Origin of the sequence: Neomegalonema sp., from assembly GCF_028688855.1 — a bacterium.
GTDB lineage: Bacteria > Pseudomonadota > Alphaproteobacteria > Rhodobacterales > Rhodobacteraceae > Neomegalonema.
Map to the genome: position 1 here is coordinate 1 of NZ_JAQTXI010000006.1, position 213,404 is coordinate 213,404.

Sequence of the window (213,404 nt, forward strand, 5' to 3'; positions counted from 1 at the left end):
GCAGGCGCGCCGCTGGCTGCAAAGCGCCGCCAGCCAGGGCCACGCCCGCGCGCTCGAACGTCTGGAGAGCCTCAGCGCCGCCGGCGCGGCTCCGGCCTCCGCGCCCGAATCCGCCGAGGGGGAGGCTCCGCGTCCCGGCCCCACGGCGGCCCGCGCCGTCGCCCGGGAGGAAGGAGCGGCGCCGCCCTCCATCCTGCGCATCCGCCCCGACGGCCAGGCCGCTCCCGCTCCGGGCGCCGCCGCAGAGGCCGGCCCGAGCCAGGGCGGCGGCATGACCATCCGTCGCGCGGAGGAGACGCCGTCCGGCGCGAGCCCCGCGCCCGATCAGGCGCAGGATGCGCCCCGCGTCCCGACGGCGCCCGTCTCCTCCGACGCGCCGACCAGTCCGAGGATCGCCGCCGCGCCGACCCAGCCCGCCGCGCCCTCGGTCCAGACGACCGCGCCTCGGGCGTCCGGACCCGCCCCCGAGCCCCGGCCCCGGGTCGCGGCCCTGTCTCCTGCGGCGTCTTCTTCCGGCGCGTCGTCTTCCGCCGCTCCGGCGGCCACGCCGCAGGCTCAGGCTCTGGCGGCCTACGAGCGCGCCGATTACGAGGGCGCCTTGCGGCTCTGGGCGCCTCTGGCGGCGGCGGGCGACGCCGAAGCCTCGTTCCGTCTGGGGCGGATGGCCAATCGCGGCGAGGGCGGCGCCCAGGACGTCGAGGCCGCCTGGACGCTCTGGCGCGCGGCCGCCGCCAGAGGCCATCGCGGCGCCATGACGGCCCTGCACAACCTGGCCATCCGGATGGACCCGGCCGATCTCGACCGTCTGGAGAACGCCTTCTCCGCGCAACAGCGAGAAGGGCGCTGACAGGCCGAACGCGGGACGCTATAAGCCTTGGTTCTTGAGCGCGCCCCAGAGGGGCCGAAAGGCCCTTTGCGGGCCGCGAGGGACGAGGTCTGAATGTCGTCGCACCACCAGGGACTCATGGCCGGCAAGCGCGGGCTGGTGATGGGAGTCGCCAACGATAAATCCATCGCCTGGGCCATCTCCAGAGCCTGCGCCGAGCAGGGCGCCGAGCTGGCCTTCACCTATCAGGGCGAGGCGCTGAAGAAGCGCGTCGTCCCGCTGGCGCAGAGCGTGGGGAGCGATTTCGTGCTGCCTTGCGACGTCACGGACGCCGCCAGCCTCGACGCCGTCTTCGAAGAGATCCAGAGGCGCTGGGGCAAGCTCGACTTCGTGCTGCACGCGGTCGCCTTCTCGGACAAGAACGAGCTGAAGGGCCGCTACGTCGAGACCACTTCGGCCAACTTCGACCTGACCATGAACGTGAGCTGCTACAGCTTCACCGCCGTGGCCCAGCGCGCCGAGCCCCTCATGACCGAGGGCGGATCTCTGGTCACCCTGACCTATTACGGCGCCGAACGCGTCATGCCCCATTACAACGTGATGGGCGTGGCCAAGGCCGCCCTCGAAGCCAGCGTGCGCTATCTCGCCATGGACCTCGGGCCCAAGAACATCCGCGTCAACGCCCTGTCGGCGGGCCCGATGAAGACTCTGGCCGCCTCGGGGATCGGCGATTTCCGCTACATCCTCAAATGGAACGAATACAACTCGCCCCTGCGCCGCAACGTCACTCAGGACGACGTGGGCCGTTCGGGCCTCTATCTCCTCAGCGATCTGTCCTCGGGCGTCACCGGCGAGACCCATCACGTCGATTGCGGCTATCACGTCGTGGGCATGAAGGCCGAGGACGCGCCGGACATTTCCGTGCATCGCTCCGAGGTCGAGGCCAAGGCTGAAACGACCTGATGTCGCCCCTCGACGCGCGCCGGATCTCGCTGGAAGAGGCGCGGGAGGCTCAGGCCGACCGCAGCCGCCGCTATGTCGAGCTGGCGCGCGCGCGGCGATTCCTGCCTGAAAAGATCTCGCCCTTCTACCGGCGCAAGCTGGAGGAGGAGTTCGCGGCGCTCGGCTCCTTCGAAGGGCCTCTGGCGCGGGGGGCTCTGGCCTCGGAGGATCGGCTGAACCTCTCGGCGCCTCATGAGATCGCCGATTGGGTGGACGACCGCTCCAACACCCCCGAGGGCGGCGAAGACTCCACCATCCGCAAATACGCCGACCGGGTGCTCTTCACGCCGACCTCGATCTGCGCGGGGCATTGCCTCTACTGCTTCCGTCAGGACATCCTCGCCGAGCGCCACGAACGCGAGGACTACGCCTTCGACGCGCGTCTGGCCCGGCTGGAGGCCCTGCTCGACGCCGATTCCGCCTTGCGCGAGGTGGTGATCTCGGGCGGCGATCCCCTGACCTTGCCCGCGGCGGCCCTGCGGCGGGTTCTGGAGGCGGTGACGGCGCGTCCGGGCCTGCGGGCGCCGCGGGTCCACAGCCGCGCGCCGATCTTCGCGCCCCAGAGCGTGACGCCCGTCAAGGCCGCCGCCCTCGGGGCGGCGCGGGCGCGGCTGGTGCTGCATGTGGTCCATCCCTACGAGATCTGCGGCGAGGTCGAAGCGGGCCTGCGCAGGCTCCAGGCGGAGGGCGTGCGGCTCTACAACCAGTTCCCGCTGTTGCGCGGGGTGAACGATCATCCGCAGGTTCTGGCGCGCATCGTCGAGAAGCTGGACGACCTCGGGGTGCGGACGCTCTCGGTCTTCGTGCCCGAGCCCATCCACGGCTCGGCGGCCTATCGCGTGAGCCTGGCGCGCATCGAAACCATCTGGCGCGAGTTCCGCCAGACGAATCCCTCCTGGATCAGCGCCATACGCCTGGCGCTCGACAGTCCGCTCGGCAAGGCCCAGCTCGAGGATCTCCTGCGCCGCGAAGGCGAATGGGCGATCTTCCGGCGCCTTCAGGGCGAAATCCGCTATCCCGACTTCCCCGCCGCGCTGGATCTGCCGGGAAGTCTGGAGACGCTGCTTTGGAAAGGTTGAGCATGTCCCGATCCGCCGCCCCCCTGAAGCTGGCCATCTTCGACTTCGACGGCACCTTGGTGGACAGCGGCGCCGTGATCGTCTCGAACATGCAGGAGGCCTTCCGCCGCGCCGGTCTGGAGCCTCCGGCGCCTGCGGCCTGCCTGCGGGTGGTGGGGCTGTCGCTCGCCGACGCGGTGGCCGCCATCGAGCCCCATCCGCCCGCCCATCTCGTCGAGACCATCGTCGAGCATTACCGCGCCCGCTTCCAGGAGCGCCGCAAGACCGGCGAAGCCGACACCGGACTCTTCCCCGGCGCCTTCGCCGTGCTGGAGCGGCTGAAGGCTCAGGGCGCGACCATCGCGGCGGCCACGGGCAATTCGCGCCGGGGACTCGAGAGCGTGCTGGACGTCCATGGCCTGCGGCCGCTCTTCAGCGCCAGCCAGACCGCCGACGACGCCCCGAGCAAGCCCGATCCGGGGATGATCCTGAACCTGCTCGCCGAGACGGGATTCGCCGCCGAAGAGGCCGTCATGATCGGAGACACGGTCTTCGACATCGCCATGGCCAAGGCGGTGGCGGGCTGCAAGGCGGTGGGGGTCGCCTGGGGCCATCACGCCGAAGGGGAGCTGCGCGCCGCAGGCGCCGACGCGGTGATCCGCGACTTCTCCGAACTGGATCGGGTCCTCGAGGGGCTGTTCGCTGCGGGGGGCGCGTCATGAGCGGCGGCGTCCTCCGTCCGAAACGCTTCTGGAAGGAGGCCCGCGCCGAAGAGCGGCCCGAGGGCTTCGCCCTGCTGCTCGACGGACGCGAGGCGCGGACTCCGGACAAGAATCTTCTGCTCGCGCCCAACCGCGCCCTCGGCGAGGCCATGGCCGCCGAATGGGGCGCTCAGGGCGAAACGCTCGATTTCGAGACCCTTCCGGTCACGCGGGCGGTGAATCTGGCCATCGACCGCCTGCCCGCCACCCGCGAGGCCGTCATCGACGACGCGGCGGCCTATGGCGGCTCCGACGCCCTGGCCCATCGCACCGAGGAAGGCGAACTCGCCGATCTGGAGCGCGCGGCCTGGGATCCTCTGCTCGCCTGGGCCGCCGAGGCTCTGGGCGCGCCTCTGGAGCCCGTCGGGGGGATCATGCCGAAGGATCAGGCGCCGGAGTCTCTGGCGGCCTTGCGGGCGGCGGTCGCGGCGGTCTCCGACCTCCAGCTGATCGCGCTGCACGAACTGACGACGCTGTCCGGTTCTCTGGTGCTGGCTCTGGCGGTCGCGCGGGGGCGCCTGACGCCGGAGGAGGGATGGCGTCTCGCCATGCTCGGCGAGGAGTGGCAGGCCGCCCGCTGGGGCCGCGACGAAGAGGCCGAAGCCCGCATGGCCCGCCGCAGGGACGCCTTCCTGCGCGCCGCCCGGCTCTGGACTCTGGCGAGCGGAGCCTGAAGCCCGCCGCGAGGGGTTTCCTCCGCTCCTGCTTTATGCCAGGAGCATTGTCCAGCGAAGCCGTTCCGGCTTCGCGTCGTGGAAATGCGACCAGAGCTTCAAGAGCATTTTCCAGCGAGGCCGTTCCGGCTTCGCGTCGCGGAAATGCGACCAGAGCTTCAAGGGCGTTGTCCAGCGCAGCCGTTCCGGCTGCGCGCCGTGAAGACGCCGCCAGACGAAACCCTGGAGCGTTCGAACGATTCAGCAGGATCGGAAAACGCCCGAGGGAGGGCTCAGCCCTTCCTCCGCCCGGAGACGCCAGATGATCCCCACCATCCCGCTCGCCTTCTCCCGTCAGCCCGCCGAAGCGCCGGGTTCGCCGCCTCTGGTGGTGGCGCACGGGCTTTACGGTTCGGCGCGCAACTGGGGCTCGCTGTCGCGGGCCTTCGCCCGCAAGCGCGAGACCATCGCCGTGGATCTGCGCGGCCATGGCGAGAGCCCGCGCGCCTATCCCCTGAGCTATGCGGCCATGGCGGCGGATCTGGGCGCGCTGATCGCCCGCGAAGCCGGAGGCGTCGCGGACGTGCTCGGGCATTCGATGGGCGGCAAGGCGGCCATGACCCTCGCGCTGACCGAACCCCGGAGGGTGCGTCGGCTGATCGTGGGCGACATCGCCCCGAGGCGCTACGAGAACCCCCAGCAGGCCGAATACGCCCGCGCCATGCTGGGGCTGGATCTCGCGAGCCTCCCCCGTCGCAGCGAGGCCGACAAGCTTCTGGCCGAGGCGGCTCCGGAATCCTCGGTGCGGGCCTTCCTGCTGAGCAATCTCGTGGGGACTCAGGCCGAGGGCTGGCGCTGGCGGTCCGACCTGCGCGGTCTGCTGGAGGCCATGCCGCAGATTCTCGGCTGGGAGACGCCTGCGGGCGTCCGGCCCTTCGAAGGCGAGACGCTCATCCTCACCGGCGGCGATTCGGGCTACGTGCGCCCCGAGGACCGCGAAGGGATCCTCGCGCTGTTTCCGCGCGCGCGCTTCCAGAGCCTTCCGGGAGCGGGCCACTGGCTGCACGCCGACAAGCCGACCGAATTCCGCGAGGCGGTCGAGGCCTTCCTGACCTGACCGGGCCTCAGCCCTCCACGATTCCGATGACGAGGCCGTCCCAGCCCTTCACGCCGACCGTCTGAAGGCCGGTCGCGGTGAGGCGGGTCTCTTTGGCGAGGGCCTCGAAGAATCGCCGCGTGCCCTGCGTGGCCGTGCTGGGATGGTCGGGATCGAGCACGGCGCCGCGCCGCACGACGTTGTCGCAGACCACCAGCCCGCCGGGACGCGTCAGCCGGATCGCCCAGTCGAGATATTCGGCGTTGGATTCCTTGTCGGCGTCGATGAAGACGAAATCGAAGGCTTCATGGCCCGCCAGTTTCGGCAGGCTCTCCAGGGCGGGGCCGACGTGGATCTCGACGAGATCCGCCACGCCCGCCGCTTCGAGGTTCTTCTGCGCGATCTCGGCGTGGCGGGCCTGGAACTCCAGACTGACGAGCCTGCCCCCCGGCGGCAGGGCGCGCGCCATCCAGATGGCGCTGTAGCCGCCGAGCGTCCCGATCTCGAGGATCCGCCGCGCGCCGATCAGCCGCGCGAGGATGTGCAGCAGCTTGCCCTGATTGGGCGCGACGTCGATGCCGGGCAGTCCGGCGGCGGCGTTGGCGGCGAGGGCGGCCTCCAGCGCGGGGTCGGAATCGGGCAGGGCGGCGCTCATGTAGCCGTCCACGGCCCGCCAGAGTTCGGGGGAGGTCTCGGTCATTCTAGTTCTCCTCGCGGTCGTCGAGCCAGGGCAGGGGCGTCACGGGGGCGCCCTCCTCCAGAAGCTCGCGGGTCTCCTCGGGGGTGGCCTTGCCGCGGATGGGCCTGTCTTCGCGCAGGCCCCGGTGCATCTCCAGAGCCTGACGCGCGAAGCCCTGGCCCACGTCCTCGGTTTCGGCCTCGATGCGGCGGCGCAGATGGCGCATGTGCTCGCGGATCTGGCGGCGCAGGCGGATGGCGTCCTCGAGCGGGCCTTCTCCGGCGAAGGCGGCCTCGGGGGGAGCGGCGAGGGCGGCCTCCGCGGGCGCGCCCTCCGCGAGGGCCGGGGCGGGGGCGCCGCCCCGCGCGAGGGCCGGCGCCATGATCGCCTTCTCCACCTGCGTCGAGCCGCAGACGGGGCAGGAGACGAGGCCCCGGTCCTTCTGGTCGTCATAGGCGGCGCTGTCGGCGAACCAGCCTTCGAATTCATGCGCCCCGCCTTCGGGGGTCCCGCCGCAGCGCAGACGGTAATGAATCATGTCCCGGCCTCCTCGCGAGGTCTCCGGGAGAGGTCTCCGGCGCCGTCTTCGAGGCGTCGTTGCTTTCCCGCAAGCTCCATGGTCAAACAGACCGAGCATAAGGCGCGATCCTGATCCGGGAAACGCTTTTCCGAGCAGGCGGAGGATGAAGGACTTGGCGACGCGGTTCGGAGACATCGGCCGGCTGCGGCCCGCCTTCGGCGTGGCGGCGGCGGTCGGGGCGGGCTTCGCCTCCGGACGCGGCTGGTGGATTCCCGCCCTGCTGGCGACGGCGGCCGCGGCGGGGCTGTTCTGGCGGGCGATCCGGCGCGAGCGCAGGAGGGCGCGGCGGGAGTCGCGTCCGGCGACGGGCGCCGCGAGTCTCCGGCCCGCTCCGGGGCGCGATCCCGCCGAGGCCTTCGCCGCCGCCACCCGGCTCTTCGACGAAGCGCCGCGCGCCATGCTGCTCGTCGATTCCGAAGGCGGCGTGGCCTACGCCAACCTCGCGGCCCGCACGCTGCTGGAGCGCGATCCGGCGGGCCGCCCCCTGACCGCCAGCCTGCGCGATCCGGCCTTGCACGAGGCTCTGGCGGCCGCCTTTCCCCGCGCCGAGATCGACATCGCGCGTCATGGCCCGGCCGCGCGGCTGATCCAGGCCTGGGTGCGGCCCGTTCCGGTGGGCGCGGCCTCTCCGCCGCCGCCCGCGCCGCGGCTCAAGGCGCTGGTGGTGATGGAGGACGTCACCGCCGCCCGCCGCGAAGCCGAGATCCGCACCGAATTCGTCGCCAACGTCAGCCATGAGCTGAAGACGCCTCTGGCCGCCATCCAGGGCCTCGCCGAGACGCTCCAGGGCTCGGCCCGCGAAGACCCCGAGGCTCAGGCGCGCTTCCTGCGGCTCATCGCCGCCCAGACGGGCCGCATGACGCGCCTCGTCGAGGATCTGCTCTCGCTGCGGCGGATCGAGACCGACGAGCATGTCCCGCCGCGCGGCGTCGAGGATCTGGGCGCGATTCTCGACGAGGCGCTGTCGGTGGTGCGGCCTCTGGCCGAGGAGCGGGGAATCCGCATCGAGGCCGACGATTTCTCCGGCTTCCCGCCGATCTACGGGGATCGCGACCAATTGGCGCAACTTTTCGTCAATCTTCTGGACAACGCGGTGAAATACGGCGGCAAGCCCGGCGGACCGCCGGTGCGGCTCAAGGCTCTGGGCCTGCGCGAGGGGACTCCGCGTCTGGTCGGAGCGGCGATCCAGGATCGCGGTCCGGGCTTCGAGGATCACGAACGCGCCCGCCTCACCGAAAGGTTCTATCGGGTCAGCGCGGCCTCCAGCAAGGCGAAGGGCGGGACGGGGCTGGGCCTCGCCATCGTCAAGCACATCGTCAACCGCCATCGCGGGGCGCTGGAGATCGACGGCGCGCCGGGCAAGGGCGCGCGCTTCGCGGTCTGGCTGCCCATGGCGCCCGCCGGAGCCGCCGGAGCCGCCGGAGCCGCCCTCGGCGCGGAGGCCCGGAGCGGGGCGTGAAGGCGGGGGCGCCGGACCATGACGGTCCTGTCACAAAACCATCGCAAAGCGCGCGGTAGGAGGAGCGCGGGTCCGAGGCCCCACCCGCCTCGCAGGAATTTTGGAGCATCCCCATGCTGCGCACCCGTACGGCGATCCTTCCCGCCGCCCTGATGGCCGCCGCCGTCGCGCTCGTCGCCGGAGAGGCCGCCGCGCGCGACCAGATCCGCATCGTCGGCTCCTCCACCGTGTTTCCGTTCACCACCGCCGTGGCCGAGCAGTTCGGCAAGATCACCGGCCGTCCGACCCCGGTGGTCGAGTCGACCGGTTCGGGCGGCGGCCTGAAGCTGTTCTGCGGCGGCGTCGGCGCCGACTTCCCCGACGTGGCCAACTCCTCGCGCCGCATCAAGGCCTCGGAGCTCGAGACCTGCGCCGCCAACGGCGTCGTCAGCATCCGCGAGATCATGGTCGGCTATGACGGCGTCGTCATCGCCAACGCCGTCTCCGGCCCGGACTTCAACCTTTCGCTGCAGGACCTGTATCTCGCCGTCGGCAAGAACCGTCCCGACGGAACGCCGAACCCGGCCAAGGCCTGGAACGAAGTGAACCCGGCCCTGCCGGCCGCGCGCATCGAGGTCCTCGGTCCCCCGCCGACCTCCGGCACCCGCGACAGCTTCGCCGAGCTGGGCCTCGAGCCGGGCTGCCACGCCGCCGGCGGCAAGGAAGCCTGCATGGAGATCCGTGAGGACGGCGTCTGGATCGACGCCGGCGAGAACGACAACGTGATCGTCCAGAAGCTTTCGGCCAATCCGGGCGCCGTGGGCGTCTTCGGCTTCTCCTACCTCGAGGAGAACGGCGACAAGGTGAAGGGCGCGACCATCTCCGGCGTGGCGCCTTCGGCCGAAGCCATCTCCGGCGGCCAGTATCCTCTGGCGCGTTCGCTCTACATCTACGTGAAGGGCGAGCACATCGGCGCGGTCCCGGGCCTCGACGAGTTCGTGCAGGAATACCTCTCCGACTCCGCTTCGGGCGAAGAGGGCTACCTCGCCGACAAGGGCCTGATCGCCCTGCCCGCCGAGCAGCTGGCCGCCCAGCGCGCCGCCGTCGGCGCGGGCAAGGCCCTGACGGCCGCCGATCTGCAGCACTGAAGCTTCGACTTCGCCGGAGGCGCGTCTGCGGACGCGCCTCCGGTTTTTGCGGCTTTAGGGGCCAGGGGGATACATGTTCGGCCTGATGGCGTTGATTCTGGCGGTCCTGACGATCGCCGCCTATGTTCTGGGGCGGCGGCGCGCGACTGCGGCGGCGGGAGGGGATCTCTCCGTTCTGCATTCCCGGCCCGTCTATCATGGCGCCTATGCGGCGCTTCTGACCTTTCTGGCGGCTTTCGCCGCGGCTGCGGTCGCGGCGCTGGTCATGCGCTGGTTCATGGACGGCTCGCTGAATTCGCTGATCTCCGATCTGGCTCCGAGCCTTTCCTCCATCGAGCGCGATCTGGTGCGCTCGGACGCGGCGGCCATTTCGGTCGGGGGCTTTCCCTCGCGGGTGGACGAGCTGCGCCGGGCGGTCGCCGAGCGTCACGGGACTCTGGCGGGGCTTTCGGCCTTCCTGATTCCGGGGCTTTCGATCGCGGCGGGCCTTGCGGCGCTCTGGACGGCGCTCCGGCGCGTGAACGCGGATTTCCGCGCGCGCAACCTCTCCGAGCGGATCGTGATGGGCGTGCTCATCGCGGCCGCGGTGGTGGCGATCCTGACGACGGTCGGCATCCTGACCTCGCTGATCGGCGAGACGGCGCGGTTCTTCAGCCAGATCCCGGTCCACAAGTTCCTCTTCGGCTCGACCTGGTCGCCTCTGTCGGGCGTCTTCGAGGGTCGCCTCGATCAGGAGCGCGTCGGCGCGCTGCCGCTCTTCGCGGGCACGCTGCTCATCACCTTCATCGCGATGCTGGTGGCCCTGCCCATCGGCCTCTTCGCGGCGATCTATCTGGCGGAATACGCCTCGCCGCGCATGCGCTCGATGGTCAAGCCGATCCTCGAGATCCTCGCGGGCGTGCCGACGGTGGTCTACGGCTTCTTCGCCGCCATCACCGTGGCGCCGATCATCCGCGGCCTCGGCGAGACGCTCGGGCTTTCGGTGGCCTCGGAGAGCGCCCTGGGCGCGGGTCTGGTCATGGGCGTCATGATCATCCCCTTCATCTCCTCGCTTTCGGACGACGTGATCACGGCGGTGCCTCAGGCGCTGCGCGACGGCTCGCTGGGCCTCGGCTCCACCCACGCCGAGACCATCAGGAAGGTGGTCCTGCCTGCGGCTCTGCCGGGTCTGGTCTCTGCGGCGCTTCTGGGCTTCGCCCGCGCCATCGGCGAGACCATGATCGTGGTGATGGCCGCCGGACAGGGCGCCAACTTCACCTTCAATCCGCTGGAGGCCGTGACCACCGTGACGGTTCAGATCGTCATGCTGATCACCGGCGACACCGAAGCCTCGACCGCCGCCGGCCCCGCCTTCGCGCTCGGCTTCACGCTCTTCGTGGTGACGCTCGGCTTCAACATCGTGGCTCAGCGCCTCGTGCGCAAATACCGCGAAGCCTATGACTGACCAGCCGAGCCTCGGCGCGCCGGGATCTCCCGCGCGCGCCTCCTTCCAGCCTTCCGCCGGAGATTCCGCGATGACCGTCGTCGCCTCCCCTGACCTTCCTGCGGGTTCCGCCGAAGCGGGCCGTTCGGCCTCCCTGAGCCCGCACATGACCGAGGCGGCCGCGCGTCGCCTGCGCTCCCGCCGCGCCGCCGACCTGCGTCTGCGCATCTACGGGCTCGCGGCCATCGGCTTCGCCGCTCTGGCTCTGGTCGCGCTGCTCTGGTCGACCTTCGGCAAGGCGGGCGCCGCCATGACCGCCCATTCGGTGGTCATGTCCGCGAGCCTGCCCGCCGCCCAGATCGACCCTCAGGGGCTCGGCACGCCCGAGGCCCTGCGCCGGGGCGACTACCAGGGCGTCGTGCGCAATGCGATGCAGGCCGAATTCCCCGGCGTGACCGACCGCGCCGGACGCCGCGAACTGGCGGCCCTGCTCAGCAGCGGCGCGCCGGACGATCTGCGCGAGCAGGTCGTCGCGGGCGACCTGGCGCTTGACCAGCCGGTCCGGCTGAAGCTCCTCGCCTCGGACGACGCCGACCTCTATTTCAAGGGCTATTACGGTCGCCTGACCGATCTTCCGGCGGCGGGCGTGGCCCGCGTCGCGGAGGCGGAGGGCGTCTTCTGGCTGACCCTGCCCAATGACGAGGCCGCTCCGGTTCTGGCGGCGCTCGACGCCGACCTGCGCGCCCAGGCGACCACCCTGCGGGCTCAGGCCGAGGCGCAGCAGCGCGGCGTGACCCATCATGAAGGCCTGGCCGCCGGTCTGGCCGGAGCTCAGGCCGAAGCCAACCGCGCCAGCCTCGACGGCTTCGCGGCCCGCCGCGACGAGCTTCTGGCTCAGGCCGCGGCCCTCGAGGCCCAGGCCGACGCGCCGGGCGCTTCGGGGATCCTCAATCCGCAGATCCCGAGCTTCCTCTTCCGCACCGGCGAGAGCTGGGCGCGCGTCGCCGAGGCCGGGCCTCAGGGCCTGCGTCTGGAGCCTCTGACGGGCGTGGCGGCGGGCGATTCCGCCCAGGGCGCCTGGGGCCTGTACGAGACGGGCCGTCCTTCGGCGGGCCGCCGCGTGAGCGACCGCCAGATCGCCATGCTCGAAACCCTGGAGACGCGCGGCGAAGTCGAGAGCGGCTTCAACTGGCGCTTCTTCACCTCCAGCGACAGCCGCGAGGCCGAGCTCGCGGGCGTCAAGGGCGCGATCATCGGCAGCTTCTGGACGCTGCTCGTGACCTTCCTCTTCGCCTTCCCGATCGGCGTCTCGGCGGCGATCTACCTCGAGGAGTTCGCGCCGAAGAACCGCCTGACGAACTTCATCGAGGTGAACATCAACAACCTCGCGGCTGTTCCCTCGATCGTCTTCGGCCTTCTGGGCCTGAGCGTCTTCCTGAACTTCCTCGGCATGCCGCGTTCGGCGCCTCTGGTGGGCGGCCTGGTGCTGGGTCTGATGACCCTGCCGGTGGTGATCATCGCCTCGCGCGCCGCGATCCGGGCGGTTCCGCCCTCGATCCGCGACGGCGCCCTGGGCCTCGGGGCCTCGCGGATGCAGGCGACCTTCCATCACGTGCTTCCGCTGGCGATGCCGGGCATCATGACGGGCGCGATCATCGGCATGGCCCAGGCCCTCGGCGAGACCGCGCCGCTGATCATGATCGGCATGGTGGCCTTCATCGTGGACACCCCGACGGGCGTGACCTCTCCGGCGACGGTGCTGCCGGTGCAGATCTTCCGCTGGGCCGACTTCCCCGAGCGCGCCTTCGAGTTCCGCACGGCTGCGGCCATCGTGACGCTGCTGGGCTTCCTGATCATCATGAACGCCGCGGCCGTTCTGGTCCGCCGCCGCTTCGAACGCCGCTGGTGAGAGTGAGAACCATGACCCTGACGATGGAAAACCCCGCCGCCCAGGCCGCCCCCCGCAACGACCTGAAGTTCGCCTGCCGCGGCGTGAACGTCCATTACGGCGACGCCCACGCGATCAAGGACCTCGCCATCGACATCGAGGACCGCCTGGTCACCGCCTTCATCGGGCCTTCGGGCTGCGGCAAGTCGACCTTCCTGCGCTGCCTCAACCGCATGAACGACACCATCTCCATCTGCCGCGTGACGGGAGACCTCAAGCTCGACGGCGAGGACATCTACGCGCCGCGCGTCGATCCGGTGCAGCTGCGCGCCCGGGTGGGCATGGTCTTCCAGAAGCCCAATCCCTTCCCGAAGTCGATCTACGACAACGTGGCCTACGGCCCGCGCATCCACGGCCTGACCTCCAGCCGCGAGGAGCTGGACGCCCTGGTCGAATCCAGCCTGACCAAGGCCGGTCTCTGGGGCGAGGTGAAGGATCGTCTGGACAAGCCCGGCACCGGTCTTTCCGGCGGCCAGCAGCAGCGCCTGTGCATCGCCCGCGCCATCGCGACGAAGCCCGAGGTCCTGCTCATGGACGAGCCCTGTTCGGCGCTCGACCCCATCGCCACCGACCGCATCGAGCAGCTGATCGGCGATCTGCGCAGCCAGTTCTGCATCGTCATCGTGACCCACTCGATGCAGCAGGCGGCGCGCGTCAGCCAGAAGACGGCCTTCTTCCACCTCGGCCACCTGGTGGAGTACGGCGACACCGCCGACATCTTCAACAAGCCGCGCGACAAGCGCACCGAAGATTACATCAACGGCCGGTTCGGCTGACGGGGAGGAATCCATGATCGGAACCGATGCGGAGATCCGCAAGCTCTCCAACGCCATCGCCGAGATGGGCGGAGTCGCGGAGGCCAACCTCTCGCGGGCTCTGGACGCGCTGAGCAGGCGCGACGCGGCCCTCGCCGCCGAGGTGATCCTCGACGACAAGCGCCTCGACCGCATGGAGAAGCAGGTCGACGAACAGGCCGTGCGCATCCTCATGATGCGCCAGCCCATGGCCCGCGACCTGCGCGCGGTGATCTCGGGGCTGAAGATCGCCTCCACGCTGGAGCGCGTGGGCGACATGGCCAAGAACACCGCCAAGCGCGCCCAGATCCTCGCCGAGGGTCCGGCCCACCGCTCCATCGGGCCGGTGGTGCGCATGGGGCGCCAGAGCCTCCAGCAGCTGACCCAGGCCCTCGACGCCTACGCCAACGGCGACCTCGAGCTGGCCCGCCAGGTCTGGCGCCGCGACGTCGAGGTGGACGAGCTCTACAACAGCGTCTTCCGCGAGCTCCTGACCTACATGATGGAGGATCCCCGGACCATCGGCGCCTGCGCGCAGCTGATGTTCGTGGCCAAGAACATCGAGCGCATCGGCGACCACGCGACCTTCATCGCCGAGATGACCAGCTACGTCGTCTCCGCCGAGGCTCCGCCGCCCGCCGACGAACGCCCCAAGGCGCCGCTCGAGGCCGGCTTCGACGAACCCGAGGATTCCGCTCCGGCTTCCGGCGCGGCGCCCTCCGTCGGCTCGAACGCGGGATGAGCATCCGCATCCTTGTCGCGGAGGACGAGGAGAGCCTCGCGGCGATCCTCGACTACAACCTCCGCAAGGAAGGCTATGAGGTCGAACTGGCGGAGGACGGCGAATTCGCCCTCCTGCGCCTGCTGGAGGAGCCGCCGGACCTTCTGGTCCTCGACTGGATGCTGCCGAACCTCTCGGGCGTGGAGATCTGCCGCCGCGCCCGGGCCCGACCCGAGACCCGCGAGACGCCCATCGTCATGCTCACCGCCCGCGACGCCGAAGAGGATCGCGTGCGGGGGCTCGACGCCGGGGCCGACGACTACATCGCCAAGCCCTTCTCCGTGACCGAATTCCTGGCGCGGGTGCGGGCGGTGCTGCGGCGGTCCAATCCGCAGGCCATGGCCGACGTGCTGCGCTTCGCCGACCTCACGCTGGACCGCGTGACCCATCGGGCGCGGCGCGGCGAACGGGACCTCAAGCTCGGCCCCACGGAGTTCCGGCTTCTGGAGGCGCTGATGCGTCGTCCGGGGCGGGTCTTCAGCCGCGAGCGGCTGTTGTCGCTGGTCTGGGGCGCCGAGACCGAGATCGAGGCCCGCACGGTGGACGTCCATATCGGGCGTCTGCGCAAGGCCCTCAACGAGCCCGGCGAGCGCGATCCCCTGCGCACGGTGCGCGCGGCGGGCTACGCGCTGGACGAAACCTACGAAGGCGTCGGCCCCTGATCCGCGAGGCCGCGTCCGACGATTTCGCGTGAGCGTTCCCCTTTCGGCTTTTCCGACCCCGGCGGCGGCTTCCTCAGGAGGCCGCCGTCGGTCTTTTCGCCTCCTCGCCGAACTGGAGGTGATGGAAGCGGGCGTAGAGCCCTCCGCGCGCGAGCAGCTCGGCGTGGCGTCCGCTTTCGGCGAGCCGCCCCTGATCGAGCACCAGGATCCGGTCGGCGGAACGGATGGTCGAGAGCCGATGCGCCACCACCAGAGCGGTGCGGCCCTTCATGAGGCGCGTCATGGCCTGCTGGATCCTGGATTCGGATTCGGCGTCGAGGGCGCTGGTGGCCTCGTCGAGCAGCAGGATGGGGGCGTCGCGCAGCATGGCGCGGGCGATGGCGATCCTCTGGCGCTGGCCGCCCGAGAGCGCCCCTCCGCCGACGCCTGCGCTCGATTCATAGCCGCCGGGCATGGCCGTGATGAAGTCATGGGCGTGGGCGGCGCGGGCGGCGGATTCGATCTCGGCCATGGAGGCCCCGGGGCGGCCGAGCGCGATGTTCTCGCGCAGGCTGGCGTCGAAGAGGAAGGAATCCTGCGCCACATAGGCCAGGGCCTCCCGCACCGAGGCCTGGGAGACCTCGCGCAGATCCTGGCCGTCGATGCGCAGGGCGCCCCGGTCGGGATCGTAGAACCTTTCGATCAGGGTCAGGGCGGTGGATTTCCCGCCCCCCGAAAGCCCCACCAGAGCGGTGGTCTCGCCGGGCTCCGCCACGAAGCTGAGGCCCTGCAGCGCGGGCTTCTCGCCATAGGAGAACCAGACGTCCTCGAACTCCACGCGCCCGGCCGTCACCCGGAGCGCGGGCGCGCCGGGCCTGTCGGCGAGCGAGAGCGGCGCGTCGAGGGCCTCGTAAAGTCCGCGCACGCCCGCCATCTGGGATTCGATCTGCAGATGCAGCCGCGACAGCCGCTTGGCGGGCTCGTAGGCCATGAGCAGCGCCGTGATGAAGGCGAAGAATCCGCCGGAGCTCTCGCCCCGCATGATGACGCTCCAGCCGCCGTAGAGGATCGCCAGAGCCACCGCCACCCCGCCGAGAGTCTCCATGATGGGGCCGGTGCGGGCCTGGAGCCGGGCGATGCGGTCGGCCTGGAGGCGCGTGGCGTCGACGGCCTCGTCCATCCGGGCCTCCATGCGGCTTTCGGCGCCGAAGGCCTTGACGGCGCGCAGCCCCGCGCCGGTCTCCTGCGCGAGCGCGATGACCTGAGCCACCATGCCGATCTCGTCGGTGGCGAGCCGCTTCATGCGCCGCACCAGCCGCGAGACGCCGATGATGATCGGCGGCGCGATGGTCAGCACCAGCAGCGAGAGCCGCGGATGCTGCGCGACCATCACCCCGATCAGCCCGACCAGCATCGCCAGATCCCGCCCGAAGGAGACGAGGACCATCTCGATGGCGCTGCGGGCGGCGTTGGCCTGGCGCACGAGCAGCATGGTGAGGTCGGCGCCTGCGGAATGCCCGTCGAAGCTGCCGATCCCCTGCCGGAGGGTGCGGGCGTAGACGCTTCTCTGGACGTCGGCGGTGACGGCGTTGCCCACCCGCGCGAGGATCGCCGCCTGTCCGTAGGAGGCGAAGCCCTTGACCAGGAAGATCGCCACCACGAAGCCCGAAACCCACCAGAGCGCCGTCAGGTTCTTCGCGACGAAGATCTCGTCGATGACGTCGCGCATGATCCAGGCGCTGGCCGCCGTCGAGGCCGCCACCAGCGCCATGCAGAGAAAGGCCTTCGCGTAATCGGCCTTGTGCTTCGGCAGGTTTTCCCGCAGGAGGCGCGCGATGAGGGGCCAGGTGTCGTCTCGGGCGCCGAAGCGGCGCGCCAGAAGCGCCTTGAGGCGGGTCATGCGGACGGACTCCTGCGGATCTGGCTCGCGCCCTGAGGCGGAACGGGTTCGGGGTTCGGGTCGACGCCTTTGTGCGCATATCGTCTCGCCGCAGGCGGCGCCATGTTTTTCTCCGCCCATGCGCGACGCCCTCTTGACGCGATGGGAAAGCGCGTCAAGGATCAAGACGAAATATTGACATTCGCCTTTCAGGGATCTGGAAGACGATGAGGAGGGCTTCCATGAGACATGCGCCGCTGACGGCCTTCGCCGCCCTGCTGGCCTTCGCCGCTCCCGCCGCCGCCGCCGATCTGAGGATCTGCGTCGAAGGCGCCTATCCGCCCTTCTCCGAAATCTCCCCCTCCGGCGATCTGATCGGCTTCGACATCGACATGGCCAGGGCCCTTTGCGACGAGATGGGCAAGAGCTGCGACCTCGTCCAGACCGACTGGGACGGCATCATCGAATCGCTGAACACGAAGAAATGCGACGCGATCATCGCCTCCATGTCGATCACCCCCGCCCGCATGGAGGTGGTGGACTTCACCAACAAGTATTACCACACCCCCGGCGCCTTCGTGGCCGAGAAGGGCGCGGGCCTCGAAGGCACGCCCGAGGGCCTCGCGGGCAAGCGGGTCGGGGTGCAGCGCGGCACCATCCATGACGACTACATGGTCGGAGAATTCCCGAAGGCGAACCTCGTCCGCTACGGCACCCAGGAAGAGGCGACCGCCGATCTCGCGGTGGGCCGTCTCGACGCCGTGGCCGCCGACAAGGCGACGCTCGACCTCGGCTTCCTGCGCTCCGCCGACGGCGAAGCCTTCGAGTTCTTCGGCGGCGATCAGGCCGTTCCGAAATATCACGGCCCCGGCGCGGGCGTGGCGATCCGCAAGGGCGACGAAGAGCTGAAGCAGGCCTTCAACGCGGCGATCCTCGCGCTGCGCGCCGACGACCGCTACCGCACGATCAACGAGAAATACTTCCCCTACGACGTCTACGGCGCCGAAGAGGGCGAGGGCGGTTCGACCGCCGCGCCCGCCGAAGAGCCCGCCGCTGAAAAAGAGGCGGCTCCCGCCCAGTAGGCGGCCTTCGCGGGCGGCGTCGGGAGACCCCGGCGCCGCCCGAAATCTTCGCGGCGACCTTCGCCGTCCGGAGGACCGAGCAGGGGGAGGACCGCCCGATGGAGCATCTGATCGCCTATGGCCCGGCCCTGCTGCGCGGGACGGGGCTCACCGTGACGGTCGCGCTCTGCGCGATGCTTCTGGCGACTCTCCTGGGAGCTCTGGGCGCGGCGGCCAAGATCGCGGGCGGACGCTTCGCCCGAGGCGCGGCGCAGACCTATTCGACCCTTGTGCGCGGCGTGCCCGAACTCGTGCTGATGCTGCTCGCCTTCTACGGCGGCCAGCGGCTGGTCAACAGCCTCGCGCTGCTGATGGGCTACGAGCGGGGCTTCGACATCTCGCCCTTCGCGGCGGGGGTGGGAGTCATCGGCTTCGTCTACGGGGCCTACATGACCGAGACCTTCCGGGGCGCCTGGCTCGCGGTGCCGAAAGGCCAGTGGGAGGCGGCTCAGGCGAGCGGCATGTCGCCCTGGCTGACGCTCCGCCGGATCATGGCGCCTCAGGTGATGCGCCACGCCCTGCCGGGCTACGCCAACATCTGGCTGGTGCTGATCAAGGCGACGGCCATCGTCTCGATCATCGGGCTTCAGGATGTGGTGAACATCGCCGACAAGGCGGGCAAATCCCTGCGCGAGCCCTTCACCTTCTTCCTTGCGGTGATGGCGATCTTCCTGATCCTGACGAGCCTTTCGGGCTTCGTCTTCAGGTTCATCGAGAAGCGCGTGAACAGGGGAGGCGCGGCGTGAATCTCGACCTCATCTTCCGCCATGCGTCCGATCTGCTCCGGGGCGTCTGGACGACCCTCTGGCTGACGGGCTCCTCTCTGGCGATCGGGCTGGCGCTGGCGACGCTCTGCGCGGTGATCCTGACCGAGCGGATTCCGGTGCTGGACTGGCTGGTGCGGGCTTTCGTCTATGTGTTCCGGGGCACGCCGCTGCTGGTTCAGCTCTATCTCGTCTATTACGGGCTGTCGCAGTTTCCCGAGATCCGCCGGAGCTTCCTCTGGCCCTGGCTGCGCGAGCCCTGGTTCTGCGCGCTTCTGGTCTTTTCGCTGAACACGGCGGCCTACACCGCCGAGATCCTGCGCGGCGCGATCTCCAACCTGCGGCGCGGCGAGCTGGAGGCGGCGGTGGCCTACGGCATGTCGCCCGTGACGCGGCTGCGGCGGATCACGCTTCCGGCGGCCTTCCGTCAGGCCTTGCCGCAATATTCCAACGAGGTGGTGTTCATGCTGCATGGCTCGGCCATCGCGAGCGTGATCACCATTCAGGACATCCTCGGCGTGGGGCGCACGATCAACGCGCGCTATTACGTGACCTATGAGGGCTTCGTCTCGGCGGCGGTCCTCTATCTGGCCGTGACCTTCGTGGTCGTGGCGATCTTCCGCCGGCTGGAGAAGCGCCTGATGCGCCATCTGGCGCCTGTCGCCGCCCCTCGCTGATCCGTCATCCTGGAGAGCCGCCATGACCATCCGCCTGTCCCTCTCCGGAATCCACAAGCGTTACGGCGATTTCGAGGTGCTCAAGGGCGTCTCGCTCCAGGCGCATTCGGGCGACGTGATCGTGCTGATCGGCTCTTCGGGCTCGGGGAAATCGACGCTCCTGCGCTGCTGCAACCTGCTGGAGATCCCCGAGGAAGGCGAGATCCGGATCACCGGCGAGACGGTGAAGCTGGTCAAGAGCCTGCACGGCCGCAAGCCCGGCGACGCGAAGCAGCTTCAGCGGCTGCGCTCGAAGCTGGGCTTCGTCTTCCAGTCCTTCAACCTCTGGGCGCACATGACGGTCCTGGAGAACGTCATCGAGGCGCCGATCCACGTGAAGGGCCTGCCCAGACGCGAGGCCGTCGAGAAGGCGCGCGATCTTCTGGCCAAGGTGGGGGTGGTCGGCAAGGAGGAGAATTACCCCAGCCAGTTGTCCGGCGGCCAGCAGCAGCGGGTGGCCATCGCGCGGGCTCTGGCCATGGATCCGGAGGCCATGCTCTTCGACGAGCCGACTTCGGCGCTGGATCCCGAACTTGTGGGGGAAGTCCTGAAGGTGATCCGCGATCTCGCGGCCGAGGGCCGGACCATGCTCATGGTGACTCACGAGATGAATTTCGCCCGTGAAGTGGCCTCGGAAATTGTATTTCTGCATCAGGGTGTGATCGAAGAGCAAGGGTCGCCTGAAGCGGTCTTCGGCGCGACCCGCTCCGAGCGCCTCAAGCAGTTCCTGGCGCGGGCGGCCCAGAAATGAGGCGGCTTTCGCGCAGGCTCCGCGCGCCGCGCCCGGCGGGAGGACTCGCCTCCAGGGCGTAGAGACGGAAACCCCCGCCGCGCCTCTCCGGAGCGGCGGGGGGATCGGATCCCCGGGAGATCCCGGGTCTCCGGATCGCGTCAGGCGGCGTCGCCGGTCTCGGCGTCGGGGTTGTCGAAGCCGAGATCCCGGACCTTGCGGTAGAGCGTCGAGCGGCCGATCCGCAACCTGCGGGCGATCTCCGACATGTGGTTGTTGTACTTCTCCATGGCGAGGCGGATCATGTCGCCCTCGACCTCTTCGAGCGGCCGGATATGGCCGTCGTCGTCGAGGACGCTGAAGCCGTCGAGGCTCTTGCCGACATAGAGGCCTTCGCCGTCGGCGCCGCGCTCCGGAGCGCCGCGGCCGTAGGCGTCGCCGCCCGAGGCCAGCCCGACGATCTGCGGGAAGTCATGGAGCGTCAGCACCTCGCGGTCCGAGAGCACCACCGCGCGATAGACGGCGTTCTCCAGCTGGCGGACGTTGCCGGGCCACTTGTAGTTCACCAGCATGTCGATGGCCGAAGACTCGACGCCGCGCAGGGTCTTGCCCTCCTCGGCGGCGAACTTCTGGACGAAATACTGGATCATCTCCGGAATGTCCTCGCGGCGCTCGCGCAGCGGGGGCAGCGTGAGGGGGAAGACGTTCAGGCGATAGAAGAGATCCTCGCGGAATTTCCCTTCGCCCACAAGCTGTTGCAGATTGCGGTTCGTGGCCGAGATGAGCCGGATGTCCACCTTCACCGGGCGCGTCGAGCCGACGGGATCGACCTCGCCCTCCTGGATGGCGCGCAGCAGCTTGACCTGCATGTTCAGCGGCAGCTCGCCCACCTCGTCGAGGAAGAGGGTGCCGCCGCTGGCCTCCTGGAACTTGCCGTCGCGCTTGGTCGCGGCGCCGGTGAAGGCGCCCTTCTCATGGCCGAAGAGCGTGGATTCCACGAGGTTTTCAGGGATCGCGCCGCAGTTCACCGCCACGAAGGGCTTGCCCGCCCGGTCGGAGGCGCCCTGGATCGCGCGGGACATGACCTCCTTGCCGACGCCGGATTCGCCCTCGATGAGGATCGGAATGTTCGACTGCGCGGCGCGCTCGGCCAGCATGATGGTCTGACGCATCACGAGGCTCTTGGCGATGAGGTCGCTGAAGCGCGAGCGGTTGTCGGCCTTGCGCGAAAGCCGCGAGACCTCGCCCGCGAGGGTGCGCAGCTTCAGGGCGTTCTGGATCGAGACCTGAAGGCGCTCGGGGCTGGCGGGCTTGACGATGAAGTCGTTGGCGCCGGCCTGCATGGACTGCACCACCGTGGCCACCGAGCCGTGCGAGGTGAGCACGATGATCGGCAGATTGGGCTTTTCGGGCCGCAGTTCGCCGATGACCGCCATGCCGTTGATCCCCGGCATCATCAGATCCAGGAGCATGAGGTCGATCTCGGCCCCGCGCGGGCTGCGCAGGAGTTCGAGGGCCTCGCGTCCGTCGGAGGCGACCACCGTGCGGTAGCCGAGCGAACCGATCACGGATTCGAGAATGCGTCGTTGCGTAGGGTCGTCGTCGACGATGAGAATGCTTTGCGCCATGATGTTCGTCCCGCCTCTGGTCCATTCTTGAGCCGCCCGGACTCCCCTTCCGGTTGAGCACATGACGCGTTCTGGGGCGACCAGAGGATGCACCTTGCGCAAAATGCGGCGTTTCGCTTGATTCCTGCTCTTTCTTAGACGGCGCCCCGCGTTCCCTTGCAAGACGTCGCGTTCAAAATGGCGCGGAATCTTTTCGTATTTCTCGAATTGATACGAACCTTAAAATCTTAACAAAGAGTAAACGCAACCTCCCGAAGCCTCGTTTCATCGTCGCGAGAGGCGCGATCTCCACCCCGCGAGCCCCCGCCGCGACAGGCCGAGGCGCCGGATCCTAATGATCTCTTGCGCGGTGTGGTGAAAAGGTTACGGCGCTTTTAAAACGGGGTTCACGGGCCCAGCCCCCGCGCAAAACCGTTGATCTTGGCGTGCGAGCATGGGAATACCCGCTCACTGGGCGCGCGCGCCATAGCAAATAAAGAAATCGCCATGCGCCGCATTTGCGGTGTGAGTGAACGATACAAACGAACGGAGAGAGGGATGAAAGCGTTCTCCCGACTTCTCGCCGCGACGAGCCTTCTGGCCGTCGCCGGCTGCTCGACCTTGCCGGAGGCCAACTTCGGCCAGACCTTCAGCGTCGGGCCCTTCCTGAAGCACCAGATCGTCGGCGATGGCTTCAACGCCGCCCTGGCCCGGGAATACCAGGCCATGGCCGAGTGGACCGCGACCAAGGACGTCAACTGGTACAACGCCACCGCTTACCAGAGCCGCGCTCAGGCGGCCCTGGCCGGCCAGAGCTTCGGCCCCTGGGATCCGGCTTCGCTGGGTCTGGGCGGCGAGACTCTCGCGCTCTACCAGCGCGTGGCTTCGACCGTCGCGGCCAACCGCGACCGTCACCCGCAGGCTTGCGCCCGTGCGCAGGCTCTGTTCGACAAGTACCTCGAGGAGCTCTCGCAGGGCGACCACGCGTGCTCGGATCCCAACGAGATCCGCGCGCTGCTCGAAGAGGCGCTGAACGCTTGCGGCTACACGACCCCGGTCGCGCCGCCGCCGCCGCCGCCGCCGCCTCCTCCGCCCCCGCCGCCGCCTCCTCCGCCCCCGCCGCCGCCGCCGGTGGTGCAGCCCCCGGTCTACGTGCCGGCTCCGGCTCCGGCTCCGGTCGCGCCTCCGGTCTACGTGCCCGCTCCGGCTCCGGCTCCGGTCGCGCCGCCGGTCTACGTTCCGGCTCCGCCGCCTCCGCCGCCGCCTCCCCCGCCGCCGGCTCCTCCGGTCTACGTGCCGGCTCCGGCTCCGGTTCCGGCTCCCCAGCCGCCGGTCTATGAGGCTCCGCCGGTCGTGCAGCAGCCGACCTACCCGACCCTCTACACGATCTACTTCGGCTTCGATCGCTCCGATCTGACCGCCGAGGCCAACCAGGTCGTGTCCGAGATCGTGACCGCCTTCCGCGCCTTCGGGAATCCCTTCCTGAACGTGATCGGCCATGCGGACACTTCGGGTTCGAAGGCCTACAACCAGCGTCTCGCCGAGCGCCGCGCCAATACGGTGGCGGGCGCCCTCGAGGTCCAGGGCGTGCCGCGCGGCAACATGCGCGTCTCCGCCACGGGCGAGCTGGCCCCGGCCGTTCCGACCGGCGACTCCGTGCGCCAGGCCGAGAACCGCCGCGTGACGGTCGAGATCGTCCGCTGAGCGGATTGAACTCAGCCGATCCGGCGAAGTGAAAAAAAGCAGCCCCGCGTCCCTGACGCGGGGCTGTTTTCATGCGCGGACGCGCTATATGCCCGTCAGGAGCGCGCTCCGGGCGCGGCCCGGTTTCCGGAGACCCCGCGCGATCGGACGCAAGCCCCGAGCCCCGCGTTTCCGGGCGGATCAGGAGAGGCCCCGACCATGACCAGGACCCCCCGCGACTTCATCCGACCCCTCGCGTTCTGCCTGGCGGGCGCCCTGAGCCTCGCGCCTCCGGCCGCCCTCGCGCAGGAGCCGCCGACGGCGCCCGACGGGCTGAACCGGCTGGAGACCGAACTCGACTCCGCCGCCCGCCGCGCCGCCGAGCGTCTGGCCAGGGCCGTGGAGATGGCGCTCGGCGGCATGACGATCTTCGTGGATTCGCTGCCCGCCTATCAGGCGCCGGAGATCCTGCCCAACGGCGACATCCTCATCCGGCGCATTCCGAAGGAGGCCGCCGACGTCGCGCCTGCTCCTGCGCCGGGCGCGGCGGGCTCCGACGAGGCCGTGGAGCTCTGAACGCGATCCGGAAGCGGAGCTCCCGGCTCAGAGCCTGTCGAAGAAGCTGATCTGGTCGCCGCGCCTCAGGGGGCGGCGGAAAAGATCCGTCCGCAGCGCAGGGCGCGCGCCGAGCCTGTGGCGCCGGACCGCCAGGGCGAAGCGTTGCGCCAGAAGCTGGGCGGCCGCGCCCTTTCCCTTGAAGCGTTCTCCGAAGCCGCGCTCCTCGACCTCCGCCACGGCGCGTTTGACGCGGGCGGCGCGCTCGGGGAGCTTCTCGTCCAGCCAGGCGTCGAAGACGGCCCGCGTCTCGCCGGGCAGACGCAGAGGCTGATGATGCGCGGAGCGGGCTCCGGCGCCTGCGGCGGCCTTGAGGATTCCCTCCAGCTCGTGGTCGTTCAGCCCCATGACGACCGGCGCGGCCATGATCGTCGTGCGCACCCCCGCCGCCGAGAGCGCGGCCATGGCCGCCAGCCGCCTTTGCGGCGTGGAGGCGCGGGGCTCCATGGCGCGGGCGAGCTTGTGGTCGAGGGTGGTCACGGAGATCCCCACGTCCACCAGATCCAGCCGGGCCATCTGCTCCAGCAGATCCAGATCCCGCAGCACGCTCGCCGATTTCGTGACGATCATCGCCGGATGCCGCGTCTCCAGCAGAAGCTGGAGGATCGGCCGCATCAGGTTCAGATCGCGCTCGGCGGGCTGATAGGGGTCGGTGATCGTGCCGATGGCGATGGGCGCCGGACGATAGCCCGGACGGCGGAAGGTCTCCGCCAGACGCTCCGCGGCGTCCTGCTTGGCGAAGATCTCGGTCTCGAAATCCAGCCCCGGCGAAAGCCCGAGGAAGGCGTGGGTCGGGCGGGCGTAGCAATAGACGCATCCGTGCTCGCAGCCCCGATAGGGATTCAGGCTGCGGTCGAAGGGCAGATCCGGCGAATCCACCCGGGTGAGGATCTCGCGGCCCCGGTAAGCGTGGACCTGCGTGCGCAAAGGCGCGAGCGGCTCTTCTTCGGGCAGGCCCTCGCAGAGATCGGGGGTTCGGGTCTCGCGTTCGAAGCGGCCGGGGAGGTTCTCCGTCGCGCCGCGTCCCCGGCGGCTGCGGGGATGGACGAAGCCCGTCGGAAGGGCGGGCGCGGCGAGATCGGCGAAACCGGGGGGGTGCGTCATGGCGTTTGTTCTCCCTCGCTGAGGCGGATGGGCGAACTATACGCGAACAATAGAACGAATAAAGAACAATTAACGCTTGACAGGCGTATTTGTCAAACGCCGTCCGGCGCAGAGATTCGCGGAACGTCCCAAGTCCATGGCGGAGCATGAAAAAACCCCGCCGGAAGGGCGGGGCTTCATCCTCAGGCGCGCAGAGCTGGAAGGCTCAGTCCTTGGCGCGCTCGACGTAGCCGTTGGTTCCGGTGTCGACCACGACGCGGGCGCCGACGCCGATATGGGTCGGCACGCCGGTCCGCACGCCGTTGGAGAGCACCGCCGGCTTGAAGGAGGAGGTGGCGGTCTGACCCTTCATGACGGGCTCGGTCTCGACGACCTCGAGCGTCACGCGCTGGGGGATCTCGGCCGAGATGGGCGTGCCCTCGTGGAGGCTGAGCACGACCTCCATGCCGTCATGGAGATAGACGCCCTGGTCTCCGAGGATGTCTTTCGGGACCGGGAGCTGCTCGTAGTTCTCCTTGTGCATGAAGACGTAGTTGTCGCCCTCCTCGTAGAGGAAGGTGAAGTCCTGCGAATCCACGAAGGCGCGCTCCACGGATTCGGTCGTGCGGTAGCGCTCGACGATCTTCACGCCGTCGGAGATGCGGCGCATCTCCAGCTGGGTGACCGGCGTGCCCTTGCCGGGCTGGATGTTGTCGGCCTTGAGGATCGTGTAGAGCTTGCCCTCGATTTCGACGACATTGCCGTTGCGGAGCGTGTTGGCGTTGACTTTGACCACGGAAAGGCTCTTATCTGCAAAGTGTGAATGTGGCGCGGAAGCTACTCCCTCGCGCGCGCCGGTTCAACTCGCCAGAGGGAAAGCTTGCAGGAAAAAGAGACGCGCATGTGGTGGAGCCGTGACAATCACGCGCGCCGGAGGCCTTATCTGACCGCCCGGGCCGCGATCATGCGGGTGATCCGCGACTGGTTCGAGGATCGGGGCTTCATCGAGGTCGAGACCGCGGCGCTCCAGCGCACCCCCTGCCTTGAAACCCATCTGCACGCCGTGGCGGCGCGAGTCACCTCGGGCGACGGCCAGCACGCCGATCTGTGGTTGCACACTTCGCCGGAATTCGCCTGCAAGAAGCTGCTTGCGGCGGGCGAGGAGAAGATCTTCAGCCTCGGCAAGGTCTGGCGCGACGCCGAGGGCTCGCCGCTGCATCACCCCGAATTCACGCTGCTGGAATGGTATCGCAAGGGCGGGAATTACGACGACCTCATGGAGGATTGCGCGGGGCTGCTGCGCTCGGCCGCCGAGGCGCTGGACGTCGAGTCGCTGCGTCGGGGGGCGGATCTCTGCGATCCCTACGCCCCCTGGGAGCGGGTCACCGTCGTCGAGGCGGTGCGCAAGGCCACGGGAATCGACCTGCTGGAGAGCCTGGCGGATCCGGCGCATCCTTCGGCGGAGATCCTGCGCAAGGCGGCCCGGGAGGCGGGGCTCCGCGTGGCCGACGACGATTCCTGGGGCGACCTCTTCACCAAGATCATGGTGGGCCATGTCGAGCCGGGGCTCGGGATGGGCCGCCCGACGCTGCTCTGCGATTATCCGGTTCCGGAAGCGGCTCTGGCGCGGCGCAAGCGGGGAGATCCGCGCATCGCGGAGCGCTTCGAGCTCTATTGCGCCGGAGTGGAGCTGGCCAACGGCTTCGGCGAACTGACCGATCCCGCCGAACAGCGCGCCCGCTTCGAGGCCGATCAGGCCCTCAAGAGCAGGCTTTACGGCTTCTCCTATCCGCTCGACGCCGATCTTCTGGCGGCTCTGCCGCTGATGGGCGAGGCGGCGGGGATCGCTCTGGGCGTGGACCGGCTGGTGATGCTGCTGACCGGCGCCGCCGACATCCGCGACGTGATCTGGTCGCCGGTGGAGACGGGATTCGTCTGAGCTAGCCGGGGATCTTCTCCAGAAAGCGGCGCATGAGGGCGGCGGTCCCTGCGGGATCGTCGACATGGAAGCCGTGGCCGCCGAAGGGAACGATCCCGAGCGCCGCCCCCGGAATGGCTTCGGCCAGCTCGACGGTCTCCCGGCGCGGGGCGAGGCGGTCCGCGTCGCCGCCGAGGATCAGCGTCGGGCGCGAGATCCCCGAGATCCGTGCGCCCGGATAATTCTCCGGCTCTTCGGACATCCACATCTCGCGGACGGCGTGCAGCAGGCGGTCGAGATCGGGCGCCGGATTCTCCCGTTCGTAGCGCGCGGCGTATTCGGGGAAGCGCTTCCGCCAGCCCGCGGGAGTCAGGGGCGCGTAGGAGCGCGCGACGATCTCCGGCGAGGAGGGGCGCGCCTGAGCCGCCAGAGCGATCAGTCCGCCGATCCGCCGCCGCCTGCGCGCCGCCAGATGCAGGGCCGTGATTCCCCCGTCGCTATGGCCGACCACCACCGGATCCGTCAGGCCGGAGGCGGCGAGGACCGCCTCCGCATCCGCAGCGAGCAGGGGATAGCGCAGGGGGCGGTCGTCCATGGTGGAGCCGCCATGGCCTCTGGTGTCGGGCAGCCAGCAGTCGCAATCGGCGAAATGCGCCAGCAGCGGCGCGAAATCCTCGCCCGAAGCGAGCCCTCCATGCAGGAAGAGCAGGGGCCGCCCCCGAGGATCGCCCAGACGGCGCAGCCTCAGCCGCGCGCCCGGAACCTCGACGCTCATTGCGGATCCGGCCATGCCGAACTTCTCCCTGGGCTGCGCGTCCGGCCTGCCGGACGCCTCAGAAATCGACGGCGAGGCCCTTCTTCTCCCAGTCGCCGTAGCGCACCGGCTCCAGCCCCTTGAGGCGTCCGCCCCATTCGGGCGGAAGCGGGGGTTCGGCCTCCTGAGCCTTGCGGCGCTCCCCGGCCTCGGCGAGGGCGCGCAGGGCGGCGGGGGATAGATCCTTGACCTTTTCGGAATCCATGCCGAAGGCTCTCCTGAATCGGGACGTTCTGACCTATATTCTCCGACGCGCCGTTCATTGCGCGCCTGAGACCAGAGAAAGGCCTGGGATGAATTACGTCAAGACCGCCGTGCTGCTCGCCGGCATGACGGCCCTGTTCATGGGCGTCGGCTATTCCCTGGGCGGACAGGGCGGCATGCTCATCGCGCTGCTCTTCGCCGCCGGGACGAATCTCTGGGCCTGGTGGGGCTCGGACAAGGCCGTGCTGCGGATGCATGGCGCCCAGCCGGTGCTGCCCGGCGATTCTTACGGCCTTCACGAGATGGTGGACCTGCTCTCGAAGAACGCGGGCCTGCCGACCCCGAAGGTCTATCTGATGAACACGGATCAGCCCAACGCCTTCGCGACGGGCCGCAATCCGGAGAACGCCGCCGTGGCGGTCACCACCGGACTCCTGCGGACCCTGAACAAGGAGGAGGTCGCGGGCGTGGTGGCCCATGAGCTGGCGCATATCCAGAACCGCGACACGCTCATCATGACCATCACCGCGACCATCGCGGGCGCGGTCTCGATGATCGCGCGATTCGGCGGGATGTTCGGCGGACGCGGAAACAGCCAGCGCGCCAGCCCCGTCGCCATGATCCTGACGATGATCGTGGCGCCTCTGGCGGCGATGGTCATCCAGATGTTCATCAGCCGCACCCGCGAATACGCCGCCGACCGGCGCGGCGCCGAGATCTGCGGGAATCCGCTCTGGCTGGCCTCGGCGCTTCAGGGGATTTCGCGCGGCGTCCAGCAACGCCCGATGGTCTCGGCGGAGAACGATCCCGCCACGGCGCATATGTTCATCATCAATCCGCTGAGCGGCGCGCGGCTGGACAATCTCTTCTCGACCCATCCCCGCACGGAAAACCGCGTGGCGGAGCTGGAGAAGCTCGCCGCCGCCACGGGGGCGCGTCCCGCTCCGCGCGGCCGCGAATTCGGGCGCGGCCCGGGCGGCGCGCAGGGCGGCGCCAGGGGCGGCCCCTGGAGCTGAGAGGCTCCGGGAGGCGGGGGCTTCAGGCCTCCGCCTCCGCCCCGGCGCCGAGGATCTCGCGCCAGAGCGCCAGAACCTCGGCCTGAACGGCGAAAAGCTCGGCCTGCATGGCCTCGAAATCCGGCGCGCTGGCCGCCTTGACCATGGCCGCCTTGAGCCCCGCCGCCGCCGTCTCGGGATGGAAGACGCCCTCCACCGCCACGCGCTGGATCTGGAGCAGGGTCTGTTCGAGGTCGAAGGCCCGCGTGAGCCGCTCCGCCTGGTCCTCGGGCAAGGCGCCCGCCTGCTTCAGCGTCGCCAGAGCCGGACGCGTGCCCATGGCCGCCGCTCCGGCGAGGCCTTCGGTCAGCAGCAGGGTCTGGGCGATGAAGTCCAGATCCAGGGCGCCGCCCCGCGTCAGCTTGAGGCTCCAGGGATCGGCGAGATCCTTGGGATTGGCCTCGTCCACGCGGCGACGCATGTCGCGGGCGTCGGCCATGACCTTCGCGCGGTCATGGGGACGGTTGAGCACCTCCTTCACGGCGGCCCTCACCGAGGCCTCCGCCGCCTCCGAACCGGCCACGATCCGGGCGCGGGTCAGGGCCATGTGCTCCCAGGTCCAGGCCTCTTCGGCCTGGTAATGCCGGAAGGAGGCCAGCGAAGTCGCCAGAGGCCCCGCCCGACCCGAGGGCCTCAGACGCATGTCCACCTCGTAGACCGCGCCTTCCGAGGTGGGGGCCGTCACCGCCGAGACCAGCTTCTGCGTCCAGCGGGCGTAATATTCCGGCGCCGAGAGCGGGCGCTCGCCCGTGGACATGTCTTCGGTGTCGGCGTCGTAGACCACGATCATGTCGAGATCCGAGGTGGCGGTCATCTCCCGCGCCCCGAGCTTGCCCATGGCGAGCACCGCCGCGCCGCGTCCCGGAGGCGGGCCGTGGCGACGGGCGAATTCGGCGTTCACCAGAGGCTCCAGAGCCCGCAGCGAGAGCTCCGCCAGATCGGTGAAGGCGGGTCCGGCCTCGGCGGCGTCGGTCAGGCCGGAGACCAGCTGCACGCCGAGCTGGAACTGACGCTCGCGCGCCCAGACGCGGGCGATGTCGAGCGTGCGTTCGTAATCGCCCTGCTCGGCCTCCAGCCGGAGGGCGAGCTCCGCCGCGAGAGCCTCGCGAGGGGGCGGGGGCTCGAAGAAGCTCGGCGAGAGCATGGCGTCCAGCACGCCGGAATTGCGCCCGAGATAGGCCGCCAGACGCGGCGCCGCCGCGCAGATCTGGGTCAGCACCTCGAAGAGGCCCGGATTGGACTCCAGCAGCGAGAAGATCTGGACTCCCGCCGGAAGCCCGGTCAGGAAATTGTCGAACTGCGCCAGAGCCTCGTCGGGGACGGGCGCCGCCGCCAGCTTGCGCAGGATCACCGGCGTGAGCTTTTCGAGTTTGGCGCGGCTGCGCGGAGTCCGGGCCGCGCGCAGACGTCCCGTGCGCCAGCCGCGCAGGATCTCCACCGAGCGCTCCGGCTCCTGATACCCGATCTCCTTGAGCGCGGCCGCCGCCGCCGGAGCCCCGTCGGGCGTCTCCAGCGCGATGACGAGCCCGCCCGCCTCCTCCTCCAGGGCCTTGTCGGTCTCGAAGAGCTTGTCGAACCGCGCGGCCACGCGGGTCAGGCGCGGGCGCAGGTCTCCGGCGAAGGCCTCGGGGCCGGGATAGCGCAGGAAGGCCGCCAGACGCGCCACCCCCTCCGGCGTGGCGGGCACGGCGTGGGTCTGGGCGTCCTCGACCATCTGGATGCGGTGCTCGACCTGACGCAGGAAGCGGTAATCCTCCAGCATCTGGGCGCGGGCCTCTTCGGAGATCCAGCCTGCGGCGGTCAGGGCCGCCAGAGCCCCCCGCGTGGTGGGATCGCGCAGGGAGGGGTCGCGCCCGCCGAGGATCAGCTGCTCGGTCTGGGCGAAGAACTCGATCTCGCGGATGCCGCCCCGTCCGAGCTTCAGGTCATGGCCGAAGACGCAGATGGAGCCATGCCCCTTGTGGGCGTGGATCAGGTATTTCATCGTCTTGACGTCCTCGATGGCGGCGAAATCGAGGGTCTTGCGCCAGATGAAGGGGGCCATCTCCTTGAGGAAGGCCGCGCCCGCCGCGAGGTCTCCGGCGCAGGGACGGGCCTTGATGTAGGCGGCGCGCTCCCAGTTGCGCCCGAGGGAGCTGTAGTAATGTTCGGCGGCCTCCGTGGACATGCAGGGCGGCGTCGCGTCGGGATCGGGCCGCAGGCGCAGGTCGGTGCGGAAGACGTAGCCGTGTTCCGTGCGGTCCGAGAGGATGCGCACCAGATCCTTCGCCATGCGGTTGTAGCGGTCCTTGGCTTCGAGGTGATGGTCCTCGCCGAGCCGGTCGGGATCGAAGAAGAGGATCAGGTCGATGTCGGAGGAGTAGTTCAGTTCTCCGGCGCCCATCTTGCCCATGGCCAGCACGATGAATCCCGAGGTCGCCGCAGGATCCTCTGGATCGAGCGGCAGCTTGCCGCGCTTCGCCTCCTGAAGGAAGAGCCAGTCGAGCGCGGCCTTGACGGCGCCGTCGGCGGCCTCGGTGAGGGCGCCCGTGACCTCCTCCAGAGGCCAGACCGCGCCGATGTCGGCGAAGCCGGTCAGCAGGGCCGTGCGGCGCTTGAGGATGCGCAGGTCGCGCATCAGGGCCGATCTGTCCGCGGCGGAGCGGGCGGCGGCGGCGAATCCCGCCTTGAGGCTCTCCAGAGTCCGTTCCGGCGGGGCGGCGAAGAGCTCGGGCAGCCAGAGCGCCTCCTGACGCAGGAGATCGGCGAGATAGGGGCTGCATCCGGCCACGCCCTCCATGAAGGCGCGGGCCCCGGAGTCGGCCAGAAGCGCCGTCAGGGCCGCTCCCCGGCCTTCGGCTTCGGGTGAGGTTCCGGCTTCGGCGGCCTCGGCCTGAAGCGCCTCCATGGCCCAGAGGCCGGATTCGGGCGAGAAGGGGACCGGGCCGGGGCCCAGACGCTCGCCGAGGGATGTGCCGCGTCCGTCCGTCATACTGGCCTCCTGGGTTCGGGGCCAGAGAAAGCGGGGCGGCCTGCGGCTGTCAAGCGCGGAGGGGGCGAGGTTTGCGGCCCCGACGCATCTCGCGGGCCTTGGGCGGAGTCTCGTCGGGCAGGGCGCGCCGGGCCGGAACGCGGCCTTCGGCCTCGCGCAGCAGACGATCCGCGCAGACGACCATCACGATCAGCAGGAAATAGCCGTCGTAATAGGCCAGCGAGAGCAGCACCCCGCCCGCGGCGTAGGCGATCAGGCCCACCTGGACCATCGAGGCGAGATCCGCCGCCCATTCCATGCCGGGAATCCGCCGCGCCCGCACCATCACCGAAAGACAGAGCAGCCAGCTTCCCGCCAGCAGCGTCAGGAACATGCCGAGCCCCACGAATCCGCTGTCGCTGAGCACCTCCACATAGATGTTGTGGGCGGCGCGCACGCCGTATTTCGGGCTGTCGGCGCAGGGGTGGTCCGGCGAGAGATAGGGCGTGGCGGCTACGGGGCTCTGGATGGAGCGCAGCCCCGAGCCCCAGAGGGGACTGTCCATGGTCATGTCCCAGCCGACGTGCCAGGCCGCCAGACGCAGACAGAACGACTCGTCCAGTTCGGGGCCTTCGTTGGCGTGGCGGTCCTCGCCCTTGTCGATCTGGGCGGTGATGGTGCCGAGGCGCTCCTTGAGCTCGGGCGGCAGGGCGCTGAAGATCCCGAGCGCCCCGACGACGACCATGCCCGCCGTCAGCCATTTGAGGCGCGTCTTGGTCCAGAGATAGCCCAGCACCAGCGCCATGGTGACGAATCCGCCGCGCGACTGCGAGCCGATCACGGCCAGAATCGCGGCGGCGATCAGCATCAGCGCCCCGAGCCGGAGCAATTTGTGTTCGGCCCTGCGCCAGATGAAGAAGAGGATGGGGGTCAGCAGCGCCATGGCGAGGGCGAAGTGGTTGCGGTCCTCGATCATGGTGCCGCTGGGGCCGAAGCCCGCGAGCTGGCCGATGGAGCCGCCGCTGTAGATGGTCACGAGGGCGATCTTGGTCGCGTGATAGCCGAGCGAGAGCGCATAGGTCCAGACCAGCGCCATCAGCCGATGCCGCGAGGTGATCAGGATCATGGCCAGAATCATGTGGATGGCCATCTTGATCACGAAGTCGAACCAGAACTGGAAGGAGCTCGGCTTGTCCACCGCCAGCAGGGAGGCGAGGGTGGTCCAGGCGATGAATCCCACGAACAGCGCCGCGATCCTGCCGCCTGGCCATTGCTTGCGCTCGGGCGAGAGGGCGAAGGCGATCAGCGTCACCAGCACGATCACCAGATTCAGACGCAGGCTCACGCTGAAGCCGAAGGCCTCGCGATGGGGGTTCAGGATCGCGATCCAGGTCCAGACCAGCACCCCGATGAAGGGCCGCTTCAGGATGAAGGGCAGCATCGCCAGCACGCCGAGGACGATCACGAGGTCGCGCATGAGGAAGCCCCCGGTCAGAGAGTCTTAAGCCGCCCGACGCAGAATGACGCCTGCGCCGCCGACATCATGGGCGCGCGAGGTTAAAATTCCGGGGAGGCCCGATGATCGGCGGCCTGATGCTGCTCATGACGGTCGGCGCCATGGCGCTGATCCTGCTCTGGGCGGACAAATACGACGATCTGGCCGATTCCGCGCCGCGCGGCGGCTTCTTCTCCATGACCGCCGGACGCGCCGGGCCTCTGGCGGGCAAGCGCCGTCGCTTCGGCAAGGGCGGGGCGGGGATGCAGGAGCCTCCGCCCGCCGTGGGGACGGCCCGCCGCAAGGCGCAGGAGCGTTGGGGGCCTCCGGAGCCCGCCGCGGGCTCCAGAGGGCGCCGGCCTCTGGCGATGCTCCACGAGGCGGAGGCCGCCGTGATCGCCGCCGAGATCGCCGAAGCCGAGCGCGATCCTCTGGAGGGGCGCCGCCGCAGGCCCGCCCCCGACGAAGAGGAGCTGATCCTCGAAGTCCCCTTCTTCGCCAGAGGCAAGGCCGAACGCGAAGCCGCCGACCTCGCGGCCGAGGAGGCGGCGCGGACGGCTCGGGCCGCCGCCGGGGAGGCCGCCCGCGCGGCTCTCGCCCGTCGCGAGGCCGAAGCCCTGGAGAAGGCGCGCCGACGCTTCGGAGGCCTCTCGTGACCACGCCCAAGGACAAACCCATGCGGATTCTGACCATCGCGGGGCTCTGGCCCGATTCCACGCGGCCCAATCACGGGATCTTCGTGGAGAACCGCCTGAGCCGCGTCCAGGCGACGGGCGAGGCGAGCATCCGGGTTCTGACGCCCGTTCCCTGGTTTCCCTTCCGGGGCGCGCGCTGGGGGGAATACGCGAAATTCGCCGCCGTCCCCGACCGCGAGACGCGCGGCGCGATCACGGCGGATCATCCGCGTTATCTCATGCTGCCGAAGATCGGGGCGCGCGGCCAGCCCGACGCGGTCTATCGCAGCCTGAGCCGTCGGGCGCGGCGGCTGATCCGCGAGGAGGGCGCCTTCGACCTCGTGGACGCGCAATATTTCTATCCCGAAGGCCCGGCGGCGGCGCGTCTGGCGGATGAGCTGGATCTTCCTTTGGTCGTCACGGCGCGCGGCTCGGACGTGAGCGAGATTCCCCTCGTCCATCCCTTCGCCCGGCGCCGGATTCTGGAGACAGCCGCCCGCGCCGAAAGGATCGTCACGGTGGCGGCGGCCCTGAAATCGGCGCTGGTGGATCTGGGGGCGGAGGGCGCGAAGATCCGGGTCCTGCGCAACGGCGTGGATCTCGAAGCCTTCCGCCCGCCCGAGGATCGCGCCAAGGCTCGGGCGCGCTGGGGAATCGAGGGCGATGCGCCCTTGCTGGTCTCGGTGGGCGCTCTGGTCGAGCGCAAGGGGCATCATCTGACCCTCGAGGCTCTGGCGGGTCTGCCCGGAGCGCGGCTGCTCGTCGCGGGCGCCGGGCCGGAGAAGGCGGCGCTTGAGGCGCAGATCAAGGCCTTGGGCCTGGAGGGCAGGGCGCGTCTGCTCGGGCCGGTGCCGCACAAGGATCTGGCCTTGCTCTATGGCGCGGCGGAGGCCTCCATTCTGGCCTCCAGCCGCGAGGGCTGGGCGAACGTGCTGCTGGAATCCATGGCCTGCGGGGCGCCCGCCGTGGCGACGCGGGTCTGGGGCGCGCCCGAGGTGGTCGCGGCCCCCGAAGCCGGACGCCTCGCGCCCGAGCGCAGCGCCGCAAGCATCCGGAGCGCCGTGGCGGATCTCCTCGCGGCTCCGCCGGACCGGGCCGCGACGCGCGCCTACGCCGAGCGCTTTTCCTGGGAGGAGACGGTTTCGGGCACGCTGGCGGTCTTGCGCGAGGCCATCGCCGCCCGCGCCGACCTGAAGGCGGCGTAGCCCTTGCGGGCGGCCTCCTCCATTTCGAGCAGGAGCCGCCGCCTCCGGACCGCCAGAGCGACCATCTCCGGCCCCTCCATCCCGAGATTGCGCTTGTAGCGGTAGTCTCCGGCCATGAAGTCATAGGCCGCGAAGCCCTGCCGGAGATAGCGCTCCGCCGCCAGGGCGTGAGCCACGAGTCCCGGCTTCAGCCGCTGATCTCCGGCGTAGGCGAAGCCGCCCATGTAGAACAGCGCCCGCCGACCCTCGGGGCGCTCTTCGAGGAAATTGTAGATCCAGCCGAAAGAGACGCCTCCCGCGCTGACGCGCAGGATCTCCGCCTCTCCCGAGGCCGCCGAGAGCAGGCGCTCCTGCATCCGCACGAGGAAAGGGCGTCCGAAGGCGCCGGGTTCGCCGCGCGATTCCCAGCGCGCCTGATGATGGGGCCGCATCTCCTCCCAGAAGGCCAGAAGTTCGGCGGGCTCGCGGGCGGCCTCCAGCGCGAGGGGCCCTTGCGCGGCGTAGAGCTTCAGGCTGCGGCGGATCTGCTCGCGGGTGCTCTTGCCCAGCGCCCCGAGATAGCCGCCGAGATCCTGAACGCCCTCCGCCCGCAGGGCCGCGAGATCCACATGGGCCGCCCGCGTCTCGGAGAGCCGCCGCAGCGGCAGTCCGAGCGCGCCGAAGCGCGCCGCCTGCTCCGGCGCGAGCCCCGAGGCGGTCAGTTCGTCCCAGAGGGGTGCGCGGGCCTCGATCAGCCCTTGCAGGCCCGCCGCCCAGACCTCCGCCTCCAGCCCGGCTTCGGCGAGGATCCCGTTATATTCGATCCCGACGGCGTCCTCCTCCTCCGCGCCCGAGCCGTGCAGCGCGAGCCGCCGCACCTTCATCCCCCGGCGCCGCTCGACGCAGGCCCCCCAGAGCGAGAGCCCGACCACCCGGCCCTCATGCTCGACCCGCAGCAGCCAGAGCGGCGCCGAAGCCAGAGCCGCCCAGGGCCCGATCCAGCTCCAGCTGAGGAAGAAGCCGCCCCCGGCCCGGCCTTCGAGATCGCGCCAGAGCGGCGCCAGCGCCTCCAGAGAGGCGAGAGCTTCGAGGCGGACCCGCATGTCTTGACCCTCCGGATTAAGCCGACGTCGGAAATTCTCCTCTGACGAAAACAAATCTTCATGAAGCTTTCGTGCAATGGGGCGGCGCGGCTCCGGTCGCTCCGGCGCGCGATCCGGAGGCCGGAGAACCGGCTTCCGGGCGAATCGCGCGACCTCATCAGAAGCTGGCTCCGCATGCGCCCACATGTCCATCGCCTCGCGCCGCCCTTCCAGCGCCTGGAGCTTCCGGCTTCTTCGCCGCCGCTCTGCCTGGTGACGGTGGACACCGAGGAAGCCTTCGACTGGCGCGGTCCTTTCCGCCGCGACTCGCGCGACGTCTCGAATCTGGCCGAGCAGGGCCGGGCTCAGGAGATCTGCGCGAGATTCGGCGCTCCTCCGCTCTATCTGACCGACTGGGCCGTGGCCCGCGACGCGGCCTCCGTGCGCCTTCTGGGCGACTGGGCCGAGGCGGGGCTCTGCGAGATCGGGGCGCATCTGCATCCCTGGATCACGCCGCCCCACGAGGAAGGCGGCTCGCCGCGCGAATCCTTCGCGGGGAATCTGCCCCTCGCCCTGGAGCGCGCCAAGCTGACCGCCCTGACCCGCGCTCTGGAGGAGGCCTTCGGGCGTCGTCCGCGGGCCTATCGGGCGGGGCGTTACGGCCTGGGACGGCGCACGGCGGGACTCCTGCGCGAACTGGGCTACGGGGCGGATCTCTCCGCGACTCCCCGCCGCAGCTTCGCCGCCGAGGGCGGCCCCGACTTCAGCCGCGCGCCCGAAGGCCCCTTCTGGCTCGACGGCCCCGGCGGAATCGTCGAGATTCCCACCACCGAGGGCGTGGCCGGATTCCTCGGGGCGCGTCATGGCGAGGCTCTGGCGGGGGTGTTCGATTCGCCTCTGGCCCGAAGCTTGCGTCTGCCCGCCCTGCTGGCGCGCTCCGGCGCGGCGGAGCGGATCCGCCTCTCGCCGGAAGGGACGCGCACGCGCGATCTGCGGCGTCTGGCGCGGGCGCTGCGCGCGCGGGGAGAGCGGGTCTTCGTGGTGAGCTATCACAGTTCTTCGCTTCAGGTCGGCGGCTCGCCCTATGCTCCGGACGCCGCCGCCCGCGACGCCCTCCTGCGGCGTCTTGAGGAGATCTTGACCTTTCTCCGCGAGGAGATGGGCGCCGGATTCCCTTCGGCCTCCGCTCTGGAGGCGGCCTTGCGGGCCGCGCCCCTGCGGAGCGCCGCCCCATCGTCTCCGGCGGGAGAAGCCGCCGCGCACAGCGAAAATTTAACCCGGGCCGCCTAGCATGGCCCCGCGCCGAAGCTCCCTCCGCAGGCGCGACCACATGAGGATCTTGCGATGATTGCGCGGCGCTTTCCGGTTCTTGCCGTCCTGATCACGACGCTCGTCGCGCTTGCGGGCTGCGGGGGCGTCTCCTCGATGTTCGGCGGCGATGGGGGCCTCAAGGCGCCTTCCACGGGGATTCTCGCGCCGGCGCCGGTGGTGGCGAGCACCCCGCAGCTCCTGACGCCGGAATCGCCGAACTACCGGCTCGGGCCGGGCGAGAACATCCAGATCTTCGTCTGGCGCGCGCCGGAGCTTTCGACCGTGGTGCCGATCCGTCCGGACGGGCGCTTCTCCATGCCGCTGGTGGAGGATCTCCCGGCGGCGGGCAAGACCCCGACCGAACTCGCCCGCGACATCGAGGACCGCCTGAAGGCCTATGTCCAGGATCCCATCGTCACGGTGATCGCGCAGGTCAACGGCGCGGGAGATCCGCGCCAGCAGGTGAAGGTTCTGGGCCAGGCGGTGAATCCCTCCTCGCTGTCCTACCGCTCGGGGCTGACGGCTCTGGACGTGGTGATCGCGGTGGGCGGGCTGACCGAATTCGCCGACGGCAACCGCGCCGTCCTGGTCCGCGAGGAGAGCGGACAGAAGGTCTCCTACCGGCTGCGTCTGGACGACCTCGTGCGCAAGGGCGACATCGCGGCGGATCGCCCGCTGATGCCCGGCGACACCATCATCATTCCGGAAAGCTGGCTCTGAGCCTCGGGGCGCGGGGCGGGGCCAGAAAGCGGGATCGGTCATGGGCGAACTGAAATTCCTCATCGGGCATTACCTCCACGAGATCTGGCGGCGGCGCTGGAGCACGCTGATCATCGCGTGGGTGGTGGGTCTTTCGGCCGCCTTCCTCGCGGCGCGGCAGCCTGACGTCTATTCGGCCCGGGCCACGGTCTTCGTGGACACCCGCTCGCTGCTGCACACGCTCTTCAAGGGCGAGGTGCATTTCGAGAACCCCGCCCAGCAGCTCGAGAACGTGCGGCGCCTGATGTACGCGCGGCCCAATCTCGAGAAGATCATCCGCATGACCGACCTCGACCTGACGGTCCGCGACGAGCGCGAGCGCGAGGCTCTGGTCAACAGCGTCGAGGAGCGCCTGAGCCTCGTGCGCGAGGGGCAGGACTTCTACCGGATCTCCTTCCGGCACGCGAACGCCGAGAAGGCCCGTCAGGTGGTGGCCACCATGGTGGACCTCTTCGTCGAGGAGGGCATTTCGCGCGGCTCGGGCGTCAGCTCCCAGGACGCCGAACAGGCCCTGCGCTTCGCCATGGAGCAGCAGGAGACCTCCGCCGCCCGCCTGCGCGACTTCGAGACCCGCCTCGCCGAATTCGAGCGCGAGAACCGCGAGGTGATCGCTCTGCCCGCCGCGCTGATCTCCGAGCGGCGGAGCCTGGAGATGGACCTCGCGCGGCTCCAGGGCGACCAGACGCTCTATCAGCAGGAGATCCGCGAGCTGGAGGCCCAGCTCCGGACGACCCCGCAGCAGGTCAAGACCGGCGAGGACGTGATCCGTCCGCCGCGCCGGATGCAGGAGCCGCCGCCCGCCACCGCGAAGACGCCCGTGCCCGAGGCCCTCCCCACCCTGGAGGAGCAGCGTTACGAGGCCGCCCGTCAGCGCGCCGCGGGCATGGAGCGCGAGATCCAGGAGATGCTCCAGCGCCTGACTCCGCAGCATCCGGACATGGTGGCCGCCCAGCGCCGCGTCGAGAGCGCCCGCATCGAGGCCGAGGGCCTGCGCGCCGCCGCCGACGCCTCGATCCAGGCGCGCAGCGGCCGGATCCAGGCCGCTCTGGAGCACAACGCCCAGGTGGACGCCGCCTATCGCGACTGGCAGATCCGCCAGATGCAGCCCGAGCCCGAACCCATCGTCAACGCGATCTACGGCGAGAATCCGGTCTACGCCCAGATCCAGGCGCAGATCGGCCAGCGCCGCAGCCGGCTGGCCTCGGTGGACCAGATGATCCAGACCGCCCGCGCCCGCCTGATCGAGGTGGGCGAGCGGCTCCAGCGTCAGCCCGAGGTCACCCAGACCTACGACCGCCTCGAAAAGGACGCCGGAGAGGCGCGCCGCGAACTGGCCTCCATCGAGGACAAGATCCGGCTCCTGCGCGCCACCAACGAACTGGGACAGCAGCAGGTGGTCAAGTTCACCGTCTCCGAATGGCCCAAGACTCCGACGACGCCCATCGCGCCCAACCGGCTGATCCTGTTCCTGGGCTCGGCGATCCTGGGCCTGGGGGCGGGTCTGGGGCTCACCTTCCTGCGGATCCAGATGATGGACACCATGCCGTCCATCGTCCACATGCGCGAGGCCTTCGACCTGCCGATCCTGGGCGGCGTCTCGCGGCTGGAGGATCAGAAGCAGGCGGCGGGGGCCATGCTCGGGAATCTGCTCTTCGTGGGGCTGGCCTCGCTCTTCGTGATGACCTTCGCCCTGCTGATCTACAAATACCACATCGCCCTGTGGCGACCTGATCTGGGCGCGATCGCCACTCAGGCGCGCGCGGTCCTGGGATGAGCCTGAACGAGGGAGTCCGGCCATGAGCGCGTCAGACGAGTTCGAGACTTCCCCGCGCCCTCGCGGCCAGAGCGCCGGCGAGGCCATGCGTCGGCGCCGCTTCGCCCGTCAGCTCGGGCTCGACGCCGAGGCGCCCGCCCGCGCCGAATCCGCCCGGCCCGAGCCGAACCGCGGCCGTTCGCCTGCGCCGCCCTTCGTCGGGCCTGCGCCCCAATTCCGCGCGCCCGCCGCGCCGCCTCAGGCTCAGGCTCCGGCTCCGGCCGCCGCTGCGCCTCCCGCTCCGCCGCCCCCTGCGCCTTCCGCGCCGGAGGAGGAGCCTTATAAGACGCATGATCCCGCGCCGCCGCGCGCCGCCGCCGATTCCGCGCGCGCCCGCAGCCTGGAGGAGGAGTTCCTCGCGGCCTTCTCCGAGGATCCGCCCGAGGCCGCTCCCGGCGCCGGAGAGGATTTCCTCTCGGAATTCGCCCGCGAGCCCGCGCCCGTCTCTCCGCCGCCGCCCCGTCCCGCTCCCGAGCGCCCTTCCGCGCCGGATTCCATCGTCGAGGCGGCTTCGCCCCTGAGCGACCTGCGCCGTTCGCTGAAGGAGCCGAAGGGCTCCCGCGTCTCGACCCGCGGCGAGCTCTCCGTGGCGCCCAGGGACGTCGACGGCCGCAAGCGCAGCCGCGAATTCGCGCTGAACTTCGACCGCCTCCGGAAATTCGGCTTCATCACGCCGAGCGCCCGCCGCTCGCGGCTCTCCGAGGAGATCCGCCTGATCAAGCGCCGCCTGATCCGCCGCATGACCCTGGAGGAGACGGCCCGCCGTCCCGGACAGATGCGCAGCCGCGCCCCGCGCGGACGTCAGCACGTGATCCTGTTCACCAGCGCCAAGCCCAGCGAGGGCAAGAGCTTCGTGGCGGTGAATCTGGCGCTCTCGATCATCCTCGACGAGGGGCTGAACGTGCTGCTGGTCGACGCCGACGCCGCGCGTCCGAGCCTCTCGAAGATCCTGGGGCTCAAGCCCAACCTCAAGGGCCTGACCGATCTGCTCGAAGAGGCCCGCCATGGCCGCAGCGACGTCAGCGGGCGCATGCTGCGCACTCCGGATCATCCGCTGACCTTCATCCCGGCGGGCGAGGCTGTGGAATCCGCCACCGACCTCTACGGCGGCGACGCCATGCGCAGCCTGATGGCCGATCTCGCCGACCGCTATTCCGACCGCATCATCCTGATCGACGGCCCGCCGCTCCTCGCCAGCACCGAGCCCGTGGAGCTGGCCCGTCACGCCGGACAGGTGGTCATGGTGGTCGACGCCGAGCGCACCACCCGCAAGGCCGTGGAGGCGGCGCTGGATTTGCTAGGACCCGAGTGCAACGTGAATCTTGTGCTGAACAAGGCCACGGCCTCGGGTCGTCTGGAGCAGTTCGGCAGCTATTATGAGGCCTACGCCAATGACAGCGCTCCCCGGAAACCCTGACCGCCGCCCGGCGCGGAAGGCTCTGAAGCTCCGCGCGAGCGGGCTGGCCCTGACCTGCGCGCTCGGGGTCTGCGCGCCGGGCGCGGCGCCCGCCTTCGCCGAATCCCGTTTCTGGACCGAGCCCGCGCCGTCTCAGGCCGGGACGCTCGGGCCCTCCGGCGTGGAGTCGGGCGGGGTGGTGCTGACTCCCGACATGAGCGCCGGATTCGCCGCGCCTCCCGGCGCCGCGCCCGCCGCCCCGGGCCCCGCCGCAGGGCCTGCGGCGCCCACCGCCCGTCGGCTCTGGAAGACCAGCGTCCGGCCCTACGCCTCGACGGAGGTGACCGTCACCGACAACGCCGGGCTCGATCCGCGCGGCGAGGAGCGTTCCGACACGGTGCTCACCGGCACGGTGGGCCTGCGGGCGACCGTCGAGGGGACTCGGGCGAAAGGCTCGCTGAACTACGCCGCCCATTACGACCATTACTTCGAGGACACCAACGACGACGGCCTGCGTCATGATCTGGCGGGCGCGCTCTCGGCGACGGTGGTTCCGGGGCTGCTCTACCTCGACGTGGCGGGCTCGGCGGCGGAGAGCTTCGCGCGGGGCGAAGGCCGCTATTCGCTGAATCCCGTCGCGGGACGCAACGACCGCGAAAGGGTCTATTTCGGTTCGGTCAGTCCGGCCCTGCGCCAGAATCTGGGAGGCTGGGCCAACGCCGAACTGCGCTACACCCACGCCCGCAGCTTCTACGAGGACGGCGAAGAGGCCGACGAATGGATGCACGGCTTCAGCGGCGCCCTGGTCTCCGATCCGCGGCGCTTCCAGAAGTTCGGCTGGGGCTTCTCGGCCGCCCACATGATCTATGACGACGAAACCGACGACAAGCGCCGCGCCTCGACGGTGGGCGGCTCGGTCGAGGTTCCGCTGACCGCGAAGCTCGCCGGAATGGGCGCCGCAGGCTACGACCACGTGCGCGGCTCCAGCCTCGACGAGGACAAGGTCGGCGGCGGCTACGTAAACCTCGGCGCGCGCTACGTCCCCAACCGCCGCATGAACATGGACGCCTACGTCGGCTGGCGCAATCAGGGCCTCGATTACGGCGCGAACCTCCGCTACGCCCTGGCGGAGCGTCTGGGGATCTCGGCTTCGGCGGGGCGCTCGGTGGAGTTCCTCGACTTCGGCGGCGCGCCCTACGCCCTGCTCGACGCGGGCGCGGACGAGGCGGGGAATCCGCTCTACCGCTCGGCGCAGGGCGGCCTGACCTCCAACCGCGCCGAGGCTCTGGCGGTGAGCCTGGCGGACGGCTCCCTGCGTCTGGCGAGCGATCCGGCCTTCAGCCGCCAGACTCAGGACGCGGTGGTCGATTCGGCGACGCTGGCGCTCTCGGGATCGAGCGGCAAGACGGGCGTGAGCCTCGTGGGCGCCGCCATGCGCCGCGACTACGGCGGTCCGCTCGACGACGACGAATGGACCCTCACTCTGGCGGGCGCGGTGAACCGCGACCTGACGTCGCGCATCGGCGTGGACGCCTCGGCGGCCTTCATCCTCTACGCCCCGGACGATCCCCGCCTGACGAAGGAGCGGACGCTGTCGTTCGGTCTGGGCGCGTCCTATCGGATTACGGAAATTGTCAACGCTTTCGCGCGATACACTTACACACGACGCTTCTCCGATTCGCCTCAGGACGAATATCGCGAGAATGCGGGCGTGCTGGGTTTGAGGGCGGATTTCTAACGCGCCGCCGCGAACTCTTCTCCGGGCGGCGCGCGAAACGGTCAGCAAGCGCCGCCGCGGGGGCGGGACGAACGGCATCAGGGAGTCGGACGACGCGATGTATGAAGAATATTACGGCCTGTCGGCCTGCCCCTTCCGCCTCACGCCCGATCGCCGGTTCTGGTTCGGCTCGGAAGGCCATCGCAAGGCGATGTCCTATCTGAAGTACGGGCTCTATCAGGGCGAGGGCTTCATCGTCATCACCGGCGACGTCGGCACGGGCAAGTCGACCCTCATCAGCCAGCTCTTCGAGGAGCTGGATGAAAACGACGTGGTGGCGGCCACCATCGGCACCACGCAGGTCGATCCCGAGAACGTCGTCCGCCTGATCTGCGACGCCTTCGGGGTGCAGCCCGCCTCCGACGACAAGGCGAGCATGCTGACCGCCTTCGAGCAGTTCCTCGTCGAGCAGAACCAGTATGGGCGCCGCGTCCTGCTGGTGGTGGACGAAGCCCAGAACCTGCCGATGCGCACGCTCGAAGAGCTGCGCATGCTCCAGAACTTCACGCTGGGCGGACAGCCGCTGTTCCAGATCTTCCTCGTGGGCCAGCCGCAGTTCGCGCGGACTCTGGCGCATCCGGATCTGGCGCAGCTTCTCCAGCGCGTGACGGCCTCCTATCGCCTCGAACCGATGACCGAGCAGGAGAGCAGCGAATACGTCATCCACCGCCTGGAGATGGTGGGCTGGCAGGGGAACCCGACCTTCACGCCTCAGGCGCTCGCGCGCATCTACGTCGAGACGCGGGGCGTGCCGCGCCGGATCAACACTCTGGCCAACCGGATCATGCTCTTCTCGGCGCTGGAGGAGCTCACCGAGATCACGCCCGAGACCGTGGAGACGGTGGTCGCCGACCTCAAGAAGGAGGCCTTCGCCGCCTCGCGCCCCGCCGAGGGCGCGCCGGAGAGCCAGGGCGCTCCGGTGCCTCCGGGACATCCGGCGCATGCGGCTCAGGTGGCTGCGGCGGCCGGCCTCGGGCCGGACCCGGCGCTGCTGGCGGCGGTCAACGCTCTGGCCGGACGCATCGGCCTGCTGGAGTCCCGCGCCGAGGATCACGATCGCGCGATCCGCGAGATGATCGAAATCGTCTCGACCCTGCTCGAACAGAGCCTGGCCGAGGAGCCGCCGCGTCGCGCAGGCGGGTTTTGACCCCCCGCGACGCGCCGGAGCCGGGAACGGAAGGCCCCGGGCCTTCCGCCCGTCCCCGCGCCGGAACCGACGCCGTCACGCCCCGCGCCGGGATCGGGGCCATGGCCCCCCGCGCCGGACTCGGCGCCATGACGATCGACGTGGAGGAGCATTTCCACGTTTCGGCCTTCGCGGGCGTTCTGGACCGGGCCGACTGGCCGAAGCAGGAGAGCCGCGTCGAGGCCAACACCCACCGTCTGCTCGACCTCTTCGCCGCGCATGAAGCGCAGGCGACGTTTTTCTGTCTGGGCTGCGTGGCGCGGGCGGCTCCGGGATTGATCCGGCGCATCGCCGCCGAAGGCCATGAGCTGGCCAGCCATGGCGACCAGCATTTCCGCGTCTTCGAACAGAGCCGCGCCGAATTCGCCGAAGACCTCCGCCGGGCGAAGGGCGCCATCGAGGAGGCCGGAGGCCAGGCCGTGACCGGCTATCGCGCCCCGAGCTTCTCCGTCGACGCGCGCAGCCCCTGGGCTTACGAGGTCATGGCCGGGACGGGCCACGCATGGTCCTCCAGCTCGCACCCCATCAAGCACGATCATTACGGCGACCCCACCGCCCTCCGGACGCCTCATCGCGAGCCCAGCGCGGGAATTCTGGAGATTCCGGTCTCCACGCGGATGTGGCGCGGTCGTCGCCTGCCTTTCGCGGGAGGCGGGTTCTTTCGTCTGGCGCCGCTCGCCTGGACGCGCTCCGGCCTCGACGCCTATGCGCAGGAGTTTGGAATCGCGCCGAATTTCTACCTCCACCCCTGGGAGATCGATCCGGATCAACCACGCCTTAAGGGCGCGCCGTTAAAATCGGCCTTGCGCCACAGGATCGGACTCGGCCGCGCCGAATCCCGACTTGCGGCGCTCCTCGCCGAACGCCGCTGGCGATCCATGCGCGAAGCTTGCGCGGACGGGATCGGGGCGGCCTGACTCCGGAGCCGCCATGGCCGCCCGATTCCTCATGCGCGAACCTGCGGAAGCCTCCGGATGGGCGGCCTGGGATTCCTTTGTCCTGAACCACCCGGAAAGCGAGCCTTTCCATCTCTCCGGCTGGCGGCGCGCCATCCGCGAGGCCTATGGCCTGCCCTGCTTCTGGCTCGGGGCCTGGGAGGGCGGCGCGCTGCGCGGAGTCCTGCCTCTGGTGAAGGCGCCGGCGCCTTTCGGGGGGGCGAATCTGACCTCCTGCGCCTTTGCGGTGGGGGGCGGGATCCTCGCCGAATCCGAAGAGGCGCGCGAGGCTCTGGCCGCCGAGGCCGAGGCTCTGGGGCGTCGTCTGGGCGTGGGCGCGGTGGAGCTGCGCGGCGGCGAGGCTCCGGCTGAATGGGGCGTCAAGGAAGGCGTCTATGCGGGCTTCCGCCGCGAGATGGCCGAGACCTCCGAAAAGCGCCTGCTCCAGATCCCCCGCAAGAAAAGAGCCGACGTCCGCAAGGCCATGGAGGCGGATCTCAAGATCGAGCATGAAGCCGCCCTGGAGCCCTTCCACGCCATCTATTCCCGCAGCCTGCGCGATCTCGGCACGCCGACGCCTTCCCTGCGCTGGATGCGGGCGCTGAAGTCGGCCTTCGGCGAAAGCTGTCATGTGACGCTGGTGCATGGGCCTGCGGGGCCGGTGGCGGCGCTGATGAGCTTCGAGCATCGGGATCGGGTCATGCCCTATTTCGGGGGCGCCCTGCCGGAGGCGCGGGCGCTCCGGGCCTATGACCGGCTCTATTGGGAGGAGCAGGAGCGCGCCGCCCTGAAGGGCCTCAAGGTCTTCGACTTCGGGCGCTCGAAATTCGGGACCGGCGCCTTCGACTACAAGACTCATTGGGGCTTCGAGCCTCAGCCTCTGGTTCAGCGCTATCGGCTGGTGCGGGCCTCCGAGGCGCCCGACGTGAATCCCCTGAGTCCGAAATACCGGCGCTTCGTGGCGCTCTGGCGGCGTCTGCCGCTCTGGACGGCCAATCTCCTCGGGCCGCATCTCGCGCGGAGGCTCGGGTGATCCCATGACGAAACGCCGTCTGCTCGTTCTGGCGCATCGCGCCCCGGTCCCGCCGCTCACCGGAGAAAAGATGCGGCTCTGGCGCTTCCTTCAGGGCCTGGCTCCGGACTGGGAGATCACGCTCGCCGCCCCCGTCGACCGCGCCGAGGATTGGGAGAGCAGGGCGGCCCTCTCCGGACTCGGGCTTGCGGAGATCCTGCTGGGCGATCTGACGAAACGCTCAAGGGCGGCTTCGGGGCTGAAGGCCCTGAACTCCGGCGCGCCGGTCAGCCTGGAGCATTTCCACGACGCCGGGCTCTCGGCCCGCATCCGGGAGGCCGCCCGCAAGACGCCTTTCGACGCCGTGCTGCTCTACGGCTCGGGCGGGGCGCGCTATCTGGAGGCGCTCCCCGATCCGCGCCCGCCCGTGATCCTCGACATGGTGGATGTGGATTCCGCCAAATGGGAGGATCTGGCGGAGAAATCCGCGCCGCCGATGGGCTGGGTCTACGCCCGCGAAGCCCGCCGCCTGAAGCGGGTCGAAGAAGCTCTGGCCCGCAGCTCCGCGGCCTGTCTGTTCGCGACTCCCGCCGAACGCGACCTTTTCGCGAAACGCGGCGGCGCGGGGAATCTCCTCGCCGTGGAGAACGGCGTGGATTGCGACTATTGGGCGGCGGGGAAAACCATGGCCTCGCCCTATCCCGACGACCGGATTCCGCGCGTGATCTTCACCGGCGCCATGGATTATCCGCCCAACGTCGAGGCGGCGGTCTGGTTCGCCCGCGAGATCCTGCCGCGCGCCAAGGCTCTGGCGGGGCCTTTCGAATTCGTGGCGGCGGGGGCTCGCCCGGCGAAGGAGGTTCTGGCGCTTCAGGAGATGGGCGTGCGGGTGACGGGCCGCGTCGAGGACATGCGGCCCTGGCTGGCTCATGCGGCGGCGGCGGTGGCGCCCTTGCGTCTGGCGCGGGGCGTGCAGAACAAATTGCTGGAGGCCATGGCCTCGCGGGTGCCGACCGTGGCCACGCCTGCGGCTCTGGAGGGGATCCAGGCCACGCCCGGCGCGGATCTTCTCACAAGCGCGTCAGCTTCGGAATTCGCGGCGGCTCTGGCGCGGCTCTTGCTCGATTCCCGCCTGAGCGCCTTGCTCTCCGCCAACGCCTTCCGGGCCATGCGCGACCGCTACGACTGGTCGAGCCGTCTGGAGGCTCTGGAGGCGGCGCTCCTTCAGGCCCTCGCAGAGCCGCCCGACAGGAAACAGGACGCCGCATGACCGACCAAGGGCTCGCCCCGCCGAAAGAAGCCGCGCCGAAAGGATTCTCCCTCCCCGAAGGCTTCTTCGGCGAGGCCTGGCCCGCATGGCGCCGGACCATCCTGCTGATGTCGGGTCTGGCGGTTCTGGCTCTGGGGCTTCAGGCTCCGGCGGTTCTGGACATGATCGGCGTGTGGATCTCCTCGCCGACCTACAACCACGGTTTTCTCGTCCTGCCCGCGAGCCTCTGGTTCGTCTGGCGCAAACGCGCCGAATTGCGCGGGATCGCGCCGAGGGCCTCGTTTTGGGGTCTGGCGCCTTTGGCTCTGGCGGCGGTTCTGGCGACCCTCGGCGGGCTGATGGGCGCGGCGATCTTCGAACACGCCGCCGTGGCCTTCTCTCTGATGGGCGTGGCGATTCTGGCGGCGGGCTCCGAATTCGCGCGGCGGTTCTGGTTTCCTCTGGCCTTCCTGATCTTCCTCGTCCCCTTCGGCGACGAGCTCACGCCCTTGCTGCAGGAATGGACGGCGGACGTCTCGGTCTGGCTGCTGCGGGCCTCGGGCGTGCCGACCTATCGCGAAGGGATCATGATCGAGCTGCCCGACGCCCTCTTCGAAGTCGCGGAGGCTTGCGCGGGTCTGCGCTTCCTCATCGCGATGATGGTCGTGGCGGCGGCTTTCGCGCATCTCTCCTATGAGCGCCTCTGGAAATGGGTTGTGTTCGGCCTTCTGGCGGTGGCGGTTCCGGTGGGCGCGAATTTCCTGCGCGCCTATGGAATCATGATGATCGCCCATCTCACCGACGGGCGCGTGGCGGCGGGCGTGGATCATCTGGTCTATGGCTGGGTCTTCTTCTCGGCGGTGATGCTGCTGCTGCTCTGGATCGGCGGCCGCTTCGCCGATCTCCGGTGGGACGCTTCCTCCGCCCCGACCTCCGCCGCGCCCCCGGTTGCGCCCGCCGCTCCGCAGGACGCCCGCAAGACCTGGGCGGCTCTGGGGCTCGGCGCCCTGCTGCTGGCGACGCCCACGACGGCGCTGTCCATCACGGCGCCGGATCGCGGGATCTCTCCGCCGCCCGCCGACTGGGCTCCTGCGACGCCTGCGGGCTGGAGCGCCGTCCCGCCCGCCGAAGACTGGACGCCTCATCTTCAGGGTCTGGACCGCCTCTATCGCTTCGGCTTCGTGAAGGACGGCGTTCAGGTGGATCTCGTGATCGGCTATTACCTCTGGGAGCGTCCCGGCGCCGAGGCGGGCCAATCGACCAACCGCTTCGAGGACGACGACGTTTGGGTGCGTTCGCGCCAGGCCCGCGCCGAGATCGGCGGCCTGCCGACCCGCCTTGAAGACCTCAGCCACGCCCGCATCCACGAGGGCCGGGGCGCGAGCTTCGCCAGCCGCCTCGTGACGGCCTGGTATTGGACGGGCGGCGAATTCAGCGCCGACGCGCGCCGCGCGGGCCTCGACGCCATGAAGGCGCGTCTGACGGGCGGCCCTCAGGAGGCGGCGATTCTGGCGCTCTCCACGCCTTACGCCCGCCCGACGGATCGGGCTGCGGCTCTGGCGGCGCTGGAGGCGTTCATGGCGGACTTCGGCCCCCTCGACGCCCCGCTGGAGGCTCTGGCCTCTCGATAAACCCGCGAGGAGGCTTTAATCTGGCGGCTCTTGCGATCAGGAGCCGCCGCCATGAGCCTCGACGAAACCCGCCCTTTCCTGCCTCTGCGCATCGCGGTTCTGACCGTCTCGGACACGCGCGGCCCCGAGGACGACGCTTCGGGCGATCTTCTGGCCGCCCGCGTCGAGGCTTCGGGCCATGTCCTGGCCGCCCGCGACCTGCTGCGCGACGATCGCGCCGGACTGGAAGCGCGGCTGCGGCTCTGGATCGCGAATCCGGAGATCGACGTGATCCTGACCACCGGCGGCACCGGGCTCACGGGGCGCGACGTCACGGTGGAGGCCCACAAGGCGGTCTACGAAAAGGAGATCGACGGCTTTTCGACTGTCTTCCACATGGTCTCCTTCAGGAACATCGGCGTCTCGACCCTGCAAAGCCGAGCCTGCGGCGGGGTGGCGGGGGGGACTTACCTCTTCGCCTTACCGGGCTCTCCGGGAGCCTGCCGCGACGCTTGGGACGAGATCCTCGTGCGTCAGCTGGATTCCCGCTGGCGGCCCTGCAACTTCGCCAGGATCCTCGACCGCCTGACCGAAGCGTGAGGCTTCCTGCGTCCTTCTTCAGGACGCCGCGTAGATGATCCTTGAATTTCAATCCGGTTCATCTCCGGATTCAGGACGAACCCGAGGCGGCCGCCCCTGAAGCGAGCCGCCTTTTCTCGCCTTCATCCCTGCTTGAGGAGCGCTTGGGTTCATCGCCTTCCGAACATCCGGTTTCCGCGTCTCGAGACGAGCGGATCGTTTCATAATGGAGTGAGTCCCTGGATCGATCTGATTGATCAATCTCCGGTATTGTATTATTTTAGGACATTGGATCACAAGATCTGACAGGGGTTCTCATCATGACGCGCATCAACGGCGGTTCGTCGTTCTGGAATTCATTCCTGAAGCCGGGCTTCTCCGGCTCCAACCGTCCCGGCGGCAACCATGGCGGCGGAAGCCCCGGCGCCACGACTCTGGCGGTCGGCGAAGAGGGCGGCGGGCATCGTCCCGGCAGGCCCGGCGGCAACCACGGCGGCGGACGTCCCGACGCCACGACTCTGGCGGTCGGCGAAGAGGGCGGCGGGCCTCGTCCCGGCGGTCCCGGCGGCAACCATGGCGGCGGACGTCCCGACGCCACGACTCTGGCGGTCGGCGAAGAGGGCGGCGGGCCTCGTCCCGGCGGTCCCGGCGGCAACCATGGCGGCGGACATCATCCGGGCGGGCCCGGCGGCAACCACGGCGGCGGAAGCCCCGGCGTGACCACTCGGGCCGTCGGCGAAGAGGACGGCGGATGGGCCACCACCTTCGCGGCCGGCGAAGAGGGCGGCGGGCCCCGTCCCGGCGGTCCCGGCGGCGGGGTCGGGAGCACCCGCGCGGCGGGCGAGGAAGGCGGCTGGTGCGGAACCGGCTCCGGCGGCCCGACGATGTCCACCATGGCCCTCGGCGAAGAGGGCGGCGGCTGGAAGCGTCAGGGCTGATCCCTGACGTCTGTCCCGGCGCAGCCGGCAAGGCCCGGAGCCTCCGGACGATCCCGCGGGATCGGAAAAGGCTCCGGCGCAAGGTTGAGGCGCCGGCTCCGGACGGTCGGCGCCCAGGGCGCGGAGAGGCGTTTCCGGGCGATCCGCAAGGATCTCCGGGCCTCCCGGCCCCCGGAGAAGGGGCGGCGCGAGCCGCTCCTTTTTCATGTCGGGCTCCTGAACCCCGGCCCCCTGTCCCGATGAGGCCCGAATCTTGAAGGGCGATCTCGTCGCGCCGATCCCGGCGCCCATGTCAGGGGATCGCCATGAGCATCGTCCACACCTTCTCCACAAGGCCCGTCGAGCAGTCGAAGACCTATATCGAGGCCTTCCGCAGACAGCAGCCTCAGGTCATCGTCCACAAGGCTCCGCCCGCCGCGGCCTCTCCGGCCTCCGGCTCGACGGCGGGCTCCTCGCCGGTGGTCCAGGTGGCCACCACCCTCGCCTCGGGCGAGGAGAACGGCGCGGCCACGGCCTATCAGGGCTCCGGAGTCTTCACCACCCTCGCCTCGGGCGAGGAGGGGACCCCCGCCACGCCCTCGCCTCAGGCGCCGGGCGGCGGCGTCCTCACCACCCTGGCCATCGGCGAGGAAGGCGCCCAGAGCTCTTCGACCGGGACCACGACCGGGAGCGCCTCGGGCTCGAACTCCTCCGGCCAGGGCTCTTTCGGGATGACGACCCTCGCCATCGGCGAGGAAGGCGGCTCCGTCGCGACGGGCTCCGCAGGCTCCTCGACGGGAGCGGCCTCCACCTTCGTCACCCATGTCGTCGGCGAGAGCGGGATCGTCTCGGGCTCGGGCGTCACCCTGACGACCATGGCCGTCGGAGAGGAAGGCGCCTCCTCCGCGAACGGCTCGGCCAGCGGCTCGGGCGGCGGCTCGGGCGGCGGGCTCTCCGCCTCCACGCTGGCCATCGGCGAGGAAGGCGGCTCCGCAGGCTCCTCGACGGGGACGACCTCCACCTTCGTCACCCATGTCGTCGGCGAGAGCGGGATCGTCTCGGGCTCGGGCGTCACCCTGACGACCATGGCCGTCGGAGAGGAGGGCGCCTCCTCCGCGAACGGTTCGGCCGGCGGCTCGGGCGGCGGGCTCTCCGCCTCCACGCTGGCCATCGGCGAGGAGGGCGGCGGCTGGCGGCCCTCGACCGGGCTCAAGGGCGGCGGGAGCCATTCCGGCTTCGCCTTCTGGAGGACGGGCAGGCGGAACGGCTTCTGAAGCCTCCTGCGCCTCGCGAGGGGCTTGCGTGCTCCGGGTTCCGCGCGCCTTCCGGGTTGCGCGGAATCCGGAGTTCATCCGTCGGCGTCTTCCCTGGTCCGGAAATCGGCGGCGCCGGGGCAACAGGCTGTATTTTCGCCTTTTTTGGAGCCTAGATCCTTCCTCGCGGGCGGAGGCGTCGCGACGCGCTCCGGGGCCATCCCAACATCCCGAGAGGAGACGACCATGAGTCTGACGAGCGAAAATCTCTCCCGGAAGGCGGGCGGGGTCCTGAGCGCTCTGGCGCTCGCCAATCTGGCCTTGCAGACCCTGCTTGCGGGCGCCGCCGTCGCGGCCCCGACGCCGGGGAGTCTGAAGGGCTCGGCGCTCGACCTCGTCGAGCCCGGCGCGCTCCGGAGCGTCGCCGCGCCTGAGGCCGAGGCGGGCGCGGACGTCGAGCTGGCCCAGGGCTGGGCCACCACCCTGGCGGTCGGCGAGGAGGGCGGCGTCCATCGTCCGCAGCCGCGTCCTCCGGTCTGGGGCTCTCCGACCACCTACGCCATCGGCGAAGAGGGCGGCGGCTGGCATCAGCCGCGTCCTCCGCAGCCTCCGGGCTGGGGCGCGACCACCTACGCCCTCGGCGAGGAAGGCGGCGGCTGGAACCGTCCTCCGCCGCGGCCTCCGGGCTGGGGCGCCACCACCTACGCCTTCGGCGAGGAGAGCGGCGGCGGCTGGGGTCCGAATCGCCCCACCACTCTGGCGCATGGCGAAGAGAGCTCGCATCGGCCTCCGCCGCGTCCCTGGCGCTGAGCCGGATCCGGAAAGACGGCGAGGGGCGGTTCCGTCCCTCGTCTCCCTCGCGCCTCCCCGAGGCGTCGCGCGGCCGCGCGGATCTTCCGCATCCGGAATTTCCGCGCGGAGGCGGGCCGAATCTCGGAAGGCCTCTGGGGATCCGTTGTAATTCCGCCCTTTTCTTGCGGTCTTGCGCGTTTTCCGATCCCCCTGGATCGCGCAAACGCTCTAAAGCTTCTCTTGTGGCCGCATCTTCGCGAGGCGAAGCCGTTTGGGCTCCGCTGGAGGATGCTCCGGCCTCGGGGAGGACGCAGCCCTTGCGCCTTCCCGCAAGATGACGAGGAGAGATTCATGAGTCTCACGAGCCAAACCCTCTCGCGGAAGGCCGGGAACGCCCTGAGCGCCCTGGCTCTGGCCAATCTGGCGCTCCAGACCCTTCTGGCGGGCTCCGCCGTCGCGGCGCCGACGCCGCGGGCTCCGGGCGGCGCGCCGGAATCCGGCCGCTCCGCCGAAGGCCTCCCCGCCGGAGTCCTTGAGGTCGCGCAGGGCCCGGGCGGCCTTCAGGCGACCACCCGCATGGTCGGCGAGGAATACGGCCCGCTCATCCGGCCCCAGCCCCAGCCTGCGCCCGGCGGAGTCGCCGCCACCACGCTGATGCTCGGCGAGGAGGGCGCGAGCGTCTCGCCCTCCCTGCCTCCGACCATCGCGCCCCAGCCGAGCACGCGCATGCTCGGCGAGGAAGGCGGCCCGACCATCACCACGGCCATGGTCGGGGAGGAAACCGGAGCCGCTCCGGCCCCGGCTCCCACGCCGCCGCCCGGCGTCGCGACCACCGAGGCTCTGGGCGAGGAATCGGGCTCCTGGGGCTCCGCGACCACCTACGCCATCGGCGAGGAAGGCGGCCCGACCATCACCACGGCCATGGTCGGCGAGGAGACGGGAGCGGCTCCGGCCCCGGCCCCGACGCAGCCCGGCGTCGCGACCACCATGGCCCTCGGCGAGGAATCGGGCTCCTGGGGCCCCGCGACCACCTACGCCATGGGCGAGGAGGAAGGCCCGACCATCACCACGGCCATGGCGGGCGAAGAGGCGGGCCTCACGCCGCAGCCTGCTCCTCCGCCGAACCGGCTCACCACCATGGCGCTCGGCGAAGAGACGGGCGCCGGGCCGCAGCCTGCTCCGCAACCGGCGCCGGGAGGCGTCACCACGATGGCCCTTGGCGAGGAGACGGGATCCTGGGGGGCTCCGACGCCTCAGCCTCTGCCGGGCCGCTTCGACGGGCCGCAGATTCAGCCGCCCGTTCATCCCCCGCTTACCCGCGCCTGGGGAGAATGAGCCGGAGGGGGCGCTCCGGACGCGCCCCTCTCCGACCCTGCTTTCGCGTCGCGCCCCGTCCTGACCGGCGGGGCGCCGACCTGTTCATGACCAGACGGCCACGGCTCAGGAGCGGCTTCTCCAATGTCTGACACTTCCTCCGGAGCCGAAGGCTCCTCACGCGTCCTGATGTTCGTCGGCGGCGGAGAGGATCCGCAATTGCGCCGCCTCGCCGAGGCCGCCCATGCGCGCGGGATCGGGATCGCGCCGATGATCACTCTGGACGAGGGGCCGCGCGGGGTCCTCTGGCGCCTCGGGCCGCAGGGCGCCGAGGCCATGACCGACGAACGCGGAGAGCCCCTGAAGGCCCACGCCGCCTTCCTGCGTCAGGACGTGTTCAGATATCTGCGCACCAGCAACGACATGGACAACGTGGACGCCCGCGCCTGGCGGGTGCTCATGGAGGCCTGGCTGGCCGCCAATCCTCAGGTGCGCCGCTTCAACCAGCGGTTCTTCCTGAAGGATTCGGCCAACAAGCCCTTCGCCCTGATCCAGGCGCAGCGGGCGGGGCTCCAGACGCCGCGCACGCTCCTGACGGCTCTGGCCTCCGAGCTGCGCGCCTGGGCGCGGAAGGAGGAGGTGGTCTACAAGCCCATCGACGGCGGCGACCACTGCCGCGTGCTGACGGTGGAGAATCTGGAGATGTACGGCGACGGCGTCCTGCCCCGGCCCTACATCTTTCAGGAAAGGCTCGTCGCGCCCGAGATCCGCATCTTCCGGGTGGGTCCGAAGTTCTTCGCCTTCCGGGTCGAATCGCCCTCTCTGGACTATCGCGAGAATCAGGACGCCCAGCTGACGCCCGTCGAGCCGCCCGCCGAGCTCCTGCCCGGCCTGACGCAGGTTTCGGACGAACTCGGGCTGAACTTCTGCGCCGCCGACTTCAAGACCCGCGCCTCGGACGGCGCGCTCTGCTTCATGGAGATCAACTCCAACCCGATGTTCGCGGGCTTCGACATGGCTTGCGGCGGGGCGCTCTGCGCGGGGATGCTCGATGTCCTGATGGGCGACGAGCCGATCTGAGATCAAGAGGGAATATGGAGGGTCCGGGCGAAGAAATTGCGTCTCTCTGGCGCAGGCGACGCTATATCTTCTCCCGAATAGTCTATTTTTGGCATAAATCCTGAAGGATCGATCTTGCCTCCCGGAATTGCGTCCCTTTATGGGTCGTTTCGAGAGGCCGGTGTCTTGGTTCAGGAGGTATGTCCCGTGTCGATCCATGTCGAGACCGCCGGTCGGCCCCGGACGCCCCTGATGCAAGGGGCCGCCGCGCTCGCCCTCGCGCTGACGCTTTCGGGCCTGACGGCGGGTCCGCTGGCGGCCCAGACCGCCGCGCCGCTCTTCGACGACCCCATGGAGGCGCTCCTCGACGCGCCCCGGGAGCCGGAGACGCGTCCCGCGCCCATCCCCTTCGAGCCCGCGCCCGAGCCGCGCTTCCAGAATCGTCCTGCGGCGCCCGCCGCGGCGGTCCGGACTCCCGCGACTCCTGCCGAGCCCCTCGCCGAGGCCGCGCCTTCCGCCGCCACTCTGGGATTCAGCGCCGAGCCCACCCGCATCGACGCCCAGAACCTCGGCAGGGCGGGCGCTCAGGTCGGGGCGCGCGGCGACGAGATCGTCCAGGGCGCCGCCCGGCGCTGGGGCCTCGCTCCGGCCACGCTCTACATGCTCGGCGCGCTGCTGGGCCTGCTGGGTCTGCTGCTGCTCGCGCGGCTTCTGGGCTTCGGGCAGAACCCGGTCAGGGAGACTCCGCCCCGGCGGCGCAAGCCCGCCGCCCGTCCCGCCGCGCGCACCCGCTCCGGAGAGGCCGCCGACGACTGGGAGGAGCAGGAGCCTGAAGAGGCCCGCTTCGCCGTCGCCGCCCGCCGCGCGAGCGCCCGCCCCTCCGCCCGGACGGGCGCCGCCTCCGCCTCCGCCGCCCGGGGCCGCCGCGAGCCCCCCGCCGCCGCTCCCGCGTCCGCGCCCGATGGAGATTGGGGCGAGGACTGGGCCGAGGCCGCGCCTTCCCGCGCCGGAGCTTCCGGCCGCGCGCCCGAAGCCTCCCGCGCGCCTGCGCCGCGTCGGCCCAATCTCGACCGTCTCGCGGCCTCCATCCGCGAGACCTGGCCCAAGGGCGAGCATCCCGAGGAGGGCGCGGTTTCTCCGGCCCGGGCTGCGGCGGCCCGCGTGGCGCGCGAATTCGCCGCCGAGGAGCCTCCGGCCGCGGCGTCGCGCCGCCCCTCCCGGAGCGCGCCCCGCGACGGCGACTTCCTCGACGCGCTCGAAGCGGCGGGCGAGGGCGATCCTTCGGCGATGGACCGCGTCCGCGCCCTGACCCGCGCGAGGTGATCCCATGGCCGCCCTGACCGAAGACGCGCCGGATCCTCTCCGCGCGGAGGAAGTTCATCCGATGGCAAGACCCGCAGGCCAGGATGCGCCTTTGTCAGGGTTGCGGAAAACGGGACGCTCCATGCGCGATCTCACGGAAAACATGCGGTCTCCGGTCTTGCGGAGCTCCGGGCTCATTCTCGGTTGTCTGGCTCTTGCGGCGCTGGCGCTGGGCGCGGCGACGGGCGAATGGCTCGGCGCGGCGGCTCTCGCGGCGGCGGGGGCCCTTCTGGCGGCCAACTGGGCGAGCCTGCGGCGCTGGCTCGGGCTCGGCGCGGCGGAGTCGGGAGAGGAGTTCCTCCGCGAGGAGCTGGAGGAGGTCCGCAAGGTGTCCCATGACGCCGCCGAGGACCTCGCCCGCATGGAGGACATCCTCGAAGACCTCGTGAACGAGAGCCGCCGCGTGCTGGCCGAGAACACCGGCGCGGTCAACCAGATCAAGAACCGCCTGCTGACGCTCGATTCCTCCGAGAGCGGCGCCCATGGCCGTCTGAGCGCCCTCGAAGGGCGTCTGGAGATCCTCGACGAGGCCCTTGCGGCCCTGCGTCAGGCTCCGGCGGGGCGGGCTCCGGCGCGGTCGGCGGAGTCCTTCGCCTCCTCCTCTTCCTACGCCATGGATCCCGAGCCCTCGCCGCGCTTCGCCGCTCCGGAGCCCGAAGAGCCCGCGCGCCTTCTGCGCGAGACGCGCGACGCCGATCCGGCGGCCAGCTTCCTCGCCGATGTGGCGAGCTCCTCGGCGCGTCGGCGCCGACCCGATCCGGAGCCTGCGCCGCGCGCTGCGCCGCAATCCGCGCCGCAATCTACGCCTCCGGGGCCGGGGGATCTCGCCGAGAGCCTGCGCCACCGCGCCCGCGAGGCCCAGCAGGCCCGTCAGGACGCCGCCGCCCGTCAGCAGCAGCAGGCCCGCCCCCTCGCGCCGGAGCCCGCCCCGCCGCCTGCGGCGGACGCGGATGCTCTGGCCGCCCTGCGGCCTCTGGCTTCTCTGGCGGCGATGGCCGAGGGCGGGGCCGCGCCTCAGCCCCAGGCCCGCCGGACGCAACCTCCTCCTCCCGAGGCGAACGGCCAGAATCCGAATGGCCAGAATCCGAACGGGCAGAGTCCGAACGGGCAGGGCGCCCGCGCGGCGGGTCCGGGCGGCCCCCGCCTCCTCGCGCTGGGCCAGAGCGCGCCGATCTACGCTCTGGCGCCGCGGGTGGTGGCGGGCCATGAGCTGGGCGTGGCGGAAGACGCCTCCCTGGCCGAGCGCCTGGCTCTGGCGGCGCAGAAGGTCGCCGAGCTGGCGGCCTCGGGGGTCGAGGAGGGCGTGCATCTGCCGCTGCGCGCGGCCCATCTGACGCCCGCCGCAGCCGCTGAGATCGAAGCCCTCCTGCGGGCGAATCCCGAGCTGGGGCGTCGTCTGGTGATTTCGGCGCCGCTCGGCGATCTCGCGGAGATCGCGGTGGAGCCCATCGACGCGCTGCGCGCTCATGGCGTGGCGCTGCGGGCGGACGTGCCCTCGCCGGAGGGGCTCAACGCCGAAACCTTCTCGCGGCTCAAGGTGGAGCTGGCGGCGGCGCCTTCGCTTCTGGCTCTGGCCATGGCGCCGCACGCCATGCAGATGGGCATGGCGCTGATGGCGACCGAAGTCGGCGATCCGGTGATGCTTCAGGCGCTCTCCATCGCGGGGATTCCGCTGGTCTCGGGCCCGGCGACCGAGCTTCTGGCTCAGGCGGGGCCTGCGCCGCGTCAGGCCTGAGGCTCGGGGGCTGAGGGGCGGGGACTTGGCGGAGGCGGGGCGCCCGTGATAGGGCGGTCCCGCCTTTTCGTGCTGGACAGAAAGCCGCCCCATGACCCGCCTGATCTCCGCGCTTTCCGATCTTTCTCCTGCGCCGCAAGCCCTGCTCTGCGACCTCTGGGGCGTGCTGCACGACGGCTTGCGGGTGTTTCCCGCCGCCGCCGAGGCCCTGACCGCCTATCGGGCGCGCGGAGGCAGGGTGCTTCTGCTGACCAACGCGCCGCGTCCTGCGGCCAGCGTGATCGCGCAGCTCGACGGTCTGGGCGCGCCGCGCGAGGCCTATGACGGGGTGGTCTCCTCGGGAGACGCCACGCGGGCCGAGCTCGAATCCGGGCGCTGGGGAGAGCGTCTGGTCTTCATCGGCGCCGACAAGGACGAGCCTCTGCTCGAAGGCCTGGCTCTGGAGCGCGTCGCGCCGGAGGCGGCGGATTCGGTGCTCTGCGCGGGCTTCGCCCATGACGACCGCGAGACCGTGGCGGATTACATCCCCCTGATGGAGCGGGCTCTGGCGCGGGGTCTGCGGATGCTCTGCGCGAATCCGGATCTGCTGATCCATCGCGGCGGGCGCGAGGTGCCTTGCGCGGGGGCTCTGGCCGAGTGGTATGCGCGGCAGGGCGGCGAGGTGGTCTTCACGGGCAAGCCGCATCGGCCGATCTACGATCTGGCGCTGACGCGGCTCGGGGAGATCCTGGGCGGGCCGCCGGATCTGGCGCGAGTCCTGGCGGTGGGCGACGGCCCGGCCACGGACGTCCTCGGCGCGCGTCAGGCGGGGATTCCGGCGCTCTTCGTGACGGGCGGCATCGCCGTGCAGGACACCATGCAGGGCGGAGAGATCAGGCCCGACCTTCTCGACGCCTTCCTGAAGCGCCATGATCTGGCGCCTTCCTGGGCGATGGGCCATCTGGCCTGAGGCCTTTCCCTCGCGGCTCCGGATGGGGCAGACTGCCTTCCGCACAAGAAACCACAGGGAGGCCGTCATGCTCATGCGCCGCGAGGAAAGCTTTCTGCTGATCGTCGATCTTCAGGGCAAGCTCATGCCCGCCATGCGGCGGGGAGATCAGGCCCTTGAGGTCAGCGGGCGTCTGATCCGGGCGGCGCGGGCTCTGGGGGTTCCGGTGCGGATCAGCGAGCATTGCGCGAATCGCATCGGCCCCACCGAAGAGGGTCTGCGCGCTCTGGCGCGGCCCGAGGAGATCCTCGCGAAGACGCATTTCTCCATCGCCGACGAGCCGCAGGCTCTGGCGGAGCTGCGGGCTCTGGGGCGGCCTCTGGCGGTGATCACGGGCGCCGAGGCCCATGTCTGCGTGCTGCAGAGCGCGCTGGGGCTCAAGGCGGCGGGCTTCGCGCCGGTGGTGGCGGCGGACGCCGTCTCCTCGCGCTTCGAGGCGGACGAGACGGCGGGTCTGGCGCGTCTGGCGGCGGCGGGAGTCCCGGTCGTCACCAGCGAGATGGTCATGTTCGAATGGACCGCCGACGCGCAGCACCCCGCCTTCCGCGAGATCCTGGCGCTGATCAAGGAGAGGTGAGCGCGGCCCGAAAGGGCGCGGGAGCTTCAGCCTCCCGATCCCTCCTTGAGCGCCTCCAGCTCCAGCCATTCCTCTTCGGCGGCGGCCAGGGCGGCGCGACGCTCGATCAGGCCCGCGCCGGCCTTGGCGAAGGCGGCGGCGTCCTTCGCGTAAAGCGCCGGATTCGCGAGAAAGACCTCCAGCTTGTCGATCTCGCGGGCGAATTTCTCCATTTCGCCGGGCAGAAGCTCCAGCCGCCGCGTCTGGGCGTAGTTGAGCTTCTTCGTCGCCGGAGCGGGAGCAGGGGCGGGGGCGGATTTCGGCGAGGTTCTGGAGGCGGTTTTCTGGAGGGCTCTCGGGGCGGGCGCCTCCGCCGAGGCCGCGATTCCGCCGCCCTGAGCGAGCATGTCGGTCCAGCCTCCGGCGTATTCGGTGGCGCCGCCCGCGCCGTCGAGCCAGACGACCGAGGTGGCCACCGCGTCGAGGAAGGCGCGGTCATGGCTGACCAGCAGCACCGAGCCGTCGTAATCGGCGAGCAGCTCCTGAAGCAGGTCGAGGGTTTCGAGGTCGAGGTCGTTGGTCGGCTCGTCGAGGATCAGCAGGTTCGATTCCCGCGCCATGATCGCCGCGAGCAGCAGCCGCGCCCGTTCGCCGCCCGAGAGCGCCCCCACCGGACCCCGCGCCTGGCGCTCGTCGAAGAGGAACTCCTTGAGGTAGCCGACCACATGACGGGGCGTCCCGCGCACCATGATCTGGTCGTTCGAGCCCCTGGCCCCGAGCAGGGGGTCTCCGGTCAGGGTCTCCCAGAGCGAGATCGTCGGATCGAGCGTGCGGTCCTGATCCAGCCGCGCCGCGACGATGTTCGTGCCGAGCTTGATCTTGCCCGAATCCGGCGCGAGTTCGCCCGTGAGCATCTTGAGGAGGGTGGTCTTGCCCGCGCCGTTGGGCCCGGCGAGGGCCACGCGGTCGCCGCGCTGGACGATGATGGAGAAATCGTCGATCAGGCTGCGTCCGCCGAAGCTCTTCGAGATGTTTTCGGCCTCGATCAGCTTCTTGCCCGAGACCGGCCCGGATTCCAGAGCCATGGCGGCGGGGCCCTTGCGCAGCACCTGCGCGCGCCGTTCGCCGCGCAGCTCCTGGAGCCGCCGCAGACGCCCCTGATTGCGTTTGCGCCGCGCCGAGATGCCTTCCACCGCCCAGCGGCCTTCGGCCTTCAGGAAGCGGTCGAGCTTGTGGCGGCTCTGGTCCTCCTCCTCCCAGGTCTTGTCGCGCCAGGCCTCGAATTCGGCGAATCCGCGCTCCTGGCGGCGCAGCACGCCCCGGTCCAGCCAGAGCGTCGTCCGCGACAGCTTCTCCAGAAAGGCGCGGTCATGGCTGATGAGCGCGTAGCCCGTGCGCGTGCTCGACAGCTCCGCCTCCAGCCAGGAGATCGCCGAGATGTCGAGATGGTTGGTCGGCTCGTCGAGCAGCATGAAGTCGGGCTCTCCGGCGATCATGCGCGCGAGGGCCGCGCGGCGCTTCTCTCCGCCCGAGGCGCCGGAGGTCTCGCGGGCGCCGTCGATGCGCAGGCCCTCCATGGCGACCTCGGCCTTGTAGGCCTCGTCTTCGGGCAGATCCGCCGCGACATATGCGCCGAGCGTCGCGAAGCCGGAGAAATCGGGGGCCTGCGGCAGATAGGCGATCTTCGCGCCGGGCTGCACGAAGCGCGTCCCCGAATCGGGGAGCGCCAGACCCGCCGCGATCTTCATCAGCGTGGATTTCCCCGAGCCGTTGCGCCCGACCAGACAGAACCTGTCTCCAGGCCCCGCCGAGAGGGAGACCCCCTCGAAGAGCGGCGCGCCGCCGAAGGTCAGCGAGAGGTCGGAGAGGACGAGCAGAGGCGAGGGCGCCATGAGGAGACTCCAGCCTGCGGAGAGGCTCTGGACGAGGGAAGGAGCGCCTTACCTAGAGCGCCGCGCCGCGCAAGGGAAGAGGGCGCAGGACAGGGAGGCGGCTCTCTCGGGACGCGAAGGCTTCGTCGGAAGGCCCCGCAAATTGCGCGCGGCTTTCTTGCGGCGTCGCGCGGACCTTCTTATATAGCCGCTGAAGCCGCTCCGGTCGGGAAGCCGACGGGGAGCTTCGACTCCGCCGAAACCATCTTCAGGGAAGCGGGCGAAAGGCGGAACGCTTTCGCCCACGACGCCATACGAGGAAAGACATGGCCAAAGTCATTGGCATCGATCTTGGAACGACCAATTCCTGCGTCGCCATCATGGACGGCGCCCAGGCCCGCGTGATCGAGAACTCCGAAGGCGCGCGCACCACGCCTTCGATGGTGGCCTTCGCCGACGACGGCGAGCGCCTGGTGGGTCAGCCCGCCAAGCGTCAGGCCGTGACCAATCCCGAGAACACCCTCTTCGCCGTCAAGCGCCTCATCGGCCGCCGCTACGGCGATCCGACGGTGGACAAGGACAAGGGCATGGTGCCCTACAAGATCGTCGAGGGCGCCAACGGCGACGCCTGGGTGGAAGCCCGCGGCCAGAAATATTCGCCCTCGCAGATCTCGGCCTTCATCCTGCAGAAGATGAAGGAGACCGCGGAAAGCTATCTCGGCGAGACGGTCACCGAGGCGGTGATCACCGTCCCGGCCTATTTCAACGACGCCCAGCGTCAGGCCACCAAGGACGCCGGCAAGATCGCCGGACTCAACGTCCTGCGCATCATCAACGAGCCGACCGCGGCGGCGCTCTCCTACGGCCTCGACAAGCAGGACGGCAAGACCATCGCCGTCTACGACCTCGGCGGCGGCACCTTCGACATCTCGGTGCTCGAGATCGGCGACGGCGTCTTCGAGGTGAAGGCCACCAACGGCGACACCTTCCTCGGCGGCGAGGACTTCGACATCCGTCTGGTCAACTACCTCGCCGACGAGTTCAAGAAGGAGACCGGCATCGATCTGCGCAAGGACAAGCTCGCGCTCCAGCGCCTCAAGGAGGCCGCCGAAAAGGCGAAGATCGAGCTGTCGTCCGTCACCCAGACCGACGTCAACCTGCCCTTCATCACCGCCGACGCCTCCGGGCCCAAGCATCTGACGATGAAGCTCACCCGCGCCAAGTTCGAGTCGCTGGTGGACGACCTCGTGCAGAAGACCCTGCTGCCCTGCAAGGCGGCCCTCAAGGACGCGGGCGTCAGCGCCTCGCAGATCGACGAGGTGGTCCTCGTCGGCGGCATGACCCGCATGCCCAAGGTGCTCGAGGTCGTGAAGAGCTTCTTCGGCAAGGAGCCCCACAAGGGCGTCAACCCCGACGAGGTGGTGGCGCTCGGCGCGGCCATCCAGGCGGGCGTGCTCCAGGGCGACGTCAAGGACGTGGTGCTGCTCGACGTGACCCCGCTCTCGCTGGGCATCGAGACCAAGGGCGGCGTCTTCACCCGCCTGATCGACCGCAACACCACCATCCCGACCAAGAAGGCCCAGGTCTTCTCGACCGCCGAGGACAACCAGACCTCGGTGACGATCCGCGTCTTCCAGGGCGAGCGCGAGATGGCGGCGGACAACAAGCTCCTCGGCCAGTTCAACCTCGAGGACATTCCGCCGGCGCCCTCGGGCGTGCCGCAGATCGAGGTCGCCTTCGACATCGACGCCAACGGCATCGTCAACGTGAGCGCCAAGGACAAGGCCACCGCCAAGGAGAAGCGCATCTCCATCCAGGCTTCGGGCGGCCTCTCGGACGGCGACATCGACCGCATGGTCAAGGACGCCGAACAGCACGCCGAGAACGACCGTCAGCGTCGCGGCGAGGCCGAAGCCCGCAATCAGGGCGAGGCCGCGCTCCACAGCGCCGAGCGGTCGCTCCAGCAGCATGGCGAGAAGGTCTCCGAGGCCGAGCGCGCGCCGCTGGCCGCCGCCATCGAGGAGCTGCGCAAGGCTCTCGCGGGCGAGGACGTCGAAGCCGTGAAGTCGGGCACCCAGACCCTGACCCAGGCGGCGATGAAGTTCGGCGAAGGCGTCTACCGCAACGAGCAGGCCCGCAATCCGGGCGGGGCCTCCGACGCGACCGACGCCGAGTTCACCGAGCGCAAGGACGACTGAGCCGCGTGATCGGCGCCCGCCGCGAGTCCGCGCGTCGCGCTCCGGAGGTCTTCCGCCTCCGGGGCGCGGCGTCGCGCCGCCCCCCGTCAGCCGCCGCGCCATGGGACCATGATGGCCAAACGTGATTTCTACGACGTGCTCGGCGTCAGCCGCGACGCTTCGGATGAGGACATCAAGCGCGCTTTCCGTCAGCGCGCCAAGGAGTTCCATCCCGACGCCAACCGCGACGACCCCGAAGCCGAACGCCGCTTCAAGGAAGCCGGAGAGGCCTATGACGCCCTGAAGGATCCCCAGAAGCGCGCCGTCTACGACCGCTACGGCCATGAGGGCATGCAGGCGGGCATGGGCGGCGGAGGAGGAGGCTTCGGCGGATTCGGCGCCAGCGACTTCGCCTCCGCCTTCTCCGACGTCTTCGACGATCTCTTCGGCGACAACCGTCGCGGCGGCATGGGCGGCTTCGGCCGCGCCCGGGGCGGCGATCAGACCGCCAAGCTCAGCCTGACCCTCGAAGAGGCCTACGCCGGGGTGACGAAGGAGATGCGGGTGGCCACTCTGGCCCTCTGCGACCTCTGCCACGGCACGGGCGGAGAAGGCGGCTCCTCGCCCGTGACCTGCGGCACCTGCAAGGGGTCGGGGCGGGTGCGGGCCCAGCAGGGCTTCTTCACCATCGAACGCCCCTGTCCCACCTGCGGCGGACGCGGCCAGACGATCAAGACCCCCTGCCACGGCTGCGGCGGACAGGGCCGTCTGCGCAAGGAGCGGACCATCTCCGTCCAGGTGCCGAGGGGCGTCGAGGACGGCAACCGCATCCGTCTCGGCGGAGAAGGCGATTCCGGCGGGCCTCAGGGAACGCCGGGCGATCTCTACATCTTCATCGCCATCGAGAAGCATCCGATCTTCCAGCGCGACGGCATGGACCTCTATTGCAAGGTGCCGATCTCGATGGTGGACGCCTCCCTCGGGGCCGAAGTCGAGGCGCCGACCATCGACGGCGCCATGGCGCGGGTCTCGATTCCGGCGGGCGCCCAGAACGACCGGCGCTTCCGGCTGCGCGGCAAGGGCATGCCCACGCTGCGCGGCGAGCGGGTGGGGGACATGTACATCGAGCTCGAAGTGGAGACTCCGGTCAATCTCTCCGCGCGTCAGCGGGAGCTGCTGGAGGAGTTCCGCCGCGAAGGTCGGGATGGACGCAACAGCCCCTCGGCCGAGGGCTTCCTGAACCGCATCCGGGAGCTCTGGAGGAAGAAGTAGCCGGAGCCCCCTCCCGAGAATCCGGAAGACTTTCCGGAGAAATCGCGCGACCATGCGTCCGGTCCGGGCCTCGTCCGGACCGGAAAGGCGCTTCAGGGAGGGCCGGCGGCCTTGCAGATGGATTTCGGAGCGGTCTTGCGCGCTGCGGCTTTCTGCGCTCTGGCCGCGGGCTCCTTCGGGACGGCGGCGGCCCAGGCGCCCGAGCCTCCCGTCTCGCGGCCCGCGCCGCCGAGTCTGAAGGTTCCGCCGGGCCTGACCGAGGCCGAACGCGACGCGGTGTTGTCCTCCGGACCCTGGCGCAGGCTGGGCGAGGAGGAGATCCGCGAGGCCCTGCGCGGCAAGACCCTGCATTATCTGCTCTTCGGGCGTCCGCGCGGCGAGGAGCATCATTTCGAGGACGGACGCGTCGTCTGGCGCATGGAGGACGGCCTCTGTCTGGCGGGCGTCTGGGTGGCCAGAAACGAGACGCTCTGTTATTTCTACGGTTTCGGGCGCACCGGCTGCTGGACCATGATCGAGGGTCCGCAGGGCTACCGCCACCGGCCCCTCGAGGGCGAGGCGGCGGACGTGGTGGTGCGCCGCGTCAGCGAGGAGCCTGTCACATGCGCGCCCGTTCCCACCTCCTGAAGCCGATCTTCGCGGCCTGCCTTCTGGCCGTCGGCTCCTCCGCCTTCGCGCAGGACGAGGATCCGCGCGTCGAGGAGGCCCTCCCCGGAGAGCTCGTCGAGGCGCCGCCCATGCCCTCGCCGGAGGAGGCCCTGTCCCGGGCCGAGCTCATGGCGCGGGCTTCGGGCAAGGTGGTCGTCTACGAGGACGCCATGGGCCTGCCCTACGGCGAGGAGTATTTCGATCCCAACGGACGCGAAGTCACCTGGCGCTATCTGGACGGCGGCTGTCAGACGGCCTCCTGGACGGCGCAGGGCTCGCTGTTCTGCTTCGCCTACGACGAGCCGAGCTGCTGGCGCGTGCGCGCCGGAGACGATCCTCAGGGCGAATGGACCGCCCATCTGGTGACGGGCGCTTCGGACGGCTATACGGAGCAATGGGTGCGGATGGTCCGCTTCGAGGACCGGCGCCTGCAATGCGAGCCCGATTTCGTGGCCATGCTCCGGCCCTGACCCCCTGACCCCTGATCCTGACCGACCCTCCGGCTCCGCAATCCATGCGAGAGGATCGCGCAGGATTTCACCCGGGATTCAGACGCTCTTAAGCCGCCTCGCCTAAGCCTTCCTGCGACGGGCCCTGCGCCCTCCTGATCACGGGACTGGAAAGGCTTCTCCCATGCGGCTTCCTCTTCTCGCCTTCGTCCTCGCGGCCTGTCTTCCGGGCGCGGGGTCTTCCGTCGCCGCGGCCCAGAGCCTGTCCTTCCGGGTGACCGCGCATGTGCCGCTCGCCTGCCGCATCGACGCGAACGGAGAGACGCGCTGCAACACGCCCTCCGCGCCGGGCGAGGGGAGCGAGGCGGCCCGACGCTTCGGCGCCTCCTCCGCGACGCTGGTCGCCATGCCTCTGCGGGTGGATCCTCAGGGCTGGGTGGTGCGCTCCTTCGTGGCCTTCTGAGCCTTCGGGATCACTCCTTCGGGAAGGTGGCCTGCATGGAGGGGCGCTGCGAGAAGCCTTCGAACCAGGCCTTGAGCCGGGGGCGGCTCTCCAGACCGGGCGAGACGGGCTTGCGCAGCTCCATCCAGCCGAGCGCCGAAGCCGTCGCGAGATGCCCGATGTCCAGCGGCCCGTTGAGATGGGCGATCCAGCGCGCCTCCAGCCGGTCGAGCGCGGCCTGGAGCTTGGTCGTCTGGGCGGCGATCCAGCCCGGCGAGCGCTCGGATTCGGGGCGCATGGTCTCGTAGCGGATGAGGATTCCCGCGTCGAGCAGCCCGTCCGCCAGAGATTGCAGCGTCAGGGCCCTCCAGCGGGCTTCTCCTGCGGGGAAGAAGGTCGGGCCTTCGTGGCGCGAATCGAGATATTCGCAGATCACCCGGCTGTCGTAGAGCGCCGGGCCTTCCTCCGGCACGAGGCAGGGCACCTTCCCGAGCGGATTATAGGCCGCCGTTTCGGCGTTGCGGTCCCAGGGGGTGCCGCGCCCGTCGATCAGTTCGAGCCCTTCGGCGAGGCCCGCCTCATGGGCCAGCAGCATGACCTTGCGCACATAGGGCGAAGTCGGAGACCAGTAGAGCTTCATGACGCGTCCTTCGGGGGCGGCGCGCGATGCGGCGGCGGACGCCGACGCGCGGGTCTGACGGATTCGGGAGCGGGTTCGGGCTTCGCCTTCGCCTCCTCGCGGGGGGCGAAGCCCTTCACGGCGCGGCGGACGAGGGCGGCGGCGGCGGCGGCCTGAGCGGCGCGCGTCAGGAGAAGGCGGAGCATCTGGGTCTCTCCCGGCAGGCCGCCCGCGAGGGACGGCGGAAAGGACGGAGCGCGCCCCGTCCGGATCCGGAATCTGGGGAGAGCCGGAGCCGAGGTCAATCCCGCTCCCGCAAGGAGGACTTCAGCGGTCTGGGCTCCAGCGGTCGCGGGCGCGGGCGTCGGCCTCGCGGGCCTCGATCCAGCGGGCGCCCTGGGGGCCTTCCTCGCGCTTCCAGAAGGGGGCGTCGGTCTTGAGGCGGTCCATCAGGAAGGCGGCGGACTCGAAGGCGTCCCGGCGATGGGGCGAGGCCGTCGCCACCATCACGATGCGTTCGCCGGGCGTCAGCCTGCCGTGGCGATGGACGATCCGGCAGCCCTCCAGAGCCCAGCGGCGCCGGGCCTCGGCCTCGAGAGCCTCCAGCGCCCTTTCGGCCATGCCCGGATAATGCTCCAGGGTCAGGGCGGCCACCGACCCCTTCTCGCCGCGCACATGGCCGAGGAAGCTGACCACCGCTCCTGCGGCGCCCGCCTCGGCGGCCAGGGCTTCGAGTTCGGCGGCGGGGTCGAAATCCTCGGCCTGAACCCGGACGGCCATGCTCAGTCCTCCGCGGCGGCGTCGTCGCCCGAGGGCTCGGCGGCTTCGGGGGCGGCGCCCTGGTTCTGCGGCGGCGCGGCGCGGGGTCCGCGCGGCGGACGGGGCTCGCCGACGCGCGTCGGACGGCCGATCACGCCCTGAAGGTCGCTCAGGTCGATGAAGCTGTCGGCCTGGCGGCGCAGGTCGTCGGAGATCATCGGCGGCGTCGAGGCGATGGTGGAGACCACGCTCACGCGCTTGCCCATCCGCTGGAGCGCCTCGACCAGGCGGCGGAAGTCGCCGTCTCCGGAGAAGATCACGATGTGGTCGATGTTGGGCGCGAGCTCCATGGCGTCCACGGCCAGCTCGATGTCCATGTTGCCCTTGATCTTCCGGCGTCCGCCCGCGTCGGTGTACTCCTTGGTCGGCTTGGTGACCATGGTGTAGCCGTTGTAGTCGAGCCAGTCGACCAGGGGACGGATGGGAGAATAATCGTCGTTCTCGATCAGGGCGGTGTAGTAGAAGGCCCGGACCAGCTTGCCGCGCGCGGCGAACTCGCTGAGCAACTTCTTGTAATCGATGTCGAAACCGAGCGCACGGGCGGCGGCGTAGAGATTCGAGCCGTCGATGAAGAGCGCGAGTCTGTCGTCGCGATAAAACATCTGTATGCCTCTATGGTTTTGGAAGTATGAAAGAGCGGATCGGACTCAATGAGGCGTCCGACTCCACGGGAGCAGGGCGCAAGATAATCCGGCGCGCGGGAGAATCAATGTGAATGACGCGCGAGACCGCGATCCCCTCCATCAGGATCAATCGATCCTTCTGGGCCTCGGCGCGAATCTGGACGGCCTTTTCGGACCGCCCGTCGCGACGCTGGAGACGGCGCTGAAGCGGCTGGAGGCGGAGGGAATCCGCGTGGCGGCGCGCTCGCGCTGGCGGCGCACGCCGCCCTGGCCTCCGGGCTCGGACCAGCCCGACTACGTCAACGGCGCCGCCCTGCTGGAGACCGATCTCGAGCCTGAAGCCCTGCTGACGATCCTGCTGAAGGTGGAGGCCGAGATGGGCCGCACCCGCGAGGCCGTCTGGGCGCCGCGGGTCTGCGACCTCGACCTGCTGACCTGCGGCCAGATCCTGCGCCCGGACGCGGAGGAATGGCTCCGTCTGTCCGAGGCGGTTCATCCGCCTCTGGATCAGCCTTTCCTCGTGCTGCCGCATCCGCGCCTGCATCTGCGCTTCTTCGCGCTGGAGCCTGCGGCGGAGCTGGCGCCGCACTGGCGTCATCCGGTCTTCGGGCGGGATCTGGTCGAGATGGCCGGGCGTCTGGGCGGCGGCTGACGGGCCTCCGCCCTGCGGATCAGCGGCCCTGGGGCGCGGAGAAGGCGAGACGCGCCTCCAGAAGCTGGGCGGCGGCGGTCAGGCCTTCGGGGTCGATGCCGTGGCCGAGGCCGGGGCGGGCGAGGGTCATGACCTCCACGCCCGCGGCTTCGAGCGCCGCGCGGGCCTCGCCCATGGCGGCGAAGGGCACCACCGGATCCTCTTCGCCATGGGCCAGCAGCACCGGAGGCCGCGAGCGGATCTGGGGAACCAGCATCTCCGGATTGACGATGCGTCCCGAGAATCCCACGATGGCCGCCAGAGGATTGGTCCGGCGCAGGCCCACTTCGAGGCTCATCATGGTGCCCTGGCTGAAGCCCACCAGAGCCACGCGGGCGTCGGGCAGGCCGTAGAGCTCGCGCTCGGCGTCGAGGAAGCCGTCCAGCGCCGCCCCCGCCGCAAGGAAGCCCTGCTCCATGGCCGCCTGAGAGGAGCCGTCCATCCAGGGGATGGGGAACCACTGGAAGCCGAAAGGCGAGGCGCGGCAGCGTTGCGGCGCGTCGGGCGCCACGAAGGCGGCCTCGGGCAGGATCGCCCCCAGAGGCCGCGACAATCCGATGAGGTCCTCGCCGTTCGCCCCGTAGCCATGCACGAAGATCACGAGGCTTTTCGCGCGCCCCGGCGCGGCGCCCGCGCGCGGACCATCCAGACGGCTCATGGAGCAGACTCCTCGGGATCTCGGCGCCGGGCCGCAGCGCGGCGCGCCTGAAGGGACAGGAGGGCGGCTTTCCGCCTCCGCATGACGGAAAGGTAAGGCGCGTCCCGATTCGACGCAAGCGCCCCCGCAAGCCGGCCCGCCCGGCCCGCCCTCAGCGGAAGAGGTGGCTGCGGATGCGCGCTTCGAGATCGGGCCAGGCCTCGGGGGCGTGATGGGCCTCCTCGGAGCGTCCGGCGGCCTCGCGCACCCAGGGGTCGGCGGCGAAATGCAGCAGATGCACGTCGGGCGCCGCGCGGGCCGCCGAAGCGATCTGACGCGGAGTGTCGTCGGCGAAGGTGACGGGGGCGCGGATCAGGTCGCTGAGGTATTTCAGCGCCGGACCCTTGGGGCCGATGTTGGCCACCACCGGAACCGGCATCCCCAGATCCGCGAGGTTGAAGATCCGGTCCTCGCGGGCCGAGACCGGGCAATTGGTCAGCACGATCACCTGGGCGCCGTCCTGCGCCAGCCGCGCGAGGGCCTCGGCGGCGCCGGGAAAGGCGCTCTGGCGGCGGGTCTCGGTGGTGAAGAACTGCTCCACCAGAGGATCCGAGATCTCCGTCTCGACGCGGCCTTCGGGATCCTTGATCCGGGTGACGGTATGGCGATAGCCCGGCGCGAAGCTCAGGCGATAGCCGCGTTCGCCCAGATAGCGGTCGAAATGGGCGGCGAAGTCCAGCAGCACGTCGTCGGCGTCGAAGACCGCCAGAGGGCGGCCCTTCTCCAGCTCCAGCTCGAAGAGCTGCGGCCACACGAGGTCATGCACCGGATAGCCGCGCAGCGAGAGCGGCTTCTCCCTGCGCCCGCCCTTCGGCGCGGCTCCGCCCGTCAGTCCGGCGAGAATCCGGGCGCCCCATCCGGGCCTGTCGTTGATCCGTCCGCTCATGCCTGCGTCCTCACGCCCAGTCCCGGGTCAGGTCTCCGGAGAAGCCCGGAAGGGCCGCCCGCGCCGCCATGGGCTCCTCCGGCGCGAGCCGGGCCTCGGCGCAGAAGGCCAGCAAGGCGGATTCATCCGCCAGAAGCCAGTCGAGCAGCCCCCCCAGAGCCGCCGGATCGCGGGCCGCCGCGCCGAGATCTCCGGGGGCGAGCCCCGAAAAGGCGAGGAATCCGTTCAGGCGTTCGGGCTCTGCGGCGGTCCAGGCGAGGGCGCGCAAGGCGACGGTCTCCGCTTCCTCGCGGTTCGGGCGGGATTTCATGATCGTCCTACAGAATTCCTTAACTTCCCTCGCGCCAATCTGGTCGTCGAAACGCGGGGCGTCAACAGGCCCGGCCTCATCCTTGCGGAGCGGAGCCTCATGTCCAAGACCATCCTCATCGTGGAGGATAACGAGCTGAACATGAAGCTCTTTCATGACCTCCTCGTGGCGCAGGGCTATCAGGTGCTCCAGAGCTACGACGGCATGGAGGCCATGGAGCTCGCCCGGCGCCATGTTCCCGACCTGATTCTGATGGATATCCAGCTTCCGCACGTCTCCGGACTGGAGGCGACCAAATGGATCAAGGAGGACGACGACCTGCGCCATATTCCCGTCATCGCCATCACGGCCTTCGCCATGAAGGGCGACGAGGAGAAGATCCGCGACGGAGGCTGCGAGGATTACATCGCCAAGCCGATTTCGGTCGTCAATTTCCTGAACACCGTCAAGAAATACGTGGAATAAGCGCAGGGGCTCCCGTGGATCCGGGCGCGGATCCGGGACGGCGTTCGAGAAGGCAGGGGAGGTGGAGATGTCGGCGCGCATCCTGGTGGTCGACGACGTCGCGGCCAACGTCAAGCTGCTCGAAGCCAAGCTCAAGGCCGAGTATTACACCGTCCTCACCGCCATGAACGGCTTCGACGCCCTGCGCGTCGCCCGCGAGGAGCAGCCGGACCTGATCCTGCTCGACGTGATGATGCCGCGCATGGACGGATTCGAGGTCTGCCGCCGCCTCAAGGCCGATCCCGAGATGGCGCATATTCCGGTCGTGATGGTCACGGCGCTGGATCAGCCCTCGGACCGCGTGCGCGGACTCGAGGTCGGCGCCGACGACTTCCTGACCAAACCGCCGAATCAGCTCGCGCTTCTGGCGCGGGTGCGCAGCCTCGTGCGGGTCAAGATGATGATCGACGAGCTGCGCATGCGCGACGAGACCAGCCGCAGCCTCGGGCTCGACGCCCCCTGGCTCGACCCCAGCGCCCGCCGCTTCGACGGACGCGTGGTGGTGGTCGACGAGCGCGGCCCGCTCTTCGAGACGGTGCGTCCCGCCCTGACCGAGCGCGTCGGGGTGCGCTGCCTGAGGGCGAACGGCCGGGACGAGGCTCTGGAGGCCGCCCGCGCCGCCGAGACCGATCTCTTCCTCATCGACGCCGCCATGGTCCACACCGAGGCGCTGCGGCTCTGTTCGGAGCTGCGCTCCTCGCCGGAGGCGCGCCACAGCGCCCTGCTGCTCATCGTGGACGACCGCGATTACGAGACCATCGCCCGGGCGCTGGATCTCGGGGCGAACGACTACGTCATGCGCCCCGTGGACGAACACGAGCTGATCGCCCGTTCGCTGTCGCAGATCCGCCGCAAGCGCTTCTCGGAGCGGTTGCGCGACAACATGGCGGCGGGTCTGCGCATGGCCGCCACCGATCCCATGACGGGGCTCTACAACCGCCGTTACGCGGGGGTTCATCTGGCCACGCTCATGCGGCGCGGCATGGCGGACAAGGCGCCGCTCGCGGCGCTGCTGCTCGACATCGACCGCTTCAAGACCATCAACGACCGCTACGGCCATCCGGCGGGCGACGCCGTGATCGTCGAGGTGGCGCGGCGCATGCGCGAGAAGATCCGGAATCTGGATCTGGCGGCGCGGATCGGCGGCGAGGAGTTCCTCGTGGTGATGCCCGGCGCCAATCAGGCCGAGGGCCTGCGGGTCGCCGAGCGGCTGCGCGACGCCATGGCGGCCGCCCCTTTCGTGATCACCCAGAACGACGGCTCTTCGCTGTCCATCGAGGTGACGGTGAGCGTGGGGGTTTCGGAGAGCCGGGGCCTGGAGCCCGACGATCCCGAGGATCTGCTCCGCCGCGCCGACGGGGCGCTGTATGAATCCAAGCGCATGGGCCGCAACCGCGTGACCTGCGCGGCGGCCTGATCCTCTCCGGTCGGGACCGTTTCTCCTGCGGCGACGCTTCGTTGCGTCGCCCGGGCTTGGGCGCCCGGGATTTCCGGCCCATATTGGCCGCAGACCCGAGCGACAAAGCCAAGGAGGACTCCCCATGAGCTGGAATCCCGCGCTGGATCCCGTCTGCCCCGAGGGCGACGAGGTGGACCGCATCGCCTTCGAGATCGTGCCGCGCGCGCGGGATCTCGGGGATTTCGAGGTGCGCCGCGCCTTGCCTTCGGTCCAGAGGCAGATGGTGGGGCCTTTCATCTTCTTCGATCAGGCGGGGCCTGCGGAGTTCCTGACGGGGCAGGGCGTGGACGTGCGGCCTCATCCGCATATCGGGCTCGGGACGGTGACCTATCTCTATCGCGGCGAGTTCTTCCATCGCGACAGCACCGGCGCGGCTCAGGTGGTCGAGCCGGGGGCGGTGAACTGGATGATCGCGGGCAAGGGGGTCACCCATTCCGAGCGCACCCGTCCCGCGACGCGCAAAGGCCCGCATGAGCTCTTCGGCGTCCAGACCTGGATGGCTTTGCCCGAGGATCAGGAGGACCGTGCCCCGAGCTTCGCCCATCACGGCAAGCAGAGCCTGCCGGTGATCGAGGCCGAGGGCAAGCAGGTGCGGCTGATCCTCGGGACTCTCTACGGCCAGCAGGCTCCGGCGGAGATGCTGAGCGAAACCTTCTACGCCGACGCCCTGATCCAGCCCGGCGCGGTCCTGCCTCTGCCGAACGAGCATGAGGATCGCGGGATCTACATCCTCGAAGGCGAGGTGGAGATTTCGGGGCGTCGGTTCGCGCCGGGCCGGATGCTGGTCTTTCGGCCGGGCGATCCCATCGACGTGAAATCCGTGGGACGGCTTCCGGCGCGCATCATGATGCTCGGCGGGGCGACCATGGAGGGGCCGCGTCATATCTGGTGGAATTTCGTCTCCTCCTCCAAGGAGAAGATCGAGGAGGCCAAAGAGGCCTGGCGCCGCGGCGATTTCCGCGACGGACTTTTCAGCCTGCCGCCCGGCGACGACTTCGAATATATCGACGCCCCGGAAAGGTGAGGGCGGTTTTGGGGGCGGCGCGGTCTTCCCGGTTTCAGGAGGGCCGCGCGGCGTCGTTGTTGAAGAAGAGTTGTTTCAGTCTATGGCGATGATCTCCAAGCCCTGCGCGATCAGCGGCACGAGAGGCATCAGATCATGCGAGGAGCCGCGAGAAAGATAGAACGTCCGCAATCCCGTCAGCCCTGCCAGCGGCGCCAGATCGCTGACCGAGGTGGAACGGAGACCCAGTTCCTGCAACCCGATCAGTCCAGCCAGCGGCGTCAGATCGCCGACCGAGGTGGAGGAGAGATAAAGTTTCTGCAACTTGGTCAGTCCGGCCAGCGGCGTCAGATCGCTGATGGGAGTGTAGCTGAGGTCCAGTGTCCGCAATTCAGTCAATCCAGCCAGCGGCGTCAGATCGCGGACCTCAGTGGAGGCGAGATTAAGTTCCTGCAACCCGGTCAGTCCGGCCAGCGGCATCAAGTTGCTGATGGCGAAATTTTCCTTCGGAATGTTGAGCATTCCCATCTTTGCGAGTAAGGATGAATGTGTTGGGGAAAACAAATATGTAAGGGACTTTAATCCCTTCAGGCTAGAAATCTCCGGCGGCAGGGTTTTAAGCGCTTCAAGGTCAGCGAAACTCAACTTCTGACCGCTTCCATCCCCTTTAATTGCTGCGATGCGGCGGCGGGCCTCGACGAGGGTGGCTTGCTCATCAGTTTTCCATAAAAGAGCCAGCGCTTGGGAAGGCTGCACGGATCCCGACATCTTGGGCAGAGGGGAAGGATCACTGACGGAGGTGAAGGTGAGATCTAGATTCTGCAACCCCGTCAGGCGCGTGATTTCCGGCGGCAGAGTTTTCAGCGCCTCAAGATCACCGAAACTCAACCTCTGACCCCTTCCATCTCCTTCAATCTCTGCGATGCGGCGGCGGGCCTCGGCGAAGGCGGCGTGTTCATTCGTCTTCCATAGATCCTGCTGAATCTGCTCGGCCGTCCGGCTCTCTTGCGCCGTCGCGGCGCCTGCTCCGAAGACTAGAGCCGTCGCCGTCAGAATCTCCGCGAGCCGTTTCGTCGTTTTGCGCATGAAGCCTCTCCCGTTCCCGCATGAGGCCGAACCTTGCCGGAAAGATCCCCAAAACGCAACCGCCCGCCGGAGTCTCCTCCGGCGGGCGTTTCGCGTCATGCGCGGCGGCTCACTCGGCCGCCTGCGCCTGATTCATCGCGCCGCCCGGTCCGATGGTCGCCAGAGGCGCCACGGTGAAGTCGTCGGCGAGGTCCTGGAAGGACAGCACCGGCACATGACGCAGCCCGTTGTTCGCCAGCAGCGTCCGCGTGAAGCGCCGCACGTCCAGCGAGGTCAGGATCACCGGCTGAGGCGCCCCCGGCATGGGCTCGCGCAGGGCGCCCCGGATCGCCTCCACCATCCGCGCCGACATCATGTCGTCCAGCGCGAGATATTCGCCCACCGTCGTCTGACGGATCGAGCCGCGCACCACGTCTTCAAGGCTGCGGTCCAGCAGATAGGCCGGGATCACGCGGTCGGGTCCGGCCACGGTGTCGCAGATCTGGCGCTTGAGCGCCGTCCGGACGTATTCCGACAGCACGACGGGATCCTGCTCCTTGGCGCCCCATTCCGCGATGGCCTCCAGCACCACGCGCCAGTTGCGCAGAGGCACGCCTTCGTCCACCAGACGCCGCAGCACCTCGGCGAACTTGTTGGCCGAAAGCGCGCTGCGCGCCTCGCTGGCCAGATCCGGATAGAGCGAGGCCGCGTCCGAGACCGCCAGCCGCGCCTCCTGCACGCCCACGCAGGCGCTGGCGTAGCGCTTCTGCGCCGCCGAGGCCACCCGCGCCAGAGCCTCCGCCGGAGTCAGCGCCGTCAGGCCGTCGCCGATGAGCTTCTCGCGGGCGGCCTCGGGCGCGAAGCCCATCCGCGCGAAGCCCGGCGGAGTCTCGGGCGCGGATTCGAAGGGCACCCCCGCCAGCCGGAGATTCTCCTCCTCGGCGTCGGTGATCAGCGCGCCGGGACGCAGATGGAATTCGGCCACCGAAACCTCGTCGAGCTCGATCCGGGCCGAGCCCTCGGGCAAGGAGGAATCGCGGATCAGACGCGGCGGCAGGATCGTCAGGCCCATCTTCGCGTTGAGCTCATGGGTCGCCTGACGGGTCGAGTCCCGGAAGCTCTCCTCCTCGGCCTCGTCGAGGAGATTCGGATCCACGCGCAGCGCGAAGGGGCTGGCCTTGGCCTCCAGCAGGGCCGCCGCCGCGACGGCCTCCGCGTTCGGGCCGACCGCCTCGACCTCGGGCTCGCCGAAGATCCGGCGGCGGATCTCGTCCGAGAAGCTCAGCGCCCCGAAGCCCAGACCCAGAAGCAGGAAGATCAGCGTCGGGAAGCCGGGGATCAGCCCCACCACCGCCAGGACCACGCCCGCCATCCGCAGCGCGATCTTGCTGGAGAACATCTGGCGCGTGATGTCGGCGCTGAGGTTGCGGCCGCCGTCGGCGGAGACGCGCGTCACCAGGGCGCTCGCGCCCAGCGAGACGAAGAGCGCCGGAAGCTGCGTCGCGAGGCCGTCGCCGATGGTCAGCAGCGAATAGACGGTTCCGGCCTGGCTGGCGCTCATGCCATGCTGCATCACGCCCACCGCCATGCCGCCCAGCAGGTTGATCGCCACGATCACCAGACCGGCGATGGCGTCGCCCTTCACGAATTTCATCGCGCCGTCCATGGCGCCGTGGAACTGGCTTTCGGAGGTCAGGGCGTTGCGGCGACGGCGGGCTTCGGGAGCGTCGATGTCGCCGTTGCGGAGGTCCGCGTCGATGGCCATCTGCTTGCCGGGCATGGCGTCGAGGGTGAAGCGCGCCGAGACCTCGGCCACGCGCTCCGAACCCTTGGTGATCACGATGAACTGCACGATGGTGATGATGAGGAACACCACCATGCCCACCGCCAGATTCCCCGCGATCACGAATTCGCCGAAGGTGCGGATGATCTCGCCCGCGTCGGCCTGAACGAGGATCAGGCGCGTGGTCGTCACGCTGAGCGCGAGGCGGAAGATGGTCACGATCAGGATGATCGAAGGCAGCGTGGAGAGCTCCAGCGGATCCTTGATGAACAGCGCCATCATCAGCAGCAGCACCGAAGCCGCCAGATTCACCGCGATCAGCGTGTCCACCAGCCAGGTCGGCAACGGCACGATCATCATCAGGATCGCCGAAACCAGCAGCACCACGACCACCAGATCCTGACGCTGCCCGACCAGATGCAGGAACTTGCGCATGCCCAACCCCTTCACGGCGCCGCGGGAGATCCGGCGCGATCCGTCGAAATGATCCGTCGAGATTCCGGGCCCCCCGGAGGGAGACCGGCGCGCGGGCTAGATCCGCCGCCGCTCGTCGAAGAGCGCCTGCGCCTCGCGGACGCGCCCCAGAGCCAGCAGGGCCCGCGCCCGCAGATGCAGCGCCGCGCGCAGATCCTCCGATCCGGTGAGCGTCGGCTCCAGCCTGTCGAGCACGGCCAGGGTCTTGTCCGGCGAATCGGTGAGCAGATGGGCGCAGGCCAGAAGCCTCAGCACCTCGCCGTCGCGCGGGGCGCGGCGCTGGGCCGACAGCAGCAGCGCAAGAGCCTGCTCCGGAAAGCCCTGGGTCAGATAGAGCCGCCCCAGAGCCGTCAGGGCCTCGGCGGCGCGCCCTGCGACGGGCGTCGTCCGGGTCGAGGGCGCGGCGGGCCGGAAGCCGAGGATCTCGCCGCTCATGCTCAGGCCTTCAGAAGGGCGTTGATCTGCCGGGAAAGCTCGCGCCGGGCGGCCAGATGGGTCTCCACCACCACGGCGGCGTAGCGGTCCACCGGATCGGCGCTCGCGGCCAGATCGCCCGCGGCGTCGGTCAGGGCGATGGTCGCGGCGGGATCCACCACGCGCATCCCCCCCGCAGGCGCCGCAAGGAAGGTCGCCAGGGCCTCGTCCACCGGAGGCGGATCGAAGACCGCGCCCTCGGAGACCGCGCCCGAGGTCTCGACGCTCCGGGCGGTGGTCTGGGCGCTGCGGCGCAGGCGCTCGGCCTCCGCCTGCTGGAGATTCGCGGCGGAGGGCGGGCGTCTCGGGCTCCGGACGCCGCCCGTCCCGCTCACGGCGGAGGAGCGCGTGGAGGGCAGGCCGGACGAAGGGCCGGTCGTGCGCAGGTTGCTCATGGCGTGACGCCTCCTCTGGAAAGGACTCGGGGGCCGGGACCGCAAGGCCCGGGGAAAAGGAACGACGGCTCCGGAAGCCTCCGGAGCCCTGAACGCAGCAAGATCCGGACCAGCCGCGCCCGCCTCCCGCGCTCGGGACCCGAGGCGTCGAGGCCGACCCCGCAGGAGCGGGATCGGCCTCGGGGGTCCGGCGGGGTCCGCGCTTCTCCGCTCCCGGTCGGGCCTCCACCGGTCGGGGGGCCTGCGGTCGGGAGCGGGGGGCGGGTCATGGAGCGATGGCGACGATCTGGCCGCCGCGCTCCAGATGGAGGTCGCCGTCCTGCAGCCCGACGAAGCGCCAGCCGCCCGGCAGGACGTCGCCGGGACGGTTGCGCGAGCCGTCCTGAAGGATGATCAGCGGTTGGGGCGAGGTCCAGGCCGAGCGGATCGCGAAAGGCAGCGTGACTTCGGCGGGAGGCGGCGGCTCGGCCGCAGGGGTCGCCGCGGCGCCGAAGCGCTCGCTCAGGGCCAGACGCGCGCCATAGGCCGAGTCGAACCACAGGCGCTCGGCCTCCCAGAGCGGGCGGAGGCCTTCGGTCATGGGGCCCGAGACCTGGACGCGTCCGTTGGCGGAATCGCCCTGCGCCCGCAGGACTCCGGCGCCGGCGGCGTTGAGGCGGGCCTGAAGCTCGCGGGCGGCGCCCTCGGCGACGCGGCCCTGGGCCATCTGGGCGATCTGGCGGGTGGGGTCGGGCTGGACGGGGCTCGGGGCGCCCGTGACGCCCGAGCCCATGGCCAGAGCCGCAAGGCCCAGGGCTCCGGCGGCCAGAGGCGCGATGGCCTGGGAATGTCCGAACATGGGTTTGCGCGAGAGCTCGAAGACCTCTCGGCCGAGCGTCACCTGGGCGTCGCGGGGGGCCCGGCGCCAGACGCCGAGCGGCAGGGCGTCGCCTTCCAGCGCGGCGGCCCCGGCTTCGAGACGCAGGCGCGGCCCGAGGAGATGTCCGGAATCGAGCGTCAGACGGGTGTCGGCCAGGGCGGGGTCGCCGAGGCGGATCTGAGAGTCGGGCGCGCCGCCGATGCTCCAGAGGCCTGGAGCGAGCTCTTCGCTGGCTCCCTTGTGGGCGCCGGCTACGAAATCGAGCCGTATGCGGCGCGCCTCTCTCCAAAGCGGGAAAGCCATGATGAGGCGACTCCGAATTCAGGAACGGCGGGGGAGAGGAGTGGACCCGGCGCCCATGCGGGGGAAGGGCGCCGGGGTCGCAGCGTCAGTTGTTCAGACGGTTCTGGGCCGCCGAGAGGGCCGAACCGGCCTCCTGGCGAAGCTGGGTCATCTTCGACGCCTGCGCGATGGCGCGGTCGAAGCCCGCCTGCATCTGGGCGATCTGGGCGTCCGAGTCGGCGTTGCTGCTGCCGCCGGCCGCCGACGAAGCGGCGCCCGAGGCGCCGGTGCTGGTCACATTGCTGGCCATCTTCACTTGCTCCTTTGTTGAGCCTTCCACAAGTCCGGCAGGGCCGTCAGAGCCGCGTCATAGGCGCGGGCCGAGACGTCGTTTCCGTGGCCGGGGCGAGACGCCGTCCAGAGCGCCCTTCCCTCCAGAAGCTGACGGCGCAGATCCCGGAGCACGATCCCTTGCGGGTCTCGGGCCAGGGTCTTCGCCAGATCGTCCTGAGCAAGGGGAGAGAGCGTCATTAAGGATTTCATCCCGGTTCTGCCTTGATATGTTTTTATATGAAACATATGCCAAGATCAAACGATTTATGTGGAAAACAAATCGGAGTTCTTTGCGTATCTTGTTCTTAATAAACGAAAATCGTCTCATTTAAAGAATTGAATCGCGAACATGCGAAATTCGTGCCGATTCGTGCCGATATGTCACAAGGCCCCGACCTGAGACATCAGATTCGCGACGTCCTGGAATTGTCCTTCCGGGATGTATCTGCGTTCGCGGCCCTTTTCGGTCAAGGACTCCACAAGGTCGGGCTGCGTGGCGATGAAGGCGCCGTCCATGGCCGCCTGACGCGCGTAAAGCCCGGCCTTCGCGCCCTTTCCGATGAAGACGATGGCCGGAGCAGGCGTTTCGCCGCGCACATAGCGCAATCCGACGGCCTGTCCGTTGCGCCCGAGCACCACCATGGTCGGGACCACGCTGGCCAGCTTCGCCTGACCCGTCGTCTCGCCTTCGCCCATGGCGCCTTCGTAGCGCATCTCGCGGCGACGCATCATGATGGTGGGATCGCCATACATCTCCTTGCGCTCGCGTTTCATTTCGGTATGGGTCATGCGCATTTCGCGCAGGAAGAGCCATTTCTGGATCCCGGTGTCGAACAGCGCGTTGAGCGCGAAGATCGCGATGCTCGCCAGAGCGATGGGAATCATGGCCTTGCTCAGCGCCAGCCCGACGCAGGCCGCTCCGCAGAGGGGCGTCTGCATGGCGGCGGGCAGCGCCCACCACCCCGCAAGGCCCACGATCCCGATGATCAGCAGCGACTTGAACAGGGATTTCAGGAACTCGATCAGATTGCGCACCGAGAAGATGCGCTTGAAGCCCTTCACCGGATCTATCTTGGAATAGGCGGGCTTGAGCGGCTCGGCCGCGAAGAGAAGCCCCTTGTGCGCGATGATCGAGCCGATGAAGGCCGCCAGAAGCGGCAGCAGCATCAGCGGCGCGACCATCGCCGCCGAGTCGCTCCAGACGCTGCGCACGGCGGCGGGCCAGTGGCTCGGACGGGGCCCGCCTTCCGCCGAGGCGGCCAGAGCCATCTGGTCGAACATGTGCGCGAAGCCCGCCTGCATCGAGCGCCAGGCCAGCATGAGGTAGATCACGCAGACGATGAAGGAGGAGGCGACGATCAGGTCGCGGCCCTGGGCCACCTGGCCCTTCTTGCGCTGCTCCTTGATCTTGTGTTCGGTCGCCGGGAGGGTTTTCTCCTCCGAGCCGTCGTCGCCGCCGCTCATTCGAGCGCCCTTTCCAGATAGGCCATGGTCTCGCGCAGATCCAGCACGTCCGCGGCGTAGTAGAAGGCGTAGAGATAGAGGAAGGCCGGAGTCAGGAAGAGATAGGCCAGATTCTTGATCGACAGCGTCAGATCGAAGATGTTCACCTGAGGCGCGAGGCGGCTGGCGATGCCGAAGGCGATCTCCGAAAGGAACATGGCGATCAGCAAGGGCGCCGCCAGGGCGATGGCGAGGCTCGACACCTTGCGCAGCACCTCGACGATCATGGGCCAGACGTTGTCCAGCGGCGGCGGCGTGGCCTCGAAGACGCTCCAGAGCCCGTAGGTGCCGTAAAGCGCCGTGATGAGGTCGCGCAGCCCTCCGGAGGCCATGAAGATCCCCGTCATGGCCAGAGCGTAGATCGCGCCCGTGACGAGAGGCTCGGTCTGGGTGTCGGGGGCGATGATCGTCGAGGACATGGCGCCCCGATAGACGTCGATCTGGGTGCCCGCCATCTCGGCGGCCCAGAAGGGCGCGCCGAAGATCGCCCCGAGCGCGATCCCGATCAGCACCTCCTTGACCATCAGCAGCCCGAGGTTCTGCGCCCCCAGAGGCTCGGCGAGGGCGGTCAGATGGGCGTGGACCTCCGGAATCACCGGCGCCGCCATGGCCAGCGCGAAGACGTTGCGCACCGGGCCCTGAAGCCCCAGCCAGATGAAGGCCGGAAACACCGTCAGGATGCCCAGCGGCCGCGCGATGGAGAGCGCCGCCGCCTGCACCCAGGGCATGTAGATGTAGCTCATCTCCGCGACGAGATCGGCGGGACCCATGGCCGAGCCCCTCCTATCTGGTCAGGAGCGGAAAGACGCGGAAGGCGTTGTCGGTCATCTGGACCAGCGGCTGCGCGAGGCTCGCGCCGAACATCAGGAAGGCCGCCGAAACCGCGATGATCTTGGCGGTGAGCGGCAGGGTCTGGTCCTGGATCTGCGTGACCGCCTGGAACAGCGCCACGATGAATCCGACGATGGTCGCGATGACCAGCGGAGGACCCGCCGAAGCCGCCGCCGCGCCCGCCGCCTCGCCCAGATAACGCGCGATGAAATCGGTCTCCATGGGGGATCTCCTAACCGCCGCCGGCGGCGGGGGCGTAGCTCAGGACGAGGCCCTGCACGAGCCGCGCCCAGCCGTCCACCACCACGAAGAGGAAAAGCTTGAAGGGCACCGCCATGGTCTGCGGCGAGACCATCATCATGCCCAGAGACATCAGAACCGCCGAAACCACCAGATCCACCGCCAGGAAGGGCAGATAGAGCAGGAAGCCGATCTCGAAGGCGCGGGTCAGCTCCGAGACGAGGAAGGCGGGAATCAGGATGATCAGATCGGAGTCGGTGGTGGCCTCCTGAGCCTCCGGCGACCAGACCCGCGCCGTCGCCGAGAGGAAGAAGGCCCGGTCCTCCAGCCGCGCGTGCTGGAGCAGGAAGTCGCGCATGGGCTCCTTGGCGCGGTCGAGGGCCTCGGTCCATTGCGCGACGCTGGTGAGCTCGACGCCCGGCGCCATGATGTGGTCGCGCACCGCCAGAGCCACCGGCGCCGCGATGTAGACGGCGAGGATCGCCGAGATTCCGTAAAGCACCATGTTCGGCGGAGTCTGCTGCACTCCGAGCGCGTTGCGCACCAGCAGCAGCACCACCGAGATCTTGGCGAAGGCGGTCGTCGCCACCGCGACGAAGGACAGCATGCCCACCGCCATGGTGATGACGATGAGCGAAACGATGTTCGCGCTAAGCTCGGGCATGGACGAAGCTCCGGATCGGGAGGCGCCTCACGGGGCCTGATCCCGGAAGGAGGGAGGGCTCACGAGAAGATGCGCGTCAGGCGCACGCCGACGCTCTCGCCGATCATGACCACCTGGCCCTGAGCGATGCGGCGGCCCTCGACCATCACGTCGACGGCGCCGTCCGGCGCGCGGCTGACCGGAATCGCCGAGCCCACGCCCAGACCCCGCAGCTCGCTCCAGGGCAGCGAGATCCGCCCCACCTCGAAGACCAGCCGCACGGGAATCTCATCCAGCGTGGCGTCGTCCGCCACGAAGCCGCCCTGGGACGCGTCCGCCATCACCAACTCCTCATATCTCCGGGCCAGCTCGAAGCTGGCCGGACCTGTGGCCCCGACCTCGCCCCTGGGGTTGAACTGGCCCGGCGCCGCGGCGCGTTCGCCGAAGACGATCAGGGCCGCCCTTCCGGGGGCGAAGCTCTCGACCAGCACCACGTCGCCGACCGCCATGGGCGCGCCCCGGGGCAGACGGGAGGCGCCGATCCGCGCCGCGACCGTCACCGAGGCGGCGGCGTGGGCGGGGGAATCCTGCGTCTCCTGCGTCTCCCAGAGCGCCTCGAGGGCGGCGGCCAGATCCGGCGGCGCATGGAGCGTCGCGGGCCAGGCTTCTCCGAAGCCCTCCACAATGGCGTCGAGGCGTTGATATTTCGTGCCGGGCGCGACGGCGGGCGCCAGCTTCGTCAGGGCGAGGCTCAGGCCGAGCCGGGCCTCCAGAGCCTGGATCGCGGGCAGAAGCCCGAGCTCGACCAGAAGCGCGCCGCTTTCGGCGTCCATCTCGGCCGGATCATGCTCCGGATCTCCCTCGCGCATGAGGGCCTCGATCAGGCCGCGCGGCAGGGCCAGACGAAAGGGCGCGCCGCCGCATTCGCCGTGCAGATGCAGACGCTCCGGCTCGGCTTCGGCGGAGGGGCCGCCGGTCAGCATGAGGCTCAGGGGCGGGTCTTCGAGGATCAGCGGAGTCCGGGGCCGCGCCCGCAGACGCGCCCGCTCCGCCTCGCGCAGGCTGAGCCGGGGCCAGGGGTAGGGCTGGATCGCCGAACGCGGGCTGCGGAGGTTCATCATGCGCCGCCCGATCCCGGCGCGCCGCCGGAGCCTTCCGCCGATCCTCCTCCCGGAGCTCCTCCTCCCGGCGCTCCGCCGCGCGCGAAGGAGCGGCCCGTGGCCAGTTCGTCGAGATCCTGCTCCTGGCGCTTTTCGGAGACGCGGCGCAGATCCATCCGGGCCTCCTGCGCGACTTCATGGGTGGTTTCGGTTCTGGCGTGGGCGGTCGCCCATTCGCGACGGGCGCGTTCGGCGGCTTCTCCGGCGCGGCGCACTTCGAGGCGGGCCATGGCGATCTGACGGGCGTAGCCCTCGCGTTCGCGCATGAGGTCGCTGTGGAAGTTCTGCGCGCCCTCCATGGCGCCGACGGGCCTGCCCTTCAGCGCCGTGTCGTGGAATTCGCGCATGCGCTGTTCGAGGCGTCCGTCGAACCTGCTCAGCGCGGTCTCCGCCTTGAGGACGTCCTGTTCGGCCTGGTCCACGCGGGTCCGGGCGGTCTGGAAGCGCTGTTCGGCGGCGTTTTCGCGCACGCGGCGGATCTGGCCGATCATCTTGAGGTCGTTCAGGCTCATCGCGGGGCGTCCTCCCCTTGAGCGCCGGTCAGGGCGAACATCTTCGCGCGGGTCTCCTCCCAGCTCGCGGGGCGGGAGAGCGAGCGGTAGAGGAAGTTCTCGATCTCGTCCTTCTTGGCGATGGCCTCGTCGGCGAGGGGGTCGGCGCCGTGGCGATGCTCGCCCATGCGGACCAGCAGCTCGACGTCCTTCCAGCGCGAGAGCAGAGCCCTCAGGCGATCCGCGCCCGCGCGATGCTTCGCGCTGGTCACGCGGGTCATGACGCGGCTGCGGCTGGCGAGCACGTCGATGGCCGGATAGCGTCCGGCCTCGGCGATCTTGCGCGAAAGCACGATATGTCCGTCCAGCAAGGCGCGGGCCTCCTCGGCCACAGGGTCTCCGACGCCGTCATCCTCCATGAGAACCGTATAGAAAGCGGTAATGGATCCGCCGTTCGAGGCCGCTCCTGCGCGTTCGATCAGCCGGGGCATGAGCGCGAAGACCGAAGGCGGAAAGGCCCGTCGCGCCGGAGGCTCGCCCGCGGCGAGTCCGATCTCGCGCTGGGCGCGGGCGAGGCGGGTGATGCTGTCCATCAGCAGGATCACCTTCTTGCCCTGATCGCGGAAATATTCGGCGATGGCCGTCGCCACGAAGGGCGCCTTGAGGCGCTCCATGGAGGGGCGGTCCGAAGTCGCCGCCACCACCACCGAGCGCGCCAGACCTTCCGGCCCGAGCGCCTCCTCGATGAACTCCGAGACCTCGCGGCCGCGCTCGCCGACCAGGGCGATCACCGCCACATCCGCCGAAGAGGCCTTGGCGATGGCCGCCATGAGCGTCGACTTGCCCACGCCCGGCTCGCCGAAGAGGCCGATGCGCTGGCCCTCGCCGCAGACGTTCAGGGCGTCGAAGGCGGGAATCCCGAGCGGCAGCGGCTTGACGATGGGCGCCCGCGCCAGAGGATCGGGCGCGTCGGCCATGACGGGCCGCCACGAGCTCGGGCGCAGGGGGCCTTTGGTGGCGGTGTCGATGGGGCGTCCGAGGCCGTCCAGCACCCGCCCGAGCAGCTCCGGCCCCACGCCCGCCATGAGCGGCCCGCCCGTCGGGGCGGCCTGGGTGCGGGTGGAGAGTCCGGTCATGTCGCCCATGACGCTGAGCAGCGCCGCGCCGTCGCGCAGGCCCACGACCTCGGCGTAACGGACGCCCTCCGCGAAGCCGCCCGGCTCGCGGAGTTCGCAGATCTCGCCCAGACGCGCCCCCGGAAGGGTCGCCTCGACGATCACGCCCGAGACCTTCGCCACCCGTCCGATGAGCGGGCGGGTCTCCAGGGCGCCGGGGATCTCCAGCGCCCGCGCCATGCGCCGCGCGGCGGCGGCGAAGCCCTGCGCGCCGCCCGTCATGAGAGGTCTCCCTGATCGGGATAGCTCGCCGAATAGCTGGAGGAGAGCGAGAAGGTCAGGCCGCCCGGCTGCGGAGCCTCCTGAGGCTGGGGCTGGGGCTGGGGCGCGGGCGTCGCCGGACGCGGCTGGGCCTGAGGCTGCTGAGGCGGCGTCTGCTGAGGCTGGGCGGGGTGAGGCGCGTGCTGGGCGGCCTCGAAGGGATCGGGGCCGAAGCTCTGGCGGCCCGGCGCCTGGGGGGGCTCGGGCGATTCGAGGGCGGCGCGCAGCCCCGCTTCGAGGGCCTGGATCTGGGCGGCGAGGCCCAGCTCCACGTCGCCCCAGGGAGTCTGGAGCAGCGAGCTGCCCGCAGGCGCCTGCGGATCTCCGCGCACTTCGAGCGCGTGATGGGGATCGAGCCGCGTCAGGCGCTCGCGCACCTCTCCGACCAGCGGCGCGGGCACGTTGAGCGTCAGCCGCGCGCCGGAGCCGAAATCCTGGAGGGCGCGCCTGGCGGCCCGCGCGATGAGTTCGGCGGGCGGCGCGGGCTCCAGCAACAGCCGCAGCGCCGAGGTCACCAGCTCGGGCAGATGGCGCGACATCTCCTGAAGATCCGCCGCCGAGCGCGCGGCCCGCTCGGCGAGAAGGGCGGCGGCGCGTCTGCGGCCTTCCTCTTCGGCGGCGGCCTCGATCTGGCGGGCGCGGCCCTGGGCCTCCGCGACGATGCGCTGAGCCTGGGCCCGCGCGGCGTGAGCCGCCGATTCGGCTTCGGCCAGAGGCGTCAGGCTCTCGGCCTTGAGCAGCGGAGAAGGTCTGCCGACCCCCCCGAAGCCGAGGCGGGCGGGACGCGCCGGATCGGACATGGCGTCGGACATGGCGAACTCCTCAAGGGGTCCGGCCGCCGATCCCTCGGATCGGCCCGAGGCCCCGGATGGTCATCCTGACCGCGCCCTCAGCGGGCGGCGGCCTCAGCGGCGATCCGCTCGACGAGCGCCGCGCCGCGCCGCGCCAGATCGGGGTCCTCCGGCGGCGCCAGGAGGGCGCTCGACGGCGAGAGAAGCCCCACGCGCGCCGCCACCGAAACCGGCTGTCCGGCCAGCCAGGCCGCGAAGGCCCGGCCTCCCGAACTGCGGACGGCTTCGGCGATCTCTTCGGGCGTCAGGCGCTCGGGCGGATCGTCGGGATCGGTCCATGCGAAATCCGCGCCATCTCCGGGCTCCTCGAGGCCGTGGCGGCGGGCGGCGGCGGCCGGATCGCGTCCGAGGGCGGCGGAGAGGCGTTTCTGCTCCTCGCCCTTGAGCAGCCCCAGCACGGCGGCCGCCTCGAGGGCGGCGCCTGCGTCGAGGCGCAGCTGGTCGATGCGGGGGGCGTCCATCTCCAGCACCGCGAGGGCGCCGGGCGAAGCGGTCCAGGGCGGAGCCCCCGCGCCGTGCAGACGCGCCAGACGCGCCCCCAGACGCGCCCGGAACCTCGGCTCCGTCAGAAGGCGCCGCGCGCCCTCCGCGCCGAAGACGGAGGGGACGGCCTCCTCGAGGAGTTCGGCTGCGGCGCGGGCCTCGGCGGCGCGCGCCACGCGCCTCAGGGCGACGGCTTCGAGAGCCGCCGCCCGTCGGGCGTCGATCTGCGCGGGGGTCATCGCCGACCGCGCCTGTCTTCGCGCCTTGATCCGGTGTGGAAGGTCAGGGCCAGAGCGCCCAGAAGCGCCGCGCCGAGCGCCAGGACCAGAGACATGGCCCGCTTGGGCTCTCCGCCGACGACGGCGGCGTTCATCACGCCGGAGCCGGAGGCGTCGAGCGTCGCGCCGCCCGAACCGGTGTAGGGGAAGAAGGCCACCGAAACGCGCTCGTAGGCCAGCCCCTCGACGCTGTTGGCGATGAGCAGCTTGATGCGCGGCGCCAGGCCCTCGACGTCGGTGTTGGGGGCGTAGTGGATCGCCACCGAGGCCGAGGCCGGACGCACCTCGCGCGCGAGGGGGTCGCGCTCGGGGAGCACCAGATGCACGCGGGCGCGGATCACGCCCTCGATCTCCGAGACGGTGCGCGAGAGCTCCTGGTTGCGGGCGTAGATCATCCGGGCCCGCTCTTCGGTGGGGGTGGGGATGAAGCTGTCTCCGGCGAAGATCTCGCCGAACTCCTTGAAGCGTTCGCGGGGCAGGCCGCGGGTCTCCAGAACCTGCATGGCCTGGGCGAAATGGGCCTCGTCGACGCGGATGGTGAACTCGCCCGCCTTGACGGCCGCGCGTTCGGCGGGGATTCCGGCCTGCAGCAGCGCGGCGGCCATCTCGTTGGCGTCGCGCTGGGAGAGCCCCGTATAGAGGTCGGTCTTGCAGCCCGCCAGAGCGAGGGCCGCGACGAAGACCAGGGCGGGCTTGCTGAACTTGAGCATGTCGGCCTCCTGAACGGGGCCTTACTGGCCGCGCATGAGCTGGTTGAGCGACGAAGCGAATTGCGAGCCGGTCTTGACGACCATCTGCGTTTCGATCGCGTAGTCGAAGGACTGGCGCATCGCGTCGAAGGCGCGGTCGTAAAGCCCGGAGTTCGCCGCCGCCGCGCCCGGCGAAGGAGATCCGGCCGCGCCCGCGCGCAGCGAAGCCGGTCCGGCGGCCAGTTCGGCCCGCGCCCTGGCGTAGGCGGCTTCTCCGGAGGGACCGGCGGAGGCGGGGCCTTGAGCCAGATCCTTCGCGGCGGCCACGGAGGCCTTGCGCGAATCGAGGCGGGTCTTGTCGAACGCCTCCAGCCGCTGAGCAAGATCCGAGCCAAGCGAGGAGAGCGGAGCCCCCGGAGCCTGGGCCCCCGCGGCGCCGGAGAGGCCCGCCGTCTGCTGGGGCTGGAAGGCCACGGAAAGGCCCTGGGCGCTCGTCAGCCGCGAGGCGGCGCCCGCCGCCTGGGGGTCGAAGGAGACGGATGCGGAGACGGGAGCGATGGTCATGGCCATGGTGGGGGAGCCTCCTGGGACGGTCGTCGGAATGTCGCGGAGCAGGGGCGCGTCCGCGCCGCCTGGTCGGGGAAAGTCCTCCCGGAGTCTTCGGCCTGCGGAAATCCCTCGGGGGAACGTCGCGGGCTCGGGGCGCCTTCAGCGCGAAGGCGGGCGGCCGGAGGCCGCGCAACGGGAGAGGTCAGGAACGCGAGCGGTTTCGCTCGTCAGGGAAAGGGTCCAGAAAGAGGTCGGCCGACCGCAGGGGAGCCGGTCGGCCATACGCACGAATTGCGAACCCCCCGCACCCCGAAGCCGCATTGCGCAAACCCCGGAGAAACGGACGCGCTGGGCGCGCGCAGCCGTGAACCGGCCAGGCGGACCGCCTCCTCCCGCTCCGCCGGCCCGATGGCCGGAGAGCCGCAGGGGCGCCTTCGGAATGAAGGACGCTTCGTCCTGGGAGTATGGCGCCCGCCTGTCGTTAGGGGCGGCGCCGCGCGCCTTGGGGCGAGTGATCGAGTCGAGGACGACGCGCAGCGCGCCGGAGACCGAGAAGCTCCGGGCCAGACGCGCGACGAGGCGAAGAGCGCCGGCCGCGCGGGCCGCCTCCTCTTCCTCTCGCGTCAGGGCCTGGGCCTGGGTCATCTTGAATCGTCCTCGACTCTATGGGGGAGGCCGCGCAGGCCTCGTGAGGGGGGGGGAGGCCGCGGGGGCCTCGTGCCGATGGCGGAGCCGAAGGGCCTCAGACGGCCGACGGGTCGTTGGGATCCTTCATGAGCTGCTCGAGGATGTCGTTCATGATGTAGCTCATCACGAAGGTGCCCATCTTCACGCCCTGGCTCTGAAGCGCCTGCTGGAACTTCGCGCCTTCGGCGGCGGAAGCGTCCTGAGCCTGCGGGTCCACAGGGGCGACCGCCCCGGCCCCGCCGATCTGCGCGCTTGGGGCGAATCCGCCCAGCCCATTGATTCCGTTCATCCCCTTGGTCCTTCCATCGTCATTTCCCGGGCCGCGTCACGGACGCGGCCGGAGTCGTTTCCTGCGCGCCACAGGGGCGGCCGGGGTCATTTCCTGCGCCGCGCCACAGGGGCGGCGGCCAGGCGCCGGGCCCCGCTGTCGGGACCCCGCAGAAGCTCGCGCCGCCATTGCAGCGCTTCGGAGTCGCGCCCGAAGGCCGCAGCCAGGGCGCAGAACGTCGCCTTCGCCTCCCGCACCGAGCGCTTGCGCGTCAGGATCGCGCGCCGCAGCAGGGCGAGGGCTTCGCGTTCGCGCCCGGCCGCCGCCTCGATCATCGCCAGACCTATGGCGCCTGCGGCGTTGTCGGGCTGGAGCGCGTCCAGCATCTCGAACACGGGGCGCAGGGCCGCGCCCTGCTCCTCGCGGATCGCCAGAAAGCCGATTTCGGCCATCAGGCGCAGATCTTCGGGCGGCGGAGCCGCGGGCTCCGTCTTCGCCTTGTCCCGGGGCGAGGAGCCCCAGGCGGGCTGGAAGGCCCATGCGGCCGGAGCGTTCGCCATGCCGGACCTCAATTCCAGGCTCCGCCGCGCACCACGCGCGGCGGTTGGGCGGCGCGCCAGGCCCTTTCGCGGGCTTCGGCTTCGGCCTGGGCCCGAGCGGCCTTCGCTTCGGCTTCGACCCTGGCCTGCTGGGCCTCGTATTCGGCCTTGAGCTTGACCTGCTGCGCTTCGTATTCGGCGCGGGCCTGAGCGGCTTCGGCTTCGGCGCGGACCTGGGCGGCCTCGGCTCTGGCCTGGGCGGCTTCGGCTTCGACCTGCGCCTGGGCGCGGGCGGCGATCATCTCCTCGAGCACGACCTCCATGGCCGCGACGTAGCGCGGCGGACCGTTGATGTGGGCGAGGGCGCCGTCCACGACCTTGGGCCGGAACTTGTCCTCCCAGATCCCGAGCCGACGCATGGTCCGCTCCAGATCCACCACCGAGACGCCCTTCAGCGTGACCAGGCGCGTCACCCGCTCGGCGACGCCGCTGACGTCGATGACGCCGCCGTCATGGCGCCAGTCGAGGCCGTTGTCCCGCGCGAGGCGGTCGAGGAATTCGGCGCCGCTCACGTCGTCGAAGCGTCCGCTGACCAGAGCGTCTCCGGGCGCCTCCTCGCTGAGGCGCAGGGGCGCTCCGGCGGCGGAGGCGAACTCCGCCAGCACCTCGCCGAGCGGATGCTCCTGGATGGAGAGGCTGAACCGCTCCTCCATCCAGACCGGCCGCAGACCCGCCTGCACCGCGCGCGGCGCCCAGGCCTGAGCCTGGGATCCGGCCCCGGTTTCGGCCCCGGGCTCGCTTCCGGCCGCGGGGGCCCGAGCTTGCGCTGCGGTCTCCGTCGCCGGAGCCTCCTGCGCGGCCATGGACCTGGCGAGCCAGGCCGATCCCTGATCGGCGTCGGCGCGCGCCCGGGCCGCCGGGATCGTCGTCGCCACGAAGGCGGCGGCGGCCAGGGCCGTCAGGCGGAACGCGCTCTTGCTCGGGAATCGGGCGGGCATTTGGGGCCATCCTTTCGAACTTGTCCCCGATTGTGCCGCGGCTCCGCGAAGATTTCAAGAGAATTGTTCCATACGAAGACTGATTGTGTTCCGCAACTGAGTTTATAATCCTGATTGCGTAAATATACAGCAAAAATGGGATGGGTTTGGTTATATTTTTCTTGAAATGGAGCGATATCGTCGCATAATGGCACAAGCTTGTTTGAGAAACCTTATCTCCAACGCTCTTCTCAAACGCGGCGGAAACAGAAATATCAGGGGTAATGATCATGACCTTGGGTCTTTTGGGCGCGCTCTTCGGCGGCGGCCGGTCTGAAGTGCAGCACCAGCCGGCTCCCCAGCAGCCGAGCGTCCATCCTCAGCAGTTCGAAGAAGCCATCAACGCGCTGGTCCAGCAGAATCAGCAGCTCGGCGCGCAGGTCCAGCAGCTGTCGCAGCTCACCCAGGGCGCGGCCCAGGGCGTGCAGCAGCTCGGCGAGGGCCTCAACGGCGTCAACCAGGGCGTCCAGGGCCTCAATCAGGGCATCTCGGCCCTGGCCCAGGGCCAGCAGCGCGGCCTGCGCAACGACACCATCCTCGCCCGTCGCCTCGCCGGCCTCGAGCAGGACATCGGCGGCTCGCTGAACCAGATCGGCGCCCAGACCCAGTACAACGGCGAAGCGATCAACAACCTCGCCGGCTCGCTGAACAACATCGGCAACGGCTGGGGCGGCGGCTCGCCCGGCGGCTTCTATCCGGTTCCGGTCGGCGGCGGCTGGGGCGGCGGATTCCCCGGCGGCGGCTGGGGCGGCGGATACCCGAGCTTCGGCGGATGGGGCGATGATTTCGGCGGCGGCGGCGGCTTCGGCGGCTTCCCCGGCGGCGGATGGGGCGGCGGCTTCGGCGGCTTCCCGGGCTTTGGCGGCGGCTTCGGCGGCGGCTCGCTCGGCTCGCTGGTCGACTCCTTCTTCGGCGGCGGCGGCGGCTGGGGCGGCGGATACGGCGGCGGCTTCAACCGCGGCAGCCTGGACCTCGACTTCAACCGCTACTTCTGACGCCCGGCCCGCTCGCCGGCGAACGTCTTGCTCTGCCCTCTCCGCTCCGCTTTCCCTCGCAACGCGGCGGAGCCCGAGGGCTGACTGCGCGTCCCTTGAAAAAGGGACGCGTTTTTTGTTGGCGGCGGCGCGCTCTCCGGGGGGGGCGTCGTCGGGAATCCGGAGCGCGCTTCGGGACGCAGGGACGGGCGAGGTCTCCCCGATCTCCCCTCCGGAGCCCTGAGGGCGGCGGATCTCGTCCCTGAAGGCGTCCCGGAACCGGAATCCGCATGACGCTCCCCGAGGGCGAGGCCCGCCCCTCCTCCGCAGATGCGAAAGGGCGCGGAGCCATGGCCCCGCGCCCTTCGTGGTCTCTTGCAGGGGGCTCCGGGCCTCAGCGGGCGGCGGAGGCCTCCAGCACGTCCTCATAGGTCCGCAGGCCCGTCGTGGGGGCCGAGACCAGAACGGCCATGTTGCCGGGCTTGTGCTGGTTGCGGAGCATCTTGGTGTGGGCCTGGGGGATTTCGTCCCAGGGGAAGACCTCGGACATGCAGGGGTCGATTCGCCGCTCGATCATCAGCTGGTTGGCCTGGGAGGCCTGCAGCAGGTTCGCGAAATGCGAGCCCTGGACGCGCTTCTGGTGCATCCAGAGATAGCGGGCGTCGAGGGTCAGGTTGTAGCCGGTGGTTCCGGCGCAGATCACCACCATGCCGCCGCGCTTCACCAGCAGCAGCGAGACCGGGAAGGTCGATTCGCCGGGATGCTCGAAGACGAAGTCGACGTTGTTGCCCTTGCCGGTGATGTCCCAGATGGCCTTGCCGAAGCGGCGGGCCTCCTTGAGCCACTCGTTGTATTCGGGGGTGTTGACCGTGGGCATCTGGCCCCAGCAGCTGAAGTCCTTGCGGTTGATCACGCCGCGGCAGCCGAGGCTCATGGCGAATTCGCGCTTGGATTCCTCGGAGATCATGCCGATGGCGTTGGCGCCGGCGGTGTTGATCAGCTGGATCGCCATGGAGCCGAGGCCGCCCGTCGCGCCCCAGACCAGCACGTTCTGACCGGGCCGCAGGATATGCGGACGATGGCCGAACAGCATGCGGTAGGCCGTGGCGAGGGTCAGGGTGTAGCAGGCCGACTCCTCCCAGGTGAGGTGCCGGGGGCGCGGCATGAGCTGCTGGCTCTGGACGCGGGCGAACTGGGCGAAGCTGCCGTCGGGAGTCTCGTAGCCCCAGATGCGCTGGGTGGGCGAGAACATCGGATCGCCGCCGTTGCATTCCTCGTCGTCGCCGTCGGTCTGGTTGCAGTGGACGACCACCTCGTCGCCGACCTTCCAGCGCGTCACCTTGTCGCCGACCGCCCAGACGATGCCCGAGGCGTCGGAGCCGGCGATATGATAGGGAGCCTTGTGCACGTCGAAGGGCGAGATCGGCACGCCCAGACCCGCCCAGACGCCGTTGAAGTTCACGCCCGCGGCCATGACGAGGATCAGAACCTCGTTGCTGTCGATCTTCGGGGTCTCGACGACCTCCAGGGCGAAGGACTTCTCGGGTTCGCCGTGGCGCTCGCGGCGAATCGCCCAGGCGTACATGCTGGGGGGCACATGGCCGAGCGGCGGGATCTCGCCGATCTCGTAGAGGTCCTTCGTGGCGAGGCTCTTCGTGGCGCTGGGGGCCTGGGGCTGGGCGGCCGTCTGCGTCATCGTCTGCTCCTGATATTCGCGGCGTCATGATGTGGCGGTCCGGAGGTCCGAACCCCGTGGAGATGCCCGCGAACGCATGAAAGATACAATTCGGACTTAAGTATTGTTCAGATGTTGCGCGGAGGCAAGGCGTTTTTTGCGATGCGGCATGAAACGGCGTGGAATCGCCGCCTCGGGCCGACCTGCGGCGGAGCCGGAGCCCGGGCCTCGCCTTCCGGCGGAGCCTGAGGCCTGCGGCGCAACCTCCGGCGCCCGCGTCGGCCTCCCGGCGCCCTCCGGACCAGGCCCAAGCCGCGATGAAACCTGAGGAAGCCGCCCCGACCAACCTTTCGCGCCCATTGCCATGAGGGCGGGATTTCGGCATTCCTCGGTTTCGTGAAACGAAAAATTTACGAGACGCCCGAATGAGAAGCTGGCTGATCGGAGCCGTGGGGGCGCTCCTTCTCGCGGGGGGCGTCTGCGCGGCGATGCGCTCCGACGAGCGTCCGACCTCGATTCCCGCAGCCGAACTGCTCGCGCTGCCTCTGCCTGCGGACGAGCATTTCGACCCGCTGCTCCTGATCTGGGGCGGGGCGCCGGAGCGGCGCAACTGGGTGGACCCCTTCACGAGCGAGCGCGTCAGCGCCTTCGATCTTGCGACTCTGGGGGAGCTGCCGCAACAGGAGATCGCCACCACCACCGACTGGACCGACGGAGAGCGGCGCTTCCGGGGCGTCCTGCTGCGCGATCTTCTCGCGGCGGTGGGGGCTCACGGGGCTCTGGCGCGGGCCGGAAGCCGCACGGATTACGTCGTGGACATCCCCATGTCGGACGTCCTGCGCTACGACATGCTGATCGCCACCCACATGGACGGCGAGGCCCTCCAGCCGCGCAACAAGGGGCCGCTCTGGCTGATCTATCCCCGCGACGACCATCGCGAATTGCGCGATCCGCTGTACAATTCGCGCTGGGTCAGCAACCTCACCGAACTGAAGGTCGAATGACCCGGCGGCCGCTCTCCTCCCTCTGGCGCGACGCGGCTTCCGCGCGCATCCTCGGCGTGGTGGCGCTTCTGGCGGGCCTCGCCCTGACGGCGGTGGTGGCGCTCTATCTCGCCCGCACCGAGCGGGCCCTCCAGAACGCGGGCCGCGAGCGCGCCACGGTGGAGGCGCTCACCACGGACGCCAACCTCAGCTTTCTGGTGGCCACTCTGGCCAACGCCCAGAGCGCCGTGAGCGGCGACGAGGCCGAAGAGGCCTATCCGCCGGTCTGGCGTCAGGTGGCGGCCTCGCAGCTCAGGCGGGCCTATGAAACCCTCGCCTCCCAGCTGACCATCTATCAGGAAGGCTACGTCGCGGCCCGCGTGCGCGAGCTGCCCCAGGCCCGCGAGGTGCTGGAGCGCATCCGCCTCATGCTGGAGGCCAACGCCTGGATGGGCTCGGGCGCCAGCGTCGAGATCGAGCGGCCGCGTCTGGCGTATGAAAACCTGCTCTACGACCTGACCGAGATCCGCGCCGCCTTCCGCGGCGTCTCTCAGCAGCTGGGTCAGCGCGACATCGCCATCGCCGCCGAGGTGCGCTTCTCGCTGCGCGACGGCGCGCGGCTGGTGCTGCTTCTGGGGCTCTGCACGGCGGCGGCGGTTCTGGCGCTGCTGGCGGGGCTGAGGGCCGAGAACCGGCGCGTGCTCGACCTGGCGCGGCACAACCTGACCCTCGCGCATCAGGCCGAGGCGGGCCTGAGGGCCAAGGCCGATTTCGTCGCCACCATGAGCCACGAGATCCGCACGCCGCTCAACGGGGTGCTCGGGATGCTGGCGGCTCTGGAGGAGACGGGCCTGCGCGACGACCAGAAGGCGCACGCCCGCATCGCGCGCTCTTCGGCGACGGCGCTGGTGGCGCTGCTCTCGGAGGTGCTGGACGACGCGCGCATGGAGGAGGGCAAGCTCACCCTCTCGCCCGAACCCACCTCGACGCTGCGGCTTCTGGCCGACGTCTTCGCCATCGTGGCGCCTCAGGCCTGGCAGAAGGGGCTCGAACTCTCCTACGCCGTGGATCCGCAGACGCCTCCGGCGATTCTGGCCGATCCGGCGCGTCTGCGTCAGATCCTGCTGAATCTCGTGGCCAACGCGGTGAAGTTCACCCAGAAGGGCGGCGTGGCCGCCCGGGCCTTCGCGGTGGTCGACGCCAGGGGAGAGGCGCGGCTGCGCGTCGAGGTCGAGGACAGCGGGCCCGGCGTGGATCCGGTCGATCAGGAGCGCATCTTCCTGAAGTTCAGCCAGGCCTCCACGCCCGCCGGTCCGCGCTCCGACGGCGTGGGTCTGGGGCTGGCGATCTCGGCGCGTCTGGCGAGCGCCTTCGGCGGCGCCATGGGCCACAAGCCCCGCATGGGCGGCGGCAGCGTCTTCTGGCTGGAGATTCCGCTCATCGAGGCCGCCGAGGAGGTTCCCGGACAGGAGGAGGCGCCGCCGGGCCTTCTGGGCGGCGTGCGGCTGCTGCTGCTGCGCGTGGATCCGAGCCCGCCCAGCGCCCTCGCCGAGCATCTGACCCATCTGGGCGCCCATGTGCGGGCGGCCCGGGCGCTGGAAGGCGCTCAGGTTCTGCTCGCGGCGCAGAACTTCGACGCCGTGCTGGTGGTGGGCGCGGGCCGCGCCGCCGCCGAGGCCCTCCGGCGGCTGGAGCCTTCGGCGCGAGGCGCGCGCATGGCGGCCCTGCGGCTCGACGCGCCGGCTCCCGGCGCCGATCCGCGCGCCGAGGGCTTCGAGAGCGGACGCGCGGGGATCACGCCCGTCGACATGGAGACGCTGCGCAAGCTGGCGGGGATCCAGGCGCCCGAGGGCGAGGAAGGCGGCGCCGCGGCGCCGCGTCTGCCGGGGCTGAGGGTGCTGCTCTCGGAGGATCAGCCGATCAACCAGATGATCGTCGCCATGCAGCTCAAGCGCGAGGGCGCGACCATCGAGCTGGCCCGCGACGGCGCCGAGGCTCATGCTCTGGCTCAGGCGGCGGGCTTCGACCTGATCCTGCTCGACCTGCATACGCCGCGCATGACCGGCGCCGAGGCCGCCCGCGCCATCCGCGACGGCGGAGGCCCCAACGCCGCGGCGCCCATCGTGGCGCTCACCGCCGACGCCACCGAGCGCGCCCGTCAGGCGCTGCGCGAGGCGGGCGTGGACGAGGTGGCGCTCAAGCCGACCTCGCGCGACGGGCTGGTCGCCAGCCTGCTGCGGGCGATGGAGGCGCGGGGCCTGCGGCCGCCGGGACCGGGCGCCGAGAAGCCTGTGCCGCGTCTGCTGCGCGACGAGATCGACGCCAACGACGTGGCCCAGCTGCGGGCGCGGGCGCTGATCGAGTTCCGCCGCCTCGCCGACGAGCTGGAGGACGCCTGCGCCGCCAACGACGCGCGTCGGGGGCGGGATCTGGCGCATCAGACCGTGGGAGCGGCGGGCTTCCTCGGCATGGACGACCTGGCCGACACGGCCCGCGTCATCGAGGACGCCGCCAGCGACGAGGATCCCGACTGGGCCGAGGCCGCCACGGATCTCGTGGAGGCCCTGCGCGCCGCCGCCTGAAGCCTCAGGAGGGCGGCGGGAAGCGCGAGCCCTCCGCCTTGCAGGCGGCGCTTTCGGCCTCGGCGGCGGCCCGCCCCAGAGCCGAGACGACGAGGCTGACCTCCGGCTCGGCGCGTCCGCCGAAGGAGACCTCGCGCGTCAGGATCTCGCCCTCGACGACCCGCGTTCCGCTCCAGAGGGCGTTCTCCTCCAGGGCGGCGGCCTGATCTGCGGGCGAAAGCCGAGAGAGATCCGCGCGGTGGATGGTCTGGACCTCGCCCGTCTCGAGGTTCAGGGCGTTGGTCGAGGGGCAGGGCGCCCGCACGCAGAGCAATCCGTTGTGGCAGGCGACCCATGAGCTCTGGCGCGGAAGGACCGACAGCGCGGCGGCGGGCGAAGCCAGCGCGAGCCCCAGCAGGCCGGAGACGGCGAGACGCGACGAGAAAAGAGGCATGGTCGTTCTCCTCAGTCCTGAGAGGCGGGCGCGCCGCCTCGACAGAGCGCCGCCGCTCCCTCCGGCGCGGGCCCGATCAGCGAAGAGATCACCAGAACCTGGCGGCTGCGCGGCGCTCCGCCTTCGGGGAGCGTGAAGGGGCGCTCCTCGACATGGCCGATCAGCGCGAGGGTTCCGTAGTAGAGTCCGCGCTCTTCGGTCAGCCGCCTCCGCTCCTCCGGAGTCAGGGGCGAGGCGTCGAAATCCACGCCGAGGATCCGTTTGCGCGCGTCGAGGTCATAGGCGTTGCGCGAGGGGCAGGGCGCCTGGAAGCAGCGGATTCCATTGTCGCAGGCGACGAAGCGCGAACCGGGCGGCTCGATGGGGGCGGGGGCGGGGGCGCCGGGGTCGGGGGGCTCCAGAGCGGCGGCGGGTCCGGCGCAGCTCAGCGCCAGAGCCAGAGCGCGCAGGGGAAGGCGGGGCATGGGCGAAGCTCCTGAAAGGGCGGGCCTCCGGAGACGGAGACGGGCGCGACGGCCCGTCTCCCTCCGGTCCTGCGGAGATCAGCGCCAGAGCGGCGGAGGAGCGGGGCGATCCCAATAGCCGTGACCTCCCCAGGGGCCGGGCCGGCCGCCGCCCCAATAGGGAGGCGGAGGCGGTCCCCATCCGCCGCCCCAGGAAGGCGGAGGCGGCCAGCCCCGACCGGGCAGAGGCCGGGGAACCTCCCATCCGCCGCCGCCCCATCCGCCGCCGCCCCAGCCGTCTGGAGCGTCGCAGAAGCAGGGCGCCCGGACGCAGGCGCAGGTCGGCCTGGGAGGCGGCGTCAGGATCGTCGGATAGCCGGGAGGGACGAGGATGGTCGGCGCCGGATAGGAATAGGATTGCGCCGCCGCCGGTCCGGCCAGAGCGAGCGCCAATCCGAAAGCGCCGAGGGAGAAGAGGCGAGACATCGCGATCTCCTGAAAGGCGAGGGTTGATCGGGAATTCACCCTGCGCCCCCTGTGCGGCGCGATTGCGGCGGGGAGGCGGCGAAAGCGTGAAGCCCCGACGATTGACAAAGCCGCGCCGGGGGCGTCGATAGGGCGCAGCATCGCCAGAGGAGAAGCTGATGTCCGCTCCCATCGAACTGCACACCTGGGTCACTCCCAACGGCTACAAGGTCTCCATCGCCCTCGAGGAGATGGGCCTCCCCCATGAGGTCCGCTGGGTGAACATCGGCAAGAACGAGCAGTTCGCGCCGGAGTTCCTCGCCCTGTCGCCGAACAACCGCATTCCGGCGATCCTCGACCCGGAAGGCCCCGACGGCGCGCCGATCACGCTGTTCGAGTCGGGGGCGATCCTGCAATATCTCGGGCGCAAGACCGGGAAGTTCTATCCCGAGGATCCGCGCGCCCGCGCCGAGGTGGAGCAATGGCTCTTCTGGCAGATGGGCGGCGTGGGGCCGATGGCGGGTCAGGCGCATCACTTCCTGCGCTTCGCGCCCGAGGACGTGCCCTATGGCAAGAAGCGCTACGGCGATGAAGTGACGCGGCTTTACACGATCCTCGACAAGCGTCTGGCGGGGCGCGATTTCGTGGCGGGCGAATATTCCATCGCGGACATGGCGCTCTGGCCCTGGGTGCGGCTCTGGGAGATGCAGGCTCAGGACATCTCGGGGCTGAAGAACCTCGCCGCCTGGCTGGAGCGCGTCGGCGCGCGTCCGGCGGTCCAGAGGGGCCTGATCGGGCAGGATGAGGCGAAGCGGGTCAATCCCTCGGCGCCGAGCCTCGCCAGGAGGCTCTTCGACGCCGGAAAGATCGGCTGACGTCTTGAAATGAGGCCCCGCCCGACGCGATCAGGCGGGGCTTGCGTCCCGGATGCGGCGAGGCCGCCGCCGCAAAGAGAGCCCCGCACATGCTCCGCATCCTGACCTTGCCGCGCATCGGGCTGCTTCTGCTGGGGATTCTGGCGGGGATGACCCTTGGTCCCCGGCTGCGGGATCTGGCGGATCCGAGGCCGCCCGACCTCAACCATGCGGCGGGCGGACAGGACTGCATCGGACAGGCCCTGCGCCGCGAGCCGGGAGAATGCCTCGTCACGGAGCTTTCGCCGGGCTGCCTGCGGATCGACCGTCCCTCGGACGGCGCCGCGGCCATGCTCTGCCGGGTGGGCGACGGCTGGGTCGGAAGCGCCGCGCCCCGGTGAACGACGCGGGAATCCGCCGTTCAGGGGGCGAAACCGGCAGACATGGCGAAGCGCGGAGGCCGGGTTCCCCCGCATCTCGGGCATGCTCCGGGGATGATCTTCAGAAGATCAAACCGAACAGCCAGCCGATGATCATGAAGGGAATCGAGATGATGAACCACAGGGAGCTGAGGATGAAGCCTCCAAAGGTGAAGGCGAGCTCCAGCGCGATCAACGCGATCTCCAGAAACTTAAGCCGCATGACGCATCCTCTGACCGGTTCAGGAAGATTGGGGATTGAACGTTCCTGAAGATATGATCCGGGATTGTCATCTCATCGTTAATCTTTCCAGATCGGACGCCTGGTTTTATCTAAAACTTTCCGGAATTCAGAGTGCTGATCATGCGCGCAGGAAGCGCGCGGATCCGGAGAACCCGCGCGCAGCCGATCTTAATTGCGGAAGAGGGCGGCCTCAGGCCTGGGCCGCGCCCTTGGCCAGAGCCTCGTCGATGAGGGCCGCCGTGGCCTCGACGCCGTAAAGCGCCGCGAAGCCGCCGAAGCGCGGGCCTTCCTCCTGGCCGAGCAGCACCTCGTAGAGCGCCTTGAACCAGTCGCGCAGATTCTCGAAGCCATGGGCCTTGCCGACCTCATAGGCGACGTCCTGCAAGGCCTTGGCGTCGGCTTCCGGGGGGGCGTTGCGCAGCTGGAGCGCCAGATCCGCGAAGGCCGAGCGCTCGCGGTCGGTGGGCAGGCGGTAGTTGCGCTTGACCTGATCCGTGGCGAAGCGCGCCGCCTGAGCCGCCGCCGCGTCGAGTCCCGGATGGGTCTCGGGCGAGGCGCCGGGCACGTAGCGGCGGATGAAGCCCCACATCTTCGAGGCGTCTTCGGCGCCCGAGGCGATGGCCAGATTCTGGAGCATGGCGAAGCTGATCGGCAGATCGCTCTGCGGCGGATTCCCCTGATGCACGTGCCAGACGGGATTCTCCAGCCGCGCGGCTTCGTCCTGCCGCTCGAAGGCGGCGAGCTGCTGGTGATATTCGTCCACGGCCTTGGGGATCACCGAGAAGTAGAGCCGCTTGGCCGTGCGGGGCTTCTGGAACATGTAATAGCCCAGGCTCTCCGGCGAGGCGTAGGTCAGCCATTGCTCCATGGTCAGGCCGTTGCCCTTGGACTTCGAGATCTTCTTGCCTTCCTCGTCGAGGAAATGCTCGTAGATGTAGGTCTCGGGCGGGGGCTCTCCGAGGGCCTTGCAGATCGCGGTCGCCAGCTCCACCGAGGCGATGAGATCCTTGCCGGACATCTCGTAATCCACGCCGAGGGCCGCCCAGCGCATGCCGAAATCCGGCTTCCACTGCAGCTTGCAGTTCCCGTCGAGGACCGAGATCTCGACCTTCTCGCCGTCGGGTTCGGCGTAGACGATGGTGCCCTTGGAGAGGTTGCGCTCCAGGGTCTTCGTCTGGAGCACCTTGCCGCTTTTCGGCGAGATGGGCATGAAGGGCGAATAGGTCTCCAGCCGCTCCTCGTTCACGCCGCCGAGGCTCGGGATCATGATGGCCATGATGTCGTCGAAGCGCTCCAGCACCCGCAGCAGCATGGGGTTGAAGACGCCCGACCTGTAGCGCTCGGTCGCCGACTGGAATTCATATTCGAAGCCGAAGCGGTCGAGGAAGTCGCGGAGCATGGCGTTGTTGTGCTCGCCGAAGCTCGGGAATTTCTCGAAGGGATCGGGCACCTGCGTCAGGGGCTTGTCGAGATTGGCCTTGAGCAGCTCCTGATTGGGCACGTTGCCCGGCACCTTGCGCAAGCCGTCGAGATCGTCGGAGAAGCAGAAGAGCCGCGTCGGGATTCCCGGCGCCATGAGCTCGAAGGCCCGGCGGACCATGGTCGCGCGCATGACCTCGCCGAAGGTGCCCAGATGCGGCAGACCCGACGGCCCATAGCCCGTCTCGAAGAGCACATAGCCTTTTTCGGGAGTCTTTCCGCCGATGCGTTTGACGATCCTGCGCGCCTCCTCGAACGGCCAGGCGCGGGCGTTCAGGGCGAGGTCTTGCAAATTCGTCATGATCGGGTCTCCATGGCGCCGCGCTCCTCGCGGCGCGCTCGGGCTCTGCGCCGCCGATGCGGCGCGCGCCATGGGTGTAAGGCGGGGCGCCGGGGGGGTCAAGGAGGGGAAGATGGGCGGGGTGGTTCTGGAGACGGATCGGCTGATCCTGCGTCGGCCGGAGCGCGGAGACCTCGGGTTCTGGGCCGAGAAGATGGCCGATCCCGAAGGCATGCTGCATTTCGGCGGGCCTCAGCCGCTGCAAGGCGCCTGGAGGGCTCTGGCGATGATCTCGGGGGCCTGGAGCCTCGACGGGGCTTCGCTGTTCTCGGTGATCGAAAGGGACTCCGGGCGCTGGATCGGGCGGGTGGGGCCCTGGTTTCCGCCGGGCTGGCCCGCGCCGGAGATCGGCTGGGCTCTGGACCGCCGCTTCTGGGGGCGCGGCTACGCCACCGAGGCCGCCGCTTGCGCCATGGACTGGGCCTTCGACGAACTCGGCTGGACGGAGGCGGTCCATGTCATCGCGCCGGCGAATCTCGCTTCGGCGGCGGTGGCGCAAAGGCTCGGCGCGCGGCTGCGGGGGCTGATCGACTCGCCGGGCCTGCCGACGCCCGGCGCTGCGCCCAGGCCGCAGGTCCAGCTCTGGGGCCAGAGCCGCGCGGAGTGGCGGGCGCGCCGCGGCTGAATCTCCGCGCTTCTGGATTTTCCCGCGCGGCTTCGTTACATGCGGGAGGCAGGTTTTCAGGCTGGTTTCTCCGGGAGGCGCGCCATGAGCGGTTTCGAGATCTTTCTGGGCGGCGGCGGCGAAGCCTGGGACCAGCCGCAGAATCTCTTGCTGAAATACGGGAATCGTCACGGCCTGATCGCGGGAGCCACCGGCACCGGCAAGACCGTGACGCTCCAGATCATGGCCGAGTCCTTCTCGCGGGCGGGGGTGCCGGTCTTTCTGGCGGATGTGAAGGGCGATCTGGCGGGGCTTTCGCAAGCTTCGGATCCGGCCTCGCCGAAGTGGAAGGGCCTCGCCGAGCGCGCCGCCTCCATCGGCGAGACGGATTATCAGCCCGAGTCCTTTCCGGTGGTCTTCTGGGATCTCTTCGGCGCGCAGGGCCATCCGATCCGCGCGACGGTCTCCGAGATGGGGCCCTTGCTGCTCTCGCGGCTGATGGACCTCAACGAGGTTCAGGAGGGCGTGCTCAACATCGCCTTCCGCGTCGCCGACGACGGCGGCCTTCTGCTGCTCGACATGAAGGATCTGCGGGCGATCCTCCAGCATGTGGCCGAGAACGCGGCGGAGATCTCCGCGAATTACGGGCAGGTCGCGGCGGCCAGCGTGGGCGCGATTCAGCGGCGGCTCCTCGTGCTGGAGAACGAAGGCGCGGAAAGCTTCTTCGGAGAGCCCGCCCTCGATCTGCGCCACATGATGATGCGCGCGCCGGATGGTCGCGGACAGGTCAACGTCCTCGCCGCCGACAAGCTCATGCAGTCGCCGCGGCTTTACGCGATCTTCCTGCTCTGGCTGCTCTCGGAGCTCTTCGAGGTCCTGCCCGAGGTGGGCGACCCGGAGAAACCGAAATTCGTCTTCTTCTTCGACGAGGCCCATCTGCTCTTCAACGAGGCGCCGAAGGCTCTGCTCGCGAAGATCGAGATGGTGGCCCGCCTGATCCGTTCGAAGGGGGTGGGAGTCTATTTCATCTCGCAAAACCCCATCGACATTCCGGACGCCGTGCTCGGTCAGCTCGGCAACCGCGCGCAGCACGCCTTGCGGGCCTTCACGCCCCGCGACGCTCGCGCCGTCAAGGCCGCCGCCGACACCTTCCGTCCCAATCCGCGCTTCGACGTGGCGCAGGTCATCGGAGAGCTCGCGGTGGGCGAGGCCCTCGTCTCGACGCTCCAGCAGGGCGGAATCCCGAGCATGGTCGAGCGCACGAAGATCCGTCCGCCGCGTTCGCGCATGGGGCCGATCTCGCCGCAGGAGCGCGCCGCCGTGGTGGCCGCCTCGCCGCTGCACGGCTTCTACGAGGAGGCCGTGGACCGCGAATCCGCCTTCGAGATCCTGCGCGGTCGGGCCGAAGAGCCTGCTCCGGCGGCGCCGGGGAACGATTCGGCGGCGCGCGGCGCCGGGGATTCCGGCTATAGCTGGGAGGACTTCAAGCGCGACCGCCAGAACGGCCAGGCCTATGAGGGCCAGCCTTACGGCGGGCAAACCTCCGGCGGGCAACCTTATGGCGGTTCCGGCGGAGGGAGCGGCGGCCGGGCCTATGGCCGCAGCGCCCCGGCCCCTGCGCCCCAGCCGAAACCCCGCGCGCCCGCCCAGCGCCGCACCGACAGCGTGGCCGAGACCATCGCCAAATCCGTGGCCCGCACCGCGACCAGCCAGCTGACGCGCCAGCTGGTGCGGGGCGTTCTGGGCGGGCTCTTCCGGCGCTGACCCCTGGCGCGGAGGGCGGCGTCCCGCGTCTCCGGCCCTCTCTGGACGCCCCTTCAACCCACGGAGCCCCGATGACCGCCTCGCCCAGCCTTCCGCGCTTCCTGATCGCCCTGGTTCTGGCGCCGACGCTGATCGGCGGCTTCGGCGCGGCGATGATGGCCTCGCGCGTGCCCGGCCTCGACGGGCTGGGCGCGATCATCGCGGTGTCGATGATCGTCGGCGCCCCGACCTATTTCCTTGCGGGAGGGCCTCTGGCCTGGCGGGCGGTGAGCCAGGGCGATCCCGGCCGACGCGATGCGGTGATCTGGGGATTGCTGGCGAATTTCGCCTCGCTGATCCTGGCGCCCCTGCTGCTCTGGGGCTATCTGGCGGTCTACGGCCCGATGCAGCTTGATCCCGAGCTCGCCCGCCGCTGGACCGAGACCGCTCCGCAGATGATGGAGACCCGATGGCAACCGCTGATCTACGGGCTTTTCGTCTTTCTGCTGGGGATCGTCTTCGCGCCGCTCTACGCGCTGGCGGCTCATGGTCTGGGGCGTCTGCTGCGGGTGAGCCGGCCGACCGCTCCGGCGCCCGTCTCCGCATGACGCGCCCGCCCTCGCGCCCGGGAACCGGGGAGTTCAGGGCGAGCCTGCTGGCCGAAGCGGGGTTCGTCGCCCTGACGGGGCTGGTCCTCTCGCCGCTGATCCTGCTGGATCTGGCCGACGAGGACTCCTTCGCGCTTCTGGTCCTCGGAGGCTACGTCGTCCTGAACGCGCTGCGGAGGATCGGCGAGCCCGCGAAGCTCCCGGAAGGGCTGCTGCGTCGTTTCGGGCCGCGCCTTGCGGGCCCTCCCGCCGCTGCGGAGCCCGAATCCCTGCGGCGGCTCGCCGCGACGGAGGCCCGTCTGACCCGCGCCCGCGCCCGGCTGCGTCGGCGCGAGGACGCCGCTCCCGAGCTTCAGGAGAGTCTGGCGGGTCTGGCGCAGGAATATCGCGCCGTCCGCCGCGCGGTGCTGGAGGGCGCCCCCGGCGCCGAGGCTCAGGCGACGCGGCTGCGGCGTCTGGCGGAATCTCTGGGCGATCTGGCCCAGGCGGCGGCGGCCTCGCCGGATTCCGGACGCGGGCGTCAGGCCGCCGAAGCCCTGCGCGAGGCTCTGGAGCGCCTGAGCGCCCAGCGCGTCAGCCTGAGCGAAATGGCCGACGAGGCCGGTTTCGAGGCCAGCCTCCAGACCCTGCGCGAGCGTCTGCCGCCCGAGCCGCCCGCCCGCGCCCTCCCTGAAAACGAACAGGCGGAGCCTCGCGGCCCCGCCTGATCCTGTCCTCTCGCCTTGCGGTCGAGACGCTCCTACTGGCCGCGGTCGGCGACGTAGGCGTTCATCTTGGCGGCGATGCTTTCGCGGCGGGTCTTGAACTCCTCCATCTCGGCCTTCTCCAGCCGCAGACCGCCGATGTCCTGAAGCTTCATCGGGTCGATCTTGGAGCCTTCCTTGATCACCTCGAAATGCAGATGGGGGCCGGTGGAGTTGCCCGTGCTGCCGACATAGCCGATGATCTGACCCTGATTCACCCGCGAGCCGCGCTTCACCTCCTTGTGGAAGTTGGACATATGCGCGTAGGCGGTGGTGAACTGGTTGTTGTGCTTGATCTCGACGTAATTGCCGTAGCCGCCGACCCAGCCGCGCCGCGTGACCACGCCGTCGCCCGCCGCGATGATCGGCGTGCCGGTGGGGGCGGCGAAGTCGACGCCCTGATGCATGCGGGTGTAGCCGCTGATCGGATGGCGCCGCGTGCCGAAGCGCGAGGAGACCCGCCCCTCGACCGGCGTGCGGATGATGGCGCGACGGTTGGACTCGCCCTTTTCGTCGAAATAGGCGGCGCGTCCGTCGTCGCGCTCGAAGCGGTAGAAGGCGTGGCGCTTGCCGCGGACGTTCATGGCCGCATAGAGGATCGGGCCGTCCTGCATCGCGCCCGAGCCGTCGGCGCGACGGTCGAACATGATCTCGAAGACGTCGCCGCGGCGGATGTCGCGCTCGAAGTCGACGCTGTGGCGGAAGAGCTCGACGAAGGAGGCGATCTGGGCGGGGCTCAGGCCCTGGTCCACGCCGGTCTCGTAGATGCTGCCCGAGACGCGCGCCTGGAACATGCGCTCGGCGTGACGCGGCGCGGCCGTCTGCGGACGGGCGGCGGGCGCGGGCGAGCTGCTCGGCGCCGAGGAGGGCGCAGGCGCGGGCGTCGGAGGCGTCAGGGCGGCGCGCACGACCGGCGGCTCCTCCCAGAAGTTCGCCGCCGAGGACAGCCACCTCATGCTGAGCACCTGGGTGCCGCTGTTGTAGATGCTGAGCTTCTGGAGCGTCGCGCCGGAGCGGTCGTTGGGGATGGAGGTGATCTGCACCCGGTCCCCGTCGTTGAGGCGGCGCGGGCTGTCGCCATAGGCGCTGCTCACCGCGACTTCGGCCTCGGTCTCGGAGACGCCTTCCGCCAGAAGCAGGGAATAGAGCGTGTCGCCTTCCTTGGCGATGAGCTCCTTGGTGCTGGGGCCGAGCGCGTCGCGGGCGTCCGCCAGAGGCGCGCCCGCCGAGAGGTCGCCCACCTGAGGGGCGTAGGCGCGCGGCGCCGAGGGATGGGGATCGGCGTAGGCGAAGAGCTGGTCGGGCATGGGCGCAGGACGCAGGCCGCCGGGCAGCAGGCTCGGCCGGGGCGCGACCCGCGGCACGGAGACGGCGTCGGCGCGCTCCTGGGGGGTGGCGTCGACGCCCGCGGCGAAGAGGCCGCCCGTGGCGGGGCCCCGGGCCATGTCGCCGTATTCGCGCGCGGAGGCGGGCGTGATCTCGGAGGCGCCGCGGAAGAGCGCGCCGCCGTGACGGCTCGCGCCGGGAGCGGGCAGCGGAACGCCCTCGATCTCGGCCATGGGCGAGAGGGAGGAGACTTCGAAGGCTTCGTCTGCGGAACCGAAGGCGGCGAAGAAGACGGGTTCGGCGGCGGGGCGGGCCGCGTAGACCTGCCAGGCGCCGCCCAGGGCGGCGACCGAGACGAGGGCGGCCGCGGTTTTCCGGCTCAGGATCTGGCGCCGCACAATGAAGCCGAGAGCCTCACGCAGGGTTTCAGGCGCATGCAAGGTCATCTGGGGATCCCCGACGGAGTGACGGTCGGCGCGCGGTTTTCCTCAGGATGATCTTCGGTCATGGCGCCCTCTATGCTGTCCCGGTCCGCAACATCGCGTGAGCGTTTCCGGCTGTCAATGGCTGCTGTGTCGTAAAAATAACGATGATTGATAAAGAAAACATTGTTCTGTCGAACGGCTTTCATGTGGCGCTTTCGCCGCTCTCGTAAATCCGGCGATGATTCGCGGCGCGGAAATTCTCGATCTCCTGTCATTTCCGTTAAGAAAATCCGGAGAAATCCTTCCAATTTTCAAGAATTCCAGATCCTGACGCAATTTTCATGAACTCATGCGGAGAGCCCCGGAGAGGCCCTGAGGCTTCGCCGCCACATCCCTCCGAGATGCGACAGATCGTCAAGAGCCGCCTCCACAGCAGGAATCGCGCAAAAGGATAGTCCTCGGACGGATGTCTCCGCCGCATCGCCGCAGAGCGGACGCGAGGAGGACGGATCTTTTTTCGCCAGCAGCGTGCGCAGGATGAAAAGATCGCCTTTCAGGCGCGGAATCGGCTCCGAGCAACCGACTCGGCTTGTTCTTTGTCCCGATTTGGCGAAGATCTCCGGAGCGGCCGGAGGCGCTCCGCCTCGGGGCGAGGCTCCGGGAGGAGGCGCCCGGAGGCTCGGGGCGCGAAGGGAGAAACGGATGCGGATCGTCGTTCTGGGTGCGGGAATCATCGGCCTCGCTGCGGCGCACGCGCTGCTGGACGAAGGCCACGAGGTCGAGATCGTGGACGGCGAAGGCCCGGCCGCCGGAACCTCGCAGGGCAACGCCGGATGGATCGAGCATCTGGACGTCATGCCGCTGGCCTCGCCGAAGGTCTGGCGGCATCTGCCGCGCTGGCTGGCCGATCCGGAGGGGCCTCTCGCGATCTCGCCGGGCTATCTGCCGCAGCTGGCGCCCTGGCTCTGGCGCTTCGTGCTGGCGAGCCGTCCCGGACGCCTCGACGCCTCGACCCGGGCGATCCGGGCGATCAACGCGCAGTCTCTGCCCGCCTGGGAGCGCCGTCTGAAGGCCCTCGGGCTGGAGGGGCTGCTCCGGCGCCGGGGCTTCCTCTCGGTCTGGCTGAAGGAGGGCGACTGGAAGGCCTCGCAGAAGATGCTGGAGCTTCAGCGCGGCTTCGGGATCGAAGTCGAGACCCTCGGCGGCGACGAGGCCCGCAAGCTGGAGCCCGCCCTTGGTCCGGCGATCATGGCGGGGGCCTTCTATCCGACGGGCGCCAACGTCAATGATCCGAAGCTCTTCACGCTGGCGCTGGCGGAGAAGGCTCTGGAGCGGGGCGCGAAGCTGACCCTCGGCCATGTCGCGCGCATCGAGCCCCAGGAGGCCGGCGTGATCCTGCGCGGCTTCGAGGGGCAAGTGGTGGCGCAGGGCGAGCGCGTGGTCCTCAGCGCGGGGATCTGGTCGAAGCCTCTGGCGGCGAGCCTCGGGGATCGGGTGCAGCTCGACACCGAACGCGGCTACAACCTCACGCTGGAGCCGGGGAGGCTGGGCCTGACGCGCCCGGTCTATTACGAGGGCCTCGCCTTCGTGACCACGCCCCTCGACACCGGAGACCGCATCGGCGGCAGCGTGGAGTTCGCCGGACTCAAGGCGCCGCCCAACTGGAAGCGCGTGGACGCCATCATCGGACGTGTGAAGCGGGCTCTGCCGCATTTCGATCCCAGGCCCGGCGAAGGCCGTCGCTGGATGGGGTTCCGGCCTTCGACTCCCGACAGCCTGCCGATCATCGGGGCTTCGCCTCAGGATCCGCGGGTGGTCCACGCCTATGGCCATGGGCATTACGGTTTGACTCAGGCCGCCGCCACCGCCGAGGCCGTCGCGGCGCTGATCGCCGGGCGCAAGCCCGCTTTCGACCTCAAGCCCTATGATCCGGGGCGGTTCTGATCCGAGAGAAGCCGCGCGACCTTCAGCGGCAGGCTCCCGCGTCCGGAGGCGGTCAGGGTCTTCAGGACCGCCGCCCGGGCCTCGGGCCGGGCCATGAGGGCGCGGGCGCGGGTCGCGGCTTCTTCGGCGCGGCCCTGCTCGGCGGCGAGGCGCAGCTGCGCGAGCTCGCCCTCTTCGTCGGAGAATGCGGCGAAGGCCGCCTCCGCCTCCGGCCAGCGCCCGAGCGCCAGCAGGAGCCGCGCCCGATTGCGTCGGGCGTCGGAATCCTGCGGATCGGCCTTCAGATAGGCCTCGAAGCCCGCCAGAGCCTCGGCGGGGCGGTTCGTCTCCATGAGCAGCGCCGCCCGCTCGTAGATCGCCTTGAGATGTCCGGGCTCCAGCTTCAGGGCGCGGTCGAACTCCGCGAGGGCCTCCTTGGGGCGGCCTGCGTGTTTCAGCGCCAGAGCCAGATTATGGACCAGGCCTCCCGGAGGCTTCGGCGCAAGCGCGATCAACCCGCGCAGAGCCTCGACGGCGGCGGGCCAATCCGCCCGGGAAAGCGCCGCCTGAGCCTGAGCCGCCAGCCGGGCGGGATCGGGCCTCAATCGCCTGTCCTCAGGCGGCGATAGACCCCCGGCTCCGTGGCGAGGGACTCGCGCAAGGCGGCTTGCTCTGCGGCCTCTTCGGGCGTCAGGGGGCGCAACTCGATCTGGAGCGGCTCGCGGGGGATGGGCAGGATCTGCGCCACCGGAGTCCCCTTCGGCAGAATCCCCCGGAAATCGGGATCCACCCAGAGCGCCGGGAAATGGATCAGCCCGAGCCGAAAGAGATCCGCCTCCACGATCCCCGCCAAAGTGCGGAAAGGCAGATCCAGCCGGTTGAAGGGATGGACCACCAATAACGACCAGCCCGGCGGAGTCTCGATCGCCCAGCGGTTCAGGAACTTGACGATGAATTCGCCTTTCGGCGCGAAGGGCGCCCCCTGAGCCTGCTCCGGGGCGTGGATTCCGATGGGCGAGCGCTCCGCCAGAGGCGGGGCCTCCGGGTCTCCCGACCATGAGAAGTCTTCGCCGTCGAAATGCAGATCCTCCGCCAGAGGCAGAAGAACCCCCGCCCTCATGGCGTCGAGGAAGGGCGGGCAATGCTTGAGCGTCCGCAGCTCCGCCCCCGCCACCTCGGACCAGGCCTGCGCGGGCATGGCCTTGAGCCAGTCCGGCAGGGCCTCGCGGGCGAGCCTGGGCGCGGCCAGGCTCCCGGCCTCGGCGGGGCGGCGGAAGATCAGCTTCACGCGGTCTTCTTTCTCAGGCTGAAGGCCCAGAGCGCCGCGAAGACCACCGTCAGCAGGATGAAGATCACGCCGATGGCGTTGATCGTCGGCGAGACGCCGAAGCGCATCCGCGCGCCGATCTCCGTCACGAGGGTCCATGAGGAGCCGATGGCGAAGAAGGTCGTGTTGTAATTCTCGTTGGATTGCAGGAAGGCGATGGCCGAAGCCGCCACGATGGTCGGCGTGAGGTAAGGCAGAGTCACCCGCCGGAAGGCGAAGAATCCCGAAGCCCCGAGATCCAGCGCGGCTTCTTCAAGCGAGCGGTCCTGACGCTGCAGCCGCGCCATGAACATCAGCATGCAATAGGAGGCGATGAAGCAGCTTTGCGCCAGCATGGCCGTGAAGAGTCCGGCCTGAACGCCGAAGGCGTCGCGCCAGAAGATCATCGTCGAGACGCCGAGCACGATTCCGGGCGTCAGCAGCGGCGAGACGAGGGCGGTGTAAAGCGGCCCCGTGGCCTTGCTCCCGATGCGCGTCAGGAGCAGCGCCCCCGCCAGCCCGAGCGGAACCGAAATCGCGATGACGCCCAAGGCGATCAGGATCGAATGCTTCAGGCCCTGAAGGAAACGCGTCTCCTGAGGCAGACCGCGCACGATCACGCGCCCGGCTTCGTCGGTGCGTCCGGTGAACCAGTCGGTCGTGAAGCCGCGCCAGTCCAGAGCCGAAGGCGTCGGGTTCGCGTTGAAGGCCGCCCCCGCCATGAGCAGGATCGGCAGGAACATGAAGCCCAGGAACAAGGCCACATAGACTTTCAGGATCACGCCGGACCAGTCGGTCGGGGTCCTGGCTCCGGGAGCTGCGACGGCGACGCTCATCGGGCGATCTCCCGGATGCCGACGCGGAAGACCCGCATCACGAGGAAGATGAAGATCGTGCAGGAGACCAGCAGCAGCAGCGCCTGAGCCGACCCCACGTTCCAGCTGTTCGACTCGAAGAAATTGCGGTTGACGATCTGGCTGAACCAGTCGGGATGCAGCCCCGGCCCCACGAGTTGCGGCACCGACAGCGAGCCCACCGCCAGCATGAAGGTCATGATGGCCCCCACCGCCACGCCGGGCCGGGCGTGCGGCAGAGCCACGCGCCAGTGAATCCGCCATGAGCTCGCCCCGAGATCGCGCGCCGCCTCGATCTGGTTGCGGTCGAGGGTTTCGAGCGAGCCGTAGATCGGGAAGACCATGAAGAGCATGTAGGTGTAGACCATCACCAGGAACACCGAACCATTCGAGGCCAGCCAGCGGATCGCCCCGCCCTGGGAGAGGTCGATGATCCCGAGCGCGTCCAGCGCATGATTCAGCAGGCCCTGATTGGCGAGGATCATCGTCCAGGCGAAGATCCGCAGCAGCTCGTTCAGGGCGTAGGGGATGGTGAGCGCCAGCAGCAGAAGCGCCGTGCGGCGGGGCGTCTTCGCCTGAGCGGCGGCGTAGGCGATGGGATAGCAGACAAGGAAGCTCAGCGCCGTCACGCAGAGCGCATAGACCAGCGTCAGGCCGAAGATCCGCCAGTGCAGCGGACTCATCAGGGTGAAGTTGCGCAGCGACCAGCCCTGGGCGGCGGCCTCCTCGGCGCGCAGGCGCTGGGCCGTCGCGCGGGATTCGGCGATGGTCTCCGTGAGGCCGTCGCGTTCGGCGCGCAGGCGTTCGAGCCGCGCCTCCGGGGCTTCGGCGGAGGCGCCCCCCGGAGAAGGCGTGAGGCCTGGAGTCGGGAGGCCGGGGCGAGGCGCTCCGGGACTCGGCAGCCCCGCGAAGGGATTGGAGGGGCTCGGCGCAGCCGGAGCCGCGCCCGAGACGCCCGCCGCGACTTCGCGCTCAAGGGCGCGGATGTCGAAATTCATGGTGGCGACGCGCTGCTGAAGACGGTTTGCCTCCAGCACCGCCTGAGCCGCCGCGCCGTCTCTGGCTTCGTAATGGAAGGCCCTCTGGATCATGCTGATCTGCGGCATGAGGATCAGCGCGAGGAACCAGAAGGCGACCAGCGCCAGAATCAGCCCGGTGAGGAAGCGTCCGTAGAAGCGCGCCATCTCACCCATGGGCCAGAGCCCCCGCCCGCAGCACGCGGGCGTCGCGGCTGGAGAAGCCCAACTCCATTTCGCCTTCGGGCGGCGTCGCGCCCTCGTTGGGCAGCTGGAGCAGGATCCGCTGATCTCCGGCGCGCAGATGGAGATTGAAGAAAGGCCCCTCCAGATCCGCCCGCTCGACCTGAGCCCTCAACCGGAGGTCATGCTCCGGGCGGGCGGGCGCGAGCCGTTCGGGGCGGATGAAGAGCATGGCCTCCTCGCCCGAGCCCAGAGAATCGGCGTTCTGGCCGCGCAGGAGTCCGAAGGGCGTCTCGACCTCGACGAGGCCGCCTTCCGCGCCGGCCGTCCGGCCGCGGAAGAGGTTGTTCTCGCCGACGAAGGTGGCCGCGAAGCTGGTCGCGGGGCGATTGTAGATCTCTTCGGTCGGCCCGACCTGCTCGACGCGTCCGGCGCGCATGACCGCCACGCGGTCGGACATGGCCAGAGCCTCGCCCTGATCATGGGTGATGTAGATGAAGGTCACGCCGGTGCGCCGCTGGATGGTCTTGAGCTCGGCGCGCATGTGCTGGCGCAGCTTGAGGTCCAGCGCCGACAGCGGTTCGTCGAGGAGCAGCACGGCGGGCTCCACCGCCAGAGCCCTCGCCACGGCCACGCGCTGACGCTGGCCGCCGGAGAGCTGAGACGGGCGCTTGTCCTCCTGCCCGCCGAGGGCGACCAGATCGAGCAATTCCTCGGCGCGCTTGCGGCGCCGGGCCTTAGGAACGCCCTGAGCCTCCAGCCCGAAGGCGACGTTCTCCCAGATGGTCATGAGCGGAAACAGCGCGAGGGTCTGGAAGATCAGGGCGGTGGGGCGCTTGTTGGGGGGCAGGGCGGTCATGTCCTGTCCGCCGATCAGCACGCGGCCTTCGCTGGGGCTCTGGAAGCCCGAGACCATGCGCAGGATGGTGGTCTTGCCGCAGCCCGAAGGCCCGAGGATCGAGAAGAATTCGCCCGCCTTGATCGTCAGATCCGTGGGCTCGACGGCGGTGAACTCGCCGAACCTCATGCCGAGCCTTTCGAGCGCGACTTCCTGTCCCTGCATGGGGCCCCCTGCGGATTTCCGGATTCAGGAGATCCGGGCGAAGAGGCCTCCGCCCGGATCTTCAGCTTGGGATCAGGACGCCTCAGGCGTTGGTGATCTTGTCGACGTATTCCTGGGTCAGCGGAGTGATCCAGGGGGTGTCGGCCTGCCACCACCAGAGATTCGCCAGAGTCTCCGGCGAGTAGATCTCGGCGAAGGTCTTGGCGTATTCCTCGCCCGCATGGGCGGCGGCCTCCACGGCGGCGGAGTTGTAGCCGGTGTTGGCCACATGAAGTCCCGCCATCTCGCCTTCGTAGCAGGCGTTGATGAAGGCGTAGGCCTGGTCGAGGTTCTCGGCGCCGACGGGGATGGCCACGGAATCGAGCCAGGTCAGGCCGCCCTCCTTGGGCATGCGGTATTTCCACTTGGCGTCCTGACGCGCGAGCAGGATGCCGGTGGTGTCCCAGGTCTGGCCGATGGAGCAGCCCTGCTGCGCAAAGGCGTTGGTGGCCTCGGTGGCGTTGTTCCAGAAGGCGCCGATGTCGCCCTTGTTCCTGATGATGAACTCGGCGATCTTGTCCCAGACGCGGCGGGCTTCGGCCTCGCTGGTGTAGATGTCGAGCATGCGGTTGGAGGGGACTTCGCCGGTGGCGTCGAGGTAGAGCCCCACGCCCATGATGCCCGAACGCTGACGCAGCGAGGCGCTCTTCGCCTTGCCCGACCAGAGCGAGCCATAGGAGACGTCGGCGTCCGCGAGGTCATGCACGGAGCTGTCGAAGGTGACCGCCTCGGTGCCCCAGTTGAAGGGCAGGGCCACGCGCTTTCCGTCCTGCACGGCGCCGAGCGCGATGGAGTCGCGGACCATCGAGGGGATGATGGCGTCCATGTGGATCTTCGATTCGTCGATCTCCTGGAGCAGGAACTTGTCGCCGTCGCGATAGCCGACCACGTTGGTCACGCTCGGGAAGATCACGTCGAAGCCCTTGCCGCCAGCGGCCTTGAGCTTCTGCTGGGCCTCGTCGTTGGAGCCGTAGGTCGAGAGGTTGACCTTGATGCCGGTCTTGTCCTCGAAATGCTTGATCTGGTTGTCCTGGACGTAATCGCCCCAGGCGAAGACGTTCACCGAGCCCGAGGAGGCCAGCGCGTCGCGCGAACGCAGGACCGCAGGAGCCGCGAGGGCGGCGGCCGCGCCCTTCAGGACGAAACGGCGGTTGAATCTCGACATCGGGGGTTCCCTTTTCTCTCCGGGCCGCCCGTCTGCGGCGGCTGGTCGCGCCATTGAAACCACCCCCTGCGTGACCTGTCCATGACGTTTTCGCAAAAGAAAAGTCACAAGAGGCGCGTCGGAGGGGCTGCGGCCGCTTGCGCCCTGTCGCGCAGAGGGGAAAAGCTTTAGATTTCCTGCGTAAGAGGGTGCGAAACGCGATCACGAAGGAGAAGCGCGTGCGGTCGGCGATGGACGCGAGGATTCTGACGGCCCTTCTCCGGAGGGGCCTGCTGGCGGCGGGTCTGAGCGCGCTTGCGGCGGCTCCGGCTCTGGCGCAGGTCTGGCTTCGGGAGGGCGAACGGATCCAGGTGACGCCCGCGCCCGATCCCTCCGACCCCTTCGCTCCGCCGGGGCTCCCCGAGGAGCCGCCCCCCGCGCCCGAGCTTCTGGAGGCCCCCGCCCCCGCCGCCCGCATGAAGGCGGGCGAAGAGGCCCATCTGCGCTTTCTGGACCGCCGGACCTCCACGCGGGGCGCGCTGGTCTCGCCGGTGGGCTCCACGGCGCGTTACGGCGGGCTGATCGTCGAGGTGCTGGCCTGTCATCGCGAGATCGGCGGCGACGAATCCGCCGCCTTCCTGCGCATCCGCGAGGAGGCGACGGAGGGCGCCGCGACCGGAGCGCCGGTCTTCTCCGGCTGGATGTTCGCCCTGAGCCCTTCGCTCTCGGCGCTGGATCATCCGCGCTATGACGTCTGGGTGGCCGAGTGCAGGACCGCCGAAGGATCGGAATCCGCGGCGAACCGGTAGAAGTCGCCCTTGCGCCGCAGGGCCGCCGCGAGCCGCCGCTGATAATCGGCGCGCGGAATCCGCAGAGCCCCGAACCGCGCCAGATGATCCGTGACGAACTGCGTGTCGAGCAACTCGAAGCCTCCGGCCCGCAGCCGCGCCGCCAGATGGACCAGCGCGATCTTGCTGGCGTCGGTTTCGCGGCTGAACATGCTCTCGCCGAAGAAGGCCGCGCCCAGAGACACGCCGTAGAGGCCGCCGATCAGGCGATCCTCGCGCCAGATCTCCAGGCTATGGGCGCCGCCCTCGCGATGAAGCGCCGCATAGGCTTCGATGATCGGGCCGGTGATCCAGGTCTCCGGCCTGGCGCAGGCCTCCATGACGGCGCGGAAGTCGTGATCGAGCCGCACCTCGTAGCCGCCCCGCCTGAAGGTCTTCGCCAGCCGCGCGGGGACGTGGAAGGCCTCCAGAGGCAGGATCCCGCGCTCCGGCGGATCGAACCAGAGCACTTCCTCCCTGCGGGTCGAATCGCCCATCGGGAAGACGCCCGCCGCATAGGCGCGCCGCAGCAGCTCCGGCGTGATGCGCAACGGCGCGGCGCTCATGCTCACTCCGTCTTCTGGGCCGCCAGCCAGCGTTCGAGCCAGTGGATGTCGTAGTCTCCGGCCTGGATGTCGGGATTGTCGATCAGCTCCTCGAAGAGCGGCAGCGTGGTGTTCACGCCGTCGACCACGATCTCGCTGAGCGCCCGACGCAGACGCATGAGGCATTCGGCGCGGCTGTCGGCGTGGACGATCAGCTTGCCGATCAGACTGTCGTAATAGGGCGGGATCCGGTAGCCCTCGTAGATCGCCGAATCCAGACGCACCCCGATGCCGCCGGGCGCATGGAAATACTTGATCACGCCGGGGCTGGGGACGAAGGTCCGGGGGTTCTCGGCGTTGATGCGGCATTCTATGGCGTGGCCGCGCGGCTTGAGGTCCTCCTGACGGAAGGACAGCTTCTCGCCCGCCGCGACCCGGATCTGCTCGCGCACGAGATCCACGTCGTAGATGGCTTCGGTCACCGGATGCTCCACCTGGATGCGGGTGTTCATCTCGATGAAGTAGAACTGCCCCTCCTCGTAGAGGAATTCGATGGTGCCCGCGCCCAGATAGCCCAGCTGCCCGATGGCCGAAGCCACCGTGGCGCCGATCTCCTGGCGCTGGGCGGCGGTCAGGGCGGGGGAGGGCGATTCCTCCATCACCTTCTGATGACGCCGCTGCAAGGAGCAATCCCGCTCGCCGAGATGCACCACGTTGCCATGGGAATCGGCGAAGAGCTGCACCTCGATGTGGCGCGGCTTCTGGAGGTATTTCTCCATGTAGACCGCGTCGTCTCCGAAGGCGGCCTTGGCCTCGGCGCGGGCGGTGGCGAGGGCGTGGGGCAGCTCCTCGGCCGAGCGCGCGACCTTCATGCCGCGTCCTCCGCCGCCGGCGGCCGCCTTGACCAGCACCGGATAGCCCATCCCGGCGGCGATGGCGAGGGCCTCGGCGTCGGTCTCGATTCCGCCCTCGGAGCCCGGCACCACCGGCACGCCCAGACGGCGCATGGTCTCCTTGGCGGCGATCTTGTCGCCCATGAGGCGGATGTGCTCGGCCTTGGGGCCGATGAAGGTCAGGCCGTGCTCTTCGAGGATCTGGGCGAATTCGGCCTTCTCGGAGAGGAAGCCGTAGCCCGGATGCACCGCCTGGGCGCCGGTCAGCTCGCAGGCGGTGATGAGCGCGGGGATGTTCAGATAGCTCTGCTGCGCCGAGGGCGGCCCGATGCAGATGGATTCGTCGGCGAAGCGCACATGCATGGCCTCGGCGTCGGCGGTGGAGTGGGCGGCCACCGTGCGCACGCCCATGTCCTTGCAGGCGCGCAGGATGCGCAGCGCGATCTCTCCGCGATTGGCGATCAGGATCTTGTCGAACATCCCGCCCTCATTCGATGATCATGAGCGGCGCGCCGTATTCGACGGGCGCTCCGTCGGCCACGAGGATCCGCCGGACCACGCCCGCGCGCGGCGAGGGAATGGCGTTCATGGTCTTCATCGCCTCGATGATGATCAGCGTCTGACCGGCCGTCACGGCGGCGCCTTCCTTGACGAAGGCCTCGGCGCCGGGCTCCGGCGAGAGATAGGCCGTGCCCACCATGGGGGAGGGGACGCAGTTCGGATCCTTCGAGGGGTCGCTCGGCGCGGCGGCGGGGGCGGCCGCAGGGGCGGCCGAAGGCGCGGCCACGGGCGGAGCGCCCGCAGGGGCGGCGTAGGGGGGCGCGGCGGCGTAGATCACCTGCGGCGCGCTGGAGCTCTGGCGCGAGAGGCGCACTTCAAGCTCGTCGTCCTCGCCATATTCGCGCTTCACCGAGATTTCGGCCAGATCGGTCGTCTGGAGAAGCTCCGCGAGGGCGCGGATGAAGGCGACGTCGGATTCCGTCTTGTCTTTGCTCATCGAGAGCTCCGGTTGATGGCGGCGCTCCTCGGCGGTTCCGCCTGAGCCGCAGGGAGGGCGCGTCGGAGGCCTGCGGCGGGCCCGAAGCGCCGGGGCCGCAGGTCGCGCCTGGGGCCGCTCGGACTGGAGAAGGAGAGAGGAGGGCGCATCCCGAGGCCGCGCGCCGCGCCGCTGCGGACCGCGCTCCGCAGGGGAAGGCCGGAGCCTCCTCCCGGAGAAGACGGGAGGGAGGACGGGGCGGAGCCCTTCAGCAGATGGACGGAAAACGCCTCCGCCGTCGCGCGATCCGCCATGTCGCCATCCTCCGGAGCCTCCGGCGCGGGCGCGTCATGGATCGCGCGCCTCACGCCGCCCCGCGAGCCTCGTCGGGGGCGTTCTGGAGCCGCAAGCTCTAGCCGAGCCGCGCCCGGGGGGCAAGACCCGCTTTCCCTCACGGAAGGGCGCGGAAGGCGAGGGACGCCGCCTCCCGGGGGCTCCGGGAGGCTCCGGGACGGGTTCGGGGCGGGCTTACGGCGCCCGGACGCCCGGCTCCTTGCCCTTGCGGGCCTGCTCGATGGCCGCGAGGATGTCGGGCGCGGGCAGATCGCCGCGCAGCAGCGTCGAGCCGATGGCGAAGGCGGGGGTGCCGTTGATGTCGAGGGTGCGGGCGAGGCGGTAGTTGAGCGTGATGAAGTCCTCGATGCGCGGATCCGCCATGGCGGGGGTCAGCTTCGCGGGATCGAGGCCGGCCTGTTTCGCGAGATCGAGGATGCTGGCGTCGTCCAGTTCTCCGTCATGGGTCATGAGCAGATCCTGAAGCGCCGAGGTCTTGTCCTCGTCCAGCCCGATGGAGGCCAGGGTGGCCTTGGCTGCGACCACCGACTGGGGCCCGAGGATCGGGAACTCCTTGATCACGTAACGGATGTTGCCGTCGGCCTCGACGATGTCGAGGATCTTGGAATGGGCGCGCTTGCAGAAGCCGCAGCGGTAATCCAGGAACTCGACGAGCGTGACGTCGCCTTCGGGATTGCCCCGGACATGGGAATGCTTGTCGAAATAGAGGGCGTCGGCGTTGTCGGCGAGGAGCTTCGTCTCCAGAGAGGCCGCTTCGGCGCGCTGCCGGGCGTCATAGGCCTGGAGCGCCTCGATGACCACCTCGGGATTCGCGCGCAGGAAGCTGCGGATCTCTTCGTGCAGGGCGGTCTTCTCCGCCTCGTCGAGCGCCTCGGCCGGGGGCGCGCCGCCGAAGAGCGCCAGGCCCGAGACGGCGGCGAAGAGAGAGGCGGCGAGAAGGGGACGACGAAGGGAGGGACGCATGTGAGGCTCCTGCGGGGGGATGGCGGGGCGCTTCCGCCCGGGACGGGACCCGGCTGTCGACATCCGGGGTGGAAGACGGATCATCCTTGCGCCTGATTACGTTAACGTCGCGCGTCGGGCAAGGCGAGGATGTCGCCCGCCCGCATCCACCACACGGAACCGTGAGGCAGAACCGCCTGGGCGCGCTCGGCCTGAGCCTTGGCGGACTTGACGTCGCCGCCCAGAGCCAGCGCCTCGGCGGCCGCGGTCAGGGCGAGGCCCTGATCGTTCAGACGCCCCGCCGCGATGGAAAGTTGGCGCCAGGCGTTGGGATTCAACTCATCCTGACGGATGGACTGGATGAGGGCGTCGCGTCCGGCCTCGACCTGGCCGCTGGCGAGCAGGGCCTGTCCGTAGGCGACGCGGATCAGGGGCTCCTCCGGCGCCAGCGAGACGGCGCGCTGGTAATCCGTCACGGCGCCCGAGGGGTCGCCGCTCTCGAAGCGGATCTGGCCGCGCAGCTCCCAGTACCAGGGATCGGAGGGGCGCGCCGCGAGCAGGGCCTCCATCTCGGCGAGGGCCTGATCGCGCAGCGCGCTCTTGTGATAGGCCGAGGCCCGCGCCAGACGCGCGGGCTCCGAGAGGTCGGAGGTCGGCCAGGCCGCCAGGGTGCGCGCGGGAGTCTGGAGGAAGCCCGCGAGCTTCGCCTTCAGACGGGCGTGCCAGTAGGCGCGTTCGGGATCGGGCGGAGCGCCCTTGAGCGGCGAGCGGGCGATGCGTTCGGCGACGCCGTCGGCGCGGTCGGCGGTCATGGGGTGGGTCAGCACGTAGGGGTCGCGGATGGAGATCAGCATCTCCTGACGGCGCAGGCGCTCGATCACGCGGTTCATCGCCGAAGGATCGACGCCCGCCCGCTCCAGATAGCCGATGGCGGCCTGATCGGCGGCGGATTCCTCGCCCCGGCTGAAGCCGAGCGCCGCGCGCATGCCGATCTGCTGTCCGCCGATGACGCCCGCCGCCGCCACGTCGCCGGAGCCCGCCGCCGCGCCCGCCGCCAGACCCAGGACCGTGGTGAGGATCATCTGTCCGCGCGCGGCGCGCAGGGCGTCTCCGCGTCGGGCGTGATGTCCGCCGGCCATGTGGCCGGCCTCGTGGGCCATGACGGCCATGACCTCTTCGGGGGTGGCCATGTCGAGGAGGGCGCCGGTGTTGATGCCCATGGTGCGTCCGTCGGCGACGAAGGCGTTGAAGCTCGGATCCTGCACGATGAAGAAGCGCACGTCGCTCACGGGGATTCCGGCCGCCGAGAGCACCGGCTCCGCCTCGCGCTTGATGGTGCGCTCGATTTCGGAATCGCGGATGATCGTGCGGGCCGTCGCCGGAGCCGCCGCGCCGAGCGTCAGCCCGAGCGCCAGAAGACCGGAGGCGAGACGCCGCCCTCCGGGGCGCCTGAAGCCGAAAACGCTCATGATCGTTCCTTTCGCCGTTGCGCGCCCGTCCTTCCGAGGCCGGCGGCCCGACGCAGGAGGGTCCGAGGCCGGGGGGCGCCGGGGAATCGCGTCCTGATCATATGGAGGCTTTCGCCCGCGCCGCCAGCGGGCTCGCGCGGATTCGCCCGCAGGAAGGGGCGAGGGCCTCCGCCGCAAGGAATTGACGGATCCTGAACGGCGTTAAGCTTCGAGAAGACTGAATTCATGATCGAAACCGGGAAGAATCCGCGATTTTTTTAAAGACTGCGCAAGACATCGCGTCCATGCTGAGGTCACAAGGACTTGATCCTCAGAGTTTCATGCAGGAACCGACCATGACGAAGACGCCCTCGCCCGCCGCAGACCGCAAAGCGCCGAAGACGAAGGCGCCCGTCGCCAGGGCCGCTGAAGCCGTCGCGCCCAAGGCCGCCAAGGCGGCGAAGCTCGCCGCGCCGAAAGCCGCGACCCCCGCCGCTCCGGCGAAGAAGGCCGCCGCCGCGAAGGTCGTGAAGGAAGCCGCGCCCAAGGCCGTCAAGGCCCCCGCCGCGCCGAAAGCCGCGAAGTCCGCCGCTCCGGCGAAGAAGACCGCCGCCCCGAAGGTCGTGAAGGAGGCCGCGCCCAAGGCCGTCAAGGCCCCCGCTGCGCCCAAAGCCGCGAAACCCGCCGCTCCGGCGAAGAAGGCCGCCGCGCCCAAGGTCGTGAAGGAGGCCGCGCCGAAAGCCGTCAAGGCGCCCGTCGCCAAGAAGGCCGAGCCCGCCGCTCCGACGAAGAAAGCCGCCGCCGTGAAGGTCGTGAAGGAGGCCGCGCCCAAGGCCGTGAAAGCGCCCGCCGCGCCGAAAGCCGCGAAGCCCGCCGCTCCGGCGAAGAAGACCGCCGCCCCGAAGGTCGTGAAGGAGGCCGCGCCCAAGGCCGTCAAGGCGCCCGTCGCCAAGAAGGCCGCCGCCCAGACTCCGCCGGATTCCGTGAAGGTGGTCGCCCGCAAGGCGCGGGCGAAGAGCGTCGCCGCGCCCGAGGCGCTCGGCGTCGCGAAGACCCGGCGCGGCAAGCCCGACGGCGCCTCGCTGCACTGAACCCTTCCCCCGCGACCGGCGCGCCCTCCGGTCTGCGGCCCGAAGGCCCGACCCCTGAAGCTGCGCGTCTTCGCCTGCGGCGAGGGCGCTTCCGGAATCCATCTCCACTGAACGCCTCCCGCTCCGGTTCGCTCCGGGGCGGGTTTCTTGCGTTCAGCCGCCGCCCGCGCCGTAGATGGCCCGGCCCACGAGGTCCAGAATGCTGATCGAGCCTTGGGTATGGTCGATGCTGCCTCCGGCGGGGATGGTGCGCGTGTCGCCGCCCGGCTCGATGGAGACATAGGCGCCGCCCAGCAATCCGTCGGAGGCGATCTTCGCCGAGGAATCCTCGGGCAGCTGCAGGTCGCCGCGCAGATTCAGCCGCACCTCGGCGCGATAGGTGGCCGGGTCGAGGTCTATGCCCGAGACCGCTCCCACCTTCACGCCCGAAACCCGCACCTCTCCGCCGACCGTCAGGCCGTCGGCCTTGGCGAAGCTCGCCGTGAGGGCGTAGCCGTTCGAGGGGCCGTCCATCCGCTGGCCGACATGCGCCGCGAAGGCGATGGCTCCCGCCAGAACCGCCGCGCCCACCGCGGCTTCAAGGACGTTCTCCGCCATTGAGCTTCCCCGTTTCGCAATCTTCTTCGGATCAGGCCGGATCTATTCGGGCGCCCAGGCCTCGTAATCGCCGACCACGGGCTTGCGCCCGGTCCTGGCGTGCAGGCTGCCCGGCGGACGCCAGGCTTCGGGCGTGCCGGTGGGATTGGGAACGTGGTCCTTCTCCCAGGGCTTGCGCGGCAGAGGCGCCCTGGTGGGCGGCTCGTCGAAGGTGTGATGCATCCAGCCGTGCCAGTCGGGCGGCACGCGCGAGCCCTCGGCCACGCCGTTGTAGATCACCCAGCGGCGCGCGCCGTCGGCGGTCTGGTAATAGGCGTTGCCCTGCTCGTCCTCGCCGACCTTCTCGCCGAAGCGGCGCGTGAAGACCTGCGTGCCGACGGTCCAGCCGTTCCACCACGTGAAGAATTGTCTGAGACCCATGCTCGCACCCTCGCTGATCGCGCGGACTATAGGCGCAGAGCGCGCCGCGCGTCCAGAGATTCGGGCCGGGACGGATCAGCGCGGAAGAGGCGGTCCTCGCGGCGGCCGAAGCCCGGAGAGACGCGCGCAAGGAGGCGCATGAAAACTGCGGCGAAGGAGACACGCCCGATGCGATTCGATCCTCCGCCGCCCGCGCCTGTCCCTAGGATACGATGGATAAACATCCGGCCTCGTTATAGCCTTCGCTCCAGACGCGCCGGAACACGGCGCCAGGCGCGCGCCGTCTCGGGAGGGCGCGCGAGGGACGATGACAAGGCTCCGGCGACAAGACCGGGGCGCTCCAGGGAGGGACGACCATGCTCCGCAACGGCGGTCTCAAAACGCGTCTCGCGCTCGGCGCGGCGGCGGCGGCGCTTCTGGCGTCCGGACAGGTTCAGGCGGCGGGCTTCGCGCTGAAGTCCCATTCCGCGAGCGGGCAGGGGGCCTCCTTCGCGGGCGCCTCGGCGGGGGCCAACGGCGTGGCCTCGATGTTCTACAACCCGGCCTCCATCGCTCTGGCGACCGGCCTGCAGACCGAGGCGGGCGGCGCCATCCTGCTGCCCGACGTCGAGATCGAGAACGTGCAGTCGGCCTTCGTGGCGGGCGTGGTCCCCGGAACGACGACCCTCGTCTACACGCCCCAGAGCAGCGGCCCGACCTCCTCGACCTCCGACGAGATCGGCCTCGTGCCGCACACCTACGTGGCCGCCCCGATCAACGACCGGATCACGGTCGGCCTGAGCCTCAACGCGCCCTTCGGCCTGACCACCGATTACGGCGATCAATGGGCGGGCCGCTATCACGCCACCTCTTCGGAGCTGACGACGATCAACGCCGCTCCGACCGTCGCCTACAAGATCACGGACAACGTCGCCGTGGCGGCGGGCCTGCAGCTGCAATACGCCAAGGCTGAGCTGGAAAGCGCCGTCAGCCTGCCGGGCGCCGTCTGCTCGGCCATGCCGGGCACGGCGACCTGCGCGGCCGTGGCCCCCGCCATCGGCGTCGCCGATTACGACGCGCTCTCGAAGGTGTCGGGCCATGACTTCGGCGTGGGCTTCACGCTGGGCGTCCTGGCCGAGCCTCTGCCGGGCACGATGGTCGGCCTGGGCTACCGCTCCAAGATCAAGCACGACATCGACGGCGACGCCGAATTCCATGCGCGTTCGGCGGCGGGCGCTTCGCTGCTCGGCAACATCCAGGCGCTCGGCCGCCTGACCAACGGCGGCGGCGCGACCTCCATCTCGACGCCCGCCATGCTGAACTTCGGCGTCTCGCATCAGCTCAACGACCGCATCAAGCTGCTCGGCGAGGCCCAGTGGACCCAGTGGTCCAGCTTCGAGGATCTCGTCATCGACTTCGACGACGGCACCCCCACCAGCACCACCGAACATCACTGGGACGATTCCTGGTATTTCGCCCTCGGCGCCGAATATCAGGCGACGCCGCATCTGCGCCTGCGCGCGGGCCTCGGCTACGACCAGACTCCGGTCCCGACCGAATTCCGCACGCCGCGTCTGCCCGACACCGACCGCACCTGGTTCTCGCTCGGCGCGAGCTACGACGTGAACGACAAGATCTCGGTGAACGCGGGCTACACCTACATCACCGCCAAGGACGCGAAGATCGACCTCGACGGCACGGGCACCGATTCCTCCCGCGGCAAGTTCTCGGGCGATCTGAACGCCAACGTGCATATCTTCATGCTCTCGGGCGTCTACCGCTTCTGAGCCTGAACGAGTCTTTCGCATGAGACGTCCGCCGGGGGCGGAGGCTTGCGGGCCTTCGCCCCCGGCGTCTATTCTGGGGGCTTCCCGAAGGGAGGGACGCCCTGTGGAGAAACCGACCCCTGACGCCGCCGTGCTCGCGCGGCGCGACGAGATCCTGGCGGGGCTGCGCCGCATCCTGCCGCCTCGGGCGGTGGTGTCCGACGAGGAATCCCTGCGCGCCTATGAATGCGACGCCCTGACGGCCTATCGTCAGATTCCGCTGGTCGTGGCCTTGCCGGGCTCCGCCGCGGAGGCTGCGGCGCTCATGCGCCATTGCGCCGAGGAGGGGATTCCCGTCACGCCGCGCGGCGCGGGCACCTCCCTGACCGGCGGCGCCCTGCCCGGCGCCGATTGCGTGACCATCGGCATGGCGCGGCTGAACCAGGTGCTGGAGATCGATCCGCAAGCCCGCGTGGCGCGGGTTCAGGCGGGGGCCACGAATCTCTCCGTCAGCCGCGTCGCCGCGCCGGAAGGCTTCTTCTACGCGCCGGATCCCTCCTCGCAGCTGGCCTGCTCCATCGGGGGCAACGTGGCGATGAACTCGGGCGGCGCCCATTGCCTGAAATACGGCGTGACGCTCAACAATCTGCTCGGGGTCACGCTGGTCACGCCCGCAGGCGAGGTTCTGGAGATCGGCGGCGCGCACATGGATTCGCCGGGGCTGGATCTTCTCGGCGTGGTCTGCGGCTCTGAGGGGCTGTTGGGCCTCGTGACCGACGCGACCCTGCGTCTGACGCCCCTGCCGGAGGGCGCGCGTCCGGCGCTGATCGGCTTCGACTCGGCGGAGGCGGCGGGCGCCTGCGTGGCGGCGATCATCGAGGCGGGGCTGGCGCCGGTGGCCATGGAGTTCATGGACCGCCCTTGCATCCTGGCCTGCGAGGCCTTCGCCAGGCCGAATTATCCCGATTGCGAGGCGCTGCTGATCGTCGAGGCGGAGGGCTCCGAGGCGGAGATCCGCGAGCAGCTCGCCCGCATCGAGTCCGTGGCGGCGCGGTTCCGGCCCGTCGCGCTGCGGGTCAGCGCCTCCGAGGCGGAGAGCGCCGCCATCTGGGCGGGGCGCAAGGCGGCTTTCGGCGCCATGGGCGCTCTGGGCGACTACATCTGTCTCGACGGCGTGACGCCCTTGTCGCGTCTGCCGGAGATCCTGACCGCCATCGCCGCCCTCGCGGAGAAATACGGCCTGCGGGTCTCCAACGTCTTTCATGCGGGCGACGGGAATCTGCATCCGCTCATCGTCTTCGACGCCAACAAGCCCGGCGATCTGGAGAAGGCCGAGGCCTGCGGCGCCGAGATCCTCCGGCTCTGCGTGGAGATGGGCGGATGCCTCACCGGAGAACATGGCGTGGGCGTGGAGAAACGCGAACTCATGAGCGCGCAATTCGCGCCGCATGAGCTCGACTTGCAGATGGCGGTGAAATCGGCTTTCGATCCCGGATGGCGGATGAATCCGGGGAAGGTCTTTCCTCTGGCGGCGGTGCGGGCCTTCCGGGAGGCCGCCGAATGACTCCCGCCTATCGAGAGGCCGAGGCGGCGCTCGCGGCCCTTGTGGCCGAAGCCGCCGTGTCGAACCGCAAGTTCGAGATCCGGGGCGGGGGGGCGCATCGGATCTGGGGGCGGCCTGTGGAGGGCGAGGCCCTGGAGACCGCCGCGCTTTCGGGAATCTCGCTCTATGAGCCGGGCGAGATGACCCTCGTCGCCGGCGCCGGGACTCCCTTGCGCGAGGTGGAGGCGACCCTCGCCCTGCGAGGGCAGCGCCTGGGCTTCGAGCCGCCCGACTGGCGGGCCTTGCTGGAGACCCAGGGCGAGCCGACGCTTGGCGGAATCTTCGTCTGCGGGATCGCGGGTCCGCGGCGTCTGCGGGTGGGCTCGGCGCGGGATCACGCGCTCGGGCTGCGCTTCGTCGACGGCCAGGGCCGCGTCCATCGCGCGGGCGGGCGGGTGATGAAGAACGTCACCGGGCTGGACATGACGCGGCTGCTCTGCGGCTCGCATGGGACTCTGGGCCTGGTCACCGAGGTTGCGCTGAAGACCGCGCCCCTCCCCGAGGCCATGGCGGGTCTGGTGCTGCGCGGGCTCTCCGACGCGGCGGCGGTGGAGGCCATGGCGGCGGCGCTCGGCTCGCCCCATGAGGTTTCCGGCGCGGCCCATCTGCCGCAGAGCCGCGCAACTCATCTGCGCGTCGAGGGCTTCGCCGGGCTTCTGCCCGAGCGGGCGGCGGAGCTGGTCCGTCTGCTCAAGCCTCATGGCGCGGCGGAGATCCTGTCCGGCGCGGAGGCCGAGGCGGTCTGGCGCGAGATCGCCGAGGCGCGGCCCTTCGTCGGGAGGCCGGGCGCGGTCTGGCGGATTTCGCTCAAGCCCGTCCATGGGCCGATCCTCGCGGAGGAGGCGCGGGCGCTCGGCGGCGAGGTCTTCTACGACTGGGGCGGCGGGCTGCTCTGGGCGCTCATCCCGGAGGGCGAATTCGAGGATGAGGACGCCGGAGCTTCGGTCCTGCGCGGGGCTCTGGCGCGTCTGGGGGGCGGCCATGCGACGCTCCTGCGCGGCTCCGACTCCCTGCGTCGGCGAGTCCCGCCCTTTCAGCCTCTGGCGCCGGGGCTGGAGGCTCTGACGCAGCGTCTGCGCCGCGTCTTCGACCCGCAAGGGATCTTCAATCCGGGGCGCATGGGCGCCTGAATCGCAAGGCCCGATCCTCATGCAGACGAATTTCCCGCCCGAGCTTCTGAAAGACCCGGACATGGCGCGTTCGGAAAGCGTGGTGCGTCGCTGCGTGCATTGCGGCTTCTGCACCGCGACTTGCCCCACCTTCCAGCTTCTCGGCGACGAGGCGGATTCTCCGCGCGGCCGGATCTACATGATCAAGGACATGCTGGAGGCGAATCGTCCCGCCGACGCCGCCACGGTGAAGCATGTGGACCGCTGCCTCTCCTGCCTCTCCTGCATGACGACCTGTCCCTCGGGCGTGCATTACATGCATCTCGTGGATCACGCCCGCGCCCATATCGAGAAGACCTACAGGCGGCCCCTCCCGGAGCGCTTCCTCCGGCGGATGCTGGCGGTGGTGCTGCCTTCGCCGGGACTCTTCCGGGCGAGTCTGATCGGGGCGCGTCTGGCCAAGCCCTTCGCGCGCTTCCTGCCGGGGCGGCTCAAGGGCATGGTGGCCATGGCGCCGAAAAGCCTGCCCAAGCCCTTCGACGACAGCCCCCGGATCATTCCGGCTCAGGGCGAAAGGCGGATGCGCGTCGCTTTGCTGACCGGCTGCGCGCAGAAGGTGCTTGATCCCGAGATCAACGAGGCGACCATCCGGCTGCTGACCCGCCATGGCGTCGAGGTCTGCCTCGCGGAGGGCGCGGGCTGCTGCGGAGCCCTGACGCATCACATGGGCTTCACCGGGAGCGCCCATGCGGCGGCTGCGGGGAACATCCGCGCCTGGATGCGTCTGCGTGAGGAGAAGGGCGGGCTGGACGCCGTGGTGATCAACGCCTCGGGCTGCGGCACCACCGTCAAGGATTACGGCCACATGTTCCGCGCCGATCCGACTTTGGCCGAAGCGGCGGCGGTGATCGCCGGTCTGGCCCGCGACGTCACCGAGGTCATGGAGAGCCTCGGCCTCAGGCCCTCCGGCGAGACGCCCGCCCTGAAGGTGGCCTATCATTCGGCCTGTTCGCTGCAACACGGCCAGAAGATCACGCAGACGCCGAAGACCCTGCTGAAGAAGGCGGGCTTTGCGGTGGTGGAGCCTGCGGAGGGTCATCTCTGCTGCGGCTCGGCGGGGACGTATAATCTCCTGCAACCCGAGATCGCCGGGAAGCTCAAGGCGCGCAAGCTGGCGAATCTCGCCCGCACGAAGCCCGACGTCATCGCGGCGGGGAACATCGGCTGCATGACCCAGTTGTCCGAAGGCGCCCCTGCGCCTATCGTCCATACGGCGCAATTGCTCGACTGGGCGACGGGCGGTCCGCGTCCTGCGGCGATTCCCGCCTGAAGCCGCCCCCGCACAGGAGAATCCCATGACCCCCGCCCGCCTGACGCTCTGTCTCGTCGCGCCGCTTCTGCTCGCGGCCTGCGCCTCCCGGAGTTCGTCCTATTCGGATTATTCGGACGCGCCTCCGCCGATGGTGGGCATGGGCAACCCCGCTTCGATCTACTGCGAGAGCGCGGCGATCCGGGGCGTGCTCAGCATCCGCCGGACTCCCGACGGCGGCGGAGAATACGGCGTCTGCATGCTGCCCGACGGCAGCGAGATGGAGGAATGGCAGCTCTTCCGCCGCGACAATCCGCAGTAAGCCTCAGCCGAGCGCCGCATCCAGGGCGGCGAGCAGGCGCGGATCCTCAGGCGTCACGCCCGAGGCGAAGCGCGCCAGAGGAACGCCGTCGCGGCCGACGAGGAATTTCTCGAAATTCCACAGGACTTCGCCCGGCGCTCCCGGCTTGATCCCGTAGCGCGCGAGGTTGGCGGCGGTCGCTTCGCCGTCCAGAGCCTCCGGCAGGGCCCGGGTCAGCGCCGCATAGAGCGGATGCTTCTCCGGCCCCGTCGCGACGATCTTGGCGAACATGGGGAAGGTCACGCCATAGGTCGCCGAGCAGAATCCGGCGATCTCGGCTTCGGTTCCGGGCTCCTGTCCGCCGAAGTCGTTGGCGGGAAAGCCGAGGACCTCGAAGCCTTGCGCGGCCCTGGCTGCATGGAGCGCCTCCAGCCCGGCGTATTGCTTCGTGAAGCCGCATTTCGAGGCCACGTTGACGATCAGCAGCGCCTTCCCCGCATGAGCGGAGAGGCTGTCTTGCGCGCCGTCGATGCGCGTCAGGGGGATCTCGGCGAGAGCGGTCATGAGGAGCGGCCTTTCGCAGGGGAGAGCCCTGCATATGAGCCTCGCCCCCGCCCGGACGCAACCCCTCTGCGGGCTTTCGCGGCCTCCGCAGGCATGTGAGTCCTCTTGCCAGATTCTCCGGATTCGCTCAATCTATGGGCGTTCATGGAGGCTGGAATGCACCTCAACCGCATCTGGGGGGCCTCGCCCGCCCGCAAGCTGATGACCGTGGCCCTGATCCTGCTCTTCGCGTCTCAGTTCTTCACCTATCAGAACTACAGCGGCCATTCGATGATGACCGTGGGGATCGGCTTCGAGAGCACCACCATCACCCACTGGTTCGGACAGGAAGAGGGCACGGGCTGGGAGCTGCATCCCCACGCCTATGTCATCATCGCCGCTCTTGTGCTGATCTATCTCAACGAGATCTCCGAGACCGAATTCTGGTCCCGATGGGGCTGGTGGCTGACCATTCCCCTCTTCTGGGCCGCCTCTTCACCGGGCGGGATCTCCGCGCCCGGCGCGAAGATGGGCATGGCCGCGGTTCTGCTGGCTCTGGCGGCCGCCGTGGCGAATCTCTTCGAACGCAGGGCCGCGCGGCGGGCGCTTTCGCCTTCGCCGTGAGACGAAAGGTCCGGAGCCCCTCGCAGGGCTCCGGACCGCGCTTCAGCCTTCGGTGTCGAGCTTGGCCACGTCGAGCAGCCCCTTGGGGCCGCCGTAGACGATCAGCCGCTCGACCTTGCTCGCCACGGCCTCCAGAGCCTCCAGCTCCTTGAGGCGCATCATGGCGGGGTTCTCCGTCATGAGCTTCGCCGTGTTGAGCAGCGAGCGCGTGGCGGCGGTCTCCTCGCGGCGCCGGATGACGTTGGCTTCGGCCTCCTTCTCGGCGGCGACGACGCGATTGAGGATCTCGCGCATCTCGCCGGGCAGGATGACGTCCTTCATCTCGACCGCCCCGACCTCGAGGCCGACGGCGGCCATTTCGGCGCGGAGCTTCCCGGCGGCGGCCTCGTCCACGGCGACCCGCTCGGAGAGCAGGGCGTCGAGGGTCCGGGCGCTGACCGTGGCGCGCATGGCGAGCTGAAGCGCCAGATAGAGCGCCTGTCCGTAATCCTCGACGGCGGTCAACGCGAGTTTCGGGTTGGTCACGCGATAGCTCGCGGCGGCGCTGAGCCGCAGGCTCACGCGGTCGGCGGTGAGGATCTCCTGTCCCGAGACTTCGAGGGTCTGAGTCCGCAGATCCACGACCTGCGCCCCCACGAGGCCGTTCGGCGACCAGAAGCCCTGCAAGCCCGCCCCATAGCCGCCCCGATGCTCTCCGCTGACGAAGAGCTGAACGCTCTGGCCCGGCTGAGGCCTCGCGATCACGGAGACGGCGCCCGCGCCCTGCGCCTTGGCCAGGCGAGGAGTCAGAGCGGCGGGGATCTCTTCGCCGTCCTTGGGCGTCAGCTTCTCCATGCGGAAGGGGCCGAGCGCGGTCCAGTAGGCGACGCGGGATTCCGGCGGCAGAGCCGCGTAAAGCGCCTCGGCGCGATAGATCAGACCCACTTCGCCGGGGCCGGTGGTCAGCTCGACCACCTCCTCGCCCGCGCGGCCCTCGCGGAGCATCGCCAGAGCATAGGGCGAACGCACCTCCGGCGCGCCGGACAGCGCCTCCACGGCGAGTCCGAACTCCTCGAAGCGGCCCGAAAGTTCATGTTCGCCGGGGCCGAAGATTCCCAGAGCCTTGCCGTTCTTCAGAGGAATGGCGCGCTCGGTCTGGTCCACCGAGAGGACGGCGCGGCCGCGCAGGCCGTCGAGCGCGCTCGCCGAGATGCGGGAGCGGCCCAGACTATGGGTCCTGGAGGCGAAAAGGCGGGACATGATCGGAATCCTGATGTGAAGCGAACCTTATCGTCGCATGGAGCCTGAAGAGGGTTGGAGGTTGAAAGGAGAAGGCGCGGGGCCTCCGGAGGCTCGGGGGGCGCCGTCGAGCGGGCGGACGAGAGCCGGAGGCGGAGCCTGCGCCGCCTCCCGCGCCGAAGCCCGGGATTGAAGCGGAGGCCTGGCCTCGGGCCGTCGCCGCCATCGGCGGAGCGCGGCCTTGCGCCGCCTCGCCCGACCCGAAGGCCCGGCGCGGCGGAGAGTCTCCGAAGACCCCGCCGAGCAGGATCAAGATCGGATTTGAACCGAAAATGCCCTTCCTGTGGGAAAGGCGGCTCGCCAAATGAGCATGCGTAGAGGGGTGGGCCAATGTTCTCCGCGTGGCGGGGAACGGGGGAACGACGTCGGATCTTTCGGGCGGAACACGGCAGGGAAAAGCCCCCCGCGCCGGTGCGTCCCCGATTTTTCGGGAAGACGCGACGATACCGGCGAACCGAAGCATCGTGCGGGCAGAAAGCCGCGAATCGCCGCTTTTTGCAAGGATTTCCGAAGGGGAGCGAAAGAAAGTCTCGAAAGGAGACGATTGCGTTGCGTGAAAGCTACAACTCGGGCGCCGCGCAGGCCCCCGACGCGATCCACCAGCCGCGCGGGGCCTTGGCGCGCAGGGTGCGGGCGGCCCTTTCGGCTCCGGCGAGATCCGGAAAGAGCCCGAAGCAGGTCGCGCCGCTGCCGGACATCCGCGCCAGAGGCGCCCCCGTCGCCCTCAGCGCCGCCAGAACCTCGCCGACGACGGGCAGACGCGCGAGGGCGGGGGCCTCCAGATCATTGCGGGTCTTCTCGCGCAGCCAGAGCGCCAGGCCCGCCGCGTCGAGGCCGGAGGGCGGTTCGGGAAGAGGCGGGTTCTCGCGGGTCTCCAGCAGGCGGAAGACCTCCGGCGTGGAGAGCCCCGCGCCCGGATTGACCAGAACCAGAGCCCCCGCAGGCGGAGCGAAAGGCGTCAGATCCTCGCCGATCCCCCGCATCCGCGCCGGACGCGCAGCGAGGCAGACCGGGACGTCCGCGCCGAGACCAAGGGCGATCCGCGCGAGCTCCTCCGCCGGAATCTCCAGCCCCCAGAGCCGGACCAGCAGCCGCAGGGCCGCCGCCGCGTCGGCGGAGCCGCCCCCGATCCCGGAGGCGACGGGGAGGTTCTTCTCCAGCGTCAGGGCCGCGCCCCCGGCCGCCGCTCCGGGGAGGGCCGCGCGCAAGGCCTCCGCCGCCCGCAGGACCAGATTCTCCGGTGGCGCGAAGGCGGACAGATAGCAGACAGGCGACGAGACCTCGATCTCGGGGGCCGCCGAAGCGGGCGCGAGGGCCGGGCCGAAGGGGCCTTCGAGCGTCAGGCTCAGGCCTGCGGCGGGCTGGGCGGTCAGCAGGTCGCCGACCTCCGGAAAGACCACGAGGCTGTCGAGCAGATGATAGCCGTCGGCCCGGCGGCCGACGACATGCAGCGCCAGATTGATCTTGGCGCGGGCGAAGTCGACCGCCTCGCCCGCGATCCTCCGGGGCGGAGGGGTCATTCCTCGACCGGCGCCTCGGGGGCGGGCGCCTCGGGAGAGACGGGGGCCGGAGCCGGATCGGCGGGCGCCGCCGCGAGCGAAGCGCGCTCCTCCAGCACCACCTTGTCGAGGCCCGCGTCGAGCTTGCGCAGGATGCGGAGCCTGTCCTTCTCCTCGGGCTGGAAGGAGAGGGCGCGCTTCCACTGGAATTCGGCCTCCAGCCGACGCCCCACCATCCACATGGCGTCGCCGAGATGGTCGTTGATCACCGGATCGGTGGGATCGAGCTCCACGGCGCGTTCGAGCTGCACGGCGGCTTCGTCCATGTCGCCGAGCTTGAACAGCGCCCAGCCGTAGGAATCGACGATGTAGCCCGCGTTGGGCGCCAGGCCCACGGCCTCCTTGAGCATCTCCAGAGCCTCCTGGAGGTTCTCGTCGCGGTCGATCCAGCTGTAGGCGAGGTAGTTCATCACCGAGGGCTCGCCGGGATTGATCTCCAGCGACTTGCGGAAATCGCGCTCGGCTTCGGGCCAGGCGCCGCGCCGCTCGTTGGCGACGCCGCGGAAATAATAGATGGGCCAGTCGCGGGCGGCCTCGCCCTGCGGACGCAGCGCCAGAGCGGCGTCATAGGCGCGCACGGCCTCGGGGAAGCGCTCCTCGCCGCGCAGCAGATCGCCGAGCGCCACGTGCAGATCGGCGTCGCGCGGGGTGCGGGCGATCAGGCCGTTCACCGCGACGATGGCGTCGTCGACCTTGCCCATGCGCGCGAGGGCGTCGGCGCGGTCCAGCTGGGCGACGTCGTAATAGACGCCGGAATCGGCGGGCACGGCGGCGTAGGCCTTTTCGGCCTCGGCGTGGCGCTGGAGGCTCTCCCAGATGCGCCCGAGCGACAGCCGCACCGCCGGAGAAGACGGATCCAGATGCAGCGCCAGCCGCAGATAGAGCAGGGCGTAGGCGGGGCTCTCCTCGGCGCCGAAGATCTCGCTGAGGCCGAAGAGCGCCTCGGCGGCGCCCTGCTTCGCGTCGGCGGCGAGCAGGCCCGGCGCGGAGGCTCCGGCCTTTCCGGCGCGCTCCAGGGCGGCGGCGAGGATGCGGTCTCCGGCGAGGCCCTCCATGGCGTCGCGGTAGAGGGCGGCGGCCTTGTCCGTCTCGCCGCGGGCTTCGAGGAAGCGCCCGAAGGCCTCGACCACGCGGCGGTTGGGCTCGTCGAGATCGGCGAGGGCGGCGCTGAAGCGTTCTTCGGCGACCTTGTCCTCTCCGGCGATGGAGGCGGCCAGCGCCCCGTTGTAGCGGCCGAAGAGCCGCGCCAGGGCGCCGCGGTCCATGGAGGCGAAGGTCTTGAGGGCTTCGGCGGAGTCGGCGGCCTCCATCTGGGCCCAGCCGAGCAGCAGCTTGCCGACGATGGGCGGGAAGGCCTGGGGCGCGAGGGTGAGGATGCGCTCTTCGGCGGCCCTGGGGGCGCCCGAGGCGATTTCGGCCACGGCGAGGGTCAGATGGGCGAGTCGGTTGTTGGCGTCGCGGGCGACGAGGCGCTCGGCCACGTCGAGGGAGGTCTCCATCTCGCCGGCGACGACGCCGTAGAGCAGCGCCTGTTCGAGGAAGTCGCGGTTCTGCGGATCCTGGGCGAGGGCGTCTCCGAAGCGTCGGGCGGCCTGGGCGTAGTCTCCGGCGACGACGGCGTGCTGGGCCGCCAGATAGGCGCCCGAGACGCTGCGGGCCTGAGCGGCTCCGGGAAGGCTCAGGGCGGCGACGCTGCTCAGGAGGGTTCCGGCGAAGAGCGCGGCGGCGCGGGCTCGGCGAAGGCGGGAGAAGGAGATGCGTTGCGTCACGACGGCGCCTTTACGTTTGGACGAAGTTGCGCCCCCGTCGCACTGGCGCGGAGACGATCTTTTGTCTATTGCGGCGATTAAGGAGAGGATACCGGAACGTCGATTTTCACCATCATCCGCCCGGACATGAGGAGGTTCGTCATGGAATTCTTTTTCTTACTGTGTCGGAAATGACGCAAGATTTCGAGCGAAATCCATATGCTTTCCGCAAGATGCACGGCCTCGGGAACGATTTCGTGATCCTGGATCGCCGGATGGGCGGCTTTCCGGTCACCCCCGAACGGGCGCGGCGCATCGCGGACCGGCGGCGCGGGGTGGGTTTCGACCAGCTCGTGGTGCTGGAGGGCTCGGGACGGGCGGCGGCGCGGATGGTGATCCTCAATCCGGACGGCTCCGAATCAGGCGCCTGCGGCAACGCCACGCGCTGCGTGGCGCGGCTGCTGATGGAGGAGGCGGGCGTCCGGGCGCTGACGGTGGAGACGGCGGCGGGTCTGCTGGCCTGCGAGGCTCTGGCGGACGGGCGCTATCGGGTGGACATGGGGCCTCCGCGTCTGGAGTGGCGCGAGATTCCGATGTCGCGGCCCATGGCGACGGATCGTCTGGATTACGCGCCGCCGGGCTTCGCGGGCGAGATCCTGGGCGCGGGGGCGGCGAACATGGGCAATCCGCATGTCGCGTTTTTCGTGCGCGACGTGGAGGCGGTTCCTCTGGCTGCGGTCGGGCCGCGGGTGGAGCATGATCCTCTGTTTCCGGAGCGGATCAACGTGGAGTTCTGTCAGGTTCTGGCGCCGGACCGGATCCGCATGCGGGTCTGGGAGCGGGGCGCGGGGATCACGGAGGCTTGCGGCTCGGGGGCCTGCGCGACGGTGGTGGCGGGGGCGCGTCTGGGGCTGACGGGGCGTCGGGCGGAGGTGATCCTCGACGGCGGGAGCCTGGAGATCGACTGGACGGATTCCGGCGTGCTGATGACCGGCCCGGCGGCCCTGAGCTATGCGGGCGTGCTCGACGCGGCGCTGGCGGGGGCGGAATGAAGGAGCCGGATCAAAGCGGATGGAGCGAGGCGGAGCGCGCGGCCTACGCCGACGCAGAGCGCCGAATCAAAGAGGTGCAAGAAAGCGGGGTGCAGGAGTTAGAATTACCTACATCTCCATTGCCAGTTTTGCCGCCTTCTATATCAAAATTATTAAAAATAAAGAAAATAAATATAAATGGAGGGAGGTTTTCAGATCTATCTCCGCTTTCTGATCTGGCTGAATTGACGTCATTGTTTTTGGGCGCTTCTCAGGTTTCAGATTTATCTCCAATTTCTGGATTAAATAACTTGGTCAGTTTAGTCGTATGGAGCGCACCAGTTTCAGATTTATCTCCACTCTCTCGGCTGACGAGCCTGAAGGAGTTGGATGTTAGCTACGCCCCGCTTTCAGACTTATCTCCAATTTCTGGACTGATAGGCTTGGAGAAATTAGATATTAGTCATTCTCAAGTTGTTGATTTGAATCAAATTTCTAATATGGTTGGGTTGAAAAAATTATGGTTAATGGGAAATAATATTTCAGATATGTCTTCAATATGTAATTTTGTTGAATTGAGAGATTTGCATATAGGGGATAGCAATGTATCGGATTTATTTTTTATTTCTAAGTTGAATAAATTAAATTCTTTAAGATTATGGAACACTAAGATTGTAGATTTTTCACCAATGCGCAATTTATTGCCAAGTTTACTTGAGGGTTCGCAAAGAGAATATGAAGGTTTATATTTTCAAGGAACGCTTGCCACAGAAATTGATCCGAAGCTTAAGAAGATTTCTAGTCTCAGCACCTATCCGCGTATGGTATCTTTGCTAGAATATCTTTTTCCAGAAGAGATTCCGAATGTCTCTAAATCTTTCTTCCCAATTCGCTCTTCTGAACCGCCACGCTCTCCGGCGCTGATCGAAATCACGACCGGCGAACATCCCAGACTCGAAGCGTGGCCCAATCCGTCCTCAAATGGAAAAGCCTCGCCCAATCCCGCGCGTCTGGAAGGGTTGCTGCGGCGGGGCCAAAGCCTCTGCAAGACTCTGATCGCCTTCGGCGAAGGCATGAACGCCGGACCGGGCTTCCGGGCGGCTCTGGAGGGCTACGGCGAAGAGGCGGGCGTCGCGCCGGAGAAGGTCCTCCCCGATACGCTGGAGATGCAGGTGGACCTCGCCTTCACGGCGCTGGATCTGCGTCAGGATCATCCGGATTCCGCCATGGTCCGGGGCGAGCTGGTCAAATTCCGCGACGGCCCCCATCGCGAATTGATGGAGCAGCATTTCCCCGCCATGGCCGAGCAGGAGGCCGCCGCCGACGCCTCCGCCTTGTCGCCGGATCTTCCCGTGGCCCGGGAGGTCGAGGATTTCGCCAGGGCGCTGAAGGAAGGCGCCGAGGACGACGTCTCCCCGGAGAGCCTCGCCCGCTATGCGTCGGGCGCGCGGGAGTTGATCGAGGCCGAAGACGCCTCGCCGGAGGGGCGCAAGGACAGAAAGCGCGCCCTCTACGGCCTTTCCGGATTGGCGGCCTCGATCTTGAAGGCGGCGGGCGTCGGGAGTCTGGCCGCCGCCTTGACCGTTCTGGCCGATCTCAAGAGCCTTGGCGCGCTGGAGCCCATCGTCCGGGCGGCTGAGGCGCTCTGGCGGGTCGTCAAGGGCTTCTTCGGCTTCTAGCGCCGCCAGACCTCGCGGATCACGCCGTCTTTCGCCTGGAGCGCCGCCCGGACGGGCTCCAGATGAAATCCCGGCAAGGCCGAAAGCGCATCCGGAATCGCGTCCTCGGGGTCTTCCGCCCGGGAGGCCGCGAAAGGCGGGCCGCTCCCCGCGCTGAGAAGCCACAGCGCCGAATCCGGCGTCGCGCCGGGGGCGATCTCCACCCGCGTCAGAGCCGCCACCGAAACCTCGACGCGTCCGAAGGGACCGATGCGCCGGATCCGGCCTTCCTCCACGAAGACCTCCCCTGCGCCCACCGCGCCCAGCTCCGCGCCGGAGGCTCGCGCCGCGCCGCGCTTATGGAGCCGCGCCCTCTGCGCCGCCACATGGAGCCAGCCCGCCAGAAGCGCCGCCACGAGAAAGCCCGCCCAGCCGAGGATCTGTCCGCGCGCCGCGCCGCTCAGAGATTCCCGCACCACCCAGGCCAGCGCCAGAGCCACCGCCAGAGGCTCGGCCCAGCGGCGCAGCGTCGCCAGAGCTTCGGGCCGCATCATGACCAGTCTCCCAAAACGCTCTGCCAGATCGTCAGAGCCGCCGCCGCCGCCGTATCCGCCCGCAGGATCCTCGGCCCGAGCGAAACCGCAAGGCTGGACTCCGCCGCCTTCAGCCGCGCCCGCTCCTCCGCGGAGAAGCCGCCCTCCGGACCGATCAGGATCGCCCAGGGCTCGCCTCGGGGCAGGCCGCGCAAGGCCTCGTGGGCGGGCGGCGCGTCGCGGGCCTCGTCGCAGAACATCAGCCGCCGCCCGGCGGGCCAATCCTCCAGCGCCCGCGCCAGAGTCTCCGGCTCGGCCACCTCGGGGACGTAGATTCCGCCGCATTGCTCCGCCGCCTCGACGGCGTGGGCCTGAAGCCGCTCGCGGTTCACGCGCTCGGCGTTGGTGAAGCGCGTCAGCACGGGGCGGATGCGCCTTGCGCCCAGCTCCGCCGCCTTCTCGACGATGAAATCCGTGCGGGCCTTCTTGATCGGCGCGAAGAGCAGATCCACGTCGAGAGGCAGGGCGGCGGGGCGGGTCCGGGCCAGAATCTCGAGGCTGGCGGCGCGCTTGGCCGTCGGGGCGAGCCTTCCGCGCCATTCGCCGGAGGCGTTGTTGAAGACCGCGACCTCCGCCCCCGGCCCGAGCCGCATCACGCCCATGAGGTAATGCGCCTGTTCGGGCGCAAGCCGGACCTCCGCCCCCGCCTCCAGGGGCGCGGCGAGATGGAGCCTGATTTTCGGCGTGGGATCGGTCATAAGGGGCCTCCGGAAGGACGGGAGAGGGATATCACGGATGACCGCTGGCGCCAGAGCCGAATCCCGGGTGGCGGACGCCGCTCCGGCCAACTGGGTGGACCTCCACGCTCCCGGGGCCTGGAGGCCCTATCTGCGGCTCATGCGGGCGGACCGGCCCATCGGGACCTGGCTTCTGCTGCTGCCCTGCTGGCAGAGTCTGGGGCTGGCCGCCATGGCCGACGCCCCGCGTCTGGGGGATCTCTGGATCTTCCTCGCCTGCGGATTGGGCGCGGTGGTCATGCGCGGCGCGGGCTGCGTGCTCAACGACATCGCCGACCGCGATTTCGACGGCCGCGTCGAGCGCACGAAGCTGAGGCCCATCCCCTCGGGCGCCGTGACGCTGCGTCAGGCGGCGCTCTTCATGGGGGCGCTGGGCCTGATCGGGCTGATGATCCTGCTGACCTTGAACAAGGCGGCGATCTGGCTGGGCGTGCTCTCCCTGATTCCGGTGGCGGTCTATCCCTTCATGAAGCGGATCACCTGGTGGCCTCAGGTCTTCCTCGGGATCGCCTTCAACTGGGGCGCGCTTCTGGCCTGGGCGGCTCATGCGGGAAGCCTGAGCCTCGCGCCGGTCCTGCTCTATCTCGGAGGGATCTTCTGGACCCTCGGCTACGACACCATCTACGCCCATCAGGACAAGGAGGACGACGCCCTGATCGGCGTGAAGTCCACCGCGCGGCTCTTCGGCGCGCAGACCCGCTCCTGGATGATCGGCTTCTACGTCGCCGCCGTGCTCCTCGCCGGAGCGGCGGGCTGGGCCGCAGGCGCAGGCTGGCCCTTCTGGATCGGGCTTTGCGCCTATGGGGCGCATCTGGTCTGGCAGATCCGGAGCCTGCGCATCGACGATGCGGCGCAATGCCTGAAGCTCTTCCGCTCGAACCGCGACGCCGGGCTTCTGCTCATGGCGGGCGCATGGGGCGCGGCCTTCCTCGCTTGACTTCGCGGCGGGTTGTGGGGAATCTCCCCACCCCGGCCCTGAGCTCCGGCCTTGAACTCCGGGCCCCTCACCTCATCTCATCCGATTTGCTCCAAGGACAAGCGATCATGCGCAGCGTTCAGATCACCCTCCCCGACGGCGCCATGCGGGAATACGAGGGAACGACGACCGCCGCGCAGGTGGCCGCCGACATCAGCCCCGGACTCGCCAAAGCCGCCATCGCGGCGCGGGTGGACGGCGTTCTGGCCGACCTCAGCCTGCCCATCGAGAAGGACGCGAAGGTCGAGATCCTCACCAACAAGCCGAAATCCGACCGGGACCGCGCCGACGCCCTGGAGCTGGTGCGCCATGACTACGCCCACATCATGGCCCGCGCCGTTCAGGAGCTCTGGCCGGACACGAAGGTCACCATCGGCCCGGTGATCGAGAACGGATTCTACTACGACTTCGACCGCGCGGAGCCCTTCACCCCCGACGACCTCGCCGGGATCGAGAGGAAGATGCGCGAGATCATCCAGGCGAACGATCCCGTCCGCCGCGAAGTCTGGGACCGCGAGCGCGCCATCGCCCATTTCAAGGCGACGGACGAGCCCTACAAGGTCGAGCTGGTCGAGGCCATTCCGGAAGGCGAGAGCCTCCGCTTCTACTGGCACGGCCATTGGCAGGATCTCTGCCGCGGGCCGCATCTGGCGCGCACCGGACAGGTTCCCCTCGACGCCTTCCGCCTCGACCGCGTGGCGGGCGCCTACTGGCGCGGCGACAGCCGCAACAAGATGCTCCAGCGCATCTACGGCCTCGCCTTCCTGAGCAAGGCCGATCTCGACGCCTTCCTGCATCAGCGCGAGGAGGCCGAAAAGCGCGACCATCGCAAGATCGGCAAGGAGATGGACCTCTTCCACTTCCAGGAGGAGGCGCCGGGCATGGTCTTCTGGCATGCGAAGGGCTGGTCGATCTGGCGCTCGCTCGAAGCCTACATGCGCCGCCGCCTCGACGCCGCCGCCTATCAGGAGGTGCGCACCCCCCAGCTTGTCGACCGCAAGCTCTGGGAGGCCAGCGGCCATTGGGAGAAGTTCCGCAAGTCCATGTTCCTCGCCGAAGTCGAGGAGGTGGACGAGGAAGGCAAGAGCCTCGACGTGCGGCGCGTCAACGCGCTCAAGCCGATGAACTGCCCCTGCCACATCCAGATCTTCAACCAGGGCCTGAAGTCCTATCGCGACCTTCCGCTGCGCATGGCCGAATTCGGCTCCTGCCATCGCTACGAGCCTTCGGGCTCGATGCATGGCGTGATGCGCGTGCGCGGCTTCACCCAGGACGACGCCCACATCTTCTGCGAAGAGCATCAGATCCAGGAGGAGACGAAGGCCTTCATCGAGCTTCTGGCCTCGGTCTACAAGGATCTCGGCTTCGAGAATTTCCGCGTGAAGTTCTCGGACCGCCCCGATGTGCGCGCCGGAACCGACGCCACCTGGGATCGCGCCGAACACGCCCTCAAGGCCGCCACCGAGGCCGCCGGATGGGACTTCACGCTCAACAAGGGCGAGGGCGCCTTCTACGGCCCCAAGCTCGAATTCGTGCTGACCGACGCCATCGGCCGCGACTGGCAATGCGGCACGCTCCAGGTGGATTACGTCATGCCGGAGCGTCTGAACGCCGAATACGTCGGCGAAGACGGCCTGCGCCGTCGTCCGGTGATGCTCCATCGCGCGATCCTCGGCAGCTTCGAGCGCTTCCTCGGCATCCTGGTCGAGCAATACGCCGGACGCATGCCGCTCTGGCTGGCGCCGACCCAGGCGGTGGTCGCCACGGTGGTCTCCGACGCCGACGACTATGCGCAGGAGGTCGCCGGACTGCTCCGCCGGGCGGGCCTGCGCGTCGAGGCGGACGTCCGCAACGAGAAGATCAACTACAAGGTCCGCGAACATTCCGTGGGCCGCACGCCCCTGATTCTCGTCGTCGGGCGCAAGGAGGCCGCCGAACGCACCGTGGCCCTGCGCCGCCTCGGCTCCGAGAAGCAGGAGGTCCTGAGCCTCGACGAGGCCCTGGCCCTGATCGCGCGCGAAGCCCTCGCGCCGGATCTGGCCCGCCAGAGCCCCGCGCAGGCCGTCGCGACGCCCTCCGCTGTGGCCTGAGGCCCCCGCAGGACGGTTTCCTGAGCCCCGCGCCCCTCCGCCGCTTGCGCGGAGGGGCGCATGGACCTTATATTCCGCAAATCATTTCGCGCGAATCCGCCGGACCTTCTCCCCCTTGCGCGCGGAAGGCCGGCCAAGCCTATGGAGACGAAACATCCGCCGACCCGCTTCCCCCAACCAGCCGCCCCGCGAGACGGGACCCCGCATCAACCGCCAGATCCGCGCCACCGAGATCCGCCTGATCGATCAGGACGGCGAAAATCGCGGCGTGATGTCTCCGCGCGACGCCCTGATTCTGGCCGAAGAGGCCGGACTGGACCTCGTGGAGATCTCGCCGGGCGTGGTTCCCCCGGTCTGCAAGATCCTCGACGTCGGCAAGTTCAAATACGAACAGCAGAAGAAGGCCGCCGAGGCCAAGAAGAATCAGAAGATCGTCGAAGTGAAGGAGGTCAAGCTCCGTCCGAACATCGACGACCATGATTACGAAGTGAAGATGCGCAGCATGGTCCGCTTCCTCGAGGAAGGCGACAAGGTGAAGGTCACCCTGCGCTTCCGCGGACGCGAGATGGCGCATCAGGGCCTCGGACAGCAGCTGCTCGACAAGGTCGCCACCGAGCTGGAGACCCTCGGCAAGGTCGAGTCCATGCCCCGGCTCGAAGGCCGCCAGATGGTGATGATTGTCGGGCCCCGCTGAGCCGGATTCCGCCTCCACCTCCTCGACGGGTCAAAGCCTCGGCCGCCGCCTCGAAGCGGCGGGGGCCCGGGCGGCGGAACGTCTCTCCGCCGCCTTGCCGCTCGACGCGGCTTCGGGAGGGGCGGGGCGCATCGCCGCCCTTCTCGGCCCGATCCTGCCCTTCGACAAGCGGGCGCGCCGCAATCTCGATCATGTCTGGCCTCAGGCCGGGCCCGGGAGCCGGCGGGAGTGGCGGCGCGGCGTCTATGACAATTTCGCCCGCAGCATCGTCGAATATCCCCATCTGGCGCGCATCGCCGCGGATCCCGACCGCCTGACCATCGAAGGCGCGGAGCATCTCCTTGCGGCGAAGGCCGCCGGACGGGGCGCGATTCTCGCCACGGCCCATTTCGGGCAATGGGAGGCGGTGCGTCTGGCGGCGCGGCGGCTCGGCTGGGAGACGGGGCTGATCTACCGGCGCTTCAACAATCCCCTCGTGGACGCCCAGGCGCTGCGTCTGGCCCGCACGGGCGGCGAGCCGGTGGTGACGCGCGGCGCCTCGGGGCTGCTGCGCTTCGTGCGCCACCTCAAGCGCGGAGGCGCCATGGCCATCCTGGCGGATCACCGCATGGACGGAATCCGGGCGCCCTTTCTGGGGCGCGAGGCTTCGTCATCCACCGCGGCGGCGGAGATCGCGCTCTCGACGGGGGCGGCGCTGATCCCCGCGCGGGGCGAGAGGCTCGGAGGGGCGCGCTTCCGGGCGGTCTTCGAGCCGCCGATCCTGCCGCCCCCGATCCTTCCGCAGGAGGGGGGCGCGACGCCGCAGGAGGCCGCGGAGGCCATGACGCTCGCCCTGAACGCGCGTTATGAAGCCTGGATCCAATCGGCGCCGGGACAATGGTTCTGGCTGCATCGGCGCTGGGGGCGACTGTGAAGGACGACGAAGACGCCGACGACCGGACAGAGGGAAAGCGCGAGATGATCTTGCAGGAATCCTTCGCCGAGGGCCTGAAGGGGCGTTTCCTGATCGCCGATCCCTCCATCGGCGATCCGGAGTTCGCCCGCACGCTGATCCTCGTGACGGCGCACGGGCCTCAGGGGGCGATGGGCTTCATCGTCAACCGCCCCGCCGAGCGCCCCCGCTTCGCCGAGGTGCGGCGCGAACTCGGACTCGGCCGACGCGGGCCGACGCCCGATCCTCTGGTGATGTCGGGGGGGCCGGTGGAGGAGACGCGCGGCTTCCTCATCCACAGCGAGGATTACGACGCCCCGCAGGACTCCAGCGAGAACGTCGGGCCTGGCCTGCGCGTGACCTCCGCCATGGAGGCGCTGCGGGCGGTGGCGGCGGGATCGGGGCCGCGTCGGGCGCTCTTCGTGCTCGGCTACGCCGGATGGGCTCCGCGCCAGCTGGAGCGCGAGCTTCAGCGCAACGACTGGCTGGTGGGCCCGGCGGCGGCCGATCCGGAGCTCGTCTTCGCGACGCCTCCCGCCGAACGCTGGACGCGGGCGCTGGAGAGCCTCGGCGTCGCGCCGGATCGCCTGATGGGCGGCGGAACCGGCTGAACCTGCGCGGGCGGAGAGGGCGGGGGCTTGACCGCCGCTCCGGGATGGGGGAAGGCTCCGGCGCCGGACCCCCGCCTTTCCGCCCAGGAGCCTCCATGACCCTCCCGAAGCCTTACGCTCCGCTGATCCTCTCCGCCGAGGCCGTGGCGGCGGAGACGCGCAGCCTGCGCGATCTGCTGCGCTGGGCGGTGGGGCGCTTCAACGCCGCCGGGCTCTTCCACGGCCACGGCGTCGACACGGCCTGGGACGAGGCGGTCTTCCTCATGCTGGAGGCTCTGGCCCTGCCGGTGGACCAGCTGGAGCCCTATCTCGACGCCCGCCTGACCGAAGCCGAACGGCGGCGTCTGGCGGCCCTCGTCGAGGCGCGCATCGAGACCCGCAAGCCCTCGGTCTATCTGGTGAACAAGACCTATCTCCAGGGCGTGCCCTTCTACGTGGACGAGCGCGTCATCGTCCCGAGGAGCTACATCTCCGAGATCCTCTTCTCGGGCGTGGAGGGGCTCTGGCCCGATCCCTCCGGAGTGGCTTCGGTGCTGGATCTCTGCGCGGGTTCGGGCTGTCTGGCGGTTCTGGCGGCGCAGGTCTTCCCTCTGGCCGAGATCCACGCCGTGGAGCTTTCGCCCGAAGCCGCCGAGGTCGCGCGGATCAACATCGCCGACCATGGCCTCGAGGATCGCGTCACGCTGCATGTGGGCGACCTCTTCGCGCCTCTGGAGGGGCGGCGCTTCGATCTGATCCTGACCAACCCGCCCTATGTGGACGCCGAAGGCATGGGCTGGCTCTCGCCCGAGCATCGCCACGAGCCCGAGATGGCCCTCGCGGCGGGCGAGGACGGGATGTCGGTGGTGCGGCGCATCCTCGCCGGGGGCCTGGAGCATCTGACGCCGCAAGGGGGGATGCTCGCCGAGGTGGGGCGTCTGCGGCCCGCCGTCGAGGCCGAGGCGCCCGAGCTGCCCCTCCTCTGGATCGACACCGAACAGAGCCGCGGCGAAACCTTCTGGATCACCGCGGAAACATGGGCCGCGGCTTCCCCGGAGGCGTCGGGGCGCAAAGCGGCGGCGGCGGGAAAGCCGCGCCGGACCCGCAAGCCGCCCATGACCTGAGCGGGCCGGGAGGATCGGCCTCGTCGCCCTGGCCCGAGGGCCAGCCGCCGATGGAGGCCGTCCCCATCGTCTCGGCGACGGAGCGGAAGGGAATCCCGCGCGCGGCGAGTTCGTCCTCCAGGCGCGCCGACTCGCCCGCCAGAGCGTAGACGCCGCGCTCGGCCGCCTCCGCGATGAGGGCGCCCGCCGCCCGGACCTCCGCGAGGGTGGTCTCGCGGATCTCGGTCGAGCGCAGCGCCCGCGCCGCGAGGTCGCGTCCGTCCATGGCCTCCCAGACCGCCGCGCCGAAGAGTCCGCGCGTGGTCTCCAGGGCGTCGAGGTCCTCGCGCAGCCGCCCGAGCCGCGCCGCGTTCAGCTCCCGGGGCGTGACGGGATCCGTCCGCAGCGAGCCGAGGATGCGCCAGGTCTCCTCCAGGGCTTCGGCGGCGTTCTCGGCGTTGAAGGAGCTGTCCAGCCAGATCACGCCCTGTTTCAGCCCCCGGTCGATCAGACCCCCCGAGGCGCTGTAGGTGAATCCCTTCTCCTCGCGCAGCACCCGGTTGAGGCGGCTCACGAAGCCGCCGCCGAGCGCCCGCGCCGCCGTCTCCAGAGCCGCCGTCGGCGGCGCCAGCTCCGGCCCGCCGATGCGGGCGGTGAAGGCCGCCTGCGCCGCGCCCTGGGAATCGGCCAGACCCACGAAGCGCTCCGGAGGCGGCGCGCCGGGATTCTCCTCCGGACGGCGGGGCGCCGCGCCGCGCCAGGCGCCGAAGGCCTGGACCATCAGCCTTTCCGCCTCTCCGGAGGACAGGTCGGCCACCAGCACGGCTTGCGCGCCGTCGGGACGGAAGATGCGCCGGTGCAGCGCGAGCGCCTCCTCCAGGGTCAGGCCGGTGAGGCTCTCCGGAGTCTCCGAGCGGCCCGCGCGCGTCTCCAGCCCGTAGAAGTCGGCCTTGACGACCTCGGCGGCCAGAGAAGGCGCGTAGGAGCGGGCGTAGCTCGCCGCCAGACGCCGCCGCGCCAGCGTGGTCTCCCAGAGCGCCTGGTCGGGCTCGGGCGCGAGCAGGGCCCGGGCGAAATCCTGGAGGGCGCGCTCGAACTCCTGACGCGGCGCCGTGAGCAGCGCCGCGACATGGGTCGCCGAGACGTTGGCCGAGGCCGCTCCGCCCATGTAGGCCAGACGCCGCGCCGTCACGGGATTGCGGCCGATCATCTCGGCCATGGTCGCGACCAGGCCTTCATGTCCGGGAGGGTCGAGGGCCTCGCCGCCGGGCGCCACCAGAGCCAGATAGGCCAGGGCCGCGTCGGGGCGGTGGAAATGGAGCAGACGCAGCCCGTTGGGCAGGGTCAGCAGGGCGGGTTCGGGAAAGGTCGGGGCTTCGGGCGCGGGCGGAGGGGGCGGAATGGGCGTCGCCGTCCGGGGGCGCACGGGCGGCGGCAGGAGCGCCCTCGGGCCGGTCGGGCCGAGCAGCGCCTGAGGCAGGCCGCCGCGCGGGCCGGGATGGATGATCCCCACCGAAGCCTCCTCGAGCCGCGCCACGGCCCTGAGGGCGGCGTCGGCTCTGGGGGCGTCGACCTGCGAGAGCCTCCGGGCCGCCATGGCCCGCAGGCTCGCCGAACCGAGGTTCAGATGGGCGTCCACCGCGTAGCGGGCGCGCTGGGCGAGGCGCTCCTCGGCCTCGACGAGCTCGGTGGCCAGCCTGCGGGCGGCGGCGCGCACCTCCAGGCGGGGCAGGCCCCCGGCGAGGATCTCGGCGAGGGCCTGGCGGGTCTCGGCCTCCAGAGTCTCGGCGTCGACGCCCTCGGCGGCGGTGGCGACCACCGCGAAGCGTCCGCCGAGGCGCAGGGGCGTCCAGAGCGCGGCGACCTGCGTCGCGGCGCGCCGCTCCAGCACCAGCTTGCGGCGCAGGACGCCCATGGAATCGTCGGTCAGCGCCACGGCGGCCACGCGCAAGGCCTCGTCGCCTTCCGAGCCGACCGGCGGGCCGGTCCATTCGAGGAAGAGCGTGACGGCGGGCAGGGCGTCCTCGAAGGTCAGCCGGGCGCGGCTGGCGGGAAAGGGCGCCGGAGGCGCGACCGGCGGCGGCGGCGTGGACCAGGGCAGGGCGCCGAAGCTCTCCTCGACGAGGCGGCGGGCCTCCTGCGGCTCGAAGTCCCCCGCCAGCGCGAGCGTGGCGTTGGAGGGGCGGTAATAGAGGTCGAAGAAGCGCCGGGCGTCCTCCAGGGTGGCGGCCTCCAGATCGGCCAGAGCCCCGATCACCGGGCGCCGGTAGGGATGGTCCTCGGGATAGAGCGCCGAGGCCAGGGCCTCCTGAGGGCCGAAGCCGGGGGCGTCGGCGACGTTCTGGCGCATCTCGTTGAGCACGACCTCGCGCTGGAGGTCGAGGTCCGCCTGATCCAGCGAAGGCCCGAGATTGGCCATGCGGTCGGCCTCCAGCGCGAGCATCAGCGGCAGGGCGACGCTCGGGCCCTCCATCTGGTAGCGCACGCCGTCCTCGCTGGTGAAGGCGTTGGCCACCACGCCCGCCGCCGCGAGGGGCGCGTCGAAATCGGGGGCCGCGGGAGTGCCCATGAACATCAGATGCTCGAAGAGATGCGAGAAGCCGCTGAGCCCCGAAGGCTCGCGGGCCGAGCCCACGTCGTAACGGAGCTCCATGGCCACCTTGGGCGTGCGCGGATCGGGGAGCAGAATCACCTGGAGGCCGTTGGCGAGCCGGTATTCCTCCAGACGGCCGGGCGGCGGAGCCGCGAAGGGCGCCTCCGAGGCCTCCGCCGCAAGGGGGGTCAGGAGCGCGAAGAGAACCGCCAGCGCAAGGCGAAGCTGCATCATGGGCGCTCTCCGGTCCGGAGCTCTCCGATCAGGGATCCCGGATCGCAAGATCTTATCAAAAGCGGGGTCGCTCTCGGTCAAATGTATCTTATTGATACAGTGACTGCAAACAATCTCCTTGTAACGTGAAAGCCTGTTTCATTCGGGAATGGAAAATCGTGGCTTCTCAAACCCTCGGGTTTTTTCATCCTGCGTAAGGCGGACCAATCGCCGCAGGGCTTTCCTCCGGCGCCGCAGCATGAAATAAGCGCGCCCTGAAGCTGGAATCCGGAGAAGCGCACATGACGATTCGCGAAGCCCTCACCTTCGACGACGTGCTTCTGGTGCCCGCGGCGAGCGACGTGCTGCCCGCCCAAGCGGACACGCGCACGCGCCTCACGCGAGAGATCGAACTCAACATCCCCCTGATCTCCTCGGCCATGGACACCGTGACCGAAGCCGAAATGGCCATCGCCATGGCTCAGGCGGGGGGGATCGGGGTGATCCACCGCAACCTCTCCCTCGAGGAGCAGGCCGACCATGTGCGCCGCGTGAAGCGCTTCGAGTCGGGGGTGGTCTACGACCCGGTCACGCTCTCGCCCGAACAGACCCTCGCCGACGCGCGGGCCCTCCAGGCCAGGCATCACATCTCGGGCTTTCCGGTGGTCGAGCCGAAGACCGGCAAGCTGGCGGGCATCCTGACCCATCGCGACATGCGCTTCGTCGATTCGCCCGCCACGCCGGTGTCGCAGATCATGACCCGCGAGAATCTCGCCGTCATCCGCGAGCCCATCGACACCGACGCCGCCCGGCGGCTGCTCCACGAGCGGCGCATCGAGAAGCTGCTGGTCGTGGACGAGGCGGGGCGCTGCGTCGGGCTGCTGACGGTCAAGGACATCGAGAAGTCGGTCCTCAACCCCAGCGCCTGCAAGGACAGCCTCGGGCGTCTGCGGGTGGCGGCGGCGAGCAGCGTCGGCGACGACGGATTCGCCCGCTCCGAGGCCCTCATCGACGCGGGCGTGGACGTGGTGGTCATCGACACCGCCCACGGCCATTCGAAGCTCGTCGGCGAGGCGGTCACGCGCATCAAGAAGCTCTCCAACGCGGTGCAGGTCATCGCGGGCAACGTGGCCACCGCCGCCGCCACCCGCGCCCTCATCGACGCCGGCGCCGACGCGGTGAAGGTCGGGATCGGGCCGGGCTCCATCTGCACCACCCGCGTGGTGGCCGGAGTGGGCGTGCCGCAGCTCACGGCGATCCTCGACAGCGCCGCCGAAGGCGAGAAGCACGGCGTTCCGATCATCGCCGACGGCGGGATCAAGCTTTCGGGCGATCTGGCCAAGGCCATCGCGGCGGGGGCCTCCTGCGCGATGATCGGCTCGATGCTCGCGGGCACCGACGAGGCGCCGGGCGAGGTGTTCCTCCATCAGGGCCGCAGCTACAAGTCCTATCGGGGCATGGGCTCGCTCGGCGCCATGGCGCGGGGCTCGGCGGACCGCTACTTCCAGAAGGAGGTCCGCGACAGCATGAAGCTCGTGCCGGAGGGCATCGAGGGCCAGGTCCCCTACAAGGGCGGCGTGGGCCAGGTGCTGCATCAGCTGGTGGGCGGTCTGCGGGCGGCCATGGGCTACACCGGTCAGCGCACCATCGCGGAGATGCGCCGGAACTGCGAATTCGTGCGCATCACCAACGCGGGTCTGCGCGAGAGCCACCCTCATGACGTGACCATCACCCGCGAGGCGCCGAACTATCGCGCCTGACGCGCTCTTCTCCTTCCCGGTCCCGACGTCCGTTAAGTTCTGGCGTCGGGGGCGGGGATGATCTAACGTTTGCGGCGCAACAAGGGAGAGGGACCTCCTTTTGACGGCTTGCTGGCTGATCAAATCCGAGCCGGAGACCTGGTCATGGGCCGAGCAGGTCGCGCGCGGCGCGTCCGGCGAGCCCTGGACGGGGGTGCGCAATCATTCGGCCAAACTGAATCTTGCGGCCATGCGGCCGGGAGACCTCGCCTTCTTCTATCACTCCGTGAGCGAGAAGCGGATCATGGGCGTCGTGCGCGTGATCCGCGCGGCCTATCCCGACCCGACCGCCGAACCCGGCGCGCCCTGGGTCTGCGTGGACGTGGCCGCCCTCGTCGAGGCGCCCCGCCCGCTGACCCTGGCCGAGATCAAGGCCGATCCGCGCCTCGCGCAGACGGCTCTGGTCAAGCTGACGCGGCTTTCGGTTCAGCCCGTGAGGCCGGAGGAATGGCGGATCATCTGCGAAGCGCTCGGGCTGGACCCGGAAAGGTTGGAATCATGACGTCTGCGGTCGGAACTCCTCTGCCGAGCTATCTCGTCGAGCGCTATCGGGGCTGGAAGGCCAACCGCTTCGAGGAAAGCCGGGCCTGGTTCGCGCGGCTGGTCGAGGAGGGGCAGAAGCCCCGCACCATGGTGATCGGCTGCTGCGACAGCCGCGTCGAGCCGAGCGCGCTCTTCGGCGCCGAGCCGGGCGAGCTCTTCATCATGCGCAACATCGCCAATCTGGTGCCGCCCTACGCTCCGGACGCCCAGCAGCACGGCTCTTCGGCGGGCATCGAATACGCCGTGAAGTCGCTGAAGGTGACCGACATCGTCATCATGGGCCACAGCCATTGCGGCGGCGTGGCGGCCTTCCACGACATCCAGCGCAACGAGATCACCGACACCACCGACTTCATCGGCCGCTGGCTGGACACCCTCGCGCCCGCCTTCGCGCGGGTCAACGAGCGGGAATGGCCGGATCGCGAATCGCGCATCCAGGAGCTGGGGCGTCAGGGGGTGGTGCAGTCGCTCCTGAGCCTCATGACCTTCCCCTACGTGGCCAAGGCCGTCGAGGAGGGCAAGCTGAGGCTCCATGGCGTCTGGTTCGACATCTCCGACGGCGGGCTGCATGAATATGATCCCGCGCTCGGCGCCTTCCGGCGGGTCTGAGCGGATGCTGAAGGTCGTCGCGCAGGATTTCATCCGGCCGGAGGCGCTGGAGATCGTCGCGCCGCTCTATCGGGAGCTGGTCGAAAGGACCCGACAGGAGAAGCTCTGCCTGGCCTACGATCTCTTCGTGGATCAGAAGGACCCCGGGCATTTCGTCTTCATCGAGGCCTGGCCGGACCGGGCCGCCCTGAAGGCGCATTGCGAAACGGAGCATTTCCGGCGACTGGTTCCTCTGATCAACGCCCATCAGAGGCGGGATCCGATCATCACGCTGATGGACGCCTTCGCCTGACCTGCGGAGCGCGCCTTCCGCGCCAGTCCTGAGGGAGGGGCTCATGATCCTGCGTTCGTTCGGGTTCCCGAGGGCCGGAGGCCGGAGGGCGGCGAAGCTCGGCGTTCTGGCCTGGGCGCTTCTGGCGCATCCGGCCTGGGGCGGCGTCCGGCTGGAGCGCTCGGCGCTGGCCGTGACCCTCGACGGGACGAGCTATCAGGTGCGGCTCAAGGGGCGGCTCAACGCCCCCGGAGAACTGGACCTGAGCGATCCGGCCGCCGCCCGCGCCTGGGAGGCCTTCGTGGCGGAGCTGCCGCGTCAGCCGGGCTATCGTCAGGCGGATCTGCGGGTGGGCGGCCGCGCCGACGTCGAGATCCGGCTGGACGGCGAACTGACCTCGGGCGAGCCCATCCTCGGCCTGCCCTTCACCCAGGAGCCGGAGTCGGAGGGCAATCTCTTCTTCCTGCGGCTGATGGAGGACGGGACCGTCGAATTCAGCCTGAACCCCCGAGGCGCCGAACCCGGCGACCCCATCCGGGCGGATGTGCAGGTGCGGATCCGGCGGGGAATCCCGCTGGAGGTCGAGGGCGCCGGGCGGCCCGCCTCCGGCGAGCCCTGGGTCTGGAGGATCACCTCGCCGGAGGACCCGATGCGTCTGCGCCTGCGGCCGCCCTTCGCCTTCTTCGGCGGCAAACCATGAGGTGGGGCCATGAGCCTTGAAAGCGTGCAGGCCTTCTTCGCGGAGAAGGCCCCCGATGTGGAGGTTCTGGTGACCGAGGCCAGCACGGCCACGGTGGCGCTCGCCGCCGCGGCCCATGGCGTCGAGCCCGGCCAGATCGCCAAGACCCTCTCGCTGATCCTCGACGAGCGGCCGATCCTGATCGTGACGCGCGGCGACGCCCGGCTGGACAACAGGAAATATCGCGCCCGCTTCGGCGCCAAGGCGAAGATGCTGGATGCGGAGGCGGCGCTCGCGGCGACCTCGCATCCGGTGGGCGGGATCTGCCCCTTCGGCCTGCCCGAAGGCGTGACGGTCTATTGCGACGTCTCGCTGAAGGCCTTCGCCGAGGTGGTGCCCGCCGCCGGCGCCGTCAATGCGGCGGTGCGCATCGGGACCGGGCGCATGGCGGAGCTCGTCGGCGCGGAATGGGTCGACGTCTGCCAGGAGCCGCCGCAGGAGCCGCCCGCCTGAGCCTCGGACTTCAGGCGCCTGCGGCTCGGGCGAAGGCGCGGATCTTCGCGGCGTCCTTCACGCCCGGCGCGGATTCCACGCCCGAGGAGACGTCCACGCGCGCGGCGCCGGTGCGCGCCACGGCCTCGGCGACGTTCTCCGGCGTGAGGCCGCCCGCCAGCATCCAGGGCCCCGGCCAGCGACGGCCCGCCAGAAGGCTCCAGTCGAAGGCGAGGCCGTTGCCGCCCGGCAGGGCGGCGTCGGGCGCGGGCCTGGCGTCGAAGAGGATCATGTCGGCGGCCCGGGACAGCCGCAGCGCGAGAAGGAAATCCTCCTCCGCGCCCAGAGGCGCCGCCGCGATCAGCGGCAGTCCCGCCCGACGGCGCAGGGCCGCCAGACGCGCCGGATCCTCGACCTTGTGGATCTGGATCATGTCCAGAGCGGCGAGCTCCAGAACGGCGTCGAGGTCTTCATCGGCGGGATTCACGAAAAGCCCGACCTTGCAGAGTCCTTCCGGCGCCTCGCGGGCGAGGGCGGCGGCGGTCTGCGGCGTCAGGGCGCGCGGCGAGGGCGGGAAGAACACGAAGCCCGCATAACGGGCTCCGGCCTCCGCCGCGACGGCGAGATCCGCCCTTGAGCGGATCCCGCAGATCTTCACTTCGGCCATGACGCGCTCAGCGGAGCGCGGCGACCGCGCCGCCCTGAGGCGACGCGCCCGCATGGAGCGGCTGCAGCGTGGCGAGTCTGGCCTCCAGCTCGGCGATGCGTCGTTCGGCCCGCGCCTTTTCCCGGCGTTCTCCGGCCTCGCGGATCCATTCGAGGACCACGCCGATCAGCAGACCCAGCAGCGCCGCTCCGATCACGAGGGCCGCCAGCGGAAGCTCGACCTGAGCCGGACTGACGATCCCCAGACCGAGCGGATCGAGCCGCACCGTGACCGGATGCGGGTTCATCATGATGAGCGCCGCCAGAGGCGTCGCCAGCAAGGCCAGAAGGATCAGCTTCAGATAGGTCACCCCGAACTCCCGTCACCTGATCGGAGCGCGGGGCCATCCCTCACGTCTCCGGATTGAAATCGACGTTGATGCGCTCGCGCAGCTCCTTGCCCGTCTTGAAGAAGGGCACGCGTTTCTGCGGCACCGACACGGTTTCTCCTGTGCGCGGATTGCGGCCCTGGCGTTCTTCGCGCTGCTTGACCGAAAAGGCGCCGAATCCGCGCAACTCCACCCTGTCCCCCCTGGTGAGGGCGGACGAGATTTCGTCGAACACGGTGGCGACCACCCGCTCTACGTCCCGCTGATACAAATGCGGATGACGTTCCGCAAGCGCATCGACGAGTTCGGACTTGATCATATGGCGGCTTCCCCTCTTTGTCGCGCGCGGTTTGCTGACGCGCGATGTCCGCGGCTTTCACGCGCCTGCCGACGCGAAATCCGCATGCCCCTTCTTTCTGTCTGCGCATCCGCGATCCGGCTTTCGCCGGAGCCGCAGGACGCCCGCCCTTCGCGCGCTCCCCGAACGCGATGGGTGGTCGGAACCTCGATCCTTCGTGTTTATTCAAGCCACTATGCGCATTTGGCGTCGGAAGGTCAACCGCGTCTTGACGAAATCGGATGCGCCGGGCGCGGAAGCCTCTCCTGTGTCGTTCGGGGATGGAGGCCCCGGAAAATCTTAACGAATCCCCGGGGTTGAGGGGGGCCGGGGGCGGATTCGCCTCACCCGGCGGGAGTCAGCCGCCAGACCCGGCCCGGCGAACCGTCCTCGATGGCCCAGACGGAGCCGTCGGGGGCGGTCTCGACGTCGCGGATGCGGGTTTCGAGGTCCCAGCGGTCGACCTGGCGGGCGCCGCCCTGATCGTCGAAGGCCACGCGGACGATTCCCGACCCCGCCAGAGCCCCGATCAGCGCCGAACCGCGCCAGTCGGGGAACAGATCGCCCGCGTAGAAGGTCAGGCCTGCGGGCGCGATCACCGGCGTCCAGTAGAGGGCGGGCTCGTGGAGTTCGGTGCGGGTGGGGGGCTTCGGGATCGCCCTTCCGCCGTAATGGACGCCGTAGGAGACTTCGGGCCAGCCGTAATTCGCGCCCGCCTCGATCAGGTTCAGCTCGTCGCCGCCCTGAGGCCCCATCTCGTGCGACCAGAGCCGCCCGTCCGGCGCGAAGGCGAGGCCGTAGGGGTTGCGGTGGCCGGTGGTCCAGGTCATGGCACGCACGCCGCCTGCGGCCTCCTGCGGATTGCCCGGAGCCGCCGCGCCGTCGAGCGTCAGGCGGAGGATCTTGCCGAGCCCCTGGTCCGGATCCTGGGCGGGCGCCATGCGCTGGCGGTCGCCGACGGTGAGGAAGAGATGCTCGCCCGAGGGGTCGAAGGCGATGATCGCGCCGGGATGTCCGCCGCCCCCCTTGGGCTCCTGGCGCCAGAGGACCGCGAGATCCTCCAGCCGGGCCGCGCCCTCCGCCTCGACCAGCTTCGCCCGCGCCAGAGCCGGGCCGCTGCCGCCTTCGCCGGGCTCGGAGAAGGTGAAGTAGATCTCGCCCGTCTGCGCGAAGCGCGGCGAGGGCGCCACATGGAACAGCCCGTTCTGGCCGCCATGGGCCACGGGCGGCACGCCCGAGACCTCCAGCTTCTCGCCCGTGGGCCGCAGGAGGAAGAGCTCGCCCCCATGCTCCGTGACCAGAGCCCGCCCGTCGGGCAGGAAGGCCAGAGCCCAGGGCGAGTCCATTTCGGCGATCTCGGTCAGGACGAAGGGGAGGGTCTCCGAGAAGGGGGCCTCTCCGGAATTCGCGACCTCCGCCGCTCCGGCGACCGCCGGGGCGAGGCCCCAGGCGAGGAGGGCGGCGAGGGGAAGGGGCAGGCGGCGCATGCGGGATCTCCTGAAATCGGGGCCTTCAGGCGGGCGAGGCCTGAAGGCCGGGGTTTCGGGTCGGATCGGGGCCGCGCCGCCCTCAGGGGGCTTGCGCGGGGCTCAGCGGATGGCCCAGAGCACGCCGCGACGGCCGCCCAGAGCCTCGGCCGAACCGCTCACGCCGAGCTGTTCGGCGATGCGTTCGAGCAGGAGCTTCTGACGCGGAGCGGCGGGCGCGCGGTTGCGGATCTCCAGATCCTCGGCGACGCCCTTTTCGCTCTCCAGCCAGGCGACGGCCTCCTGTTCTCCGCCGAGTCCGTCGATCAGCCGGGCCTCCAGAGCCTGGCGGCCGGTGAAGACGCGTCCGTCGCCCACGGCGCGCGCCTCGTTGTCGTTCATCTGGCGACGTTCCTTCACGAGATCCAGAAACCAGGCGTAGGAATCGTTCACTATGGCTTGATCCGCCGCGACGGCCGCCGGGTCCACCGGCTGGAAGGGCGAGGGCGCCGCCTTGAGCGGGGCGCTCTTGACCTCGATCATCTCCACGCCGATGCGTTCTGCCAGCTCGTGGAAATTCGGCGATTGCGAGATCACCCCGATCGAGCCCGTGATGCTGTTGCCGCGCGCCAGCAGATGGTCGGCCGCCAGAGCCGCGATGTAGCCGCCCGAGGCCGCCTGTTCGCCCATCACCGCCACGAGGGGCTTGGCCTCCGCGACGACGCGCAGAGCCTCGTAGAGCTCTTCGGAGCCGACGACGGTGCCGCCGGGGCTGTCGATGCTCAGGATCACGCCCTTGATCGCGTCCTCTTCGGCGAGGTCGCGCAGGAAGAGGTCGCGGGTGCGGTCGCTGGAGATCACGTCCGTCACGCGGATGCGGGCGATGTGGTCGGGCGCGACGGCTCCGCCCAGCGCCTGCAGCGAATTGGAGAGCAGCGCGCCGCCGACCAGAAGCAGGGTCAGCACGCCGAAGAGCCGCCAGCGTCCGCGGCTGCGCCGGATCCTCTGGCGCTCCTCCTCGCCCTGGAGCGCGGCGGCGAAGGCGGCGGTCAGGGCCGCCGGATCGCTCGCCGGAGCGGAGGGGCCCGTCCCGAGGCGCGGGGCGCCGAAGCCGGGAGGCGAAGCCTTGGAGAGGGGGACGCCCGGCGCGGAAGGCGGAACGCCGCCTTCGGAGGAGAAACCGGAGGGCGGCGCAGAAGGAGGCATGGTCATGGCGGGGCGTGGACTCCGAAAGGGCGGCGTGCAGGGATCCGGGCGAAGTTATGAACTGGCGCAGGCGGAAGCAATCCGGAATCGCGCGGAGATCTCGTCCGTTCACGGATATGTTGAAGGCTCTCAAGGGCTTGCCGCGCTGCGAGGAGCCGCCGCGCGGCGGGGGCGGCGCGGGCTCCGCGCGGGAGGGACGGCGCGGGAGGTCGGGAAACCCCTTCAAAGCTTCCGGATTGCGCTCTAAGAAGACGCGCCCGCCGCGTCGAGCCTCGGCGCGGGGATCTCGGGCGCGAGGAGGGACGGGTCATGCGCGTCGTGGTGGTCGATTACGGCTCCGGCAATCTGCATTCGGCGCTCAAGGCGCTGGAGCGGGCGGGGCGCGACGCGGGCTTGAGTCTGGACGTCGGGCTGGCCTCCACGGGCGAGGAGGTCGCCGCCGCCGACCGCATCCTGCTGCCGGGAGTGGGGGCCTTCGCCGCCTGCGGAGAGGGGCTGAGGGCGCGTTCCGGCCTGGTCGAGGCTCTGGAGGAGGCCGTCTTCAAGCGCGGCAGGCCTTTTCTCGGGGTCTGCGTGGGGATGCAGCTTCTGGCCGGGAAGGGGCTGGAGTTCGGCGAACATCCCGGCCTGAATTGGCTCGGCGGCGAAGTGCGGCGGCTGACGCCCTCCGATCCCGCGCTGAAGATCCCGCACATGGGCTGGAACGCGCTGAAGATCCTGCGGCCGCATCCCTTGTTCGCGGGTCTGGCGCCGGAGACTCAGGCTTATTTCGTCCATTCCTATCATCTCGTCCCGGCGCGGGCGGAGGACGTGGCGGCTCAGGCCGATTACGGCGGAGCGGTCACCGCCGCCGTGGCGCGCGACAACATCGCCGGATTGCAGTTCCATCCGGAGAAGTCTCAGGCGGCGGGGCTTCGGATTCTGACGAACTTCCTGAACTGGCGGCCCTGAAGGCGCGCGGCTCCTCCCGGAGGAGCCGAGCCGGAGCCTTCGGGGGCTCCGGCGGGGAGGGGCCTTCAGTCGGCGCGGACGTAGACCGGGCGGTCGCGCAGGGTCTCCGAGGCCCATCCCTCTTCGTGGAGGGGCTTGTCCTCGCGCCATTTGCGGCATTTGAAGTCGGCGATCTCCCAGGAGCAGGAGGCCGCGACCGTGGCCGGAGCGGTCACGGAGCAGCTGGCCGCGCCGCAGATGGTCTTGCCGCTTTCGGTCTGCGCGCAGCTGTTGCAGCCGATCTGGGTCTGCATGCAGCCGGCGGCGAAGAGCGCCTCGATCCAGTGGGAGTCGAAGGCGGCGCTGTGGATGAGCGTTCCCGGCTCCGTGCTGGCTTCGCTGTGGATGGTCGCCGCGCCGCAGACGAGCGGCTCGCGGGGCGCCGCCTCTTCCCCGGCGAGGGCCGGAAGAGCGAGGAGCGCGGCCGCGAAGGCGGCGAGAGCGGCGCGTCTGAGCATCGCGGGGCGGGGGATCATGTCTGCTCCTGATCGGTCGCAAGGCGTCGGATGAAGGCGAATTTGCGGCGCGAAGGATGAACGAAATCTTTCTTTCCGTATACGGTAAGGCTGAAATCCTGACCTTCCGCGCGGACTTGCGCGCGCCCGAGCTTTCCTTTCGGCGCGTCCTGCGCTACGCCCCGCATGAAAACACTCCGCGAAACCATCCGGCGGCGCGCGCGAGGAGGCCTCTCTTGACGTCCATGATTCTCTATCCGGCCATTGATCTGAAGGAAGGGCGCTGCGTGCGGCTCTTCAAGGGCGACATGGCCCAGGCGACCGTCTTCAACGACGACCCGGCGGCTCAGGCGGCGGAGTTCGTCGCGGCGGGCTGCGACTGGCTGCATCTGGTGGACCTCGACGGCGCCTTCGCGGGCAAGCCCGCCAACGCCGCCGCCGTGGAGGGGATCCTCAAGGCGGCGACGGTTCCGGTTCAGCTCGGGGGCGGCGTGCGCAGCATGGAGGTGCTCGAAGGCTGGCTGACGAAGGGCGTGCGCCGGGTGATCCTCGGGACGGCGGCGCTCCGCGATCCGGAGTTCGTCAAGCGCGCCGCCAGAGCCCATCCGGGCCGGGTGGCCGTGGGCATCGACGCCCGCGAAGGCCGCGTGGCGGTCGAGGGCTGGGCCGAGACCTCCGACGTCACGGCTCTGGAGCTGGCCCGCCGCTTCGAGGACGCCGGAGTCGCGGCGATCATCTACACCGACATCGAGCGCGACGGCGCCATGCAGGGGCCCAACGTCGAGGCGACGGCGGCTCTGGCGCGGGCGGTGCGCATTCCGGTGATCGCTTCGGGGGGCGTCTCCTCGCTGGATGATCTGCGGGCTCTGCGCGACAGCGGCGCGCCTCTGGACGGCGCGATCTCGGGCCGCGCGCTCTACGACGGGCGCATCGACGTCAGGAGCGCCGCCGCCGTGCTCAAGGGAGAAATCGCATGACGCTGTCGGTCCGGGTCATTCCCTGCCTCGACGTGAAGGACGGGCGGGTCGTGAAGGGCGTGAACTTCGTGGATCTCGTGGATGCGGGCGACCCGGTGGAGGCCGCCGCCGCCTATGACGCCGCGGGCGCCGACGAGATCTGTTTCCTCGACATCTCGGCCAGCGTCGAGGGGCGCGGGACGCTGCTCGACATGGTGCGCCGCACGGCGGAGCGCTGCTTCACGCCTCTGACGGTGGGCGGCGGAGTCCGCAGCGTCGAGGACGTGCGGGCGCTGATGCTCGCGGGCGCCGACAAGACGGCGGTCAACACGGCGGCGGTGAAGCGTCCCGAAGTGATCTCCGAGATCGCCGAGCGCTTCGGCGCGCAATGCGTGGTCGTGGCCATCGACGCCAGGTCGGTGGGGCCGGGGCGCTGGGAGATCTTCACCCATGGCGGCCGCGAGCCCACCGGAATCGACGCCGTGGAGTTCGCGCGGCGCGCGGCTTCTCTGGGGGCGGGCGAGATCCTGCTGACCTCCATGGACCGCGACGGCGTCCGTTCGGGCTACGACCTCGCGCTGACGCGGGCGGTGGCCGAGGCGGTGCCGGTTCCGGTGGTGGCCTCGGGCGGCGTGGGCGAGCTGCGCCATCTCGTCGAGGGCGTGACTCTGGGCAAGGCTTCGGCGGTTCTGGCGGCCTCGATCTTCCATTTCGGGATGCACAGCGTCCGGGAGGCGAAGGAGGCGTTGCGGGCGGCCGGGGCTCCGGTGCGGATGGTCTGAGAGGGGGAGAAGATGGGAAAATACGCCATCCTGATCCACGGGCGGGGCTTCCACGTCCCCATCGAGGGGCAGGCGGAGAAGTCCAGGGGCTTTTACGTCACGGCCTTCCTGGAGGCCGAGAACGAGGAGGAGGCCTGCGAGATGGCCTTGCAGGCGCTCGTGGAGGACGCCGACTTCCATGAGGAGATCGGCGCCCACGCCGATCCCGAAGACGCGGAGCTCGACGTGGAGAGCTGCGAGGAGCTGGCGAGCTTCGAAGACGCGCCGCTGCCGCGCGGCGGCTTCGTCTTCTACGCGGAGGAGGAGGGGCCGCCCTCCTGAGCCGCTCTGCGGTCGGGCCTATTCGGCGGCGAAGCGGAAATCCTCCTCCGGATCTTCCTGAGGGCGCGTCAGGGCGGCCAGCGACTCCATGGCCGCCAGGCGCGCGATCACCGGCGCCAGACGCGCGCGGAAGGCCCCGAAGCCCGCATGACGCTCCACCCTGGCCTCGTCGAGATAGAGCCCGCGGTTGATCTCGATCTGAAGCGCATGGAGCCCCTCGCGGGGGCGGCCCCAGAACTGCGTGATGTAGCCTCCGGCGAAGGGCGCGTTGCGCGCCACGCGGAAGCCCGCCTCGACGAAGATCCGCGTGGCCTCGGCCGTCAGCTCGGGATGGGCGGCCAGGCCGTGACGGTCGCCGAGCACCACGTCCGGCCCTCTCTCGCCGCTCTGGCGCGCCGATTCCGAGGGCATCGAATGACAGTCGAGCAGCAGGGCCGCGCCGAAGCGCCGCCGCGTCCGCAGCATCAGGGCTGCGAGCCGGGCGTGATAGGGCTGATGACAGCTGGCGATCCGCTCGCGCACTTCGGCGTAGGGGATCTTGCCCGGATAGATCCTCCGCCCCTCGCCGACCACGCGCGGCGCCACGCCGAGTCCCGCCGTGGCCCGGGGGCTGCGCAGGCGCTGGGGCGGCGCGTCCGAGATCAGGGCGGGGTCGAGTTCGTCGGCGGCGCGGTTGGCGTCCACCCAGGCGCGGGGGAAATGCGCCTTGAGCAGCGGCGCGCCGCACTCGGGGACGGAGGCGAAGAGCTCCTCCACGAAGGCGTCTTCGGAGCTGCGCAACAGGGTCTTGTGCAGAGGCGAGCGGCGGATCAGGCTGTCCGGATAGGCGCGGCCGCTATGGGGCGAACTGAAGACCGCCGCGCTCGACAGGCGGGCGGGTTCGGCCACCTCGAGAGGCGACTGATCGTCGGAAGGGGAAAAGGGAAAGCCCTGCATGACCGTCCGTGCTCCTGGGGCGCCGCGAAGCCGCGGCTGGAATCTCCGAATCGCGCCCGGGCCGGTCGATCCTTTCGGGCGTCTTCCATCCTACGCCCGAAGGTGAAAAAAAGACCAGCGCCCAAACCATTTCTTAGGCGCGTTCGCCCTATGCTGCGAATCGTCAACCCGTCCGGACGAGACGAGGCGGGGGCTGGATAGATGGAGGCGGCGGAATGGCGACGGTCATGCTTGCGACGCGGAACGACGACATGCGCGGCTATCTCGCCGCCCGGCTCAAGCGGGCCGGACATGCGGTCTCCCGGGTGGCGGATTATCATTCGGCGCTCACCCTGCTGGAGGAGAACGCCTATGACGTCCTGCTCACCACGGTGGAGGCCGACAGCTCCGACGAGCTGGATCTCGCCCGCGCGGCGCGGCGCATAGATCCGGGGATGCGCGTGATGTTCATCACCGGATTCTCGGCTGTGGCGCTCATGCCTCCGGCGGAGGAGGGCGCGCGCGGCATGACCCTCGGCGAGCCGGTGCATCTGAACCGCCTCGGCGAGGAGCTGCGGCGGCTGGTCCGCGCGGCCTGAAGCGCGGGAGGCCGCGGAAGGAGAAAAGGGCGCCGCGAGGCGCCCTTCGTCGTTTCGGGAGAGCCTCAGCCCGCCGCGAGGGACTGCTCCATCTCGCGCACGATGGCGTCGCCCATGGTGCTGGTGGAGACGCGGGCCTTGCCGGGCTGCATGATGTCGGCGGTGCGCAGACCTCCGGCCAGAACGGCGCTCACGGCCTTCTCGATGCGGTCGGCCTCGCGCGCGAGGTCGAAGCTGTAGCGCAGCGCCATCGACAGGGACAGGATCGTGGCGATGGGATTGGCGACGTTCCGGCCCGCGATGTCCGGCGCCGAGCCATGGACCGGTTCATACATCGCCTTGCGGCGGCCCTGGGCGTCGGCGGCGCCGAGCGAGGCCGAAGGCAGCATCCCCAGCGAGCCGGTCAGCATTCCGGCTTCGTCCGAGAGGATGTCGCCGAAGAGGTTGTCCGTCACGATGACGTCGAACTGCTTGGGATTGCGCACGAGCTGCATGGCGCCGTTGTCGGCGTACATGTGGCTCAGCTCCACGTCGGGGAACTCCTCGGCGCCGAGCTTCGTCATCTCCTCGCGCCAGAGCACGCCCGACTCCATGACGTTGGCCTTCTCCATGGAGCAGAGGCGGTTCTTGCGCTTGCGGGCCAGCTCGAAGGCCACGCGCCCCACGCGGCGGATCTCCTCGGTGGTGTAGACCTGCGTGTTGAAGCCCCGGCGCTGGCCGTCGGGCAGGGTCTCGATTCCGCGCGGCTCGCCGAAATAGATTCCGCCGGTCAGCTCGCGGACGATCATGACGTCCAACCCGGCGACGACCTCGTATTTCAGCGTCGAGGCTTCGGCGAGGGCGTCGAAGCAGAGGGCGGGGCGCAGGTTGGCGAAGAGCTGGAGCTCCTTGCGCAGCCGCAGAAGCCCGCGCTCGGGCTTGAGGGCGAAGGGCAGGGCGTCCCATTTCGGCCCGCCCACCGCGCCGAGCAGCACCGCGTCGGCGGCCTGAGCCCTGGCCATGGTCGAATCGGCCAGAGGAACGCCGTGGACCTCATAGGCCGCGCCGCCCACCAGATCCTCCTCCAGGTCGAAGGAGATCCCGCGCCGCTTGTGGAGCCAGTCGAGGACGCGGCGCGCCTCGCGCATCACTTCAGGCCCGAGGCCGTCTCCGGCCAGAATCAGCAGCTTGGGGTTCGCCATGGGGAAGGGCTCCGGATTGCGGGAAGATCAGGCTCCTTAAGCCCGTCGAAGGCGGAAGACAAGCGAGCGGCGCGCGTCTTTCACGCGGCCGCTCGCTTCAGGGGGCATGGAGGCGCTCCTCGGGGAGCCCCGGCTTTCCGAATCCGGCCGGATCCGGCCGCCGGGGGCGGGCAGGCGTCAGCTCCAGCGGAAGCCCGCGATGCGCATCGGCTGATGGATGTCCACCGCCGGGGGCGCCGAGGAGGCGGGCTGCACGCCGGTCTTCTCCCAGCGCATCCAGCCGAGCAGGCGGTAGTCGGTGTCGACCACCGGCTGGAGCGCCGCCAGATTGGCGAAGCTGAAGCGCGCGCCGACGGGGGCGTAGCTCGGGGCGCCTTCGCTGTCGAACTGCGGACGTCCGGTCGCGTCGAGCATGCGGGCCTCGCGGCGGGCCGGAGACCAGGCGCAGAACTCGCGACGCGGCGGGGTGTTGGCCGAGAAGCGCCCGCTGAGGATCACGTGGGTCTCGCGGGAGATGGACTCGGCGATCACGCCGTTGACCGAGACGTCCGTCAGGGCGGTGGCCTTGAGGCAGGCGTTCACGGCTTCGATGTTGGCGGTGAAGGTGCGCTCCCATCCGGCCAGCGAGGGGCCCGCGGGCTGCGGCGGAGGCGGCGGCGCATAGGCGGGAGGCTGGGCGTAGGCGGTCTGGGGCGCGTAGCTGTAGCCCGGCCAGGCGGCCTGAGCCTGGCTCTGGGCCTGCGGCTGCGCGGGCTGGACGTAGCCGCCGCCGCTGGAGGTCGGGGCGGGAACCGCCGTGGCCGTGGCGGGCCAGCCCTGGACCGTCGTCGGCGCCGGAGCGTAGGTCTGCTGCTGCGGAGCGGGCGCGTAGGTCTGGGCGTAGGCCTGAGGCTGGGCGTAGGGGGTCTGCTGCGGGGCGGGCGCCGGATTGTAGATCGGGGCGGCGGCCTGCTGCGCCGGCTGGACGTAGGCGCCGTAAGCGGCGCTCGCCTGCTGGGCGGCCTGCTGGACCGGCTGCGCATAGGCGAGGGCCTGGGTCTGGGCCTGCTGGACGTAAGCCTGAGGCTGGGCGGGCTGCTGGCCGTAGGCGGCGTAGACCGAGGCCAGATCCGGCGCGGCGCTCTGGAGGGCCTGCTGGACCGGCGCCTGCTGAGGCGCCGTCGCGTAATACTGCTGCGCCGAGGCGGCGGAGGCCGTCAGGGCCGCCAGCGCGACGGCCGCGCAGGCCCCGCGACGGAAACGGGCGGGGGTGCGGAGGGGGGTGGACATGCGGGTCTCCTCAGGGATCTGCGCGCCGGAAAGGTCTTGGGCGGAATTTGACGCGGAGCGCGAATTTTCGCGGAGGATAGGGCCGGATTGAGGCGGCCGAACCGCGCGTTCGGACAGGATAAGCCTTTGCGTAGTCTTTCCGAAGGCGGATGAAGCGCCCGGATGAGAGGGGGCGGAGTCCGGCGCGACGGAGAGGCCTCCGGCGCCCTGCGGGAGGCCCGGAAACAGCACGGCTCCCGCCTGGGCGGAGGCCCTGTCTTTCCTCTGAAACAATCCGGGCTCCCGCCTGAGCGGAGGCCCCGTCTTCCCCTGAAGACAATCCGGGCCCCCGCCTGGGCGGAGGCCCCGTCTTCCCCTGAAGACAATCCGGGCCCCCGCCTGGGCGGAGGCCCGGACCGACCGTCGATCTGGACGAAGTCTCAGTTCACGACCGCCTCGGGCGCGACGTAGATCGGCGCCGTCGGGACGGAGTAAGCCGGCTCGACGGACGCCGTGGTCAGGGTCGCCGGAGCGACCGCCGTCGAGGAGGTCTTGAACGGGCAAGCCATGGCCGGAGAGGCCAGAGCCGCCAGAAGAACGGCCGGAAGCAGGATCTTGGTCATGCGGCGTCTCCTTTGCTTCTGAAGGTCGGATGAAGGATCGAAAGGAGGCGCGGGATCCACGCGCCCCGCCGGGGATCAATCCCTGAATCCCTTGAAGGCGCAAGAAAATTCTCGCCGCAAGCCTTACACGATCCGGCGAGCGCCGCCGGAGGCTCCCCGCGAGGCCTCTACAGACCCGCCGCAAGCCAGATGTTCTTCAGCCGTCTCGGCTGGCCCTGCGCGTCGAAGGCGACGAGATCGAAGCGCGCCTCCGGCTCCCGCGCGAAGCCCTGCGCCGCGATCCAGAAGAGCGCCGCCCCCTCCATGCGTCGCGCCTGACGGGGCGTCAGGGCTTCGAGCGCGGCCTCCATGGTCCCGCGCGCCTTGACCTCCACGAAGACGATTCCGCCGCCGGGCTCCTCAAGGATCAGGTCGATCTCGCCCTGAGGAGTCCGGAAGCGCCGCGCCAGAATCCGCGCGCCCTCCGCCGCATAGAGCCGCGCGGCGGCCTCCTCGGCCTCCAGGCCCCTGCGATGGGCGGCGGCGCCGCTCATGAGCGGCGGGTCTTCTTCAGCTCCAGAGCCCGGGAATAGACCTGCTTGCGCGGCAGACCCAGAGCCTCGGCGAGGGCGGCGGCGGCGTCCTTCACCGATTCGCCCGCCTCCAGCGCCGCCAGGATCGCGGCGTCGAGATCGGCCTCCGTCACGGCGGGCCCGGAAGCGGGCGGCGGAGCGTCGACCACCACCACGATCTCGCCTTTCGGCGGGCCTGCTTCGGCGTAATGGGCGGCGAGTTCGTCCAGAGGCGCGCGGCGGATCTCTTCGTGGAGCTTGGTGAGCTCGCGGGCCACCGCCGCCGGACGCGGACCCAGAACCGCCGCCATCTCCGCCAGGGATTCCGGCAGACGATGCGGCGCCTCGTAGAAGATCAGCGCTCCCGGAACCGCCGCCAGAGATTCCAGCAGTCGACGGCGGTCGCCGGATCTGCTCGGTGGAAAGCCCGCGAAGAAGAAGCGGTCCGCCGTCAGCCCCGCGAGGGTGAAGGCCAGGATGGCGGCGCTCGGGCCGGGCAACGCCGAGACCGCGCCGCCTCCCGCCAGCACCGCCGCCGCCAGACGCGCCCCCGGGTCGGAGATCCCCGGAGTCCCCGCGTCGCTGGCGAAGACCGCCCGCGCTCCCTCGGCCAGACGCGGCAGAAGCCCCGCCGCCGCCTCGGCCTCCTTGTGGGAGTCGCAGCGCCAGACCGGGCGGCCTCCGACGGGGATCCCGTGGATCTCCATCAGCTTGCGCAGACGCCGCGTGTCCTCGGCGAGCAGGAGGTCCGCCTCGCGCAGCGCCGCGAGCGTCCGCAGGGTGACGTCGCCCGCCGCCCCCAGCGGCGTCGCCACGAGCGTCAGCCCCGGACGCAGCTTCGCCCGCGCTCCGGCAAGCAGGATCGCCGGATCCGGATCCCGGCCGGAATCGAGGCCGGAATCGAGGTCGGAATCGGGATCGAGGGGGCTTGCGGCTTCATCCATGACGGTCTTCCTCCGGGGCGCTGTTGCGCGTTCGTCCCCGCCGACGCAGAATGCGTGAAAACGGCATGGGGAGAAACGGCGCATGGCCCTGATCGAATCTTCGGAGACGGCTCTTTACGAGGCTCTGGCCAGGATCAACGCCGCCCGACGCTCCGGCGTCCGCGCCCATGAGGAGGCGCTGGTTTCGGCGCTCTTCGAGACCGAGCAGCGGCTCGCCGTCTATGTGGCGCGCGCTCCGGCGCGTTTCGACAACCATATTCTCGGGCGCTTCGCCGGACAATGGGGCGTGGCCATCCTGCGCGGACGCCTCGCGCCCGCCACGCCCTGGGGCTCGCCTTTCGGCTTTCCGGCGGTGGTCTGGGATCCGGCGGGCGATCCGGTGACGGTCAGCGTGCTGCGGGCGCCGGGGATCACGGCGCAATGGAGCCTGCTCGACTCCTTCGCCGAGATAGGCTTCCTGCGGACTCTCGCTCCATGTGAATTGGCGAGCGGGGAGATCGTCGTCGCCAATCTTTACGAACCGCGCAAACCAGCCTGAGGCGGAGATGGCGGAAATCGGTCGGAATCGGGGCGGAATCCATCCCGGACGGCTTGACGAGGCGTTGTTCTTCGACCATTGTTCATTTTAATTCGACGTGAATTCGCCGCGTCAGGACGATACCTTAACTTTCCTTCCTGTCTTTTCCGGCGCTTCGTCTGGCGCTCCGGAGAAGGCTGGCGCAGGATCTTCATCGCCTGTCGCGCGATTCGCGGCGCATTCCGGCCAACCTCAGGGAGATTCCCATGAGACCCCCGCTCCGATCTTCCCTCCTCGGACTCGCCGGTCTGGGCGCGCTCTTCTGGAGCGCCGCCCCCGCCGCAGCCGACCCGAGCTTCGATTGCCTCAAGGCCGGAAACGCCATCGAGCGTCTGGTCTGCGCCGATTCGGACCTCGCCCGCCGCGATTCGCAGATGTCGCGGATCTATCTCGGCGCGCTGGAGGTCGTCGACGAGGCCCAGGCGGTCAAGGAGCGCGCGACCCAGCGCGCCTGGCTCGCCGAACGCAACTCCGCCTGCGCCCTGACCGCCGCCGAGGAGGCCGTGCCCGCCCGGGCCGAAGCCGCCGGGCGCTGCCTGCGCAACCTCTATGAAAAGCGCGTCCGCGATCTTCAGGCCGCCTATCCCGAGCCGCTGCGCATCGACCGCGCGCCCTATGTGTCGAGCAGCGACGACCGTCGCGAAGTCTGCCTGCGCTTCAACGCCCAGGTGCGGCCCGATCCGCTCCAGCCGCTGGAGAGCTTCTTCAAGGTCGAGCCCGAAATCCGCCTGACCGCCCACGCCGACTGGCGCGAGGCCTGCCTCGGGGGATTCGAGCCGGGCAGGAAATACAAGATCTCGGTGCTGGAGGGGCTGCCGGGCGAGGGCGCGCCTCTGGCGCGCGGGGCGAGCTTCGATTTCGTCATGCCCGACGTCGCCTCCAAGCTGCGCTTCGCGACGGTGGGCCGCATGTTGCCGCGTTATGAGTCGGGCGGCCTGCCGGTCGAGGGCGTGAACGTCCGCGACGTGACGGCCCGTCTGATGCGCGTGGACGACGCCGACGCTCTGGCGGCGCTGCGCTCCGAATGGGAGGGAGGCCCCGACGTCTTCTCCTGGGGCGCGCCCGACTACTTCATCAGCCGTGTGGACGAAGTCGTCTGGCGCGGAAGCCTGAAGCTCGAAGGCGAGCGCAACCAGACCCGCCGCGTGGCTCTGCCCATCGACCGGATGGTCGAGACCGAGGCCCTGAAGCCCGGCGTCTACGTCGCGATCCTGGAGGGCAAGCCCCGGCTCTGGCCTCAGGAGAAGATCGCCGCGACCACTCCGACCCCCGTCGAAGGCGAAGAGGTCGAGGAGGTTCAGGAGGAATACGAGGAGCCTCCCGCCGAATCCGTCGGGCCGGTCTTCTACTGGTTCACCATCTCGGACATCGGCCTGACCACCTGGCAGGGCGACGACGGCCTGACCGTCATGACCCGTTCGGTCAACGGACAGCAGCCGCTGAGCGGAATCCGCCTGACGCTGCATGGAGCCAAGGGCGCCCAGCTCGGCGAAACGACCTCCGACGAGACGGGCGTGGCGAAGTTCCCCGCCGGACTCACCCGCGGCGAAGGCGACCGCGCCCCCGCGCGGCTCTACGCCTATGGCGCGGACGGCGAATTCACGCAGCTTGATCTTTCCCGCGCGCCGCTGGACCTCAGCGACCGCGGCGTGGCCGGACGCGTCGCGCCGGGCGCGCTCGACGCCTGGCTGACCACCGAGCGCGGCATCTACCGGCCCGGCGAATCGGTGCAGATCCTCGCGCTGCTGCGCGACGACCACGCCGCCGCCGTGGACGACTTCCCGCTGACCATCGTCTATCGCCGTCCCGACGGCGTGGAGGCCCGCCGCGAAACCCTGACCCTCGCGGAGGCGGGCGGCGCGACCACGCAGCTCAATCTGCCGCCCAACGCCGCCATCGGCTACTGGAGCGCCGAAGCCTACGCCAGCGCCGAAGCGAAATCGGCCATCGGCTCGGTCTCCTTCATGGTCGAGGATTTCGCGCCGCCCCGCATCGAGGCGAAGCTGACCTCCGAAGAGAAGAGCGTCGGGCTGGACGCCGAGGCCCTGCTGAAGATCCAGGCCGACTTCCTCTACGGCGCGCCTGCGGGCGGCCTGACGGGCGAGCTCGTGACCACGCTGCGGGCTCCGGCGACGCCCTTCGCGGATTACGCCGACTACCGCTTCGGCCTCGCCGACGAGCAGCGCCCCCGCCCCGAACAGAGCGAGGCGGAGAGCTTCGCCCTCGACGAGACGGGCGGACTCGAACTCATGGCCTATGTGGCCGAGCCCGAGAACGGCGTGGGCGGCTTCCCCATGGAGGCCGAATTCGCCGCGAGCGTCTTCGACGCGGGCGGCAAGCCGGTGACGGCGCGCTTCAAGCTGCCCGTGCGCACCCATGACGCCTTCGTCGGCGCGAAGTCGAGCTTCGCGGGCGCGACCGCGCCGCTCGACGGGGCGGTCGGCTTCGACCTCGTGGCCGTGAACCCCGAAGGCGAGGCGATTCCGGCCGAAGCCTCCTGGCGGATCGTGCGCGAATACGTCGACTACATCTGGCATCAGCGCGGCGACCGCTGGCGCACCGAGATCATCCGCACCGACGGCCCCGTTCTGGCCGAAGGCTCCGCGACGCTCGGCGCCGAGCCGGTCGCGATCTCCGCGACGCCGCAGGGCTGGGGCTCCTATCGCCTCGAAGTCCGGCTGGCGGATCAGGAGGCGGCTTCGCTCTCGCTGCGCTTCGACGCCGGCTGGGCCTCCAGCGATCCGGGCTCCGAGCCTGCGCCCGAGCGGGTTCAGGTCTCCGTCGAGCCGGGCGCCTACAAGCCGGGCGCGACGGCGCGTCTGCGCGTGACCGCGCCCTTCGACGGACAGGCCTCCGTGGCCCTCGCGGGCGAACGGATCTACGGCATCTCCAATCACGAGGTCTCCGCCGAAGGAAGCTTCATCGACGTGACCATGCCCGAAGAGGCCACGGCGGGCGTCTACGCCCTCGTCAGCGCCTTCGGCGCGCCTGACGGCGTGATGCGGCAGGTGCCGACCCGCGCCGTGGGCGTGGTCTGGATCCCCGCCGACCCGGCTTCGCGCACTCTGGAGGCGAAGGTCTCGCTGAACGAGGTGATCCTGCCGACCGAGCCCGCCACCGTGACTCTGGAGGTGGCCGATCCCGGCCCCGAAGCCGGACCTCTCTACGGCGTGGTCTTCGCGGTGGACGACGGCGTCCTGCAGCTGACCGGCTACACGGCGCCCGATCCGGCTGAGTACTACCTCGGCCAGCGCCGCCTCGGGCTTTCGATGCGCGACGGCTACGGCCAGCTCATCGACGCGGCCGGTCTGGAGATCGGCGAGATCCGCACCGGCGGCGACGGCGAGATGGCCGCGCTCGATTCGGCGCAGATGGGCGCCCTGCCCAAGAAGAACCGCCCCATCGCGGTCTGGGTCTCGGACATCCGCGAGCTGACCCCCGGCGCCAACGAGATCCCCTTCGACGCTCCCGACTTCGACGGACGCCTGCGCGTCATGGCGACGGTCTGGACCGCCGGACAGATCTCCTCGGCGGCGGAATCCACCGTGCTGGTGCGCCGTCCCGTGGCCGCCGACGCGATGATCCCGCGCTTCCTCGCCCCCGGCGACGAGGCCGAAGCCACCGTGGCGCTGCACAACCTCGACGGCGCCCCCGGAGTCTACACCGCCACCCTGCTGGCCGAAGGCCCGCTGGAGATCCTCGGCGAAACCGTGGTCGAAGCCGAACTGGCCCAGGGCCAGCGCGCCGAGCGCGTCATCCGCGTCAAGGCCCGCGAGGACATGGGCGACGGCAAGCTGACGCTCAGCGTGGCGGGGCCTCAGGGCTTCGGCATGAGCCGCGAGAGCGCGCTCAGCGTGCGGCCTTCCTCGACCTATGAATCGCGCCGCGTCGTCTCGACGCTGAAGCCGCGCGAAAGCCTGATCGCCGATCCTTCGCTGATCGAGGGCTATTTCCCCGCCACCGCCCGTCTCAGCATGGGCGTGAACCCGCTGCCCGACCTCGATCTGCCGGGCATCATCGACGGTCTGGCGCGCTATCCCTACGGCTGCGCCGAGCAGACCGCCAGCACGCTGGCCCCGCTGATCGCCGCCGACGATCTGCGCCCCTACTTCAAGCTCGACCGCGCCCGCCTCACCCGCGAGGCGGACGAGGGAATCGCCAAGGGCGTGGCCCGTCTGGCGGCGATGCAGAACTGGCGCGGCGATTTCGGCATGTGGTCGAGCGCCGGTTCGACCAACTCCTGGCTCACCGCCTACATCATGGACACGCTGCTCGTCGCCCGCTCCCAGGGCCGCGAGGTGCCCGAGCAGGTGCTCGAACAGGGCATGCGCCGTCTCGCCGATCTGGCCTCCTCCACGGGCGGCGCGGCGGATTCCGAAGTCAACGCCCGCGCCTACGCCTTCTATCTCCTCGCCCGCGAGGGCAGCGTGGATCCGGCGCAGCTGCGGCGCTTCAACGCCGTGCGCTTCGCGCATCTGACCTCGCCCCTGGCGAAGGCTCAGGTGGCGGCGGCTCTGGCCCGCATCGGCGACGTCGAGCCCGCCAAGGACGCCTTCGCCCGCGCCAAGACCGCCATCGTCTACCCGACGAAGGAGCGTCCCAGCGCCGGATATCGCTATGAGGATTACGGCACCCCGCTGCGCGACGAGGCCGGACTTCTGGCGCTCATGGCGGAAAGCGGCCTCTTCGGCTGGCCGGACGTGGATCGTCAGGCGCGCACGCTCTCGGCGCGCATGACCGAGGCGAAATATCTCTCGACCCAGGAGCAGGGCTGGATCCTGCGCGCGGGCCGCGAGATGGCCAAGGCGCCCTTCGCCACCATGACCGTCCTGATCGACGACAAGCCCCCCGAGGCCGAAGTGGTCCCGGCGGGCGGGCCGATCAGCTTCACCGCCGAGAACCATCAGGCGGCGCGGATCCTGCCCAGGCTGACCAACGCCGGAGACAACGAGATCTTCAGCGTCATCTCCTACGGCGGCTTCCCGAAGGTCTCGGGCGCGGCGGAGTCCAGCGGCTTCGAGATCACGCGCTCGATCTTCACCCGCTCGGGCGAGGCGGCGGATCTCGCGAACCTGCCTCAGAACGAGGTGGTCGTGGTGGTGCTGGAGGGCCGCAAGCTGAAGAACTTCGTCAGCCGCGCGCTGGTGGTGGACTTCCTGCCTGCGGGGCTCGAACCCGAGAACGCCGCCGTGGGCGGGGCCGAAGCCGCCGACCTCGGCTGGCTGAAGGACCTGACCGCGGTGGAGACGGTGGAGCTGCGCGACGACCGCTTCCTCGCCTCCTTCGACATCGGGCGCGGCGACGACAAGCGGTTCCGCGTGGCCTATCTGGCCCGCGCGACGACCCCCGGCGCCTACGCCTACGGCGGCGCCCAGGTCGAGGACATGTACGCCCCGCAGGATTTCGCCCGCACCGCTCCGGCGCGCGTGAACATCCGCGCCGCCCGCCCGGTGGAGTGATCCTTCGTGGCCGACGCCGCCGAACCGACGACCCCGCGCCGTCCTCCCCGGAGGGCGGCGCGATTTCTTCTGACGGCTCTGGCTTCGCTGATCTGCGCGGCGGGTCTGGCGGCGGGCCTCTGGGGCCTCTGGCTCTGGAGCTTCGCGACGCCTGCGCCGCTCGCGCGGCTGGAGACGGGATCCGTCGAGATCCTCGACCGCGAGGGCGGCAGGCTGGGAGCCTTCCTCAGCGAGGACGACAAATGGCGCTTCCCCGCCAAGCTCGACGAGGTGGACCCGCTCTTCCTCGAAATCCTCAAGGCCTATGAGGACAAGCGCTTCGACGAACATGGCGGCGTGGATCTTCTGGCTCTGGGCCGCGCGCTCCGCCAGATGCTGACCAGCGGACAGGTGGTGTCGGGCGCCTCGACGCTCTCGATGCAGGCGGCGCGTCTGCTGGATCCGGCGCCGCGTTCGCTGGCGAACAAGCTGGTCGAGATGAAGCGCGCCCGTCTGCTGGAGCGTCAGCGCGGGAAATCCGGCGTGCTGGAGATCTACCTCGGGCTTGCGCCCTACGGCGGCAATCTGGAGGGGATCAAGGCGGCCTCCTGGGCCTATCTCGGGAAATCCCCCGCGACGCTGACTCCCGCCGAGGCCGCGCTTCTGGCGGCCATTCCGAAGAATCCCAACGCCTATCGCCCGGATCGACATCCGGCGGCGGCGCGTCGGGCGCGGGATCTCGTGATCGCGCGCGCCGAGGCGGCGGGGGCGCTCACCGCCGCCGAAGCCGCCGAGGCCCGCGCCGCCGAAGTCCCGCGCCGACGCCGCGACGCCGGTCTGGAGGCGCCGCACGCCGCGCGTCGGGCTCTGGCCGAACTCGCCCCCGAGGCGCGTCGGCGGGGCGGCGCCTTCTCCACGGCCATCGACCCCCGGCTTCAGGCGGCGGCGCAGGATCTGGCGCGTCGGGCGGCCTTCCGCAGCGATCCTTCGGCTTCGGCGGCGGTCCTGCTGATCCATCGCCCCAGCGCCGAGATCCGGGCCTATGTGGGGGCGGCGGTCCCGGAGTCGCAGCGTCGGGCGGGTTCGGTGGACATGCTGCGGGCCTTGCGCTCGCCGGGCTCGGCGCTCAAGCCCTTCGTCTACGGCCTGGCCTTCGACCGCGCGCTGCTGTTGCCCGAGACCATCCTCGACGACCGCGAGACCGATTTCGCCGGCTACGCCCCCCGCAATTTCGACCGGGGCTATTCCGGCCAGATGAGCGCCGCCGAGACCCTCCGCCGCTCGCTCAACGTGCCTGCGGTGCGGATTCTCGACCGTCTCGGGCCTGCGGCCTTCGACGGCGCCTTGCGCACGGCGGGGGCGGGGCTGACCTATCCCCTCGGCGACGGCCCGAGTCTGGCTCTGGCGCTGGGCGGGGCGGGGATCAGCCCCTACGACCTCGGGCGGCTCTACATGGGCTTCGCCGGGACGGGCGGCGTTCCGGCGCGTCTGAACCTGCTGGCGGGGGCGACCACGCCGGAGGTCAAGACCCTGCTGACGCCGCTCGCGGCCCAGAGGCTGCGCCAGATCCTCGCGACGGCGCCTCGTCCCCGCACGGCTCAGGCCGCGCGCGGCGCGACGACTCCGGTCGCCTTCAAGACGGGCACCTCCTACGGCTATCGCGATTCCTGGGCGGCGGGCGCCTCGGGGGATTACGTGATCGTGGTGTGGGTGGGGCGTCCCGACGGCGCGCCCTGTCCGGGCTGCACCGGCTACAGCGTGGCGGCGCCCACCCTGCTGGACATGGCTCAGGCCCTGCCGCCGCCCGATCCGGCCCTTGCGGTTCCGGTTCTGGCCGACCCGGCTCTGGCCGCCGGCGCGAAGCTTGCGCCGCATCTGCGCCGCTGGTCCTCGCGCCCGACGCAGAGCCTGCTTCAGCCGCTGAAGAAGCCGCCCGAGATCCTCTTCCCCCGCGATCAGACGACGCTTCTGCTGCCCGAGGGCAAGGCGGCGCCTCTGCGCGCTTCGGGCGGAGAAGGGGCTTTGCGCTGGCTGGTCAACGGGCGTCCTCTGGCGAGTCCCGCCGCGAACGGCGCGCCGCTCTGGCTGCCCGACGGGCCGGGGACGCATCGTCTGGAGGCGGTGGATTCGCGCGGACGCAGCGCCCGCGCCGAAGTGGTGGTGGTCAGGCCGACTCCGCCGCGCCGGAGCGCCGCCTCCCTCGCGGCCGCGCCGCCCGCGCCTCCGCCAGAATCGCCGCCAGAAGCGCCCTGAGCGCCGCCTCGTCGCGCAGGCCGCATTCCCAGAGGACTTCGGCGCGCCAGCCCCCGGCGGCGCAGCGCGCGAGGGTTTCGGCGTCGCGGGCCTTGTTGCGGGCGATCTTGGCGCGCCAGTAGGCGGCGTTGGTCTTGGGCTCGCGGGCGCCGCGCGGGCAGTCGTGGCCGTGCCAGAAGCAGCCATGGACGAAGAACGCCAGCTTCAGGCCCGGATAGGCGACGTCGGGTCTGCCGGGGGCCTGGCTCCAGTGCAGCCGGTAGCCGGGCGCGCCGATCCCGCGCAGGATCCGCCGGAGCTTCATCTCCGGGCCGGTGTCGACGCCGCGTACGCGCCGCATGATCTCCGAACGCTCCATGGGGGGCCTCCTTCCGCTCAGGGAGCCGCGCGGGGGCCGGAAGTCAAGCTGCGGTTTTTGACTTTCCTCCGCCGCCCCGATAGACCGGAGGACAAGCCGAAGCGGGAGGGACTCCATGGCGCGCATCGTCGTCTTCGACGTCGGGAACGTTCTGATCTCCTGGGATCCTCATGCGCCTTATCGCGCGCATTTCCCCGACGAGGCCGCCATCGCGGCCTTTCTGCGGGAGATCGGCTTCTACGCCTGGAATCTGGAGAACGACCGCGGTCGGCCCTGGGATCAGGCCGTGGCCGAACTCGGCGCGGAGTTTCCCCATCACGCGGATCTCATCGCCCTGTCGCATCACGAATGGGCCTCGACCATCACCGGCCCCATCGCCGGAACGGTGGAGATCCTGCGGCGGCTGAAGGCGGCGGGCGTTCCCTTATATGCGATCACCAATTTCTCTCCGGAGAAATGGCGCGAGTGCCTCCTGCGCTTCGATTTCCTGCGCGAGAGCTTCCTCGACGTGGTGGTCTCCGGCGACGAGAAGCTGGTCAAGCCCGACCTCCGGATCTACGAGACCTTGCTCAAGCGCAACGGGCTGAAGGCCGAGGATTGCGTCTTCGTCGACGACAGCCTTCCGAACGTCGAGGGCGCGCGGGCGGCGGGCATGAAGGGCATCCATTTCCAGAATCCCGAGGCCCTCGCGCGCGAGCTTCAGGCGCTCGGCTTCGCCGCGGCGACGGCCTGAGCGCCTCCGCAGAGATCCGCAGGACGACCACCGAAAAGACGCCGTCAAGAGCGTCCGTCAGGGAGACGAACCCATGCTTCTCATCACGCATTCCGACTGCCTCGACCATGATCCGGGACCGGGCCATCCCGAATCCCGGGCGCGGCTGCAAACGATCCTCGGCCTGTTCAACCGCTCGGCCTTCGCGGGCCTGGAGCGGGTCGAGGCGCCTCTGGCGACCGACGCGCATCTGCGCCTCGCCCATCCTCAGGGCGTCATCGACCTGCTGACCGCCGAGGAGCCCGTCGAGGGCTGGAGCCGGATCGAGGCCGATACGGTGCTGTCGCCGGGTTCGGTGCGGGCGGCGCGCCGGGCGGCGGGCGCCGCCGTGGAGGGGGTCGAGGCGCTGCTCCGGGGTGAGGCGAAATTCGCCTTCTGCGCCACGCGTCCGCCGGGGCATCACGCCGAGCGCGACACGCCCATGGGCTTCTGTCTCTTCTCGAACGCGGCCATCGCGGCGCTGCACGGGCTGAATCTGGGCCTGAAGCGGGTGGCGGTGGTGGATTTCGACGTCCATCACGGCAACGGCACTCAGGACGTGCTCAAGGACGAGCCCCGGGCGCTGTACGTCTCGATTCACGAATCGCCGCTCTATCCGCATACCGGCGCCGCGAGCGAAACGGGGGTCGGCAACATCGTCAACGTGCCGATGCCGGGGGAATCCGACGGCGCGGCCTGGCGCGCGGCCTATGAAAGCCGCATCGCTCCCGTGCTGGAGAGCTTCGCGCCCGAACTGGTGATCGTTTCGGCGGGCTTCGACGCCCATCGGCGCGATCCCCTCGCCAGCACCCGGCTGGAGACCGAGGACTTCGTCTGGATGACCGACCGGCTCTGCGCGGCGGCGCGGCGCAGCGCTCAAGGGCGGCTGCTGTCGCTGCTCGAAGGCGGTTATGATCTTCAGGCCCTCGCCGAGGCGGCGGGCGCCCATGTGCAACGCTTGATGGAGCAGGAGCTCTGGCCCTGCGAGGCCTGAGCCGATCACGAAGGAGAGGCGCATGAGCGCGGCGGAAGCGGATCTGGAGGCCCTCGGATTCGAGAAGGCCATGGCCGAACTTGAAGACATCGTGCGGCGGCTGGAGCGCGGCGACGCGGATCTGGAATCCGCCATCGCGCTTTACGAGCGCGGGGCGCTGCTGCGGCGTCATTGCGAGGCCAAGCTCAAGGCCGCCGAGGCCCGCGTCGAGAAGATCATGCTGGAGGCGGGGTCTCCGGCGGGGCTTGCGCCCCTCGATCCGCAGGGCGGAGGATCGTGACCGCCGCCGTCCTGCCTCCGGAGGCCCTGGAGGCGCGTCTGGCCGCGGCGGCCGCCGCCGTCGAGGAGACGCTCGACGCGCTGCTGCCGCAGGGCGACGGGCCGGAATCCCGGCTCTGGGAGGCCATGCGCTACGGGGCGCTCGGGGGCGGCAAGCGCCTGCGGGCCTTCCTCGTGCTGGAATCGGCGGCGCTCTTCGGAGTCTGCGGGACGCGGGCGCTGCGGGTCGCGGCGGCGGTGGAGTGCCTGCACGCCTACAGCCTGATCCACGACGACCTCCCGGCCATGGACGACGACGACCTGCGTCGGGGCCGCCCCACGACCCACAAGGCCTTCGACGAGGCGACGGCCATCCTCGCGGGCGACGCGCTCCAGAGCCGCGCCTTCGAGATCCTCGCCGAGGAGAGCACCCACGAGAATCCCTTCACCCGCTGCGAGCTGGTGCGCAGTCTGGCGGCGGCGGCGGGGGCCCGGGGCATGGCGGGCGGCCAGATGATCGACATGCAGGCCGAGGCCCGCGCCGCCCGGGGCGAGCCTCTGCGCGATCTGGGCGCCGTGGCGCATCTGCAGAGGCTCAAGACGGGGGCGCTGATCGGGTTCTCCTGCGCGGCGGGGGCGATCCTCGGGGGCGCCGACGCGACGCGCCGTCAGGCTCTGGAGGCCTATGCGCAGGATTTCGGCCTCGCCTTCCAGATCCGCGACGACCTCCTCGACCATGAAGGCGACGAAGGCGAAGCGGGCAAGCGCCTGCGCAAGGACGAGGACGCGGGCAAGGCCACCTTCGTCGATCTCCTCGGCCTGGAGGGCGCGCGCGAAAGGGCCTCCATGCTGGCGGCTCAGGCGGCGGCGCGTCTGGAGTGCTTCGGCCCTGCGGCGGAGGCTCTGAAGGCTGCGGCGCGCTTCGCGGCGCTGCGACGACGTTGACCGCCTGCTGACCCTGTGGGGCGCTTGTCAGGACGGGCTGATGCGCTCATTTTGGGACTCCCCTCCGCCCGCCCGCTTGCGCCCAAGACAGGAAACGCTCGATGAGCCTGCCCCAACGCCCCGAGACGCCCCTCCTTGACCGGATCGCCACGCCTGAGGCGCTCAAGAGCCTGTCCGACGCCGAATTGCGCCAGCTGGCGGACGAGCTCCGCGCCGAGACCATTTCGGCGGTTTCGGTCACGGGCGGGCATCTGGGGGCGGGCCTCGGGGTGGTGGAGCTGACCGTGGCGCTGCATGCGGTCTTCGACGCCCCGCGCGACAGGATCATCTGGGACGTCGGGCATCAGGCCTATCCGCACAAGATCCTGACCGGCCGCCGCGACCGCATCCGGTCGCTGCGCCAGGGCGGAGGGCTCTCGGGCTTCACCAGACGGGCCGAAAGCGAATACGACCCCTTCGGCGCGGCGCATTCCTCGACCTCGATTTCGGCGGGGCTCGGCTTCGCGGCGGCGCGCGACCTGCGCGGAGAGCCCGGCCATGTGATCGCCGTGATCGGCGACGGCGCCATGTCGGCGGGCATGGCCTACGAGGCGATGAACAACGCCGCCGAACTGAATTCGCGGCTGATCGTGGTGCTCAACGACAACAACATGTCCATCGCGCCGCCGGTGGGAGGGATGTCGGCCTATCTGGCGCGTCTGTGGTCGGGCGGGGCCTACAAGTCGGTGCGGGGGATGGTCAAGCAGATCGCCCGGCGCCTGCCGAAGGCCATGCGCACCCGCGCCAAGCGCCTCGAGGAATACGCCAAGGGCATGGCCGTGGGCGGCACGCTCTTCGAGGAGCTGGGTTTCTGCTACATCGGCCCGGTGGACGGGCATGATCTGGACCATCTGCTTCCTGTGCTGCGCAATCTGCGCGACCGGGGCGAGGGGCCGATCCTGCTGCACGCCGTGACCCAGAAGGGCAAGGGCTACGCGCCCGCCGAGGCCTCGGCCGACAAATATCACGGCGTGGCGCGGTTCAACGTGATCACCGGCGAGCAGGACAAGGCGAAGTCCAACGCCCCGAGCTACACCAGCGTCTTCGCGCAAGGCCTGATCCGCGAGGCCGAGGCCGATCCGCGCGTGGTGGCGATCACGGCGGCCATGCCCTCGGGCACGGGGCTGGACCTCTTCCAGCAGGCCTTCCCGAAGCGCACCTATGACGTGGGCATCGCCGAACAGCACGCCGTGACCTTCGCGGCGGGTCTGGCGGCGGCGGGGATGCGCCCCTTCTGCGCGATCTACTCGACCTTCCTGCAGCGCGGCTACGACCAGATCGTGCATGACGTGGCGATCCAGAGCCTTCCGGTGCGCTTCGCCATCGACCGCGCGGGCCTGGTGGGCGCCGACGGCGCGACCCATGCGGGCAGCTTCGACCTCGCCTATCTGAGCAATCTTCCGGGCTTCGTGGTGATGGCGCCTTCCGACGAGGCGGAGCTGATGCGCATGATCCGCACGGCGGCCGAGATCGACGACCGTCCTTCGGCCTTCCGCTATCCGCGCGGCGAGGGCGTGGGCGTGGAGCTTCCGTCGCGCGGCGAGGTCCTGCGCATCGGCGAGGGCAGGGTGGTCCGCGAGGGCGCGCGTCTGGCGATCCTCTCGCTGGGGACGCGGCTCGGCGACGCGCTCAAGGCGGCGGAGCTTCTGGAGGAGCGGGGGATCTCGGTCACGGTGGCCGACGCGCGTTTCGCCAAGCCTCTGGACGAAGACTTGCTGACCCAGCTTGCGCGACATCACGAGGCCCTGCTGATCGTGGAGGAGGGCGCGGTGGGCGGCTTCGGCTCGCATGTCCTGCAGCATCTGAGCGGGACGGGGCTTCTGGACGGGTCTCTGGCGGTGCGGAGCCTCGTCCTGCCGGACGTCTTCCTCGACCACGACAAGCCGGAGAAGATGCTCGCGGCGGCGGGTCTGGATTCGCGCGGGATCGCGGAGGCGGCTCTTGCGCTGCTGGGCCGCATCGAGGCGCGCGGAGGGCTTCTGCGGGCCAAGGGGGCGTAAGATCAGGGGAATTCCGTTTCCCTCTCCCTCGTGCGGCTGGATTTTCCGCAACTCATGGTGTATGGCTTTCCGCCTTCTGCGAGAGGAGGAAGCCATGGGATTTCTGCTGGCGGTTCTGGGCGCGATGGGCGCCGTAGGCTTCTGGATGTGGCGCGCCCGCGACGCGGCCGCAGGCGCCAGGGCGGCGATGGACCTTGCGGGAGACGCGGCTTCAGCCTTGCGGCGTTTCGGCTTCCGGCGCAAGGCGGGCGTGAATCCGCTCGACGCCGAGGAGGATCCGCGTCTTGCGGCGATGGCGGCGATGGCCAGCATGGCGCGCATGGACGGCGAGCGCACCGCCGCCCAGACGGCGGTTCTGACGGCCGCCGCCAAGGATCTGTTTCAGGTCGGGCAGGACGAGGCCCGCGACATGGCGGCTTACGGCTTCTGGCTTTCGGCTCAGGCCGAGCCCGAGGAGGCCTTGCGCCGTCTGGACCGGAATCTGTCGCGGAGTCTGGGCCCGAAGGAATGGGCGGAGCTGATTTCGGCGATGCGGGCGGCGGGCGTCGCGGAGGGCCCTCTGAGCGAGCGCCAGGCCGAGGCCCTCATGCGGATCGAGCGGGCGCGTCAGGCCTCGACTTGATTTTCCGCCCGGAATGCGAGCAATCTCCGCCTCCGGACGGGGCTGGGGGAAATTCATGGCGATTCCGACTTACGACCAGACCATGCCGCCTTTGCTGAGGCTGGCCGCGCAGCATGAAGAACTGGTCATGCGGGATGCGATCCAGGCCATGGCGGATCATTTCGCGCTGACCGAGAAGGAGCGCGCGGCGACCCTGCCGAAAAGCTCTGAAACCTACATCTACGACCGCACCTACTGGGCGCGCGTGTCTCTGATCAAGGCGGATCTGCTGGAGAGCCCGAGGCGTGGCGTGGTCCGCATCACGCAGGCGGGGCGGGAGTTCCTGAAGCGCAATCCGGGCGCCTTCGACCTCAAGGCCCTGAAGCCATTGAGCAAGGCGGCGAAGCAGAGCGAGGCGCCGCTTCCCTTTTCGCGACCCGTCGAACCCGATCCCGTCCCCGCCGAGGCCGAAGCCATCCGCAAGACCCCTCAGGAGCGGATCGCCGAGGCCGAAGAGGCTCTGTCGCGCGACCTGCGCGAGCAGCTTCAGGAGCAATTGCAGAAAATCTCGCCCGCCTTCTTCGAGCGGCTGATCGTGGACCTCATGCTGGCCATGGGCTACGGCTTCGACGAAAGCAGCGGCCGCCAGCTCGGCCGCACGAACGACGGCGGAATCGACGGCGAGATCTACGAGGACAAGCTCGGTCTCGACCGCATCCTTCTTCAGGCCAAGCGCTATGCGGCTCATGTCTCCATCGGCTCGCCGCAGATCCGCGAATTCATCGGCTCCCTGGACGTCCAGGGCGTCTCGAAGGGCGTCTTCGTCACCACCTCCTCCTTCACCGAGGAGGCCCGCCGGACGCCCAAGGCGGGCGGCAAGCGGCTGGTGCTGATCGACGGGGCCCGTCTGGCGGATCTGATGATCGAACATGGCGTGGGCGTGCGGGTCGAGCGTTCGGTGGTTCTCAAGGCTCTGGACCTGAATTATTTCGAGGACGCCTGAGCCCGGCTTCTTCTGTCTGCGGGGTCGGGCGCCTCGCCGCATGCGCTCCTTGTGGCCGCGTTGACATCCCCGCATCCCGCGCTTATCTGTCTCCCGCCGCAGCGCGCCTCTTTCGGGTTTGCGCGAGGTCTCGGCCTGTCGGAAGACAGGCGTCACATCCCCGAAGACGTCGGGTTCCGGAGCCTCCGCTCCGCCTTCCGCCCGACGCCCCAGGGGCCGCGGCGCAGTCGCCCGCCACTCGGGTTTCGGGGGCGCCTCCGCGCGCAGAAAGGCGAAAGATCATGTTTGGGTTCGGCGCGATATCCCGCGCGATTTTCGGCAACCGCAACGCCCGCAAGATCAAGCGGCTGCAGGGGACCGTCCAGAAGATCAACGCGCTGGAGCCCAGATACGCCGCCCTTCCGGACGACGAGCTCCGCGCCCTCACGCCCGCCTTCCGCGAGCGCCTCGCCAAAGGCGAGACCCTCGACCAGATCCTGCCCGAGGCCTTCGCCGCCGTGCGCGAAGCCTCGAAGCGCGTCCTCGGGCTGCGGCCCTTCGACGTCCAGCTGATGGGCGGCATGATCCTGCATCAGGGCAAGATCCCCGAGATGCGCACCGGCGAAGGCAAGACCCTCGTGGCGACCCTGCCGGTCTATCTGAACGCCCTCGAAGGGCGCGGCGTCCATGTGGTGACGGTCAATGACTACCTCGCCCGCCGCGACTCCGAATGGATGGGCCAGCTCTACCGCTTCCTCGGCCTGACGACGGGCGTGATCCTCCATGGCATGGACGACAACGAGCGCCGCGTCGCCTACGCCGCCGACGTGACCTACGCCACCAACAACGAGCTCGGCTTCGACTACCTGCGCGACAACATGAAATACAGCGTCGCGGAGATGGTCCAGCGCGGCCACCGCTACGCCATCGTCGACGAAGTGGACTCGATCCTCATCGACGAAGCCCGCACGCCGCTGATCATCTCCGGCCCGGCCGAGGATTCGAGCGGCCTCTACATGGCCGTCGACGCCCTGATTCCCGCCCTGACCGAAGAAGCCTACAAGATCGACGAGAAGGCCCGCAGCGTCGTCCTCACCGAGGAGGGCAACGAGGCTCTGGAGCAGGCCTCCCGGGCCGCCGGGCTGATGAAGGGCGCGACGCTCTACGATCCCGAGAACATCTCGCTGGTCCATCACATCAACCAGGCCCTGCGCGCGCACAAGCTCTTCACGCGCGACAAGGAATACATCGTCCGTGACGACAAGGTGATCATCATCGATGAGTTCACCGGCCGCATGATGGACGGACGCCGCTACTCCGAGGGCCTGCATCAGGCCATCGAGGCCAAGGAGCGCGCGACCATCCAGCCGGAGAACCACACGCTCGCCTCGATCACCTTCCAGAACTATTTCCGCCTCTACGACAAGCTCGGCGGCATGACCGGCACGGCCCTGACCGAAGCCAGCGAATTCCTGGAGATCTACGGCCTCGACGTGCTGGAGGTGCCCACCAACCGCCCCGTCCGCCGCAAGGACGACGACGACGCGGTCTATCGCACCGACCTCGAGAAATACGAGGCCATCGTCGAGGAGATCGAGAAGGCCCGCGCCCTCGGTCAGCCGACGCTGGTCGGCACCACCTCCATCGAGAAATCCGAGGTGCTGGCCGAGATCCTCCGGGGCAAGGGCTACCGCGTCAAGGACTACACCGATCCCGACGCCTTCAAGGCCCTCTACGACGGCGACCGCTCCTCGCCGGACGACAAGGTCTTCGCCATCCTCAACGCGCGCTTCCACGAACAGGAAGCCCAGATCGTGGCTCAGGCGGGCGTGCCGGGGGCGGTGACCATCGCCACCAACATGGCCGGACGCGGCACCGACATCCAGCTCGGCGGCAACGCCGAGATGCGCATCCAGCACGAGCTGGCGGGCGTGGCCGAAGGCGCCGAGCGCGACCGTCGCGAGGCCGCGATCAAGGCCGAGGTGGAGCGCCTCCGGAAGGTGGCTCTGGATGCGGGCGGGCTCTTCGTGCTCGGCACCGAGCGCCACGAGAGCCGCCGCATCGACAACCAGCTGCGCGGCCGTTCGGGCCGTCAGGGCGATCCGGGCCGCTCGAAGTTCTTCCTCTCGCTTCAGGACGACCTGATGCGCATCTTCGGCTCGGACCGCATGGAGAACATGCTGACGAAGCTGGGGCTCCAGGACGGCGAGGCCATCACCCACCCCTGGGTCAACAAGGCCATCGAGCGCGCCCAGGGCAAGGTCGAGGCCCGCAACTTCGACATCCGCAAGAACCTGCTGAAGTTCGACGACGTGATGAACGACCAGCGCAAGGCGATCTTCGCCCAGCGCCGCGAGATCATGGACGCCGTGGATCTCTCCGAGACCGCCAGCGACATGCGCGAGGCGCTCGTCGAGGATCTGGTCTCGACGCACATCCCCCAGGGCGGCTATGCGGACCAGTGGGACGTCAAGGGCCTCGCCGCCCAGCTGAAGGACTACTTCGGCGCCGACTTCCCCGTGGAGCAATGGGCCGCCGAGGAAGGCGTGGCCGACGAGGAGATCCGCGAACGCCTGCTCAAGGCCGTGGAGGAGCTCGCGGCCGAGAAGACCGCCCGCATCAGCCCCGAGATCATGCGCGCCCAGGAGAAGAACGTCATCCTGTCGGCCATCGACGAGGAATGGCGCGAACATCTCGTGCGTCTGGACTATCTGCGCCAGGTGATCGGCCTGCGCGGCTACGCCCAGAAGGATCCGCTGAACGAATACAAGTCGGAGGCCTTCGGGCTCTTCGACGGCCTCCTGACCCGCCTGCGCGGCGCCTCGACCAGGCGCCTCATGCGCATGGACGAGATCCTCGAACGCCAGAAGCGCAGCTACGTGATGCTCTTCTTCCAGAGCGAGGAAGGCCAACGCCGCATCCAGGAGCAGATCGCCGCCCATGGCCTCAACGAGTCGGGCGAGGTCGAGATCGAGGTCCCGACCCCCTACGGCGCGACCATGGTGCGTCTGCGCGCCGGAGAACCGGGCTCGGGCGCCCGCGGCTCTGCGCCGCAGCGGACGGGCGGTTCGGGCTACGGCGGAGCGGGCCTCGGGCTGAGCGCGGCGGGGGCCCGGGTGGCCTCGGCGGCGGCGGATCTCGCGGCGCCGCGGGGCGAGGCGGGCCTCGACACCCTCGCGCCCATCGACCCGGAGCTGCTGAAGAACGTGGGGCGCAACGACGCATGTCCCTGCGGCTCGGGCCTGCGATTCAAGCACTGTCACGGCAAGCTGACTTGATTTTCCCTCCCGCCCCTGTGTAAGCAGCGCTCGGCTGGAAAGCTTGCGCCGCTTCAGGCGAATGGGAGATCGACTTGGACGAAGCCGACCGGACAGGTGGCGGATTCCATGAGGGGAGGCATCGCCTTCCCCTGCGGGTCTACTACGAGGACACCGACGCGGGAGGCGTGATCTATCACGCCTCCTATCTGCGTTTCTTCGAGCGGGGCCGCTCCGAGGCGCTGCGTCTGCTCGGGGTGGATCAGCCGGAGCTGCTGCGCGCGGAGGGCCTGCTCTTCGTGGTGCGGCGCATCGAGATCGATTATCTCGCGCCCGGCCGTCTCGACGACCTTCTCCACATCGACACCGTGGTCCTGCGCATGGGAGGCGCCAGCCTCGACATGCTCCAGGAGGCGCGCCGGGGCGATTCGACCCTGGCGCGGGCGCGCGTGGTCTGCGTGGGGGTGGGCCGCGAAGGACGGGCGGCGCGTCTGCCCGAGTCCCTCCGCAAGAGGATCGCGGCGGGTTTTCCCGCGCTGACGGATGGGCCGGATCCGTCTTAATCGTATTTTAGCCAAAATCGCCGCACAGAAATCGCTGCGGCGCCACTTCCCGCACGGCGCGCCGAACGCCGGCGATCACAGAAAAGGACGAATGTGATGTCGGACCCTCATCTCGATTTCTCGGTGATGGCGCTCTTCTGGCAGGCGCACTGGGTGGTCAAGGTCGTCGTGATCCTGCTGCTGATGGCCTCCTTCTGGTCCTGGGCGATCATCATCCAGAAGCTGCTGAATCTCCGTTCGGCCCGCGTCCAGGCGGCCGGTTTCGAGAAGATCGTCTGGTCGGGCCAGTCTCTGGACGACATCTACGACAAGGTCGGCAAGGCGCCCGCCAATCCCATGGAGCGCATCTTCTCCACCGGCATGAACGAATGGCGCCGCAGCTTCGAGAACGGAACCCTTGTGCCCGGCTCGCGCGACCGGCTGTCGCTCTCGATGGACGTGGCCATCGACCGCGAGGTCGAGCGCCAGGAGCGGGGGATGACCTTCCTCGCGACCACGGGCGCGATCTCGCCCTTCGTGGGGCTCTTCGGCACGGTCTGGGGCATCAAGAACAGCTTCGAGTCCATCGCGGTCTCGCAGAACACCAGCCTTTCGGTGGTGGCGCCCGGCATCGCCGAGGCTCTCGGCGCGACGGCTCTGGGGCTTCTGGCGGCCATTCCGGCCACGGTGGCCTTCAACTATTTCTCGGGTCAGATCGGCAAGTTCAGCCGCCGGATCGAGCAGTTCGCCGACCGCTTCACCGGGCTGCTCTCCACCGAATTCGACCGTCGGGGGGTGTGAGATGGGCGCTTCCCTGAAAGCTGGCGGCGCCTCGGGAGGCCGCAGGGGACGGCGCGGCGGAGGCCGCGGCGCGCCCATGTCCGAGATCAACGTGACGCCCTTCGTGGACGTGATGCTGGTGCTTCTGATCGTGTTCATGGTGGCGGCGCCGATGATGGCCGTGGGCGTGCCGGTGCAGCTGCCCAAGACCGCCGCCGGACCCATCGACTCCGAGCGCCAGGACCCCGTCACCATCAACGTCGACGCCGCAGGCGGAATCTTCCTGCAGGGCGAGCCGGTCACCCGCGAGGATCTGCCGGTCCAGCTGGCGGCCCTCGTCGAGGAGCGCGGAGATCAGGAGCGCATCTTCATGCGCGCCGATCAGGGCGCCTCCTACGGAGACGTGATGGTGGTGATGGGCGAACTCAACGCCCGGGGCCTTCGCAACATCGGGCTCGTGACCGATTCCCCCAACGCGGGCGCCGGGCCTCGCCCGGCCGCAGGGGAGACGGCCGCAGCAGCCCCGACCGCCGCGGGGACGACGCCATGACGGCCCGTCCTTCGCGTGGTCTGGAGAGGAGCGCCTGAAGATGCGCGCAGGCGCCTTCGCGTCGGGAGTGTTGCACAGCGTGCTGATTCTGGCGGCCATCGCCCCGAATCGGCCGCGTCCTCTGGATCGCCCGGCCTCCGGCCCGCCTCTGGCGGTGGAGGTGGTGAGCCTCGAGGAGTATAACGCTCTCATGGCGCGGAGCAGCGCCGCCCGCGCCCTCTCCGACTCCAGCCTGCCCCCGGAGACGCAGGTGGCGATGAACACGCCGCCTTCTCCCGCCTCTCCGCCGCCTGCGGCCGCCGCCGCGACGCAAGGCGATTCGCCGCCCCCTCCCGCCGCCGCGCCGGACTGGGCGGAGACGCCTCCGCCCCCGCCTGCGCCTGCGCAGCCTTCTGCGCCTTCCTCTCCGGCCTATGCGCCGCCGGTGCGCGTCAGCTCGACGCCGCCCGCCGCCCCCGAACTCGACGAGGCCGCCCTCCAGGACGAACCGGTCGAGCGCGCCGATCTGGTGCCCGCCTCGCCCACGGTCAGCGTGACCCAGCCCGCCGAGCTCGCGACGCCGAGCCCCGATCTGGCCGCTCCCGAGGTGGATCTCGCCATGGAGCCGCCGCCGCCTCAGGCCCCGACGCCTCCTGCGGCCTCCGCGCCGCCTCCGCCTCAGGTCGCGGTCTCCGAGGCGCCGCGCGTCTCGCCGACGCCGCGTCCGCGCCCCGAGACCCCGGCGCCCTCCTCGCCCGTCACGACCGCCGAGGCCCCCAACGCGCCCCCCGAAGAAGCCGAAGTCGCCGCCGCCCAGGACCGGGGACCGGTCGCCAGCCCCATGCCGCGCGAGAAGCCGCAGCAATCGCCCGCCCAGATCGCCGAGGCCCAGCGCCGCGTCGAGGAGATGGTCGAGGCCGCCCGCCGCGCCGAAGACGCCCGCATCGCCGACGACGCCCGCCGCCAGCAGGCCGAGCAGGACCGCCGCGCCGCCGAGGCCGCCCGTCGGCGGCAGGAGGAGCAGGACCGCATCTCCGCCGAGATGGCCCGCCTCGAAGGCGAGCGCGCCGCCGCCGAAGGCCGCCGCCTCGACGAGGAGCGCCGCGCCCGTCTGCGCGCCGCGCAGCTCGAAGAGGACCGCCGCCGCGCCGAAGCCGAGGCCCGCGCCCGCGCTCAGGCCGAGATGGACCAGCGCGCCCGCGACGCCGCCGCCGCCGCCGATCTGCTGCGCCGTCAGCAGGAGCAGGCCCGCATCGCCGACGAGCTGGCCCAGCGCGAGCTTCAGGTGCGTCAGGCGGAGCTGATGCGTCAGGAGCAGGAGCGCCGCCTCCGCGAGGATCAGCTGCGCCTCGAACAGATGGCCCGCGAACAGGACCACCAGCGTCAGCAGGAGATCCTGCGTCAGCAATCCGAGATGGACGCCGTCCGCCGCCGTCAGGAGGAGGCGCGGCTGCAATACGAGGCCCAGGAGCGCCGCCGTCAGGAGCTGGAGTCCCAGCGCCAGAACCAGATGCGCCTCGACCAGATGGACCGCGAGCGCATGGCCCGCGACCAGCAGCAGGCCGACCTCGCCCGCCGCTTCGAGACCGCCATCGGCACGCCCGTGACCTCGCGGTCCATGGCGCCGATGGGCGATCAGGGCATGGGCGCGATCTACGGCGGCGGCCCGGCGGGGGCTGCGGATCCTCTGGCGGGGATCTTCGCGGCGGCCGACAATCTGGCGGCCAGCGGCGGCGGGGGCGCGGTGCGCTCTCCGGGCTACGGCGGCGCCTCGATGGAGCTGACCAGCGCCGAGCGTCAGCAGATGCTCAACGCGCTGAAGGGCTGCTGGATCGTGGATCCGGCCGCCATCGGCTTCGGCTCGATCTCCGTGACCCTCGCCGCGAGCCTGCAGCCGAATGGGTATGTGGACCGGGGTTCGGTGCGCGTGGTATCTCCGATGCCGACGCCGCCCGAATATCGGGTCGCGGTCGAGAGCGCGCGTCAGGCGCTGCTGGACACCCGCTGTCAGCCTCTGCCCGTTCCGCCGCAGAAATACGACGCCTGGAGACAGGTGCAGATCACCTTCAATCCTCAGAACATGGGTTTGCAATGATGGCGCGCTCGCTTTTCTCCGCTCTGGGCTGCGCCGCCGCGCTGATCGCGGCGCCGCTTGTCGTCGCTTCTCCGGCCTTCGCGCAGGCGCGCGGGCCGCTGATGCTGACGCTGGAGGAGGGCGTGGTGCGGCCTCTGCCGATCCTGATCGCGCCCTTCGACGGCCCGCGCGGCGCCGAGATCGCCGAGATCGTGGCGCGGGATCTGGGCGGCTCGGGGGTCTTCCAGCCGGTGAGCCCGAGCGTCGGACGCACGGCGGCGCCCAATTTCAACGCGCCGCCGCTCTTCGAGCAGATCCGCTCGGCCACCGACGCCCGCGCTCTGGTGACGGGCGAGGCGATCAACGAGGGCGACGGACGGCTCTCCATCCGCTTCCGCCTCTGGGACGTGCTGTCCCAGGAGCAGCTCGCGGGCTTCCAGTATCGCGCCGATCCCAACGCCACCCGCCGCATGGCGCATCGCGTGGCCGATTCCATCTATGAGCGCCTGACCGGCGAACCCGGCTATTTCGAGACCCGCATCGCCTTCGTCGAGGAGACGGGGCGCGCGCCGCGCGTCTCCAAGCGGCTGGCGGTGATGGATTACGACGGCGCCAACGTCGAATACCTGACCTCGGGCTCGGAGCTGGTCCTCACGCCGCGCTACGCCCCGAGCGAGCAGGCCATGACCTACATCTCCTATCGCGAGGGGGCGCCGCGGGTCTATCTGCTGAACGTCCAGACGCGTCGTCAGGAGATCCTCGGCAGCTTCAAGGGCATGAGCTTCGCGCCGCGCTTCTCTCCGGACGGCTCGAAGGTGGTGATGAGCATCTCGCAGAACGGCGAGACCAAGATCCACGAGATGGACGTGGGCTCGCGCCGGATGCGTCAGCTGACCAGCGGTCGGGGCCTCGACACCTCGCCGAGCTATTCCCCGGACGGACGCCAGATCGCCTTCGAATCCGATCGCGAGGGCGGCCAGCAGATCTATGTGATGGACGCCGGCGGCGGGGGGGCGCGTCGGATCTCCAGCGGCCCGGCGCGTCATGCGACGCCCGTCTGGTCTCCGCGCGGCGACTACATCGCCTTCACGCGCATGGAGGGCGGGCGCTTCAGCATCGGGGTGATGCGCCCCGACGGTTCGGGCGCGCGGACCCTGACGAGCTCCTTCCTGGAGGAGAGCCCGACCTGGGCGCCGAACGGCCGTCGCCTGATGTTCACGCGTCAGGAGGGCCCCGGCTCCTCGCCGCAGCTCTGGCAGGTGGACATTCGCGGCGGCCAGGCCTCGCGGGTGCCGACTCCCGGCGCGGCCTCCGATCCGGCCTGGGGCCCTCCGATGCGCTGAGCCCTTCGCGCCGCTTCTTCAGGCCCCCGCTCCAAAAGATCGGCGCGGGGGCTTTCGTTTTCCGGGGAATGGGCCTAGATGACCCCGCCATTCCTTGCGAAGGAGCTAGAGAGATGTCGGAGCGGTTCAGGGTCGCGATTTTGGGCGCCAGCGGCTATACGGGGGCGGAGCTGGTCCGTCTTCTGGCGCTGCATCCGCGCATGCGCGTGACGGCGCTCTCGGCGGACCGCAAGGCGGGCCAGACCCTCGCGGAGGCCTTTCCGCATCTGGCGCATCTCGATCTTCCGGCGATGGTGAAGATCGAGGACATCGACTTCAGCGCCGTGGACATGGTGTTCTGCTGTCTGCCCCACGCCACCACGCAGGAGGTGCTGAAGGGCCTGCCGCCTCAGGTGAAGATCGTGGACCTCTCCGCCGATTTCCGGCTTGAGGACCCCGCCGCCTATGAGGAATGGTATGGCCATCCGCATCAGGCTCTGGAGCTTCAGAAGGAGGCCGTCTACGGCCTGCCGGAATTCTACCGCGAGAAGATCAGGACCGCCCGTCTGACCGCCAACACCGGCTGTTACGTGGCGACCGCGCTGATTCCGCTGGTGCCGATCCTCAAGGCGGGCGCCGCCTCGCCGGACGACATCGTGATCGACGCGAAATCCGGCGTTTCGGGCGCGGGCCGGGCCCTGCGCGAGGGCTCGCTCTTCACCGAGGTCTCCGAGGGCTTTTCCGCTTATGGCGTCGGCAAGCATCGCCACATGGCCGAGATCGACCAGGAGCTGACCAAGGCCGTCGGCCGCGAGGTGGTCGCCAGCTTCACGCCGCATCTGTTGCCGCAGAACCGGGGCATCCTCGCGACGATCTACCTGAAGGGCGAGGCCGGGGCGGTCCATGCGGCGCTCAGCGCGGCTTACAAGGACGAGTTCTTCATCCATGTGCTGCCCATGGGCCAGATCCCCCAGACGCGCCATGTGCGCGGCTCGAACTTCGTGAAGATCGGCGTGGCGCCGGATCGTCTGCCGGGCCGCTGCATCGTGGTTTCGGTGCTCGACAACCTCGTGAAGGGCTCTTCGGGTCAGGCGCTCCAGAACGCCAACCTGATGCTCGGCCTGCCCGAGTCGATGGGTCTGGAGCAGGCGCCGCTTTTCCCCTGAAGATCCGGCCTCTTCACCGGCTGCGAAGCCCCGTCGAAGCCCCGTTTCGGCGGGGCTTTCGTTTTTGCGCCTCTGAAAGGATGAAAATTGCGCGCAGGCCCCGTTGCGCGACGCATCCTTTCTCTCTAGGGTGCCTCCTCCGGCGCGCTTCGCAGAAATTCGCAGAACAGACGAAAAGCCTCTAGCGCGCTTGTCCGGGGCTTTCGGGGGATTTGGGATATGGTGAAGCGCGCGCGCGTCAGCGACGAAGAGGCTCTGGCCTTCCACAGCATGGGCCGTCCCGGCAAGCTGGAGATCACGGTCACCAAGCCGATGGGCACGCAGCGCGACCTCGCGCTGGCCTATAGTCCCGGCGTGGCGGCTCCGGTGCGGGCCATCGCCGAGGATCCCGACGCCGCCTACGACTACACCGCCAAGGGCAATCTGGTGGCGGTGATCTCCAACGGCACGGCGATCCTGGGTCTGGGCGATCTGGGGGCTCTGGCCTCCAAGCCGGTGATGGAGGGCAAATGCGCGCTCTTCAAGCGCTTCGCCGATGTGGACGCCATAGACCTCGAAGTGGACGCCCATGACCCCGAGGAGCTGATCCGGGCCATCCGCGTTCTGGGGCCTTCCTTCGGCGGGATCAATCTGGAGGACATCAAGGCTCCGGAATGCTTCATCATCGAGCAGCGCCTGCGCGAGGAGATGGACATCCCCGTCTTCCATGACGACCAGCACGGCACCGCGATCATCTGCGCGGCGGGCCTCATCAACGCCCTGCACATCGCCCGCAAGAAGATCGAGGACGTGCGGATCGTCCTCAACGGCGCGGGGGCGGCGGGTCTGGCCTGCATCGAGCTGGTCAAGGCCATGGGCGCGCGTCCCGAGAACTGCATCATCTGCGACACCAAGGGCGTGGTCTATCGGGGCCGCCTCGAAGGGATGAACCAGTGGAAGTCGGCCCACGCCATCGAGACCTCAGCGCGCAGCCTCGCCGACGCCATGGAGGGCGCGGACGTCTTCCTCGGCGTTTCGGCCAAGGGGGCGCTGAGCGGGGCGATGCTCAAGAGCATGGCGCGCAATCCCATCGTCTTCGCCATGGCGAATCCGGATCCCGAGATCACCCCGGAGGAGGCCCATGAAGTGCGCCCCGACGCCATCGTGGCCACCGGGCGCTCCGATTATCCCAATCAGGTCAACAACGTGCTGGGCTTCCCCTATATCTTCCGGGGCGCTCTGGACGTGCGGGCGCGCAGCATCAACGACGAGATGAAGATCGCCGCCGCCAACGCCCTCGCCGAACTCGCCCGCGAGGACGTGCCCGACGAGGTGGCCGCCGCCTATGGCCGCCGCCTGCAATATGGCCCGGACTACATCATTCCGGCGCCTTTCGATCCGCGTCTGATCAGCCGGATTCCTCTGGCGGTGGCGGTGGCGGCCATGGAGTCGGGGGTGGCGCGGCGGCCCATCATCGACATCGAGGCCTACGAGAAGAGCCTCAAGGCGCGGCTCGACCCGACCACCTCCATGCTTCAGGCGCTCTACGAGCGCGTGCTGGTCAATCCCAAGCGCATGGTCTTCGCCGAGGGCGAGGAGGAGCGCGTGATGCGCGCCGCGATCTCCTATGCGCGGGGCGGCTATGGCGAGGCGATCCTCATCGGCCGCGAGGAGCGCATCCGCGAGACCCTCGGGAAGGTCGGCCTCGAAGGCGCCGAGGAGGAGATCACCATCCTCAACGCGGCGCTCTCCGACAAGGTGCCCGAGTACACCGAGTACCTCTACAAGCGCCTTCAGCGCAAAGGCTTCCTGCATCGCGATTGCCAGCGCATGATCCAGCAGGACCGCAACATCTTCAGCGCGGCGATGGTGGCTCTGGGCGACGCCGACGGCATGGTCACGGGCCTGACGCGCAAGACCGCCGTGGCGCTCGACGCCATCCAGCGGGCCATCGACGGCTATCACGGCAAGCCTCCGGTGGGGGTCTCGATCCTTCTGGCGCGCGGGCGGACGGTGCTCATCGCCGACACCGTGACCCATGACGCCCCCAGCGCCGAGGATCTGGCGAACATCTCGGAATCGGCGGCCTGGCTGGCGCGGCGTCTGGGGCTGGAGCCCCGGGTGGCGCTTCTGGCGCAATCGACCTTCGGCTATCCCGACGGCGAGCCCTCGCGGCGGATGCGCGAGGCGGCGGAGATCCTCGCCGCCCGCGAGGTGGACTTCGAGGCCGACGGCGACATGGCCGCCGACGTGGCGCTGAACATGAGCGGCATGGCGGCCTATCCCTTCAGCCGCCTGACGGGTCCGGCGAACGTGCTGATCGCCCCCGACCGCCACGGCGCGAGCATCGCGGCCAAGATGCTGCGCGAGATCGGCGGCTGCACGCTGATCGGGCCGATTCTGGTGGGTCTGGAGCATTCGGCGCAGATCGCCTCCATGACGGCCACCGTCTCGGAGATCCTGAACATGGCGATTCTGGCGGCTTCCCCTCTGGACTAGTTTCGTTCGCCTCGCTAAGGAAAGGACATGGAGGGGCCGGAAGGCCCCTTCCTCGGATCATGGAGGAGCCGGAAGGCTCCTCCTGCGGGATGAAGATCGTCGAAGGAGGCCGCCATGGCGGAGTTGATCGACCAGACGTCCAGCGTCGCCGCCGGGGAGCTGACCCAGCTCGTCGAGCGCATCGAACGCCTGGAGGAGGACAAGAAAGCCGTCTCCGACGACATCAAGGACGTCTACGCCGAGGCCAAGGGCCGGGGCTTCGACACCAAGGCCATCCGCACCATCGTGCGGCTGCGGGCCAAGAAGCCCGACGAGCGCGCCGAAGAGGAGGCCATCCTCGATCTCTACAAATCCGCGCTCGGCATGTGATCCGGCGCGGGCGGGGGAGGGGGCCTGCTCCGCCTCCGCCGCGCCGCCCGGCTCAGCCAGGCGACGCTTGGAGGGAGGGCTCATGAGCGGGTCCCGCAAGGCGGCCTGTCCCTTCTGCGGAGGGCCTGCTTCGTCTGCGACGGTCTCCTGCGCCTCCTGCGGGGCGGAGCGTCTGCCGGGCTTCGGCGAGCGCTGGTTCCTGCCGCTGACGATCCTGAGCGCGCTTCTGCTGTTCGGGGCGCAGGTCTTCGTCCTCCACGCTCTGGCGGAGCGGCTTCAGCCGGAGCCTCCCCTGGTCAGAGCCTCCCGCGTCGCGACGGTCGGGGCCGCTCTGGGCTCGGCGCTTCTGACGCGGCTCGGCGGGCGCGCATGGACGGACTTTCTGCTCGCGCCCCGGCGCCGGGACCGCTGGAGCCTCGGGCGCGACATCCGGCGCGGCGGCTGACGCCGCCCCTTGCGGGGGCGGCGCGGTTCGTCTTCAGGGGGCGTCCCATGCGGGCGCGAGTCCCGGCGGGCTGATCAGGCGGCCTCCGGTCCTCGCGAGGGCGTGGATGCGGGCGATCTCCAGATCCGTCAGCGAGAAGTCGAAGACGGCGAAGTTCTCGGCCAGACGCTCCGCGCGGGCGGTCTTGGTCAGGGCGACGACCTGAGGCTGCTGCACCAGCCAGCGCAAGGCCACCTGAGCGGCGGTCTTGCCGTATTTGGCGCCGATCTCCTGGAGTTCGGGATCCCTGGGGACGAGGCCGTCGGCCATGGCGTAATAGGCGGTGATCGAGCCGCCGCCTGCGCGGGCCTGCTCCAGAACGGCCCTCTGCGCGAGATAGGGGTGATACTCCACCTGGTTGGAGACCAGAGGCGCCGCCGAAAGCGCGTCGGCCCTGCGCATGAGCTCGCTGGAATAATTCGAGATCCCGACGTCCCGGGCGAGCCCCGCCGCCCGGACTTCGTTCAGCGATTCGATCTGCTGCTCCAGCGAGGCTTCGGCGAAGCGCGGCCAGTGCAGGAGCAGGAGATCCACATGATCCGTCCGGAGCCGCTTCAGGCTCTCCTCGACCGAGGCCCGGAAGCGGTCCTTCGCGAAATTCTCGACCCAGACCTTGGTGGTCAGGAAGACTTCGCCGCGCGCGAGGCTGGAGGCGGCGAGCACTTCGCCCACTTCGGCCTCGTTGCGATAGGCCTGGGCGGTGTCGACATGGCGGAAGCCCGTCTTGAGCGCCTGAGGCAGGATCTCCAGCACCTCGGCGCCGGACATGCGGAAGGTGCCGAAGCCGAGCGCCGGAATCCGGGCTCCGCGGGTGAGGACGTCGTCCATAGGAGCGTCTCCCTGAAAGCTTCTGGAGGGCCGGGACCGGCCCGTTCCTCTGTTCAATCCACGCCTTTCGGCCGGGGCGCAAGCCCCGAGATTCCCGCCGCCGCCCCGATTGGTCGATCTCCGGGAACGATCCGTTCGGCGCCGGGGGCTCAATTTCCGGCCGGGAAGGCCCGATATGGCTTTCAACAGCGTCCGAAACGTTTTCGTGACAGAGACCACGGGAGATCGCCATGAGCCTGCACCTGACCGGCGTGCATCATCTGACCGCCATCACCGCCGACGCCCGCGCCAACCGGAGATTCCACGCCGGAACCCTCGGGCTGCGGCTCGTGAAGAAGACCGTGAATCAGGACGACGTCAGCGCCTATCACCTGTTCTACGCCGACGGCCTGGCGAGTCCGGGCACGGATCTGACCTTCTTCGACTGGCCCGCCCCGCCCGAGCGCCGGGGAACCCGCTCCATCAGCCGGACGGGCCTGCGCGTCGCCGACGAAGCGGCTCTGGCCTGGTGGGCGACGCGCTTCGCGGATCTCGGGGTGAAGGCCGAGCGCGCGCGTCTGATCGACGGGCGTCAGTCCGTGGACTTCGAGGATCCCGAGGGCCAGCGCTACCGCCTGACCGTGGACGGCGCCCGGACGCCCGCCCATTCCTGGGCGCAGAGTCCGGTCCCGGCGGCGCATCAGATTCGCGGCCTCGGGGCGATCACGATCAGCGTGCCGGATCTGGAGAACACCGGGCTTGTCCTGACCCGGGTCATGAACATGACGAAGCTGCGCGAATACGACTCGCCCGACGGCGCGGGCCGCGTCCATGTCTACGGCATGGGAGAAGCCGCCGGCCCCGAACAGGAGCTTCATGTGGCGGTCCAGCCGGGGCTTCCTGTGGCGCGTCAGGGCGCGGGGGGCGTGCATCACGTGGCCTTCCGCACCCCCGACGCCGAGGGTCTGGAGGCCTGGGCGGCGCGTCTGAGGGAATTGCGCGTTCCCTCCAGCGGCGAGGTGGAGCGCTATTACTTCCGCTCGCTCTATTTCCGCGAGCCCGGCGGCAATCTCTTCGAGATCGCCACGGACGGCCCCGGCTTCGCGGTGGACGAGCCTCTGGAGAGCCTCGGCGAGAGCCTGTCGCTGCCGCCCTTCCTGGAGAACCGCCGCGCGGAGATCGAGGCGCGGCTCAAGCCCATCGACTGACCTCCCCGAATCGGGGAGGATCCTGCGCCGCCTCCTGCTTCCGGAGGCGGCGTCCTGTCGATCCTGAAACGCGAGGAGAAACCTGTGGTCAAGATTCTGGGCGTGGCGGGCAGCCTGCGGAAGGGCTCGTACAACGCGGCCCTGTTGCGGGCGGCGGTCGGGGCGGCGCCGGAGGGCGTCGAGCTGGTCCTCGGGACCATCCGGGGCGTGCCGCTCTTCGACGCCGACGAGGAGGCTCTGGGGCTTCCGCCCGCCGTGACGGCCCTGCGCGAGGGAATCCGCGCCGCCGACGGCCTGCTGATCGTCTCGCCGGAGTACAACGCCTCGATTCCCGGCGTGGTCAAGAACGCCGTGGACTGGGTTTCGCGCGTCTATCCGGGCGATCCTTCGCCCTTCGCGGGCAAGCCCGTGGCGGTGATGGGGGCCTCCATGGGGAATTTCGGCACGATCCAGGCTCAGGACGCCTGGCGGCCGGTGTTCAAGCGCGTCGAGGCGCAGATGTGGTTCGGCGGACAGGTGACGATCCCGCGCGCCCAGACGATCTTCGACGCCGAAGGGACGCTGACCGACGAGGCGACCGTCAGGCGCCTGAGCGACTTCCTGAAGGGCTTCGCGGGCTTCGTCGGGAAGATGCGGGCCTGAGGCGCAGGCTCCGGAAGGCTGAAGGCCCCCCTCCGCAATCTGCAGAGGGGGGCCTTCAATTCTCGACTTTGGGGGTGAGGCCTTTATGGATCTTCATGGTTGAGATATGGTTAAGATGCGCGTCGGGATTTCGGGCGCGAGGCTCCGCGCCTCGGGACTCCGGAGCGCCGGAGACGCCTTCGCAGGGTTTTCGCGCGAAGCTTCCGGATGGATTGCGGATTCGCCGCGCAACGGCCTCAATCGCGGCGTATCCGCGAGAAAACCGAGAGCCTGCAAGGCGCTGACGGAGGGATGATGCGAAATTTCGGAAAACGGCTGGGAGCCCTGGCCCTGGGCGCGGCTCTGGCTCTGGGGACGCTCTTCGGGGCGGACAGGGCCCAGGCGGCCGAGCTGATCATGTTCGAGGATCCGGGCTGCATCTATTGCGAGCAATGGCGTCGCGAGATCGGGCCGATCTATCCGCGCACCCGCGAAGGCCAGATCGCGCCGATTCGCTTCCTGCAGAAAAGCGCGCCGCGTCCGCGCGGGCTCAACGTGGGGCCCATCGTCTATTCCCCGACCTTCGTTCTGGTCGAGCAGGGACAGGAGGTCGGCAGGATCGTCGGCTATCCGGGGCCCGAGTTCTTCTGGGGCATGCTGTCGCGGAATCTGGAGCGTCTGCCGCCTTCGGCCTTCCAGCAGAGGCCCGCGCCCCAGCCTGCGGGCTTTCCGCAGGTCCGGCCCTTCTGAGGGCGCGCCGGGTCGGGAGAGATCCGGGACAAGAACGGACGCCCCGCTTCTGGCGGGGCGTCTGCGGATCGGGCGCTCGGCGGCGCGGCCTCAGCGGCGGGCGAGCTGGTCGCGGATCTCGCGCAGCAGGACCACGTCCTCGGCGGGCGCGGGCGGCGCGGCCGGAGCGGCGGCCTCCTGACGCTTCAGCTTGTTCACGCCCTTGATGATCAGGAAGAGCACCCAGGCGACGATCAGGAACGAGATCACCGCATTGATGAACAACCCGATGTTCAGCGTGGCGGCGCCGGCGGCCTGAGCCTCCTTCAGCGAGGCGAATTCGCGTCCGCTGAGGTTGATGAAGATGTTCGAGAAGTCGATTCCGCCGGTCAGCAGGCCGATGAGCGGATTGATGATGTCGGAGACGAAGCTGTTCACGATCGAGGTGAAGGCCGCGCCGATGACGATGCCGACGCCCATGTCGATCACATTGCCCTTGACGGCGAATTCTCTGAACTCGCTGAGGATTCCCATTCTGCACTCCCTTGGTGGACGAAGCCGGGGGGCTCCGCTTCTGCGACGCCCTTCGCCAGAGCGCCGCAGTCTAGGAGTCTGAAAAACCCTCTTCAACGCCGTTCGACGTCAAATCGGGGCGATTTGGGACAGGTCGCGGCCGGAATTTCCCGGACTTGCGCCGCGACAGGACCTGAAAGGCGCATCACGCTCCGCGTGCTCTCCCGAGAAGGGAATGTTCCGTAAAGGGAAGGTCTCCGGGGCCGCGCTTCCCGCTTTCCTGCGCGCGGATCGCGCTTTAAAACGCCCCATCCGCATCGTCTTGCGAGAGCCACCGGGGGAATCCGACATGTCCGCGCCCTATGATCCGCAGAAAGCCTTCATGGTCTCCTGGGACCAGATCCACCGCGATTCGCGGGCCTTGTCCTGGCGTCTGGACGGGACGGAATGGCGGGCCATCGTGGCCGTGACCCGCGGCGGACTGGTGCCCGCCTGCATCCTGGCGCGCGAACTGAATCTGCGCGTGGTGGACACCATCGGCCTGAAGTCCTACAGCGACCAGAGCCAGGGCTCCGAGGTGCGGCTTCTGAAGGCGCCGGACGCGAAGCTCATGGGCGACGGCGAGGGAATCCTGATCGTCGACGACCTGGTGGACACGGGCAAGACTCTGGAGGTGGCGCGGCGCATGTATCCCAAGGCGCATTTCGCGACCGTCTACGCCAAGCCCAAGGGGCGGCCTCTCGTGGACACCTACATCACCGAGGTCAGCCAGGACACCTGGATCTATTTCCCCTGGGACACCGTCCCGCAATACGTCAAGCCCCTGCGCGGGACCGATTAAACTCCGCCCTCGATCCGGATGAGCGTCTGCTGGCCCAGAGCGATCAGCTCGCGGCGCTCTCCGGAGCAGGCGTGGACCTCGAGCTGGCAGATGGTCAGCGTCCGCCCCGCCTTGACCACCCGGCCCAGAGCCTCCAGCCGCTCTCCCTGCGCCGGGTTGATCAGGTTGATCTTGAACTCCACCGTCAGCACGGAGCTGTTCTCGGGGAAGGTGGTGAAGGCGGCGTAGCCGCCCGCGCTGTCGGCGACGGCCGAGGTGCCGCCCGCATGGAAATAGCCATGCTGCTGGGTCAGCTCGGGCCGGAAGGGCAGCGAGATCCGCGCGAGCCCGTAACGCGCCTCGATCAGCTCCGCCCCGAGGTGGCGCATCAGCCCCTGACGCGCGAAGCTCGCCTTGAGATCGGCTTCGATCTGCGGCGCGACGGGGTCTCCGGTCTGCGGCTTCATGGGGGCCTCCTTCCTCCTGGACGGCCGCCAGCGTAGCCGGGACTCCGCGCCCTGCGAAGAAGCTTCTCGCGGCCTCAGGCGCCCGCTTGACGGCGCTCGCGCGCCACAGCATAAGCGCGCGCATGACAGAGCTTTCGCAGATCCGCAATTTCTCCATCGTCGCGCACATCGACCATGGCAAATCCACGCTCGCCGACCGGCTCATCCAGCTGACCGGGGCGGTGGCCGAGCGCGACATGTCCGAGCAGATGCTCGACAACATGGACATCGAGAAAGAGCGGGGCATCACGATCAAGGCCCAGACCGTGCGGCTCGACTACAAGGCGAAAGACGGGCGCGACTACGTGCTCAACCTCATCGACACGCCCGGCCACGTGGATTTCTCCTACGAGGTCTCGCGCTCGATGAAGGCCGTCGAGGGCTCGCTTCTGGTCGTGGACGCCAGCCAGGGCGTCGAGGCCCAGACCCTCGCCAACGTCTATCAGGCCATCGACGCCGGACACGAGATCGTGCCGGTGCTCAACAAGATCGACCTGCCCGCCGCCGAGCCGGACCGCGTCAAGGAGCAGATCGAGGACGTCATCGGAATCGACGCCGCCGAGGCCATCGGCATCTCCGCCAAGACCGGGCTGAACATCGATCAGGTGCTCGAAGCCATCGTGACGCGTCTGCCGCCGCCCAAGGGCGACCGCGAGGCGCCGCTCAAGGCTCTGCTGGTCGATTCGTGGTATGACGCCTATCTCGGCGTGGTGGTGCTCTTCCGCGTGATGGACGGCGTGATCCGCAAGGGCATGAAGATCAAGCTGATCTCGACCAACGCGAATTACCATGTCGAGCGTCTGGGCGTCTTCCGGCCCAAGATGGAGATGATGGACGAGCTCGGCCCCGGCGAGATCGGCTTCTTCACCGCCGCCATCAAGCTCGTGCGCGACACCCGCGTCGGCGACACCATCACCGAGGAGCGCCGTCCGGCGGCGGCGCCTCTGGCGGGCTTCAAGCCTTCTCTGCCGGTGGTCTTCTGCGGCATGTTCCCCGTGGACGCCGCCGATTTCGAGCACATGCGCGACGCCATCGAGAAGCTGGCGCTCAACGATTCCAGCTTCAGCTACGAGATGGAGACTTCGGCGGCTCTGGGCTTCGGCTTCCGCTGCGGCTTCCTGGGTCTGCTGCATCTGGAGATCATCCGCGAGCGTCTGGAGCGCGAATACGACCTCGACCTGATCACCACCGCGCCTTCGGTGGTCTACAAGCTCCACATGCGCGACGGCGAGATCATCGAGATGCATAATCCGGCCGACATGCCGGACGTCATGAAGATCGAATTCATCGAAGAGCCCTGGATCAAGGCCACCATCATGGTGCCCGACGAATATCTCGGCTCGGTGCTGAAGCTCTGTCAGGACCGGCGCGGGGTTCAGATCAATCTGACCTACGCCGGAACCCGCGCGATGGCGACCTATCGCCTGCCGCTCTCCGAGGTGGTGATCGATTTCTACGACAAGCTGAAATCGGCCACCAAGGGCTACGCCAGCTTCGATTACGGCATGGACGGCTATGAAGAGGGGGATCTCGTGAAGATGCAGATCCTCGTCAACGCCGAGCCCGTGGACGCCCTTTCGGTGATCGTCCACCGCTCCCAGGCCGAGCGCCGGGGGCGCGGCATGTGCGAGAAGCTCAAGGAGCTGATCCCGCCGCACATGTTCCAGGTGCCGGTCCAGGCGGCCATCGGCGGACGCATCATCGCCCGCGAAACGATTCGCGCCCTGCGCAAGGACGTGCTCGCGAAGTGCTACGGCGGCGACATCACCCGCAAGCGCAAATTGCTCGACAAGCAGAAGGAGGGCAAGAAGCGCATGCGTCAGTTCGGCAAGGTGGACATCCCGCAGGAAGCCTTCATCAACGCGCTCAAGATCGACGACTGAGCGCGATCCGGCTGCGCGGGATCGCCGGATTCAGCGGGATCCGGTCGCGCGAAAGGGGTTCGGGGAGGAGGGAAGGCGCCTGCGGGCGCCTTTTGCCGTGGGGCGCGACGTCCTCTCCGGCGAGCGTCATTGCGCCGCACCCGATTCGGTTGCATTGCGGAACGCCGGGCCCGAGGGCCTCCCTGCGGCGGTCTTACGCAGAAAAACGTCTAAGCTTGTCGGAAAAAATCAAGCGCAATCGGCTGATTTTCCATATTGACACGCCTTGTGAGCTTGCGCGGCCACTATCCAGCGGCCTGGATCCTCGCCATAATTCCTCCATGGTTCATGAAAGGATGTCCGCCCCTGACGGGCGGGCGCGGCAGAGAAGGGAGGCGGACATGGGCGATGGATTTTTGCGCAAGCTGGCTGCGGCCGTTCTGAGCCTCGGGGCTCTGGCGGCTCCGGGCGCGCCGCCTGCGGCGGCGGAATCCTGGGAGGCGCGCTGTCAGGGCGGAGACGCCGGGCTCTGCGTGCAGATGGCGCTCGTGAACTCCGAGCGGGCGCTCGTCGCGGCCGTCTCCGAGCGCCGGACCGAACTGCGCGCCCGCAGGGCGCCCGATTCCTTCGCGGTCGAGAACGACCAGATCCAGTGGATGGCCCGCGTCCAGAACGATTGCGCCGGACGCGCCGAGCAGGCCGCGGATTTCGACCTCGCCTTCACGCAATGCCTCGCCGAGCTTTACGAGGCGCGTCTGGTCGAGGTGCGCGCCTCGCTGAACTGAGCGCGGCGCAGCCTTTTCGGGGGCTTACGATTCCTTCAGCGCTTGGGCCTTAACTTCTCCGCGAGCAGCCGCCGAGGAGAAGCGCATGAGGCGCCCCCGTCCGATCCCGAATCTCTTGAAGCCGTCGCTTCCGCGCGAGGCCCGGGCCTTGGGCGCATGAAGATTCTCTGGGTGTTTTCGAGCTTCGGCGTGGGCGGGGCGCAAAGGCGCTTCGCGGCTCTGGCGGGAGCGCTCGGGCCGGATCTGCAGCATGTCGTCAGCGCCATGGACGACCGCTATGAAGCGGAGGCCCTGATTCCGCCTTCGGCCTGGATCCGTCTGCGTCCGATCCGGGCGCGCAAGGGGCGTTTCGTCTCGATGGCCAATCTCGGCGAGTTCTCGCGGATTCTGGCGGAGGAGCGTCCGGACGTGCTCGTCACGACCAACTGGGGCGCGGTGGAATGGGCCTTCGCCGCGCGGGGCGCGACGGGGCATCTGCATTGCGAGGACGGATTCGGGCCCGACGAACGCGCGGATCGTCAGGCGGCGCGGCGGGTCTGGGGGCGACGCCTCGCCTTCCGGCGCGCGGACGCGGTTCTGGTCCCTTCGCGCGAACTGGAGCGCGTCGCCCGCGAGACCTGGCTCGTGCGGCCTTCGAAGCTGCGCTTCACGCCCAACGGCGTCGAGACGGCCCGTTTCGCCGAGGCGGGCGCGGCGCGCAGCTCTGCGGCGAACCGGCCTCTGGTGGTGGGTTCGGTGGGAGCGATGCGGCCCGAGAAGCGCTTCGACCGGCTTTTGCGGGTGTTTTCGGCTCTGGCGGCGGAGCGCGGAGACCTGCGGCTTCTGCTGGTGGGCGACGGCCCCGAGCGCCCTGCTCTGGAGGCTCTGGCGGCGAAGCTGGGGATCTCGCGGCTGGTGGAGTTCGCCGGGGCCCAAAGCGAGGTCGCGCCCTTCTACGCCCGCATGGACGCCTTCGCCCTGACCTCCGACACCGAACAGGCGCCGCTCGCGCTGATCGAGGCCATGGCTTCTGGACTTCCGGCGGCGGCGACCGACGTCGGCGACGTCTCGGCGATGTTGTCGCCTGGGAATCGGCCCTATGTGGCGCCCGTCGACGACGAGACGGGTCTTGCGCGACGTCTGGGGGCGCTGCTGGGCGACGCCGATCTGCGCGAGAGCCTCGGCGGCGCCAATGCGGCCCGCGTGGCGGCGGAATACGACGTTTCGGCCATGGCGGGGCGCTGGCGGCGCATCTTCGAGGAGATCGCGCCCGGCCGCCGCGAGAGGGCGCGGGCCTGAATCAGGCGAAGCTCTCCGGTTCGTCGTCGAAGTCCGGCAGATCCGGCGCGAGTCCCTCCATGCAGGCGCGCCGGGCGCCGACGTGGATATGGCCCCTGGGCCGGATCGCGTCGGGATCGTCCAGAGAGGCGGCCGTCAGGTCGAGCTGACCCGGCCAGCGGGCGTGACGGAAGAACAGCTGCGTCCCGCAGGCGCCGCAGAAGAGCCGCCGCCCCTCGGGCGAAGAGGCGAAGATCTCCGGCGCGCCGCGCAGGATCTCCAGATCCGCTTCGGGCAGGCTCGCCCAGAGCAGGACCGGCGCCCCGCTCGACCTCTGGCAGATCCGGCAATGACAGAAGGCGGCGTCTGCGGGCGCGACCCTGATCCGGTAGCGGATCGCGCCGCAGAGGCATCCGCCCTGACGTCCGCCCTCTGGCTCCCCGCTCATAGCGCCAGATAGGCCCATACGGGGACATGATCCGAAGGCTTCGCGCCGTCGCGCAGATCGCGGTCGATTCCGGCGCCGCGCAGCCTGTCGGCGGCCTGAGGGCTCAGCAGGATGTGGTCGATGCGGATTCCGTCGTTCTTCTCCCAGGCGCGGCGCTGGAAGTCCCAGTAGGAATATTCCGGCTCGCGCGGATGGACCGCCCGCCAGGACTCGAGCCAGCCCTGATTCAGGATCCTCCGGAAGGCCGCCCGCGATTCGGGACGCCCCAGGGCGCTTTCGCGCCAGTCCTCGGGATGGGCGGCGTCGAGATCCTGCGGAATGACGTTGAAGTCTCCAAGCAGGGCGACGGGGCGCTCTTCGCGCAGCAGATCCGCGGCGCGCTGGCGGAGGCGCTCCATCCAGGCGAGCTTGTAGGCGTATTTCGGCCCCGGCGAAGGGTCGCCGTTGGGCAGATAGAGCGCGCAGAAGCGCAAGTCCCCGCGCTCGCCGGAGACGGTCGCCTCGATCCAGCGGGCCTGTTCGTCCTCGGGATCGCCCGGCAGGCCCCGGACCACCCCAGTCACGGGCTTCTTCGAGAGGATCGCCACGCCGTTGAAGCTCTTCTGCCCGAAGGTCTCGACGTGATAGCCCAGAGCCTCGATCTCGGCGCGGGGAAACCCCTCGTCGAGGGTCTTGATCTCCTGGAGCGCGAGGGCGTCGGGGGCGGCGGCCTGAAGCCAGTCGGGCAGGGCGTGGATGCGCGCCTTGATCCCGTTGACGTTCCATGTGGCGATCTTCATCGCGGGGAGGGTCTCCTGTGACGGATTGCGGGCGCCGAGGCCTCCAGCATAGCAGAATCCGCGCGCGGAGAAACGGGTTGCTCCCTGAAAGGTCAGGCTCTAAGCAGGCGCAAAGGCCTCGGAAAGGCCGCGACAGGCCCCGATGGGGCCCGAGCAGACCGCATATGCAGGAGTCCGCCGCATGACTCGCCGTCCTCTTCTTCTCCTCGCGCTCTGCGCGACGGCTCTGGCCGCGCCCGCCCTCGCGCAGCAGCGCCCCGATCCCAACGCCGTGCAGAACCTGCTGAACCAGTTTCCGCATCTGACCGGCGCGCCGCAGCCTGCGCCCGCTCCGGCCCCGGTCCCGACGCTGGATCAGGCCCTGGGCGCCGCCATCGGGCAGGCCTTTCCGCAGCAACAGCAGCCCGCCTCGCCTCTGGCGGGGACGGTGGGTCAGCTTTTCGGCCAGCCCCAGGCGGCTCCGGCTCAGGGAGGCCTCGCGCCGCTGGACCTGCTGCTCGGCCAGCAGCAACAGCAGCTCGCGCCGCCCGCGCAGCTCTTCGGGGGCGCCTCCCTGACGGGCCAGCCCCTGGCGGACCAGGCCCTGGGCGCCCTCCTCGGCCAGCAACAGCAGCAGCTCGCGCCGCCCGCGCAGCTCTTCGGCCAGCAGGCCCAGCCCGCTTCGCCTCTGGCGGGGACGGTGGGTCAGCTGCTCGGGATTCCCCAGCAGGCTCCGCAGGGCGCCGCGCCGGGACAGCCTTTCGGACAGCCCCAGTTCCCGCAGCAGCCTCCGGCGGCCTGGCCCGCGCCTCAGGGCCAGCAGCTTCAGGCGCCGCAGCCGCTCTTCCCGCCGCCGAGCCAGACCGCGCCTTATCCGGCGCCGGCGCCTCAGCCGAACTCGACCTATCTGGGCGGCGCCTCCGCTCCGGCCCCGGCTCCTGCGCCCGTGGCGGCGGCTGCGCCCGCCCGCAGCTTCTTCGGCTTTCCGCGCTACGCCCGCGTGAGCGGCGTGCCTGCGAACGACACGCTGAAGGTCCGGGCCGAGCCGAGGGCTCAGGCGCAGCAGCTCGGCGAATTGCGCCCCGAGTCCAACACCCTCGAAGTGCTGGAGACCAACGCCGACGAAAGCTGGAGCCGCATCCTCTGGCAGGGCGGCGACGCCTGGGTCTCCTCGCGCTACCTCTCGCCGGTGGAGCCCGCGCGCATCCGCGGATCCCGCGCGCCCGTCGGGCTGCACTGCTCGGGGACGGAGCCCTTCTGGAGCCTGAAGATCGAGGACGAGCGCACGCTCTCCTTCTCCTCGCCGGAGAATCCGGCTGGAACGCGGCTGGGGCTCTCCTCGGTCTCGCCCTCGCCGAACGGCGACGCGACCCTGTTCAACGCCCTTCCGGCGGGCCCTGAGCGCTTCACGGCGATCATCGCCCCGGCCCAGTGCTCCGACGGCATGAGCGAAGCGACCTACGGCTGGCGCGTGGACCTCATCCGCGCGCTGGAAGGCCCCGGCGCTCCGCCGCCGAGCCTCTTCGGCGGCTGCTGCCGTCTGCCTTCCTGAGACGCGAAACCCCGGAGCTTGCGGCTCCGGGGTTTCTGAAGTTCAGACGCCGTCCGGATCTCCGGGCGGCGTCTCGCGTTTATGGGCCTCGTGATCGCGCAGGGCCTTGGCGGCGCGGGCCTCTTCGAGCGCGGCCTCCGCCTTGCCGCGCCCATGCAGCGCGGCGTTGGCGTCGGCGGCCTGCTTCGCCTCCTTGCGCGCCCGATCCTTCCGGACGCGCCGCAGGTTCACAATTTCAGCCATGCGAAATCAGTCGCCCGGCGAGATCATCAGCTCGGGACGCACCACCCGATCGAAGGTCTCGCCGTCGACGAGGCCCATGGCGATGGCTTCGTCGCGCAGATTGGTGCCCTTCTTGTGGGCCGTCTTGGCGAGCTTGGCGCAATTGTCGTAGCCGATCACCGGCGCCAGCGCCGTCACCAGCATGAGGCTCTCGCGCATGAGCTGGTCGATGCGGCCGCGGTTGGCCTCGGTGCCGACCACGCAATGGTCGGTGAAGCTGCGGGCGGCGTCGCCGATGAGGGTCATCGACTGGAGCAGCGCGTAGATCATGCCGGGGTTGTAGACGTTGAGCTCGAAATGGCCCTGGCTGCCCGCCATGGCGATGGCCGTGTTGTTGCCGATCACCTGACAGCAGGCCATGGTCATGGCCTCGCACTGGGTGGGGTTGACCTTGCCGGGCATGATCGAGCTTCCGGGCTCGTTCTCGGGGAGCAGCAGCTCGCCGAGGCCCGAGCGCGGGCCGGAGCCGAGCAGGCGGAAGTCGTTGGCGATCTTGAACAGCGAGGCCGCGACCACCGTCACCGCGCCGGACATCTCGACGATGGCGTCGTGAGCGGCCAGAGCCTCGAACTTGTTGGGCGCCGTGACGAAGGGATGGCCGGTCAGATCGGCGATGCGCGCGGCCACGGCCTCGGCGAAGCCCGGCTTGGCGTTGAGCCCCGTGCCGACGGCGGTGCCGCCCTGAGCCAGCGGATGGAGATTCTTCAGCGCGGTCTCGATGCGGCCGATTCCCTGCCTCACCTGCCAGGCGTAGCCGCTGAACTCCTGCCCGAGGGTGAGGGGCGTGGCGTCCTGAGTGTGGGTGCGGCCGATCTTGATGATGTCCTTGAATTCCTCGGACTTGGCCTCCAGCGCCGCGAGCAGCTTGCGCAGGCCCGGCAGAAGCACGTCATGGGCGGTGGAGACCGCCGCCACATGCATGGCCGTCGGATAGGTGTCGTTGGAGCTCTGCGAGCGGTTCACGTGGTCGTTGGGGTGGACCGGCTTCTTGGAGCCCATCACGCCGCCGAGCATCTCGATGGCGCGGTTGGAGATGACTTCATTGGCGTTCATGTTGGTCTGGGTGCCCGATCCCGTCTGCCAGACGGCGAGGGGGAAATGGGCGTCCAGCTTGCCGTCGATCACTTCCTGAGCGGCGGCCTGAATGGTCTTCGAGAGCTCCGGATCGAGGTTGCCGAGGGCTTCGTTGGCCTGGGCGGCGGCCTTCTTGATCACGCCGAGGGCGCGCACCACCGCGATGGGCTGTTTTTCCCAGCCGATGTCGAAATTCTGGAGGCTGCGCTGGGTCTGCGCGCCCCAATAGACGCTGGCGTCGACGTCGATGGGGCCGAAGGTGTCGGTTTCGGTGCGCGTGGCGGCCATGGATCGGAGACTCCCTGAGCGAAGGACGAAGGCCCCCCAGATCAGGAGACCCTCAGCCGGATGAAGGCTGTATAGAGCGGCTTCCGAAAACTTGGAACTGGTTTCAGACCGAATCTTGCGCGGCTGAAATCCCTCTTGGCGAAAGCGGCTCCGGGGGCCTATCTCTGGCGGCCTCGCGCTTCAGATGAGGAAAAACCGCCATGTCCAGGCCCGTCCTGCGTTTCGCGCCTTCTCCGACGGGGCGTCTGCATGTGGGCAATCTGCGTGTGGCGCTGATGAACTGGCTCTACGCCCGCAAGACGGGCGGCGAATTCATCCTGCGCATCGACGACACCGACAGGGAGCGCTCCCGCGAGGAGCATGTGGAGGCCATCCGCCGCGATCTCGCATGGCTCGGGCTGGACTGGGACCGTCATGAGCGCCAGTCCCTGCGCCTCGACCGCTACGCCGAAGCCGCCGGGAAGCTCCGCGCGGAGGGGAGGCTCTACGAGGCCTTCGAGACTCCCGCCGAACTGGACCTCAAGCGCAAGAGCCTGCTGGCGCGGGGCCTGCCGCCGGTCTACGACCGCGCCGCGTTGAAGCTCTCGCCCGAGGCGAAGGCCGCCCTGCGCGCCGAGGGCCGGGCGCCGCATGAACGCTTCCTGCTGGACCGTCGGCGCACCGGCTGGGCGGATCTCTCGCGCGGCGCCGTGGAGATCGACACGGGGTCGCTGTCGGACCCGGTGCTGCTCAAGGAGGACGGCGCGCCGCTCTACACCTTCGCCTCGGTGGTGGACGACGCCGAGATGGGCGTGACTCATGTGATCCGCGGCGAGGACCATGTCGCCAATACGGCGCCTCAGATCCAGATCGCCGAGGCTCTGGGCTTCGCGCCTCCGGCCTATGCGCATATGGCCATGATGGTGGGCGCGGGAGGGCTGAAGCTCTCCAAGCGCACCGGCTCGCTCTCGGTGGAGGATCTGCGCGAGGCCGGGCTCGAGCCTCAGGCGGTGCTGTCGCTTCTGGCGCGTCTGGGCTCGGCGGATCCGGTGGAGCCGCGCCTGAGCCTCGCGGAGATGGTCGAGGGCTTCGACCTCGGCCGTTTCGGACGCGCTCCCGCCCATTTCGATCCGGCGGATCTCGATCTTCTGAACGCGAAGATCCTGCACGCCTTGCCCCATGAGGCGGCGGAGTCCCGGCTGAAGGCCCTCGGCCTGACGGATCCGGCGCTCTGGCATGGGCTGCGGCCCAACCTCGGCAAGCTGGAGGAGGTCGCGCCCTGGCTGGAGATCCTCGCGGGGCGCCGCCCCGAGCCGGAGGAGATGAACGACGAGGATCGCCTCTTCGCGCGCGAGGCCCTCGCCGCCCTGCCGCCGCTTCCCTGGGACTCCGGGACCTGGAAGGCCTGGACCGAGGCCGAGAAGGCCCGGACGGGCCGCAAGGGCAAGGCGCTGTTCATGCCTCTGCGTCTGGCTCTGACGGGCCGCGCCCATGGTCCGGACATGTCCGCGCTTCTGCCTTTCTTCACGGCGGTTCCGCCCGCGCCCTGAAGGGGACTGAGGCGGGGCTGACGCGGGAGGGGCTTTCCTGCGGCTGGTTCGTCTGATATAGAAGACGAATGAACATCATTTCAGACGATCCGGAGGCGCGCCTCGCGCGGCGCATCCGTCTGGAGCGCGAGGCGCGCGGCTGGTCTCTGGCGGATCTGGCGCGGGCCTCCGAGGTCTCCAAGGCGGCGATCAGCAAGATCGAGCGCGGCGAGGTCAGCCCGACGGCGGGCGTGCTGCTGCGTCTGGCGACGGCTTTCGGCCTGACCCTGGCGGGGCTTCTGCTGCGGGCGGAGGGCGATTCCAGCCGTCTGGCGCGCCTCGAGGACCAGCCGCTCTGGCGAGACCCCGAGACGGGGTATCTGCGTCGTCAGATCTTCCACCGGCCCGACCATCCTCTGGAGATGGTGGAGACGACGCTTCCTCCTGGCGCGCGGGTCGTGCTTCCGGCTTCGTCCCATGTGCGGATCCGGCAGATCCTGCGGGTGGTTTCGGGGCGTCTGAGCCTGACCGAGGGCGGCGAGACCCATGACCTCGGGCCGGGCGACCGTCTGGCCTTCGGGGCCCCCGCCGAGACCACCTTCCACAACGCCGCCGCCGAGCCTTGCGTCTATCTCGTCATCCTTGTCCGGAGTTGAGCGCCATGGCGCCTTGCGCGATCCGACCTGTCTGCGAAGCCCATCTCGAAGCCCTGAGCGCCCTGCTGATCGAGGCCGTGGCGGGCGGCGGTTCGGTCAGCTTCATGGATCCGCTCGCGCCGGAGGAGGCCCGGGCCTTCTGGTCGGGGGCTCTGGCTTCGGCGGCGCGGGGCGAGCGCGTGATTCTCGGCGCCTTCTCCGGCGAGGAGCTGGCGGGGACGGCGAGTCTCTTTCTGGATCTGCCGCCGAATCAGCCCCATCGCGCCGAGATCGGCAAGCTTCTGACGGCCCAGGCTTGGCGCGGGCGAGGGATCGCCTCGGCGCTCATGGCCGCCGTCGAGGCGGAGGCGCTCCGGCGCGGGCGCTGGCTGATCCTGCTCGACACGGCGGAGGAGGGCGGCGCGGCGGAGCTTTACGAGAAGCTCGGCTATCGGCGCGCGGGGCTGATCCCGGATTACGCCTTCAAGCCGCAGGGCGGCCTGACGGGAACGATCCTGCTCTGGAAGCGCCTCGCCCCGGCGGACTGAGCCTCAGACGGCGGGGGCGGTTCTGGCGACCGGCTGCGGATCGAGAATCGGCTCGGTGAGCTTGATCATCAGCCGCAAGGCGGCTTCGCGGGCTTCGGGATCGTCGGGAGCCTCGAATTCGGCCAGCTCCAGCCCCTCGACGCGATTGGCCGGGATCGCTTCGAGGATCGCCTTGAGCCGATCCGGCGCGAGGCCCTGATTCACCTTGTAGGCGGCGGGCACATGCCCGGGCTCCAGCACGTCCCAGTCGATGTGCAGCCAGAGCGGCGCGCCGCCCGCCCATTGCGCCACGGCTTCCGGCGTGGCGGTGCGCGGCGGCAGGATGGTCACGCCCGCCTGAGTGAGAAGTTCGGATTCGGCGGGGTCCACGTCGCGCGCCCCGACGATCAGCAGATTGCGCGGGCTGACGCCGCCGCCGACCTCGGTCTTCCAGAGCCCGCAGGCGCCCGCCAGCACCATCCCGCCGAGATAGCCGCTGCGGGTGGTCTCGGGAGTGTTGAAGTCGCCATGGGCGTCGAACCAGAGGATCTTGGCCGCCGGACGCTTGCGCGCCACCACCGGCAGGCTGGCCAGACTGGCCACGCAGCTGTTGGCGATCATGAGCGGCTTGCGGCCCGCTTCGAGGCTCTGCGAGACGGCGTTCTGCAGGGAGGTCAGCGTCTCGCGCGACTGGGCCAGCGCGTGGCTCCAGCCGTCCGCGCTGTTGGGATAGGGCGTGCCGAGCTTGCGCGTCCGCAAGCCGTAGCGACGCGCGAAGCGCTCGCCGGCGAGGCGGGCGCCGAGCAGGGCGTGCGGGCTCCGGTCGGCGAGACGGCCCTGCGAGACGATGAGATCGTAATCCATGGGGGGCAGGCTAATCCGGCCCCGAGCCGAAGGCAAGCGCGCCGCGTGGCGAAATGCTCCGGCTTCGGGGGGAATTCCTCAAGGATATCAGGCGGCTTTCTCCAGCTCCGCGACCTCTTCGTCGGTGAAGACGCGGCTGCGGGTCAGGAAGCGGACTCCTTCGGGCGCTTCGAGCGAGAATCCCGAGCCGCGGCCGGGCGTCACGTCGATGAGAAGCTGGGTGTGCTTCCAGTATTCGAACTGCGATTCGCTCATGAAGAACTCGCAGCCGCCGATTTCGCCCAGCTTCACGTCGCTGCCGCCGATGCGGAATTCGCCCTTCGGATAGCACATCGGCGCCGATCCGTCGCAGCAGCCGCCCGACTGATGGAACATCAGATCGCCGTGAATCGCGCGCAGCTTGTCGATCAGCGCGAGCGCGGCCTCGGTGGCCAGAACCCGTTCGACCATTGGCTTTCCCTCCCGGAATGACGTCTGGAATGATGAGCTTCCGCCTCCCGCATATGGGGCGGGAGTCTCCTTCTTCAAAGACCGAAACCCGGCCGGGGCTCGCCCGACCGGGTTTCAAGCTTGGCGCGGGATTTCGCCCGCGCCGGGTCCGAGGAGCCCGATCAGAAGAAGCCGAGGGCCTTCGGGCTGTAGCTGACGAGCAGGTTCTTGGTCTGCTGGTAGTGGTCGAGCATCATCTTGTGGTTCTCGCGGCCGATGCCCGACTGCTTGTAGCCGCCGAAGGCCGCGTGGGCCGGGTAGGCGTGGTAGCAGTTGGTCCAGACGCGGCCGGCCTGGATGGCGCGGCCCGCGCGGTAGGCCTGGGTTCCGTTGCGGCTCCAGACGCCGGCGCCGAGCCCGTAGAGGGTGTCGTTGGCGATGGAGATGGCGTCGTCGAAGTCCTTGAAGGTCGTGACCGAGACGACCGGCCCGAAGATCTCCTCCTGGAAGACGCGCATCTTGTTGTGGCCGCGCAGCACGGTCGGCTGGACGTAGTAGCCGGTCGAGAGCTCGCCTTCGAGATTGGCGCGTCCGCCGCCGGTCAGCACTTCCGCGCCTTCCTTGCGGCCGATGTCGATGTAGGAGAGGATCTTCTCGAGCTGGTCGTTGGAGGCCTGGGCGCCGATCATGGTGGTCGGATCGAGCGGGTGGCCCTGCTTGATCTTGTTCACGCGGGCGACGGCGCGCTCGATGAAGCGGTCGAAGATCGATTCCTGAACCAGCACGCGGCTGGGGCAGGTGCAGACTTCGCCCTGGTTCAGCGCGAAGAGCGCGAAGCCTACGAGGGCCTTGTCGAAGTAGTCGTCGTCCTCGTCCATCACGTCGGCGAAGAAGACGTTCGGCGACTTGCCGCCCAGCT

At 69.7% G+C, this 213,404-nt stretch carries 210 protein-coding genes and 2 pseudogenes; 120 read left to right on the plus strand and 92 right to left on the minus strand.

The window, feature by feature from the left end; translation table 11 throughout:
* The 6 genes and pseudogenes from PHN62_RS05825 to PHN62_RS05850 all read left to right on the plus strand — a co-directional run.
* Positions 1 to 847 (plus strand): annotated as a pseudogene (locus PHN62_RS05825) (hypothetical protein); the annotation flags it as partial.
* Between the two features lie 93 nt (positions 848 to 940).
* Entirely contained in the window at positions 941 to 1,789 is an 849-nt protein-coding gene (gene fabI, locus PHN62_RS05830) for an enoyl-ACP reductase FabI (RefSeq protein WP_300147630.1), read from the plus strand.
* On the plus strand, positions 1,789 to 2,907 hold the full coding sequence (locus PHN62_RS05835) for a 4Fe-4S cluster-binding domain-containing protein (protein WP_300147632.1): 1,119 nt from the start codon (positions 1,789 to 1,791) through the stop codon (positions 2,905 to 2,907). Before fabI ends, PHN62_RS05835 begins: the two co-directional genes overlap by 1 nt.
* A 2-nt stretch (positions 2,908 to 2,909) precedes the next feature.
* Positions 2,910 to 3,608 (plus strand): HAD-IA family hydrolase, encoded by a 699-nt coding sequence (locus tag PHN62_RS05840; RefSeq protein WP_300147634.1) that lies wholly within the window; start codon positions 2,910 to 2,912, stop codon positions 3,606 to 3,608.
* Positions 3,605 to 4,321: an ATP12 family chaperone protein gene (locus PHN62_RS05845; RefSeq protein ID WP_300147637.1), complete on the plus strand. Its 717-nt coding sequence runs from the start codon at positions 3,605 to 3,607 to the stop codon at positions 4,319 to 4,321. Before PHN62_RS05840 ends, PHN62_RS05845 begins: the two co-directional genes overlap by 4 nt.
* A 301-nt stretch (positions 4,322 to 4,622) precedes the next feature.
* Positions 4,623 to 5,417, plus strand: a complete 795-nt coding sequence (locus tag PHN62_RS05850; RefSeq protein ID WP_300147640.1) for an alpha/beta fold hydrolase — start codon at positions 4,623 to 4,625, stop codon at positions 5,415 to 5,417.
* Between the two features lie 7 nt (positions 5,418 to 5,424).
* On the opposite strand, the gene PHN62_RS05855 is transcribed toward PHN62_RS05850, so the two are convergent.
* Positions 5,425 to 6,096: an O-methyltransferase gene (locus PHN62_RS05855; protein ID WP_300147643.1), complete on the minus strand. Its 672-nt coding sequence runs from the start codon at positions 6,094 to 6,096 to the stop codon at positions 5,425 to 5,427.
* Between the two features lies 1 nt (position 6,097).
* Positions 6,098 to 6,613, minus strand: coding sequence for a DUF1178 family protein (locus PHN62_RS05860; protein WP_300147646.1), 516 nt, complete (start codon positions 6,611 to 6,613; stop codon positions 6,098 to 6,100).
* Between the two features lie 154 nt (positions 6,614 to 6,767).
* Between PHN62_RS05860 and PHN62_RS05865 the strand changes: the two genes are divergently transcribed.
* From PHN62_RS05865 to phoB, 7 genes are all read left to right on the plus strand, one after another.
* A complete protein-coding gene (locus PHN62_RS05865; protein ID WP_300147648.1) occupies positions 6,768 to 8,114 on the plus strand; it encodes an ATP-binding protein in 1,347 nt (448 codons plus the stop codon).
* 113 nt (positions 8,115 to 8,227) lie between these two features.
* Positions 8,228 to 9,241, plus strand: a complete 1,014-nt coding sequence (locus PHN62_RS05870; RefSeq protein WP_300147650.1) for a substrate-binding domain-containing protein — start codon at positions 8,228 to 8,230, stop codon at positions 9,239 to 9,241.
* 73 nt (positions 9,242 to 9,314) lie between these two features.
* Positions 9,315 to 10,685, plus strand: coding sequence for a phosphate ABC transporter permease subunit PstC (gene pstC / locus PHN62_RS05875; RefSeq protein WP_300147653.1), 1,371 nt, complete (start codon positions 9,315 to 9,317; stop codon positions 10,683 to 10,685).
* Between the two features lie 70 nt (positions 10,686 to 10,755).
* The gene (gene pstA, locus PHN62_RS17420; protein ID WP_367187002.1) at positions 10,756 to 12,573 is read left to right on the plus strand and encodes a phosphate ABC transporter permease PstA; all 1,818 of its coding nucleotides are present in this window, start codon (positions 10,756 to 10,758) and stop codon (positions 12,571 to 12,573) included.
* Positions 12,574 to 12,596: 23 nt separating this feature from the next.
* Positions 12,597 to 13,388 carry a phosphate ABC transporter ATP-binding protein PstB gene (gene pstB, locus PHN62_RS05890; protein WP_300148168.1) on the plus strand — a complete coding sequence of 264 codons (792 nt, stop codon included), beginning with the start codon at positions 12,597 to 12,599 and terminating at the stop codon, positions 13,386 to 13,388.
* 13 nt (positions 13,389 to 13,401) lie between these two features.
* Positions 13,402 to 14,148 (plus strand): phosphate signaling complex protein PhoU, encoded by a 747-nt coding sequence (gene phoU / locus PHN62_RS05895; RefSeq protein ID WP_300147654.1) that lies wholly within the window; start codon positions 13,402 to 13,404, stop codon positions 14,146 to 14,148.
* Positions 14,145 to 14,849 (plus strand): phosphate regulon transcriptional regulator PhoB, encoded by a 705-nt coding sequence (phoB, locus tag PHN62_RS05900; protein WP_300147656.1) that lies wholly within the window; start codon positions 14,145 to 14,147, stop codon positions 14,847 to 14,849. Before phoU ends, phoB begins: the two co-directional genes overlap by 4 nt.
* A gap of 73 nt (positions 14,850 to 14,922) precedes the next feature.
* On the opposite strand, the gene PHN62_RS05905 is transcribed toward phoB, so the two are convergent.
* Positions 14,923 to 16,728 carry an ABC transporter ATP-binding protein gene (locus PHN62_RS05905; RefSeq protein ID WP_300147658.1) on the minus strand — a complete coding sequence of 602 codons (1,806 nt, stop codon included), beginning with the start codon at positions 16,726 to 16,728 and terminating at the stop codon, positions 14,923 to 14,925.
* A 221-nt stretch (positions 16,729 to 16,949) separates the two neighbouring features.
* Here PHN62_RS05905 and PHN62_RS05910 point away from each other — a divergent pair, with 221 nt between their 5' ends.
* From PHN62_RS05910 to PHN62_RS05925, 4 genes are all read left to right on the plus strand, one after another.
* Entirely contained in the window at positions 16,950 to 17,789 is an 840-nt protein-coding gene (locus PHN62_RS05910) for a transporter substrate-binding domain-containing protein (protein ID WP_300147660.1), read from the plus strand.
* 98 nt (positions 17,790 to 17,887) lie between these two features.
* Entirely contained in the window at positions 17,888 to 18,574 is a 687-nt protein-coding gene (locus tag PHN62_RS05915; protein ID WP_300147662.1) for an ABC transporter permease subunit, read from the plus strand.
* Entirely contained in the window at positions 18,571 to 19,269 is a 699-nt protein-coding gene (locus tag PHN62_RS05920) for an ABC transporter permease (RefSeq protein WP_300147664.1), read from the plus strand. The genes PHN62_RS05915 and PHN62_RS05920 overlap by 4 nt, the downstream gene beginning before the upstream one ends.
* A 22-nt stretch (positions 19,270 to 19,291) precedes the next feature.
* Positions 19,292 to 20,059, plus strand: coding sequence for an ABC transporter ATP-binding protein (locus tag PHN62_RS05925; protein WP_300147666.1), 768 nt, complete (start codon positions 19,292 to 19,294; stop codon positions 20,057 to 20,059).
* A gap of 140 nt (positions 20,060 to 20,199) precedes the next feature.
* Here PHN62_RS05925 and PHN62_RS05930 read toward each other — a convergent pair whose 3' ends face one another.
* Positions 20,200 to 21,666: a sigma-54 dependent transcriptional regulator gene (locus tag PHN62_RS05930; RefSeq protein WP_300147668.1), complete on the minus strand. Its 1,467-nt coding sequence runs from the start codon at positions 21,664 to 21,666 to the stop codon at positions 20,200 to 20,202.
* Positions 21,667 to 22,203: 537 nt separating this feature from the next.
* On the opposite strand from PHN62_RS05930, the gene PHN62_RS05935 reads away from it, so the two are divergent.
* Positions 22,204 to 23,349, plus strand: a complete 1,146-nt coding sequence (locus tag PHN62_RS05935; protein ID WP_300147670.1) for an OmpA family protein — start codon at positions 22,204 to 22,206, stop codon at positions 23,347 to 23,349.
* A gap of 198 nt (positions 23,350 to 23,547) precedes the next feature.
* Positions 23,548 to 23,904: a hypothetical protein gene (locus PHN62_RS05940; protein ID WP_300147671.1), complete on the plus strand. Its 357-nt coding sequence runs from the start codon at positions 23,548 to 23,550 to the stop codon at positions 23,902 to 23,904.
* A 27-nt stretch (positions 23,905 to 23,931) separates the two neighbouring features.
* Here PHN62_RS05940 and PHN62_RS05945 read toward each other — a convergent pair whose 3' ends face one another.
* Both PHN62_RS05945 and efp read right to left on the minus strand, forming a co-directional pair.
* The gene (locus PHN62_RS05945) at positions 23,932 to 25,047 is read right to left on the minus strand and encodes a PA0069 family radical SAM protein (RefSeq protein WP_300147673.1); all 1,116 of its coding nucleotides are present in this window, start codon (positions 25,045 to 25,047) and stop codon (positions 23,932 to 23,934) included.
* A 205-nt stretch (positions 25,048 to 25,252) separates the two neighbouring features.
* Complete coding sequence (gene efp, locus PHN62_RS05950; protein WP_300147675.1) at positions 25,253 to 25,822, minus strand: elongation factor P; 570 nt, start codon at positions 25,820 to 25,822, stop codon at positions 25,253 to 25,255.
* 105 nt (positions 25,823 to 25,927) lie between these two features.
* Here efp and epmA point away from each other — a divergent pair, with 105 nt between their 5' ends.
* Positions 25,928 to 26,965, plus strand: coding sequence for an EF-P lysine aminoacylase EpmA (gene epmA / locus PHN62_RS05955; RefSeq protein ID WP_300147677.1), 1,038 nt, complete (start codon positions 25,928 to 25,930; stop codon positions 26,963 to 26,965).
* 1 nt (position 26,966) lies between these two features.
* Here epmA and PHN62_RS05960 read toward each other — a convergent pair whose 3' ends face one another.
* Together PHN62_RS05960 and PHN62_RS05965 are read right to left on the minus strand one after the other, a co-directional pair.
* Positions 26,967 to 27,734 (minus strand): alpha/beta hydrolase, encoded by a 768-nt coding sequence (locus PHN62_RS05960; protein ID WP_300147680.1) that lies wholly within the window; start codon positions 27,732 to 27,734, stop codon positions 26,967 to 26,969.
* Between the two features lie 43 nt (positions 27,735 to 27,777).
* On the minus strand, positions 27,778 to 27,963 hold the full coding sequence (locus tag PHN62_RS05965) for a DUF1674 domain-containing protein (RefSeq protein WP_300147682.1): 186 nt from the start codon (positions 27,961 to 27,963) through the stop codon (positions 27,778 to 27,780).
* An 88-nt stretch (positions 27,964 to 28,051) separates the two neighbouring features.
* On the opposite strand from PHN62_RS05965, the gene htpX reads away from it, so the two are divergent.
* The gene (htpX, locus tag PHN62_RS05970; RefSeq protein WP_300147685.1) at positions 28,052 to 28,978 is read left to right on the plus strand and encodes a zinc metalloprotease HtpX; all 927 of its coding nucleotides are present in this window, start codon (positions 28,052 to 28,054) and stop codon (positions 28,976 to 28,978) included.
* A 22-nt stretch (positions 28,979 to 29,000) separates the two neighbouring features.
* Here the strand turns inward: htpX and PHN62_RS05975 are convergent, their stop codons facing one another.
* On the minus strand, positions 29,001 to 31,988 hold the full coding sequence (locus tag PHN62_RS05975; RefSeq protein WP_300147688.1) for a bifunctional [glutamine synthetase] adenylyltransferase/[glutamine synthetase]-adenylyl-L-tyrosine phosphorylase: 2,988 nt from the start codon (positions 31,986 to 31,988) through the stop codon (positions 29,001 to 29,003).
* 49 nt (positions 31,989 to 32,037) lie between these two features.
* The gene (locus PHN62_RS05980; RefSeq protein WP_300147691.1) at positions 32,038 to 33,444 is read right to left on the minus strand and encodes a putative O-glycosylation ligase, exosortase A system-associated; all 1,407 of its coding nucleotides are present in this window, start codon (positions 33,442 to 33,444) and stop codon (positions 32,038 to 32,040) included.
* 101 nt (positions 33,445 to 33,545) lie between these two features.
* On the opposite strand from PHN62_RS05980, the gene PHN62_RS05985 reads away from it, so the two are divergent.
* The gene (locus tag PHN62_RS05985) at positions 33,546 to 34,118 is read left to right on the plus strand and encodes a hypothetical protein (protein WP_300147694.1); all 573 of its coding nucleotides are present in this window, start codon (positions 33,546 to 33,548) and stop codon (positions 34,116 to 34,118) included.
* Positions 34,115 to 35,341, plus strand: coding sequence for a glycosyltransferase (locus PHN62_RS05990; RefSeq protein ID WP_300147697.1), 1,227 nt, complete (start codon positions 34,115 to 34,117; stop codon positions 35,339 to 35,341). Before PHN62_RS05985 ends, PHN62_RS05990 begins: the two co-directional genes overlap by 4 nt.
* Here PHN62_RS05990 and PHN62_RS05995 read toward each other — a convergent pair.
* A complete protein-coding gene (locus tag PHN62_RS05995) occupies positions 35,245 to 36,423 on the minus strand; it encodes a GNAT family N-acetyltransferase (protein WP_300147700.1) in 1,179 nt (392 codons plus the stop codon). The two genes, PHN62_RS05990 and PHN62_RS05995, sit on opposite strands and share 97 nt — an antisense overlap.
* A 174-nt stretch (positions 36,424 to 36,597) precedes the next feature.
* Here PHN62_RS05995 and PHN62_RS06000 point away from each other — a divergent pair, with 174 nt between their 5' ends.
* The 20 genes from PHN62_RS06000 to PHN62_RS06095 all read left to right on the plus strand — a co-directional run bounded on the left by PHN62_RS06000 (position 36,598) and on the right by PHN62_RS06095 (position 60,026).
* Entirely contained in the window at positions 36,598 to 37,692 is a 1,095-nt protein-coding gene (locus tag PHN62_RS06000; RefSeq protein ID WP_300147703.1) for a hypothetical protein, read from the plus strand.
* 54 nt (positions 37,693 to 37,746) lie between these two features.
* Positions 37,747 to 38,433: an XrtA/PEP-CTERM system exopolysaccharide export protein gene (locus PHN62_RS06005; protein WP_300147706.1), complete on the plus strand. Its 687-nt coding sequence runs from the start codon at positions 37,747 to 37,749 to the stop codon at positions 38,431 to 38,433.
* Positions 38,434 to 38,473: 40 nt separating this feature from the next.
* Positions 38,474 to 40,246 carry a hypothetical protein gene (locus tag PHN62_RS06010; RefSeq protein WP_300147709.1) on the plus strand — a complete coding sequence of 591 codons (1,773 nt, stop codon included), beginning with the start codon at positions 38,474 to 38,476 and terminating at the stop codon, positions 40,244 to 40,246.
* Between the two features lie 22 nt (positions 40,247 to 40,268).
* A complete protein-coding gene (locus PHN62_RS06015) occupies positions 40,269 to 41,702 on the plus strand; it encodes a P-loop NTPase (RefSeq protein ID WP_300147712.1) in 1,434 nt (477 codons plus the stop codon).
* On the plus strand, positions 41,677 to 43,419 hold the full coding sequence (locus tag PHN62_RS06020; RefSeq protein ID WP_300147715.1) for a TIGR03016 family PEP-CTERM system-associated outer membrane protein: 1,743 nt from the start codon (positions 41,677 to 41,679) through the stop codon (positions 43,417 to 43,419). Before PHN62_RS06015 ends, PHN62_RS06020 begins: the two co-directional genes overlap by 26 nt.
* 97 nt (positions 43,420 to 43,516) lie before the next feature.
* Positions 43,517 to 44,605 carry an XrtA/PEP-CTERM system-associated ATPase gene (locus PHN62_RS06025; protein WP_300147718.1) on the plus strand — a complete coding sequence of 363 codons (1,089 nt, stop codon included), beginning with the start codon at positions 43,517 to 43,519 and terminating at the stop codon, positions 44,603 to 44,605.
* A 101-nt stretch (positions 44,606 to 44,706) separates the two neighbouring features.
* Positions 44,707 to 45,561, plus strand: a complete 855-nt coding sequence (locus tag PHN62_RS06030; RefSeq protein WP_300147722.1) for an XrtA system polysaccharide deacetylase — start codon at positions 44,707 to 44,709, stop codon at positions 45,559 to 45,561.
* Positions 45,562 to 45,574: 13 nt separating this feature from the next.
* The gene (locus PHN62_RS06035; protein WP_300147725.1) at positions 45,575 to 46,612 is read left to right on the plus strand and encodes a FemAB family XrtA/PEP-CTERM system-associated protein; all 1,038 of its coding nucleotides are present in this window, start codon (positions 45,575 to 45,577) and stop codon (positions 46,610 to 46,612) included.
* Positions 46,613 to 46,616: 4 nt separating this feature from the next.
* Positions 46,617 to 47,861 carry a TIGR03087 family PEP-CTERM/XrtA system glycosyltransferase gene (locus tag PHN62_RS06040; RefSeq protein WP_300147728.1) on the plus strand — a complete coding sequence of 415 codons (1,245 nt, stop codon included), beginning with the start codon at positions 46,617 to 46,619 and terminating at the stop codon, positions 47,859 to 47,861.
* Positions 47,858 to 49,471: an exosortase A gene (gene xrtA, locus PHN62_RS06045; protein WP_300147730.1), complete on the plus strand. Its 1,614-nt coding sequence runs from the start codon at positions 47,858 to 47,860 to the stop codon at positions 49,469 to 49,471. The genes PHN62_RS06040 and xrtA overlap by 4 nt, the downstream gene beginning before the upstream one ends.
* Before the next feature lie 51 nt (positions 49,472 to 49,522).
* Positions 49,523 to 50,050 (plus strand): molybdenum cofactor biosynthesis protein B, encoded by a 528-nt coding sequence (gene moaB, locus PHN62_RS06050; protein WP_300147733.1) that lies wholly within the window; start codon positions 49,523 to 49,525, stop codon positions 50,048 to 50,050.
* Between the two features lie 299 nt (positions 50,051 to 50,349).
* A complete protein-coding gene (locus PHN62_RS06055) occupies positions 50,350 to 50,967 on the plus strand; it encodes a hypothetical protein (RefSeq protein ID WP_300147736.1) in 618 nt (205 codons plus the stop codon).
* 305 nt (positions 50,968 to 51,272) lie between these two features.
* Positions 51,273 to 52,220 (plus strand): hypothetical protein, encoded by a 948-nt coding sequence (locus PHN62_RS06060; RefSeq protein ID WP_300147738.1) that lies wholly within the window; start codon positions 51,273 to 51,275, stop codon positions 52,218 to 52,220.
* A gap of 225 nt (positions 52,221 to 52,445) precedes the next feature.
* Positions 52,446 to 53,009, plus strand: a complete 564-nt coding sequence (locus PHN62_RS06065) for a hypothetical protein (RefSeq protein WP_300147741.1) — start codon at positions 52,446 to 52,448, stop codon at positions 53,007 to 53,009.
* Positions 53,010 to 53,342: 333 nt separating this feature from the next.
* Positions 53,343 to 54,326 (plus strand): hypothetical protein, encoded by a 984-nt coding sequence (locus tag PHN62_RS06070; protein WP_300147744.1) that lies wholly within the window; start codon positions 53,343 to 53,345, stop codon positions 54,324 to 54,326.
* 123 nt (positions 54,327 to 54,449) lie between these two features.
* On the plus strand, positions 54,450 to 55,385 hold the full coding sequence (locus PHN62_RS06075; RefSeq protein ID WP_300147747.1) for a hypothetical protein: 936 nt from the start codon (positions 54,450 to 54,452) through the stop codon (positions 55,383 to 55,385).
* Between the two features lie 186 nt (positions 55,386 to 55,571).
* Positions 55,572 to 56,687 (plus strand): hypothetical protein, encoded by a 1,116-nt coding sequence (locus PHN62_RS06080; protein ID WP_300147750.1) that lies wholly within the window; start codon positions 55,572 to 55,574, stop codon positions 56,685 to 56,687.
* A gap of 121 nt (positions 56,688 to 56,808) precedes the next feature.
* A complete protein-coding gene (locus PHN62_RS06085) occupies positions 56,809 to 58,461 on the plus strand; it encodes a hypothetical protein (protein WP_300147753.1) in 1,653 nt (550 codons plus the stop codon).
* A 91-nt stretch (positions 58,462 to 58,552) separates the two neighbouring features.
* Positions 58,553 to 59,410 carry a TIGR01459 family HAD-type hydrolase gene (locus tag PHN62_RS06090; protein ID WP_300147756.1) on the plus strand — a complete coding sequence of 286 codons (858 nt, stop codon included), beginning with the start codon at positions 58,553 to 58,555 and terminating at the stop codon, positions 59,408 to 59,410.
* Positions 59,411 to 59,477: 67 nt separating this feature from the next.
* Positions 59,478 to 60,026 carry an isochorismatase family protein gene (locus PHN62_RS06095; RefSeq protein ID WP_300147759.1) on the plus strand — a complete coding sequence of 183 codons (549 nt, stop codon included), beginning with the start codon at positions 59,478 to 59,480 and terminating at the stop codon, positions 60,024 to 60,026.
* Positions 60,027 to 60,052: 26 nt separating this feature from the next.
* Here the strand turns inward: PHN62_RS06095 and PHN62_RS06100 are convergent, their stop codons facing one another.
* The gene (locus PHN62_RS06100) at positions 60,053 to 61,897 is read right to left on the minus strand and encodes an ABC-F family ATP-binding cassette domain-containing protein (RefSeq protein ID WP_300147761.1); all 1,845 of its coding nucleotides are present in this window, start codon (positions 61,895 to 61,897) and stop codon (positions 60,053 to 60,055) included.
* Between the two features lie 305 nt (positions 61,898 to 62,202).
* On the opposite strand from PHN62_RS06100, the gene dnaK reads away from it, so the two are divergent.
* The 5 genes from dnaK (at position 62,203) to PHN62_RS06125 (ending at position 66,885) form a co-directional block, all read left to right on the plus strand.
* Positions 62,203 to 64,074, plus strand: a complete 1,872-nt coding sequence (gene dnaK, locus PHN62_RS06105; RefSeq protein WP_300147764.1) for a molecular chaperone DnaK — start codon at positions 62,203 to 62,205, stop codon at positions 64,072 to 64,074.
* A gap of 111 nt (positions 64,075 to 64,185) precedes the next feature.
* Positions 64,186 to 65,325 (plus strand): molecular chaperone DnaJ, encoded by a 1,140-nt coding sequence (gene dnaJ, locus PHN62_RS06110; protein WP_300147767.1) that lies wholly within the window; start codon positions 64,186 to 64,188, stop codon positions 65,323 to 65,325.
* Positions 65,326 to 65,436: 111 nt separating this feature from the next.
* Entirely contained in the window at positions 65,437 to 65,952 is a 516-nt protein-coding gene (locus PHN62_RS06115; protein ID WP_300147769.1) for a hypothetical protein, read from the plus strand.
* A complete protein-coding gene (locus tag PHN62_RS06120; protein WP_300147772.1) occupies positions 65,928 to 66,443 on the plus strand; it encodes a hypothetical protein in 516 nt (171 codons plus the stop codon). The genes PHN62_RS06115 and PHN62_RS06120 overlap by 25 nt, the downstream gene beginning before the upstream one ends.
* Before the next feature lie 163 nt (positions 66,444 to 66,606).
* On the plus strand, positions 66,607 to 66,885 hold the full coding sequence (locus PHN62_RS06125; RefSeq protein WP_300147775.1) for a hypothetical protein: 279 nt from the start codon (positions 66,607 to 66,609) through the stop codon (positions 66,883 to 66,885).
* Between the two features lie 10 nt (positions 66,886 to 66,895).
* Here PHN62_RS06125 and PHN62_RS06130 read toward each other — a convergent pair whose 3' ends face one another.
* The 4 genes from PHN62_RS06130 to PHN62_RS06145 form a co-directional block, all read right to left on the minus strand.
* Positions 66,896 to 67,504, minus strand: coding sequence for a glutathione S-transferase N-terminal domain-containing protein (locus PHN62_RS06130; protein WP_300147778.1), 609 nt, complete (start codon positions 67,502 to 67,504; stop codon positions 66,896 to 66,898).
* Positions 67,501 to 67,689, minus strand: coding sequence for a hypothetical protein (locus PHN62_RS06135; protein ID WP_300147781.1), 189 nt, complete (start codon positions 67,687 to 67,689; stop codon positions 67,501 to 67,503). The genes PHN62_RS06130 and PHN62_RS06135 overlap by 4 nt, the downstream gene beginning before the upstream one ends.
* A 121-nt stretch (positions 67,690 to 67,810) precedes the next feature.
* Positions 67,811 to 68,263, minus strand: coding sequence for a molybdenum cofactor biosynthesis protein MoaE (locus tag PHN62_RS06140; RefSeq protein WP_300147784.1), 453 nt, complete (start codon positions 68,261 to 68,263; stop codon positions 67,811 to 67,813).
* Positions 68,264 to 68,265: 2 nt separating this feature from the next.
* Positions 68,266 to 68,904: an NYN domain-containing protein gene (locus tag PHN62_RS06145; RefSeq protein WP_300147787.1), complete on the minus strand. Its 639-nt coding sequence runs from the start codon at positions 68,902 to 68,904 to the stop codon at positions 68,266 to 68,268.
* Positions 68,905 to 69,013: 109 nt separating this feature from the next.
* Here PHN62_RS06145 and folK point away from each other — a divergent pair, with 109 nt between their 5' ends.
* Positions 69,014 to 69,577: a 2-amino-4-hydroxy-6-hydroxymethyldihydropteridine diphosphokinase gene (gene folK / locus PHN62_RS06150; protein ID WP_300147789.1), complete on the plus strand. Its 564-nt coding sequence runs from the start codon at positions 69,014 to 69,016 to the stop codon at positions 69,575 to 69,577.
* A gap of 19 nt (positions 69,578 to 69,596) precedes the next feature.
* Here the strand turns inward: folK and PHN62_RS06155 are convergent, their stop codons facing one another.
* From PHN62_RS06155 to PHN62_RS06165, 3 genes are all read right to left on the minus strand, one after another.
* Positions 69,597 to 70,274: a dienelactone hydrolase family protein gene (locus tag PHN62_RS06155; RefSeq protein WP_300147792.1), complete on the minus strand. Its 678-nt coding sequence runs from the start codon at positions 70,272 to 70,274 to the stop codon at positions 69,597 to 69,599.
* A 151-nt stretch (positions 70,275 to 70,425) separates the two neighbouring features.
* The gene (locus PHN62_RS06160) at positions 70,426 to 71,199 is read right to left on the minus strand and encodes a hypothetical protein (RefSeq protein WP_300147795.1); all 774 of its coding nucleotides are present in this window, start codon (positions 71,197 to 71,199) and stop codon (positions 70,426 to 70,428) included.
* Positions 71,200 to 71,209: 10 nt separating this feature from the next.
* Positions 71,210 to 71,509 carry a DUF3572 domain-containing protein gene (locus PHN62_RS06165; protein WP_300147797.1) on the minus strand — a complete coding sequence of 100 codons (300 nt, stop codon included), beginning with the start codon at positions 71,507 to 71,509 and terminating at the stop codon, positions 71,210 to 71,212.
* 99 nt (positions 71,510 to 71,608) lie between these two features.
* On the opposite strand from PHN62_RS06165, the gene PHN62_RS06170 reads away from it, so the two are divergent.
* From PHN62_RS06170 to PHN62_RS06180, 3 genes are all read left to right on the plus strand, one after another.
* Positions 71,609 to 71,974 carry a response regulator gene (locus tag PHN62_RS06170; protein ID WP_300147800.1) on the plus strand — a complete coding sequence of 122 codons (366 nt, stop codon included), beginning with the start codon at positions 71,609 to 71,611 and terminating at the stop codon, positions 71,972 to 71,974.
* Between the two features lie 67 nt (positions 71,975 to 72,041).
* A complete protein-coding gene (locus tag PHN62_RS06175; RefSeq protein WP_300147803.1) occupies positions 72,042 to 73,430 on the plus strand; it encodes a PleD family two-component system response regulator in 1,389 nt (462 codons plus the stop codon).
* 124 nt (positions 73,431 to 73,554) lie between these two features.
* The gene (locus PHN62_RS06180; protein ID WP_300147805.1) at positions 73,555 to 74,496 is read left to right on the plus strand and encodes a pirin family protein; all 942 of its coding nucleotides are present in this window, start codon (positions 73,555 to 73,557) and stop codon (positions 74,494 to 74,496) included.
* 75 nt (positions 74,497 to 74,571) lie between these two features.
* Here the strand turns inward: PHN62_RS06180 and PHN62_RS06185 are convergent, their stop codons facing one another.
* The 21 genes from PHN62_RS06185 to PHN62_RS06285 form a co-directional block, all read right to left on the minus strand.
* Positions 74,572 to 75,561, minus strand: a complete 990-nt coding sequence (locus tag PHN62_RS06185; RefSeq protein WP_300147808.1) for a leucine-rich repeat domain-containing protein — start codon at positions 75,559 to 75,561, stop codon at positions 74,572 to 74,574.
* 109 nt (positions 75,562 to 75,670) lie between these two features.
* Positions 75,671 to 77,758 (minus strand): type III secretion system export apparatus subunit SctV, encoded by a 2,088-nt coding sequence (sctV, locus tag PHN62_RS06190; RefSeq protein WP_300147810.1) that lies wholly within the window; start codon positions 77,756 to 77,758, stop codon positions 75,671 to 75,673.
* Positions 77,759 to 77,854: 96 nt separating this feature from the next.
* Entirely contained in the window at positions 77,855 to 78,232 is a 378-nt protein-coding gene (locus tag PHN62_RS06195) for a hypothetical protein (protein WP_300147813.1), read from the minus strand.
* A gap of 2 nt (positions 78,233 to 78,234) precedes the next feature.
* A complete protein-coding gene (locus tag PHN62_RS06200) occupies positions 78,235 to 78,666 on the minus strand; it encodes a hypothetical protein (RefSeq protein ID WP_300147815.1) in 432 nt (143 codons plus the stop codon).
* Positions 78,667 to 78,931: 265 nt separating this feature from the next.
* Positions 78,932 to 79,828 (minus strand): hypothetical protein, encoded by an 897-nt coding sequence (locus PHN62_RS06205; RefSeq protein WP_300147818.1) that lies wholly within the window; start codon positions 79,826 to 79,828, stop codon positions 78,932 to 78,934.
* Between the two features lie 85 nt (positions 79,829 to 79,913).
* Positions 79,914 to 80,117, minus strand: coding sequence for a hypothetical protein (locus PHN62_RS06210; RefSeq protein ID WP_018633155.1), 204 nt, complete (start codon positions 80,115 to 80,117; stop codon positions 79,914 to 79,916).
* A 2-nt stretch (positions 80,118 to 80,119) separates the two neighbouring features.
* On the minus strand, positions 80,120 to 80,338 hold the full coding sequence (locus tag PHN62_RS06215; protein WP_300147824.1) for a hypothetical protein: 219 nt from the start codon (positions 80,336 to 80,338) through the stop codon (positions 80,120 to 80,122).
* 183 nt (positions 80,339 to 80,521) lie between these two features.
* The gene (locus PHN62_RS06220) at positions 80,522 to 81,604 is read right to left on the minus strand and encodes an EscU/YscU/HrcU family type III secretion system export apparatus switch protein (RefSeq protein ID WP_300147826.1); all 1,083 of its coding nucleotides are present in this window, start codon (positions 81,602 to 81,604) and stop codon (positions 80,522 to 80,524) included.
* Complete coding sequence (locus PHN62_RS06225) at positions 81,601 to 82,413, minus strand: flagellar biosynthetic protein FliR (RefSeq protein ID WP_300147829.1); 813 nt, start codon at positions 82,411 to 82,413, stop codon at positions 81,601 to 81,603. The genes PHN62_RS06220 and PHN62_RS06225 overlap by 4 nt, the downstream gene beginning before the upstream one ends.
* 13 nt (positions 82,414 to 82,426) lie before the next feature.
* Positions 82,427 to 82,696, minus strand: coding sequence for a flagellar biosynthetic protein FliQ (locus PHN62_RS06230; RefSeq protein ID WP_300147831.1), 270 nt, complete (start codon positions 82,694 to 82,696; stop codon positions 82,427 to 82,429).
* Positions 82,697 to 82,706: 10 nt separating this feature from the next.
* Positions 82,707 to 83,378: a type III secretion system export apparatus subunit SctR gene (gene sctR, locus PHN62_RS06235; protein WP_300147834.1), complete on the minus strand. Its 672-nt coding sequence runs from the start codon at positions 83,376 to 83,378 to the stop codon at positions 82,707 to 82,709.
* Between the two features lie 59 nt (positions 83,379 to 83,437).
* Positions 83,438 to 84,478, minus strand: a complete 1,041-nt coding sequence (locus PHN62_RS06240) for a FliM/FliN family flagellar motor switch protein (protein ID WP_300147836.1) — start codon at positions 84,476 to 84,478, stop codon at positions 83,438 to 83,440.
* Positions 84,475 to 85,029 carry a hypothetical protein gene (locus tag PHN62_RS06245; protein ID WP_300147839.1) on the minus strand — a complete coding sequence of 185 codons (555 nt, stop codon included), beginning with the start codon at positions 85,027 to 85,029 and terminating at the stop codon, positions 84,475 to 84,477. The genes PHN62_RS06240 and PHN62_RS06245 overlap by 4 nt, the downstream gene beginning before the upstream one ends.
* Positions 85,026 to 86,405: a FliI/YscN family ATPase gene (locus tag PHN62_RS06250; RefSeq protein ID WP_300147841.1), complete on the minus strand. Its 1,380-nt coding sequence runs from the start codon at positions 86,403 to 86,405 to the stop codon at positions 85,026 to 85,028. The genes PHN62_RS06245 and PHN62_RS06250 overlap by 4 nt, the downstream gene beginning before the upstream one ends.
* On the minus strand, positions 86,402 to 87,256 hold the full coding sequence (locus tag PHN62_RS06255) for an HrpE/YscL family type III secretion apparatus protein (protein WP_300147845.1): 855 nt from the start codon (positions 87,254 to 87,256) through the stop codon (positions 86,402 to 86,404). The genes PHN62_RS06250 and PHN62_RS06255 overlap by 4 nt, the downstream gene beginning before the upstream one ends.
* Positions 87,257 to 87,333: 77 nt before the next feature.
* Positions 87,334 to 88,017 (minus strand): hypothetical protein, encoded by a 684-nt coding sequence (locus tag PHN62_RS06260; protein ID WP_300147848.1) that lies wholly within the window; start codon positions 88,015 to 88,017, stop codon positions 87,334 to 87,336.
* Positions 88,014 to 88,766: a type III secretion system inner membrane ring lipoprotein SctJ gene (gene sctJ, locus PHN62_RS06265; protein ID WP_300147850.1), complete on the minus strand. Its 753-nt coding sequence runs from the start codon at positions 88,764 to 88,766 to the stop codon at positions 88,014 to 88,016. The genes PHN62_RS06260 and sctJ overlap by 4 nt, the downstream gene beginning before the upstream one ends.
* Before the next feature lie 21 nt (positions 88,767 to 88,787).
* On the minus strand, positions 88,788 to 89,315 hold the full coding sequence (locus tag PHN62_RS06270; RefSeq protein WP_300147853.1) for a hypothetical protein: 528 nt from the start codon (positions 89,313 to 89,315) through the stop codon (positions 88,788 to 88,790).
* A 721-nt stretch (positions 89,316 to 90,036) separates the two neighbouring features.
* Complete coding sequence (locus tag PHN62_RS06275) at positions 90,037 to 90,270, minus strand: hypothetical protein (RefSeq protein WP_300147856.1); 234 nt, start codon at positions 90,268 to 90,270, stop codon at positions 90,037 to 90,039.
* An 86-nt stretch (positions 90,271 to 90,356) separates the two neighbouring features.
* On the minus strand, positions 90,357 to 90,809 hold the full coding sequence (locus tag PHN62_RS06280) for a hypothetical protein (RefSeq protein ID WP_300147859.1): 453 nt from the start codon (positions 90,807 to 90,809) through the stop codon (positions 90,357 to 90,359).
* Positions 90,810 to 90,817: 8 nt separating this feature from the next.
* On the minus strand, positions 90,818 to 91,786 hold the full coding sequence (locus PHN62_RS06285) for a hypothetical protein (RefSeq protein ID WP_300147862.1): 969 nt from the start codon (positions 91,784 to 91,786) through the stop codon (positions 90,818 to 90,820).
* 269 nt (positions 91,787 to 92,055) lie between these two features.
* On the opposite strand from PHN62_RS06285, the gene PHN62_RS06290 reads away from it, so the two are divergent.
* Positions 92,056 to 92,820 carry a hypothetical protein gene (locus PHN62_RS06290; RefSeq protein WP_300147865.1) on the plus strand — a complete coding sequence of 255 codons (765 nt, stop codon included), beginning with the start codon at positions 92,056 to 92,058 and terminating at the stop codon, positions 92,818 to 92,820.
* 373 nt (positions 92,821 to 93,193) lie between these two features.
* Here the strand turns inward: PHN62_RS06290 and ccrA are convergent, their stop codons facing one another.
* Positions 93,194 to 94,495 carry a crotonyl-CoA carboxylase/reductase gene (gene ccrA, locus PHN62_RS06295; protein ID WP_300147868.1) on the minus strand — a complete coding sequence of 434 codons (1,302 nt, stop codon included), beginning with the start codon at positions 94,493 to 94,495 and terminating at the stop codon, positions 93,194 to 93,196.
* A gap of 404 nt (positions 94,496 to 94,899) precedes the next feature.
* Here ccrA and PHN62_RS06300 point away from each other — a divergent pair, with 404 nt between their 5' ends.
* A complete protein-coding gene (locus PHN62_RS06300; RefSeq protein ID WP_300147871.1) occupies positions 94,900 to 95,478 on the plus strand; it encodes a molybdopterin-dependent oxidoreductase in 579 nt (192 codons plus the stop codon).
* Positions 95,475 to 98,039, plus strand: coding sequence for an ATP-binding protein (locus PHN62_RS06305; RefSeq protein ID WP_300147874.1), 2,565 nt, complete (start codon positions 95,475 to 95,477; stop codon positions 98,037 to 98,039). The genes PHN62_RS06300 and PHN62_RS06305 overlap by 4 nt, the downstream gene beginning before the upstream one ends.
* A 4-nt stretch (positions 98,040 to 98,043) precedes the next feature.
* Here the strand turns inward: PHN62_RS06305 and PHN62_RS06310 are convergent, their stop codons facing one another.
* The 3 genes from PHN62_RS06310 to PHN62_RS06320 form a co-directional block, all read right to left on the minus strand.
* Complete coding sequence (locus tag PHN62_RS06310; protein ID WP_300147877.1) at positions 98,044 to 98,472, minus strand: DUF6748 domain-containing protein; 429 nt, start codon at positions 98,470 to 98,472, stop codon at positions 98,044 to 98,046.
* 11 nt (positions 98,473 to 98,483) lie between these two features.
* Entirely contained in the window at positions 98,484 to 98,936 is a 453-nt protein-coding gene (locus tag PHN62_RS06315; RefSeq protein WP_300147880.1) for a hypothetical protein, read from the minus strand.
* 78 nt (positions 98,937 to 99,014) lie between these two features.
* Positions 99,015 to 99,401 (minus strand): hypothetical protein, encoded by a 387-nt coding sequence (locus PHN62_RS06320; RefSeq protein ID WP_300147882.1) that lies wholly within the window; start codon positions 99,399 to 99,401, stop codon positions 99,015 to 99,017.
* A 158-nt stretch (positions 99,402 to 99,559) separates the two neighbouring features.
* Between PHN62_RS06320 and PHN62_RS06325 the strand changes: the two genes are divergently transcribed.
* The gene (locus PHN62_RS06325) at positions 99,560 to 100,255 is read left to right on the plus strand and encodes a glutathione S-transferase N-terminal domain-containing protein (protein ID WP_300147885.1); all 696 of its coding nucleotides are present in this window, start codon (positions 99,560 to 99,562) and stop codon (positions 100,253 to 100,255) included.
* 89 nt (positions 100,256 to 100,344) lie between these two features.
* A complete protein-coding gene (locus PHN62_RS06330) occupies positions 100,345 to 100,635 on the plus strand; it encodes a hypothetical protein (protein WP_300147888.1) in 291 nt (96 codons plus the stop codon).
* Between the two features lie 100 nt (positions 100,636 to 100,735).
* On the opposite strand, the gene PHN62_RS06335 is transcribed toward PHN62_RS06330, so the two are convergent.
* Together PHN62_RS06335 and PHN62_RS06340 are read right to left on the minus strand one after the other, a co-directional pair.
* Positions 100,736 to 100,876, minus strand: coding sequence for a hypothetical protein (locus PHN62_RS06335; RefSeq protein WP_300147891.1), 141 nt, complete (start codon positions 100,874 to 100,876; stop codon positions 100,736 to 100,738).
* 211 nt (positions 100,877 to 101,087) lie between these two features.
* A complete protein-coding gene (locus PHN62_RS06340; RefSeq protein ID WP_300147893.1) occupies positions 101,088 to 102,677 on the minus strand; it encodes a lysine--tRNA ligase in 1,590 nt (529 codons plus the stop codon).
* A 112-nt stretch (positions 102,678 to 102,789) separates the two neighbouring features.
* Between PHN62_RS06340 and PHN62_RS06345 the strand changes: the two genes are divergently transcribed.
* From PHN62_RS06345 to PHN62_RS06360, 4 genes are all read left to right on the plus strand, one after another.
* Positions 102,790 to 103,341: a GNAT family N-acetyltransferase gene (locus tag PHN62_RS06345; protein ID WP_300147898.1), complete on the plus strand. Its 552-nt coding sequence runs from the start codon at positions 102,790 to 102,792 to the stop codon at positions 103,339 to 103,341.
* A gap of 84 nt (positions 103,342 to 103,425) precedes the next feature.
* Positions 103,426 to 105,084: a helicase HerA-like domain-containing protein gene (locus PHN62_RS06350; RefSeq protein ID WP_300147901.1), complete on the plus strand. Its 1,659-nt coding sequence runs from the start codon at positions 103,426 to 103,428 to the stop codon at positions 105,082 to 105,084.
* A gap of 71 nt (positions 105,085 to 105,155) precedes the next feature.
* The gene (locus tag PHN62_RS06355; RefSeq protein WP_300147904.1) at positions 105,156 to 105,671 is read left to right on the plus strand and encodes a hypothetical protein; all 516 of its coding nucleotides are present in this window, start codon (positions 105,156 to 105,158) and stop codon (positions 105,669 to 105,671) included.
* Positions 105,668 to 106,378: a hypothetical protein gene (locus PHN62_RS06360; protein WP_300147907.1), complete on the plus strand. Its 711-nt coding sequence runs from the start codon at positions 105,668 to 105,670 to the stop codon at positions 106,376 to 106,378. Before PHN62_RS06355 ends, PHN62_RS06360 begins: the two co-directional genes overlap by 4 nt.
* A gap of 32 nt (positions 106,379 to 106,410) precedes the next feature.
* Here the strand turns inward: PHN62_RS06360 and PHN62_RS06365 are convergent, their stop codons facing one another.
* The gene (locus PHN62_RS06365; RefSeq protein WP_300147910.1) at positions 106,411 to 108,186 is read right to left on the minus strand and encodes a peptidoglycan DD-metalloendopeptidase family protein; all 1,776 of its coding nucleotides are present in this window, start codon (positions 108,184 to 108,186) and stop codon (positions 106,411 to 106,413) included.
* Positions 108,183 to 108,473, minus strand: coding sequence for a hypothetical protein (locus PHN62_RS06370; protein ID WP_300147913.1), 291 nt, complete (start codon positions 108,471 to 108,473; stop codon positions 108,183 to 108,185). Before PHN62_RS06370 ends, PHN62_RS06365 begins: the two co-directional genes overlap by 4 nt.
* A 394-nt stretch (positions 108,474 to 108,867) precedes the next feature.
* Between PHN62_RS06370 and PHN62_RS06375 the strand changes: the two genes are divergently transcribed.
* Positions 108,868 to 110,109, plus strand: a complete 1,242-nt coding sequence (locus PHN62_RS06375; protein WP_300147915.1) for an FAD-binding oxidoreductase — start codon at positions 108,868 to 108,870, stop codon at positions 110,107 to 110,109.
* On the opposite strand, the gene PHN62_RS06380 is transcribed toward PHN62_RS06375, so the two are convergent.
* From PHN62_RS06380 to PHN62_RS06405, 6 genes are all read right to left on the minus strand, one after another.
* The gene (locus PHN62_RS06380) at positions 110,088 to 110,693 is read right to left on the minus strand and encodes a tetratricopeptide repeat protein (protein ID WP_300147918.1); all 606 of its coding nucleotides are present in this window, start codon (positions 110,691 to 110,693) and stop codon (positions 110,088 to 110,090) included. The two genes, PHN62_RS06375 and PHN62_RS06380, sit on opposite strands and share 22 nt — an antisense overlap.
* Positions 110,690 to 111,376 carry a hypothetical protein gene (locus PHN62_RS06385; protein ID WP_300147921.1) on the minus strand — a complete coding sequence of 229 codons (687 nt, stop codon included), beginning with the start codon at positions 111,374 to 111,376 and terminating at the stop codon, positions 110,690 to 110,692. The genes PHN62_RS06380 and PHN62_RS06385 overlap by 4 nt, the downstream gene beginning before the upstream one ends.
* A complete protein-coding gene (locus tag PHN62_RS06390) occupies positions 111,373 to 112,230 on the minus strand; it encodes an ABC transporter permease (RefSeq protein WP_300147924.1) in 858 nt (285 codons plus the stop codon). Before PHN62_RS06390 ends, PHN62_RS06385 begins: the two co-directional genes overlap by 4 nt.
* Positions 112,227 to 113,441, minus strand: a complete 1,215-nt coding sequence (locus tag PHN62_RS06395; protein ID WP_300147926.1) for an ABC transporter permease — start codon at positions 113,439 to 113,441, stop codon at positions 112,227 to 112,229. Before PHN62_RS06395 ends, PHN62_RS06390 begins: the two co-directional genes overlap by 4 nt.
* Positions 113,434 to 114,510: an ABC transporter ATP-binding protein gene (locus tag PHN62_RS06400; protein WP_300147929.1), complete on the minus strand. Its 1,077-nt coding sequence runs from the start codon at positions 114,508 to 114,510 to the stop codon at positions 113,434 to 113,436. Before PHN62_RS06400 ends, PHN62_RS06395 begins: the two co-directional genes overlap by 8 nt.
* Positions 114,511 to 114,592: 82 nt before the next feature.
* Positions 114,593 to 115,714: an extracellular solute-binding protein gene (locus tag PHN62_RS06405; RefSeq protein ID WP_300147932.1), complete on the minus strand. Its 1,122-nt coding sequence runs from the start codon at positions 115,712 to 115,714 to the stop codon at positions 114,593 to 114,595.
* 218 nt (positions 115,715 to 115,932) lie between these two features.
* Between PHN62_RS06405 and PHN62_RS06410 the strand changes: the two genes are divergently transcribed.
* On the plus strand, positions 115,933 to 116,502 hold the full coding sequence (locus tag PHN62_RS06410) for a DUF2155 domain-containing protein (RefSeq protein WP_300147935.1): 570 nt from the start codon (positions 115,933 to 115,935) through the stop codon (positions 116,500 to 116,502).
* Here PHN62_RS06410 and aat read toward each other — a convergent pair.
* From aat to PHN62_RS06435, 5 genes are all read right to left on the minus strand, one after another.
* Complete coding sequence (gene aat, locus PHN62_RS06415) at positions 116,439 to 117,086, minus strand: leucyl/phenylalanyl-tRNA--protein transferase (RefSeq protein ID WP_300147938.1); 648 nt, start codon at positions 117,084 to 117,086, stop codon at positions 116,439 to 116,441. The two genes, PHN62_RS06410 and aat, sit on opposite strands and share 64 nt — an antisense overlap.
* A gap of 2 nt (positions 117,087 to 117,088) precedes the next feature.
* A complete protein-coding gene (gene accC, locus PHN62_RS06420; RefSeq protein WP_300147940.1) occupies positions 117,089 to 118,438 on the minus strand; it encodes an acetyl-CoA carboxylase biotin carboxylase subunit in 1,350 nt (449 codons plus the stop codon).
* 7 nt (positions 118,439 to 118,445) lie between these two features.
* Positions 118,446 to 118,955, minus strand: coding sequence for an acetyl-CoA carboxylase biotin carboxyl carrier protein (accB, locus tag PHN62_RS06425; protein ID WP_300147943.1), 510 nt, complete (start codon positions 118,953 to 118,955; stop codon positions 118,446 to 118,448).
* Positions 118,956 to 119,462: 507 nt separating this feature from the next.
* Entirely contained in the window at positions 119,463 to 120,251 is a 789-nt protein-coding gene (locus tag PHN62_RS06430) for a DsbA family protein (protein ID WP_300147946.1), read from the minus strand.
* Between the two features lie 101 nt (positions 120,252 to 120,352).
* Positions 120,353 to 121,699, minus strand: a complete 1,347-nt coding sequence (locus PHN62_RS06435; RefSeq protein WP_300147949.1) for a M48 family metalloprotease — start codon at positions 121,697 to 121,699, stop codon at positions 120,353 to 120,355.
* Positions 121,700 to 122,034: 335 nt separating this feature from the next.
* On the opposite strand from PHN62_RS06435, the gene PHN62_RS06440 reads away from it, so the two are divergent.
* Complete coding sequence (locus PHN62_RS06440) at positions 122,035 to 122,769, plus strand: hypothetical protein (RefSeq protein WP_300147952.1); 735 nt, start codon at positions 122,035 to 122,037, stop codon at positions 122,767 to 122,769.
* Positions 122,770 to 122,922: 153 nt separating this feature from the next.
* Here the strand turns inward: PHN62_RS06440 and mlaD are convergent, their stop codons facing one another.
* The gene (mlaD, locus tag PHN62_RS06445; RefSeq protein ID WP_300147955.1) at positions 122,923 to 123,366 is read right to left on the minus strand and encodes an outer membrane lipid asymmetry maintenance protein MlaD; all 444 of its coding nucleotides are present in this window, start codon (positions 123,364 to 123,366) and stop codon (positions 122,923 to 122,925) included.
* A 42-nt stretch (positions 123,367 to 123,408) separates the two neighbouring features.
* Positions 123,409 to 123,786: an NADH:ubiquinone oxidoreductase subunit NDUFA12 gene (locus tag PHN62_RS06450; RefSeq protein WP_300147957.1), complete on the minus strand. Its 378-nt coding sequence runs from the start codon at positions 123,784 to 123,786 to the stop codon at positions 123,409 to 123,411.
* A gap of 356 nt (positions 123,787 to 124,142) precedes the next feature.
* Here PHN62_RS06450 and PHN62_RS06455 point away from each other — a divergent pair, with 356 nt between their 5' ends.
* From PHN62_RS06455 to PHN62_RS06475, 5 genes are all read left to right on the plus strand, one after another.
* The gene (locus tag PHN62_RS06455; RefSeq protein WP_300147960.1) at positions 124,143 to 125,552 is read left to right on the plus strand and encodes an OmpP1/FadL family transporter; all 1,410 of its coding nucleotides are present in this window, start codon (positions 124,143 to 124,145) and stop codon (positions 125,550 to 125,552) included.
* 103 nt (positions 125,553 to 125,655) lie between these two features.
* Positions 125,656 to 127,095, plus strand: a complete 1,440-nt coding sequence (locus PHN62_RS06460; RefSeq protein WP_300147962.1) for an FAD-linked oxidase C-terminal domain-containing protein — start codon at positions 125,656 to 125,658, stop codon at positions 127,093 to 127,095.
* Entirely contained in the window at positions 127,092 to 128,264 is a 1,173-nt protein-coding gene (locus tag PHN62_RS06465) for an FAD-binding protein (RefSeq protein ID WP_300147964.1), read from the plus strand. The genes PHN62_RS06460 and PHN62_RS06465 overlap by 4 nt, the downstream gene beginning before the upstream one ends.
* A 19-nt stretch (positions 128,265 to 128,283) precedes the next feature.
* On the plus strand, positions 128,284 to 129,573 hold the full coding sequence (glcF, locus tag PHN62_RS06470) for a glycolate oxidase subunit GlcF (protein WP_300147966.1): 1,290 nt from the start codon (positions 128,284 to 128,286) through the stop codon (positions 129,571 to 129,573).
* A 25-nt stretch (positions 129,574 to 129,598) separates the two neighbouring features.
* The gene (locus PHN62_RS06475; protein WP_300147968.1) at positions 129,599 to 129,874 is read left to right on the plus strand and encodes a DUF333 domain-containing protein; all 276 of its coding nucleotides are present in this window, start codon (positions 129,599 to 129,601) and stop codon (positions 129,872 to 129,874) included.
* 3 nt (positions 129,875 to 129,877) lie between these two features.
* Here PHN62_RS06475 and PHN62_RS06480 read toward each other — a convergent pair whose 3' ends face one another.
* A complete protein-coding gene (locus PHN62_RS06480; RefSeq protein ID WP_300147970.1) occupies positions 129,878 to 130,417 on the minus strand; it encodes a glutathione peroxidase in 540 nt (179 codons plus the stop codon).
* A 156-nt stretch (positions 130,418 to 130,573) separates the two neighbouring features.
* On the opposite strand from PHN62_RS06480, the gene PHN62_RS06485 reads away from it, so the two are divergent.
* On the plus strand, positions 130,574 to 131,020 hold the full coding sequence (locus PHN62_RS06485; RefSeq protein WP_300147973.1) for a hypothetical protein: 447 nt from the start codon (positions 130,574 to 130,576) through the stop codon (positions 131,018 to 131,020).
* A gap of 42 nt (positions 131,021 to 131,062) precedes the next feature.
* Here the strand turns inward: PHN62_RS06485 and PHN62_RS06490 are convergent, their stop codons facing one another.
* The 3 genes from PHN62_RS06490 to PHN62_RS06500 form a co-directional block, all read right to left on the minus strand.
* Entirely contained in the window at positions 131,063 to 132,259 is a 1,197-nt protein-coding gene (locus tag PHN62_RS06490) for a slipin family protein (protein WP_300147976.1), read from the minus strand.
* A gap of 599 nt (positions 132,260 to 132,858) precedes the next feature.
* The gene (locus PHN62_RS06495; protein WP_300147979.1) at positions 132,859 to 133,818 is read right to left on the minus strand and encodes a 4-(cytidine 5'-diphospho)-2-C-methyl-D-erythritol kinase; all 960 of its coding nucleotides are present in this window, start codon (positions 133,816 to 133,818) and stop codon (positions 132,859 to 132,861) included.
* The gene (locus PHN62_RS06500; protein WP_300147982.1) at positions 133,815 to 135,626 is read right to left on the minus strand and encodes a tetratricopeptide repeat protein; all 1,812 of its coding nucleotides are present in this window, start codon (positions 135,624 to 135,626) and stop codon (positions 133,815 to 133,817) included. The genes PHN62_RS06495 and PHN62_RS06500 overlap by 4 nt, the downstream gene beginning before the upstream one ends.
* Before the next feature lie 170 nt (positions 135,627 to 135,796).
* Here PHN62_RS06500 and dapF point away from each other — a divergent pair, with 170 nt between their 5' ends.
* Positions 135,797 to 136,657, plus strand: a complete 861-nt coding sequence (gene dapF / locus PHN62_RS06505; protein WP_300147985.1) for a diaminopimelate epimerase — start codon at positions 135,797 to 135,799, stop codon at positions 136,655 to 136,657.
* Positions 136,654 to 138,315 (plus strand): leucine-rich repeat domain-containing protein, encoded by a 1,662-nt coding sequence (locus PHN62_RS06510; protein ID WP_300147988.1) that lies wholly within the window; start codon positions 136,654 to 136,656, stop codon positions 138,313 to 138,315. Before dapF ends, PHN62_RS06510 begins: the two co-directional genes overlap by 4 nt.
* Here the strand turns inward: PHN62_RS06510 and PHN62_RS06515 are convergent.
* Together PHN62_RS06515 and PHN62_RS06520 are read right to left on the minus strand one after the other, a co-directional pair.
* Positions 138,312 to 138,848, minus strand: coding sequence for a hypothetical protein (locus PHN62_RS06515; RefSeq protein ID WP_300147990.1), 537 nt, complete (start codon positions 138,846 to 138,848; stop codon positions 138,312 to 138,314). The genes PHN62_RS06510 and PHN62_RS06515 overlap by 4 nt on opposite strands.
* Positions 138,845 to 139,585, minus strand: a complete 741-nt coding sequence (locus PHN62_RS06520; RefSeq protein WP_300147993.1) for a 16S rRNA (uracil(1498)-N(3))-methyltransferase — start codon at positions 139,583 to 139,585, stop codon at positions 138,845 to 138,847. Before PHN62_RS06520 ends, PHN62_RS06515 begins: the two co-directional genes overlap by 4 nt.
* 37 nt (positions 139,586 to 139,622) lie before the next feature.
* On the opposite strand from PHN62_RS06520, the gene ubiA reads away from it, so the two are divergent.
* The 6 genes from ubiA to prmB all read left to right on the plus strand — a co-directional run bounded on the left by ubiA (position 139,623) and on the right by prmB (position 146,029).
* Positions 139,623 to 140,561: a 4-hydroxybenzoate octaprenyltransferase gene (gene ubiA / locus PHN62_RS06525; RefSeq protein WP_300147995.1), complete on the plus strand. Its 939-nt coding sequence runs from the start codon at positions 139,623 to 139,625 to the stop codon at positions 140,559 to 140,561.
* 107 nt (positions 140,562 to 140,668) lie between these two features.
* Positions 140,669 to 142,690 carry a threonine--tRNA ligase gene (gene thrS / locus PHN62_RS06530; protein WP_300147997.1) on the plus strand — a complete coding sequence of 674 codons (2,022 nt, stop codon included), beginning with the start codon at positions 140,669 to 140,671 and terminating at the stop codon, positions 142,688 to 142,690.
* A 154-nt stretch (positions 142,691 to 142,844) separates the two neighbouring features.
* Complete coding sequence (infC, locus tag PHN62_RS06535) at positions 142,845 to 143,384, plus strand: translation initiation factor IF-3 (RefSeq protein ID WP_367187005.1); 540 nt, start codon at positions 142,845 to 142,847, stop codon at positions 143,382 to 143,384.
* Positions 143,368 to 144,297 (plus strand): lysophospholipid acyltransferase family protein, encoded by a 930-nt coding sequence (locus PHN62_RS06540; RefSeq protein ID WP_300148002.1) that lies wholly within the window; start codon positions 143,368 to 143,370, stop codon positions 144,295 to 144,297. Before infC ends, PHN62_RS06540 begins: the two co-directional genes overlap by 17 nt.
* 44 nt (positions 144,298 to 144,341) lie before the next feature.
* A complete protein-coding gene (locus tag PHN62_RS06545) occupies positions 144,342 to 144,926 on the plus strand; it encodes a YqgE/AlgH family protein (protein ID WP_300148004.1) in 585 nt (194 codons plus the stop codon).
* A gap of 95 nt (positions 144,927 to 145,021) precedes the next feature.
* Positions 145,022 to 146,029 (plus strand): 50S ribosomal protein L3 N(5)-glutamine methyltransferase, encoded by a 1,008-nt coding sequence (prmB, locus tag PHN62_RS06550; protein WP_300148006.1) that lies wholly within the window; start codon positions 145,022 to 145,024, stop codon positions 146,027 to 146,029.
* On the opposite strand, the gene PHN62_RS06555 is transcribed toward prmB, so the two are convergent.
* Positions 145,929 to 148,835, minus strand: coding sequence for a pitrilysin family protein (locus PHN62_RS06555; RefSeq protein ID WP_300148008.1), 2,907 nt, complete (start codon positions 148,833 to 148,835; stop codon positions 145,929 to 145,931). The genes prmB and PHN62_RS06555 overlap by 101 nt on opposite strands.
* 281 nt (positions 148,836 to 149,116) lie before the next feature.
* Between PHN62_RS06555 and guaB the strand changes: the two genes are divergently transcribed.
* The 6 genes from guaB (at position 149,117) to PHN62_RS06585 (ending at position 153,228) form a co-directional block, all read left to right on the plus strand.
* Complete coding sequence (gene guaB / locus PHN62_RS06560; RefSeq protein ID WP_300148011.1) at positions 149,117 to 150,574, plus strand: IMP dehydrogenase; 1,458 nt, start codon at positions 149,117 to 149,119, stop codon at positions 150,572 to 150,574.
* 100 nt (positions 150,575 to 150,674) lie between these two features.
* Positions 150,675 to 151,115 carry an EVE domain-containing protein gene (locus PHN62_RS06565; protein WP_300148014.1) on the plus strand — a complete coding sequence of 147 codons (441 nt, stop codon included), beginning with the start codon at positions 150,675 to 150,677 and terminating at the stop codon, positions 151,113 to 151,115.
* Positions 151,112 to 151,765: a carbonic anhydrase gene (locus PHN62_RS06570; protein WP_300148016.1), complete on the plus strand. Its 654-nt coding sequence runs from the start codon at positions 151,112 to 151,114 to the stop codon at positions 151,763 to 151,765. The genes PHN62_RS06565 and PHN62_RS06570 overlap by 4 nt, the downstream gene beginning before the upstream one ends.
* 4 nt (positions 151,766 to 151,769) lie before the next feature.
* On the plus strand, positions 151,770 to 152,057 hold the full coding sequence (locus tag PHN62_RS06575; protein WP_300148018.1) for a putative quinol monooxygenase: 288 nt from the start codon (positions 151,770 to 151,772) through the stop codon (positions 152,055 to 152,057).
* 43 nt (positions 152,058 to 152,100) lie between these two features.
* The gene (locus PHN62_RS06580) at positions 152,101 to 152,736 is read left to right on the plus strand and encodes a hypothetical protein (protein ID WP_300148020.1); all 636 of its coding nucleotides are present in this window, start codon (positions 152,101 to 152,103) and stop codon (positions 152,734 to 152,736) included.
* A gap of 9 nt (positions 152,737 to 152,745) precedes the next feature.
* A complete protein-coding gene (locus tag PHN62_RS06585; RefSeq protein ID WP_300148022.1) occupies positions 152,746 to 153,228 on the plus strand; it encodes a YbaK/EbsC family protein in 483 nt (160 codons plus the stop codon).
* 10 nt (positions 153,229 to 153,238) lie between these two features.
* Here PHN62_RS06585 and PHN62_RS06590 read toward each other — a convergent pair whose 3' ends face one another.
* The 5 genes from PHN62_RS06590 to sppA all read right to left on the minus strand — a co-directional run bounded on the left by PHN62_RS06590 (position 153,239) and on the right by sppA (position 157,256).
* Positions 153,239 to 153,874, minus strand: coding sequence for a phosphoribosylanthranilate isomerase (locus tag PHN62_RS06590; RefSeq protein WP_300148024.1), 636 nt, complete (start codon positions 153,872 to 153,874; stop codon positions 153,239 to 153,241).
* A 7-nt stretch (positions 153,875 to 153,881) separates the two neighbouring features.
* On the minus strand, positions 153,882 to 154,223 hold the full coding sequence (locus tag PHN62_RS06595; protein ID WP_300148026.1) for a lipopolysaccharide assembly protein LapA domain-containing protein: 342 nt from the start codon (positions 154,221 to 154,223) through the stop codon (positions 153,882 to 153,884).
* 40 nt (positions 154,224 to 154,263) lie between these two features.
* A complete protein-coding gene (locus tag PHN62_RS06600; RefSeq protein ID WP_300148028.1) occupies positions 154,264 to 154,560 on the minus strand; it encodes an integration host factor subunit beta in 297 nt (98 codons plus the stop codon).
* A 362-nt stretch (positions 154,561 to 154,922) separates the two neighbouring features.
* Positions 154,923 to 156,065, minus strand: a complete 1,143-nt coding sequence (locus PHN62_RS06605; protein ID WP_300148031.1) for a PQQ-dependent sugar dehydrogenase — start codon at positions 156,063 to 156,065, stop codon at positions 154,923 to 154,925.
* A 102-nt stretch (positions 156,066 to 156,167) separates the two neighbouring features.
* Positions 156,168 to 157,256: a signal peptide peptidase SppA gene (gene sppA, locus PHN62_RS06610; protein ID WP_300148033.1), complete on the minus strand. Its 1,089-nt coding sequence runs from the start codon at positions 157,254 to 157,256 to the stop codon at positions 156,168 to 156,170.
* 303 nt (positions 157,257 to 157,559) lie between these two features.
* Here sppA and hisH point away from each other — a divergent pair, with 303 nt between their 5' ends.
* Complete coding sequence (hisH, locus tag PHN62_RS06615; protein ID WP_300148036.1) at positions 157,560 to 158,201, plus strand: imidazole glycerol phosphate synthase subunit HisH; 642 nt, start codon at positions 157,560 to 157,562, stop codon at positions 158,199 to 158,201.
* A gap of 65 nt (positions 158,202 to 158,266) precedes the next feature.
* Here the strand turns inward: hisH and PHN62_RS06620 are convergent, their stop codons facing one another.
* Positions 158,267 to 158,716: a hypothetical protein gene (locus PHN62_RS06620; protein WP_300148038.1), complete on the minus strand. Its 450-nt coding sequence runs from the start codon at positions 158,714 to 158,716 to the stop codon at positions 158,267 to 158,269.
* Positions 158,713 to 158,883, minus strand: coding sequence for a hypothetical protein (locus PHN62_RS06625; protein ID WP_300148041.1), 171 nt, complete (start codon positions 158,881 to 158,883; stop codon positions 158,713 to 158,715). The genes PHN62_RS06620 and PHN62_RS06625 overlap by 4 nt, the downstream gene beginning before the upstream one ends.
* Before the next feature lie 57 nt (positions 158,884 to 158,940).
* On the opposite strand from PHN62_RS06625, the gene hisA reads away from it, so the two are divergent.
* Genes hisA through PHN62_RS06640 form a run of 3 tightly spaced genes read left to right on the plus strand, consistent with a single transcriptional unit; the run spans position 158,941 to position 160,754 of the window.
* Positions 158,941 to 159,672, plus strand: coding sequence for a 1-(5-phosphoribosyl)-5-[(5-phosphoribosylamino)methylideneamino]imidazole-4-carboxamide isomerase (gene hisA / locus PHN62_RS06630; protein WP_300148170.1), 732 nt, complete (start codon positions 158,941 to 158,943; stop codon positions 159,670 to 159,672).
* The gene (hisF, locus tag PHN62_RS06635) at positions 159,669 to 160,433 is read left to right on the plus strand and encodes an imidazole glycerol phosphate synthase subunit HisF (RefSeq protein WP_300148043.1); all 765 of its coding nucleotides are present in this window, start codon (positions 159,669 to 159,671) and stop codon (positions 160,431 to 160,433) included. Before hisA ends, hisF begins: the two co-directional genes overlap by 4 nt.
* A 12-nt stretch (positions 160,434 to 160,445) precedes the next feature.
* Positions 160,446 to 160,754: a hypothetical protein gene (locus PHN62_RS06640; RefSeq protein WP_300148046.1), complete on the plus strand. Its 309-nt coding sequence runs from the start codon at positions 160,446 to 160,448 to the stop codon at positions 160,752 to 160,754.
* Positions 160,755 to 160,772: 18 nt separating this feature from the next.
* On the opposite strand, the gene PHN62_RS06645 is transcribed toward PHN62_RS06640, so the two are convergent.
* Entirely contained in the window at positions 160,773 to 161,690 is a 918-nt protein-coding gene (locus PHN62_RS06645) for an N-formylglutamate amidohydrolase (RefSeq protein WP_300148048.1), read from the minus strand.
* A 215-nt stretch (positions 161,691 to 161,905) separates the two neighbouring features.
* Here PHN62_RS06645 and PHN62_RS06650 point away from each other — a divergent pair, with 215 nt between their 5' ends.
* Positions 161,906 to 162,268: a response regulator gene (locus PHN62_RS06650; protein ID WP_300148050.1), complete on the plus strand. Its 363-nt coding sequence runs from the start codon at positions 161,906 to 161,908 to the stop codon at positions 162,266 to 162,268.
* Between the two features lie 65 nt (positions 162,269 to 162,333).
* Here the strand turns inward: PHN62_RS06650 and leuB are convergent, their stop codons facing one another.
* From leuB to rsmI, 5 genes are all read right to left on the minus strand, one after another.
* Positions 162,334 to 163,449, minus strand: coding sequence for a 3-isopropylmalate dehydrogenase (leuB, locus tag PHN62_RS06655; protein ID WP_300148053.1), 1,116 nt, complete (start codon positions 163,447 to 163,449; stop codon positions 162,334 to 162,336).
* Between the two features lie 177 nt (positions 163,450 to 163,626).
* On the minus strand, positions 163,627 to 164,718 hold the full coding sequence (locus PHN62_RS06660) for a hypothetical protein (RefSeq protein WP_300148056.1): 1,092 nt from the start codon (positions 164,716 to 164,718) through the stop codon (positions 163,627 to 163,629).
* A 419-nt stretch (positions 164,719 to 165,137) separates the two neighbouring features.
* Positions 165,138 to 165,320, minus strand: a complete 183-nt coding sequence (locus tag PHN62_RS06665) for a hypothetical protein (protein WP_300148059.1) — start codon at positions 165,318 to 165,320, stop codon at positions 165,138 to 165,140.
* A gap of 167 nt (positions 165,321 to 165,487) precedes the next feature.
* A complete protein-coding gene (locus tag PHN62_RS06670) occupies positions 165,488 to 165,853 on the minus strand; it encodes a YraN family protein (protein ID WP_300148062.1) in 366 nt (121 codons plus the stop codon).
* Positions 165,850 to 166,815: a 16S rRNA (cytidine(1402)-2'-O)-methyltransferase gene (gene rsmI / locus PHN62_RS06675; RefSeq protein ID WP_300148066.1), complete on the minus strand. Its 966-nt coding sequence runs from the start codon at positions 166,813 to 166,815 to the stop codon at positions 165,850 to 165,852. Before rsmI ends, PHN62_RS06670 begins: the two co-directional genes overlap by 4 nt.
* Before the next feature lie 82 nt (positions 166,816 to 166,897).
* On the opposite strand from rsmI, the gene PHN62_RS06680 reads away from it, so the two are divergent.
* The 3 genes from PHN62_RS06680 to pbpC all read left to right on the plus strand — a co-directional run bounded on the left by PHN62_RS06680 (position 166,898) and on the right by pbpC (position 175,083).
* Positions 166,898 to 167,353 (plus strand): hypothetical protein, encoded by a 456-nt coding sequence (locus PHN62_RS06680; RefSeq protein ID WP_300148069.1) that lies wholly within the window; start codon positions 166,898 to 166,900, stop codon positions 167,351 to 167,353.
* A gap of 245 nt (positions 167,354 to 167,598) precedes the next feature.
* On the plus strand, positions 167,599 to 172,851 hold the full coding sequence (locus PHN62_RS06685) for an MG2 domain-containing protein (protein WP_300148071.1): 5,253 nt from the start codon (positions 167,599 to 167,601) through the stop codon (positions 172,849 to 172,851).
* Positions 172,852 to 172,857: 6 nt separating this feature from the next.
* A complete protein-coding gene (gene pbpC, locus PHN62_RS06690) occupies positions 172,858 to 175,083 on the plus strand; it encodes a penicillin-binding protein 1C (protein WP_300148074.1) in 2,226 nt (741 codons plus the stop codon).
* On the opposite strand, the gene PHN62_RS06695 is transcribed toward pbpC, so the two are convergent.
* On the minus strand, positions 174,995 to 175,441 hold the full coding sequence (locus PHN62_RS06695) for a very short patch repair endonuclease (RefSeq protein WP_300148076.1): 447 nt from the start codon (positions 175,439 to 175,441) through the stop codon (positions 174,995 to 174,997). The genes pbpC and PHN62_RS06695 overlap by 89 nt on opposite strands.
* A gap of 115 nt (positions 175,442 to 175,556) precedes the next feature.
* Between PHN62_RS06695 and PHN62_RS06700 the strand changes: the two genes are divergently transcribed.
* The 17 genes from PHN62_RS06700 to PHN62_RS06780 all read left to right on the plus strand — a co-directional run bounded on the left by PHN62_RS06700 (position 175,557) and on the right by PHN62_RS06780 (position 194,973).
* Positions 175,557 to 176,174 carry an HAD family phosphatase gene (locus PHN62_RS06700; protein WP_300148078.1) on the plus strand — a complete coding sequence of 206 codons (618 nt, stop codon included), beginning with the start codon at positions 175,557 to 175,559 and terminating at the stop codon, positions 176,172 to 176,174.
* A gap of 73 nt (positions 176,175 to 176,247) precedes the next feature.
* Positions 176,248 to 177,186, plus strand: coding sequence for a histone deacetylase family protein (locus PHN62_RS06705; RefSeq protein ID WP_300148081.1), 939 nt, complete (start codon positions 176,248 to 176,250; stop codon positions 177,184 to 177,186).
* Positions 177,187 to 177,208: 22 nt separating this feature from the next.
* Positions 177,209 to 177,466 carry an exodeoxyribonuclease VII small subunit gene (locus tag PHN62_RS06710; protein WP_300148083.1) on the plus strand — a complete coding sequence of 86 codons (258 nt, stop codon included), beginning with the start codon at positions 177,209 to 177,211 and terminating at the stop codon, positions 177,464 to 177,466.
* Complete coding sequence (locus tag PHN62_RS06715) at positions 177,463 to 178,389, plus strand: polyprenyl synthetase family protein (protein ID WP_300148085.1); 927 nt, start codon at positions 177,463 to 177,465, stop codon at positions 178,387 to 178,389. Before PHN62_RS06710 ends, PHN62_RS06715 begins: the two co-directional genes overlap by 4 nt.
* Before the next feature lie 107 nt (positions 178,390 to 178,496).
* Entirely contained in the window at positions 178,497 to 180,428 is a 1,932-nt protein-coding gene (gene dxs / locus PHN62_RS06720) for a 1-deoxy-D-xylulose-5-phosphate synthase (RefSeq protein ID WP_300148172.1), read from the plus strand.
* Positions 180,429 to 180,522: 94 nt separating this feature from the next.
* Positions 180,523 to 181,050: a hypothetical protein gene (locus PHN62_RS06725; RefSeq protein ID WP_300148087.1), complete on the plus strand. Its 528-nt coding sequence runs from the start codon at positions 180,523 to 180,525 to the stop codon at positions 181,048 to 181,050.
* Positions 181,051 to 181,105: 55 nt separating this feature from the next.
* On the plus strand, positions 181,106 to 182,032 hold the full coding sequence (locus PHN62_RS06730) for a restriction endonuclease (protein WP_300148090.1): 927 nt from the start codon (positions 181,106 to 181,108) through the stop codon (positions 182,030 to 182,032).
* Between the two features lie 281 nt (positions 182,033 to 182,313).
* A complete protein-coding gene (gene secA / locus PHN62_RS06735) occupies positions 182,314 to 185,289 on the plus strand; it encodes a preprotein translocase subunit SecA (RefSeq protein ID WP_300148093.1) in 2,976 nt (991 codons plus the stop codon).
* A gap of 74 nt (positions 185,290 to 185,363) precedes the next feature.
* Entirely contained in the window at positions 185,364 to 185,831 is a 468-nt protein-coding gene (ybgC, locus tag PHN62_RS06740; protein ID WP_300148096.1) for a tol-pal system-associated acyl-CoA thioesterase, read from the plus strand.
* A gap of 96 nt (positions 185,832 to 185,927) precedes the next feature.
* Positions 185,928 to 186,611: a protein TolQ gene (tolQ, locus tag PHN62_RS06745; RefSeq protein WP_300148098.1), complete on the plus strand. Its 684-nt coding sequence runs from the start codon at positions 185,928 to 185,930 to the stop codon at positions 186,609 to 186,611.
* 1 nt (position 186,612) lies between these two features.
* Positions 186,613 to 187,140: an ExbD/TolR family protein gene (locus tag PHN62_RS06750; RefSeq protein ID WP_300148100.1), complete on the plus strand. Its 528-nt coding sequence runs from the start codon at positions 186,613 to 186,615 to the stop codon at positions 187,138 to 187,140.
* 40 nt (positions 187,141 to 187,180) lie between these two features.
* Positions 187,181 to 189,214 carry a hypothetical protein gene (locus PHN62_RS06755; protein WP_300148103.1) on the plus strand — a complete coding sequence of 678 codons (2,034 nt, stop codon included), beginning with the start codon at positions 187,181 to 187,183 and terminating at the stop codon, positions 189,212 to 189,214.
* On the plus strand, positions 189,211 to 190,536 hold the full coding sequence (gene tolB / locus PHN62_RS06760; RefSeq protein ID WP_367187004.1) for a Tol-Pal system beta propeller repeat protein TolB: 1,326 nt from the start codon (positions 189,211 to 189,213) through the stop codon (positions 190,534 to 190,536). Before PHN62_RS06755 ends, tolB begins: the two co-directional genes overlap by 4 nt.
* A gap of 113 nt (positions 190,537 to 190,649) precedes the next feature.
* Positions 190,650 to 191,681 carry an N-acetyl-gamma-glutamyl-phosphate reductase gene (gene argC / locus PHN62_RS06765; protein WP_300148108.1) on the plus strand — a complete coding sequence of 344 codons (1,032 nt, stop codon included), beginning with the start codon at positions 190,650 to 190,652 and terminating at the stop codon, positions 191,679 to 191,681.
* Positions 191,682 to 191,903: 222 nt separating this feature from the next.
* Positions 191,904 to 194,159, plus strand: a complete 2,256-nt coding sequence (locus PHN62_RS06770; RefSeq protein WP_300148175.1) for an NADP-dependent malic enzyme — start codon at positions 191,904 to 191,906, stop codon at positions 194,157 to 194,159.
* Between the two features lie 114 nt (positions 194,160 to 194,273).
* The gene (locus tag PHN62_RS06775; RefSeq protein WP_018633265.1) at positions 194,274 to 194,528 is read left to right on the plus strand and encodes a DUF2312 domain-containing protein; all 255 of its coding nucleotides are present in this window, start codon (positions 194,274 to 194,276) and stop codon (positions 194,526 to 194,528) included.
* Positions 194,529 to 194,610: 82 nt separating this feature from the next.
* A complete protein-coding gene (locus tag PHN62_RS06780) occupies positions 194,611 to 194,973 on the plus strand; it encodes a hypothetical protein (RefSeq protein WP_300148112.1) in 363 nt (120 codons plus the stop codon).
* 33 nt (positions 194,974 to 195,006) lie between these two features.
* On the opposite strand, the gene PHN62_RS06785 is transcribed toward PHN62_RS06780, so the two are convergent.
* Positions 195,007 to 195,840 carry an aldo/keto reductase gene (locus PHN62_RS06785; RefSeq protein WP_300148115.1) on the minus strand — a complete coding sequence of 278 codons (834 nt, stop codon included), beginning with the start codon at positions 195,838 to 195,840 and terminating at the stop codon, positions 195,007 to 195,009.
* 230 nt (positions 195,841 to 196,070) lie between these two features.
* Between PHN62_RS06785 and PHN62_RS06790 the strand changes: the two genes are divergently transcribed.
* The 3 genes from PHN62_RS06790 (at position 196,071) to PHN62_RS06800 (ending at position 198,398) form a co-directional block, all read left to right on the plus strand.
* Positions 196,071 to 197,027: a ring-cleaving dioxygenase gene (locus tag PHN62_RS06790; RefSeq protein ID WP_300148118.1), complete on the plus strand. Its 957-nt coding sequence runs from the start codon at positions 196,071 to 196,073 to the stop codon at positions 197,025 to 197,027.
* A gap of 84 nt (positions 197,028 to 197,111) precedes the next feature.
* Positions 197,112 to 197,669: an NADPH-dependent FMN reductase gene (locus tag PHN62_RS06795; protein WP_300148120.1), complete on the plus strand. Its 558-nt coding sequence runs from the start codon at positions 197,112 to 197,114 to the stop codon at positions 197,667 to 197,669.
* Between the two features lie 294 nt (positions 197,670 to 197,963).
* On the plus strand, positions 197,964 to 198,398 hold the full coding sequence (locus PHN62_RS06800; RefSeq protein ID WP_300148123.1) for a hypothetical protein: 435 nt from the start codon (positions 197,964 to 197,966) through the stop codon (positions 198,396 to 198,398).
* Between the two features lie 90 nt (positions 198,399 to 198,488).
* Here the strand turns inward: PHN62_RS06800 and mscL are convergent, their stop codons facing one another.
* Positions 198,489 to 198,911 (minus strand): large conductance mechanosensitive channel protein MscL, encoded by a 423-nt coding sequence (gene mscL, locus PHN62_RS06805; protein ID WP_300148126.1) that lies wholly within the window; start codon positions 198,909 to 198,911, stop codon positions 198,489 to 198,491.
* Between the two features lie 328 nt (positions 198,912 to 199,239).
* Between mscL and gpt the strand changes: the two genes are divergently transcribed.
* Complete coding sequence (gene gpt / locus PHN62_RS06810) at positions 199,240 to 199,731, plus strand: xanthine phosphoribosyltransferase (protein WP_300148129.1); 492 nt, start codon at positions 199,240 to 199,242, stop codon at positions 199,729 to 199,731.
* On the opposite strand, the gene PHN62_RS06815 is transcribed toward gpt, so the two are convergent.
* Positions 199,728 to 200,177: a PaaI family thioesterase gene (locus PHN62_RS06815; protein WP_300148132.1), complete on the minus strand. Its 450-nt coding sequence runs from the start codon at positions 200,175 to 200,177 to the stop codon at positions 199,728 to 199,730. The genes gpt and PHN62_RS06815 overlap by 4 nt on opposite strands.
* A gap of 122 nt (positions 200,178 to 200,299) precedes the next feature.
* Between PHN62_RS06815 and lepA the strand changes: the two genes are divergently transcribed.
* From lepA to PHN62_RS06830, 3 genes are all read left to right on the plus strand, one after another.
* A complete protein-coding gene (lepA, locus tag PHN62_RS06820; RefSeq protein WP_300148135.1) occupies positions 200,300 to 202,099 on the plus strand; it encodes a translation elongation factor 4 in 1,800 nt (599 codons plus the stop codon).
* A gap of 380 nt (positions 202,100 to 202,479) precedes the next feature.
* Complete coding sequence (locus PHN62_RS06825) at positions 202,480 to 202,863, plus strand: hypothetical protein (protein WP_300148138.1); 384 nt, start codon at positions 202,480 to 202,482, stop codon at positions 202,861 to 202,863.
* Between the two features lie 156 nt (positions 202,864 to 203,019).
* On the plus strand, positions 203,020 to 204,141 hold the full coding sequence (locus PHN62_RS06830; RefSeq protein ID WP_300148141.1) for a glycosyltransferase family 4 protein: 1,122 nt from the start codon (positions 203,020 to 203,022) through the stop codon (positions 204,139 to 204,141).
* 1 nt (position 204,142) lies between these two features.
* Here the strand turns inward: PHN62_RS06830 and PHN62_RS06835 are convergent, their stop codons facing one another.
* Positions 204,143 to 204,568, minus strand: a complete 426-nt coding sequence (locus PHN62_RS06835; RefSeq protein WP_300148143.1) for a GFA family protein — start codon at positions 204,566 to 204,568, stop codon at positions 204,143 to 204,145.
* Positions 204,565 to 205,347, minus strand: coding sequence for an exodeoxyribonuclease III (xth, locus tag PHN62_RS06840; protein WP_300148145.1), 783 nt, complete (start codon positions 205,345 to 205,347; stop codon positions 204,565 to 204,567). Before xth ends, PHN62_RS06835 begins: the two co-directional genes overlap by 4 nt.
* 181 nt (positions 205,348 to 205,528) lie before the next feature.
* Between xth and PHN62_RS06845 the strand changes: the two genes are divergently transcribed.
* Positions 205,529 to 206,878, plus strand: a complete 1,350-nt coding sequence (locus PHN62_RS06845) for an SH3 domain-containing protein (protein WP_300148147.1) — start codon at positions 205,529 to 205,531, stop codon at positions 206,876 to 206,878.
* 42 nt (positions 206,879 to 206,920) lie between these two features.
* On the opposite strand, the gene PHN62_RS06850 is transcribed toward PHN62_RS06845, so the two are convergent.
* Both PHN62_RS06850 and fumC read right to left on the minus strand, forming a co-directional pair.
* On the minus strand, positions 206,921 to 207,121 hold the full coding sequence (locus tag PHN62_RS06850) for a DUF4169 family protein (protein WP_300148150.1): 201 nt from the start codon (positions 207,119 to 207,121) through the stop codon (positions 206,921 to 206,923).
* A gap of 6 nt (positions 207,122 to 207,127) precedes the next feature.
* On the minus strand, positions 207,128 to 208,522 hold the full coding sequence (fumC, locus tag PHN62_RS06855) for a class II fumarate hydratase (protein ID WP_300148152.1): 1,395 nt from the start codon (positions 208,520 to 208,522) through the stop codon (positions 207,128 to 207,130).
* 200 nt (positions 208,523 to 208,722) lie between these two features.
* Between fumC and gltX the strand changes: the two genes are divergently transcribed.
* The 3 genes from gltX (at position 208,723) to PHN62_RS06870 (ending at position 211,213) form a co-directional block, all read left to right on the plus strand.
* On the plus strand, positions 208,723 to 210,051 hold the full coding sequence (gene gltX, locus PHN62_RS06860) for a glutamate--tRNA ligase (protein ID WP_300148155.1): 1,329 nt from the start codon (positions 208,723 to 208,725) through the stop codon (positions 210,049 to 210,051).
* Between the two features lie 68 nt (positions 210,052 to 210,119).
* Positions 210,120 to 210,686, plus strand: a complete 567-nt coding sequence (locus tag PHN62_RS06865; RefSeq protein ID WP_300148156.1) for an XRE family transcriptional regulator — start codon at positions 210,120 to 210,122, stop codon at positions 210,684 to 210,686.
* A gap of 5 nt (positions 210,687 to 210,691) precedes the next feature.
* The gene (locus PHN62_RS06870; protein ID WP_300148159.1) at positions 210,692 to 211,213 is read left to right on the plus strand and encodes a GNAT family N-acetyltransferase; all 522 of its coding nucleotides are present in this window, start codon (positions 210,692 to 210,694) and stop codon (positions 211,211 to 211,213) included.
* Positions 211,214 to 211,216: 3 nt separating this feature from the next.
* On the opposite strand, the gene PHN62_RS06875 is transcribed toward PHN62_RS06870, so the two are convergent.
* The 3 genes and pseudogenes from PHN62_RS06875 to adh all read right to left on the minus strand — a co-directional run.
* A complete protein-coding gene (locus PHN62_RS06875; RefSeq protein WP_300148161.1) occupies positions 211,217 to 212,056 on the minus strand; it encodes an arginase family protein in 840 nt (279 codons plus the stop codon).
* Positions 212,057 to 212,143: 87 nt separating this feature from the next.
* Positions 212,144 to 212,506 (minus strand): DUF779 domain-containing protein, encoded by a 363-nt coding sequence (locus PHN62_RS06880; RefSeq protein ID WP_300148164.1) that lies wholly within the window; start codon positions 212,504 to 212,506, stop codon positions 212,144 to 212,146.
* Positions 212,507 to 212,667: 161 nt separating this feature from the next.
* A pseudogene (gene adh / locus PHN62_RS06885) lies at positions 212,668 to 213,404 on the minus strand (aldehyde dehydrogenase); the annotation flags it as partial.

Excerpts from the sequence above, each read along its gene's own strand:
- fabI (WP_300147630.1), top strand. The coding sequence starts at position 941 with ATGTCGTCGCACCACCAGGGACTCATGGCCGGCAAGCGCGGGCTGGTG.
- PHN62_RS05835 (WP_300147632.1), top strand. The coding sequence starts at position 1,789 with ATGTCGCCCCTCGACGCGCGCCGGATCTCGCTGGAAGAGGCGCGGGAG.
- PHN62_RS05840 (WP_300147634.1), top strand. The coding sequence starts at position 2,910 with ATGTCCCGATCCGCCGCCCCCCTGAAGCTGGCCATCTTCGACTTCGAC.
- PHN62_RS05845 (WP_300147637.1), top strand. The coding sequence starts at position 3,605 with ATGAGCGGCGGCGTCCTCCGTCCGAAACGCTTCTGGAAGGAGGCCCGC.
- PHN62_RS05850 (WP_300147640.1), top strand. The coding sequence starts at position 4,623 with ATGATCCCCACCATCCCGCTCGCCTTCTCCCGTCAGCCCGCCGAAGCG.
- PHN62_RS05855 (WP_300147643.1), bottom strand. The coding sequence starts at position 6,096 with ATGACCGAGACCTCCCCCGAACTCTGGCGGGCCGTGGACGGCTACATG.
- PHN62_RS05860 (WP_300147646.1), bottom strand. The coding sequence starts at position 6,613 with ATGATTCATTACCGTCTGCGCTGCGGCGGGACCCCCGAAGGCGGGGCG.
- PHN62_RS05870 (WP_300147650.1), top strand. The coding sequence starts at position 8,228 with ATGCTGCGCACCCGTACGGCGATCCTTCCCGCCGCCCTGATGGCCGCC.
- pstC (WP_300147653.1), top strand. The coding sequence starts at position 9,315 with ATGTTCGGCCTGATGGCGTTGATTCTGGCGGTCCTGACGATCGCCGCC.
- pstA (WP_367187002.1), top strand. The coding sequence starts at position 10,756 with ATGACCGTCGTCGCCTCCCCTGACCTTCCTGCGGGTTCCGCCGAAGCG.
- pstB (WP_300148168.1), top strand. The coding sequence starts at position 12,597 with ATGGAAAACCCCGCCGCCCAGGCCGCCCCCCGCAACGACCTGAAGTTC.
- phoU (WP_300147654.1), top strand. The coding sequence starts at position 13,402 with ATGATCGGAACCGATGCGGAGATCCGCAAGCTCTCCAACGCCATCGCC.
- phoB (WP_300147656.1), top strand. The coding sequence starts at position 14,145 with ATGAGCATCCGCATCCTTGTCGCGGAGGACGAGGAGAGCCTCGCGGCG.
- PHN62_RS05905 (WP_300147658.1), bottom strand. The coding sequence starts at position 16,728 with ATGACCCGCCTCAAGGCGCTTCTGGCGCGCCGCTTCGGCGCCCGAGAC.
- PHN62_RS05910 (WP_300147660.1), top strand. The coding sequence starts at position 16,950 with ATGAGACATGCGCCGCTGACGGCCTTCGCCGCCCTGCTGGCCTTCGCC.
- PHN62_RS05915 (WP_300147662.1), top strand. The coding sequence starts at position 17,888 with ATGGAGCATCTGATCGCCTATGGCCCGGCCCTGCTGCGCGGGACGGGG.
- PHN62_RS05925 (WP_300147666.1), top strand. The coding sequence starts at position 19,292 with ATGACCATCCGCCTGTCCCTCTCCGGAATCCACAAGCGTTACGGCGAT.
- PHN62_RS05930 (WP_300147668.1), bottom strand. The coding sequence starts at position 21,666 with ATGGCGCAAAGCATTCTCATCGTCGACGACGACCCTACGCAACGACGC.
- PHN62_RS05935 (WP_300147670.1), top strand. The coding sequence starts at position 22,204 with ATGAAAGCGTTCTCCCGACTTCTCGCCGCGACGAGCCTTCTGGCCGTC.
- PHN62_RS05940 (WP_300147671.1), top strand. The coding sequence starts at position 23,548 with ATGACCAGGACCCCCCGCGACTTCATCCGACCCCTCGCGTTCTGCCTG.
- PHN62_RS05945 (WP_300147673.1), bottom strand. The coding sequence starts at position 25,047 with ATGACGCACCCCCCCGGTTTCGCCGATCTCGCCGCGCCCGCCCTTCCG.
- epmA (WP_300147677.1), top strand. The coding sequence starts at position 25,928 with ATGTGGTGGAGCCGTGACAATCACGCGCGCCGGAGGCCTTATCTGACC.
- PHN62_RS05960 (WP_300147680.1), bottom strand. The coding sequence starts at position 27,734 with ATGGCCGGATCCGCAATGAGCGTCGAGGTTCCGGGCGCGCGGCTGAGG.
- PHN62_RS05965 (WP_300147682.1), bottom strand. The coding sequence starts at position 27,963 with ATGGATTCCGAAAAGGTCAAGGATCTATCCCCCGCCGCCCTGCGCGCC.
- htpX (WP_300147685.1), top strand. The coding sequence starts at position 28,052 with ATGAATTACGTCAAGACCGCCGTGCTGCTCGCCGGCATGACGGCCCTG.
- PHN62_RS05975 (WP_300147688.1), bottom strand. The coding sequence starts at position 31,988 with ATGACGGACGGACGCGGCACATCCCTCGGCGAGCGTCTGGGCCCCGGC.
- PHN62_RS05980 (WP_300147691.1), bottom strand. The coding sequence starts at position 33,444 with ATGCGCGACCTCGTGATCGTCCTCGGCGTGCTGGCGATGCTGCCCTTC.
- PHN62_RS05985 (WP_300147694.1), top strand. The coding sequence starts at position 33,546 with ATGATCGGCGGCCTGATGCTGCTCATGACGGTCGGCGCCATGGCGCTG.
- PHN62_RS05995 (WP_300147700.1), bottom strand. The coding sequence starts at position 36,423 with ATGCGGGTCCGCCTCGAAGCTCTCGCCTCTCTGGAGGCGCTGGCGCCG.
- PHN62_RS06000 (WP_300147703.1), top strand. The coding sequence starts at position 36,598 with ATGCGCCCACATGTCCATCGCCTCGCGCCGCCCTTCCAGCGCCTGGAG.
- PHN62_RS06005 (WP_300147706.1), top strand. The coding sequence starts at position 37,747 with ATGATTGCGCGGCGCTTTCCGGTTCTTGCCGTCCTGATCACGACGCTC.
- PHN62_RS06010 (WP_300147709.1), top strand. The coding sequence starts at position 38,474 with ATGGGCGAACTGAAATTCCTCATCGGGCATTACCTCCACGAGATCTGG.
- PHN62_RS06015 (WP_300147712.1), top strand. The coding sequence starts at position 40,269 with ATGAGCGCGTCAGACGAGTTCGAGACTTCCCCGCGCCCTCGCGGCCAG.
- PHN62_RS06020 (WP_300147715.1), top strand. The coding sequence starts at position 41,677 with ATGACAGCGCTCCCCGGAAACCCTGACCGCCGCCCGGCGCGGAAGGCT.
- PHN62_RS06025 (WP_300147718.1), top strand. The coding sequence starts at position 43,517 with ATGTATGAAGAATATTACGGCCTGTCGGCCTGCCCCTTCCGCCTCACG.
- PHN62_RS06030 (WP_300147722.1), top strand. The coding sequence starts at position 44,707 with ATGGCCCCCCGCGCCGGACTCGGCGCCATGACGATCGACGTGGAGGAG.
- PHN62_RS06035 (WP_300147725.1), top strand. The coding sequence starts at position 45,575 with ATGGCCGCCCGATTCCTCATGCGCGAACCTGCGGAAGCCTCCGGATGG.
- PHN62_RS06040 (WP_300147728.1), top strand. The coding sequence starts at position 46,617 with ATGACGAAACGCCGTCTGCTCGTTCTGGCGCATCGCGCCCCGGTCCCG.
- xrtA (WP_300147730.1), top strand. The coding sequence starts at position 47,858 with ATGACCGACCAAGGGCTCGCCCCGCCGAAAGAAGCCGCGCCGAAAGGA.
- moaB (WP_300147733.1), top strand. The coding sequence starts at position 49,523 with ATGAGCCTCGACGAAACCCGCCCTTTCCTGCCTCTGCGCATCGCGGTT.
- PHN62_RS06055 (WP_300147736.1), top strand. The coding sequence starts at position 50,350 with ATGACGCGCATCAACGGCGGTTCGTCGTTCTGGAATTCATTCCTGAAG.
- PHN62_RS06060 (WP_300147738.1), top strand. The coding sequence starts at position 51,273 with ATGAGCATCGTCCACACCTTCTCCACAAGGCCCGTCGAGCAGTCGAAG.
- PHN62_RS06065 (WP_300147741.1), top strand. The coding sequence starts at position 52,446 with ATGAGTCTGACGAGCGAAAATCTCTCCCGGAAGGCGGGCGGGGTCCTG.
- PHN62_RS06070 (WP_300147744.1), top strand. The coding sequence starts at position 53,343 with ATGAGTCTCACGAGCCAAACCCTCTCGCGGAAGGCCGGGAACGCCCTG.
- PHN62_RS06075 (WP_300147747.1), top strand. The coding sequence starts at position 54,450 with ATGTCTGACACTTCCTCCGGAGCCGAAGGCTCCTCACGCGTCCTGATG.
- PHN62_RS06085 (WP_300147753.1), top strand. The coding sequence starts at position 56,809 with ATGCGCGATCTCACGGAAAACATGCGGTCTCCGGTCTTGCGGAGCTCC.
- PHN62_RS06090 (WP_300147756.1), top strand. The coding sequence starts at position 58,553 with ATGACCCGCCTGATCTCCGCGCTTTCCGATCTTTCTCCTGCGCCGCAA.
- PHN62_RS06095 (WP_300147759.1), top strand. The coding sequence starts at position 59,478 with ATGCTCATGCGCCGCGAGGAAAGCTTTCTGCTGATCGTCGATCTTCAG.
- PHN62_RS06100 (WP_300147761.1), bottom strand. The coding sequence starts at position 61,897 with ATGGCGCCCTCGCCTCTGCTCGTCCTCTCCGACCTCTCGCTGACCTTC.
- dnaK (WP_300147764.1), top strand. The coding sequence starts at position 62,203 with ATGGCCAAAGTCATTGGCATCGATCTTGGAACGACCAATTCCTGCGTC.
- dnaJ (WP_300147767.1), top strand. The coding sequence starts at position 64,186 with ATGGCCAAACGTGATTTCTACGACGTGCTCGGCGTCAGCCGCGACGCT.
- PHN62_RS06120 (WP_300147772.1), top strand. The coding sequence starts at position 65,928 with ATGCGCGCCCGTTCCCACCTCCTGAAGCCGATCTTCGCGGCCTGCCTT.
- PHN62_RS06125 (WP_300147775.1), top strand. The coding sequence starts at position 66,607 with ATGCGGCTTCCTCTTCTCGCCTTCGTCCTCGCGGCCTGTCTTCCGGGC.
- PHN62_RS06130 (WP_300147778.1), bottom strand. The coding sequence starts at position 67,504 with ATGAAGCTCTACTGGTCTCCGACTTCGCCCTATGTGCGCAAGGTCATG.
- PHN62_RS06135 (WP_300147781.1), bottom strand. The coding sequence starts at position 67,689 with ATGCTCCGCCTTCTCCTGACGCGCGCCGCTCAGGCCGCCGCCGCCGCC.
- PHN62_RS06140 (WP_300147784.1), bottom strand. The coding sequence starts at position 68,263 with ATGGCCGTCCGGGTTCAGGCCGAGGATTTCGACCCCGCCGCCGAACTC.
- PHN62_RS06145 (WP_300147787.1), bottom strand. The coding sequence starts at position 68,904 with ATGTTTTATCGCGACGACAGACTCGCGCTCTTCATCGACGGCTCGAAT.
- PHN62_RS06155 (WP_300147792.1), bottom strand. The coding sequence starts at position 70,274 with ATGAGCCGTCTGGATGGTCCGCGCGCGGGCGCCGCGCCGGGGCGCGCG.
- PHN62_RS06160 (WP_300147795.1), bottom strand. The coding sequence starts at position 71,199 with ATGAGCGGACGGATCAACGACAGGCCCGGATGGGGCGCCCGGATTCTC.
- PHN62_RS06165 (WP_300147797.1), bottom strand. The coding sequence starts at position 71,509 with ATGAAATCCCGCCCGAACCGCGAGGAAGCGGAGACCGTCGCCTTGCGC.
- PHN62_RS06170 (WP_300147800.1), top strand. The coding sequence starts at position 71,609 with ATGTCCAAGACCATCCTCATCGTGGAGGATAACGAGCTGAACATGAAG.
- PHN62_RS06175 (WP_300147803.1), top strand. The coding sequence starts at position 72,042 with ATGTCGGCGCGCATCCTGGTGGTCGACGACGTCGCGGCCAACGTCAAG.
- PHN62_RS06180 (WP_300147805.1), top strand. The coding sequence starts at position 73,555 with ATGAGCTGGAATCCCGCGCTGGATCCCGTCTGCCCCGAGGGCGACGAG.
- PHN62_RS06185 (WP_300147808.1), bottom strand. The coding sequence starts at position 75,561 with ATGCGCAAAACGACGAAACGGCTCGCGGAGATTCTGACGGCGACGGCT.
- sctV (WP_300147810.1), bottom strand. The coding sequence starts at position 77,758 with ATGCGCAAGTTCCTGCATCTGGTCGGGCAGCGTCAGGATCTGGTGGTC.
- PHN62_RS06195 (WP_300147813.1), bottom strand. The coding sequence starts at position 78,232 with ATGAGCGGCGAGATCCTCGGCTTCCGGCCCGCCGCGCCCTCGACCCGG.
- PHN62_RS06200 (WP_300147815.1), bottom strand. The coding sequence starts at position 78,666 with ATGAGCAACCTGCGCACGACCGGCCCTTCGTCCGGCCTGCCCTCCACG.
- PHN62_RS06205 (WP_300147818.1), bottom strand. The coding sequence starts at position 79,828 with ATGGCTTTCCCGCTTTGGAGAGAGGCGCGCCGCATACGGCTCGATTTC.
- PHN62_RS06210 (WP_018633155.1), bottom strand. The coding sequence starts at position 80,117 with ATGGCCAGCAATGTGACCAGCACCGGCGCCTCGGGCGCCGCTTCGTCG.
- PHN62_RS06215 (WP_300147824.1), bottom strand. The coding sequence starts at position 80,338 with ATGACGCTCTCTCCCCTTGCTCAGGACGATCTGGCGAAGACCCTGGCC.
- PHN62_RS06220 (WP_300147826.1), bottom strand. The coding sequence starts at position 81,604 with ATGAGCGGCGGCGACGACGGCTCGGAGGAGAAAACCCTCCCGGCGACC.
- PHN62_RS06225 (WP_300147829.1), bottom strand. The coding sequence starts at position 82,413 with ATGGGTCCCGCCGATCTCGTCGCGGAGATGAGCTACATCTACATGCCC.
- PHN62_RS06230 (WP_300147831.1), bottom strand. The coding sequence starts at position 82,696 with ATGGAGACCGATTTCATCGCGCGTTATCTGGGCGAGGCGGCGGGCGCG.
- sctR (WP_300147834.1), bottom strand. The coding sequence starts at position 83,378 with ATGCCCGAGCTTAGCGCGAACATCGTTTCGCTCATCGTCATCACCATG.
- PHN62_RS06240 (WP_300147836.1), bottom strand. The coding sequence starts at position 84,478 with ATGATGAACCTCCGCAGCCCGCGTTCGGCGATCCAGCCCTACCCCTGG.
- PHN62_RS06245 (WP_300147839.1), bottom strand. The coding sequence starts at position 85,029 with ATGAGCCTGAACGACCTCAAGATGATCGGCCAGATCCGCCGCGTGCGC.
- PHN62_RS06250 (WP_300147841.1), bottom strand. The coding sequence starts at position 86,405 with ATGACGGGCGGCGCGCAGGGCTTCGCCGCCGCCGCGCGGCGCATGGCG.
- PHN62_RS06255 (WP_300147845.1), bottom strand. The coding sequence starts at position 87,256 with ATGTCCGACGCCATGTCCGATCCGGCGCGTCCCGCCCGCCTCGGCTTC.
- PHN62_RS06260 (WP_300147848.1), bottom strand. The coding sequence starts at position 88,017 with ATGACCCCCGCGCAGATCGACGCCCGACGGGCGGCGGCTCTCGAAGCC.
- sctJ (WP_300147850.1), bottom strand. The coding sequence starts at position 88,766 with ATGCTCAAGTTCAGCAAGCCCGCCCTGGTCTTCGTCGCGGCCCTCGCT.
- PHN62_RS06270 (WP_300147853.1), bottom strand. The coding sequence starts at position 89,315 with ATGGCCATGACCATCGCTCCCGTCTCCGCATCCGTCTCCTTCGACCCC.
- PHN62_RS06275 (WP_300147856.1), bottom strand. The coding sequence starts at position 90,270 with ATGAACGGAATCAATGGGCTGGGCGGATTCGCCCCAAGCGCGCAGATC.
- PHN62_RS06280 (WP_300147859.1), bottom strand. The coding sequence starts at position 90,809 with ATGGCGAACGCTCCGGCCGCATGGGCCTTCCAGCCCGCCTGGGGCTCC.
- PHN62_RS06285 (WP_300147862.1), bottom strand. The coding sequence starts at position 91,786 with ATGCCCGCCCGATTCCCGAGCAAGAGCGCGTTCCGCCTGACGGCCCTG.
- PHN62_RS06290 (WP_300147865.1), top strand. The coding sequence starts at position 92,056 with ATGACCTTGGGTCTTTTGGGCGCGCTCTTCGGCGGCGGCCGGTCTGAA.
- ccrA (WP_300147868.1), bottom strand. The coding sequence starts at position 94,495 with ATGACGCAGACGGCCGCCCAGCCCCAGGCCCCCAGCGCCACGAAGAGC.
- PHN62_RS06300 (WP_300147871.1), top strand. The coding sequence starts at position 94,900 with ATGAGAAGCTGGCTGATCGGAGCCGTGGGGGCGCTCCTTCTCGCGGGG.
- PHN62_RS06305 (WP_300147874.1), top strand. The coding sequence starts at position 95,475 with ATGACCCGGCGGCCGCTCTCCTCCCTCTGGCGCGACGCGGCTTCCGCG.
- PHN62_RS06310 (WP_300147877.1), bottom strand. The coding sequence starts at position 98,472 with ATGCCTCTTTTCTCGTCGCGTCTCGCCGTCTCCGGCCTGCTGGGGCTC.
- PHN62_RS06315 (WP_300147880.1), bottom strand. The coding sequence starts at position 98,936 with ATGCCCCGCCTTCCCCTGCGCGCTCTGGCTCTGGCGCTGAGCTGCGCC.
- PHN62_RS06320 (WP_300147882.1), bottom strand. The coding sequence starts at position 99,401 with ATGTCTCGCCTCTTCTCCCTCGGCGCTTTCGGATTGGCGCTCGCTCTG.
- PHN62_RS06325 (WP_300147885.1), top strand. The coding sequence starts at position 99,560 with ATGTCCGCTCCCATCGAACTGCACACCTGGGTCACTCCCAACGGCTAC.
- PHN62_RS06330 (WP_300147888.1), top strand. The coding sequence starts at position 100,345 with ATGCTCCGCATCCTGACCTTGCCGCGCATCGGGCTGCTTCTGCTGGGG.
- PHN62_RS06335 (WP_300147891.1), bottom strand. The coding sequence starts at position 100,876 with ATGCGGCTTAAGTTTCTGGAGATCGCGTTGATCGCGCTGGAGCTCGCC.
- PHN62_RS06340 (WP_300147893.1), bottom strand. The coding sequence starts at position 102,677 with ATGACGAATTTGCAAGACCTCGCCCTGAACGCCCGCGCCTGGCCGTTC.
- PHN62_RS06345 (WP_300147898.1), top strand. The coding sequence starts at position 102,790 with ATGGGCGGGGTGGTTCTGGAGACGGATCGGCTGATCCTGCGTCGGCCG.
- PHN62_RS06350 (WP_300147901.1), top strand. The coding sequence starts at position 103,426 with ATGAGCGGTTTCGAGATCTTTCTGGGCGGCGGCGGCGAAGCCTGGGAC.
- PHN62_RS06355 (WP_300147904.1), top strand. The coding sequence starts at position 105,156 with ATGACCGCCTCGCCCAGCCTTCCGCGCTTCCTGATCGCCCTGGTTCTG.
- PHN62_RS06360 (WP_300147907.1), top strand. The coding sequence starts at position 105,668 with ATGACGCGCCCGCCCTCGCGCCCGGGAACCGGGGAGTTCAGGGCGAGC.
- PHN62_RS06365 (WP_300147910.1), bottom strand. The coding sequence starts at position 108,186 with ATGACCTTGCATGCGCCTGAAACCCTGCGTGAGGCTCTCGGCTTCATT.
- PHN62_RS06375 (WP_300147915.1), top strand. The coding sequence starts at position 108,868 with ATGCGGATCGTCGTTCTGGGTGCGGGAATCATCGGCCTCGCTGCGGCG.
- PHN62_RS06390 (WP_300147924.1), bottom strand. The coding sequence starts at position 112,230 with ATGAGCGTCGCCGTCGCAGCTCCCGGAGCCAGGACCCCGACCGACTGG.
- PHN62_RS06395 (WP_300147926.1), bottom strand. The coding sequence starts at position 113,441 with ATGGGTGAGATGGCGCGCTTCTACGGACGCTTCCTCACCGGGCTGATT.
- PHN62_RS06400 (WP_300147929.1), bottom strand. The coding sequence starts at position 114,510 with ATGCAGGGACAGGAAGTCGCGCTCGAAAGGCTCGGCATGAGGTTCGGC.
- PHN62_RS06405 (WP_300147932.1), bottom strand. The coding sequence starts at position 115,714 with ATGTCGAGATTCAACCGCCGTTTCGTCCTGAAGGGCGCGGCCGCCGCC.
- aat (WP_300147938.1), bottom strand. The coding sequence starts at position 117,086 with ATGAGCGCCGCGCCGTTGCGCATCACGCCGGAGCTGCTGCGGCGCGCC.
- accC (WP_300147940.1), bottom strand. The coding sequence starts at position 118,438 with ATGTTCGACAAGATCCTGATCGCCAATCGCGGAGAGATCGCGCTGCGC.
- accB (WP_300147943.1), bottom strand. The coding sequence starts at position 118,955 with ATGAGCAAAGACAAGACGGAATCCGACGTCGCCTTCATCCGCGCCCTC.
- PHN62_RS06430 (WP_300147946.1), bottom strand. The coding sequence starts at position 120,251 with ATGCGTCCCTCCCTTCGTCGTCCCCTTCTCGCCGCCTCTCTCTTCGCC.
- PHN62_RS06435 (WP_300147949.1), bottom strand. The coding sequence starts at position 121,699 with ATGAGCGTTTTCGGCTTCAGGCGCCCCGGAGGGCGGCGTCTCGCCTCC.
- PHN62_RS06440 (WP_300147952.1), top strand. The coding sequence starts at position 122,035 with ATGACGAAGACGCCCTCGCCCGCCGCAGACCGCAAAGCGCCGAAGACG.
- mlaD (WP_300147955.1), bottom strand. The coding sequence starts at position 123,366 with ATGGCGGAGAACGTCCTTGAAGCCGCGGTGGGCGCGGCGGTTCTGGCG.
- PHN62_RS06450 (WP_300147957.1), bottom strand. The coding sequence starts at position 123,786 with ATGGGTCTCAGACAATTCTTCACGTGGTGGAACGGCTGGACCGTCGGC.
- PHN62_RS06455 (WP_300147960.1), top strand. The coding sequence starts at position 124,143 with ATGCTCCGCAACGGCGGTCTCAAAACGCGTCTCGCGCTCGGCGCGGCG.
- PHN62_RS06465 (WP_300147964.1), top strand. The coding sequence starts at position 127,092 with ATGACTCCCGCCTATCGAGAGGCCGAGGCGGCGCTCGCGGCCCTTGTG.
- glcF (WP_300147966.1), top strand. The coding sequence starts at position 128,284 with ATGCAGACGAATTTCCCGCCCGAGCTTCTGAAAGACCCGGACATGGCG.
- PHN62_RS06475 (WP_300147968.1), top strand. The coding sequence starts at position 129,599 with ATGACCCCCGCCCGCCTGACGCTCTGTCTCGTCGCGCCGCTTCTGCTC.
- PHN62_RS06480 (WP_300147970.1), bottom strand. The coding sequence starts at position 130,417 with ATGACCGCTCTCGCCGAGATCCCCCTGACGCGCATCGACGGCGCGCAA.
- PHN62_RS06485 (WP_300147973.1), top strand. The coding sequence starts at position 130,574 with ATGCACCTCAACCGCATCTGGGGGGCCTCGCCCGCCCGCAAGCTGATG.
- PHN62_RS06490 (WP_300147976.1), bottom strand. The coding sequence starts at position 132,259 with ATGTCCCGCCTTTTCGCCTCCAGGACCCATAGTCTGGGCCGCTCCCGC.
- PHN62_RS06495 (WP_300147979.1), bottom strand. The coding sequence starts at position 133,818 with ATGACCCCTCCGCCCCGGAGGATCGCGGGCGAGGCGGTCGACTTCGCC.
- dapF (WP_300147985.1), top strand. The coding sequence starts at position 135,797 with ATGACGCAAGATTTCGAGCGAAATCCATATGCTTTCCGCAAGATGCAC.
- PHN62_RS06510 (WP_300147988.1), top strand. The coding sequence starts at position 136,654 with ATGAAGGAGCCGGATCAAAGCGGATGGAGCGAGGCGGAGCGCGCGGCC.
- PHN62_RS06515 (WP_300147990.1), bottom strand. The coding sequence starts at position 138,848 with ATGATGCGGCCCGAAGCTCTGGCGACGCTGCGCCGCTGGGCCGAGCCT.
- PHN62_RS06520 (WP_300147993.1), bottom strand. The coding sequence starts at position 139,585 with ATGACCGATCCCACGCCGAAAATCAGGCTCCATCTCGCCGCGCCCCTG.
- ubiA (WP_300147995.1), top strand. The coding sequence starts at position 139,623 with ATGACCGCTGGCGCCAGAGCCGAATCCCGGGTGGCGGACGCCGCTCCG.
- thrS (WP_300147997.1), top strand. The coding sequence starts at position 140,669 with ATGCGCAGCGTTCAGATCACCCTCCCCGACGGCGCCATGCGGGAATAC.
- PHN62_RS06545 (WP_300148004.1), top strand. The coding sequence starts at position 144,342 with ATGATCTTGCAGGAATCCTTCGCCGAGGGCCTGAAGGGGCGTTTCCTG.
- prmB (WP_300148006.1), top strand. The coding sequence starts at position 145,022 with ATGACCCTCCCGAAGCCTTACGCTCCGCTGATCCTCTCCGCCGAGGCC.
- PHN62_RS06555 (WP_300148008.1), bottom strand. The coding sequence starts at position 148,835 with ATGATGCAGCTTCGCCTTGCGCTGGCGGTTCTCTTCGCGCTCCTGACC.
- guaB (WP_300148011.1), top strand. The coding sequence starts at position 149,117 with ATGACGATTCGCGAAGCCCTCACCTTCGACGACGTGCTTCTGGTGCCC.
- PHN62_RS06570 (WP_300148016.1), top strand. The coding sequence starts at position 151,112 with ATGACGTCTGCGGTCGGAACTCCTCTGCCGAGCTATCTCGTCGAGCGC.
- PHN62_RS06575 (WP_300148018.1), top strand. The coding sequence starts at position 151,770 with ATGCTGAAGGTCGTCGCGCAGGATTTCATCCGGCCGGAGGCGCTGGAG.
- PHN62_RS06580 (WP_300148020.1), top strand. The coding sequence starts at position 152,101 with ATGATCCTGCGTTCGTTCGGGTTCCCGAGGGCCGGAGGCCGGAGGGCG.
- PHN62_RS06585 (WP_300148022.1), top strand. The coding sequence starts at position 152,746 with ATGAGCCTTGAAAGCGTGCAGGCCTTCTTCGCGGAGAAGGCCCCCGAT.
- PHN62_RS06590 (WP_300148024.1), bottom strand. The coding sequence starts at position 153,874 with ATGGCCGAAGTGAAGATCTGCGGGATCCGCTCAAGGGCGGATCTCGCC.
- PHN62_RS06600 (WP_300148028.1), bottom strand. The coding sequence starts at position 154,560 with ATGATCAAGTCCGAACTCGTCGATGCGCTTGCGGAACGTCATCCGCAT.
- PHN62_RS06605 (WP_300148031.1), bottom strand. The coding sequence starts at position 156,065 with ATGCGCCGCCTGCCCCTTCCCCTCGCCGCCCTCCTCGCCTGGGGCCTC.
- sppA (WP_300148033.1), bottom strand. The coding sequence starts at position 157,256 with ATGACCATGCCTCCTTCTGCGCCGCCCTCCGGTTTCTCCTCCGAAGGC.
- hisH (WP_300148036.1), top strand. The coding sequence starts at position 157,560 with ATGCGCGTCGTGGTGGTCGATTACGGCTCCGGCAATCTGCATTCGGCG.
- PHN62_RS06620 (WP_300148038.1), bottom strand. The coding sequence starts at position 158,716 with ATGATCCCCCGCCCCGCGATGCTCAGACGCGCCGCTCTCGCCGCCTTC.
- PHN62_RS06625 (WP_300148041.1), bottom strand. The coding sequence starts at position 158,883 with ATGCGGGGCGTAGCGCAGGACGCGCCGAAAGGAAAGCTCGGGCGCGCG.
- hisA (WP_300148170.1), top strand. The coding sequence starts at position 158,941 with ATGATTCTCTATCCGGCCATTGATCTGAAGGAAGGGCGCTGCGTGCGG.
- hisF (WP_300148043.1), top strand. The coding sequence starts at position 159,669 with ATGACGCTGTCGGTCCGGGTCATTCCCTGCCTCGACGTGAAGGACGGG.
- PHN62_RS06640 (WP_300148046.1), top strand. The coding sequence starts at position 160,446 with ATGGGAAAATACGCCATCCTGATCCACGGGCGGGGCTTCCACGTCCCC.
- PHN62_RS06645 (WP_300148048.1), bottom strand. The coding sequence starts at position 161,690 with ATGCAGGGCTTTCCCTTTTCCCCTTCCGACGATCAGTCGCCTCTCGAG.
- PHN62_RS06650 (WP_300148050.1), top strand. The coding sequence starts at position 161,906 with ATGGCGACGGTCATGCTTGCGACGCGGAACGACGACATGCGCGGCTAT.
- leuB (WP_300148053.1), bottom strand. The coding sequence starts at position 163,449 with ATGGCGAACCCCAAGCTGCTGATTCTGGCCGGAGACGGCCTCGGGCCT.
- PHN62_RS06660 (WP_300148056.1), bottom strand. The coding sequence starts at position 164,718 with ATGTCCACCCCCCTCCGCACCCCCGCCCGTTTCCGTCGCGGGGCCTGC.
- PHN62_RS06665 (WP_300148059.1), bottom strand. The coding sequence starts at position 165,320 with ATGACCAAGATCCTGCTTCCGGCCGTTCTTCTGGCGGCTCTGGCCTCT.
- PHN62_RS06670 (WP_300148062.1), bottom strand. The coding sequence starts at position 165,853 with ATGAGCGGCGCCGCCGCCCATCGCAGGGGCCTGGAGGCCGAGGAGGCC.
- rsmI (WP_300148066.1), bottom strand. The coding sequence starts at position 166,815 with ATGGATGAAGCCGCAAGCCCCCTCGATCCCGATTCCGACCTCGATTCC.
- PHN62_RS06680 (WP_300148069.1), top strand. The coding sequence starts at position 166,898 with ATGGCCCTGATCGAATCTTCGGAGACGGCTCTTTACGAGGCTCTGGCC.
- PHN62_RS06685 (WP_300148071.1), top strand. The coding sequence starts at position 167,599 with ATGAGACCCCCGCTCCGATCTTCCCTCCTCGGACTCGCCGGTCTGGGC.
- PHN62_RS06695 (WP_300148076.1), bottom strand. The coding sequence starts at position 175,441 with ATGGAGCGTTCGGAGATCATGCGGCGCGTACGCGGCGTCGACACCGGC.
- PHN62_RS06700 (WP_300148078.1), top strand. The coding sequence starts at position 175,557 with ATGGCGCGCATCGTCGTCTTCGACGTCGGGAACGTTCTGATCTCCTGG.
- PHN62_RS06705 (WP_300148081.1), top strand. The coding sequence starts at position 176,248 with ATGCTTCTCATCACGCATTCCGACTGCCTCGACCATGATCCGGGACCG.
- PHN62_RS06710 (WP_300148083.1), top strand. The coding sequence starts at position 177,209 with ATGAGCGCGGCGGAAGCGGATCTGGAGGCCCTCGGATTCGAGAAGGCC.
- PHN62_RS06725 (WP_300148087.1), top strand. The coding sequence starts at position 180,523 with ATGGGATTTCTGCTGGCGGTTCTGGGCGCGATGGGCGCCGTAGGCTTC.
- PHN62_RS06730 (WP_300148090.1), top strand. The coding sequence starts at position 181,106 with ATGGCGATTCCGACTTACGACCAGACCATGCCGCCTTTGCTGAGGCTG.
- secA (WP_300148093.1), top strand. The coding sequence starts at position 182,314 with ATGTTTGGGTTCGGCGCGATATCCCGCGCGATTTTCGGCAACCGCAAC.
- tolQ (WP_300148098.1), top strand. The coding sequence starts at position 185,928 with ATGTCGGACCCTCATCTCGATTTCTCGGTGATGGCGCTCTTCTGGCAG.
- PHN62_RS06750 (WP_300148100.1), top strand. The coding sequence starts at position 186,613 with ATGGGCGCTTCCCTGAAAGCTGGCGGCGCCTCGGGAGGCCGCAGGGGA.
- PHN62_RS06755 (WP_300148103.1), top strand. The coding sequence starts at position 187,181 with ATGCGCGCAGGCGCCTTCGCGTCGGGAGTGTTGCACAGCGTGCTGATT.
- tolB (WP_367187004.1), top strand. The coding sequence starts at position 189,211 with ATGATGGCGCGCTCGCTTTTCTCCGCTCTGGGCTGCGCCGCCGCGCTG.
- argC (WP_300148108.1), top strand. The coding sequence starts at position 190,650 with ATGTCGGAGCGGTTCAGGGTCGCGATTTTGGGCGCCAGCGGCTATACG.
- PHN62_RS06775 (WP_018633265.1), top strand. The coding sequence starts at position 194,274 with ATGGCGGAGTTGATCGACCAGACGTCCAGCGTCGCCGCCGGGGAGCTG.
- PHN62_RS06780 (WP_300148112.1), top strand. The coding sequence starts at position 194,611 with ATGAGCGGGTCCCGCAAGGCGGCCTGTCCCTTCTGCGGAGGGCCTGCT.
- PHN62_RS06785 (WP_300148115.1), bottom strand. The coding sequence starts at position 195,840 with ATGGACGACGTCCTCACCCGCGGAGCCCGGATTCCGGCGCTCGGCTTC.
- PHN62_RS06790 (WP_300148118.1), top strand. The coding sequence starts at position 196,071 with ATGAGCCTGCACCTGACCGGCGTGCATCATCTGACCGCCATCACCGCC.
- PHN62_RS06800 (WP_300148123.1), top strand. The coding sequence starts at position 197,964 with ATGCGAAATTTCGGAAAACGGCTGGGAGCCCTGGCCCTGGGCGCGGCT.
- mscL (WP_300148126.1), bottom strand. The coding sequence starts at position 198,911 with ATGGGAATCCTCAGCGAGTTCAGAGAATTCGCCGTCAAGGGCAATGTG.
- gpt (WP_300148129.1), top strand. The coding sequence starts at position 199,240 with ATGTCCGCGCCCTATGATCCGCAGAAAGCCTTCATGGTCTCCTGGGAC.
- PHN62_RS06815 (WP_300148132.1), bottom strand. The coding sequence starts at position 200,177 with ATGAAGCCGCAGACCGGAGACCCCGTCGCGCCGCAGATCGAAGCCGAT.
- lepA (WP_300148135.1), top strand. The coding sequence starts at position 200,300 with ATGACAGAGCTTTCGCAGATCCGCAATTTCTCCATCGTCGCGCACATC.
- PHN62_RS06825 (WP_300148138.1), top strand. The coding sequence starts at position 202,480 with ATGGGCGATGGATTTTTGCGCAAGCTGGCTGCGGCCGTTCTGAGCCTC.
- PHN62_RS06830 (WP_300148141.1), top strand. The coding sequence starts at position 203,020 with ATGAAGATTCTCTGGGTGTTTTCGAGCTTCGGCGTGGGCGGGGCGCAA.
- PHN62_RS06835 (WP_300148143.1), bottom strand. The coding sequence starts at position 204,568 with ATGAGCGGGGAGCCAGAGGGCGGACGTCAGGGCGGATGCCTCTGCGGC.
- xth (WP_300148145.1), bottom strand. The coding sequence starts at position 205,347 with ATGAAGATCGCCACATGGAACGTCAACGGGATCAAGGCGCGCATCCAC.
- PHN62_RS06845 (WP_300148147.1), top strand. The coding sequence starts at position 205,529 with ATGACTCGCCGTCCTCTTCTTCTCCTCGCGCTCTGCGCGACGGCTCTG.
- PHN62_RS06850 (WP_300148150.1), bottom strand. The coding sequence starts at position 207,121 with ATGGCTGAAATTGTGAACCTGCGGCGCGTCCGGAAGGATCGGGCGCGC.
- fumC (WP_300148152.1), bottom strand. The coding sequence starts at position 208,522 with ATGGCCGCCACGCGCACCGAAACCGACACCTTCGGCCCCATCGACGTC.
- gltX (WP_300148155.1), top strand. The coding sequence starts at position 208,723 with ATGTCCAGGCCCGTCCTGCGTTTCGCGCCTTCTCCGACGGGGCGTCTG.
- PHN62_RS06865 (WP_300148156.1), top strand. The coding sequence starts at position 210,120 with ATGAACATCATTTCAGACGATCCGGAGGCGCGCCTCGCGCGGCGCATC.
- PHN62_RS06870 (WP_300148159.1), top strand. The coding sequence starts at position 210,692 with ATGGCGCCTTGCGCGATCCGACCTGTCTGCGAAGCCCATCTCGAAGCC.
- PHN62_RS06875 (WP_300148161.1), bottom strand. The coding sequence starts at position 212,056 with ATGGATTACGATCTCATCGTCTCGCAGGGCCGTCTCGCCGACCGGAGC.
- PHN62_RS06880 (WP_300148164.1), bottom strand. The coding sequence starts at position 212,506 with ATGGTCGAACGGGTTCTGGCCACCGAGGCCGCGCTCGCGCTGATCGAC.